This is a genomic window from Gardnerella sp. C0026F2 (genome assembly GCF_056590715.1).
Map to the genome: position 1 here is coordinate 173015 of NZ_JBWPWR010000002.1, position 230686 is coordinate 403700.

Annotated in this window: 201 protein-coding genes, 11 tRNA genes, 1 pseudogene and 1 riboswitch (2 of these 214 cut by a window edge); of the genes and pseudogenes, 44 read left to right on the forward strand and 169 right to left on the reverse strand. The window is 44.8% G+C overall.

Going from position 1 to position 230686, the window contains the following annotated elements:
• From AC1EK3_RS03210 to AC1EK3_RS03220, 3 genes are all read right to left on the reverse strand, one after another.
• Positions 1 to 1558, reverse strand: the 5' end (the start) of a protein-coding gene (locus AC1EK3_RS03210; RefSeq protein ID WP_480033553.1) for a hypothetical protein. The gene continues 4778 nt to the left of window position 1, outside the view; the window shows 1558 of its 6336 coding nt (coding positions 1-1558); its start codon is at positions 1556 to 1558; its stop codon lies beyond the left edge, outside the window.
• Positions 1559 to 2603: 1045 nt separating this feature from the next.
• Entirely contained in the window at positions 2604 to 3011 is a 408-nt protein-coding gene (locus tag AC1EK3_RS03215) for a HepT-like ribonuclease domain-containing protein (protein WP_421790133.1), read from the reverse strand.
• 74 nt (positions 3012 to 3085) lie between these two features.
• Positions 3086 to 3412: a nucleotidyltransferase family protein gene (locus AC1EK3_RS03220; protein ID WP_480033645.1), complete on the reverse strand. Its 327-nt coding sequence runs from the start codon at positions 3410 to 3412 to the stop codon at positions 3086 to 3088.
• On the opposite strand from AC1EK3_RS03220, the gene AC1EK3_RS03225 reads away from it, so the two are divergent.
• Positions 3327 to 3635 (forward strand): hypothetical protein, encoded by a 309-nt coding sequence (locus AC1EK3_RS03225; protein ID WP_480033653.1) that lies wholly within the window; start codon positions 3327 to 3329, stop codon positions 3633 to 3635. The genes AC1EK3_RS03220 and AC1EK3_RS03225 overlap by 86 nt on opposite strands.
• A gap of 522 nt (positions 3636 to 4157) precedes the next feature.
• On the opposite strand, the gene AC1EK3_RS03230 is transcribed toward AC1EK3_RS03225, so the two are convergent.
• The 10 genes and pseudogenes from AC1EK3_RS03230 to AC1EK3_RS03275 form a co-directional block, all read right to left on the reverse strand.
• Positions 4158 to 4230: transfer RNA gene (locus tag AC1EK3_RS03230), tRNA-Arg, on the reverse strand.
• A 763-nt stretch (positions 4231 to 4993) separates the two neighbouring features.
• Positions 4994 to 5989 carry an energy-coupling factor transporter transmembrane component T family protein gene (locus tag AC1EK3_RS03235; RefSeq protein ID WP_480033748.1) on the reverse strand — a complete coding sequence of 332 codons (996 nt, stop codon included), beginning with the start codon at positions 5987 to 5989 and terminating at the stop codon, positions 4994 to 4996.
• A pseudogene (locus AC1EK3_RS03240) lies at positions 5990 to 7930 on the reverse strand (ABC transporter ATP-binding protein); the annotation flags it as partial. It lies immediately after the preceding gene.
• A 79-nt stretch (positions 7931 to 8009) separates the two neighbouring features.
• Positions 8010 to 8621, reverse strand: a complete 612-nt coding sequence (locus AC1EK3_RS03245; protein ID WP_480033552.1) for an ECF transporter S component — start codon at positions 8619 to 8621, stop codon at positions 8010 to 8012.
• Between the two features lie 533 nt (positions 8622 to 9154).
• Positions 9155 to 9928, reverse strand: a complete 774-nt coding sequence (locus tag AC1EK3_RS03250) for a DUF4191 domain-containing protein (RefSeq protein ID WP_480033644.1) — start codon at positions 9926 to 9928, stop codon at positions 9155 to 9157.
• A gap of 202 nt (positions 9929 to 10130) precedes the next feature.
• A complete protein-coding gene (locus AC1EK3_RS03255) occupies positions 10131 to 10769 on the reverse strand; it encodes a DUF3043 domain-containing protein (protein WP_480033551.1) in 639 nt (212 codons plus the stop codon).
• A 210-nt stretch (positions 10770 to 10979) separates the two neighbouring features.
• On the reverse strand, positions 10980 to 12347 hold the full coding sequence (locus AC1EK3_RS03260; protein ID WP_480033550.1) for a M20/M25/M40 family metallo-hydrolase: 1368 nt from the start codon (positions 12345 to 12347) through the stop codon (positions 10980 to 10982).
• Positions 12348 to 12641: 294 nt separating this feature from the next.
• Entirely contained in the window at positions 12642 to 13190 is a 549-nt protein-coding gene (locus AC1EK3_RS03265) for a low molecular weight protein-tyrosine-phosphatase (RefSeq protein WP_004119207.1), read from the reverse strand.
• A 61-nt stretch (positions 13191 to 13251) separates the two neighbouring features.
• On the reverse strand, positions 13252 to 13911 hold the full coding sequence (locus AC1EK3_RS03270; RefSeq protein ID WP_480033549.1) for a dihydrofolate reductase: 660 nt from the start codon (positions 13909 to 13911) through the stop codon (positions 13252 to 13254).
• Positions 13912 to 14002: 91 nt separating this feature from the next.
• On the reverse strand, positions 14003 to 14875 hold the full coding sequence (locus tag AC1EK3_RS03275) for a thymidylate synthase (protein ID WP_004105202.1): 873 nt from the start codon (positions 14873 to 14875) through the stop codon (positions 14003 to 14005).
• A 151-nt stretch (positions 14876 to 15026) separates the two neighbouring features.
• On the opposite strand from AC1EK3_RS03275, the gene AC1EK3_RS03280 reads away from it, so the two are divergent.
• Complete coding sequence (locus AC1EK3_RS03280) at positions 15027 to 15446, forward strand: OsmC family protein (protein ID WP_004119211.1); 420 nt, start codon at positions 15027 to 15029, stop codon at positions 15444 to 15446.
• A 197-nt stretch (positions 15447 to 15643) separates the two neighbouring features.
• On the forward strand, positions 15644 to 16909 hold the full coding sequence (locus tag AC1EK3_RS03285) for a glycosyltransferase (RefSeq protein WP_480033643.1): 1266 nt from the start codon (positions 15644 to 15646) through the stop codon (positions 16907 to 16909).
• Between the two features lie 675 nt (positions 16910 to 17584).
• Here AC1EK3_RS03285 and AC1EK3_RS03290 read toward each other — a convergent pair.
• From AC1EK3_RS03290 to AC1EK3_RS03300, 3 genes are all read right to left on the reverse strand, one after another.
• A complete protein-coding gene (locus AC1EK3_RS03290; RefSeq protein WP_004105206.1) occupies positions 17585 to 18610 on the reverse strand; it encodes a universal stress protein in 1026 nt (341 codons plus the stop codon).
• 165 nt (positions 18611 to 18775) lie between these two features.
• A complete protein-coding gene (locus AC1EK3_RS03295) occupies positions 18776 to 19498 on the reverse strand; it encodes a C40 family peptidase (RefSeq protein ID WP_480033548.1) in 723 nt (240 codons plus the stop codon).
• Positions 19499 to 19654: 156 nt separating this feature from the next.
• Positions 19655 to 20806, reverse strand: a complete 1152-nt coding sequence (locus tag AC1EK3_RS03300) for a CHAP domain-containing protein (RefSeq protein ID WP_480033547.1) — start codon at positions 20804 to 20806, stop codon at positions 19655 to 19657.
• Positions 20807 to 20991: 185 nt separating this feature from the next.
• Here AC1EK3_RS03300 and AC1EK3_RS03305 point away from each other — a divergent pair, with 185 nt between their 5' ends.
• Positions 20992 to 21258 carry a DUF2530 domain-containing protein gene (locus AC1EK3_RS03305; RefSeq protein WP_480033546.1) on the forward strand — a complete coding sequence of 89 codons (267 nt, stop codon included), beginning with the start codon at positions 20992 to 20994 and terminating at the stop codon, positions 21256 to 21258.
• An 80-nt stretch (positions 21259 to 21338) separates the two neighbouring features.
• Here the strand turns inward: AC1EK3_RS03305 and AC1EK3_RS03310 are convergent, their stop codons facing one another.
• Positions 21339 to 22619, reverse strand: coding sequence for a sensor histidine kinase (locus tag AC1EK3_RS03310; protein ID WP_480033545.1), 1281 nt, complete (start codon positions 22617 to 22619; stop codon positions 21339 to 21341).
• A gap of 345 nt (positions 22620 to 22964) precedes the next feature.
• Between AC1EK3_RS03310 and phoU the strand changes: the two genes are divergently transcribed.
• Complete coding sequence (gene phoU, locus AC1EK3_RS03315) at positions 22965 to 23645, forward strand: phosphate signaling complex protein PhoU (RefSeq protein WP_480033544.1); 681 nt, start codon at positions 22965 to 22967, stop codon at positions 23643 to 23645.
• Positions 23646 to 24135: 490 nt separating this feature from the next.
• Here phoU and AC1EK3_RS03320 read toward each other — a convergent pair whose 3' ends face one another.
• Positions 24136 to 24876, reverse strand: coding sequence for a phosphoglyceromutase (locus AC1EK3_RS03320; RefSeq protein ID WP_480033543.1), 741 nt, complete (start codon positions 24874 to 24876; stop codon positions 24136 to 24138).
• A gap of 153 nt (positions 24877 to 25029) precedes the next feature.
• Entirely contained in the window at positions 25030 to 26727 is a 1698-nt protein-coding gene (gene lysS / locus AC1EK3_RS03325; protein ID WP_480033542.1) for a lysine--tRNA ligase, read from the reverse strand.
• A gap of 260 nt (positions 26728 to 26987) precedes the next feature.
• On the opposite strand from lysS, the gene AC1EK3_RS03330 reads away from it, so the two are divergent.
• The 3 genes from AC1EK3_RS03330 to AC1EK3_RS03340 all read left to right on the forward strand — a co-directional run bounded on the left by AC1EK3_RS03330 (position 26988) and on the right by AC1EK3_RS03340 (position 30046).
• A tRNA-Pro gene (locus AC1EK3_RS03330) sits at positions 26988 to 27061 on the forward strand.
• Positions 27062 to 27272: 211 nt separating this feature from the next.
• A complete protein-coding gene (locus AC1EK3_RS03335; protein WP_480033541.1) occupies positions 27273 to 29348 on the forward strand; it encodes a DUF4037 domain-containing protein in 2076 nt (691 codons plus the stop codon).
• Entirely contained in the window at positions 29348 to 30046 is a 699-nt protein-coding gene (locus tag AC1EK3_RS03340) for a DUF4125 family protein (RefSeq protein ID WP_480033540.1), read from the forward strand. Before AC1EK3_RS03335 ends, AC1EK3_RS03340 begins: the two co-directional genes overlap by 1 nt.
• A gap of 69 nt (positions 30047 to 30115) precedes the next feature.
• Here the strand turns inward: AC1EK3_RS03340 and AC1EK3_RS03345 are convergent, their stop codons facing one another.
• The 23 genes from AC1EK3_RS03345 to AC1EK3_RS03455 form a co-directional block, all read right to left on the reverse strand.
• Complete coding sequence (locus tag AC1EK3_RS03345; protein WP_480033539.1) at positions 30116 to 30760, reverse strand: HAD family hydrolase; 645 nt, start codon at positions 30758 to 30760, stop codon at positions 30116 to 30118.
• Positions 30761 to 30823: 63 nt separating this feature from the next.
• Positions 30824 to 31339, reverse strand: a complete 516-nt coding sequence (locus AC1EK3_RS03350) for a metal-sulfur cluster assembly factor (RefSeq protein ID WP_480033538.1) — start codon at positions 31337 to 31339, stop codon at positions 30824 to 30826.
• 35 nt (positions 31340 to 31374) lie between these two features.
• Positions 31375 to 32100 (reverse strand): Fe-S cluster assembly sulfur transfer protein SufU, encoded by a 726-nt coding sequence (gene sufU, locus AC1EK3_RS03355; RefSeq protein WP_480033537.1) that lies wholly within the window; start codon positions 32098 to 32100, stop codon positions 31375 to 31377.
• Positions 32101 to 32139: 39 nt separating this feature from the next.
• The gene (locus tag AC1EK3_RS03360; RefSeq protein WP_480033642.1) at positions 32140 to 33480 is read right to left on the reverse strand and encodes a SufS family cysteine desulfurase; all 1341 of its coding nucleotides are present in this window, start codon (positions 33478 to 33480) and stop codon (positions 32140 to 32142) included.
• A 66-nt stretch (positions 33481 to 33546) separates the two neighbouring features.
• Complete coding sequence (sufC, locus tag AC1EK3_RS03365) at positions 33547 to 34323, reverse strand: Fe-S cluster assembly ATPase SufC (RefSeq protein WP_004110671.1); 777 nt, start codon at positions 34321 to 34323, stop codon at positions 33547 to 33549.
• Between the two features lie 9 nt (positions 34324 to 34332).
• Entirely contained in the window at positions 34333 to 35580 is a 1248-nt protein-coding gene (gene sufD / locus AC1EK3_RS03370) for a Fe-S cluster assembly protein SufD (protein WP_480033536.1), read from the reverse strand.
• On the reverse strand, positions 35580 to 37034 hold the full coding sequence (gene sufB, locus AC1EK3_RS03375; RefSeq protein WP_463323329.1) for a Fe-S cluster assembly protein SufB: 1455 nt from the start codon (positions 37032 to 37034) through the stop codon (positions 35580 to 35582). Before sufB ends, sufD begins: the two co-directional genes overlap by 1 nt.
• Positions 37035 to 37520: 486 nt before the next feature.
• Positions 37521 to 39203, reverse strand: a complete 1683-nt coding sequence (locus tag AC1EK3_RS03380) for a CTP synthase (protein ID WP_119526943.1) — start codon at positions 39201 to 39203, stop codon at positions 37521 to 37523.
• Between the two features lie 62 nt (positions 39204 to 39265).
• Positions 39266 to 39721, reverse strand: coding sequence for a type II 3-dehydroquinate dehydratase (gene aroQ, locus AC1EK3_RS03385; protein ID WP_076002657.1), 456 nt, complete (start codon positions 39719 to 39721; stop codon positions 39266 to 39268).
• A gap of 19 nt (positions 39722 to 39740) precedes the next feature.
• The gene (locus AC1EK3_RS03390; protein ID WP_480033535.1) at positions 39741 to 41426 is read right to left on the reverse strand and encodes a bifunctional shikimate kinase/3-dehydroquinate synthase; all 1686 of its coding nucleotides are present in this window, start codon (positions 41424 to 41426) and stop codon (positions 39741 to 39743) included.
• Positions 41423 to 42610 carry a chorismate synthase gene (aroC, locus tag AC1EK3_RS03395; protein WP_480033534.1) on the reverse strand — a complete coding sequence of 396 codons (1188 nt, stop codon included), beginning with the start codon at positions 42608 to 42610 and terminating at the stop codon, positions 41423 to 41425. The genes AC1EK3_RS03390 and aroC overlap by 4 nt, the downstream gene beginning before the upstream one ends.
• A 49-nt stretch (positions 42611 to 42659) precedes the next feature.
• Positions 42660 to 43076 (reverse strand): peptidase A24, encoded by a 417-nt coding sequence (locus AC1EK3_RS03400; protein ID WP_480033533.1) that lies wholly within the window; start codon positions 43074 to 43076, stop codon positions 42660 to 42662.
• Between the two features lie 169 nt (positions 43077 to 43245).
• Positions 43246 to 44427: an endolytic transglycosylase MltG gene (mltG, locus tag AC1EK3_RS03405; protein WP_480033532.1), complete on the reverse strand. Its 1182-nt coding sequence runs from the start codon at positions 44425 to 44427 to the stop codon at positions 43246 to 43248.
• Between the two features lie 45 nt (positions 44428 to 44472).
• Positions 44473 to 44937 carry a Holliday junction resolvase RuvX gene (gene ruvX, locus AC1EK3_RS03410; protein WP_480033531.1) on the reverse strand — a complete coding sequence of 155 codons (465 nt, stop codon included), beginning with the start codon at positions 44935 to 44937 and terminating at the stop codon, positions 44473 to 44475.
• Positions 44938 to 44992: 55 nt separating this feature from the next.
• Entirely contained in the window at positions 44993 to 47677 is a 2685-nt protein-coding gene (gene alaS / locus AC1EK3_RS03415) for an alanine--tRNA ligase (RefSeq protein WP_419398953.1), read from the reverse strand.
• A gap of 206 nt (positions 47678 to 47883) precedes the next feature.
• Positions 47884 to 48129, reverse strand: a complete 246-nt coding sequence (locus AC1EK3_RS03420; RefSeq protein WP_119526959.1) for a hypothetical protein — start codon at positions 48127 to 48129, stop codon at positions 47884 to 47886.
• Positions 48129 to 48575 (reverse strand): DUF948 domain-containing protein, encoded by a 447-nt coding sequence (locus AC1EK3_RS03425; protein ID WP_119526961.1) that lies wholly within the window; start codon positions 48573 to 48575, stop codon positions 48129 to 48131. The genes AC1EK3_RS03420 and AC1EK3_RS03425 overlap by 1 nt, the downstream gene beginning before the upstream one ends.
• Before the next feature lie 147 nt (positions 48576 to 48722).
• Positions 48723 to 49397, reverse strand: coding sequence for a histidine phosphatase family protein (locus tag AC1EK3_RS03430; RefSeq protein WP_119526963.1), 675 nt, complete (start codon positions 49395 to 49397; stop codon positions 48723 to 48725).
• A 141-nt stretch (positions 49398 to 49538) separates the two neighbouring features.
• Complete coding sequence (rpsD, locus tag AC1EK3_RS03435) at positions 49539 to 50165, reverse strand: 30S ribosomal protein S4 (RefSeq protein ID WP_004105277.1); 627 nt, start codon at positions 50163 to 50165, stop codon at positions 49539 to 49541.
• A 257-nt stretch (positions 50166 to 50422) separates the two neighbouring features.
• Positions 50423 to 51181, reverse strand: a complete 759-nt coding sequence (locus AC1EK3_RS03440; RefSeq protein WP_480033530.1) for an ABC transporter ATP-binding protein — start codon at positions 51179 to 51181, stop codon at positions 50423 to 50425.
• Positions 51182 to 51183: 2 nt separating this feature from the next.
• Positions 51184 to 52395, reverse strand: coding sequence for an FtsX-like permease family protein (locus AC1EK3_RS03445; RefSeq protein WP_480033529.1), 1212 nt, complete (start codon positions 52393 to 52395; stop codon positions 51184 to 51186).
• 38 nt (positions 52396 to 52433) lie between these two features.
• A complete protein-coding gene (locus AC1EK3_RS03450; protein WP_415687644.1) occupies positions 52434 to 52847 on the reverse strand; it encodes a DUF4418 family protein in 414 nt (137 codons plus the stop codon).
• Between the two features lie 142 nt (positions 52848 to 52989).
• Positions 52990 to 56013: an ATP-dependent helicase gene (locus tag AC1EK3_RS03455; RefSeq protein ID WP_480033528.1), complete on the reverse strand. Its 3024-nt coding sequence runs from the start codon at positions 56011 to 56013 to the stop codon at positions 52990 to 52992.
• A gap of 188 nt (positions 56014 to 56201) precedes the next feature.
• On the opposite strand from AC1EK3_RS03455, the gene AC1EK3_RS03460 reads away from it, so the two are divergent.
• The 4 genes from AC1EK3_RS03460 to AC1EK3_RS03475 all read left to right on the forward strand — a co-directional run bounded on the left by AC1EK3_RS03460 (position 56202) and on the right by AC1EK3_RS03475 (position 62005).
• Positions 56202 to 56783 (forward strand): xanthine phosphoribosyltransferase, encoded by a 582-nt coding sequence (locus AC1EK3_RS03460; RefSeq protein WP_004110321.1) that lies wholly within the window; start codon positions 56202 to 56204, stop codon positions 56781 to 56783.
• Between the two features lie 1176 nt (positions 56784 to 57959).
• Positions 57960 to 59240, forward strand: coding sequence for an acetyl-CoA C-acyltransferase (locus AC1EK3_RS03465; RefSeq protein WP_480033527.1), 1281 nt, complete (start codon positions 57960 to 57962; stop codon positions 59238 to 59240).
• 78 nt (positions 59241 to 59318) lie between these two features.
• A complete protein-coding gene (locus tag AC1EK3_RS03470; protein ID WP_480033526.1) occupies positions 59319 to 60650 on the forward strand; it encodes a hydroxymethylglutaryl-CoA reductase, degradative in 1332 nt (443 codons plus the stop codon).
• A 35-nt stretch (positions 60651 to 60685) separates the two neighbouring features.
• A complete protein-coding gene (locus AC1EK3_RS03475; protein ID WP_480033525.1) occupies positions 60686 to 62005 on the forward strand; it encodes a hydroxymethylglutaryl-CoA synthase in 1320 nt (439 codons plus the stop codon).
• Between the two features lie 1070 nt (positions 62006 to 63075).
• On the opposite strand, the gene AC1EK3_RS03480 is transcribed toward AC1EK3_RS03475, so the two are convergent.
• Together AC1EK3_RS03480 and serS are read right to left on the reverse strand one after the other, a co-directional pair.
• Positions 63076 to 63160: transfer RNA gene (locus AC1EK3_RS03480), tRNA-Ser, on the reverse strand.
• Positions 63161 to 63383: 223 nt separating this feature from the next.
• On the reverse strand, positions 63384 to 64670 hold the full coding sequence (gene serS / locus AC1EK3_RS03485; RefSeq protein WP_480033524.1) for a serine--tRNA ligase: 1287 nt from the start codon (positions 64668 to 64670) through the stop codon (positions 63384 to 63386).
• A 106-nt stretch (positions 64671 to 64776) separates the two neighbouring features.
• On the opposite strand from serS, the gene trxA reads away from it, so the two are divergent.
• The 3 genes from trxA (at position 64777) to AC1EK3_RS03500 (ending at position 68061) form a co-directional block, all read left to right on the forward strand.
• Positions 64777 to 65118 carry a thioredoxin gene (gene trxA, locus AC1EK3_RS03490; protein WP_119526986.1) on the forward strand — a complete coding sequence of 114 codons (342 nt, stop codon included), beginning with the start codon at positions 64777 to 64779 and terminating at the stop codon, positions 65116 to 65118.
• Between the two features lie 147 nt (positions 65119 to 65265).
• Positions 65266 to 66252, forward strand: coding sequence for an aggregation-promoting factor C-terminal-like domain-containing protein (locus tag AC1EK3_RS03495; protein ID WP_480033523.1), 987 nt, complete (start codon positions 65266 to 65268; stop codon positions 66250 to 66252).
• Between the two features lie 213 nt (positions 66253 to 66465).
• Positions 66466 to 68061 (forward strand): MDR family MFS transporter, encoded by a 1596-nt coding sequence (locus AC1EK3_RS03500; protein ID WP_480033522.1) that lies wholly within the window; start codon positions 66466 to 66468, stop codon positions 68059 to 68061.
• Between the two features lie 78 nt (positions 68062 to 68139).
• Here AC1EK3_RS03500 and AC1EK3_RS03505 read toward each other — a convergent pair whose 3' ends face one another.
• The 10 genes from AC1EK3_RS03505 to pgi form a co-directional block, all read right to left on the reverse strand.
• On the reverse strand, positions 68140 to 68850 hold the full coding sequence (locus AC1EK3_RS03505; protein ID WP_480033521.1) for an HNH endonuclease family protein: 711 nt from the start codon (positions 68848 to 68850) through the stop codon (positions 68140 to 68142).
• Between the two features lie 50 nt (positions 68851 to 68900).
• On the reverse strand, positions 68901 to 71456 hold the full coding sequence (locus AC1EK3_RS03510) for an ABC transporter (RefSeq protein WP_480033520.1): 2556 nt from the start codon (positions 71454 to 71456) through the stop codon (positions 68901 to 68903).
• A gap of 143 nt (positions 71457 to 71599) precedes the next feature.
• Positions 71600 to 72703, reverse strand: coding sequence for a LacI family DNA-binding transcriptional regulator (locus tag AC1EK3_RS03515; protein WP_480033519.1), 1104 nt, complete (start codon positions 72701 to 72703; stop codon positions 71600 to 71602).
• A 13-nt stretch (positions 72704 to 72716) separates the two neighbouring features.
• The gene (locus AC1EK3_RS03520) at positions 72717 to 73472 is read right to left on the reverse strand and encodes a ribonuclease HII (RefSeq protein WP_480033518.1); all 756 of its coding nucleotides are present in this window, start codon (positions 73470 to 73472) and stop codon (positions 72717 to 72719) included.
• An 80-nt stretch (positions 73473 to 73552) separates the two neighbouring features.
• Complete coding sequence (gene lepB / locus AC1EK3_RS03525) at positions 73553 to 74341, reverse strand: signal peptidase I (protein WP_415687961.1); 789 nt, start codon at positions 74339 to 74341, stop codon at positions 73553 to 73555.
• A 28-nt stretch (positions 74342 to 74369) separates the two neighbouring features.
• Positions 74370 to 74735, reverse strand: a complete 366-nt coding sequence (gene rplS, locus AC1EK3_RS03530) for a 50S ribosomal protein L19 (RefSeq protein WP_415687960.1) — start codon at positions 74733 to 74735, stop codon at positions 74370 to 74372.
• 247 nt (positions 74736 to 74982) lie between these two features.
• Complete coding sequence (locus tag AC1EK3_RS03535) at positions 74983 to 76497, reverse strand: ABC transporter ATP-binding protein (protein WP_480033517.1); 1515 nt, start codon at positions 76495 to 76497, stop codon at positions 74983 to 74985.
• Positions 76498 to 76577: 80 nt separating this feature from the next.
• The gene (locus AC1EK3_RS03540) at positions 76578 to 78326 is read right to left on the reverse strand and encodes an ABC transporter permease (protein ID WP_480033516.1); all 1749 of its coding nucleotides are present in this window, start codon (positions 78324 to 78326) and stop codon (positions 76578 to 76580) included.
• A 173-nt stretch (positions 78327 to 78499) separates the two neighbouring features.
• Positions 78500 to 78646 carry a hypothetical protein gene (locus AC1EK3_RS03545; protein WP_480033515.1) on the reverse strand — a complete coding sequence of 49 codons (147 nt, stop codon included), beginning with the start codon at positions 78644 to 78646 and terminating at the stop codon, positions 78500 to 78502.
• 104 nt (positions 78647 to 78750) lie between these two features.
• A riboswitch (M-box (ykoK) riboswitch) is annotated at positions 78751 to 78911 on the reverse strand.
• A gap of 171 nt (positions 78912 to 79082) precedes the next feature.
• Complete coding sequence (pgi, locus tag AC1EK3_RS03550) at positions 79083 to 80777, reverse strand: glucose-6-phosphate isomerase (protein ID WP_480033514.1); 1695 nt, start codon at positions 80775 to 80777, stop codon at positions 79083 to 79085.
• A gap of 219 nt (positions 80778 to 80996) precedes the next feature.
• Here pgi and AC1EK3_RS03555 point away from each other — a divergent pair.
• Positions 80997 to 81069, forward strand: a tRNA-Thr gene (locus tag AC1EK3_RS03555).
• Positions 81070 to 81139: 70 nt separating this feature from the next.
• Positions 81140 to 81220: transfer RNA gene (locus tag AC1EK3_RS03560), tRNA-Leu, on the forward strand.
• Positions 81221 to 81232: 12 nt separating this feature from the next.
• On the opposite strand, the gene AC1EK3_RS03565 is transcribed toward AC1EK3_RS03560, so the two are convergent.
• The 3 genes from AC1EK3_RS03565 to AC1EK3_RS03575 all read right to left on the reverse strand — a co-directional run bounded on the left by AC1EK3_RS03565 (position 81233) and on the right by AC1EK3_RS03575 (position 84938).
• Positions 81233 to 81919 carry a non-canonical purine NTP pyrophosphatase gene (locus AC1EK3_RS03565; RefSeq protein ID WP_480033513.1) on the reverse strand — a complete coding sequence of 229 codons (687 nt, stop codon included), beginning with the start codon at positions 81917 to 81919 and terminating at the stop codon, positions 81233 to 81235.
• A gap of 22 nt (positions 81920 to 81941) precedes the next feature.
• Positions 81942 to 82703 carry a ribonuclease PH gene (gene rph, locus AC1EK3_RS03570; RefSeq protein ID WP_004105347.1) on the reverse strand — a complete coding sequence of 254 codons (762 nt, stop codon included), beginning with the start codon at positions 82701 to 82703 and terminating at the stop codon, positions 81942 to 81944.
• A gap of 66 nt (positions 82704 to 82769) precedes the next feature.
• Positions 82770 to 84938, reverse strand: coding sequence for an ABC-F family ATP-binding cassette domain-containing protein (locus AC1EK3_RS03575; RefSeq protein ID WP_480033512.1), 2169 nt, complete (start codon positions 84936 to 84938; stop codon positions 82770 to 82772).
• Between the two features lie 127 nt (positions 84939 to 85065).
• On the opposite strand from AC1EK3_RS03575, the gene rnc reads away from it, so the two are divergent.
• Positions 85066 to 85920, forward strand: a complete 855-nt coding sequence (rnc, locus tag AC1EK3_RS03580) for a ribonuclease III (RefSeq protein ID WP_480033511.1) — start codon at positions 85066 to 85068, stop codon at positions 85918 to 85920.
• Positions 85921 to 86291: 371 nt separating this feature from the next.
• Here rnc and rpmF read toward each other — a convergent pair whose 3' ends face one another.
• From rpmF to AC1EK3_RS03610, 6 genes are all read right to left on the reverse strand, one after another.
• Positions 86292 to 86486 (reverse strand): 50S ribosomal protein L32, encoded by a 195-nt coding sequence (rpmF, locus tag AC1EK3_RS03585; protein ID WP_004574042.1) that lies wholly within the window; start codon positions 86484 to 86486, stop codon positions 86292 to 86294.
• A 328-nt stretch (positions 86487 to 86814) separates the two neighbouring features.
• Positions 86815 to 87501: a YceD family protein gene (locus AC1EK3_RS03590; protein WP_480033510.1), complete on the reverse strand. Its 687-nt coding sequence runs from the start codon at positions 87499 to 87501 to the stop codon at positions 86815 to 86817.
• Positions 87502 to 87503: 2 nt separating this feature from the next.
• Positions 87504 to 88538: an ATP synthase subunit B family protein gene (locus AC1EK3_RS03595; protein WP_480033509.1), complete on the reverse strand. Its 1035-nt coding sequence runs from the start codon at positions 88536 to 88538 to the stop codon at positions 87504 to 87506.
• Positions 88539 to 88553: 15 nt separating this feature from the next.
• Positions 88554 to 89102 carry a pantetheine-phosphate adenylyltransferase gene (gene coaD / locus AC1EK3_RS03600; RefSeq protein WP_415687953.1) on the reverse strand — a complete coding sequence of 183 codons (549 nt, stop codon included), beginning with the start codon at positions 89100 to 89102 and terminating at the stop codon, positions 88554 to 88556.
• 127 nt (positions 89103 to 89229) lie between these two features.
• Positions 89230 to 89559, reverse strand: coding sequence for a DUF3039 domain-containing protein (locus AC1EK3_RS03605; RefSeq protein ID WP_480033508.1), 330 nt, complete (start codon positions 89557 to 89559; stop codon positions 89230 to 89232).
• 151 nt (positions 89560 to 89710) lie between these two features.
• The gene (locus AC1EK3_RS03610; protein WP_480033507.1) at positions 89711 to 91048 is read right to left on the reverse strand and encodes a nicotinate phosphoribosyltransferase; all 1338 of its coding nucleotides are present in this window, start codon (positions 91046 to 91048) and stop codon (positions 89711 to 89713) included.
• A gap of 308 nt (positions 91049 to 91356) precedes the next feature.
• Here AC1EK3_RS03610 and cysS point away from each other — a divergent pair, with 308 nt between their 5' ends.
• The 7 genes from cysS to trmD all read left to right on the forward strand — a co-directional run bounded on the left by cysS (position 91357) and on the right by trmD (position 98244).
• Entirely contained in the window at positions 91357 to 92994 is a 1638-nt protein-coding gene (gene cysS / locus AC1EK3_RS03615; protein WP_480033506.1) for a cysteine--tRNA ligase, read from the forward strand.
• A 107-nt stretch (positions 92995 to 93101) separates the two neighbouring features.
• Complete coding sequence (gene ffh, locus AC1EK3_RS03620) at positions 93102 to 94772, forward strand: signal recognition particle protein (RefSeq protein ID WP_480033505.1); 1671 nt, start codon at positions 93102 to 93104, stop codon at positions 94770 to 94772.
• The gene (locus tag AC1EK3_RS03625) at positions 94769 to 95857 is read left to right on the forward strand and encodes an endonuclease/exonuclease/phosphatase family protein (protein WP_480033504.1); all 1089 of its coding nucleotides are present in this window, start codon (positions 94769 to 94771) and stop codon (positions 95855 to 95857) included. The genes ffh and AC1EK3_RS03625 overlap by 4 nt, the downstream gene beginning before the upstream one ends.
• Before the next feature lie 155 nt (positions 95858 to 96012).
• A complete protein-coding gene (rpsP, locus tag AC1EK3_RS03630; RefSeq protein ID WP_033888579.1) occupies positions 96013 to 96483 on the forward strand; it encodes a 30S ribosomal protein S16 in 471 nt (156 codons plus the stop codon).
• A gap of 2 nt (positions 96484 to 96485) precedes the next feature.
• A complete protein-coding gene (locus AC1EK3_RS03635; RefSeq protein ID WP_004105376.1) occupies positions 96486 to 96719 on the forward strand; it encodes an RNA-binding protein in 234 nt (77 codons plus the stop codon).
• A 1-nt stretch (position 96720) separates the two neighbouring features.
• Positions 96721 to 97320, forward strand: a complete 600-nt coding sequence (rimM, locus tag AC1EK3_RS03640) for a ribosome maturation factor RimM (protein ID WP_480033503.1) — start codon at positions 96721 to 96723, stop codon at positions 97318 to 97320.
• Between the two features lie 48 nt (positions 97321 to 97368).
• Complete coding sequence (gene trmD / locus AC1EK3_RS03645; RefSeq protein ID WP_480033641.1) at positions 97369 to 98244, forward strand: tRNA (guanosine(37)-N1)-methyltransferase TrmD; 876 nt, start codon at positions 97369 to 97371, stop codon at positions 98242 to 98244.
• Between the two features lie 21 nt (positions 98245 to 98265).
• On the opposite strand, the gene rsmD is transcribed toward trmD, so the two are convergent.
• From rsmD to AC1EK3_RS03715, 14 genes are all read right to left on the reverse strand, one after another.
• Positions 98266 to 98850 carry a 16S rRNA (guanine(966)-N(2))-methyltransferase RsmD gene (gene rsmD / locus AC1EK3_RS03650; RefSeq protein ID WP_480033502.1) on the reverse strand — a complete coding sequence of 195 codons (585 nt, stop codon included), beginning with the start codon at positions 98848 to 98850 and terminating at the stop codon, positions 98266 to 98268.
• 170 nt (positions 98851 to 99020) lie between these two features.
• Positions 99021 to 100454, reverse strand: coding sequence for a uridine transporter UriT (gene uriT, locus AC1EK3_RS03655; protein WP_480033501.1), 1434 nt, complete (start codon positions 100452 to 100454; stop codon positions 99021 to 99023).
• Between the two features lie 60 nt (positions 100455 to 100514).
• Positions 100515 to 101453 carry a uridine-preferring nucleoside hydrolase UriH gene (gene uriH / locus AC1EK3_RS03660; RefSeq protein ID WP_480033500.1) on the reverse strand — a complete coding sequence of 313 codons (939 nt, stop codon included), beginning with the start codon at positions 101451 to 101453 and terminating at the stop codon, positions 100515 to 100517.
• A gap of 71 nt (positions 101454 to 101524) precedes the next feature.
• The gene (locus AC1EK3_RS03665) at positions 101525 to 102673 is read right to left on the reverse strand and encodes a PfkB family carbohydrate kinase (protein WP_480033499.1); all 1149 of its coding nucleotides are present in this window, start codon (positions 102671 to 102673) and stop codon (positions 101525 to 101527) included.
• 290 nt (positions 102674 to 102963) lie between these two features.
• Positions 102964 to 105447 carry an ATP-dependent DNA helicase RecG gene (locus AC1EK3_RS03670; protein ID WP_480033498.1) on the reverse strand — a complete coding sequence of 828 codons (2484 nt, stop codon included), beginning with the start codon at positions 105445 to 105447 and terminating at the stop codon, positions 102964 to 102966.
• Between the two features lie 103 nt (positions 105448 to 105550).
• On the reverse strand, positions 105551 to 105745 hold the full coding sequence (gene rpmB, locus AC1EK3_RS03675) for a 50S ribosomal protein L28 (RefSeq protein WP_012913853.1): 195 nt from the start codon (positions 105743 to 105745) through the stop codon (positions 105551 to 105553).
• Positions 105746 to 105873: 128 nt separating this feature from the next.
• Positions 105874 to 108225 (reverse strand): type 2 isopentenyl-diphosphate Delta-isomerase, encoded by a 2352-nt coding sequence (gene fni, locus AC1EK3_RS03680; RefSeq protein WP_480033497.1) that lies wholly within the window; start codon positions 108223 to 108225, stop codon positions 105874 to 105876.
• Positions 108226 to 108234: 9 nt separating this feature from the next.
• Positions 108235 to 109332 (reverse strand): diphosphomevalonate decarboxylase, encoded by a 1098-nt coding sequence (mvaD, locus tag AC1EK3_RS03685; protein WP_480033496.1) that lies wholly within the window; start codon positions 109330 to 109332, stop codon positions 108235 to 108237.
• Between the two features lie 135 nt (positions 109333 to 109467).
• Positions 109468 to 110739, reverse strand: coding sequence for a mevalonate kinase (gene mvk, locus AC1EK3_RS03690; RefSeq protein ID WP_480033495.1), 1272 nt, complete (start codon positions 110737 to 110739; stop codon positions 109468 to 109470).
• A gap of 449 nt (positions 110740 to 111188) precedes the next feature.
• Complete coding sequence (rplI, locus tag AC1EK3_RS03695; RefSeq protein WP_004105397.1) at positions 111189 to 111635, reverse strand: 50S ribosomal protein L9; 447 nt, start codon at positions 111633 to 111635, stop codon at positions 111189 to 111191.
• A gap of 16 nt (positions 111636 to 111651) precedes the next feature.
• Positions 111652 to 111900, reverse strand: coding sequence for a 30S ribosomal protein S18 (gene rpsR, locus AC1EK3_RS03700; RefSeq protein ID WP_004105399.1), 249 nt, complete (start codon positions 111898 to 111900; stop codon positions 111652 to 111654).
• Positions 111901 to 112051: 151 nt separating this feature from the next.
• Complete coding sequence (locus tag AC1EK3_RS03705; protein ID WP_480033494.1) at positions 112052 to 112654, reverse strand: single-stranded DNA-binding protein; 603 nt, start codon at positions 112652 to 112654, stop codon at positions 112052 to 112054.
• Positions 112655 to 112808: 154 nt separating this feature from the next.
• Entirely contained in the window at positions 112809 to 113105 is a 297-nt protein-coding gene (rpsF, locus tag AC1EK3_RS03710; protein WP_004574062.1) for a 30S ribosomal protein S6, read from the reverse strand.
• A gap of 500 nt (positions 113106 to 113605) precedes the next feature.
• Positions 113606 to 114898, reverse strand: a complete 1293-nt coding sequence (locus tag AC1EK3_RS03715; RefSeq protein WP_480033493.1) for an AMP-dependent synthetase — start codon at positions 114896 to 114898, stop codon at positions 113606 to 113608.
• A 678-nt stretch (positions 114899 to 115576) separates the two neighbouring features.
• Here AC1EK3_RS03715 and AC1EK3_RS03720 point away from each other — a divergent pair.
• Entirely contained in the window at positions 115577 to 115792 is a 216-nt protein-coding gene (locus AC1EK3_RS03720) for a hypothetical protein (protein WP_480033193.1), read from the forward strand.
• Between the two features lie 833 nt (positions 115793 to 116625).
• Here AC1EK3_RS03720 and AC1EK3_RS03725 read toward each other — a convergent pair.
• Both AC1EK3_RS03725 and AC1EK3_RS03730 read right to left on the reverse strand, forming a co-directional pair.
• The gene (locus AC1EK3_RS03725; protein WP_480033192.1) at positions 116626 to 117822 is read right to left on the reverse strand and encodes a hypothetical protein; all 1197 of its coding nucleotides are present in this window, start codon (positions 117820 to 117822) and stop codon (positions 116626 to 116628) included.
• A 531-nt stretch (positions 117823 to 118353) separates the two neighbouring features.
• A complete protein-coding gene (locus AC1EK3_RS03730) occupies positions 118354 to 119211 on the reverse strand; it encodes a DeoR/GlpR family DNA-binding transcription regulator (RefSeq protein WP_480033207.1) in 858 nt (285 codons plus the stop codon).
• A gap of 267 nt (positions 119212 to 119478) precedes the next feature.
• Here AC1EK3_RS03730 and AC1EK3_RS03735 point away from each other — a divergent pair, with 267 nt between their 5' ends.
• Positions 119479 to 120633 carry a quinone-dependent dihydroorotate dehydrogenase gene (locus AC1EK3_RS03735; RefSeq protein ID WP_480033191.1) on the forward strand — a complete coding sequence of 385 codons (1155 nt, stop codon included), beginning with the start codon at positions 119479 to 119481 and terminating at the stop codon, positions 120631 to 120633.
• A gap of 183 nt (positions 120634 to 120816) precedes the next feature.
• On the opposite strand, the gene AC1EK3_RS03740 is transcribed toward AC1EK3_RS03735, so the two are convergent.
• From AC1EK3_RS03740 to AC1EK3_RS03760, 5 genes are all read right to left on the reverse strand, one after another.
• On the reverse strand, positions 120817 to 123138 hold the full coding sequence (locus tag AC1EK3_RS03740) for a transglycosylase domain-containing protein (protein WP_480033190.1): 2322 nt from the start codon (positions 123136 to 123138) through the stop codon (positions 120817 to 120819).
• Positions 123139 to 123196: 58 nt separating this feature from the next.
• Positions 123197 to 123907, reverse strand: coding sequence for a Crp/Fnr family transcriptional regulator (locus AC1EK3_RS03745; protein ID WP_119527042.1), 711 nt, complete (start codon positions 123905 to 123907; stop codon positions 123197 to 123199).
• Between the two features lie 402 nt (positions 123908 to 124309).
• Positions 124310 to 126814 (reverse strand): S9 family peptidase, encoded by a 2505-nt coding sequence (locus AC1EK3_RS03750; RefSeq protein ID WP_480033189.1) that lies wholly within the window; start codon positions 126812 to 126814, stop codon positions 124310 to 124312.
• A gap of 89 nt (positions 126815 to 126903) precedes the next feature.
• A complete protein-coding gene (locus AC1EK3_RS03755; protein ID WP_480033188.1) occupies positions 126904 to 128397 on the reverse strand; it encodes a phosphatase domain-containing protein in 1494 nt (497 codons plus the stop codon).
• Positions 128394 to 130217, reverse strand: a complete 1824-nt coding sequence (locus tag AC1EK3_RS03760) for a L,D-transpeptidase (protein ID WP_480033187.1) — start codon at positions 130215 to 130217, stop codon at positions 128394 to 128396. The genes AC1EK3_RS03755 and AC1EK3_RS03760 overlap by 4 nt, the downstream gene beginning before the upstream one ends.
• A gap of 327 nt (positions 130218 to 130544) precedes the next feature.
• On the opposite strand from AC1EK3_RS03760, the gene AC1EK3_RS03765 reads away from it, so the two are divergent.
• The 4 genes from AC1EK3_RS03765 to rpiA all read left to right on the forward strand — a co-directional run bounded on the left by AC1EK3_RS03765 (position 130545) and on the right by rpiA (position 135361).
• A complete protein-coding gene (locus tag AC1EK3_RS03765) occupies positions 130545 to 131645 on the forward strand; it encodes a diacylglycerol/lipid kinase family protein (RefSeq protein ID WP_480033186.1) in 1101 nt (366 codons plus the stop codon).
• 30 nt (positions 131646 to 131675) lie between these two features.
• On the forward strand, positions 131676 to 133349 hold the full coding sequence (gene pgm / locus AC1EK3_RS03770; RefSeq protein WP_480033185.1) for a phosphoglucomutase (alpha-D-glucose-1,6-bisphosphate-dependent): 1674 nt from the start codon (positions 131676 to 131678) through the stop codon (positions 133347 to 133349).
• Positions 133350 to 133383: 34 nt separating this feature from the next.
• The gene (locus AC1EK3_RS03775; protein ID WP_480033184.1) at positions 133384 to 134517 is read left to right on the forward strand and encodes a ribonuclease H family protein; all 1134 of its coding nucleotides are present in this window, start codon (positions 133384 to 133386) and stop codon (positions 134515 to 134517) included.
• Between the two features lie 145 nt (positions 134518 to 134662).
• Entirely contained in the window at positions 134663 to 135361 is a 699-nt protein-coding gene (gene rpiA / locus AC1EK3_RS03780; protein WP_415687252.1) for a ribose-5-phosphate isomerase RpiA, read from the forward strand.
• Between the two features lie 137 nt (positions 135362 to 135498).
• Here rpiA and AC1EK3_RS03785 read toward each other — a convergent pair whose 3' ends face one another.
• Positions 135499 to 135588, reverse strand: coding sequence for a 30S ribosomal protein bS22 (locus tag AC1EK3_RS03785; RefSeq protein WP_004268639.1), 90 nt, complete (start codon positions 135586 to 135588; stop codon positions 135499 to 135501).
• 104 nt (positions 135589 to 135692) lie between these two features.
• Positions 135693 to 136349 carry a hypothetical protein gene (locus tag AC1EK3_RS03790; RefSeq protein ID WP_415687250.1) on the reverse strand — a complete coding sequence of 219 codons (657 nt, stop codon included), beginning with the start codon at positions 136347 to 136349 and terminating at the stop codon, positions 135693 to 135695.
• 107 nt (positions 136350 to 136456) lie between these two features.
• On the opposite strand from AC1EK3_RS03790, the gene radA reads away from it, so the two are divergent.
• The 7 genes from radA (at position 136457) to AC1EK3_RS03825 (ending at position 144830) form a co-directional block, all read left to right on the forward strand.
• Positions 136457 to 137956 carry a DNA repair protein RadA gene (gene radA / locus AC1EK3_RS03795; protein WP_480033183.1) on the forward strand — a complete coding sequence of 500 codons (1500 nt, stop codon included), beginning with the start codon at positions 136457 to 136459 and terminating at the stop codon, positions 137954 to 137956.
• 53 nt (positions 137957 to 138009) lie between these two features.
• Positions 138010 to 139542 (forward strand): adenosylhomocysteinase, encoded by a 1533-nt coding sequence (locus AC1EK3_RS03800; RefSeq protein WP_480033182.1) that lies wholly within the window; start codon positions 138010 to 138012, stop codon positions 139540 to 139542.
• 120 nt (positions 139543 to 139662) lie between these two features.
• Positions 139663 to 141084 carry an amidohydrolase family protein gene (locus AC1EK3_RS03805; protein WP_480033181.1) on the forward strand — a complete coding sequence of 474 codons (1422 nt, stop codon included), beginning with the start codon at positions 139663 to 139665 and terminating at the stop codon, positions 141082 to 141084.
• Positions 141085 to 141223: 139 nt separating this feature from the next.
• A complete protein-coding gene (locus AC1EK3_RS03810) occupies positions 141224 to 141751 on the forward strand; it encodes a cupin domain-containing protein (protein ID WP_415683301.1) in 528 nt (175 codons plus the stop codon).
• A gap of 253 nt (positions 141752 to 142004) precedes the next feature.
• Positions 142005 to 142850 (forward strand): ABC transporter substrate-binding protein, encoded by an 846-nt coding sequence (locus tag AC1EK3_RS03815; protein WP_415687243.1) that lies wholly within the window; start codon positions 142005 to 142007, stop codon positions 142848 to 142850.
• 211 nt (positions 142851 to 143061) lie between these two features.
• Positions 143062 to 144003, forward strand: coding sequence for an amino acid ABC transporter permease (locus AC1EK3_RS03820; RefSeq protein WP_480033180.1), 942 nt, complete (start codon positions 143062 to 143064; stop codon positions 144001 to 144003).
• Positions 144003 to 144830 (forward strand): amino acid ABC transporter ATP-binding protein, encoded by an 828-nt coding sequence (locus AC1EK3_RS03825; protein WP_119527066.1) that lies wholly within the window; start codon positions 144003 to 144005, stop codon positions 144828 to 144830. The genes AC1EK3_RS03820 and AC1EK3_RS03825 overlap by 1 nt, the downstream gene beginning before the upstream one ends.
• A 49-nt stretch (positions 144831 to 144879) precedes the next feature.
• Here AC1EK3_RS03825 and ribF read toward each other — a convergent pair whose 3' ends face one another.
• The 5 genes from ribF to nusA form a co-directional block, all read right to left on the reverse strand.
• Positions 144880 to 146121, reverse strand: coding sequence for a bifunctional riboflavin kinase/FMN adenylyltransferase (gene ribF, locus AC1EK3_RS03830; protein ID WP_415683299.1), 1242 nt, complete (start codon positions 146119 to 146121; stop codon positions 144880 to 144882).
• A gap of 61 nt (positions 146122 to 146182) precedes the next feature.
• Positions 146183 to 147286: a tRNA pseudouridine(55) synthase TruB gene (truB, locus tag AC1EK3_RS03835; RefSeq protein ID WP_480033179.1), complete on the reverse strand. Its 1104-nt coding sequence runs from the start codon at positions 147284 to 147286 to the stop codon at positions 146183 to 146185.
• Between the two features lie 48 nt (positions 147287 to 147334).
• On the reverse strand, positions 147335 to 147880 hold the full coding sequence (rbfA, locus tag AC1EK3_RS03840) for a 30S ribosome-binding factor RbfA (protein ID WP_480033178.1): 546 nt from the start codon (positions 147878 to 147880) through the stop codon (positions 147335 to 147337).
• A 2-nt stretch (positions 147881 to 147882) separates the two neighbouring features.
• Entirely contained in the window at positions 147883 to 150744 is a 2862-nt protein-coding gene (infB, locus tag AC1EK3_RS03845) for a translation initiation factor IF-2 (protein ID WP_415687908.1), read from the reverse strand.
• Between the two features lie 320 nt (positions 150745 to 151064).
• Complete coding sequence (gene nusA / locus AC1EK3_RS03850) at positions 151065 to 152147, reverse strand: transcription termination factor NusA (protein WP_480033177.1); 1083 nt, start codon at positions 152145 to 152147, stop codon at positions 151065 to 151067.
• Between the two features lie 171 nt (positions 152148 to 152318).
• On the opposite strand from nusA, the gene AC1EK3_RS03855 reads away from it, so the two are divergent.
• Positions 152319 to 153350, forward strand: coding sequence for a hypothetical protein (locus AC1EK3_RS03855; protein ID WP_480033176.1), 1032 nt, complete (start codon positions 152319 to 152321; stop codon positions 153348 to 153350).
• A gap of 221 nt (positions 153351 to 153571) precedes the next feature.
• On the opposite strand, the gene AC1EK3_RS03860 is transcribed toward AC1EK3_RS03855, so the two are convergent.
• The 43 genes from AC1EK3_RS03860 to AC1EK3_RS04070 form a co-directional block, all read right to left on the reverse strand.
• The gene (locus AC1EK3_RS03860) at positions 153572 to 154828 is read right to left on the reverse strand and encodes an ATP-binding protein (RefSeq protein WP_480033175.1); all 1257 of its coding nucleotides are present in this window, start codon (positions 154826 to 154828) and stop codon (positions 153572 to 153574) included.
• A gap of 266 nt (positions 154829 to 155094) precedes the next feature.
• Positions 155095 to 155180 (reverse strand) — tRNA-Ser (locus AC1EK3_RS03865).
• A 90-nt stretch (positions 155181 to 155270) separates the two neighbouring features.
• Positions 155271 to 156176 carry a tRNA pseudouridine(38-40) synthase TruA gene (gene truA, locus AC1EK3_RS03870; protein ID WP_480033174.1) on the reverse strand — a complete coding sequence of 302 codons (906 nt, stop codon included), beginning with the start codon at positions 156174 to 156176 and terminating at the stop codon, positions 155271 to 155273.
• Positions 156177 to 156204: 28 nt separating this feature from the next.
• A complete protein-coding gene (locus tag AC1EK3_RS03875; RefSeq protein ID WP_480033173.1) occupies positions 156205 to 157443 on the reverse strand; it encodes an Mbeg1-like protein in 1239 nt (412 codons plus the stop codon).
• Positions 157444 to 157572: 129 nt separating this feature from the next.
• Entirely contained in the window at positions 157573 to 158007 is a 435-nt protein-coding gene (gene rplQ, locus AC1EK3_RS03880) for a 50S ribosomal protein L17 (protein WP_004129014.1), read from the reverse strand.
• A gap of 77 nt (positions 158008 to 158084) precedes the next feature.
• Positions 158085 to 159080 carry a DNA-directed RNA polymerase subunit alpha gene (locus AC1EK3_RS03885; RefSeq protein WP_004574084.1) on the reverse strand — a complete coding sequence of 332 codons (996 nt, stop codon included), beginning with the start codon at positions 159078 to 159080 and terminating at the stop codon, positions 158085 to 158087.
• A 79-nt stretch (positions 159081 to 159159) separates the two neighbouring features.
• Positions 159160 to 159558, reverse strand: coding sequence for a 30S ribosomal protein S11 (gene rpsK / locus AC1EK3_RS03890; protein WP_004105468.1), 399 nt, complete (start codon positions 159556 to 159558; stop codon positions 159160 to 159162).
• Positions 159559 to 159641: 83 nt separating this feature from the next.
• The gene (gene rpsM / locus AC1EK3_RS03895; RefSeq protein WP_004105472.1) at positions 159642 to 160019 is read right to left on the reverse strand and encodes a 30S ribosomal protein S13; all 378 of its coding nucleotides are present in this window, start codon (positions 160017 to 160019) and stop codon (positions 159642 to 159644) included.
• Positions 160020 to 160163: 144 nt separating this feature from the next.
• Positions 160164 to 160277 (reverse strand): 50S ribosomal protein L36, encoded by a 114-nt coding sequence (rpmJ, locus tag AC1EK3_RS03900; protein ID WP_003842636.1) that lies wholly within the window; start codon positions 160275 to 160277, stop codon positions 160164 to 160166.
• 20 nt (positions 160278 to 160297) lie between these two features.
• Positions 160298 to 160516: a translation initiation factor IF-1 gene (infA, locus tag AC1EK3_RS03905; protein WP_004105485.1), complete on the reverse strand. Its 219-nt coding sequence runs from the start codon at positions 160514 to 160516 to the stop codon at positions 160298 to 160300.
• A 142-nt stretch (positions 160517 to 160658) separates the two neighbouring features.
• Positions 160659 to 161219, reverse strand: coding sequence for an adenylate kinase (locus AC1EK3_RS03910; protein WP_480033172.1), 561 nt, complete (start codon positions 161217 to 161219; stop codon positions 160659 to 160661).
• A 28-nt stretch (positions 161220 to 161247) separates the two neighbouring features.
• Positions 161248 to 162591: a preprotein translocase subunit SecY gene (gene secY, locus AC1EK3_RS03915; protein ID WP_480033171.1), complete on the reverse strand. Its 1344-nt coding sequence runs from the start codon at positions 162589 to 162591 to the stop codon at positions 161248 to 161250.
• 195 nt (positions 162592 to 162786) lie between these two features.
• Positions 162787 to 163242, reverse strand: coding sequence for a 50S ribosomal protein L15 (gene rplO / locus AC1EK3_RS03920; RefSeq protein ID WP_004105490.1), 456 nt, complete (start codon positions 163240 to 163242; stop codon positions 162787 to 162789).
• 2 nt (positions 163243 to 163244) lie between these two features.
• A complete protein-coding gene (gene rpmD / locus AC1EK3_RS03925; protein WP_004105491.1) occupies positions 163245 to 163427 on the reverse strand; it encodes a 50S ribosomal protein L30 in 183 nt (60 codons plus the stop codon).
• Positions 163427 to 164155 carry a 30S ribosomal protein S5 gene (gene rpsE, locus AC1EK3_RS03930; RefSeq protein ID WP_004574087.1) on the reverse strand — a complete coding sequence of 243 codons (729 nt, stop codon included), beginning with the start codon at positions 164153 to 164155 and terminating at the stop codon, positions 163427 to 163429. The genes rpmD and rpsE overlap by 1 nt, the downstream gene beginning before the upstream one ends.
• Positions 164152 to 164523 carry a 50S ribosomal protein L18 gene (gene rplR, locus AC1EK3_RS03935; protein ID WP_004109670.1) on the reverse strand — a complete coding sequence of 124 codons (372 nt, stop codon included), beginning with the start codon at positions 164521 to 164523 and terminating at the stop codon, positions 164152 to 164154. The genes rpsE and rplR overlap by 4 nt, the downstream gene beginning before the upstream one ends.
• A 1-nt stretch (position 164524) precedes the next feature.
• Positions 164525 to 165064 (reverse strand): 50S ribosomal protein L6, encoded by a 540-nt coding sequence (gene rplF, locus AC1EK3_RS03940; RefSeq protein WP_119527086.1) that lies wholly within the window; start codon positions 165062 to 165064, stop codon positions 164525 to 164527.
• A gap of 16 nt (positions 165065 to 165080) precedes the next feature.
• Complete coding sequence (rpsH, locus tag AC1EK3_RS03945) at positions 165081 to 165479, reverse strand: 30S ribosomal protein S8 (RefSeq protein ID WP_004105495.1); 399 nt, start codon at positions 165477 to 165479, stop codon at positions 165081 to 165083.
• 86 nt (positions 165480 to 165565) lie between these two features.
• Complete coding sequence (locus tag AC1EK3_RS03950) at positions 165566 to 165751, reverse strand: type Z 30S ribosomal protein S14 (protein WP_003808046.1); 186 nt, start codon at positions 165749 to 165751, stop codon at positions 165566 to 165568.
• Between the two features lies 1 nt (position 165752).
• A complete protein-coding gene (gene rplE, locus AC1EK3_RS03955) occupies positions 165753 to 166325 on the reverse strand; it encodes a 50S ribosomal protein L5 (protein WP_004129048.1) in 573 nt (190 codons plus the stop codon).
• Positions 166322 to 166657: a 50S ribosomal protein L24 gene (rplX, locus tag AC1EK3_RS03960; protein ID WP_012913827.1), complete on the reverse strand. Its 336-nt coding sequence runs from the start codon at positions 166655 to 166657 to the stop codon at positions 166322 to 166324. Before rplX ends, rplE begins: the two co-directional genes overlap by 4 nt.
• Before the next feature lies 1 nt (position 166658).
• Entirely contained in the window at positions 166659 to 167027 is a 369-nt protein-coding gene (gene rplN / locus AC1EK3_RS03965) for a 50S ribosomal protein L14 (RefSeq protein ID WP_004574089.1), read from the reverse strand.
• Positions 167028 to 167118: 91 nt separating this feature from the next.
• Positions 167119 to 167385: a 30S ribosomal protein S17 gene (gene rpsQ / locus AC1EK3_RS03970; protein ID WP_004114365.1), complete on the reverse strand. Its 267-nt coding sequence runs from the start codon at positions 167383 to 167385 to the stop codon at positions 167119 to 167121.
• Between the two features lie 2 nt (positions 167386 to 167387).
• Positions 167388 to 167639 carry a 50S ribosomal protein L29 gene (gene rpmC, locus AC1EK3_RS03975; protein ID WP_004105502.1) on the reverse strand — a complete coding sequence of 84 codons (252 nt, stop codon included), beginning with the start codon at positions 167637 to 167639 and terminating at the stop codon, positions 167388 to 167390.
• Positions 167639 to 168058, reverse strand: a complete 420-nt coding sequence (gene rplP / locus AC1EK3_RS03980; RefSeq protein ID WP_004109684.1) for a 50S ribosomal protein L16 — start codon at positions 168056 to 168058, stop codon at positions 167639 to 167641. Before rplP ends, rpmC begins: the two co-directional genes overlap by 1 nt.
• A gap of 4 nt (positions 168059 to 168062) precedes the next feature.
• Complete coding sequence (gene rpsC / locus AC1EK3_RS03985) at positions 168063 to 168881, reverse strand: 30S ribosomal protein S3 (RefSeq protein ID WP_004574090.1); 819 nt, start codon at positions 168879 to 168881, stop codon at positions 168063 to 168065.
• A gap of 2 nt (positions 168882 to 168883) precedes the next feature.
• Positions 168884 to 169243 carry a 50S ribosomal protein L22 gene (gene rplV / locus AC1EK3_RS03990; RefSeq protein WP_004105510.1) on the reverse strand — a complete coding sequence of 120 codons (360 nt, stop codon included), beginning with the start codon at positions 169241 to 169243 and terminating at the stop codon, positions 168884 to 168886.
• A gap of 16 nt (positions 169244 to 169259) precedes the next feature.
• Positions 169260 to 169538, reverse strand: coding sequence for a 30S ribosomal protein S19 (gene rpsS / locus AC1EK3_RS03995; RefSeq protein WP_004114357.1), 279 nt, complete (start codon positions 169536 to 169538; stop codon positions 169260 to 169262).
• 15 nt (positions 169539 to 169553) lie between these two features.
• Positions 169554 to 170384: a 50S ribosomal protein L2 gene (gene rplB / locus AC1EK3_RS04000; protein WP_116712248.1), complete on the reverse strand. Its 831-nt coding sequence runs from the start codon at positions 170382 to 170384 to the stop codon at positions 169554 to 169556.
• 34 nt (positions 170385 to 170418) lie between these two features.
• Positions 170419 to 170715, reverse strand: a complete 297-nt coding sequence (gene rplW / locus AC1EK3_RS04005; RefSeq protein ID WP_004105515.1) for a 50S ribosomal protein L23 — start codon at positions 170713 to 170715, stop codon at positions 170419 to 170421.
• Positions 170716 to 170720: 5 nt separating this feature from the next.
• A complete protein-coding gene (rplD, locus tag AC1EK3_RS04010) occupies positions 170721 to 171386 on the reverse strand; it encodes a 50S ribosomal protein L4 (RefSeq protein WP_004105517.1) in 666 nt (221 codons plus the stop codon).
• 5 nt (positions 171387 to 171391) lie between these two features.
• Entirely contained in the window at positions 171392 to 172042 is a 651-nt protein-coding gene (gene rplC, locus AC1EK3_RS04015) for a 50S ribosomal protein L3 (RefSeq protein ID WP_004105519.1), read from the reverse strand.
• 16 nt (positions 172043 to 172058) lie between these two features.
• Entirely contained in the window at positions 172059 to 172367 is a 309-nt protein-coding gene (rpsJ, locus tag AC1EK3_RS04020; protein WP_003808013.1) for a 30S ribosomal protein S10, read from the reverse strand.
• Positions 172368 to 172689: 322 nt separating this feature from the next.
• A complete protein-coding gene (gene adhE, locus AC1EK3_RS04025; protein ID WP_480033170.1) occupies positions 172690 to 175395 on the reverse strand; it encodes a bifunctional acetaldehyde-CoA/alcohol dehydrogenase in 2706 nt (901 codons plus the stop codon).
• A 361-nt stretch (positions 175396 to 175756) separates the two neighbouring features.
• Positions 175757 to 176245, reverse strand: a complete 489-nt coding sequence (gene rpsI, locus AC1EK3_RS04030; RefSeq protein ID WP_480033169.1) for a 30S ribosomal protein S9 — start codon at positions 176243 to 176245, stop codon at positions 175757 to 175759.
• A 17-nt stretch (positions 176246 to 176262) separates the two neighbouring features.
• On the reverse strand, positions 176263 to 176712 hold the full coding sequence (rplM, locus tag AC1EK3_RS04035; RefSeq protein WP_119487321.1) for a 50S ribosomal protein L13: 450 nt from the start codon (positions 176710 to 176712) through the stop codon (positions 176263 to 176265).
• Positions 176713 to 176960: 248 nt separating this feature from the next.
• A complete protein-coding gene (malQ, locus tag AC1EK3_RS04040) occupies positions 176961 to 179135 on the reverse strand; it encodes a 4-alpha-glucanotransferase (RefSeq protein ID WP_480033168.1) in 2175 nt (724 codons plus the stop codon).
• A gap of 8 nt (positions 179136 to 179143) precedes the next feature.
• Positions 179144 to 179770: an AbrB family transcriptional regulator gene (locus AC1EK3_RS04045; protein ID WP_415689107.1), complete on the reverse strand. Its 627-nt coding sequence runs from the start codon at positions 179768 to 179770 to the stop codon at positions 179144 to 179146.
• Between the two features lie 10 nt (positions 179771 to 179780).
• Positions 179781 to 180449, reverse strand: coding sequence for a YigZ family protein (locus tag AC1EK3_RS04050; RefSeq protein WP_480033167.1), 669 nt, complete (start codon positions 180447 to 180449; stop codon positions 179781 to 179783).
• A gap of 15 nt (positions 180450 to 180464) precedes the next feature.
• The gene (locus tag AC1EK3_RS04055) at positions 180465 to 180758 is read right to left on the reverse strand and encodes a metal-sensitive transcriptional regulator (protein WP_480033166.1); all 294 of its coding nucleotides are present in this window, start codon (positions 180756 to 180758) and stop codon (positions 180465 to 180467) included.
• A gap of 184 nt (positions 180759 to 180942) precedes the next feature.
• Positions 180943 to 183921 (reverse strand): peptidase, encoded by a 2979-nt coding sequence (locus AC1EK3_RS04060; RefSeq protein WP_480033165.1) that lies wholly within the window; start codon positions 183919 to 183921, stop codon positions 180943 to 180945.
• Positions 183922 to 184221: 300 nt separating this feature from the next.
• A tRNA-Ser gene (locus tag AC1EK3_RS04065) sits at positions 184222 to 184308 on the reverse strand.
• A 112-nt stretch (positions 184309 to 184420) separates the two neighbouring features.
• Complete coding sequence (locus AC1EK3_RS04070; RefSeq protein ID WP_480033164.1) at positions 184421 to 185353, reverse strand: EamA family transporter; 933 nt, start codon at positions 185351 to 185353, stop codon at positions 184421 to 184423.
• 109 nt (positions 185354 to 185462) lie between these two features.
• On the opposite strand from AC1EK3_RS04070, the gene dinB reads away from it, so the two are divergent.
• Complete coding sequence (dinB, locus tag AC1EK3_RS04075) at positions 185463 to 186773, forward strand: DNA polymerase IV (RefSeq protein ID WP_480033163.1); 1311 nt, start codon at positions 185463 to 185465, stop codon at positions 186771 to 186773.
• Positions 186774 to 186847: 74 nt separating this feature from the next.
• Here dinB and fdxA read toward each other — a convergent pair whose 3' ends face one another.
• The 10 genes from fdxA to AC1EK3_RS04125 all read right to left on the reverse strand — a co-directional run bounded on the left by fdxA (position 186848) and on the right by AC1EK3_RS04125 (position 194182).
• Positions 186848 to 187171, reverse strand: coding sequence for a ferredoxin (gene fdxA / locus AC1EK3_RS04080; RefSeq protein WP_480033162.1), 324 nt, complete (start codon positions 187169 to 187171; stop codon positions 186848 to 186850).
• Between the two features lie 122 nt (positions 187172 to 187293).
• Complete coding sequence (locus AC1EK3_RS04085; protein ID WP_480033161.1) at positions 187294 to 188925, reverse strand: APC family permease; 1632 nt, start codon at positions 188923 to 188925, stop codon at positions 187294 to 187296.
• Positions 188926 to 189215: 290 nt separating this feature from the next.
• Positions 189216 to 190487: an FAD-binding protein gene (locus AC1EK3_RS04090; protein WP_415683278.1), complete on the reverse strand. Its 1272-nt coding sequence runs from the start codon at positions 190485 to 190487 to the stop codon at positions 189216 to 189218.
• Between the two features lie 121 nt (positions 190488 to 190608).
• Entirely contained in the window at positions 190609 to 190779 is a 171-nt protein-coding gene (gene rpmG, locus AC1EK3_RS04095; protein WP_004105548.1) for a 50S ribosomal protein L33, read from the reverse strand.
• Between the two features lie 53 nt (positions 190780 to 190832).
• Positions 190833 to 190906 (reverse strand) — tRNA-Met (locus AC1EK3_RS04100).
• 4 nt (positions 190907 to 190910) lie between these two features.
• Positions 190911 to 190982 (reverse strand) — tRNA-Thr (locus AC1EK3_RS04105).
• A gap of 1 nt (position 190983) precedes the next feature.
• A tRNA-Tyr gene (locus AC1EK3_RS04110) sits at positions 190984 to 191065 on the reverse strand.
• Between the two features lie 111 nt (positions 191066 to 191176).
• Entirely contained in the window at positions 191177 to 192274 is a 1098-nt protein-coding gene (gene hisC, locus AC1EK3_RS04115; protein WP_480033160.1) for a histidinol-phosphate transaminase, read from the reverse strand.
• A gap of 349 nt (positions 192275 to 192623) precedes the next feature.
• Positions 192624 to 192917: a co-chaperone GroES gene (groES, locus tag AC1EK3_RS04120; RefSeq protein WP_004114319.1), complete on the reverse strand. Its 294-nt coding sequence runs from the start codon at positions 192915 to 192917 to the stop codon at positions 192624 to 192626.
• Between the two features lie 173 nt (positions 192918 to 193090).
• Positions 193091 to 194182 (reverse strand): hypothetical protein, encoded by a 1092-nt coding sequence (locus AC1EK3_RS04125; RefSeq protein ID WP_480033206.1) that lies wholly within the window; start codon positions 194180 to 194182, stop codon positions 193091 to 193093.
• Positions 194183 to 194491: 309 nt separating this feature from the next.
• Here AC1EK3_RS04125 and AC1EK3_RS04130 point away from each other — a divergent pair, with 309 nt between their 5' ends.
• Positions 194492 to 194668, forward strand: coding sequence for an FmdB family zinc ribbon protein (locus AC1EK3_RS04130; RefSeq protein WP_004574103.1), 177 nt, complete (start codon positions 194492 to 194494; stop codon positions 194666 to 194668).
• A 112-nt stretch (positions 194669 to 194780) separates the two neighbouring features.
• A complete protein-coding gene (locus tag AC1EK3_RS04135) occupies positions 194781 to 195560 on the forward strand; it encodes a CpaB family protein (RefSeq protein ID WP_480033159.1) in 780 nt (259 codons plus the stop codon).
• A gap of 34 nt (positions 195561 to 195594) precedes the next feature.
• Here AC1EK3_RS04135 and AC1EK3_RS04140 read toward each other — a convergent pair whose 3' ends face one another.
• The 22 genes from AC1EK3_RS04140 to AC1EK3_RS04245 all read right to left on the reverse strand — a co-directional run bounded on the left by AC1EK3_RS04140 (position 195595) and on the right by AC1EK3_RS04245 (position 224185).
• Positions 195595 to 195798: a hypothetical protein gene (locus AC1EK3_RS04140; protein WP_480033158.1), complete on the reverse strand. Its 204-nt coding sequence runs from the start codon at positions 195796 to 195798 to the stop codon at positions 195595 to 195597.
• Entirely contained in the window at positions 195795 to 199553 is a 3759-nt protein-coding gene (locus AC1EK3_RS04145) for a helicase (protein WP_480033157.1), read from the reverse strand. Before AC1EK3_RS04145 ends, AC1EK3_RS04140 begins: the two co-directional genes overlap by 4 nt.
• 17 nt (positions 199554 to 199570) lie before the next feature.
• Positions 199571 to 200977, reverse strand: a complete 1407-nt coding sequence (locus AC1EK3_RS04150; protein WP_480033156.1) for a variant leucine-rich repeat-containing protein — start codon at positions 200975 to 200977, stop codon at positions 199571 to 199573.
• A 440-nt stretch (positions 200978 to 201417) separates the two neighbouring features.
• Entirely contained in the window at positions 201418 to 202668 is a 1251-nt protein-coding gene (locus AC1EK3_RS04155; protein ID WP_480033155.1) for a hypothetical protein, read from the reverse strand.
• Between the two features lie 618 nt (positions 202669 to 203286).
• A complete protein-coding gene (gene rplL, locus AC1EK3_RS04160; RefSeq protein WP_119487302.1) occupies positions 203287 to 203667 on the reverse strand; it encodes a 50S ribosomal protein L7/L12 in 381 nt (126 codons plus the stop codon).
• A gap of 96 nt (positions 203668 to 203763) precedes the next feature.
• Positions 203764 to 204285 (reverse strand): 50S ribosomal protein L10, encoded by a 522-nt coding sequence (rplJ, locus tag AC1EK3_RS04165; RefSeq protein WP_012913809.1) that lies wholly within the window; start codon positions 204283 to 204285, stop codon positions 203764 to 203766.
• Between the two features lie 448 nt (positions 204286 to 204733).
• Positions 204734 to 206137, reverse strand: a complete 1404-nt coding sequence (locus AC1EK3_RS04170; RefSeq protein WP_480033154.1) for an NCS2 family permease — start codon at positions 206135 to 206137, stop codon at positions 204734 to 204736.
• A 254-nt stretch (positions 206138 to 206391) separates the two neighbouring features.
• Entirely contained in the window at positions 206392 to 207171 is a 780-nt protein-coding gene (pstB, locus tag AC1EK3_RS04175) for a phosphate ABC transporter ATP-binding protein PstB (protein WP_004105584.1), read from the reverse strand.
• A 52-nt stretch (positions 207172 to 207223) separates the two neighbouring features.
• Entirely contained in the window at positions 207224 to 208276 is a 1053-nt protein-coding gene (gene pstA, locus AC1EK3_RS04180) for a phosphate ABC transporter permease PstA (RefSeq protein WP_480033153.1), read from the reverse strand.
• A complete protein-coding gene (gene pstC / locus AC1EK3_RS04185) occupies positions 208277 to 209224 on the reverse strand; it encodes a phosphate ABC transporter permease subunit PstC (RefSeq protein ID WP_480033205.1) in 948 nt (315 codons plus the stop codon).
• A 107-nt stretch (positions 209225 to 209331) separates the two neighbouring features.
• A complete protein-coding gene (pstS, locus tag AC1EK3_RS04190) occupies positions 209332 to 210603 on the reverse strand; it encodes a phosphate ABC transporter substrate-binding protein PstS (protein WP_480033152.1) in 1272 nt (423 codons plus the stop codon).
• A gap of 205 nt (positions 210604 to 210808) precedes the next feature.
• Positions 210809 to 211519, reverse strand: coding sequence for a 5'-methylthioadenosine/S-adenosylhomocysteine nucleosidase (gene mtnN / locus AC1EK3_RS04195; protein ID WP_480033151.1), 711 nt, complete (start codon positions 211517 to 211519; stop codon positions 210809 to 210811).
• Positions 211512 to 212009, reverse strand: a complete 498-nt coding sequence (locus AC1EK3_RS04200) for a hypothetical protein (protein WP_480033150.1) — start codon at positions 212007 to 212009, stop codon at positions 211512 to 211514. The genes mtnN and AC1EK3_RS04200 overlap by 8 nt, the downstream gene beginning before the upstream one ends.
• A 113-nt stretch (positions 212010 to 212122) precedes the next feature.
• A complete protein-coding gene (locus tag AC1EK3_RS04205; RefSeq protein ID WP_480033149.1) occupies positions 212123 to 213301 on the reverse strand; it encodes a 3-deoxy-7-phosphoheptulonate synthase in 1179 nt (392 codons plus the stop codon).
• A gap of 24 nt (positions 213302 to 213325) precedes the next feature.
• Positions 213326 to 214474 (reverse strand): 3-deoxy-7-phosphoheptulonate synthase, encoded by a 1149-nt coding sequence (locus AC1EK3_RS04210; protein ID WP_016636742.1) that lies wholly within the window; start codon positions 214472 to 214474, stop codon positions 213326 to 213328.
• A gap of 243 nt (positions 214475 to 214717) precedes the next feature.
• The gene (locus AC1EK3_RS04215) at positions 214718 to 216052 is read right to left on the reverse strand and encodes a C1 family peptidase (RefSeq protein WP_004105599.1); all 1335 of its coding nucleotides are present in this window, start codon (positions 216050 to 216052) and stop codon (positions 214718 to 214720) included.
• A 112-nt stretch (positions 216053 to 216164) separates the two neighbouring features.
• Positions 216165 to 217598, reverse strand: a complete 1434-nt coding sequence (locus tag AC1EK3_RS04220) for a cell division protein (protein WP_480033148.1) — start codon at positions 217596 to 217598, stop codon at positions 216165 to 216167.
• A gap of 176 nt (positions 217599 to 217774) precedes the next feature.
• Entirely contained in the window at positions 217775 to 218740 is a 966-nt protein-coding gene (locus AC1EK3_RS04225; protein ID WP_480033147.1) for a purine nucleoside phosphorylase YfiH/LACC1 family protein, read from the reverse strand.
• Positions 218741 to 218754: 14 nt separating this feature from the next.
• Positions 218755 to 219618, reverse strand: coding sequence for an aldo/keto reductase (locus AC1EK3_RS04230; RefSeq protein WP_391496221.1), 864 nt, complete (start codon positions 219616 to 219618; stop codon positions 218755 to 218757).
• Positions 219619 to 219864: 246 nt separating this feature from the next.
• The gene (locus tag AC1EK3_RS04235) at positions 219865 to 222663 is read right to left on the reverse strand and encodes a polyribonucleotide nucleotidyltransferase (protein WP_480033146.1); all 2799 of its coding nucleotides are present in this window, start codon (positions 222661 to 222663) and stop codon (positions 219865 to 219867) included.
• 378 nt (positions 222664 to 223041) lie between these two features.
• Positions 223042 to 223311 carry a 30S ribosomal protein S15 gene (gene rpsO / locus AC1EK3_RS04240; RefSeq protein WP_004109774.1) on the reverse strand — a complete coding sequence of 90 codons (270 nt, stop codon included), beginning with the start codon at positions 223309 to 223311 and terminating at the stop codon, positions 223042 to 223044.
• A gap of 130 nt (positions 223312 to 223441) precedes the next feature.
• The gene (locus tag AC1EK3_RS04245) at positions 223442 to 224185 is read right to left on the reverse strand and encodes a teichoic acid transporter (RefSeq protein WP_421784704.1); all 744 of its coding nucleotides are present in this window, start codon (positions 224183 to 224185) and stop codon (positions 223442 to 223444) included.
• Positions 224186 to 224408: 223 nt separating this feature from the next.
• Here AC1EK3_RS04245 and AC1EK3_RS04250 point away from each other — a divergent pair, with 223 nt between their 5' ends.
• Positions 224409 to 225095 (forward strand): DedA family protein, encoded by a 687-nt coding sequence (locus tag AC1EK3_RS04250; RefSeq protein ID WP_480033145.1) that lies wholly within the window; start codon positions 224409 to 224411, stop codon positions 225093 to 225095.
• 107 nt (positions 225096 to 225202) lie between these two features.
• Positions 225203 to 225275, forward strand: a tRNA-Ala gene (locus AC1EK3_RS04255).
• Between the two features lie 95 nt (positions 225276 to 225370).
• Here AC1EK3_RS04255 and AC1EK3_RS04260 read toward each other — a convergent pair.
• The 3 genes from AC1EK3_RS04260 to murA form a co-directional block, all read right to left on the reverse strand.
• The gene (locus tag AC1EK3_RS04260; RefSeq protein WP_480033144.1) at positions 225371 to 227701 is read right to left on the reverse strand and encodes a hypothetical protein; all 2331 of its coding nucleotides are present in this window, start codon (positions 227699 to 227701) and stop codon (positions 225371 to 225373) included.
• A 35-nt stretch (positions 227702 to 227736) separates the two neighbouring features.
• A complete protein-coding gene (locus tag AC1EK3_RS04265; protein WP_480033143.1) occupies positions 227737 to 229650 on the reverse strand; it encodes a serine/threonine protein kinase in 1914 nt (637 codons plus the stop codon).
• A gap of 190 nt (positions 229651 to 229840) precedes the next feature.
• On the reverse strand, positions 229841 to 230686 hold the 3' portion of the coding sequence (gene murA / locus AC1EK3_RS04270) for a UDP-N-acetylglucosamine 1-carboxyvinyltransferase (RefSeq protein ID WP_004109784.1). 516 nt of this gene lie beyond the right edge of the window; only the last 846 of its 1362 coding nucleotides appear in the window; its start codon lies beyond the right edge, outside the window; its stop codon occupies positions 229841 to 229843.

Here is a 230686-nt window from a genome sequence, read left to right on the forward strand (position 1 = left end):
ATTCAAGAACTTTGCCCCTATCTTCTTTTCTAGGGTTATAAGTTACATGACCAGTTTTGCTATCAATATATACAGAACCATCAGGCATATTCGATGTAGAATTAACTACTCTTACACCATTAGGAATATTGTTAGTAAGTTCATATTTTATGCCAAGATTGGTAGGCAAGTTAGTAGTCGTACCACCATCGTATTCGAAACTGCCTTGCGAAGAATTACCTCCCCACTCACCAGTTCTCGCAAACGGTTTCACTGTAACAGGACGCTGATATGTAGTAATAGGAATATTTTCTTGCCCATACTTTTTATCATCTGAACCATTGTATTGAGGGTATGAAATCTCATCACCATCTTTAGGATTCATTTTTACTTGATGCTCAACGTAATCAGGAATACCATCGCCATCAGTATCATAAGGACCCATAGCAGCCCACTTGTTACGTGTACCGCTTCCCCAGCTACCAAGCGTACCATTTGAATTCCAGCCAGCGATAATAGGCAATGTTTCTGGATTAACGCCATCCTCAACGAAAGCCTCTATGTGCCACTTATATCCATAAGTAGTATCAGCCTGTCCCCAATCAGCTAGCACACGACCAAACTTATTGCTTGGATCATTCTTGTCATGCGGAGTACCTCGCCATTTATGAATTTCACAAAAACCGTATTTATCCTTAAACTCACCGCAAGTAGCATCATTGCCATACTTTCCAAAAGTCGCATTCCAAACAGTTTGAAAATCGCCATCGCCATCAGCGTAAGAATAATTTCTACCTTTAGCAAATTCTGCAGGACGTTCATGATTATGCTTTATTTCATTTGAAAATGTCCATTTGTGTGCTTCATTGTCAAACGTACGCACTGTTTTCGTTCGTGTAATGTAAACAGAACTCTTATGATTTGCATCCCCATCCCTAAGACCCTTTGGAAGAAAAACAATAAAAAGCGGTCTACCTTCCCAAGACGCGCCGTCCTTAGGCTGATTGCCATGAGGAAGTTGTTTCAACGAAGCAGAAGCAAAACCAATGGACTCTTGATTGAAAATAATATCCCAGCTGATTTTAGTTCCGTTTTTACCATAATCACTATCCCACTGATTATATTCAATATTAGGATAGCTAATAGAGATATCACGAACAGCATCGCCAACCCAGAAGTTACCATCAGTAAAGTAACCATTGCCAGCGTAATCCCACCAAGCCTGAGTTGCGTTAGCATTGTGCACTGGCGGCACAACAAAAGTCGCGAAAAGCGTGGCGGCGGCTACGAGCATTGCGAAGAGTGCGCGGCGGAAGGTGCGAGAAGTGCGTGATGGGCGAGCGATGGTGACGCTGCCGGAAGTAGCTGCGCTGCCGGAAGTAGCTGCGCTGCTGGAAGTGACTGCATTGTCAAAAGAAGTGCTGGCGGTGCCGAAAGTATTGGCATTACTGGAAGAAATAATTGCAGTGCTGGAAGTAAGAACGGCTGCATCACGCTCGTTGGTCTTATGCCAAGCCAAAGCGCGCGACGCAAGACGACCCACGCGTGATGCGAATCCACGGAACTTTGCTGGTAACATTTTCTCGCCTTCCTAATCCTCCACTGCCGCAAAAGCCGCAGTATATCTCAAATTCCAACTCTCTAAGTGTTAAACTTCAAACACTCAACCTGCATACGATGCCGATGTATGGCAAATCAAAAACCTTGCGCACTCGCCACTACGAATGCAACTAACGGGGTCAAAGCTCAGGTAGCCAGTATAACATACCTGTATGCCTTATATGCAAGCATATTTGCTGAAGAACCTCTAACAGTTATACCCCCCCCCCATGAATGATTTCAAGCAAAACACGTATTATAAATGTGCATATAAAAAATTTCTATAATTCGCAAATATCGCTAAAAAATCTACTGCAAAACGCATTTATAATGAATAATTTCCGACGCCAAAACGACGAAATTGCGTCTTCGGCGTGTCTAAAAACCGCCCACTTCCCCAACTCAAAGCACTACATGTTGTTATAACGCATGCATCGCACCGCTATATGCTGTGGTGGTATGTGCTGTGCATGCTGTGTATGTTGTGTGCTGTGTGCTGTGTGTTGTGTGCGTTGTGTGCGTTGTGTGCTGTGCTGGTATATGCTCTGCTTGCTGTGTGCTGCTTGCTGTGTGCTGTGTGCTGCTATATATACTGTGTGTGTTGTGTGCTGCGCTGGCTGTGTGCTGTGCTTGCTGTGTGCTGCGTCTCTCTATATATATACTGTGTGCAATTCGTCACTATATATACTGTGCGCTTCGTCTCTATATATACTGTGTGCTTCGTCACTATATGCCATGCTGCTATATTCTTCGTCTATATATATACTGTGCAGCGCGAAAGCAGATAGTCGCGTCAGCAAGAAAATCCGGCAGAAAGTTTACGCGACTGTACAGAAAAAGTCGTTTGCGCAACTTAATCCGGCAGAAACTGTGCAGCTGTGTAAAGAAACTGCCACCTACGCGCCAAAAAGCGGCAGAAACTTTACAGCGGTGTAAAGAAAAAGTCGTTTCCGCGCCAAAAAACGACCAAAACTTTACAGCCGTGCGCAGTTTATGCCGCCTACGCACTACCACATATACGTCTTCTAGTCTATTGGCCTATTTATCCTCGTAAAATCAAGCAGAGTATCGGCATAAGAATTCTTATTTTTATCAATATATTCCGTAAGAATTTCAATAACTCGCTTAGAATCCTTCGTAACTGACAAATATAAGATTTCTAAGTCCATTCCTTCATAATTATGAACAATATAGTCGCGCATTCCAGCGATTTTCTTCCATTCAATAGAACTTGCATCAGCGCGAAATGATTCCGAAAGCTTTTTCACATGCTCGCCAGCCTGCTCAATTGCATGAGCAACTGCGTATTGTTTTTCTTCGTCTTGAGCGAATTCGTCAAATGATACATTGTCTATAAATTTTGTAGCAGCACGTAAATATCTTCGTATTGCTGCAACGTGAACCATATCGTTCGACTCGTTGGATTCACTCATTTTTTGCCTTTGCTGGTTCTGTTATGAATATTTCGATTGCGCGATTGATTTTAAGCTCGAAGTGAAGTTGCGATTCACACAATTTTGAATATTGGCTTTGTGTTAAGCGCTGTTACGAACGCTTTTCGTTGGATTTCCGCATCTTCGTCCGCTAACTGCTGCGTTACATAACTCTTGTTAACAAGGTCGATTTTTCTGCCCAAGCAATCGGCGAGTGATTGCATTAGCTCTTGTTTGCGCATAATACGTGACGTTTCGCGATCTACGTTCGACTCATTTTGCAGCTCGTATATAAAATCCACGTCTGAGTTGCGATTGGCAGTTCCTTGCGCAACAGACCCGAATAAGTATAGTGATTTTACACCGAGTCGACGGGCAATTGGAGCACAAAGTTTTTGCACGATTGATGGAGTTAGAGCGGGAGGATATCCTGGTTTTACGCTTCGTGAATTTTCTGCAGATTTAGCCGGTTCTGCAGATTTAGCTGATTTTGACGATTCTGCTGATTTAGCCGGTTCTGCAGATTCTGACAGTTTTACTGATTCAGCTGATTCCGCAAACTGCAAATCTGTTTCGCTAGTTACCATTTTCCCTCCTTACGCGCAAATATTAATTAATTCTTAATTGACAATACTTATATATAAGTCTATATGTTTGATGTGATGTTTCGCGACGAGAAGTGCGCGTGTGCAAACAGAAGGTGCGAGACGAGAGGTGCGAGACGCAAGGTGCGAGACGCACCGAAACGACTCAGCCGCGCGCAGTTTATGCCGCATCCCAGCCAGATTCCGGCAGAAACTTTACAACGGCGTAAAATAAAGGTCGTCTACGCACCAAAATCCGGCAGAAACTTTACGCGACTGTACAGAAAAAGTCGTTTGCGCAACTTAATCCGGCAGAAACTTTACAGCGGTGTAAAGAAAAAGTCGTTTCCGCGCCAAAAAACGACCAAAACTTTACAGCCGCGTAAAATAAAGGTCGTCTACGCACCAAAATCCGGCAAAAACTTTACGCGACTGTACAGAAAAAGTCGTTTGCACGCCTTAATCCGGCAGAAACTTTACAGCGGTGTAAAGAAAAAGCCGCCTACGCGCGAAAGACGGAAAGTAGAAGTAAGAGAAAGTAGGGAAAGTAGAAAATCAAAAGTGGGCTTAATGGGGTTCGAACCCACGACCTTCTGCTCCGGAGGCAGACGCTCTATCCACTGAGCTACAAGCCCGCAACTCGAGAAAGTATACACGCTAGTGAGGATGCGCGACGACCTGCTTTCGCGCTTAGAGCGTAGCGCGCGAAAGCAACTCGGAGTGCCGAGCTTGCTTAGGGTTGAAAGCACAATGTGCTTTCAACGCAAGCGAGGTCTGCCTTCGTCTCGATTGACGAAGGCAGGGCAGACTCACATGTGGGCACATTGGGAATTTGGTTGTGGTTGTGTACGCTGACGACCTGCTTGAGCGCAGCACAGCGCGCGCGAAAAAACGGCAGAAACTTTACAGCGGTGTAAAGAAACGGTCGGTTGTGCGCCAAAAAACGACAGAAACTTTACAGCGATGTAAAGGAAAAGTCGGCTACGCGCCAAAAAGCGGCAGAAACTGTGCAAAGGTGTAAAGTTTCGGTCGGCTACGCGCGATAAAACGGCAAAAACTTTACACGAGTGCGGACAGAAGGTGCGAGCAGAAGCGCGGAACCGGAAGAAACGGCAGAAACTTTACAGGCGTGCGCAGTTTATGCCGTTTGCGAGCCTGAAAGCGGCAGAAACTTTACGCAAGTGTAAAGGAAAAGTCGGATACGCGGCAAAAAACGACAAAAACTTTACACGAGTGCGGACAGAAAGTGCGAGCAGAAGCACAGAACCGGAAGAAACGGCAGAAATTTTACACGGGAGTAAAGTTTCGGTCGGATACGCAGCAAAAAACGGCAGAAAGTTTACAGGCACGCATAGTTTATGCCGCCTACGCACCAAAAACTCAACACGCGCACAGCCATCACGCACCGCCGAGGAAGGCAAAGGTGCCGAAGTAAAGCGCAGCCACAACAGCAACCGACGGCACAATCGCACACACAGCAAAAATCCACCAGTCGCGCGCACGCACACGACTCACGCGAGCGTGCGAACGCGCACCAACTCCCCCAAAACCGCGCGCTTCCATAGCAGTAGCGAGCGTCGTCGAACGTCGAATCGAAAGCACAAGCAGCGCGAACGACTGCGGGAAGAACGCCCTCACACGATGCTCATCACCCAAACCGCGCGAACGCCTCGACGCAGTTAGCGCCGCCCAATCATCCTGCAGCACGCCAAACAGCCTAATTCCAGCCAAACCGCCGTACACGAATCGATCCGGCAAATGCAGCACCTGACTGAAAGCATCTGCCAAATCCGTAGCATCAAGCCCAATCACCATCACAATCGACGGCACGCCAATCGCCAAAATCCTAAGCGAAGTCGCAACAGCCAGCATAGCCGAACGATCCGTAGCATGCATCAGCCACCACTGGAACCAAGTATTTCCGCCACTTTTGCCGTATAGCAACACAGTGAGCGCGGAAGTCGGCGCACCCACCCACACAGGCCACGAAAGGCGAATCACACGCCATGGCGGAAGCTTAATGCACGCAAAAATCACAAATTCCAACAGCAACGCGACCGAAGCAGAAACGCAATCAAGCGTAAAAAGCAGCGGAATCGAAGCCGCGAACGCTCCAAAAATGCGAAATACTGGATTAATTGACGCAAGAAGTGGCGATTTGCTTGAAAGTTTCGCTTCCTCGTCGCGATTGTTTACAGCGCTCACTTTGATACGCGAAATGTCTGTTGCGCCGGTAGTTGCGGAAAGCGCTTCGGAAGATTTTGTTTCGGAAGATTTCGCAGCAAGCGCTTCGGTAGATTTCGCTTCGGAAGATTCAACTTCAGCAGCTTCAGCAGTACTCACTTCAGTAGCACTCGCTCCAGAACCAGCAGCTTCAGCTTTCGCATCCGGCACAAGCTCAACCAAACGCGCACCCAACGCCTCAACCAGCTCACGGTCGTGCGTCACCACAATAATGCTCACACCCTCACTGCGAAGGCTTGCAATCAAGCTAATAATTTGCAACCAAGTTTTGTGATCCTGCCCAAAAGTCGGCTCGTCCAAAATCAGCACACGCGGAGCCGCAGCAAGCGACGCCGCAACAGTCAGACGACGCTTTTCACCTCCCGAAAGCGTGTATGGATTCGCGTTCGCATAGCGCGCCAAACGGAATCGCTTCAGCAACTCCTCCGCTTTCGCGCGCGCCTCATCCGCCGAAACACCCGTGCGAAGCGGTCCCAACATAACCTCATCCAACACCGAACCACACGCAAACTGATGCTCCGGATTCTGAAAAACGTACGAAATGCGCTTCGCTAAATCAGGCGACTTCCACTTCATTGGATCCGTGCCATTCGCGCCTTGAGCAAGAGCATCACTCGCCACTACCTCGCCGCTTACTGCCGGCAAAAGACCAGCCAAAGTGAGCGAAAGCGTTGATTTTCCAGCACCATTCGCGCCGACCAAAGCCGTAATCTGCCCTGCTTTAAACTCAAGATTGATGTGACGCGCAATCGGCTCGCTTCTATGGCTGATTGCGAGGTCCTTCGTGGAAAGTAGCACTTCTCCGTAGCCTTCTGCTGGATTGCAGTTTTCGTAATATTTTTCAGAAGATTCTGCATTTGCGGAAGAATTACTTGCGGAAGATTTACTTGCGGAAGAATTTTCAGGAGATTCCGCGTTTTCAGAAGATTTTACGTTTTTCTTGTAGCGTTCCGGAAGCCAAATACCCAGATCCTCAAAGTCCAAATCAGTGCGATTAAACACATCGTCTGGCGTGCCGTCCGCCACAATCACTGTGCGCGAAGAAGCCGCGCGCGCAATATCGTCGTCGTGAACAGTTTCGTTGTGAACAGTTTCATCGCGAGAAGTTTCGTCACGAGAAGTTTCGTTGTTCTCAGCTTTTCCGTTCGCAGCTTCATCATTCTCAAGCCCAAGCACAACCACGCGGTCAATCATGTCAATCCACGGCTCCGCGTGATGCTCCACAAGCACCATCGTGGCATGCGTCGAATCCAAAACCGCGCGCACAGCGCCAACAATCTGCTGCGTGCCATCCGGATCCAAATTCGCAGTCGGCTCGTCCAAAAGCAGCACACTCGGCCGCATAGCGAGCGCGCCAGCAAGCGCCAAACGCTGCATCTGACCGCCACTTAAATGCGAAGTTGAGCGATGCAATTGCAAGCCATCCAACCCAACTTCTTTAAGACTTTTGCGCACGCGATCCCAAATCTCACCGCGCGGAACGTTCATATTTTCCGGACCAAACGCAACGTTATCCCCCAAACGCTGGAAAATCGCCTGTGCATCCGGATCTTGCAAAACCAAACCAACTCGACCGCGCGCACGTCGAACCGGCACGCCGTCAACCAAAACGCAACCCTCGCTCACGCCACCATCGGCATCTTCGACGAGAGTGGTTTGCTGGGATTTTGCGCTATTTTCTACGCTATTTTTCGCGCTACTGTTTCTCGCGATATCTTCGCTACCTTTTGCGCTACTTTTCGCCACAAAATCATTGCCAATAAGACCTGCCGTGCCGCTTAAAATCGTGGATTTACCGATGCCTGATGCACCAAGCAGCAACACGCGCTGCCCCGCCTTAATCGTGAGGTCCAACCCGCGCACAGCAAAAGCGCGACGGGAAGCATGACGATAACCCCAATTCTCAAAACGAAGTTCAGCGTTACTTGCGTTAGAAGCGTTATTACTAGCTCTACTTGCGTCACTTGCGTCACTAGCGTCACTAGCATCACTAGTTTTATTAGCATCACTAGCGTTGCTGATACTCTTGCGATCACTTAAATCTGTTGGAAGGAAAGTTTCAGATTCTTGCGATTGAGTAGCATCAGGCATAGTAAATCCTTTATGGCAATGATAGATTTTAATTTTTAATATATTTAATTTTTAATTTCGCTATTTAGCAAATTTGCAACTAAGCACGAGCTACGCGACCAGATGCAAAACGATCCAACGCGCCAGTTGAGCAAATTGCCTTATACAAATACCACATCAACAAGCCCGAAATAATCGCACCAGAGATGAGTCCAGAAATTGTGCTGATAATCATGTAATTGCTAAAGATTGACGCACCTTCACCCCAAAGAATGTAGGAAATCACAGTGCCACCAAATGCCGTGAACGCACCATCAAGAGTAGCAACCCAAACATTCCAAACGCGATATAGGAAGAAGAGGAAAATAATCTCACCAAAAATACCCTGAACTAAACCTGGAATCAAAACTCCAGTTGCACCCCAGCTGGTACCAATAAGAAATTCGGTAAGTGCAGCAACAAACTCGCCTAAGAACGCAGCTCCAGGCTTGCGAACAATAAGTGCAGCCAAGCAGGCAGGGAAATAGAACAAACCATAGTACAAGCAATTCAAACCAGGAACTGCAGCAAATGGAATATCGAGGAAATGATGAGTAAAATAGCCAAGCCAGAAAATCACACCGGAAGCAACGCCAATAACTACCGTAACAGTAATATCAGCGACGGTCCAGCGCCAATTAATCTTAGCTTTCTCTTTTAATTCTTCTGACATAAATGTGCCTTTCTTGTTACGTGTTGCAATGCGTTACATTGTGCGCAATGCAATACCTTGCGTTACAACGAAACCTTGCAACAACCTCTCCAGGCACGGGAAAAACAGACCTCCGTGCGCCGGTATTACCCGGATTCACGTTCAAGCGGTTTTCTCTCAGCTCTGAATGTTCACGCTTGCATAAGCGAGCACACAGAGCACCCGTGTCGATTGACGATTGTACGGCAGCGCGTCGACGCACGCAGCAACGAGACTAATTGTTTACGCACGACAGTTCCTTTACAGCGGTGTACAGTTTATGCCGCCTACGTGCGCAATCCCGGCAGAAACTTTACGCGCGTGTAAAATAAAGGTCGCCTACGCGCTAAAAAACGGCAGAAACTGTGCAACGGTGTAAAGTCTATGCCGCTTTCCAGCCAAATTCCGACCAAAACTTTACAGCCATGTACAGAAAATGTCGAAATCTCATCAAAAAGCGACAGTTCCTTCACATTTACGTAAAGTAACTGTCGCCAATCCGTCGCAAGAATAATTTACTTACCGCGCATTGCACGACGGCTGATGCGCTGCGGACGCGTTGGATCGATTCCCTTCGGAATGCCAAATCCACTCTTGCTTTGCAACGTGCGCAAACGCTCATTCAAAATCGCAAGCTCCGTCTTAGTAAGGAAGAATCGGCGGTTCGGATGAATCTTATCGAACAACGCAAACTTGTGCTTCACAGGCTGTAGCGTCTTCGAGCGCAACACCTTTCCGCGCAATTCTTTAAGCTTCACCTGATTTTCGCCATTGCCAACAGCAATACGGTATACAGGTATATTAGATCCGGCAGTAACGCTTTTAATAGCATGCTCCTGTCGATCCATAGCATGCATTAAACGCTCGTAATTACCCTCACCAACGAGGAAAATTCCGTTAAAACCAGTGCCGCGCCAAAGCGCATCCTTCGTACGCGCATCCACCCACACAGGCTGCTGCGGAAAAGTAAAACCGCCCTTATTAATCGCAGAAATAATGCCGGCAGCCGCACCCGGGCGACCTTCCAACTTTGCGTAACCAACTTTATCTGCGCGCTTCGTAAGCACAACAGTAAACAGCAGCAAACCAAGCATCGCCGCTGTAATAAGCATTATAATCCACATCAAAATGGACCAACGAGATACAATTCCAAGAATTACAGCAACCAAAATCGGCGCAGCAAACGCGCAAGACAACCACAAAGGCAACTGCTTATCGTCAGAATGCGTGTACTTATAAATACGTATAATCTGCGAGAACATGCCCTGCTTTTTCTTAGGCTGCTTCATGCCTTGCGTCGCGCCCTGAGATGCGCCTTGCGATTTGCTTTGTGCTTTATCTTGTGCCATGCGTTTACCCCATGATATTCGCGTTATTTTGAGTATCCCAAATAATAATAGTAGCTTGTGCAAAAATAATAATAGTAGCTTGTGCAAATATTAATAAATTTGCACTTACTTTTGCACTTATTTTTGCACTTACTTCAGCCAGTTACTTCGGCCAGTTACCACGCTTTGCGCTACTCGGCTTAGGCAAACGCCAGCGACGAAGCTGCATAGCGCGGCTGAATGCATACATGCCGGAACGCGATTTGCGCGACACAGCCACATCACCAAAACGACGAATCAGCTCCTTGCGCAACTTACGCCACATAACAAACATGTCAATTACAGATGCAAACAAATATGCGTACAAGAACACTGCAAAAACAAAATAAACAATCACAAAATTAGATAGCGCAAACAAGCAAATCATAATCAGCACTGCAACTGGTATGAAAAACTCGCCAATATTAATTCGAGCATCCACGTAATCGCGAATATACACGCGCCACGGAAGCTGCTCAATCTTTGGCATATGCGCCAAATCGCCAGTGCGCATTGCGTTGTATTGCAAATTCTCGGATTCGCGAAGACGAGCGCGCGCGCGTTTTGCACTTTCCTTGCGATCTGCTGGTACTAGCGGGCGAAGCTTTTGCGCTTGAGCAGCGTTGCGCTTAGGAGTCGGCGCGTTTTTTTCGCGAGATTTCGTCGCTACAGACGATTCTGTATCCGCTACTTTCTTTTGCAACGAAGGAGTAGACGCGTCCTCATTATTGGCAGTTTTCTTTGCAAATGGATTCCATGTCATGTTTGCAGATTACTCAACAGACTAGACGCATGCAGACGCGGCGGAAGCGGCAGAAACTTTACAGTAACGTAAAGTTTCGGTCGTAAATCGCCACAAAAACGGCAGAAACTGTGCAGCTGTGTAAAGAAAAAGCCGTTTAAGCAACAAAAAGCGGCAGAAACTTCACAGCGTTGTAAAGTTTTTGCCGCCTGCGCGCAAAATTAGCCAGAATTACTCGCCCAATCGATCCAAAAGCAGCGCTTCCGTCACAATATTTCCGCGCAAACCAGAAAGCGAAATCGACTCGTTCGGGCTGTGCGCATTGGACTTAGGATCTTCCGGACCCGTCACCAGCACCTGCGCCTTCGGGAAGATGCGCTGAAGCTCCGGAATAAACGGAATCGAACCACCCTCGCCCTTATTTACCGGCTCCACGCCGAAAGCATCGCGCATAGAAGCGAGCGCATCCTTCGTTGCAACAGCATCCGGATCCATTGCCCAACCCATGCCGTTATCAATCGGCTCTGCAGTAACTTCTGCACCAAAAGGCGCGTGAGATACCAAGAAGTCGCACAAAGCTTTTTGCGCTTCTTCCGGACGCTGCGAAGGCGCGGTACGAAGCGAAAGACGCAACTTAGTTTCGTGCGCAATCACATTAAAACTGCCCTCAACTGGGTGCGCATCCATGCCGATTACCGTCAAGCTCGGCTTAGTCCACATGCGCGCTGCGAGAGAACCAGTGCCGGCAAGCTTATAAGAATCGACTACGGAAGCGTCGGCACGCACTTGCGCTTCGTCCAAATCGCGCTGCAAACCGCCAACTGGCTCCTCTGCTTCAATTCCAGGAACTGCCAAGTCGCCAGCCTCGTTGTAAAGCGAGGCAATAAGCATGGAAGCGAGCGTGTAAGCGTCCAAAATTGGGCCGCCGAACTGGCCGGAATGCACTTGATGGCCGAGCACTTTAACCTTTACGTCCACGTCGGTATTTCCGCGCAAACTCGTTGTGAGGCTTGGGATTTCGGCGGACCAGTTGCCGGAGTCGGCAACGATAATTACATCGGATTCGAACTCGTCTTTATGTGATTCGATGAACGGGATGAAGCTTGGCGAACCCATCTCTTCTTCACCTTCGATGAAAACTTTAATATTTACGCGCAAATCGTCGCTCAGTGCGCGCAAAGCTCCGTAGTGAATTGCAATTCCGCCGCCGTCGTCGGCTGAGCCGCGTCCGTAGAGGCGACCGTCACGCTCGGTACCTTCAAATGGGTTGGTTTCCCACTCAGATGGATCTGGAACTGGCTGCACATCGTGATGCGCGTAGAGCAAAACCGTTGGCGCGCTTGGGTTTACGATGCGCGAGCCGACCACTTCGAAAGCTCCTGGAGTGCCGTCCGGATTCGTGGACTGCTCGACGCGCGCGTCAATACCAACCTCACGCAATACCCCAGCCACGTATTGCGCGGACTTGCGCATATGCTCGCCAGCAATGCCATTAGCCGACACCGCAGCCAGTGAAATCTTCTTATTCAGCACGGAAACTACGTCATTCCAGGCGTTTTGCACGCGAGCGCGCACGTCTTCGACAGCCAAACCTGCCATAAATCCTCCCAAATAAAAGTAACAGAGCGGTAATTGATGCCTGTAAAACTATATCTACAAATTTAAACTATATTCGCAACTATGTCCGCAAATATGAGGAAACGCGAGAAAACGCGACGCAAGCTTAACTATCTACTTTGGTCAGCTTGCGAGACCGTTTCTTTACACGCACGTAAAGTTTCTGCCGCTTTTTGGTACGTAGGCGACATAAACTGCGCACGCACGTAAAGTTTCTGCCGCTTTTTGGTACGCAGGCGGCATAAACTGCGCACGGCTGTAAAGTTTCTACCGCCGTCAAGCCCTCTCAATGCGCGCAGCAACCCAATCGACGATATAAGGTGCGCATTGCTCAACCTGATCCATTGCAACCTCAAATTCGCGAGGACCTCCGTACCATGGATCTGCCAAGTCAAGCAACATCTCGCGACCAGGCTGCGGCTTAGGAAGCGACGGATCAAACGCACGGTACATGTGCACAAGTTCGCGTTTTTGCGCAGGCAACAAACGCAAAAGCGAGCGCATATGCGAAGCCGTCATAGGCAAAAACAGGTTCGTTTCCGCAATCTCATCCGCTTCAATTCGATGCGCAAAATGCGAAGCAGGAAGCCTGTATCCACGCTTAGTTAATTCCCTTTGCGCGCGGCGGTCAATCGGATTTCCATACTCTTCGTCGCTTACACCGCTGGAACGCACAGCAACGACGTCGCCCAATCCCCTCAATTGAAACTCGTTGCGCAACACAATTTCCGCCATTGGCGAGCGGCAAATATTGCCTGTGCAAACCGTCATGACGGTATATGGGTGACGCGCGTCTACCTTGATTTTGCTCGATTCTTCAGTCATATTTCCTCGTTTACTTTGCTGTCTCGTTTACTTTGCTATCTCGTTTACTTTGCTATCTCGTTTACTGAGCAGGCTCATATACCATAAACCGGTATCGTGCAGGATTGCTTTCGCTACCAACCTTCAGCGGCGCTTCCTCAAGCTCGCCTTCGCGCGCAACATGCCATTTTCCTGCATCAACTAATGCATGAATATTCGGAGCAAATGTGTCCGCTGCAACTTTCGCATCAATTTGCGTTACGTAAGCTGCGTCTGCGTGATAATTCGCAAGCATTTCGCGCAAAATCGCAGCGCCGCCAATAACCCAGATTGCTGGTCCATCTTGAGGCGAGTCTTGAGATACGTCTTGAGATACGTCTTGAGATACGCTTTCCTGACTTTCCAGCACTTCCCTATTTTCCAGCCATTCGCGCGCGTAATCCAAAGCCGCGTCAATGCTAGTAAAACTACGCGCTCCATCTGCTACAAAATCAGGATTATGCGTAACAACAATATTTTCGCGCCCAGGCAACGGACGGAACTTCGGAGGCATCGCATCCCACGTGCCTCGACCCATAATCACAGGGCAGCCGATAGTCATCGCCTTAAAATAGCGCAAATCCGGCGAAAGTCGCCACGGCATCCCTCCGTTTACACCCATCGCGCCGGGCTTGCCGCCCAAACCGAAAGCCTCGCCCCAAATCAGTCGCACAGGGAAATTATGCGACACGCTGTTTGCCATATACGCACCTCACACGCTAAAACAAGCTAAAAATTAAACTAAATCAAGCAAGATCAAGCAAAATAATTCGCAATTATCACACAGCAATCAATCACACCGCAACCGGAGCTTTAATCGTCGGATGATGCTTGTAATCAACCACCTTAAAATCGCTGTAATCGTAGTCAAAAATCGAATCCGCCTTACGAATTTCAAGCTGCGGATACGGGTACGGCTCGCGCGAAAGCTGCTCGAGCACCTGCTCAACGTGATTGTCGTAAATATGGCAATCGCCCCCCGTCCACACGAACTCGCCCGGCTCAAGTCCTGCCTGCTGAGCCATCATCATCGTCAAAAGCGAGTAAGACGCAATATTAAACGGCACGCCGAGGAACATGTCGCAAGAACGCTGGTAAAGCTGGCACGAAAGCTTGCCGTCAGCAACGTAAAATTGGAAAAGCGAGTGGCAAGGCGGCAATGCCATATGCTCAACTTCCGCAGGATTCCAAGCGCTAACAATCATGCGACGAGAATCTGGATGATTCTTCATAAGATCCAGCACGTTTGCGATTTGGTCGATTGTGCGGTTTGGATTTTCCGCGGTCGGCGCCGGCCAACTCCTCCACTGCACACCGTAAACAGGACCCAAATCGCCGTTTTCGTCCGCCCACTCGTCCCAGATGTGAACGCCATTTTCCTGCAACCAACGCACGTTACTCGAACCCTTAAGGAACCAAAGCAACTCGTATGCAAGTCCTTTGAAAAACACGGTTTTAGTGGTGATAAGCGGGAAATATTTGCTAATGTCGAAGCGGATTTGCTGGCCAAAAAGCGAGATTGTGCCAGTGCCTGTGCGATCAGATTTTAAAGTGCCTTCCGTAAGGATTTTTCGCACTAAATCCTCGTAAGGAGTTGGGATGCTGGAAAGCGGTTTTTGTGGTACGCGCGCGCGAATTGCTGCAAGTTCTTCTTCTGTTAAAGCCATGCTGCCATGTTAACAAAGCACTAATAAATTTAGAGAATTGCGCTCGTAAAACCATATATCTACCACGCAAAACGCTAGATTCTACGATTGAGCGCAAAGTTACAATCCTTACGATAACATGAACAAATACGACTACAGCAAAGGAGCAAAAATGTCTAGAAGATTATGGGTAGAGCGCAACGAGGACGGCACTTGGGAAGCACACAGCGACGACGGTGTGAGCTTGAAGTTTGGTCACGGCGAAGGCATGTTCAACCCAGTTGAATTAATGCAAATCGCTTTAGCTGGTTGCACAGCTCTTAGCAGCCAGTACGCTGCAGAACACGCTATTGGCGAGGGCGCTGGAGCGCGAGTTGTAGTAAACGGCACGTACGACGCGGAAGAAGGCACGTACTTGCGTTTTCAAGAAGACGTCACTCTTGACGCAACTTGCGCAAAACCTGCACTCAGCCAGGAAGATGCGTCCGCACTAAAAGAGCGCATGGAACGCCACATTTCCAGGGGTTGTACTGTTAAGCATACGCTCGAAAAAGGCGCTCAAGTTAGCGTAAACGTTACTGTTCGCAGCTAGAATAAGCCAAAAGTCGAGAAAAAAGTCGCGAAAAAAGTCGCGAAAAATCGCACTAAACTTGCACTAAAATAACACTAAGCTTGCACTAAAATCACACTAAAATCACACTAAAATTCACCACGTGTGGCACAATTGAGTACACAAGATATTTGCGCAATAATGACGCTACGCATGCATGTATGCAACCGGAGGAAACTTTGAAAATCGCTATTTTTACCGAAACGTATCCACCGTACATAAATGGCGTCGCAACACAGTCTTACATGCTCAAAAAGATGTATGAAGAGCTTGGTCATGAAGTGCTAGTAGTCACGGTCGGCTCCGAAAAACAGCGCAAAACCAAGCTTGTAGATGGAGTTGTTTACGTTCCGGGCATATTGCTTAAAAAGCTTTACAAATACCGCGTTGCGCTCCCGATTGGTCACATGCGAAAGCAACTTCCTCTTAAATTTAAGCCGGATGTCATTCATATTCAAAACGAATTTGGTATTGGCGAAATCGGCTTGGAAGTAGCAAAAAAAGAGCATATTCCCGTTATTTACACGCTTCACACAGAATACGATAAATTCCTGTTTTACATTGGTTTAAAGCATTTTACTGAGTTCTCTCGCAATATTTCGGCGAAATATTTTATGCGATTCTCGAAAAATGCCACAATTATTACGAGCATGTCTCCTAAAGCACAGGCATATATTGACCGTCAGAAGGTTGATAAAAAAGTGATTGTGCTGAATAATGCTGTGGAATATAAAAAGTTCCTACCAACGCCTGAGCGACTTGCATTCCGCAAAGCTTTCCGCGAAAAATATGGCGTTTCTGACTCTACTAAGCTGTTTGTTTTCGTTGGTAGAATCGGCGCTGAAAAAAATATTTCAGAATTAATTGACAACTTTATGTATTGCGATTTTCCTCGCGAAAAAGCGCGCTTATTTGTTATTGGCGGCGGTCCTGATTTGGAATCGTTGCGCAAGCGAGTGGCAGATAATGGCTTTGACGACAGAATTTGCTTGCTTGGGCCTATTGCTCACACGGAAATTCCAAAGTATTTGCACGCAATGGACTACTACACAACCGCCTCACTTTCCGAAATGCACTCACTTTCGATGCTAGAGGCAATGGCTTCCGGTCTGTTTGCGCTTGTAAAGCATGATGTGCCGAATGAGAAGCAGATTATTAGCGGTCAAAACGGGTATCAGTGGGATACTAAGGAAGATTTTAAGGCTGTTTTTAGTAAAGTTTTGAATATGAGCGAGGCTGAGCAGGCTCAGCTTAAGGCGAACGTGCTCGAGTATTCGAAGAATAACGATTTTAAGAGCCAAGCGCTTGAGCTGCTTAAGATTTACAAGCGCGCAATTGAGATGAACAAGGAAAAGCTCGCTGAAAAGAAAGCTAAGCGAGATGCCAGGCGCGCGCGTTTTATGCTGAAAAAGCGCGAGAATACTGAAGCGGAGTCGCAAGAGTAGCAAGAGTCGCAAGAGTAGCAAGAGTCGCAAGAGACGCAAGACTAGCAAGAGACGCAAGACTAGACGGCTCTCACGCTCCAAACGCTCCAAACGTGTTCGCTGATGACATGCTTGAGCGCAGCACAGCGCGTAGGCGGCAGAAACTGCACACAGCTGCACAGTTTTGGTCGGAATCCGGCTGGCAAGCGGCAGAAACTGCACACCGTTGTAAAGTTTCTGCCGTTTTTTAGCGCGTAGCCGACCTTTATTTTACACGCGCGTAAAGTTTCTGCCGTTTTTCGTTACTGGTGCAGATGAGCAACTGCATTAGTAACGCATATCGTCATTTTTTCGTTACTAGCGCAGATGAGCAACTGCGCGCGTAAAGTTTCTGCCGTTTTTTAGCGTGCAAACGACTTTTCCTTTACACCGTTGTAAAGTTTTGGTCGGAATCCGGCTGGGAAGCGGCAGAAACTGTACACAGCTGCACAGTTTTGGTCGTTTTTTAGCGCGTAGCCGACCTTTATTTTACACGCGCGTAAAGTTTCTGCCGTTTTTCGTTACTAGCGCAGACGAGCAACTGCATTAGTAACGCATATCGTCATTTTTTCGTTACTGGTGCAGATGAGCAACTGCGTACGCGACGATCTGCTCGAGCGCAGCACAGCGCGCGCGAAAGCAGGTCGTCAGTGCACATTAACGCAGCGGATCGATTGTTTGCTCAATCTCCTTAGCAGCTTCTTTACCAGCCTTCGGCACATCAACCTCATGCACTCCGGAAATATCGTCAATAGACGCTTCAGAATGCTGCTTTTGCGCTGCTGCAACCTGAGCTGCACTAAATTCCACATACTTGCGCGGCACAACGTACACAGGCCTAGAAGAATGCTGCAACAATCCCTGACTAATCGAGCCAAGCAACAGACCGGTAAAGCCACCGCGACCGCGAGAACCAACAACCACAAGATCATGATTCAAACTAGCCTGAGTCAAAGCTTCAACAGCAGAACCAGGCACAACAGTTCGATGAATTTGCAAATCCGGCAAACGCTGCAAAATTGGCTTCACACGCTCCTCAAGATCCTCCATGTACGATCCCATAACAGCGGTGTCTCCCTCAGCACCTTGCACTCTTGGCACTGCGGAAATAACATCAAGCTCAGCATGCCAGCTATCCGCCAAATCAGCCGCAATTTCAAGAGCTTTAAGCCCCCACTTTGACTCATCAGAGCCAACAGCCACACGCGTAATCGTATTATTCAAGTGAATACGCTGACCGTCATCGTCAGTATAAGGCACAACCACAATTGGGCAATACGCATAAGCTGGAAGCGAAGAACTAGTTGTGCCGAGCAAACGCTCTGCCAAGCCACCCTTACCACGATTACCAATCACAATAAGCTGATAGTTACGAGAAAGCTCCACGAAAACCGAAGAAGGATCGCCCGTAACAATTAGCGTAGTCGCGTCAACACCCTGCTCAAGAGCAACAGCCTTTGCTTTAGATAAAATTTCTTGCGCATCGTGATGAGCTGCATTATCGTCACCAATCGCAGTGTAAGTGGCATCAAAAGAAACAGCAGCATAACTTGGCAACGAATAAGCGCAAACAATTTGCAATTGCAACCCAGCATGCTTTGCGTAATTTGCAGCCCACCAAACCGCTTTATAGCTCGCGTGTGAGCCGTCAACTCCAACCAATACAGCTTTTTCTGGGATCATTGCCAACCTCCTCATACTTGCACTTGCGACAGCAGCGTCACTCGCGCACAACTTGTAAATACTATTGTAGCGTAATTTTAGATTGAGTGTTGGCAGTTTTGCGATATATAACTACAGAAGCTACAGCGGCTACAGCAGCTACAGAAACTACAGAAGCTACAGAAACTACAGAACGCGACGAATAGAGTATGCACCTGGGAACACGTAGCGGATAGGATCGTACTTAGTACCAGCAAGCTGCGAATTAATTACCATGCCGTTACCAACATAAATAGAAGCATGCTGCGCATTCGCGATAATATCTCCAGGCTGCGCTTGAGCCAAACTTGGGATCGGAGTCCCAACAGTTGCCTGCGCTCCAGAAGTACGAGGCAAAGAAACACCAACACTAGCAAAAACATACTGCACAAAACCGGAGCAATCCCATCCAGCAGGAGTATTGCCACCGCTGCGATACGGAACTTTGCCTAAGAATTGAGTAGCAAAATTCAAAAGAGAAGCAACAGACTTATCGTCAGGAGGAACTACAGAAGCAAGAGGAACCTGCTCAACACCACTGCGGAAACCAGAACGGCTTGCAGCATCATTTCCAGCAAAAGCACGGCGTGCCGTTTCAGCAGCTTGTTCGCTAGGAGTCTTAGTTTGAGGTACATTCAAGCTTTCTATGCCACCCCAATGAGAATTTGTATCGACATCAGTAGAAGTAGATTCAGTTAAAATATCGCGACGCACATTCGTCACCTTTGGAAATGCGCGCGTAGAAGTGACAGCTGACTCGGAAAGCTCATGCGAAGACTCTGCCATGGCGAATGGCGCCATAACAGTAAGCATTGAAACTGCAGCGGCAGCTGATACAAAAACTGAGAAAATTCTACTTTGTTTTAGCATACTTTTTGTAGTATACCATCGAGGCATTACATACAAGAGAAATTAGCAACTACAGTAACGAGCAAACTAATTTTAGTAATAAACAAACTGATTTTAGTAACAAGCAAAGCAGCTTTAGTAATACAGCTTCAGTAATACAGCTTCAGTAATTCAGCTTTAGTAATGAATAAACTGATATTGAGAAACTTCCTTAGCGTCAAACTTGCGCGAGAAAGTTCGTCCTTGGTAAGAAGCGCCACATTCAGAAGTTTCAATAGAACCGTCTGAATTAATTTTTTCAACAACTGCAACGTGCCCGTAGAATGGATCAGAACCAGCCTGACCTGAGCGGAACACCATAATATCGCCAACGTGGCGAGCAGAATTATCTACCCAATAGCCAAGACTGCGCGCAGAATCAGCCCACATATTTCCGTTACCAAAATGCGAGCCAACAGGCAAACCTAACTGATGGCGGCGAATATACACCCACCATGTGCACTGGCTGAACTCATACGCGTTACCGGTATCGCCAGTTGCGTGATTTGGATTAAAGCCCTTCGGCAAAACGTCAAAGTCTTTATCCATCAACAAAGCAACCTTAGGATTATTCGCAGCAGAACGCGACATTTCTGCAATATTAAAGCCTGAATCAGAACCTAAATTCCACGAATCAGACTTTGAAGATATAGTAGAAAAAGTGCCAGGTTGTACTGAATTAGCAACTTTATTGGCTAAGTTTTCATGCTTCGAATCCGAGCGAGCAGAACTATTTTCATTCGCGCTATTTGCAGCATCAGCAGAGTCCGTATGCGATTTGTTAGCAGCATTCTCAATAGAGTCAACAGCGTTATTAATAGTCGCCATAGGATCAAGAGACTCACGCTGGCTAGAACGCGAAACTGTTGAAGATGCGTCGCCAACTGCAGTCATAGACGGCTCAAATTCGGAAGCGCGAGCATCAAAACTATTAACCTTAGTTAAAGCCATAGTAGCTGCAACAGTACCAACCATTGCAACAAGAGAAGCCGAAAGTATTACATTGCGACGACGCTCATTAGCAAGCTTAGACAACCTAAGCGCGCGCCTGCTTTGAGGAACAAGCTCCTGTAAACGCTCAGAAACAGCTTCTGGAAGCTCTACAACAGCACCATTGCTAGTAGCAACCGCAGCCAAACGCTCATTAACACGATTAGTCTGAACAGAACGCATACCACGCACACTATGCGCACCATGAGCACCATGCGCACCATGCTGAGCTACAAACAGCGAAAGCGGCGAATCTCCATGCCTCTTTGCTTTTGTGGCACCATGTGCAGCATGTCTCATACTAATCACTTTCTTACGTTAAACGTGGAACGCAGCGCACAAACGCCACACCCCCAACTGACTTTCTTTCAATCTTCTATGTGAAAGGTTACAACGTGGTTAGGATGTAAGAAACACACACAGCCTAAATCCGCTAATTTTCGCGCTTAAGCTGCACTCATCACACTTAGACTTCGGTAAGTTGTATGGTTGGAAGTATGAAATTTGCACCTATAGTTAATCCTGATGCGCGAAAAGCAGCGCCGAAACCGCTGCAAGTTGATTTGCGAAAGGTTTTTTCTATAGGAACGATTGCGTGGTTAGTCGCAACAATAATTGCGCTTATCGTTGCGTTATTGCATATTACAACTTGGTTCCCTGTGTTGTTTTGCGTATCGGGAACAATTATTGGCGTTCTGCTATTAATTTGGGAACATTTTGACCGTTGGGACTACAGGCGCTTAGGAAAGTAGTTTATTGCTGATTTGCTAACTTACCGCTAACTTACCGCTAACTTACCGATAACTTTCCTACTTGCTGAATTATTTACTACTTATTTATTTGCAATTGGTAGCGCAAAACTTACGGTAGTACCCTGCCCTGGCATGCTCCAAAGAGTAATATTTCCGTGGTGCGTAAGTGCCACATGCTTAGCAATTGCAAGCCCTAAACCAACGCCATCCTGGCTTTGACTATTTTGATTATTCGCACGATAGAATCGTTCAAAAATTCGCGACTGATCTTGCAAATCAATGCCAACTCCGCGATCTACAACACGGATCACAACGTATTGACCATCTGTAGATAGCGACGCAGATAGCGAAACTGTAGAATTTTTTGGAGAATACGTAATTGCATTCTCAACTAATTTCCGTACTGCAGCTTGAATTTGCGAAATTTCACCGCGCACGCATAAGCGCGAATCGACTTTTGACACAACACGTACGCAACAATCCTTAGCAAACGCAGCAACTTGATTTTGCACATACGACAAAACATCATTCAAAGAAAATACTTGCGCAGAATCTAGGTCAATAGGATTTTGAGCGCGAACCAGCCACAACAAATCTTCAAGCATGTGCTCAAGTTTCTTGGAAGATTTACCGGCAATTTGCGCAATATCTTTAATTTTTTGCGCAGATACCTGTTCGTTTTGCAAAACTTTCGTAAGCTGAGTTAAGTTGCGAGTAGATTGCATTAACTGCTCAGAAACGTTGGAAATAAAGTCATCGCGAGTTTGCGCAAAACGGTGAGCTGCACTCGTATCCTCAATAATTACAACTACGATACCGCCTCCAATGCTTCCAGCCGTAACAGTAAGCCAATTAGGGCGCGAAACAGTGGTTGACTCTTGAGGATTTGCAGTTATTGACACATAACGCTCAGGGGTCGAAGTAACCAAAGAGAAGCGCTCGAATCCGCCAGAAGCTCGCACGGAATTAACAGCTTGAAGAACGCGAGGCTGGCATAACGAATCATCGCTAACAACACCCAGCAAATAAGCCTCGGAGCTTGCACGAATTACGTCATTGTTGGCATCAATTACAACAGTTGGCATGTCGAGCATTGCCAAAACTTGGGACGCGTCGGAGCTGATGTCGTCACTTGCGTTGTCACTTGAATCGTCGCTTATGTCGTCGCTTATGTCGTCGCTTTCGCCATACTTTGCGTCATACCTTGCGCCACGAATATAATTAAACGCTCGCTTAAAAAGACGCAAAACTGTAGAAAACCAATCCGACATCAACACACACAACGAAAGCACAACGCACAACGCAAGCACTCCGAAAGCAACAAATACAACGATCACAACCGCAGAAGAACCTTGAGGCATACTCCTATAATCTCATACTTTGCGCGCTTTTGTAACTATGCAACTAAAAAGCGGCAGAAACTTTACAGCGGAGTAAAGTTTCAGTCGAAAATCACCACAAAAACGGCAGAAACTTTACAGCGGAGTAAAGAAAAAGTCGTTTGCGCGCTAAGAAACGGCAGAAACTTTACACGGCTGTAAAATTTCAGTCGAAAATCACCACAAAAACGGCAGAAACTTTACAGCGGAGTAAAGAAACGGTCGCTTCGTTACAAGCGTCGTCTATAATTACATAGGATGCCTGACTTATAGCGACGTGCAAACTAGGCGTTCAAATAAACTCACAGCACTGAGAAAGGACGCACCATGCGAGTAATTTTCAACGAAGAGATGAAGGCGATTGCTTCAAACATCGAGCGCATGGCAAAACTTGTATCAAAAGCTATAAACGATGCTGGAAGCGCGCTTTTAAACGCGGATTTGGAAGCTGCTCAAACTGTTATCGATAAAGACGCAGACTTAGACGCTTTAGAAGCAAACACTATTGACCAATGCTTGACTTTGCTTGCTCGCCAAAACCCTGTGGCAACGGACTTGCGCGAAGTTGTAGCTACAATGCGATTAGCTGCAACGTTTGAACGCATGGGAGATTTAACAAGTCATCTCGCTCAAATTACTAGACGGACCTGGCCTGAATCTGCTATTGCACAAGAAGGACGCGAAACTATTGTTGCAATGGTTGATTTCTTGCGCGAACTGTCAGGTCGCTTAACGACCATGGTTGCAAATCGCGACGTGCAAATTGCGGAAACTATTATTGCTGGCGACGATGCGCTCGACAAATTGCACGAGAAGATTTTTGAGCTGGTAGAAGGCGAAAATTGGAATGGTACACGCAGGCAGTTAATTGATGTCGTTCTGCTTAGCCGCTTTATTGAGCGAATTGGAGACCATTGCGTTGCAGTCGCAAGACAAATTGTGTTTATTGTTTCCGGATTCGATCCATCCAAGAAGCCGGAGCCAGATAAAGACACTGTTGTAGCGTAACGCGCATGGATTAAGTAGCGAAAGTAGTTTCTTAAAAATAACTATAGCTTATATTACAAATTGTTTAATGTGGCGCGAGTTTTAGGGGATTTCTCTCCTCGCGCGCCCCGTCCTTCGGGCGCTCTGGCTGCTAAAAGAGTTCAGTGTGTTCGCCTTTCTTTAAAGAATGTAGCTTCTCAGTCCTCTTTTAGCGCTCGTAGAGAAATCCCCCAAACTCTGCGTGCTTAATCGTTAATAACCTCATTTTATCGCAGAGATTTTTCGATTTTTCTTCTTCGCTTGGCGAATCAGCAGCCTGCGGCTCTGACGTTCGCCGCGCTCAGTGCGAAAAATCTCAAATCTCTACCACACGAATATCCACACGACTGAATGACAACGAAACTAAAATGTAAAATAATTTATACAAAAAAGTAGGTCTGCAAATTAATTGCAAACCTACTTTTATTTTAAAAGCTAACTTAAGCGCTCCAAAGCCAGCTTAATCAGAATCTCACTTCTGACCCTGAGCAGCCACGGCAGCAGCACCAGCAGCAGCAGCTTCTGGATCCAAATACTCACCGCGAGGCTTGATTGGCTTAAAGTTTTCATCCAACTCGTAAAGCAGAGGAATAGCGGTTGGAATGTTCACCTTGGAAATCTCTTCCTCGCTCAAGTTGTCGAGCATCTTAACGATTGCGCGCAAGCTGTTGCCGTGAGCAGCAATCATTACAGTCTTGCCGGCCTTAAGCTCTGGAATAATATCCGACTCCCAGTAAGGAGTTACGCGAGTCACGACGTTTGCCAAAGCTTCAGTTTCTGGAACTGGATCGCCTGCGTAACGAGGATCGTTAGCCTGAGAATACTCATCGTTTGGATCAATCTCAGGAGGTGGAGTTGCGTAAGAACGACGCCAAATCATGAACTTCTCATCGCCATATTCCTGACGAATCTCAGACTTGTTCTTGCCTTGCAAAGCACCATAATGACGCTCGTTTAAACGCCAGCTACGACGAACTGGAATCCAAAGGCGGTCGGCTGCATCAAGCGCGTAATTCGCGGTGTTGATAGCACGACGAAGCAAAGAAGTGAACACGATGTCTGGAAGAACGTTCTTCTCTTTAAGAAGCTCGCCACCATGCTTAGCTTCCTCAACACCCTGCTCAGTCAGCGGTACATCAACCCAACCAGTGAACTGATTGGTCTTATTCCATGCGCTCTGACCATGTCGGAGCAATACTAATTTGTATGTCATAATTACCTAGTCTATTAACGCCTTACGACGACAGTCACACAGCGCTCCAAACGCGCTCGCAACAACCTCATCGCATACAAAAAGCCGCTGAATGTTAACCAACATCCAACGGCTTTATATCCATTAAAATTTACCAACTAGCGATAATCATAACTAGCGAAGTGGCTTCACGAGTGGGAAGGTAATCGTCTCGCGAATAGTTGCGCCCGTAAGAGCGATCAGCAAGCGATCAATACCCATGCCCATGCCGCCTGCAGGAGGCATACCGACGCCGAGAGCCTCAATGAAGTCCTCGTCAATATCCATTGCCTCAACATCGCCAGCCAAAGCATCCTTAGCTTGAGCCACAAAGCGCTCGCGCTGCACAACAGGATCGTTAAGCTCGGAATAGCCGGTTGCAAGCTCAAAGCCGCGCACGTACAAATCCCACTTTTCAACCATTCCAGGCTTAGTGCGGTGACCCTTAACAAGCGGGCTGGTCTCAACTGGGAAGTCACGCACAAACGTTGGCTCGTAAAGCTTATCCTCGTAGAAGTGCTCCCACAAGTGCTCAACCAACTTGCCGTGATTCTCAACTTCGTCGCGCTCAACGCCAAGCTTGTCCGCAATCGCGCCCAAATGCTCAACGGAAGTTTCCGGAGTAATCTCCTCGCCCAAAGCCTCAGAAAGCGAGCCGTACATGGTAATCTGCTTCCACTCGCCACCAAAATCGTACTCTTCGCCGTTAAGCAAAGTCACCTTCGTGGAACCGAAAGCGTCGATAGCAGCCTTCTGAATCAGCTCCTTAGTAAGATCGCCAATCGTATCGTAAGTGCCGTAAGCCTGGTAAGCCTCAAGCATTGTAAACTCTGGAGCGTGAGTTGCGTCCACGCCTTCGTTTCTAAAGTCGCGGTTGATTTCAAACACGCGGTCGATGCCACCAACCAGGCAGCGCTTCAAGAAAAGTTCAGGCGCAATGCGCAAGTAAAGATCAATGTCGAAAGCGTTCATGTGAGTTGTGAACGGACGAGCAGCAGCACCGCCGTGAACCGTTTGCAACATTGGAGTTTCAACTTCCAAGAAGTCGTGGCTGTCGAAAGTGCGGCGAAGCGAAGCCACAGCGCGCGAACGCCTGCGAACCATATCGCGAATCTTCTCGTCCGCAATCATGCCAATATACGGCTTACGCGTACGAGTGTCGTCGCTTAATTCCTTATGCAAAGCTGGAAGCGGCTGCAAAGCCTTAGCAGCAATCGCCCACTCGGTTGCAAATACGGAAAGCTCTCCAGTCTTGGAAGAAATCACGCGACCGCGAACGTACAAGTGATCGCCCAAATCAACCATCTGCTTGAAATTCTTAATGGATTCTTCGCCAATTTCCTTCTTGGAAACCATTGCCTGAATCGTAGTACCGTCACCGGCAGAAAGCTTAACAAAGCACAAGCCGCCAGCGTTACGCAAGAAAAGCACGCGGCCAGCAATACCAACCTCAGTATCGGTTTCTTCGCCAGCTTCAAGCTTGCCGTCGAACTGCTTACGAACCTGCTCGATAGTATCAGTAACGTTAAGATGCACAGGATAAGGCTGCACGCCATCCTTAAGCATCATTGCGCGCTTAGCAACGCGCATCTGTACCTGCTCAGGATGAGCTTGCGGTCCAAATTCTTTATTGCTTGGGTCGATTGCTTCATCCAGGCTTGCGCCTTCGTTTACGCGCTTGGCGATTGCCTCGTCTTGAGCGAGTAACATTTCGGCATGTTCAACAGTGTCAATTTCATTGACGGTATCTGTTGCTTCGTTTTCTGCTGCATTTTTAGCGGCAGATTCTGCGGCATTTTGCGCGGCAGACATTGCAGTATTGGTGTCAGTCATAAACGCTAATTGTAGCCAGTAGGTAATACAGGTTTTGTGCGCGGCTTGCAGTGCTAATTTGCGATATGTTTACACAGAAGCTGTAGCGATAATTTGTAATATGTTTACAAAGGAATTCCGCAGCTTGTACGCAATATGCTTGCGCGGGACTTACTTTGCGCAACTTGCACACGCTTTAGAATAATTTGTATTAGCCAACCTGTAACATTACGGACGTTGTTGGAACTTTTATGCGCATATGCTTTCGCGAGTTTCAGCATCGGGCTGTAGCGCAGTTTGGTAGCGCGCTTCGTTCGGGACGAAGAGGCCGCGGGTTCAAATCCCGCCAGCCCGACTTTTGATTTCCAGAATCCCCCCCCCCACGCAATTTCGACATTCCCTATACACTGCTGTAAAGTTTATGCCGCTATTTCGCACGCAAACGACCTTTTATTTACAACGCTGTAAAGTTTCTGCCGCTATTTGGCGCAAAAACGACAGTTTCTTTACATGGCTGTAAAGTTGAAGTCGATTGATTGGACGAGCGCAATAGCAAGGGGGCTTTGATGGAGAACGCTGCGCAATTTTATAGCGAGCTTGACGAAATGTTCGCAAATCACGCAAGTGCAGACACGATTGAATCGTACCTTTTGCGAAAACTTGCCGAAGCGCAGACAGCAAACGCAGCAAACGAAGAAGACCATCCCCTGCAGCTTTCAATTCTCAACGAACTCATGGGCTTTTACCGTTCACGCGGAGAGCACGCAAAAAATCAGCCAATCATTGATAAGGCGTTAGATTTGGCAAAAAAGATGGATTTAGCAAGCACCGAAGGCGGCACAACTACGCTAATTAACGCCGCCACAAGCCTTCGCGCGGCAGGCAGCTACGATCGCGCCGAAAAAATTTACACTCAAGCTCTTAACGAATCCGCCGAAACGCTCGGCGCTAAAAACCGCAAGCTTGCCGCGCTTCACAACAATCTTTCGATGCTTTACAGCGAAACCGGTCGCACGAGTAATGCAATTGAGGAGCTCAATCAGGCGCTTGAAATTTTGCAAAATACGAGCACGGATCCTGAGCGCGACATCGATATTGCCGCTACGCACACGAATCTTGCGCTTGCGATGTTGCAGGAGTGCTCGCAGGAGTTCTCAAAAGAGTGTTCACAGGATTGCTCACATCCCAACACCAGCACAAACAGCAAATCCGCAACTCTTGAATCCGCTTTTGAACACGCTTCGATCAGCGTTCGCATGTACATCGCAGGAAATAACGAAAATCAGCCGCATTACGCTTCTGCTTTGGCTGGTTTTGCGCAAGTGCAGTGCGCGCGCGGCGAGTACGCTCAGGCTGAGGAAAGTTACAGTAAGGCACTTGATTTGATTGCGAGATGCTACGGAAAAGATAGCGAATCTTACGCGATTACGACGCAAAATTTGCAGCAGACGAGCGAGTTGGCAGAAAAAGTTACGAAAGAATCTACAAAAATTCAAGAATCAGCAAACCAAGATATAACAGAACAACACTCAACGAACTCACACGCAGCAACCCAGAACGCAGCAACCCATAACGCAGCAAATCAAAACGCAGCAAACCATAACATAAAAACCGGCATGCAATTAGCGCAATCATATTGGCAAACTTACGGAAAGCCGTTACTTGATCAGCCAAAATTTGCGAAATACAAGAACCGCATAGCTGCAGGATTAGTTGGACACGGATCGGAATGTTACGGTTTTGACGACGAGATTTCGCGCGACCACGATTTTGGACCCGGCTTCTGCTTGTGGCTTACCGACGAAGATTACGCGGAAATTGGCGCGGATTTGCAAGACGCTTACGACGCACTTCCGCGAAAATACGCCGGTTTTGACTCTCGCAACGAAACACCGCGCGCAAAATCATGCGAAAGTAGCAAGCGAGTCGGAGTGTTCAGCATAAGCGAATTTTTCGAAAATCTAACCGGCTTCCCCACTGCTCCAAGCCAAAACGAGCCGCACTTATGGCTATCGCTAAGCGAGTCAACGCTTGCAGCAGCGACGAACGGCAAAATTTTCGCAGATCCTCTTGGAGAGTTCTCAAAGGCGCGCCAAAGCTTCAAGCTCATGCCGGACGATGTGCGAATCTCACTAATCTCGCGCAGACTTGGCATGATGGCTCAAGCAGGTCAATACAATGTTCCACGAATGCTAGCACGCAAAGACGCATCCGCCGCGTGGCTTTCTATAAACGAATTCGTGCGCGCAACCGCTTCCATTGTTTTTCTGCTCAACAATCCCGTAACTGCAGGCTACTTGCCGTACTACAAGTGGCAGTTTGCGGCATTGCGAAAACTAAGCAATCGCATGGCTTCTAGGCTTCCGGAAGTGTGTGGAAAACTTGAGTCAGTAATGCGACTTTCTTCCGCTGCTTGCTTTGGCGGCGACGGTTCAGGCGGTGACGGTTTTGGCGAAGGCGGAAAGGGCGCGGGAATTGCGCAAAAGCAAGTTACGCAAATAATTGACAGTATTTGCGAGGATATTGTGCGCGAGTTGCAATACGAGGGCTTAAGCGATTGCGGCGAAACTTTTTTGGAATGGCAGCGGCCGTATGTTGAAGCGCATATTAATTCGCGCGCTGCGTGCTTAAGGAGCTTATGATGTGCGATTTATCAGCAAATCCGGAAGCGCAAAAACTTGTGGAAGCGCAAAATTTGGAAGCGCAAAATCAAAAATCAGAAAAGCTTGCGGAAGAAGAAAATCTTGCGGAAGAAATCACTAAACTCGAGTGGGATCAGTTCCAGCTTACGCAAAACGAAGGCGGACGCGCGAATTGCCAGGGAAACTGGCCAACTTTTCGCATTATGCGCATGAGTCAGTTTTTGGCGTGGCCGCTCGATTTGCAGGAGTCTTATAAGCAGGATCTTGAGCGCGCGAATAGCGATGGCCGCAATTTGATTACGGAAAAGTATGCGCGAATGATGGAGTCTACTGCGCCGGAAATTTTTGAGCGCACGATCAAGCCTTATATTAAGCCGATTTTAGAGCCTAGAAAAAGTTCGCAGGAGCAGATTATTTTAACGCAAGTTGAGTGGGCTGCGGATTTTCGCGAGCGCTACCCGCATTTAGGTCTTGCGATGCGCGTGCTTAAAACTAGCGAAGATACAGCAGAAAATACGTCTTTTGAAACGTATTTGCGAGGCGAATTAAGCACGTATTCTGACGCAACTTTCGCAAAATACCAGCATTTTGTAAATAATTTGCGCGCGGAAAATCTAAATCTTACGCAAATAATAATCGCGAATACTGTGCGCATGTATGGATACGATTCGCTCGAAGCTGCTGAGAGCGCGCAATAAGGCGCTTGAGCGCTACACTCTGAGCGCGAAAGCAGGTCGTCGCGCACGCACGCAGATTAAGGATGCAGCTTAAGAATAGAGCAGCGACGCTGCAGAAGCGGCGCGAGAGTCACCTTCGAGAAAAAGCGTGGAAGCAGCGGAAAGACCAGTTTGTTGCAAAAACGCGCGGTAAAGCATTACGTCGGGTTTGCGCAAATGCGATTCATAAGATGCGCAAACGCCGTTAAGCTCGCCGAGTATTGGGCAAGTTTTGCGCGCTAAGTTTAGCCAATCGCAAGGAGCGTTACCAAGCGCCCACACGCGCACACCGTTCGCAATCAACTCGCGCGCCTGACCGCAAGCATCCACACGCTCGCCTGCAAAACCGCGCTCGAAACGCTCAAAATACAAGCGATACAGCCACGTAACCGCAGGCCCGTGATGCTCGCTAAACGATTCAAGCGCGCGCTCAATACTCCACCCAGCCTCGCGCAAAGACTCGTGAAACTCAAATCCCCATTCCGGCTCGAAACTAAAAAGCACTTCCCCAATAAAATCCGGATAATCTGCAGCCAACGTGCGGCGCGCATCCCAATCCACCAGCAAATGCAAGTCAAAAACAACGTCGGAAATTCCGCGCGAAGCATACTCGCGGATACTATTTTCGCGAACAATATTTATATCGCGAATATCACAAATTCCGCTTGCACTAACTGCTTTTATTTCAGCGCACATAATTCCCACTTGTTTATGCCGATATTAAGAAGAACACTAAAACAACCGTTAATATGATTCAAGTCACGCGGTTGGCGGAATGCCAGCGCTCATATCACCAGCGCTCATATCATCAGCGCCCATCAAACCAGCGCCACCAACTACGCCAGAACCATACATTCCAGCCGCAAAGTTCGCCTGCAAACTGTTGAGATTGTAACCAAGCGCCTCAAGCTGCGCACGGCCGTCCTCATTAATGTTTTCAACGCTCCAGCGCGGCTTCCACGTCCAATCGATGCGAAACTCTTCCACCAAGCCTGCGAGCGCATTCGCACACTCGTCCTCAATCAAATCCGTAAGTGGGCAAGCCGGAGTTGTAAGCGTCATTGTAATAATCGCGCGACCTAGCTCGTCAATCTCAATGCCGTAAACAAGACCTAAATCAACAACATCAATGCCTAATTCCGGATCGACAACATCGTGAAGCGCTTCCTTAATATCTTCTTCGGTAACCCTTCCAATATCGTTCGCACTTAAAGGTGCCGACGCCGCCACCTCAACTGCCGATTGCGCATCGATTGCCGATTCATTTTCTGCCATAATATTCCTTGCTTTGCTTGTACCAGATTTCGATTTTACAAGCTGCCAAGAATTTGCGGATTCAAGTTTTGCGAAGCTTTTGCAATGCTGTCTTTTAAGCCTTCCCACGCTAAAAGCGCGCACTTAATTCGCATTGGGTAGCGCGATACGCCTTGCAAAACCATTGCGTCTTCCAGCGCATCTTCGTCCTCTTCGTTTTTAAGACCTTCGCCTCGAGATTCCATAAGCTTGTGGAAAAGCGCGTCTAATCGCAATGCTTCGTCAACCGATTTTCCTTCGACTAAATCAACCATCATCGAAAGGCTTGCTTGCGAGATTGAGCAGCCGTGACCATCCCACTTAACGCTTGAAATTATTGGGTTTTTTAGGTCCGCGTTATTTGAAATCTCCACGCGCATTGTTACTTCGTCGCCGCAAGTTGGGTTGAATTGGTGCGATTGGCCTAAAGCAGAGTTTTCGCCAGATGCTACAGCGCAACTTTCGTGAGTATTATTTAGGGTGATTTCGGCAGATTCTGTATTTTCGGCAGATTCTTGAGATTCTGTATTTTCTGTATTTTCAGCAGATTCAGTAGATTCTTGAGATTCTTCCTGCAGTTCCGCTTTTGCGAGCGCATCCGTGCTTTCAAAATGAGTTTTGCCATGCGGATTTCGCGCAGCATCCAAAATTACTTCTTGGTACATGCTTTCTAAGCCGTCACCAGCCATATCGCCAGCACCTACACCAAAACCTGCATCTGTACCAAAACCCATATCAAACATACGCACTCCTTACCAACTCTAACTTGCTCGCTAATAATATTATGCGCCAAAGTAGGCGCGAACGTGTGAGACTGCTTCAACAAGCGCACGAGCCTCGTCAATCGTATTGTAAACGCCAACAGAAGCGCGATTCGAAGCGTACACGCCAAAATGACGGTGAATCGGCTGAGCACAATGATGCCCAACACGAATCGCAATGCCCTGCGCGTCCAAAAACTGTCCAACATCGTGCGGATGCACGCCCTCAACCTCAAAAGCAACTGTGCCAATTCGATTATCTAAATCAGTCGGACCCAAAACGCGCACGCCTGGAACATCCTGTAATTTTAGCAATTCTGCAGCAATTTTCTGCTCATGCTCTGCAACTTTATTCATGCCCACCGCACGCAACCAATCCGCTGCAACTCCAGCCGCAACCATTTGCGCAACAGGCTGAGTTCCAGCCTCAAAGCGGTAAGGCGCATCCATGTATTGCGCCGGCTTGTTAAGCCATGCAAGTTCCACCATTGAACCGCCGAAATTGGCAGGCGGAAGCGCGTTCAAAAGCTCGCGGCGACCATACAAGAATCCAACTCCCGTAGGACCATACATTTTATGCGCACTAAAGGCTGCAAAATCAACGTTTAACGCGTGAAAATCAACCGGAATATGCGGCACTGACTGGCATGCGTCGAGCACAAAAATCGCGCCGACTTCGTGAGCACGCTTGCAAATCGACGAAACGTCCGTAATAGCGCCAGTAACGTTGCTAATATGCGTAACTGCAACTATTTTCGTGCGTTCGTCAATAATTGTTCGCAAATAATCCGCGTCCGTGCGCACGCGTCCGTCTTCTGTTACATCAATCCAGCGAAGCTCCGCTCCCGTGCGAAGAGCCAGCTCCTGGAATGGAAGCAAAACAGAATGGTGATCCGCGCGAGATACGACTATTACGTCGCCTTCTTGAAGCGCAAAATTTTTGCGGAAATCTGCAGAATCAGCCAAATCAGCGCTGTCTTTTTTGCAAATTCTTGCCTTCGCACTAGCGTTACCAATAGCAGTTGCGAGAAGATTAAGCGCGCCTGTAGCTCCCGGAGTAACAACAATTTCCTCGCTGCCAGCATCTGCACACGCTCCAACAAGCAACGCAACTTTCACGCGCGCTTGTTCAAACGCAACCGTCGAAAGTGCAGCCAACTCGTGCGCTCCCCTGTGCACACCAGCGTTAATTGTTTCATAAAACTCTTTTTCAGCGTCGATTACAACTTGCGGTTTTTGCGAAGTAGCTGCAGAATCCAAGTAAATCAATGGTTTTCCGTGCACAGTATCGTGAAGCGAAGTGCCATGAACTGTGCGACTTAAAATCGGAAACTGCGAGCGCAAATCGCTAAATTCTCGCATAATATTTTCTGTAGTCACTGTAGTCATATTAAACCGCTATTTAAAACTATTACTTTATAGCCGCGCTTAAGCCAGCGCAGACTCGGTTGCACCTTCCGGCAAATACTTGTCGTAGCCTTCTTCTTCCAGCTCATCCGCAAGCTCCGGTCCTGCAGTCTTTACAAAGTGACCTTGCGCAAAAACATGCACAATATCCGGCTTAATATACTTGAGGATTCGCGTGTAATGCGTGACCATCATAATGCCCAAACCGGTGTTTTCTTTGGCGCGATTCACACCTTCCGACACGATTCGAAGAGCGTCAACATCCAAACCAGAATCAGTTTCGTCCAAAATCGCAAACTTTGGTTTCAAAAGCTCTAGTTGCAAAACTTCTGCGCGCTTCTTTTCGCCGCCGGAGAATCCTTCGTTTACAGAACGCGACGCAAATTTCGGATCCATTCGAAGCTTTTTCATAGCCTCGCTAAGTTCTTTCACCCAGCTTCTTAAAGATGGAGCTTTACCTTCGACTTCAGTTTTTGCGGTGCGAAGGAAGTTGGTCATAGATACGCCCGGTACCTCTACTGGGTATTGCATTGCGAGGAACAGTCCGGCTTTTGCGCGCTCGTCAGGAGTCATTTTCAAAATATCTTCGCCGTCGAGAAGAACTTGACCCGAATCGACTTCATACTTTGGATGCCCTGCCAAAGTGTAGGCAAGAGTAGACTTTCCAGATCCGTTAGGGCCCATAATTGCGTGCGTTTCGCCAGAATTAACTGTAAGATTTACGCCTTTTAAGATTTGCTTGCGACCTTCTTTTGTTTCTACAGAAGCGTACAAATCCTTAATTTCCAAAGTTGACATGTTTTTCTCCTATTTTTCTGTTCTTGCAAGACGGCGCTCAATAGCCTTCATTAAGTGATCAACAATTTCCGGAACGCCAATTTCTTCAATCAGCTCGTTAAAGAATCCGCGCACAACAAGCTTTCTGGCTTCAATCTCACTAATTCCGCGCGATTGCAAGTAGAAAAGCTCTTCGTCGTCAAATCTACCGACTGAACTTGCGTGACCGGCACCAATAATATTGCCGTTTTCAATTTCCAAATTCGGCTCGGAATCAGCGATTGCTCCAGGAGTGAGCACTAAATTACGGTTCAACTCGTACGAATCTGTGCCAGGAGCTTCCGGCTTAATAAGCGCGTTTCCAACCCAAGTTGAATGCGCACCCTTTCCTTCCAAAGCGCCCTTATACACGACTCTGGACTTGCATTCCGGATAATTGTGCACAACCATCGTGCGGTGCTCAACATGCTCGCCCGGATCCACAAAATACATGCCGAGCATGTTCAAATCGCCCTGTTCGCCGCCAAAATCCTGATCCATGCGAATTCGCACAACATCTCCGCCAAGAGTGACCATCGTGTGGCGAAGCGAAGCTCCCTCACCAACGTGAATACGCTGATTTCCAACGTGCTTGCTGCCCGAATCCCACTCTTGAATAAAGGTAGTAGAAACGTGCGCGTGTTTTCCGAGGATAATTTCCACACCTTCAGCAAGTTTCGCGCAACCGGTATGTTCGATAATAATATCCGCGTTCGAGCGTGGGTCCGCTTCGATTACTAAGTGCAGTGCGTCAAGCGCATTAACATTATCGCCCTGAATTTTCAGCACGATTGGCTTTTTGATTTCGCCAGATACGTGAAGCACGTGCGCTTGTTTCGCCGCGTTCCACGCGACTGCAGCTACGCGATCAGACGGCTTCATATCGGTATGAGGAGCCTCGTTTTGCGACTTTACTTGCAAACTTACGGAACCGTCGCTTCCAACGTAAGAATCATCCAAAGCGACTCCGCCAACGCCTTCAAGCGTTACTTGAATGCTATTAGAAGGCTCGAAACGCTCGAAAAACTCGGAAATTCGCTCAACTGGAGTGTATCGCCAATCTTCCTGCTTACGCGTTGGAATCGCAAAATCTTCCACGTTGAACGAGCGCACGGATTTGTCTGCACTAGAAGGCATTGCTGCAGGAACCGCGTAAGGATCATTAGGATCTGCTACAGGAATAGTAATTTCTTTTTCCGTCATTTTATTGCCTAAATTCTTATTTAAATCTTCGCTCATCAGCCCACGGATCCTTCCATTTGCAACTCAACTAAGCGATTAAGCTCAAGCGCGTACTCCATCGGCAGCTCGCGACTAATCGGCTCTACGAAGCCGCGCACAATCATGCCCATAGCCTCTTTTTCTTCAAGTCCACGGCTCATCAAATAGAAAAGCTGATCCTCCGAAACCTTGGAAACAGTGGCCTCGTGAGCCATCGAAACGTCGTCTTCACGCACGTCAACATGCGGATAAGTATCCGACCTCGAAAAATCGTCAACAAGCAAAGCATCGCACACAACAGACGAACTCGAGCCCTTCGCACCCTTAATAATCTTCACAAGACCGCGGTAAGCAGAACGCCCACCGCCGCGCGAAATCGACTTAGCAACAATCGTTGAACTCGTGTGCGGAGCTAAGTGAATCATCTTCGCACCCGTATCTTGATACTGACCGCGTCCAGCAAAGCTCAAAGACATGGTTTCTGCTTTTGCGTACGGCTCAGCAAGAATGCAAGCAGGATACTTCATAGTTGCTTTGGAGCCGATGTTGCCGTCAACCCACTCCATTGTGCCACCTTCGCGCACATAAGCTCGCTGAGTTACCAAGTTATACACGTTATTTGACCAGTTTTGAACGGTTGTGTATCGCACGCGAGCATGCTTTTCCACAACAATTTCAACGTTCGCAGCGTGAAGAGAATCCGTGGAATAAATTGGAGCCGTGCAACCCTCAACATAATGCACGTACGAGCCTTCGTCTGCAATAATCAACGTGCGCTCAAACTGACCCATGTTCGGCGTATTAATTCTAAAGTAAGCCTGAAGCGGAATATCCACGTGCACGCCTTTTGGAACGTACACGAACGAGCCGCCACTCCAAGCCGCTGTGTTAAGAGCCGCAAACTTGTTGTCGTCAACTGGAATCACAGTTGCAAAATACTTTTTTACAAGCTCCGGATACTTTTGCACTGCTGTATCCGTATCAACAAAAATCACGCCTTGCGCAGCCAAGTCTTCTCGAATCGAATTGTAAATAACTTCCGACTCGTACTGTGCTGCAACGCCTGAAACTAAGCGCTTTTTCTCAGCTTCCGGAATGCCGAGCCTGTCGTAAGTTTTGCGAATATCATCCGGCAAATCGTCCCAAGTTTTCGCTTGATCGTGAACCGGACGCACGTAGTATTTAAAATCATCCGCGTCAAAACCGCTTAAATCCACGCCCCAATCCGGCATCGGCTTTTGCAAAAACGCGCGGTAACCTTGCAAACGAAGATTTAGCATCCATTCCGGCTCGTGCTTGTCAGCAGAAATTGCGCGCACAACCGACTCGTCAATACCCTTCTTCGCAGCCTCGCCTGCAGCATCCGAATCATGCCAACCGTAATTGTAATCGCCAAATTCAGCAACAATCTGCTCGTCTTGACGGATTTTCTCTTCGTTTACGCGAGCGCGATCTGCCACATACTGGCTCATTTCAACGTCTGCAGCTTTATTTTTTGCGGGATTGCCATCACTTGCTGCAACGCTTGAATCGCCAGTAACGCCAGTATCATTCATATTGCTAGTATCGCTCATATTGCTATCGCTCATAAAGCCTGTTACACCTCCATACTTAACGCACACCTGCGCGCGGTACGTATCAATTGGCAAAAGCTGCTCCCCAAAGCGCTACTTTCGCACTCTCCCCACTCAATTATCACCTATCTAAGGTTACCGCGTAATGCGATTTCTTGGTATAGCCGTGTTACGCACAAAACGTAATGTTTATCACAATCTAATAAAACATAAACGGCAGAAACTTTACGCGAGTGTCAAGAAAAAGTTGTTTACGAATTAAAAAGCGGCAAAACTTAGGAAAACCAAGTCTTACCGCTTATTTCTATTTACTTAATTCTTACTTAAGTCCCACTTAAGCCTTACTTAAGCCTTACTTAAGCCCTACTTAAGCCCTACTTAAGTCTACTTATCTTCTTTGCTATTTTGAGCATCCTCTTGATGCTCAAGAGCAGCCGCAACCAAGCCAGCAAATAGTGGATGAGGCTTAGTTGGGCGAGACTTAAACTCTGGATGAGCTTGAGTTGCTACGTAGAATGGGTGAACTTCCTTTGGAAGCTCCACAAACTCAGTCAAATTACCATCTGGGCTTTGACCGCTAATACGCAAGCCGGCTTCACGCAAACGATCCTTATACGCCACGTTCACTTCATAACGGTGACGGTGACGCTCAGTAACATGCGTAGTGCCATAAAGCTCAGCAACAATAGAACCTTCTTCAAGCGTTGCAGGGTAAGAGCCAAGTCGCATTGTGTGACCCATATCTCCCTTACCGGCCACAATATCCTTCTGCTCTTCCATAGTTGCGATTACTGGATCGCCACAATCCTTCTCGAACTCAGTGGAATTAGCATCCTCAAGACCGAGAACGTGGCGAGCGTACTCAATAACCACAGATTGCAAGCCAAGGCAAAGACCAAGCGTTGGCAAACCGTGCTCGCGAGCGTAACGCAAAGCGCCAATCTTACCTTCAATACCGCGAATGCCAAAACCGCCTGGAATAACCATGCCGTCCATTTGGTCAAGAGCCGCGGCAGCACCTTCTTGAGTTTCGCACTTGTCAGCAGCAACCCAGCGCACGTTTACCTTAGCCCAGTTTGCAAAACCACCAGCCTTAATAGCCTCTGTAACGGAAAGGTATGCATCTGGCAAATCAATATACTTACCGACGATTGCAATGTTCAACTCATGCTTTGGATGATGCACGCGCTCAAGCAAATCTTCCCACTCGTTCCAATCAACATCGTGGAATGGAAGCTCAAGTTCGCGCACAACGTAAGCATCCAAGCCCTCGTTGAACAAAATCTTCGGCACATCGTAAATGCTTGGAGCGTCGACGCAGTTCACAACGCCTTCAGCATCGACATCGCACATAAGCGAAATCTTGTCTTTAATGCCTTGATTAAGCGGACGATCCGAACGCAAGACAAGCGCATCTGGAGAAATACCAAGAGAGCGAAGCATCATAACAGAATGCTGAGTTGGCTTAGTCTTCAATTCGTGAGCTGCAGCAATATAAGGCACCAAAGAAACGTGCACAAACATGCAGTTTTCAGGACCTAAATCGCGACGAACTTCGCGAGCAGCCTCCAAAAATGGCTGGGACTCAATATCGCCAACCGTTCCGCCGATTTCCGTAATAATAACGTCTACATCGTCGGAAGCTTGCGCGCGCATACGCGACTTGATTTCGCCAGTAATATGCGGAATAACCTGCACGCACTGACCCAAATATTCGCCAGCGCGCTCCTTACGAAGCACAGATTGATAAATCTGACCAGTCGTAACATTCGCCTTCTGGCTTAAGAAAACATCGAGGAATCGCTCGTAATGACCAATATCGAGATCTGTTTCTGCTCCATCTTCCGTAACATAGACTTCGCCATGCTGGAATGGGTTCATTGTACCCGGGTCAACGTTGATATAAGGATCGAGTTTTTGTTGTAATACATGCAATCCGCGACTGCGCAAAAGTCGGCCTAAAGATGATGCTGTAAGGCCTTTTCCGAGGGACGAAACTACGCCACCTGTGACAAAAATATGCTTTGTAATATGCTCCTGAGAGTTACCATGTTGTCTTCTAACCATGGAACTCCATAGTATCTTCGAGCCTCGACGCTGGGTGTTGATTCGCAAAAAATCGAACAAAATCAAACAAGATGCGCAACGGCTTCTAAAGCAAGCTTATAGCCGTACAATCCCATGCCTGTAATAGTGCCGGTTGCAACAGGACTAATTACGCTAATTTTACGAAAAGCATCGCGCGCAGCAGGATTAGAAATATGCACTTCCATTAGTGGAACTCCAGCATCCAAAACCATGTGAGCCGCGTCCGCGAGCGCGTAACTGTAGTGCGTAAAAGCGGCAGGATTCATAACAACAGGCGTATGAGTATCGGCAGCTTCGTGCATCCAGTGAACCATTTGCGCTTCGTCGTCACTTTGTCGCACTTCTACTTCAAACCCAAGTTCCGCACCCCACTTTTCGCATTTCTCGCGCAAAGTTTCAAAGTTCTCACTACCGTACACGTCCGGCTGACGCACGCCTAAACGACCTAAATTCGGTCCGTTTACAACAAGCACTTTTTTTGTATGCTGATTTTCCATTTTTACCTCGCAAGATTAATTAATTTTGCTTATAAACGCGCTCAAAAGCTTCACGAACAGCTTCAATAGGCGGATTGTCTAAATGCATAGGATTCGAAATACCATCCAAAATTACGAAACGTAGCATGTTGCCGCGCGCTTTTTTGTCGCGATGCATAAGGTTAAGCACGCACTCAAAAGCAGCATCCGCATCTTTTGCACACTGCCACGAAGTTGGCAATCCAAGCGAATCCAAAAGCGAACGATGATACGCAACGTCTCCCGCATCCAAATATCCTAAAATTTGCGCAAGTTCCGCCGCAAAAACCATGCCGACGGCAACAGCGTTTCCATGACGCCAGCGGAAATGCTCAATCTGCTCAATCGCGTGACCAAGCGTATGCCCGTAGTTCAAAAACTCGCGCAAACCCTGCTCTTTTAAATCGCTCGATACGTGATACGCCTTTACTTTAACTGTGCGTTCAATAAGCTCCACGAGCAGTTCGTGAAGTTCGTTATTATTTTCTAAATCATCTCCATTAAATTCACGCAAAAGCCTCGCATTATTGGCATCGCTAAGAATCTTCAAAATTTCGCCGTCACGAATAAAACCAGATTTTGCAACCTCACCCAAGCCTTCAATAAGAATATCGTTTGGAAGAGTTGCAAGCGTAGAAGTATCTGCTAAAACGCCAGCTGGAGTGTAAAAGCTGCCGACTAGATTCTTTCCAGCATCAGTATTAATACCAGTTTTACCGCCCGTAGACGCGTCAACCATCGCAAGAAGCGAAGTAGGGCAGTTTACATAGCGAATTCCACGCATCCAAGTTGCAGCAACAAAGCCAGCGACATCCGTTGCTGCTCCCCCGCCTAAACCAACAATTGCATCCGAACGAGTAAAACCAGCTTCTGCCAAGTTAGCCCACAATCCGCTTGCAACTTTAATAGTTTTTCCAGCTTCTGCATCCGGAATTAGCATGTCGAAAACTTCGTAACCAGATTGGCGCAAAATAGTTCGAGCTTTGTCGCTATGACGCTGAACAGGTTGCGTGTGAACTAACGCCACTTTAACCGGCTTAGTTCCAAGCATTTGCGGCAGAAGTTGCATTGCACCGTCGCCAATTCGCACATCGTATGGTTCAATTCCTTCACCTGTTACGTGCACAATACGTTGCATAATCATGCTCCTTAATTTTTCTGCAGCCATATACGGAGTCGAACCTTTTGTTTGCATGTGGATATTCGATACCGCCCTAAAAACAGGATCTCTCTGCTCAAATAATTCCATCCAACGCTTTTGCGCATCTTCTCCAGAAAACATAGGACGATTATTATTCCAGCTTGCGCGCTCAATAGCCTCTTTAGCATTTGCTTGCAAATACACAACGCGACCGCCACAGCGCATATACTCACGCAAAACTTTTTGAGTTTCTTCACGCATAGGCGCACCGCCACCAAGCGAAACTATTCCCTTTGTAGAATCTTCTGCAGGTGTATCTCCTAAAATTGCCTCTCGCACTATGCGAGCTTCTATTTCACGAAAAGCATCCTGGCCATATTCCTCGAAATATTGCGGTATTGACATATCAATATCGCACTCGATCATGTCATCTGTATCATAAAAAGGCAGATTCATAAGATGCGCAACTTCGCGGCCAACACGCGTTTTTCCAGCAGCAGGCATGCCAATAATAACAGCTAGCGGAAGTTTAGTGCTGCTGCTCATTTCATATTCTCCGGCCAGGAAACTACGTAAGACTCCACATTTCGGCGCGTTTCTTGCAAAGAATCTCCGCCGAATTTTTCCAAAGCATACTTAGCTAAAGTAAGCCTTACCATCGCTTCTGCAACTACAGAAGCAGCTGGCACAGCAGTGAAATCGGAGCGCTGATTAATAGCTTGAGCAGCTTCGCCAGTAAGCACATCCACTGTGCGCAAAGCGCGTGGAATAGACGGAATTGGCTTCATCGCAGCGCGCACGCGAATAATTTCGCCGTTCGACATTCCACCTTCAATTCCTCCAGCTCGATTAGTAAGACGCTTAATTTTCCCGTTTTCGTCTGTTACCATTTCGTCGTGCGCAGCCGATCCGGGGCGATCTGCTTCTGCAAAACCGTCGCCAATTTCCACGCCTTTAATAGCCTGAATTCCCATAATCGCGCTCGCGAGAGCCGCATCCAATCGACGATCCGACTCAACGTATGTGCCAACTCCTGCAGGCATGCCGTAAGCAAGCACTTCCACTACTCCACCGAGCGTATCTGCATTTGCTTTTGCTTCGTCGATGCGAGCCATCATTTTAGCTTCAGCATCTTTGTCGAGAGTGCGAACTGGAGAAGCATCCAGAGCGGCAACATCGTCAGGCGTTGGTAAGGCTAAACTTTTGTTGGCATATACGCCGCCGATGCCGATAACATGCGCAACAGTGCGCACACCCAAAGCCTGCTGTAAAAACGCATCAGCAATAGCACCCAAAGCCACACGAGAAGCTGTTTCCCTAGCACTCGAACGCTCCAAAACTTCGCGAGCATCATTAAAACCGTACTTGCGCATGCCAGTTAAATCCGCATGCCCTGGACGAGGGCGGCTCAAAGGAGCATTTCTGCCAACTTGCTCAACCTCGTGATCCAAAGGATCTGCACTCATTACTTCGGTCCACTTTGGCCACTCTGTATTCGCGATTTCTACAGCAATCGGAGAACCAAGCGTTACTCCGTGGCGAACTCCAGTAAGCAGTCTAACTTTGTCCTGCTCAAACTTCATACGCGCGCCACGACCATAACCAAGGCGACGGCGAGCAAGTGCAGAAACTACATCGTTGCTAGTAATGTGCACGCCAGCCGGCAAACCTTCAATCATGGCTACTAACGCTTCACCGTGCGACTCCCCTGCCGTTTGCCATCTAAGCATGCCATTTCTCCATTCTCAAGTAATTTACGCGTCTAAATACTCTACTTTACTAACTACCAAGTATTGAGCGGGTTGTTATTGACAGCAATGCTGCGAGTATTGCAGATATTGCTTCTACTGGCACGAATGGTATTGATGCGTTGGTTGGCGAGCAGATTTTGCAGTAAATTTCCCATAGCAAAAGCCAAAGTAAGCCAACTGCTCCAACTAAAGCGAACCAGTAAATTAAGCAGTCAAAGCCAAATAATACCAAGGCTTGCGCAATCATTGACGCGCTCGTAACATCTCCGAAGCCAATAGCATTTTTTGCGGAAATTTTTCGCATACTCCAGTAAATTACAAAAATAATTACGCAAGAAATCCAGCCGAAAATAAGCACGCTAATATTTCTAAATAAAATAATCGAATATATAAGATTCGCAAAAGATTGAAAAATTCCTGCAATAACAATCCAAAGTCTTGGCACTACGCGACTTTTTATGTCTGTTGCGCAAACTGAAATTAAACATGTGAGCGTTGGTAGCGCCGATATTATCGTAATAATTAATTGCTTCATTAAAGCAGATTACGAAAACTTGCAAAACTGTTACAACCCCAAAACATCTATGTGGTTAAAAGCTATATTATTTAATAATTTAGTTGCCTTCAGGATTGTTGCGCTTGTACTCGTCGCGGTATTTCAAAAAGTCGTCTTTGTTATCCGCAAACTTCGTTTCACCAGTCTTCAAATTCGTGGTGACGAAGTAAAGCCAAGGACCATCTTGAGGCTTAATGGTTGCAAGCAACGCTCTGTCTCCAGCAATGCCAATAGGCGTAGGGGTCAAACCCTTATGAATACGTGTATTATACGGATTATTTGCATCGTCAAGCATTGCTTGCGTGAGTTTAATAGGTTTTACTCCTGCGCCGTAACCAACAGTAGAATCCATTCCTAACGGCATATCTTTTGCCAAACGGTTCAGTATTACGCGAATAACTTTGCCATAATATTCGCGATTATTCACTTCAGCTTCGGCAATAGACGCCATAATTAAGGCTTTTTCTCTATCTTTACCTTTAGGAATTCCAAGAGAATCAAGTTTTTCAATACGCTTTTTTACCATTGCTGAAAGAATAGCATCCGCACTTTTCATAGCTTTTACGTTATAAACTCCAGGCTCTAGCCAGCCTTCAACGCTACCGTTTGCTTCGGCAGGCAGAATTCCTGCGGCACCATCAGCTAACGCAGACTTGAATTTATCTAAACTTATTCCAGATAATGTTGAAGCTTTTTGCAAAACGTCTGCTGCATGATCCCCTGCACGAACATCAAGGAATCCGCCTGCTTTTGTTTGATCTGAAAGAATATCAACTACATCAATAGCAGCCATATGTTTTTTCAGTGAGTAAACGCCAGGATACAAAATTTTATTATTTGCAGAAACAGCTGAAGTGAATGCAGCTTGTGATTTAACAACATTCGCTTTCACTAGTTTTTCAGCAACTGTAATAGCGCCTTCGCCAGTATCGACTGTAAACTCAACAGATCCATAACCAGGACCTGGCCAATCTGCAACAGCTTCACTGTTCTGAGACAAGCGCCACGCACGCACAGCACTGTATCCAACGTAACCAACAACACATAGCACGAACACAATCAATATAGCTAAAACTGCTTTTGCTCGACGTTTACGTTTCTTTGCAGCAAGACGTGCTTTTGCTTGTTTGCGAGATTTTCCTGACGAATTTGAACCGTTAGAATCAGATGAAGAAGGAGAATCATCGTGATCAGTCCATTGTGCATGATTGTCAAAGAACTCATCAAAACTGTCAGACATTTGACACTCCTTTTCTACTTTCTAACTTTTGTTTATTTACTTTTACTAGTTTTGTTGCGCATATTTTGAATCGAGAGCAGACTGCAAAATCAACACTGCAGACTGCTGATCTACCATTGGGCGATGCTTTTTAGTAGAAAGATCCGCTTGCAAAAGCTGGCGATGAGCACTTACTGTTGTCAAACGCTCATCTTTCCAAACTACTTCTGGCATATAATCCAACGCCCAATCTTTTTCGTCATGCAATATTTGCATGCGCTTTATTAGATTCTTCCCCCAGCGCAGAGCTTTTTTAGCAGATTTTCCTTCAGTGCCATCGAGTTGCAAAGGCAAGCCTATAACAACTTTTTCTACATTGTTATCTTCAATAACTTCAAGCACTTCATCTATAGCACGGAAGGAATCTCCAAACACTTGCACATTACCAATAGGATGAGCAAAGGTGAGATCAGGGTCGGAAAGTGCAAGTCCGACCCTTGCATCACCTAAATCAATACCTAACCACACCATGTTTCGTGTTGCTTTTGGTATAGATTCGTAAATTTTTTAAGCTGTAAGACACGCACTAGGCGAGCTTAGCTACTTCTGATTTCGCAGCTTCAAGAGCTTCATCAAGCTTAGAAGCGTCTGTACCACCGCCCTGAGCGAAGTCTGGCTTGCCGCCACCGCCGCCGCCAAGCACCTTGGAAGCAGTACGCACCAAGTCGCCAGCCTTAGCACCAAGACCGCGAGCAGCTTCGTTTGTAGCGACTGCGATCATTGGTCGATCGTCCTCATTAACACCAGCAAGTGCAACAACCACTGGAGCATCTTCACCTAAACGAGCGCGAATATCTAGAACTGTCTTACGCAAAGCATCAAATGAGCCAAAGTTGCCAACATTCTTAAGAGCCAACTTAACTTTTTCGCTACTATTCTTTGCTTCATCAACTAATGTTGGTACAGCTTCATTTAATTGAGCTTCGTAAACAGATGCAAGCTTACGATCAGAATCCTTCATCTTGTTAAGCAAAGATTCCAAACGTTCAGCTAACTCGTCTGGACGCGCGTTAACCATATCCGCTAATTGCGCAACCAAAGTGTGTTCACGAGCGCCATACTCGTACGCAGCTTCACCGCAAAGAGCGTCGATTCTGCGTACACCAGAGCCAATAGAAGACTCGGAAAGAATAGTTACCATACCAATCTTTCCAGTGCTCTTAGCATGAGTACCGCCGCAAAGCTCACGGCTCCAACCGTCGCCGATTTCAACAACGCGCACAACATCGCCGTACTTTTCGCCGAACAAGTGCATTGCTCCAAGCTTAAAAGCGTCGTCGATTGGCATTTCCTTAGGAACTACCTGCAAATCGTCGCGAATACGCTCATTTACGCGAGCTTCAACGCGAGAAAGCGCATCCTTATCGACAGCCTTTGGCCACTGGAAGTCGAAGCGCAAACGATCTGGATCAACTACAGAACCGCGCTGAGTTGCCTGTGGACCAAGCTCTTCGCGCAAAGCCTTGTGAAGAGTGTGAGTAGCGGTGTGAGAACGAGCCAACGCAGCCCTGCGAACCTGATCAATATTCGTGTTCACTGGAGCACCAACGCTCAAGGTACCTTCAGTAAGTCGGCAGCTGTGAACAATCAAATCCTTGATTGGACGCTGAACATCGTCGACTTCCAAAATTGCGCCGTCGTCGGAAATAATCTCACCTTGATCTGCAATCTGACCGCCGCGCTCAGCATAGAATGGCGTGCGATCGAGAATAACCTCAACATTTGCAGGAGCAGTAACGCTTTTAACAGAACCCTTGCCTGCTTCAACAATTGCCAAAACGTTTGAACGACTTGAGAAGTCAGTGTAACCGAGGAAGTCGATTGGCTTTTCGAGTGCCTTCTTAATATCGTCGTAAACGCTAACGTCCACATTGTGACGCTTCTTCAAAGCGTCAGCTCGAGCGCGACCTTTCTGCTCGCTCATAAGCTCGCGGAACTTAGTTTCGTCCACCTTAACACCCTGCTCGGCTGCCATCTCAAGAGTAAGCTCAATTGGGAAGCCGTAAGTATCGTGCAAAGTAAACGCGTCTGCGCCGCCAACCATAGGGTCGTCCTTGTGCTCTTTCTTAGCTTTTTCAACAGCCAAGTCGAGAATAGTTGTGCCCTTTTCAAGAGTGCGACGGAAAGCATCCTCTTCACCGTAAGCTGCTTCGCTAACCTCGTGGAAAGTATCGTTAAGCTCTGGATAGCTTGGTTCCATAGCAGCCTTAGAAACTGGGAACAGCGTTGGCAAAACTGGATCTTGCACACCGAGCATGCGCATTGCGCGAACAGTTCTGCGAAGAAGACGACGAAGCACGTAACCGCGGCCAACATTACTTGGGCGCACGCCATCGCTCATAATCATCAAAGCGGAACGCACGTGATCTGCTACAACGCGGAAACGCACGTCAGCATCATTATTATCGCCGTACTTTACGCCGCTAAGCTTTTCTGCAGCTTCAATAACTGGATAAACTTCGTCAGTTTCGTAAATATTTTCCTTACCTTGCATAAGGTAAGCCAAACGCTCCAAACCAGCGCCAGTATCAATATTCTTTTGATCGAGTTCGCCAGCAATATGCAAATCAGTCTTAGATTTGACGTTATCTACCTGGTAATTTTCGAAAACCAAATCCCAAATCTCAATAAAGCGAGATTCGTCAGCAGCCGGACCTCCATCGCGACCATACTTAGGACCGCGATCAACGTAGATTTCGGAGCATGGACCGCCAGGACCAGGGCCGCCGGTAGTCCAGAAGTTATCTTCCATACCGAAAACTTGCATATGCTCTGGGTCGAAGCCTTCGTTCTTCCAAATTGCGCGGGCTTCATCATCGTCAGTATAAGTAGTAACCCAAAGCTTTTCAGGGTCAAAACCGTAGCCGCCCTTATCTTGAGGAGTTGTCAAAAGCTCCCAAGCGTAGTGAATAGCTTCTTCCTTAAAATAATCGCCAAACGAGAAGTTGCCAACCATCTGGAAGAAAGTGCCGTGACGAGTAGTCTTACCAACTTCGTCAATATCTAGAGTGCGAACGCACTTCTGATTCGAAGCCATACGACGCGAAGGAGGCGTCTGCTCACCAAGCAAGTAAGGAATAAACGGCACCATGCCGGCAATAGTAAACAATGTTGTTGGGTTCGGCGAAATAAGAGAAGCCGAAGGAACAACCATATGACCATTCTTGGCAAAATAGTCAAGATAACGCTTTGCAATTTCTGCTGTGCGCATACGTACGAACTCCTTGTGTAATTTTTAGCAAGACCCACGCAAACCGTCACAAATAACCGTCACAAACAAAAGCCACATGCAACGCTCACACGAAATCGTGCCGCATGACGCACGACGCAATCATGCAAACATTCAATATAGTACTTCAATACTTAACTTAACTAAACTTAGCAAAGTAACGAAATTATGAAAAACTCGTTTTTTATTTAAAATTCCTTATTTCTACGATTAGCATAACGAGAATTAAGCTCAGCTTCATGCTCTTTACGGCTAGTATTGAAATCTTTAAACAATCCCATTACTGTGCGCAATGTGATATTTTTCGGTTCCTCATCAAATATAAAACGACTAGCAGAAGACGGCATTTTTGCTTTAACATATGCACGAGCCTTCGTAACTGTAAGAACACCAATTACAATGCCAACAAACATCCAAAATAAACGCTTGAACATTACTCCCCCCTGCTTGCATTCTTAGTTGCATTCTTGTCAGAGGATTCTTTTGAAGCGTTACGATTGGCACTATTCTTGTCTGTTGGCACAGTCGGCTTATTGAAGAAAGAAGAAACAGTATCTTTTAGAGCGTAACCGGCAGCTGCAATTTTTACGATCGGTTTTCCAAGGAAAGCACCATACAAATCTGTTAGAGCACTAATATTTGTAACGGTTGTGCGAGTAGCTCCTGAAACAGCGTTTACGTCGTCAAGAGTCTTATTAACTTGCTTAATAGTTGTAACAGACTCATCGATTGCCGGCATCGCATGCTCACCCGACTCTTTAATTGTTTTCGCAATCTGATCAAACAATCTGCCTAATCTGATTAACGGATAAATCAAAAAGCCAGAAAGCACGGCAAACGCAATCGCAGCAATAAGAGCGGCTATGTCTCCAACGCTCATCGTAACCTCTTTCTATACCATTTTGCCTAAGATTTCGCAGTATCAAAAGCCATACAACAGCAAATCAAACTACGTATTAAAACCCTTCGCAATGACTTAAGATTAACGAACGGTAAAGACGCATATAACAAAGTTAAACAGTAGAATCTACTCGTTATAGCCTCGAATAGTAATGGCATTATCAATAGGTTTGGTAGTGTCAAAATCAAGTCTTGTTACGCTTCCGTTTTGAGGGCGTTCACTTAAATCGTAACCTGCAGGCGCAAAACGGTGCATAAGACTTAGCAAAGTGTTGCCATGCGAAATTTGCAAAACATTATCTCCATCGTTAAGCGAAGAATTTGAAGCAATTAACGCAAAACCCTCTTCTACGCGAGTCCAATATTCGATATCTGATTCGGCATCGTGGAAAGGATCCGCTTCTTTAAGCATGTCTCGTGTTGCCGCAAGCCCAAATTTTTCAACGATTTCGTTATAAGTGTGAGCTCCGTGAGGCGCTCCTGCAGCCCACCAAGCCATTTGCATATCTTGACCTTCAAAATAGCCGTAGCATTGCTCGCGAAAATGCATGTCGCTTATAAGCGTCGGGCGCACATTACCGGCAGCTTCATTTGCATCGAGAATACGTTGTGCTGTGATTTGCGCACGAGTAGTATCCGAACAGTAAGCTGCAGCAAAAGCAATATTTTCTAGCTTTTTTGCAGCCGTGTCCGCATCTTTCAAACCTTTTTCAGTAAGCGGAGAATTTGACCAGCCTTGCAATCGATTATAGCGATTAAATAGCGTCTGTCCGTGACGCACTAAATAAAGATGCAGCAACATAGCTCCATTATTGCACTAAGCGGTACATAACTGTCGAAAACACCAAACCAACCGATGAAATCGACAAAAACGCATTGACCCCTGCCACGCAATCGCATAGCAGGGGTCAAGCGGTATGTCCTTAAGAATTAAATCGGCGAATTAACGAGCGTAGTATTCGACGACGTACTGAATGTTGACTTCAACTGGAATCTGATCGACTTCCGGCTTACGAGTCAAAGTAGCCTTCAAAGAGGCAAGATTCACATCGAGGTAACCAGGAACTGCTGGCAAAACGTCGCGATGAACGCCTTCTGCAGCCATCTGGAATGGAACCATGGTCTGGCTCTTGGCACGAACCTGAATGGTCTGGCCTGGCTTCACACGGTAAGATGGGCGATCGACAAGATTGCCATCAACCAAAATATGACGATGTACAACAAACTGACGAGCCTGGGCGGTGGTGCGAGCAAAGCCTGCGCGCAAAACCAAAGCATCAAGACGAGTTTCCAAATCGGTGAGCATTGCGTCACCGGTCTGGCCTGCAGTGTGCGTACCCTTCTCGTAAGCAGCACGAAGCTGCTTCTCAGAGATGCCGTACTGAGCGCGAAGACGCTGCTTCTCGCGAAGACGTACTGCGTAATCGGACTCGGTGCGACGACGAGTGCGACCGTGCTCACCTGGAGCATATGGACGCTTCTCGAAGATACGCTGAGCCTTTGGGGTCAAAGCGATGCCGAGGGCGCGAGAAAGACGCACCTGACGGCGAGAACGCTGAATATTAGTCATAACTAATCCTTTAATTCTGTCGTTATCTGAACGGAACGTGAACCAAGTTTTTAGTCGATTGCAAAATCGCCTAAAAATTACTCACGCTGAGCCGGCCTCTCCAGTGCTTCTTCGTGCTAACACACGAACGCGCAAGTATTAAAACGTTGAAATAACGCCATAACTACCGCGCGCCGACCCACTGATGGGCTAAGGCTCCAGATGATGCTTACACAAAATAGGCATCGTTTCTGATTCTACACACCCGTAAGAATAAATTAGCGAAGGGAGCCAGCATCCATTGTGTATGTGCGATCCGCACAGCGAGCAGCCTCAACATCGTGAGTTACCATGAGCACTGCCACACCATTTTTTGCAGCATCGCGCAACATTTTCACCACTATGCGAGTATGCTCTAAATCCAAATCGCCAGTAGGCTCGTCAAGAATAAGAAGCTTCGGATTGTTTATTAGCGCACGCACAATCATTACGCGACGCATTTCACCACCCGAAAGCTCATTTGGGTAGCACCACAGTAAATCTTCAATATGCAATTGCTTGCAAAGTTCTAACGCGCGAGTCTCGTTTAAATCTTCGCTTACTTCAGACTTACTTATTCCAGACTTACTTACTTCACAAGCACTAGCTGCAATTTGCACAGGTAAAAGTATGTTGTCATGCACAGTAAGATTTTGCAAAAGCGTCTGCGATTGCGTCACAAAACCTATATCACATGCGCGCAAACGAGACATCTTGGCATCACTAAAAGTGCGTTCAGAAATCTCTTCGCCGCAAACTTTTACACTTCCATGCGTTGGCTTCAATAACCCAGCAATCAAATTTAGTAAAGTAGATTTTCCGTTACCTGACTTTCCAACGATTGCCACAAAATCGCCGCTATTTAGCGCAAAACTCACGTTATTTACTGCAAAAAATTTGTGCTTTCTGCGCATAAATTCGCGAGTTACACGAGTAAGTTCAACAACAGGTAAAATATCAAACTCATTACTTGGAAGTTTTTGACTCTTATCTTCCATACTTACTCACCTGACCTAAGTGTCAAATACGTTTCACGCATAGCAATACGCAATGTAGTAAGCGCTGAAGCTACAACAACTGCAACAAGCGCAAGTAGCACAGACGCTAACATAAGCACTGCTACTGGTAGAGCAGTCACTTCCAAATACGGAAGCTGCAATTGTTCAGAAATAAGAGAACTGTAAGGGAACAATATAAGACTTGCAGACGCAACACCCAATACTCCGCCAACTAAGCCAAGTATCGTAGATTCTCTAACTACAACACCTAAAAGCATATTTCTTGTTGTGCCAAGTATGCGAAGAGAAGCAAATTCTTTTTTACGCTCGTTTACAGATGTTGAAAACACTGCAACTAAAACTAGCAATCCAACTAGCCAGCACGCAGCAATTATAACAGTCAACGTGCGAGTAAAAACACCAAGATTAGCTTGCGTAGTTGCTGTAATTCCGCCCGGAAAAACTATGCCAATGCTTGAAAGACCGGTTGTTTTGCGGATATTTTTTGCAACTTCTTTCGCGCTGTAACCTTTTTGTACTTTTACAAGAACTGCAGAAACTGCTTTTTTGGCATATTCCTTTGGAATAGCTGTGTGATGCACTTTCGTTGAATACTCAACTACTTGCGGCACACTTTCGCGTCGCACAAACACTGAATTATCAATGCTTGTGCCGGTTTTTGCAAGCTGCGCAGCTACAGGCCATTGGTGTCCAAAAAGACGAACAGTATTCATATAAGACACGATTACATTTGCGCCAGCAATCATCTCGCCTTTTTGTAACTTCTGCTTATGCTGAGAATAAATCCAAGGACCTATAACAAAATCAGAATCGGGATCAAAACCAATAATTTGCAATTTTTCAGCGCAACATCCTGCAGAAAGCGAAGAAATATACGTTTGTGCACTCGCCTTTTGCACACCCGGAGAGCGTCTTACTAAATTCTCAATATCGTTAGTGAAATAAAAAGTGCTTGAACCACTGTTTGTAAGCAGCGCTTCTGCTTTAGTATGCGTACCTTGAGGGATAACCATAATATCGGCTCCCATGCGTTCTCGCATACTGTTCAAGCCGCGTTCAAGATTCATAGAAATCAGCGAGCCGCCGAAAAATATCGCAGACAAGCACGCAGATACAACAATAAGTGCAGCAGTGCGCAATGGCTTGCGTTTAAGATTTTCCAGCGGCAATCGCTTTAGCGTAATAGTGCGCATAATTTTGCTTTGTTAAGCTTTTCGAACTATTTGAACTATTAATTTTCTTTATTATCCAAATACACGGAAACAGCTGCGAACACTAATGCGAGCACAGACAGAACGATCAGTGTTGGACGCATAACCGATGCACAATGCATCATTGGGCTCTTGCACACGCCAATAAGGAATGTTGTAACAGCGAGCATAAGCAAAGCGTTCACAACTACAGCAATATTTAAACCAATGCGAACATTTTCTTTAACAAATAGCGCAATAATTCCAAGTACTGCAATAACTAAGCCAATTCCAATAGCTGCACGACCTGTGTAGTAGCATGCCATAGGTTGCATCATCATATGCATTTTTTGCATGCCTCCGGTTGAGCATGGCTTTGCAAACGTCAATGGTGCAACGGCAATAAGCAAGCCGAAAATAATTGCAGGAATTGATGCGAATAATTTGTTTTTCATAATTGATACCTCATAGATGTATATGAATTATTTTTTAGTGTCACATTTTCCTTAATGCAACACGCTTCTCGGCGCTCACACCAGCAAACGCCACGTCCTTGTTAAAAATTTATCTTACATTAAAGTGCATAAATAAAAGATTTTACAATTTTTCGATTGGTGCAACTCTAAGCATTAGTCGCTTTACTCCATCGGAGCCGAAATCGACTGTAATAATTGAGTTTCTGCCCTTATCTTGCGTTGCTAACACGGTTCCTAAGCCGTAAGTATCGTGAGTAATTTTGTCGCCAACTTGGAAGTCTTGAATATTTAGATGATTATCTTTATTCATAACTGCAGAAGTTGAACCAACTTTTGTTGCGCTTGTTGAAGTCGCAGTTTTTGCAGTAACTTTGCGCGTTTTTACTGCACTTGACTTAGACCAATTCGATTTAGAATAAGACGAGCCGTAAGATGAGCCGTAAGAAGAACCGTAAGAAGATCCATAAGACTTGCTATAAGACTTTCCGTAAGAAGAGCCGTAAGACTTAGAGCCATACGATTTATTTCTTCCGTAAGACTTAGAGCCATACGACTTTTCAGAACCGTAACTGCTTCCACCATAAGTTGTTTTTTCACTAAACGCATCGCTATAATCGTCATCCCAGCCGCCGAAATCACCATCGAAATCGCCGCCGAAATCACTATCAAAATCGCTATCGAAATCATCGCCACGCCTAGACGAAGCGCCCCAACGCTCAACATCAGACTCTCTGCGCTTCCAATCAATCAAATTATCTGGAATCTCATCCAAAAACTGGCTTGGAAGCATATCTTGAGCCTGCCCCCATTGCGCACGAACAGCAGCACGAGTAACATACAAACGCTGCTTAGCTCGCGTAATACCAACATAAGCAAGACGACGTTCCTCGCAAAGCTCGCCATCGTCTTCCAAAGCGCGAGAATGCGGAAAAGTTCCCTGCTCCATGCCAGTTAGGAACACAACCGGATACTCCAAGCCCTTAGCTGTGTGAAGCGTCATCAACGTAACTTTACCAGTGTCCTCATTTTCATCCGGCAATTGATCCGAATCAGCCACAAGCGCTGTCGTTTCAAGGAATCCAGCAACACTAGCATCCGGCGTATTCTGCTCATACTCAGCTGCAACCGACTGCAATTGCGACAAATTATCCACGCGAGCGGCATCTTGAGGATCTTCAGAACGTTGCAAATCCTCCAGCAAACCACTGTCGTTCAGTATGCTGTCAATAACCTTAGAAGGTTTCGAGTCATCGTTTTGCATACAAGTAATTAAATTGTGCATAAGCTCGCGGAACTCTTTAAGCTTTGTTGCAGTGCGAGTTGGCATGCCTTCGATTGACTCCAAATGTTCCAAAGCTTGCCAGAAGCTAACTCCTTGTGTTTGAGCGTAAAGCGTTAGCAAAGCCTCCGCACGCGCTCCAAGCCCACGCTTAGGCACATTCAAAATTCGGCGCATATTCACATCGTCATCCGGGTTTGCCATAGATTGCAAGTATGCGAGCGCATCCTTTACTTCGCGTCGCTCGTAAAACTTTGTGCCGCCAACAAGTTGATACGGAAGACCTGCTTTAACGAGCGCATCTTCTAGCGAACGAGACTGTGCATTAGCGCGATACATAATCGCCATATCCGAATAAGCAACGCCTTCTTCACCTGCCAATCGCGCTATTTCTTGCGCAACCCAAGCTGCTTCCTGTTGAGCACTGTCTGCTGCATAACCAGTAATTGGAGCGCCTTCACCTAATGCCGTCCACAATTTTTTAGGCTTTCGTCCTTGATTATGCGAAATAACTGCGTTTGCAGCATCCAAAATAGTTTGCGTAGAGCGATAATTTTGCTCAAGCATAATAGTTGTAGCGTTTGGAAAATCTTTTTCAAAGTCTTGAATGTTGCGAATATCGGCTCCACGGAAAGCGTAAATCGACTGGTCGGAGTCACCTACAACTGTGATTGATGCAGGAGCGCTATTTTGCTGAGATGTATTTGCGTTATTTTGTTTTACATCCACTCCTGCAAGCTCGCGAATAAGCTCGTATTGAGCGTGATTCGTATCCTGGTACTCGTCTACGAGAATATAGCGGAACTTATGGCGGTAATATTGCGCAGCTTCTGGTACCTCGCGCATGAGTTGCACAGTTCTCATAATTAAATCGTCAAAATCAACCGCATTTGCTTGAGATAAGCGATGCTGATATTCCGCATAAATAGTTGCGTAAACAGCTTCAGAATTGCCAGCGTGCGCAATTTGTTGACCTGCAACACCCGGCTTGTAATCGTTAGCATACATGTCTAGTTGCTCACGCCAAGTGATTAAACTATTTTTGCAATCCGAAATCTTGCCCAAAATGCTGCGTGGCGTAAAACGCTTAATATCAACGTTAAGCTCTGTTGCAATAATTTTTACTAATCGCTCGCAATCGGAAGTATCGTAAATAGAAAAGCCTGATTTTAAGCCAATATACTGCCCTGATCTGCGAAGTATTTTCACACATGCAGAATGGAACGTCGAAACCCACATAGTATTTGCTTCGCTGCCAATAAGATTGCTTAAACGTTCACGCATTTCGGCAGCTGCTTTGTTTGTAAAAGTGATAGCAAGAATTTGGCTTGGCCAGGCACCTTTTTGACTTAATATCCAAGCTATTCTTCGCGTAAGAACTCGCGTTTTGCCGCTTCCAGCTCCTGCTCCAATAAGCAGTGCCGGTCCGTCGTATTGGACTGCTTGAGATTGTTGCGGATTTAAGCCGTCGAGTAGTTTTTGCGCGTCAACTGCAACTCTAGAATGTGCGGAATTTTGGGAATATTCTTGAGATTCTTGAGATTCTTGAGATTCTTGAGATTCTTGAGATTCTTGAGATTCTTGAGATTCTTGAGATTCTTGAGGAGGCACTGATGCTTGAGGAGGCACTGATTCTTGATCAGACGCATATTCTTGCTGCGTAAAATCAGGCTCTTTAGCGTAAGCGTCAGCATACTCGTCGTAACTGTAGTTGGCATAATCATTCGCATCCGCAACATTCTCGTAAAAACTATCGTCAGAATCGAACGAATCAACTGGATTCCCCAACAAATCACTTACATATCCGTAATCGCTATCTTTTGCACTCATATTTGCATTCATACTTGCGCCCATACTTACGCTCATACTTGTACTCCATTAATGCTGCCAATTACCTACGTTTTAGCTTCAGCAATAAAACGCCCCCACGTTTTAATTGCGCACGTATTTAATCAGGTTTACCACATGCTGCAGTCGTTTTTACTCGTATTGTGTCACGAACGTGGGTATGCTTGAGCGTACTGCAAGTAATTGTTCGTAAGAAGGGGCGCATCGTGCAAGAATTGGAAGAACGCATTCTCCAAGATGGTATCGTAAAACCAGGCAATGTATTAAAAGTAGACGCTTTTTTGAACCACCAGTGCGATGTGAATTTATTTGATCATATGGGAGCCGCTTGGGCTGAGCATTTCCGCGACGCAAATATTACTAAGATTCTTACGATTGAGGCTTCTGGTATTGGAATCGCATGTGTTGCAGCACGCCATTTTGGTGGAGTTCCTGTGGTTTTTGCAAAGAAAGCTCAGTCAATTAATCTCGATGGCGACCAATACGTATCTACGGTATTTTCTTTTACAAAGCAGCGCGAGTTTCCGGTGATTGTGTCACGTAAGTATTTAAGTGCGGAAGATCGCGTGCTTATTTTGGATGATTTTTTGGCGAACGGCAAGGCTTTGCAAGGATTAATCGACATTTGCAATCATGCTGGAGCTAGCGTTGCAGGCATTGGAATCGCTATCGAAAAAGGCTTCCAAGGTGGTGGAGATGCGCTTCGTGAAGCCGGATATGACTTGGATTCGCTGGCGATTGTTGACGCGATGGATCCTGTTGATGGGTCGATTTCGTTCCGTAAGTAGCGCTCCGACCTGCTTTCGCGCTTGCTTAATGTGGCGCGAGTTTGGGGGATTTCTTTATTTGCGATTTTCTTTTCGATATTCTTGCGTTTCGTCTATGAGTTTTGACTGGTGTTTTCTGCAAACGGTCTGATGAGCCTCGAAAGTTTTCAGCATCGCAAGTCCCGTCCTTCGTCGCTTTAACTGTTAAAGACTTTACTGTCTGCTTTGTTCTTAAAAGAACGTAGCTTCCTCAGTCCTCTTTTATTGCTCTGCCCGAAAACTTTTGAGGCTCTACCACACTAAACAACAACACAAAACTCATAGACTCGTGCAGAAAGTTACGTAAAGTGCGTGGTTTACTAAGTGCAGCTAAAGTCGCGCAATTAAGCTGCGGTGTGGTGCGTGGTTTGTGTGCCTGGTGTAGTTTGTGCAGCAGCACGGACGTTAGCGTTCTCTAGGCAATAAATACTCAGCGTCTGCAGAGCAATACTGTTAAAGTTCACTAAGCAACAAGTAATCGACGTTTGCAAAGCATTACTGCAAAGCTACAAAACCACTTTTTGCAGAAGCATTACTGCAAAGCTACAGAAACAACGTTTGCAAAGCACTGGCGCAAAGCTACAGGAGGTTTGAGGGAAATACGACCCTTAATTTACGCGACTGTAAAATTTATGCCGCTTTCGGGGCGTAGCCGACCGTTTCTTTACACGAGCGTAAATTTTCTGCCGTTTTTTGGTGCGTAGGCGACATAAACTGCGCGCGACTGTAAAGCTTCTGCCGCTTGTTCGCTGTTTCGCGACCTTTATTTTACGCGACTGTAAAGTTTCTGCCGCTTTCGGGCGCGTAGCCGACCGTTACTTTACACGCGCGTAAAGTTTCTGCCGTTTTTTGGTGCGTAGACGACTTTTCCTTTACGCCCTCGTAAAGTTTCTGCCGTTTTTTGGTGCGTAGGCGACATAAACTGCGCGCGACTGTAAGATTTCTGCCGGATTCGGGCGCGTAGACGACCATTACTTTACACCGCTGTAAAATTTATGCCGGATTCGCGCGCGCAAACTCATTGAAGCACGTTTAATTGTGAAGGAAACGAGAAAAATTTTTCGCAAATGGTAATTTTGTCGAAAAATACGATAAAGTAGTCCGGTTGGTATACTTCAACACGTATTGCAACAAACAATTGATTAGGTGGCTAAACATATGACTGAAGTGGTGATTGCAAGCGCTGTACGTACGCCTATTGGCAAATTCGGCGGCAGCTTATCTTCGCTTTCCTCAGTTGATTTAGGAACAATCGCAGCAAAAGCAGCAATAGAACGCGCCGGAATTAGCTCACACGACGTGGATCAAGCTATTTTTGGAAACGTATTACAAGCAGGCAGCGGACAAAACGTTGCTCGCCAAATTGCGTTAAAAGCAGGCTTAGATACTTCTAGCTGCGCAATGACAATTAACGAAGTATGCGGATCCGGTTTAAAAGCAGTGCGCTTAGCACAATCCGCAATCGTTATGGGAGACGCGCAAGTTGTTGTTGCAGGCGGCACTGAAAGCATGAGCAACGTGCCATTTTACGCAACTAATTCGCGATTTAGCGGACACAAATACGGGAATTTTGCGCTTATTGACGGTTTGCAACGAGACGGCTTAAACGACGCTTTTACTGGCGACGCAATGGGCGTTACTGCAGAAAATGTTGCAGCAAAATTTGGTATTACTCGCGAAGCACAAGATATTTTTGCACTTAAATCTCACCAAAAAGCTGTTGCCGCTATTAAACGAGGCGATTTTGCTTCTGAAATTGTGCCAGTAACGCTTGCAAACGGAACTGTTATAACTCAAGACGAGCATCCTCGCGAAGATACGTCTTTAGAGCAGTTGTCGAAATTGCGCACGCTTTTTAAAGCGTCGGAAGAAACTTCAGGCGCAACTTGCGAAGTTAGCGAGAACGAAGTTGGCAAGCACGAAATTAGCGAGAACGAAGTTTGCAAGCACGAAATTAGCAAGCACGAATCGACTGTAACTGCCGGAAACGCAAGCGGAATTAACGACGGAGCTGCAGCTCTAGTACTTATGAGCAAAGATTACGCGCAAGCGCACGGAATTGAATATCTTGCGCAAATTGTGGGATTCGCAGAAGGCGGAATCGACCCAGATTTAATGGGATACGCTCCGAAACATGTGATGGAACGCATGCTAAATGCGACCGGTAGCAACGTTGACAACATTGACTTATTCGAAATAAACGAAGCATTTGCAGCGCAAAGCATTGCTGTTTCAGAACAACTTCATATTGACGAGTCAAAACTAAACGTACGCGGTGGAGCAATTGCACTCGGTCATCCGCTGGGCGCTAGCGGAGCTAGGATTTTGACGACGCTTATATACGCTTTGCGAGATAGCAATAAGTTGAATGGAGTTGCTGCGCTGTGTGTCGGCGGCGGAATCGGCGTTGCGATGCAAGTTAGAATGCGAAACAACTAAGTCAGAATGCGAAACAACTAAGTCAGAATGCGAAGCGATCAGAAGCATTCGTAGTCTACAAATCATGAGGTGATTTCGATGACCGCTTTTCGTGAATTAAGCGTGGAAAATCGCATAAAAACCTTGCAAAATGAGGGCGCAATTAACGATACTGAGGCAACATTTTTGCTTAAACAGTTTGCGGAAAGTTCTGATACTACAATTCCTGCAGACGTTGCAAATCATATGATTGAGCATCAAATTGGAAAGTATACGCTGCCGGTTGGCGTTGTGCGTGGGCTGATTGTGAACGGCGAAGTGCGGGACGTGCTGGTTGCAACCGAGGAGCCGTCCGTGATTGCAGCTGCGTGCAATGGGGCGCGGATTGCGGCAACAAGCACTGAAGGCTGCATTGTAGCAAACTCGCCACAATACGTGACTACAGCGCAAATAGCTTTTGAAGACGCAGACGGGAGCGTGGCGGCGCGCTTGCACGAGATTGTTGAGGATTGTGCAAAGGTTGCAGAGTTGTTGCGCATTGCAAACGAGTCACACCCATCAATGAGTAAGAGGGGTGGCGGCGCGCGAAAATGCCGCGATTCAGCTTTGCACGGCTTCGCAAAGCTCGAGATTGACGTAGACACATGCGACGCAATGGGCGCAAACACAGTGAACACTATGGGCGAAGCCGTCAAAGCCCAGCTGGAGAGCTGGCTCGGCGTGCAGGCGCTAGTGGCAATACTCACGAACACCAGCCGCGTTGCCACCACAGCAGAGGTGCATATACCGGTTGAAGCACTGGCATCCAGGCGGCTGGAAGACTCTGAGCGAGAGTGCGAAGGAAAGCGCCTTGCGCGCCGAATCGCGGCATTGAGCGCGCTTGCCGCCAGCGACCCTGCGCGCGCCGCCACGCACAACAAAGGAATCCTAAACGGAATCGCAGGAGCCGCGCTCGCGTCAGGAAATGATACGCGAGCGCTAGAATCGGCAGCACACGCGTGGGCGGCGCGCTCCGGTCGCTACCTACCACTGTCAAAGTGGAACACCGAAACTTTAAACGGAAAAACCATACTCCATGGCAGTATCGAAATTCCGCTACAGATCGGCATTGTTGGCGGCTCAATCTCATCGCTTCCAATGGCAAAACTCGCGATCAAAATCGGCAATTACAAAAACGCAAACGACTTTAGGAACACGCTTGCCGCGCTCGGTTTGGTGCAAAATCTTGCGGCTCTTCGCGCACTAGCAGGCCCTGGAATTCAAGCAGGTCATATGGCATTACAGTCTTCAAACCTAGCAATTGCAGCAGGTGCCAAAGGTGCGGAAATCGCGGAAATCGCGCATGATATTTTGCAACTTAGCCCTGCAGAAAGAACTACAGAAAAAGTTACGCAATTACTTCAAAAGTTACGAGAATCAAGTAAAAATTAAGAAAAATTAAGAAAAATTTAGGAATTTTAGGGCAAATGAACACACAAAATACCGAAACATCCGCAACCACAACCTCAGCAACCACATCAGCAACCACTCCCCTTGCCGTCGGCATCGACCGCATCTCCTTCGCAACGCCGCACTATTACCTAAATCTCGAAGAACTGGCGGAACACCGCGGAATCGACCCTAACAAATTCACAATCGGAATCGGTCAAAGCGAACAATCTGTGCCACCAAATCACCAAGACATCGTCACTCTCGCCGCGCAAGCTGCGCTCCCGCTGCTACCACACATCGATAGCAATCGCCTCAAAATGCTAATCGTCGGCACAGAAAGCGGCGTCGACGCAAGTAAATCGAGTGCTCTGTACGTTCAAAATCTGCTAAAACTCACGCCGTGGGTGCGCTCTATTGAAGTAAAAGAAGCTTGTTACGGCGGCACCGCGGCTTTGATGATGGCGTGTGACTACGTGCGCGCGCACGCCGAAAAAAATCCGCAAGTGCTTGTTATTGCAGCCGATATTGCGCGCTACGGTCTTGCTACACCTGGCGAAGTAACGCAGGGAGCAGGTGCTGTGGCAATGCTTGTGAGTGCGAATCCGCACGTGCTTAAAATTAACGACGATAGCGTTGTTAAATCCGCTGATATTCAGGACTTTTGGCGACCTGTTTACCAGGACACTGCGCTTGCTCGCGGCAAGTTTTCGACTGAGCAGTACATACAATTTTTCTGCGACGTGTGGCAAAAGTATTGTGCGCAAAACGGTTGTAATTTCAACGATTTTGCCGGATTGTGCTTCCATTTGCCGTATACGAAAATGGGTTTGAAGGCGCTTAAGGCTGCGATGGATTCTTGCGATAATACTTGCGCTAATTCTTGCGATAATTCTTGCGCTGATAGCAACTTAAGCGAGTCGTCGCGCAATCGCTTACTTTCGCGCTACGAAACCAGCACGAAGTATAGCCGTCGCGTAGGAAACATCTATACGGGTTCCCTGTATTTGGGATTGCTGTCTTTACTTGAGTTAGACGAATTTACTTGCGAAAATAGTAATCTTACTGCACTTAAAAGCGGCGATAAGATTGGGCTATTTTCTTACGGCTCCGGCGCTGTTGGTGAATTTTTCAGCGGCACGATTGCGCCAGGATTTACAGATGCGCTGTTTGCTCGCGAGCATGCGGATATGCTTGATTCGCGCGTGCGTTTAAACGTTGCTGATTACGAGGAGATGTTTGAAAGCGTTGCGCCTTACGCTCCGGAAGATTTCGAAAGCAGCACGTCTTGCCGCGAAGGTGTAAGCTTCTTCCTCGACTCAATCACTTCTCAAGAGCGTCATTATTCCACGCGCTAAAAGCGAGTGCGCACACGTTTCAATCGGATTCTCGCGCGCAACCGACCATTCCTTTACACCGCCGTAAAGTTTCTGCCGTTTCTTCGCGCATAGGCGACATAAACTGCGCGCACCTGTAAAGTTTCTGCCGCTATCCCGTGCACAACCGACCGTTCCTTTACACCGCTGTAAAGTTTCTGCCGTTTCTTGCGATTCCGCACTCTAAAAACCATCGGAACAATCCCCTGCAAATGTTTCTGAAGCTTTGCAGTAATGCTTCTGCAAAAAGTTGTTTTGTAGCTTTGCAGTAATGCTTTGCTAACGTCGATTATTTATTGCTTAGTGAACTTTAACAGTATTGCTCTGCAGACGTTGAGTATTTATTGCCTAGAGAACGCTAACGTCATTGCTGCTGCACATGCCACACTAGGCACTCCTACCACACCACAAAACAACGGTGGGCGAATTTACTAGTGAGGGGTGGGTGTGCTTGAAAGGTACGAATACCAGTGTGGTAGAGATTTGAGATTTTTCGCACTGAGCGCGGCGAACGTCAGAGCCGCAGGCTGCTGATTCGCCAAGCGAAGAAGAAAAATCGAAAATCTCGGCGATAGGATGAGGTTATTAACGATTGGTAAGCAGAGTTTGGGAGATTTCTCTACGAGTACTAAAAGAGGACTGAGCGAACGCAACACAAGATAAATAAAGTTAAATAACGTAAAAGAATTTTACATGAAAGCGGAGTGAAGGACGGGACGTACGAGGAGAGAAATCTCCCAAAACTCGCGCCACGGCTAAAAGAAATTCCTATCTCACACAGCCACACAAGAAACCCGCCAGCCAAAAAACCAGTCCCCAAAACTCGCGCCACACCAAGAAAGCTCGGCAGAATAAAAAAGCTTCAAGCGCGAAATGCAGCAACACAAACCTGACACACTACGTTAAACACACTAGCCCACACTTTCTGCGTCTTTATTGACGCAGAAAGACCTCGCTTGCGTTGGAAGCACACTGTGCTTCCAACCCTGAGCAAGCTCGGCGAATTAAAAAAGCCTAAAGCAATTTCACATGCTTTAGGCTTAGTTAATTCGCGGATGAGGCGAGATTCGAACTCGCGGTAGGTTTCCCTACAACGGTTTTCAAGACCGTCTCCTTAGACCGCTCGGACACCCATCCATTTGCGCACGAAAGCAATCAAATTGCCGCTTTCAACGCACAAGTGGTAAGCATATCATCACGTATAGAACGCAACACACAAACGCAACACACAAACGCAACACACAACACCCAGATTCAAAAAGCTTATAAACTAAAAACAAAACCCAGGCAATTTCCCGGGCTTTGTAGTTAATTAAACGGTTTTTTTGAAACAAACACCGTGTTTACGCAAGAGCAACACTCACGCTTCCCACTTAGTAGGCTCAATGACTTCCTTGCCACCCATATAAGCTTGCATAGCCTTTGGAATATCAATCGAACCATCTTCATGCTGATGATTTTCCAAAATAGCCACAAGCCAGCGAGTAGTAGCCAAAGTGCCGTTAAGCGTACTAACTGGACGAGTTCCGCCATCTTCCATGCGTTCGCGCACATTCAAGCGGCGAGCCTGATACTCAGTGCAGTTAGAAGTAGAGGTAAGCTCACGGTAACGACCTTGCGTTGGAACCCAAGCTTCGCAATCAAACTTACGAGCAGCAGAAGAACCAAGATCACCTGCAGCAGTATCAATAATGCGGTAAGGCACTTCCACCTTAGCAAGCATTTCCTGCTCCATACCAAGCAACTTCTGATGCTCAGCGCGAGAATCTTCCTGCTTGCAATAAACGAACATCTCAACCTTATCGAACTGATGCACGCGAATAATACCAGAAGTATCCTTTCCAGCAGCACCAGCTTCACGACGGTAGCAGCTCGACCAACCGCAATAACGCAAAGCACCATTGCTTAAGTCAAGAATCTCATCCTCGTGCATACCAGCCAAAGCAACCTCGGAAGTACCGACCAAATACTGATCATCTGGCTCGCGCAAACGGTAAATCTCGTCCGCGTGAGAATTCAAGAAGCCAGTTCCGCGCATAACTTCCGGACGAACAAGCGTTGGCGTAATCGCAAGCGTAAAACCGTGCTCTTCAGCTTGATCTACAGCCATAGTAAGCATTGCGATTTGCAAGCGAGCCACAGCACCGCGCAAGAAGTAGAAGCGAGAGCCTGCAACCTTCACGCCACGACGCATATCAATTCCAGCAACGCCAGTTCCAAGAGTCAAATGATCCTTTGGCTCAAAACCTTCAGCTGCAAAATCGCGAGGCGTACCAACCTTCTTAACTACAACGTAGTCGTCTTCTCCGCCTTCTGGAGCTTCATCTTCAACGATGTTAGAAAGCTTCCACATTGCTGTAGTGTAGTCGGCAGTAGCTTTTTCGGATTCAGACTTGTATTCTGCAACCTTCGAAGCTAATTCTTTAGTTTCTGCAATAAGCGCAGCCTTTTCTTCGGCACTAGCTGTTGCAACCTTCTTACCAATAGCTTTTTGTTCGGCGCGAGCTTCTTCAAAAGCCTTAAGAGCATTACGGCGCAAGTCATCGCTGCGCAATACTTCATCGACGAGCTCAACGGATTCACCACGCTTGCGCTGCGATTCCTTAACTACGTCGGCATGTTCACGAATAAATTGGATATCAAGCATGACTCCTAGCCTAGTGCCGCAAGACGACAGATAAGCGCACTATTGGCAACTTTATGCAAGGCGACACATATAATAGAGCAAATACGCAAAATATTGAGGGGGTAATATGGCAGCAATACATGCTACTACAGAAAATTTTGAGAAGATTGCTTCAACAAACGAAATAGTTGTTGTCGATTTTTGGGCAACGTGGTGCGGTCCATGCAGGTCTTTTGGTCCTATTTTTGAGAAGGTCAGCGAAAAATATCCCGAAATTCCTTTCGTAAAAGTTGATATTGACAAAAGCAACGAGATTGCTACAGCTGCTCAAATCCAAGCTGTTCCAACAGTAATGGTTATTAAGCGCGGCGAAGTTATTTATAGACAAGCTGGAGCATTACTAGCTTCTGATTTGGAAGATTTGGTTGAACAAGCTAAATCTTACGAATCTAATGATTCTGAATCCTGATTCATAGACTATGCCACGAGATATAATATGTGAGGTTTTGCATATACGTTTGCGCATACGTTTTAACGCGTGTTTCTAATATTTTATTAGTTTACGTTGCTAGCGTTAGCAAGTATAAGTAGAGTAATTGCAGAAATAAGGAGGGTTATGGCCAGTCACCGTAAGCATACTGTTACGCTTGGTTCACTCAGTTTACGACAGTGGGCTAAAGTTAGCGCGGTTATTTTAGGCTTCATTGCTTTGGTGATACTTGGTTTTGCCTCGCGAGATTTTTACGCTTCGTCTAAAGGTCACGCTGTTCAGGTTACTTCTTATTCGGCAACCGATTCTTCGCAAGTTTCTCGTAGTGCTAGCCGTCGCATGTTGCATGATGGCGCAACTTCATATGTTAACGTTGTTATAAATGGTCACCATCGTACTATTTTGGGCAATAATTTCACTGACGTAAAATCCGTTCTTGATGCCGGAGATATCACTCTTGAGCCACACGATGTTGTTACTCCATCTCTTACAACTAAAGTTAGCGAATCAACTGTTATTACTATTAATCGCGCAGGCGCAAAATTAGAAAATTCCGACGACCCAATCGCGTTTAACGTCGTTAAAAAGGAAACTGCTGCACTTCCAAAAGGTACTGAGAAGGTGCAAAGTGAAGGCGCTAACGGCGTAATGGAAACAGCAAAAATAGTTACTCGAGCTAAAGGAAAAATAGTTTCCTCTAATATTTTTGCTTCTTATGTTAAAAAAGCTCCAAAAGATAAGGTTATTCTTGTTGGAACTGGTGGCTCTTCTGCAGGACTTGGCTTAGCTGCTTCTATCGGCACAACTGTTCCTGCTGGCGAGATGCAACAATGGGCTCACGATTGGCTTATTTCTAACGGTTATAGTGAAGCTGATTTTACTGCAACAGTATTTATTATTTCTCATGAATCTGGCTGGCGCGTAAACGCAATGAATCCTTCTGGAGCTTACGGTTTACCTCAAGCTTTACCAGGCGCGAAGATGGTTTCTGCCGGAGCTGATTGGGCTACTAACTATCAAACTCAGCTCCGCTGGTTCTGGAATTATTGCAATGGTCGTTATGGCTCCATTCAAGGTGCTTACAATCATTGGCTTTCCTACCGCAGCTACTGATTAGAATCAGTCTAGATATCATTGCTTTGCGCAAATTAAGTTTTACAATTTTTCGTTGTAATAGATAAGAGAATAGACTTAAGTCGATTGACTTTTGCAACCTATACTTAAAACTATACTTAAAAATACACTTAAAAAATATACTTAAAACTACGCTTAAAAACGTTTTAAAAAAGAAACTACGTTTAAGAATAAAAAGGATGTTTTATTTTGATGCACTCAACATGGCTGTCTAATAAAAGCCAAAATCTCAGCCATGCGCTAACAGGCGAAGAAGCATACAATAACAATCGTCTTACACGTCCTGCTTTAATTTCTCTTGCTATTCTTACGTTTATTACATTTATTGGCAATTTCGCACAATTACAACTTACTGCAGCATTGCCAACAATAGTTCAAGAATTTGGCATAAGCGTCACAACTGGTCAGTGGCTTACTTCTATTTTCCAGCTGATTATGGCAATTATGGTTCCACTTACAGCATTTTTAACAAGACGCTTTTCTACTCGCCAAATTGTTATTACTTCCATGTCGCTTTTTACTTTTGGATCCGTACTTGCATGGCTTAGTAGCGACTTTATGATGGCACTTGTTGGCAGAACTCTTGAAGCTATTGGCACTGGCGTAATGTGGCCTGTTTTACAAATTACCGTATTCTCCGTCTACCCTGTTACTCGCAGAGGTATGGCAATGGGAAGCGTTGGCATGGCTATGAGTATTGCTCCAGCAATTGGTCCTACTATTGGTGGTTTGCAAACTGATATTAACGGATGGCGTTCTATTTTCTGCTCTCTTACTATTATCGGAGTAATATCCGTCGTTTTGGCAGTATTTTTCTTGCATAATTTTGGAGAACACGATCCTAACGCGCAGGCTGACTTCTTCTCTGCTGGTCTTTCGGTTATCGGCTTCGGCGGGCTCATGTTTGGATTCACTAATATTGAAGGATGCGGAATTTCCCACCCATTATCTTGGGCTCCTATGATTATTGGCGCTTTTGGAATTGCTTGGTTTGTTATAAGGCAGTTGCGAGCGCAAAAGTGCGGTCACACTCCTCTTCTTGGTCTTAATGTGCTTAAAAACCGCTACTTTATGGTAGGTACTATTTGCGCATGCCTTACATTTTTCGCTTTCAGCTCAATTATGGTGCTTATTCCGCTTTATATTCAGTCTGATCGTGGTTTTTCAGCAACTATGAGCGGCTTAATTCTGCTTCCTGGAGCGTTCGGCATGGCGATTTCGCAGTATTTTGGCGGTCGTATGTTAGATCGCTTTGGAGTGCGCCCAGTTGCTATGGCAGGCTCTATTATTCTGTTTTTTGGAACTGTAATGATGAGTCTTATTGACATGGATACGTGGATTTGGTGGATTTCCATTTGGCAGTTTACTCGCCAAATTGGCATGGGATTCTTGCTTATGCCAATAACTACGTGGTCTCTTAATTGTTTGCGTAAGGAAGAACTTGGCGACGGTTCGGCTGTAACTAATACTATGCGTCAGCTTTGGGGCGCTATTGGAGCACCTGTTTTAGTAGTTACAATGACAGTATTGACAACTCTTCACCATTCTGGCACAGGTCACGCTGCCGATGTTGCTGCTAGTATTTTCGGAGTTCAATGGACTTTGCGCATCAGTGCTATTATTACGGGAATTATGGCTCTTATAGTTATTTTTGGAGTCAAGGGCGAAGGTACAGGTTCTGCTCACAATCTTGCTCGTAGAGCTATCGATCGCATGCGCGTTTTGCATATTCCTCATTCAACAGAGCATCACGACGTAATGCACGATCACACTCATAATCATTACTAAACGCTTACAAAGTCGCTTACCAAAGCTTACCAAATCACTTACCAAGTCTCTTCACGAATACTAAGTTGAGCGAAATCTTTAATTTGGTAATTTTTGTGCAGAACAGTTATGCAATACGCTTTCCATACTCTGCTTTTCTTCGCGAGTTACAGTTAAACCATATTTATATTTAACAGCTATTTGTCTAGCAACATATTCGCACCTAAAGGTTTTGTTTGAAGGAAGCCAGTAAGCTGCGGACGCGGAACCTTTTTCTTGATTAGCAGCTCCTTCAACCGCGAGTAGATTCATCATATCGTTGCCAAATTTTAATCGTTTTGCACGATTCCATTTCCATGCTCCAGATTCCCACGCATTTTGTAATGCAACAACATGATCTATTTGAATTAAGGCACTAGTTTTTCGCCCACGCACGAAGTTAATATCTTTGCCAGTATACGGATCATGCAGCAAACCAGAACGCACTTGGCAGGATCCTGCGTACTTGTATTTCACATTTTGTAAATCACGCGTTAAAACGTCTTCCCTAACGTCACATCCGTTACCGTCATCGTCAGTAGTACGATATCCGAATACTTGACGCTCGTACCCGTAACGATAAGGCTTAGATATACGCAATTTTTTCAATGCTTGCGCAGCTTCTCCGCTTGCTTCATATTCTCCTGTAATCTTCCCAACGCTACTGTTTATTTTAGGAAGCAACAGACCAATAACAATCCCACATAAAACAGCAAACAACAGCATCCAAAACAGCGCAAGAAGCTGCCTCTTGTTAAAACGCTTACGCATGTTCAGTCCCCCAACCTAACTTATGCATATTTTATATTTTTAAATTAATATTAGTTACTGCTTTTAACTCTCATAACAGACGGTATTCTTTGTAAAACAACATCTACAACTTGTTGAATCATAATTACAAGCAAAACCATTGCCATAACGGCATAAACCGTGCTCCATGCTGGAATATTAGCTGGAACTGGATGAATAGTATGAGAAACCACTAGTGCTGCTACAGAAATGCTAATTAACGATATAGCAAGAACAAGTGCCGACATGCCTCCACTTTTACGAGCCAAACGCATTCTTTGTTGAGAAACTTTATGCATTGAAGAAACCATTCGATTAACACAATGCTCACCTTGCCTAAATGCAAGTACTTCATCGATACCAAGCTCAATATCACTTACTTCATTCTCAACTTCATGTTGTTCAATGCGCACTTTATTTGCAATATGCTTGGAGCGTATAAGTAAGTATCGAGGAACAATAAACATAATAAACACGCACGAAGCAATAGCTACATAAGACAAATTCGCATTGAAATAGTACAAAACAACCATAAGAGGCACAACTGCAAATATCATTCCAACATTCATGCTGATATGAGCTTTATGCCAACGTTCGTGATGTATATCTACACCTGCAAATGTTGTAACAAGAGTTAATGCACGAACTGCCATACAAGCAACAGCAACAATCACGCACTGTTGCATTACAAAACCAAATATTGGACGTCCTGCAACAGCAAACATTGCTGAAACAATAGCAACAGGAATACATACTGCAGAAACAAGATTGAGAGCAGTACTAAACATTGATATAAAAGCAAAAATAGCACGCTTAAACCTTGAGACTGTTCTCACTTCATAAGTGTAAGCAATACTTGCAATAGAAGAAATATTCTTGTTTTTATTAGAATCTTGCTGAGTAGTCTGCGTTTGCTCAACGCTTTGTGAGTTTTGCGATTCGTTTAATTTATTTAGTTGCGTAATATTTTTAGAACTATCATTAGCAACATGGCGATACGATTCTACAGTTGCTATTTCATCAGTTGCGCTAATTCCAGCATCATTTGGCATTAAAACTATTACATTCGCATAACGCGCTATGCGACGCAATATTTTAACAATTTCTTCAGCTTCATGATTGCTAATATCACATTGAGAATAATCAAAAACGTATACTCTAGTATGTCTTAAAATTGCTCTAGCAAGAATAATGCGACGCTTTAAATCTTCAGAATTATAGGATGCTTCAGGATTATTAAGAAGCCTATCTATCGGCATATCTAGACCGTCGTAATCAGCATAAACAACACCATCTATTCGCACAGCTCGCAATGCGTCCCACATTGCAGTGGTCGTAGCTGTTGGAGCAGCCAAAAGTAAGTTTTCTCGCAATGTTGTGGAAAATAGATGACTTCGTTCGCTAACTATAGTAACAATATCTGCTAAAGCTGCAGAACTTGCATCATTCAACGACAAGTAAGATGCACTATCGTTTGCGTCAAATACTTCAGAAACTACAAATGGAGAAACGTCGTCTTCATGAATATCATAACGATCGCTATAAGAAAGCAATATGTCAGCAGATTTATTAAAACCTGTGCCAGAAAGTATTTTCTCACGCATAACATGATGATATTTGCTTGGAATAACTTGCAATTCACCAGATTTTGCAATTATCGATAAACGCTGAGCTTCATTAGTATTCGCATTATTTTCCGAAATATTGCATCGCATACGCAAAGCGACATTGGTGGAACCATCAGGCAAAGATAACGTTGAACCATCGTCGCTAAATGCTATTGGAGCAGGAGAATCAGTAACCATTTTCAGCAATGCTTCAACATGATCCAAACCAGTAACAGCATGTTTGACTACATGCATATTCTTACCAACAATTCTCAATGGTTGGACGCTTAACATTAACAAAGGCATTGTTAACAGAGCTGCAGCAAGACCTACACCTTTAACAGAAGATAACCAAACAGTTGCAACAATTGCAAATCCAGCAACAACATATGCAAATAATGCACTTACGCAACGCCACGATACTGGGCTTAGCGCCAACGAGAATATAAGAGAAGCAACATTAAACAATGCAGCTAATGCGCAAATACCAGCTATAGCAGGGTTAACTGTAAATAGTACTGCAGAAACGACTACAGGAACAGGAATAGCTGCAATAATTTGTGGAACTAAAGAAGCAACAAAACTTTGTATTGCAAAAATATCTTCATTTACGCGCAAAGAAGTAACGTAATTAGAATCTTCAACATCCACAGAGCGTAGAGATAACATTGCGTGCAACATTTTAGGACGCAAACGCATAGCTATTCGCGACTCAATTTCTGCACAAACAGTACACGACCAGTAAAAAACTGCGTATTTCAGCAAAATAATCGCAGCTAAAGCAATAATGTAAGACGTAAATTCAACAGAACTCATTAAAGAAGTTCCAGTAGAACGAACAGGCCTTAATACTGGAGACAACATACCAACGCAAACGTAGACAAAAGCTATGTTTACAAGATAAGAAATCGCAAGACACGCCGACCTTAAAACAACTAGATGCTTAATTCCTGGCACGAACGCAAAGCAGCGATTTATCATCTCCCGATCCTTTTCTTTATTCCATATTCATTCAAAACCCACACACTCCCAACTGATGTTAAGATTACGCTTCACACACACCATCAACACGCCGGCATCCGCGTAATTATGCTGATTTTAAGCCATTTTGCAGCATCGCAAAATTATCTCAATACGGCACCAATAGAAGAACGCAATTTTAAGCTAGCAGGTATTTGCCCAACTCCATGAGACATATCTGGGAATGCTGGCTCAGGCCCATGATTCATCAATCTCAAAGCTTCACGCACTGCCAACGACCCTAATTGCTGCATATCTAGACTTACAGTTGTAAGAGGTGGGAAAAAATCACTTATTGCCGGAATATCGCCGAAGCCAACAACACTAATATCATTTGGAATTTTCAAACCGTGCTCATACAAGGAACGCACAACTCCTACTGCCTGCTCATCGCTTGAAGCAACAATAACAGTCGGCAACGCAATACCATCTATGCCAAATTTCTCAATCATATGATTCATTCGCGCGTAGCTTTCAGAAGACTTCCACGAAGTACATTGCACAATATGCGAATGAATACCTTGAGCAGTTGAAAGTGAACGCCATGCAATGAGTCGCGTTGCAGCGCCTCTCCATTGCGAAGGACCTGCTATATAAATGGCATTTCTGTGTCCATAATGCGCAATAAGTGACACAATATCGTTCATTGCGCGAGATTGATTAATACCAATCATTGAATACTCAACGTTGCTATGAGAGCGCAACATATTCATGCCTTCATGCGCGCTTATTGCACCATGAGTAGCAGTAACGCATACGCATGGCTTAAGAATACGCGTACGACACAGTGACGTAAATATTGCGTCTGTTGGAGCGTCAATTATTAATCCGTCGACATTTTGCTCTTCAAAACTCTCGCATAAATCTTGAATATCACTTTGTTCGCATAACGTTTCGTTGACCATGCTAATAGAAAGAAAAAGACCGCGAGATTTTGCTTGCGCTTCTATAGGAGCAATAATGTTTCGAGATGTTCTATTTTCTGCACCAACGATAAGCCCTAAAGTACGCGATTTCTTAGTTGCTAATGCGCGTGCTGAGTTACTCGGATAATACCTAAGCTGCTCAATAACTCGCAGAACTTTAATTCGCGTGCTAGCAGAAACATCAGGAGAATTATTAATAACGCGAGAAACAGTTTGATGACTTACACCAGCAGCGTGCGCAACATCGATCATTGACACGCGTTTTGCTTCATTTTTCGCCATATATACCCCTCGCTTATAAATGCCAAGACAGTCTATGCAAATCGCTAGGACCTACTTTTTTAATGGCATTGCGATGAGCTAAAGAACCGTAACCCTTATTACTTGCCCAATCATAGGCTGCATATTGCGGATTTTTAGCAAGAGATACCATAAGATTATCCCTAGTAACTTTTGCCAAAACTGCAGCTGCAGCTACGCTCGCGCACTGTCTGTCTGCTTTTACTAAAGTATGAACTTTTACAGGCTCAGGAACGTAAGGAGCGTCAAAAGTATTTGCGACTTTGTCAATATAATCGCAAGGTCCATCCAATATTGCTGCAATACAAAAGTTTGAATTTGCACACGAATTTGCACCCAACTTTGCACCAGAATCCGCATTTACGCTAAAACTTAGCTTTTTAATATCTTCCTCAACTTTAGAAATTGCTTTTAACGCAGCGACACCAAGCGCATAGCTAATACCCCACTCATCAATTTCTGTGTTAGTGCAAGACCCGACTGCCCAAGTTGTACACCATTTTTGCAACGGTTCATAAAGCTCTTCTCGACGCTTTTCACTAAGCAATTTAGAATCAGCTAAGCCTTCAGGCATATAGTTTTCTTTTACTTGTTTAATTCCAATAACTGCAGCTCCTACCATCACAGGACCTGCAAGAGAGCCTCTTCCTACTTCGTCAAGACCAATAACCCAATCATAGCCTTCGCAAAGCAGATCTTTCTCATATTTAAACGATGGAATAAGCGGTATATTGGATGATTTATTTGGCATAATTAAAATCAGTAGATACAAGTCGTGCTAACACAATTTCGTTAATACTAATTGTGTTGATAACAATTGCGCTAATACTTTTATTTTGCAGGACGATCAGGCACATCTTTAAAATCATCATGGTGTTCGTCTAAAAGACCAATTCGATCAAGCGGCCACGATCTAAACACAGCAACGCCCTCGATTTTGGAAATAGGAACTAAACCGTCATCGCCATCATTGCGATGGTATCGTGAATCTGCAGAATTAGAACGATTATCGCCCAAAACAAACACGTGACCGGCTTTGACTTTTACTTTAAACGGAAAAGCACTCGGGTCAACACCAGGACGAATATAGGAAGATTCTCGTATTGGAACACCGTTCACAACAATAGGCTGCCCAGCGCCTTTACATTCAACAGTATCTCCAGGCAAACCGATAAGACGCTTAATTAAATCCTTGCCAACAGCACCGGAAGAATTTTCACCACTCAACCAATGTGCAGGATCCTCAAAAACAACAATATCTCCACGTTTTAATGGGAATAAGCGCGGAGTTAGCTTAGTCGTAATAACATAATCGCCAATATGAATAGTATCTAGCATAGAGCCAGAAGGAATTGTGTAAGCTCCAAATAGGAATACACGAATAAGTATCACTACTAATACTGGAATACCGAACCATGTTATAGCATCGCGCAAAGTTAGGCGGTCATTTTTAGCACGCTTAGAATGTGCAAAATGCTTACCTTTTCTATTTTTGCGCTTAAACATGCGAGAGCCGGAAGGTAAATCTCCTTCCGGCTCTGGTGGAACCGGTGAAGGATCTATACCATGACCCGCTACTGAAACGATATGAGTATCGCTAATTTGCGTGTCATCAGTCATAACAAATACCCTTCACATAAGTTCTATTTTACTTAGCAGAGTTATCGCGACGCTCAGCAATACGAGCAGCCTTACCACGCAAAGCGCGCAAGTAGTAAAGCTTAGCGCGACGAACGCGACCGCTACGAACCAGCTTAATCGAATCGATAGCTGGAGAATGGAGTGGGAAGCGACGCTCAACACCAGTTCCGAAGCTCACCTTACGAACTACGAAAGTTTCACGCACGCCAGCACCCTTACGAGCGATAACAACGCCGGTAAAGGTCTGAATACGAGAGTTATTACCTTCCTGAATCTTCACGTTGACGTCAACGGTATCGCCAGGACGGAAAGCTGGAATTTCTTCAGCAGCCTTAAGATGCTTAGCATCAAATGCTTCTACAGCATTTACCATAATATTCCTCCATCGCCGCCGCATATCGACGCATAGTAAGCGTTAGCAACAAATGCGCTACGCAAATCTTTCCCCAAAAAGTTCGCTTTTTAGGGGGCTTCCGATCCGCGCAATCTTAAATAAGAAGCGACTAGACCTAAAAGATAAAAGAACTATGCGGCATCCCTTTATCGAAAGCATACAAGTACCAAATTTATGCTCAATAATGGACATTATTGAGCATAATTCCGCACTATTCCGCACTATTTCAGCGCACAACTCCATCGAGAGGAGCAGTTTCAACTGTACGAGTCAACTCGTCATCATCAGCGTCATAATCAAACAACTCGCCGTAACGACCCCAGCTAATTGCAATATCAAACTGCTGACGTGCCAAAGCATCAGTGTGCTTACTGCGCAACAAATCCAAAATCAGCTCGCCACGAAGCTTTCCGTTACGATTCCTACTCAAAGCTTGATCAATTGCGTGCACAAGAGGCGCATGTTCAATCGCAAGACGAGCAAAAACTTGCTTACTGTGCAAAATATCGGCATTATGCCACTCTTCACCCTCAGAAGTAATAGTAATATGACCGTTTTCTGCAGTAAGCAAATTAAGCATCGTGCCAGCATCGACAAGTGGGAACAAATCATCAATCTCAAACGACAAATCAGCTGCCAAATCAGCCAAATCAATGCCATCTGGGCTTTCAGAAATCACGTCAAGCAAACCAGCCATGCCACCTGGTGTAGCATTTGGAAGCAAACGAACAGCCACAGGTTCTGCCTTTGCCTCACCTGCTTCAGCTTCATCCTCACTTTGCTTATCTTCATCTTCATCGTCATGGTGGCGCTGAATAAGCATATCTGCAATTGCTGCAGCTTCGTTATCTTCAGCATCTTCATTAGTTGCATTATTTGCTTGATCTTGAGAATCAGCATCTTCGCAAGCGTCTTGCTCTGCAGTGCTTTCTGGAGCAGAACCAGTCAAAATAGCATACAGATTATCAACCATCGCTTCAAATTCAGCACTGTGCTTATCTCGAGGACGAGGCAAATCAACATTCACATCAGCAATTAAGTGACCTGGATGAGATCCAAGAACCACAACGCGATCAGCCATTTGCACAGCTTCTTCAATATTGTGCGTCACAATAAGCACAGACTTAATATCTCGCTCTTCGCTAGACCAAAGCTTAAGAACTTCCTGACGCAAGTTTTCTGCAGTAAGCACATCGAGAGCAGAAAATGGCTCGTCCATAAACAATGCATCCGGTCGTAGCACCAACGCGCGCGCAATACCAACTCGCTGACGCATACCGCCGGAAAGCTCCTTAGGATACGCTGTTTCAAAGCCGTCCAAACCGATTGCGTCAATTGCAGCTAAAGCAAGCTCAGTACGCTTTTCTTTACTAACGCCTCTAGCACGCAATCCAAGTTCCACATTGTCTTGTACGGTAAGCCACGGCATAAGAGCGAAGGTTTGAAATACGATTGCAACCCCTGGGTTTGGGCCTGTCAGCTCGCGTCCGCGGTACGTTACAGTGCCTTCTGTTGGCTGCACAAGACCAGCCATTGTGCGTAGGAAAGTTGATTTTCCAGCACCAGAGCGTCCCAATATTGCCACGATTTCACCTTCGCGAAGAGTGAAAGAAATATCGTGCAAAACGTGCTGAGTAGTGCCACTGTCAGAAGTGAAGCTTTGACTGATGTGCTTTGCGTCGATAATATCGCTTGTAATTGAGGATTGCACTTTTTTTGCATTGCTATTTAAAGTATTCATAATTTTGCCAATCTTTTTCATAAAATTTTGTTATTTTAAGCGATTTATTAGTAAATTTTATTAGTCGATTTGTTAATCGATTAATTCAATACGTAACGTTTTTCGGAAATACGTTGCATTGGCGACCAGAATAATCGGTTGCTTAAAACAACAATCAAGCTCATAACAGTTACGCCAACTAAAGTGCGCGCAGAATCTCCTAAAGTGGTTGCATTAGTAATATATGCACCCAAACCCTGAGTTTCCATGTGGTTCTTTCCATATTCCACAATCTCAGACACAATCGAAGCATTCCATGCACCGCCTGCAGCTGTAATACCGCCAGTGCACCATGAACCGAAAATAGACGGCAAAATAAGCGTCTTCCATCGCAAAGTACGATCCAAGCGGAAGCTGCGCGTCATTTCACGCAAATCATCAGGAATAGCACTAGCACCTGCAATAACATTGAACAGAATGTACCATTGCGTGCCAAGAGCCATCAAAATAATGCTTCCCCAACCAAGATCAATATGCCAAGCCATAAACCAAGCCATAGCAAACGGGAATATGAAGTTTGCTGGGAAGCTAGCAAGAATTTGCACTATAGGCTGCATAATACGCGAAATCTTAGGATTCATGCCGATTACAACACCAACAGGAACCCAAATAAGCGAGCTTATTAAAATCAACGCAGCAACGCGCATAAAAGTGATGCCACCAAGCATGCCTGCAGTAATAAACTCATGCAAACCTGCAGTTGTATACACAAAGTAAAGCATATGAGCAGCGCCAGCAGCCACAATAATTATCATAATAACGTTAAATACCCAATCACCAAGCTTATGCTGAGCAGCCTTATGAGGCCACTTGGAGCCTGTGCGACCGAATGGGCGCGTTACTTTTTCGAGCCACTCGCGAATTGGCAAAAACAGTTTACTAATAACTTCATCTGCATGAGAGTGACGAATAAGAGTCAAAATAGCACTGTGACGCTCATTATCAGATGCGCTTTGCGTAATACGGAAACGCTCAGCCCAAGCTGTAAGCGGTTTCCATAAGAAGAAGTCAAGTGCCAAAACAACAATCACCATCGACAAAATAGCCCACCAAATAAGACCAAGCTTATTTTCGGCAGCAGCTTGTGCCACAAAACTACCGATGCCAGGAAGAGCGTAAGTGTGATTATTTACGGAAATCATTTCCGAAGCTGTAAGGAAGAACCATCCGCCTCCAACAGACATCATGCAATTCCAAAGCAGCGGAATCATTGCGTTAGGCATGTCTAGCACCCAGAAACGTTGCCAATGCGTGAGTTGCAAACTACGAACTGCCTCATCCAGTTCCTTTGGCTCGCTGAGCAGCGAACGGTGGAACGAAAAAGTCATATTCCATGCTTGACTTGTAAAAATAGCAAAAATCGAAGCGGCTTCAACACCAAGCATCGATCCAGGGAAAATTACCAACCAAATAGTGACAGTTGCCGAAAGGAAGCCAAGAATTGGAACTGATTGCAAAATATCTAGAAGAGGAATAAGCACCTTGCCAAGCCTACGACTGCGAGCTGCAAGAGAGCCATAAACAATAGTAAAGATAAGAGATGCAACTAATGCGATCAGCATGCGAAATACTGAGCGCAAAGTGTAGTAAGGCAGATTGATTAAGTCCGTGGACACCTTAGATGGTATGCCACTTGGACCAATCGGCTGATTTATGCGTTGAATAAGGAAGGCAGTTACGCCAAAAACGGCAATAATGCCAACGCACACAATAATATCCGACCAGAAACGAGTGTTCTCGTCGACTTGCGCGCCTGCGCTTTCTTTGCGCGAAGTTGTAAATACGGTCATAATAAAGTCCTCGAATATTTAGATTTTCGTAAATTCTTTCGTAAATATCTGCGTAACTTTTCTTGTGTAAATTCTTGCGTAGCCGTATCACCATTGATTACGTTACAGGCGCAAATAACTAGAACTCACGTTTTAACTCCACAAATTATATTTCGTAAGTTATATTTCGTAAGTTATATATTTCGCAAGTTTTGCAACCTAAATTCGGCGATTGCCGGCTTCATATATTCAGGAGGAACATCCGAACTACTACTGCCAATAGTGTCGGAGCCTTCATCAGTACGAGTACTAGAATTATGGCTTTTACTGTCATGTTTCACGGCAAATCACCTCCTTAAGTTAGTGCGCTGCCGGCGCAAATCTTCATCATTGAATCGGAGGTCTACAAGAGAACAGAGGCGCACCAAAACACACAAACGCATGCTAAGCGTGCCACGTCGTTCAAGCTTCAGCTTCGCAGGGCGGTGGCGTTGCATTAGTCGAAGCCTTGAATTCGACAACGACTGTTAACCAGCGTGCAGTGTCTCCACTGTGTTGCGGCAGCAACCCGTATCCCCGTGGTAGCCTTACCTACCGACCGTGCTCATTATAAATTATTGTTGCAACTGTGTCAACATGCAGCAAAACATATTGCGATGCATTTGAAACTTACAAAACTCAACGACAGATGCTAAACAAAAAGCCTCTTGGTGAATTAACGCCAAGAGGCTTATAAATCAACAATCGCTAAAAACGATTGCCTATATGACTACTATCTTACTTGCGATGAGCGCGATAGAAGCGAATCAAGCTCTGGGTAGAAGCATCCTGAGCTGCCAAAGCATCATCATCCTTAGAGATTGCAGGAGTAATCTGCTTTGCAAGCTGCTTACCAAGCTCCACACCCCACTGATCGTAGGAATCCAAGCCCCACACAGTGCCTTCAACGAAGGTAATGTGCTCGTAGAGAGCAATAAGCTCGCCCAAGCTAAATGGAGTCAAAGAATCGCCGAAAATGGACGTGGTTGGACGGTTGCCCTTGAACACGCGAGCTGGCACAATCTCTTCTGGAGTGCCTTCAGCGCGAACTTCGTCAGCAGTCTTGCCGAAAGCAAGAGCCTTAGTCTGTGCAAGGTAATTGCCCAAGAAGAGCTCGTGCACATCCTGATCGCCATCCTTAGTAGGATTTGGCGTGTTCACGAAAGCAATGAAGTCAGCTGGAATAAGCTGAGTGCCCTGGTGAATCAACTGGTAGAAAGCGTGCTGGCCGTTGGTGCCTGGCTCGCCCCAGAAGATTTCGCCGGTTTCGCTTGTTACAGGAGTGCCGTCCCAGCGCACAGACTTACCGTTGGATTCCATGGTGAGCTGCTGCAAATAAGCTGGGAAGCGGTGCAAGTACTGATCGTATGGAAGCACAGCGTGAGAAGCAACCTTGTAGAAGTTGCGGTACCAAACGTTGAGCATACCGAGAAGCACAACAACATTCTTCTCGAATGGAGTCTCAGCGAAGTAGGTATCGATTGCGTGGAAGCCCTTCAAGAACTCTTCGAAGCGCTCTGGGCCGAGGACAACAGCCAAAGAAGTGCCGACAGCGGAATCCACAGAGTAACGACCGCCAACCCAGTTCCAGAAGCCAAAAGCGTTGGTTGGGTTAATGCCGAACTCTTCAACCTTTTCGAGGTTGGTGGAAACAGCCACGAAGTGCTTAGCAACAGCTTCAGCCTTCTTTGCGTCGCTTCCGTCAATAGCGCCGGACTCCTGAAGCTTGTTAAGCAACCAGGTACGAGCGGTGCGAGCGTTAGTCAAAGTCTCCAAAGTGGTGAAGGTCTTGGAAACAATGATGAAAAGCGTGGTTTCTGGATCCAAATCCTTGGTCTTTTCTGCCATGTCGTTTGGATCAATGTTAGAAACGTAGCGAGCGCTAATGCCGGCGTCAGCATATGGCTTCAAGGCTTCGTAAACCATGACTGGACCCAAGTCAGAACCACCGATACCAATGTTTACAACAGTCTTGATGTTCTTGCCGGTAACGCCCTTCCAAGCGCCGGAACGAACTTCGTTAGCGAAATCGTAAATGCGACCCAATACTTCACGCACGTCTGCAACGGTATCTTGACCATCAACAATGAACTTGCCAGCATCCTCTGCAGGACGACGCAAAGCAGTGTGCAGAACTGCACGATCTTCTGTATTGTTAATGTGCACACCGGTGTACATTGCCTTGGTGCGCTCATCAAGCTTAACTGCCTTTGCAAGGTCTGCGAAAAGCTTAAGAGTTTCAGGCTTAATTAAATTCTTAGAAAGATCGAAGTGGAGATCTCCAGCTTCGAAGCTCAACTTATCCACGCGATTTGCATCCTCGGCAAACCACTTCTTCAGGCAAACGCCTTCTGATTGCAACTCGTCGTAATGCTTCTGCAATGCAGCCCACTCTGGGGTTTTTACGGCGTCAACTGGCGGATTGATGGCCATTTCTAGGTCCTTTCATTTCTTCAACTTACGTGACAGCAATCGTCACTATAGTCCAATTCACAAGATACTCACAAAAGCAGACAGAAACACGCGAAGCTTAACACAAAAATGAACACAATCACACTGATAATTCGCGGCGCGCCAAAGTGGACAAATTTAAAAAAATACGATAAAATGTTTTTCTTGTGCGCGAGTCGCGAATGCGTCTCGGGCAACAATGCCGCTTTAGCTCAGTCGGTAGAGCGTCTCCCTCGTAATGAGAAGGTCGACAGTTCGATTCTGTCAAGCGGCTCTCTGACTCACTCGAGTGTATTAATACTTTTGATTTGTTTTTATTCGCTCGATTATTTATATGAGTCTATGCGCGAGTGGCGGAATGGTAGACGCGCAGGATTTAGGTTCCTGTGTCTTACGACGTGTGGGTTCAAGTCCCATCTCGCGCACGAAATTTTCGCTTACTCAGTAATAAATAATGCTTTCAACTCTGGCAAAAGAGCGCGCAAAGCATTACCTCTGTGAGAAATAGCATTCTTTTCTTCTTGAGTCAACTCTGCGCTAGTCAAACCTTTCATTTGCACACCATCGCGAATAGGCTGAATATCTGGCACAAATAGCGGATCATAGCCGAAACCGTTAGTTCCGTGCTCCTCGCGCAACAAGTGACCAACCATTTCTCCGACTCGAACAGTCTCAAAGCCGTGAGAATGCGACATAACACTGCCTTCAGGAACCTCACTGCACCCATCCGGAATAGCAAGAGCTGCAGCACAACGAAAACGAGCAGTACGACATTGATCTGGAATATCAGAAAGTTGGCGCAAAAGAAGCTCATTATTAGCTTTATCATCTCCATGAACACCACTCCACCTGGCAGAAAGAATACCAGGTGCAGCACCAAGCACGTCGACAATAAGACCCGAATCGTCTGCAATAGCTGGATAACCTGTTCTTGCAGCAACATCACGCGCTTTGAGCAAAGCATTCTGTTCAAAAGTTACGCCAGTTTCCACAGGATCAGGCAAACCAAGAGAACCTGCAGTTACTAACTCGAAACTGTTTGCCAGCTTCGACAATTGCTCCTCTAAAATTTGCTTGATTTCAACGAGTTTTCCCTCATTATGTGTTGCCACAATAAGCTTCACGCCCGTTCTCCTTCAATCTCTTCTATTTTGCTAAAGCGGCTTTTTGAGCAGCTTGCAATTCGCGATTACCTTTAGTTGCCAAATCAAGTAACGTATTTAATTCGTCGCGATTAAACGGACGATGTTCTGCAGTGCCTTGAATTTCAATGAAAGTGCCGGAACCTGTCATAGCTACGTTCATATCTGTCATAGCTTGACTGTCTTCAACATAAGGCAAATCAAGCATAGGCGTGCCGTTAATAACGCCTACAGAAACAGCGGAAATAGAATCCTTAATAACACTTGCAGCAGAGCGAATATGACCATTCTTTTCTGCCCAATTAAGCGCATCTACCAAAGCTACATAAGCTCCGGTTACGGAAGCAGTACGAGTTCCACCATCCGCTTGCAACACGTCGCAATCAATCTGAATCTGGCACTCACCCATTGCTTTCATATCGACTACACCGCGCAAGCAGCGACCAATAAGACGACTAATTTCGTGAGTACGACCACCAATTTTTCCACGCACAGATTCGCGATCAGTTCGCTCAGCTGTTGCTCTAGGAAGCATAGAATATTCGGCAGTTACCCAACCCAAACCGGAATCTCTACGCCAACGAGGCACACCAACCGTAAAAGTTGCAGTGCACATTACGCGCGTATTACCGCACTCAATAAGCACAGAACCTTCAGGAACATCAGTAAATTTACGTGTTATGCGCACAGGTCTCAGCTCGTCAACATTACGACCGTCAACGCGAATTGGTTTTACAGATTCCAGCATATCCTTGATTTGAGTCATACCTCACAAATTTAGCACGTGGCTGTTATCTTCTATTTCATCTTCTTAACGCGCAGCAATTTTGTACTAAAGCTGCTCAGAAAGCTCCATCCACTCATCCTCAAGAGCACTGGTTTCTTGCTCGTTTTTTTGAAGATCTTCGTTAAGAGATTGAAGCCCAACAAAGTCACTTGGGTTGTGTGTAGCCATCTGCTCCTCAATTTGCGACTTTTCTTCTTCAAGCTTTGAAAGTTTTCGCTCGATTGCAGAAACTCGCCTTGCAACATCGTGATAGGCTTTGCCGGTGAGTTTCGGCGCACTTTCTGTACTTTCTGAACTTTCTTGGCTTTCTTTGGTTGCAAAATTCGCAGTGTTTGAAACGCCAGCAGTACTTGAAGTTCCAGTAGTACTAGTAGTACTCGCAGTACTAGTGTTACTAGCAGCGCCACTAATATTCTTAGCACTAATGCTATTTTCGTGATCGCGCTGCAACTTTTCTACAATTTGCAAATACTCATCTACACCGCCTGGAAGGTGACGAATTTTGCCGTCAATAAGCGCAAATTGCTGGTCTGTTACGCGCTCAAGCAAGTAGCGATCGTGCGAAACAACAATCAAAGTGCCAGGCCAAGTATCGAGCAAATCTTCCATAACTGCAAGCATGTCAGTGTCGAGATCGTTTCCAGGCTCATCCATAATCAGCACGTTTGGCTCGTTTAGCAAAATCAGCAGCAACTGCATACGTCGCTTTTGACCGCCCGAAAGATCCGCAATTGGTGTCATAAGCTGCTCAGGCTTAAAACCAAGCCTTTCCATAAGCTGACCTGGAGTCACTTCTTTGCCATCGATAATATAGCTAGGCTTATAGCGACTTAAAACTTCTTTTACTTTATATTTTCCAAGCTTTTCAAGCTCTTCTAGCCGCTGCGAAAGCACGGCAAATTTTACAGTCTTGCCAATATTTACGTGTCCAAGCGTAGGCTTTAGAGATCCGTCAATAATGCTTAATAATGTCGACTTTCCTGCTCCATTCGCGCCCACAATTCCAAAACGATCGCCTGGTCCTATAAGCCAAGTTGCATCGTCTAAAATCATGCGTCCAGTAATAGTTTTGCGAGATGCAGCTGAAGTTTCTGAAATGTTTTGCGCGCTCGTAGCAGTATTTTCCGCAGCATTTTCCGCAGAATTTTCCGCAGAATTTTCTTGATTTTCGTCAACGGCAATAGTAACGCTTCCTACGTGAGTTGGTTGCGCAAAAGCAGATTCTACGATATCGACTTTATTTGATTTTTCTGCATTCGATTCAAACGAAGATGCGTTTTCTGCAATATCCGGATCGATATTTTTTAGCTGCTGAGCGTTGTCGAAAATTTGCGTAACGTCAATTAAATCAACAACTTGCTTACCAAGACGCGAAGTTGCCATTTTCTTCAATTCAAGAGTGTCTCTTAGCGGCGGCACATCTGCAATAAGCTCGCGCGCTTGCTTTACGTGGAACTTTTGCTTAGTAGAACGCGCACGAGCACCCCTAGAAAGCCAAGCTAACTCTTTTCTCGCCAAATTCCTGCGACGCTCTTCGCGCACATCCGCTTGGCGTTCGCGCTCAACTCGCTGAAGCATGTACGCACTGTAACCGCCTTCAAACGGATCTATTACGCCGTCGTGCACTTCCCACATCGAAGTGCAAACTTCGTCCAAGAACCAGCGGTCGTGCGTCACAATCAAAAGCGCACCTTGACCGTCCTGCCAGCGGTGAAGAAGATGTTCCGCAAGCCAATGAATCGTCACAACATCCAAATGATTCGTAGGCTCATCCAAAGCCAAAATATCCCAGTCGTGCAACAACAATCTTGCTAAATCTGCGCGCCTGCGCTGACCTCCAGAAAGCGTGCCTACTTTCGCTTCCAAATTTATGCCGCCAAGAAGCGCTTCTACAATTTCGCGCGAACGCTGATCTGCAGCCCATTCGTAATCTTCGCGATTTTCAAGAGCAGCCTCGCGCACAGTTGCGTTATCGTCCAATGGATCGCGCTGGTCCAACATGCCAAAAGTAAGCCCACCACGCTTCGTAACGCGACCAGAATCAGGTTGCATTTTACCGGCAAGTAGTCGAAGTAGCGTTGACTTTCCGTCGCCATTTTTTCCAACAATACCGATTCTGTCGCCTTCAAAAACACCTTGAGTTACATCTGTAAAAATCGTTTTTGTAGCAAATTCTAGCGAAACTCGTTCTAATCCCAAATCATACGTAGGCATAATCCACAAATATAGCTGGACACTTATACGAAAGGGTATAGAGAGAATATGGAAAAAATGCGAGCGCAAATGCGAGCGCGAAGCTTCAAAGCGCTTGTGTTGGTAGTGGACTATAATAATACGTGCTATGAAAACTCAGAACAATCAACAGAATCAACAAAATCAACAGAATATGCAGAGCAAACACAATCAAAATAATCAAAACAACTCACATGCGCAACACAACGAAGATGGAGTTTTGAGATTAGATGGCGATGAAACTCGCCCTGGAGATCCAACGCAGGAACTTTTAAACGCTTTAGGCACAACTATTTCGCCGGATCTTTTAGTAGAAGCACTCACCCACCGCTCGTTCTCGCACGAGCATCCTGGCACACGAAATTATGAGCGACTTGAGTTTTTGGGCGATGCTGTTCTTGAGTTAGTTTCTACGGAAACGCTGTTTTCTGCACATCCCGACATGACTGAAGGTCAGCTTGCGAAGATGCGAGCGAAAGCTGTGTCTGAATGGGCGCTTTCTGCTGTTGCGCGCGAAAAGCTGCATGTTGGCTCGTATATTCTTCTCGGTCGCGGAGAAATGGAGCAGGGCGGAAACAATAAAGATTCAATTTTGTGCGATATTGTTGAGGCGCTTATTGGTGCAACTTTTGTTGAACATGGAATTGATGAAGCTCGCAGAGTTGTGCATCGTTTGATTGACGACACTTTGGCTGAAGTGCTAACTGAAGGACCAGCTCTAGATTGGAAGACTTCGCTTACAGTCAAAGCTCACGATATGGGTTTGGAAGATCCAGAGTATCGAATGGCTGTTTCTGGGCCAGAATACGCTCCAGTATTTGAAGCTCGCGCGGTTTTGGCGCATAAGGATGGCGACGAAGTGCTGGGAGTCGGAAGTGGCTCTAGCAAACGAAAAGCGCAACTTGCAGCCGCCGAAATCGCTTGGCACGCACTCGACGCGCGCGCGAATTCCACTAAAAAGTGAATGCTCCAAACACGAGGTAATGCTCTCACAAATGGAGCGCAGCGCAACAATAAACCCTCCAAAAGCGAGATAAAATTCCCACGTTTGGAGCGCCACACAACCCAAAACCCTCCAAATGCGGGGAATCTGTCTCACGTTTGGAGCGCTGCCCTCACGGCTAATCGCCGTTCGGCTGAGCTTGCGTTGAAAGCACACTGTGCTTTCAACTTGAGCAAGCTCACGCTCCAAGTTGCTTTCGCGCGCGCAATGCTGCGCTCAAGCAAGTCGTCGCGCTAGCAACACCCAACCTCACAGCCATATAAACTAAAACAATACGCAAGAAAAAGAAAAACCCTGCCACCCGTCGATGGCAGGGTTTCTGTTAATAAAACCTACTTGGTGTGCTCGGAGCGAATAGCTTCACGGTAAACACGACCACGGAAGGTTCCGCAAGATGGGCAAGCCATGTGTGGGAATGCCTGAGAACCGCAGTTCGGGCAAGTCACAGTCTGCACGGCAGACGCCTTCCAATTAGCGCGACGCGAATGCGTATTAGCACGCGAGGTCTTGTACTTAGGCAGTGCCATAATTCTTTCCTCTATTTCGTTCAATCGATTGAGCTTAAGCGTTCTGTATATTACAGCAAGCGCCGTACAAATTGCGCAACCTAATTTCTCTTTAGTGCGACAGAAACTTTACAAACGTGCGCAGTTTATGCCGCTTTTCAGCCCAAAAACGACCTTTTCTTTACACTACTGTAAAGTTTCGGTCGGGAATCAGCTCAAAAACGGCAGAAACTTTACAAACGCGCGCAGTTTATGCCGCTTTCCAGCCCAAAAACGGCAGAAACTTTACAAGCGCGCGCTCTAAGCGCTCGCTACGAAACTCGCGTTGGAAGTCCACTGGACTTCCAACCTAAGCGAGTTTCCGCTCCGAGTTGCCTTCGCGCGCTAAATCGCAGCGCTCAGGCAGGTCGTCGCGCTCTTCATTCTGCTCAAGCTGAGCTTTCAAATCCTCTAAAGCAGCAAAACGAATATCCGTAACGTCGTGATGATGATCTGGATGCTCGTTTAAGTTTTCGCCACACTGAGAACAAAGTCCGCGGCAATCCGGCTCGCATAACGGCTGCAACGGCAACTCACTTACCATCGTGTCGCGAATAAGAGCCTCAATATCCGCAAAATCGCCACCCGCAACTAGCGGATACACATTGCCCGACTCGTCATTTTCATCCCAAATTTGCGATTCAGCTTCATCCGCATCGCCACGAGTATTGCGATTATCAGAACGATTAGAACGCGAGTCAGCATATGGGAAGAATACGCACACATCCACTTTCCAATCGCGACGAAGCGGCATCAAGCATCGAGTACATTCTGCATGCACCGGAGCAGTAATACTGCCCTGAAACATTAAGCCGTCAACCACAGCATCAAAATCGCCATCAACCATAACATCGCTGCCTGGCTTTACGCCAATAACGTAATCCCCAATGCCTTCCGGCGCCGGAAATACGCGATGCAACGACATGCTACTACCAGCACGCGCAGCCATTTGCGCTACTGGAACAGCCCATGGTGATTGGGATGGATGCGAAGCCATTACTAATTCCTTTCCTCTTCATCATCGTCATACAATGATGAGCTAATGTCGTTTTGCACGTGTGCTGCAGCTCGACGACGATCTTCTAACACTCGCTGACCCGCTTGCACGTCTTGCTCTAATTTATCTAGCTGCTGCTTTAAGCCTTCCATAACAGTTGCGCAATACTGATCCGCACCTTGAGTAAGCTTGTCTGATTTTGCTTGCGCAGTAGCGAGAATATCGCGAGCTTTCTGTTTTGCTAAAGCCGTTACGTTTTCTTGGCCTGCTAAGAATTGAGCACGCTCTTGCGCTTCTTCAATTATTTCTGCAGATTGAGATTGCGCTGAGGAAACAATAGAGCTTGCTTGTGCTTGCGCTGTACGCAAACGTCGCTCTGCTTCTCGCATTAATGCAGACGCTCGCTCCAATTGCACAGGAAGCATATCTTTCAAACGTGCTAACTGGTCAACGAACTCATCGCGATCAATTTTTACCATTCCTGCAGCAAACAGAACATTCTTTGCTTCCGAAAGCGTTGCTTCCATTGCGTCAATAATGTCGTAAACTGTAGTAAATTCAGCGCGGCTCTTTGAACGCACTTCATCGCTTACTGCTTCTGCATCTGCTTTTGAAGTTTCAGATTCATGTTCTTCAAAGTCAATAACGCCATCGTCTTCTCGCTCTCGTAAATCTGGAAGAGGGAAAGCAGAAAATGCTGACGAAGAAGCTGCTTTGCTATTTTTATTGTTCTTATTTGCACTATCAGCGCCATTACCACGCACATCTTCCGCAGCAGAAACACTTCCGACTGCTGCAACAGATGACGTTTCTGTGTTGTCAGCATCTGTATCAACTAATAGGTCGCCTTCACGCGCACTTCGCACGTCGGATTGCGTTGTATTTACAACGCCGTCTTGAGCATCTTCTTCATCTGCGAGAACTGGATGCAATGGAAGCTTTTGATTGCGATCAACTTGCACTTCGCGCTCCATCGTGTCGTCTCCTTCACTAGATAATCCAGAAGTTGCGTCAGTAAGTTCATTTTTATTTGTCATCTTCTACTCTCCTGTTCAATTGTTCAGCATAGGTGAATTGTTATCTACGCCTAATGATTGTTCATTAAAAAGCTTTTTTAATAAGGGTATTACGTTATCTGGAACCATGCCAGTAACATTTCCACCATGACGAGCAACATCTTTAACCACAGAGCTTGAAACATGCTCAAGCACAGGATCAGCAGGCAGGAAAAGCGTTTCGATACCTGCTAATTTGCGATTCACTAGCGCCATTCCAAGTTCTGCCTCATAATCACCGTTTTGACGTAAGCCTTTTACGATTACTGTAGCACCAACTTTTGTACAGTAGTCAGTAATCAAACCAGCTGTTGAAGTTACTACTATTTTGCAATCGCGATTGAAGCTATTTTTAGATTGCGGCAAATTATTTATTGCTTCTTGAATAATTTTTACGCGCTCAGATTCAGAAAATAACGGAGTCTTTGCAGCATTTACCGCAACTAGCACATGTACTTCATCAAATAGATGCGTACAACGTTGTATTACGTCTAAATGGCCGGCAGTGACTGGATCATACGAGCCGGGGCACACAGCTATAGTCATGCTCTTAGATTATCACCCATTGTGCTCAGAACAAAAATATATTAATAAAATAGCGTTACTTTTATCGTTAAAGATAGAAGTAACGCTGATATTTAATATAAATTGCTTAAATACGCAACATAATTACTTAAAAATTAAACTTTCCTAATTCCTCGTATATGCGCTTGCATTCAGGGCAAACTGGGTAGTCATTTGCTTCGTGTCGAGGAATCCACACTTTACCGCACAAAGCTACTACTGGTCGACCAGTTAAGCGCGACTCTTCAATTTTGTCTTTTGACACATAGTGCGCAAAACGATCTGCATTGCCACCGTCATCTAGACGAGCATCTTCGTCAACTTCCGGACGTTCTAGAACAGAAGTGCTTGTGCCGGAACCAGAGTCTGGATCTGCGGATTGCGAACCAGATTCCATAACAGCATCTAACGCATTATCTGCTTCTAAAGATGAAAACATCTCGCATCCTTTCGTAACGCATTGTGTAACGAATTTCGTAACGAATTTCGTAGCGCACTAAAATTTAATTGAATTTTATTCGCAAAACCAAGCATAAAGCATTATCGCAACAAACGCTCAAAAAGCTGTCGGAAACGCTAGTCTTTACGTTTTACAGTACTTGAATTTCTGTTGGTATTGCAGGGTCTCCGCGCATCAAACTTTGCGCAGCCAAAGGCAAACGCTTTAAAGCAGAAGCGCAATAATCTTGGGCGCGCATAATCGCATCGTGACCCATAAATTGTTCGTCAGCTTCACCGTCGACCATGTAATCAACTAGCAGATTTTCCCACGAATCCTTAGGCTTAAACTGAGCGAGCGCAACTTCCGAACCGGAAATCACGTGTTCGCAATCAGCTACACCGCAAGAATCGTTGCTGTAATCGTATGAACGATACGCCAACTTACGTCCAGGCACAGTCGCTTTATTCTTAGAACGCTTGGCAACAGGCTGCATTACACCATCTGCTCCCTCGCGCTCAGTAAGCTTATAAACCATTGCGCAAGTTGGAGCGCCGGAACCGGTTACAAGCATTGTGCCGATGCCGTAAGAATCCACAGGCGCATTTTGTAAGGAAGCAAGAGCGTACTCGTCCAAATCGTTCGTAACTGTAATCTTTGTGTTTTTAGCACCCAATTCGTCGAGCTGATTCCTAACGCGACGAGCCAGAGCGCACAAATCTCCAGAATCAATACGAATTCCGCCAAGATCTGGACCTGCAACTTCCACAGCTGTCTTTACAGCTTCCTCAATATTATAAGTGTCAACAAGAAGCGTAGTGCCTTTGCCAAGAGCTGCAATTTGAGAAGTGAAAGCGTCACGCTCAGTGTCGTGAACAAGAGTGAAGCAGTGAGCTGCGGTTCCGATTGCCTTTAAACCGTAAAGTTTTGCAGCCAACAGATTTGCGGTACCTTTAAAACCGCCAATTACTGCGGCACGAGATGCAGCAACTGCAGAATATTCGTTTGTGCGGCGGCCGCCCATATCCATGCAAGGACGACCTGCGGAAGCAGAAACCATGCGAGCTGCAGCAGACGCAACAGCGCAATCGTAATTGAGAACAGAAAGCAGAAGAGTTTCGAGCAAAGTGCACTCGCCGAAAGTGCCTTCTACTTGCAAAATTGGCGAGTTAGGGAAGAACATCTCGCCTTCGCGATAACCGGAAATTTTACCGCGGAATCGGAAATTTTTCAGCCATTCAATAGTTTCTGCGCTAACAATTTTGCGATCGCTTAAGAAACGTAAATCATCTTCCGAAAGATGGAATTTTTGCAACTCTTCCAAAATGCGACCCATGCCAGCAACAACTCCGTAACGACGGCCTTGAGGCAAGTGGCGCGTAAAAATTTCAAAAACGCATTTGCGATTTGCAGTGCCGTCTTTAAGAGCAGCGTCGAGCATAGTGTATTCATACATGTCCGTCATAAGAGCAGATGAAATCTCAGCCATGATATTCCTTTCAGTAACGAACAAAATAAAAACAGCTAGGTAATAGATAAGTAGTAGATATGAATCTAATTGGATTGCTAAAGCTAAATCTAAAACCAAATCGCAATAATTGTATCGCTAGCTAAAGAACCGACGCACGAAACAGCAAAGCCGACAATTACTTTACGTAGTTGTAAAGAAAAAGTCGAAATATCGCCAAAAAACGACAATTACTTTACGTAGTTGTAAAGAAAAATACGTAGTTGTAAAGGAAATAACGCGTGGAGGCGCGCGCGGTGGACTATAGTCAAGTGCGTATAATAGCAATTATGCTTAATAAGAGTTTGAACGAAGAGACTGCAAAAGTTACTAAAGCCGCAGAAAACCTGCACTTATACAACACGGCTTCACATTCAACGAATACTTTCGTACCTAAAAAGCCTGGTCAAGTAGGCATGTACGTGTGCGGAGCCACAGTGCAAAGTTCTCCACATATTGGCCATATTCGCGCAGCGATCGCATTCGATATAATCCGTCGCTGGATGCTGCGTTTAGGATACAAAGTCACGTTTGTTAGAAACGTCACAGATATTGACGACAAAATTATGAAAAAAGCCAATGAATCAGGGCAAAATTGGTGGGAGCGAGCATATATTTACGAGCGCGAATTTACAAAATCCTACAATACTTTGGGAGTTCTTGCGCCAACAGTTGAGCCGCGCGCAACAGGACATATTACAGACATGGTTGAGCTGATTGAGCGTTTGATTGAACGCGGTCACGCATATGTTATTAAAGACAACGACGGAAATCCTACTGGAAATGTTTATTTTGACGTGCCAAGTTGGGAGCATTACGGCGAATTAACGCACCAAAATCAGAACCAAAATGAAACTTGCGCAGACGAAGCCGCAGCTATCGCAGACGCAAAGGGTCCGAGCGTAGACGCTGCCGAAAACGATATTTACAATCCAACAGATCCTGCAGATGCTTCACCAGACAAACACGATCCTAGGGATTTCGCACTTTGGAAAGCACCTTGCGATTTCGATCAGCCGGACGCGCGCTGGAAAACTCCTTTTGGCGAGGGACGCCCTGGTTGGCATATTGAATGCTCTGCTATGAGCCATCGATATCTTGGCGACGATTTCGATATTCACGGAGGCGGACTGGATTTGCGCTTCCCTCATCACGAAAACGAAATGGCACAAACGCGTGCTGCTGGCTGGGAAAGCGCAAATGTGTGGATGCATTCAGCATGGGTTACCGCTAAAGGCGAAAAAATGTCAAAATCGTTGGGAAATGGACTTTCCGTACCAGTAGTTTTGGCGAATAATTCGGCTTGGGTTGTGCGTTATGCTTTGGGAGCAGTGCAATATCGTGCAATGCTGGAGTGGTCCGACCAAGCTTTGGTGGAGTCAAAATCGGCTTACGATCGAATTATGAACTTCCTTGAGAGAGCTGGCAGATTGCTTGACAAGAAGCCAACTTGCGAAGAAGTGCACTCTGTTAATGCAGACGAGCTTCCGGAAGATTTCACTCGCGCTATGAACGATGACATTAACGTTTCTGGCGCAATCGCAGAAATATTTACTACAATTCGTCAAGGAAATGCTCTTATTGACGACTGCAGCAAAGATCCTTCACAAGCACAAAGCGAAAGCGTACAAAAGCTCATATATCTCGCTGTTTTGCAAGTGCGAGCTATGTTAGATACTTTGGGCTTGGATCCTTACGCACAAACGTGGGCTTCGAACGATAATCAATCGTCTGCAGAAGGCTCAAATGGCAAGGAAAGCAAAGAATACTCAGCTTTGGACTCTTTAATTACTTTGCAACTTAAAGCTAGAGCAGATGCTAGAAAAGCAAAGGATTTTGCTACTGCAGATGCTATTCGCGACGCGTTAAATAACGCAGGAATTGTAATTGTCGATACTTCGCAAGGATCATCTTGGCATTTGCAATAAACGAAAGTAACTAAAAAGCAAAAGTATTAGTTAGCAAATCAAGTTAGCAAATCAAGTTAGCAACTGCACTAAAGTTACGTTAGCAACAACAGGTAGAATGGAAAACTATGGCAGCATTTAGTTCGTTAACAGACCGCCTTTCCAATGCTTTTAAGCATTTGCGCAGCAAAGGCAAGCTATCAGAATCCGATATTGACGGCACAATTCGCGAGATTCGCCGCGCACTTCTCGATGCAGACGTTGCGTTGGAAGTGGTCCGCTCATTCACTGCTCGAATTCGCGAGCGCGCTCTTGGTGAGGAAGTTTCGCACGCTTTAAATCCAGCTCAGCAAGTTGTGAAAATTGTAAACGACGAGCTTACGCAAGTATTGGGCGCAGGTGTAGATAGGCAGCTTAATTTTGCGAAGTACCCTCCAACTGTAATTATGCTTGCAGGTTTGCAAGGTGCAGGTAAAACTACGCTTGCTGGAAAGCTAGGCTACTGGCTGAAGGATGCAGGTCATACTCCTTTGCTTGTAGCAGCAGATTTGCAACGACCTAATGCAGTCACACAGCTGCAAGTTGTTGGCGAGCGTGCAGGAGTTCCTGTATTTGCTCCAGAAAAGGGCGTGCAAACAGGTGGAAGCGCGATTTCTTTGCCATGGTTCACTAAAGGCGACCCGGTTAAGGTTGCGCGCGATTCTATTAATTATGCGCGCGAAAAAATGTATGACACTGTGATTATTGATACCGCAGGTCGTTTGGGCGTTGACGAAGAGCTTATGAAGCAGGCACGCAATATTCGCGATGCCGTGCAACCGCAAGAAGTGCTGTTTGTTATTGATGCAATGATTGGTCAGGATGCTGTTCGCACTGCTCAAGCTTTTAACGATGGCGTGAACTTTACTGGCGTTGTGCTTTCTAAGCTTGATGGCGACGCTCGAGGCGGTGCTGCACTTTCGGTTGCAAGCGTTACTGGAAAGCCGATTTTGTTTGCTTCTACAGGTGAAGGTTTGAAGGATTTTGAAATCTTCCATCCTGATCGAATGGCTTCACGCATACTCGATATGGGCGATATTTTGACGCTTATTGAGCACGCACAGAAGCAGTTCGACGAAGAAGAATCGCGCAAGGCTGCTGAAAAAATAGCTGAAGGCAGCTTTGGTTTGGATGATTTTTTGGAGCAGCTTCAGCAAGTTCGTAAGCTTGGCTCAATGAAGAAGCTTTTGGGCATGATGCCTGGAATGGCAGCTCACCGTCAGGAGCTTGAGCAGTTTGACGATAAGGAAATTGACCGAACTGAGGCAATTATTCGCTCTATGACTCCTCAAGAGCGTAGAAATACAAAGATTATTGACGGATCTCGCCGCGCGAGAATTGCTGCTGGTTCAGGTGTGAGCGTTTCGCAAGTTAATGCACTTTTGCAACGTTTTGAGCAGGCTGCAAAAATGATGAAGCGAATGAGCGGAGGCGCTGGAATGCCTGGCATGGGTGGCATGCCTGGATTCGGTGGAGCTGGCAGTAAGTCGAAGCGCAAAGACAAGAAAGGCAAGAAGAAGGGCGGAAAGTCCGGAAATCCAATGCGCAGGGAAGCCGAAGAGCGCGCGTTGCGTGAGCGTCTTTCTGGCGAATCTACTAGCGACGATGTTGCAGGTTCTGCTTTTGCAAAGCCGCAGCAACCAAATCTTCAGAATCTTCCTGAAGGACTTAAGGAACTTATGAATTCCGAAGACGCAAATCAAGATAATCAACTGCCACCTAACTTTGGCGGCGGATTAGCTGGCTTATTCGGTCGATGATTTTAGTATTGGCGTTTTTGTGGGTTATATTTGTGCCGCTTCTTTTGTGGCAGCTGCTGCGTTGGCTGCCAGCAGGTGCGGATAAATATAACCCACTTCCGTATATTATTGCGCTGCTTCCGCTTGCAACTTACGTTGTGGGAGCACTGTTTTTCTTCAGTATTTTCGCTACAGAATGGCAAGTGCTGTACGCATCTAAAAATCCGCAATCGTATAATTTCGCTCAATCTTACGGATATTTATGTGTTGCGTACGCTGCGCTATTTTTGATTTCGCTTAAGTCGTATACGCCGTACTGGTTTGCAAAATTGCGTAGGTTGCACGAAAGCAGATCGTCGCGCAAAAGATGCAAGGAACAGCATCAAGAAATACGCATGATGACTCTTAATTGCAGATACGGAAAAGCGAGCGCATCCGAAATAATAGAAATAACGAAAAAATATCACGTAAATACGTTACTTTTACAAGAATTAAGCGAGTCTTTAGTAAAAAATCTTGAAAAACTTGGAATATACGAAATTTTTCCAACTTCGCGCGTAGGTGCGCAAAGTGAACATAATAACGGCGGATTCAACGCTATTTTTACGCAATATTCCGCGATTTCTACTTGCAATAATTCCGTAAAAATTGAAGCTGCAAGCGTACCAAGCATTACAACTTGCTTAGATTTTGGTGCAAATAAAAAAGTTTTAGTAAAATTTGCTTCTGCACATCCAAAGTCACCGATGCGTGGGTGTGCTGCTTGGAGTAATGGAATTCGCGCACTTGCGAATATCGATTCTGCTGACGAATCTACTTCGAAAACTTGCGATTTAGCAACTCTCACTATTGTTACTGGCGATCTTAATTCCACTGTCGATCATCCAAGCTTTCGCTCGCTTTTAAAATACGGATTTACAGACGTTGCACTTTCGCTTGGAAAGCGTCTACGCACATGGCCTACATGGCTTAAGTGGCCAAATCTTACACTTGACCATGTGCTATTTTGCGCAAAAAACTGTAAATCTAACGCACTATGGCAAAAGAATGTAGTTGTTGACGGCACTGATCACCTAGCCTACATCGCAGCAATCGACCTACAATAACTAGATAAAAACGTCCAAGCGCGCAGGCATAATAGATAAGTTATTCGCGTGAATCGGCGCCCTCTTCCCGACCACGTGAGGAACATGTGGAAGCTCGCAAGGAGTGCCCCACACCCGAACGAAATTCCACGACTCTAGTTATAAGGAGAGCCATTTTGGCAACCAAGATTCGTCTTAAGCGATTGGGCAAGAAGTTCTATGCCTTCTACCGTGTAGTCATTTCTGATTCACGCAACAAGCGCAACGGTCAGTCCATCGAAGAGATCGGCGTTTACGATCCAAACAAGCAGCCATCTATGATTCAGATTGATTCTGAGCGCGCACAGTACTGGCTTGGCGTTGGCGCACAGCCAACCGAGCCAGTGTTGAAGCTCTTGAAGATCACTGGTGACTGGCAGAAGTTCAAGGGTCTCGACGGCGCCGAAGGCACGTTGAAGACTTCTGAAGCTGGCCCAGACGCACAGGCTCGCGTTGAAGCTGTTGAAGCTGAAGCTCAGAAGCTGAAGGCCGCTAAGTCTGAAGCCGCTGCTAAGGCTCAGGCTGCAGCTGAAGCCGCTGCAAACGAAGCCGAAGAAGCCCCAGCTGAAGCTGCAGAAGCTGCCGAAGCCGAGGAAAAGGCTGAGTAATCATGCTGGCTCAAGCTGTTGAACATCTCATTAAGAACATCGTGGATTTTCCAGATGACGTGTCGGTACGTTCTCACGAAAATGCTCGCGGCGAATTGCTTCGAGTACGCGTGAATCCTGAAGATATCGGTCGCGTTATTGGACGCAATGGTCGTACCGCTAATGCAATTCGCATTGTTGTGCAAGCTTTGAGCAACCACAATGTGCGCGTTGACATTATGGACGTACGTAAGTGAGATGAACGTGGCATTAGACCAACAATCTTTTGACAACCCTCAGCAAAGTCGTAATGACCTGCTGAGGGTTTGTCGTATCGGTAAAGCCCAAGGTTTAAAAGGTGAAGTCACTGTACAAATTTTTACAGATGAGCCTTATGAACGTTTTGAGCCTGGAAATGTATTGTGCACTGCAGACGGTGAGCGCGAGTTCGTTATTGAGAACGCAAGAACGTTCAAAAATCGTTGGATTTTACTATTCGAAGAATCACAAAATCGCAACGATGCAGAAGCACTTAATGGCACTGAATTGTATGTGCATGCAGAAGATGCGCAAGAACTTGCTGCCGAAAATGCTTGGTATATTAAGGATTTAGTCGGTTTGCAAGCGCGTTTGTGCGAAGAAAATCAGCTTGGGCTTACTCCGAAAGTTATTGGAAAAGTCGTGGATGTGCTCGACGGCGCACAATCGTTACTGAAAATCCGTTTAGATCATCCGGTTGACGAAGAGAATAAAACAGCGCTCGTGCCATTTGTTGAAGCTATTGTGCCGGAAGTTGACGTTGCAAACGGGTATTTGACTATTGATCCTCCTGGCGGTTTAATTCCGGGGCTTTTGTAGTTTCGTAGTTTTTGTAGTTTCGTAGTTTTCGTAGTAGAGTGCCTTATGATGGACATCGATATTATTTCCGTATTCCCAGAATATTTTCGCATGCTAGACCTAAGTTTGTTAGGCAAAGCGCAAAATAATGGCTTATTGCAAATTCGCGCATACAATTTACGCAAATGGACTCACGATGTGCATCAATCGGTAGACGACACGCCGGTTGGCGGTGGTGCTGGCATGGTTATGAAGCCTGAAGTTTGGGCGGAATGCTTAGACGAGCTGCTTAACTTACCAAAATCTGAAGTAAAAAATACGTGCGATACATGCGATACGTGCGATAGTTGCGAAGAAGCAAAAATCGCGCCTAATAAAATAGGCTCAACTAAACCAATTCTTATATTCCCGAACCCTTCTGCCCCACTATTTACGCAAAAAGACGCAACGGAATTAAGCAACGCAAATCATTTGGTATTTGGATGCGGCAGATACGAAGGCTACGACGCTAGGATTCCAGAATATTACCGCGCGCAAGGAATTGACGTACGCGAGTACTCAATTGGCGATTACGTGCTAAATGGCGGAGAAGTTGCAGTAAGCGTTATGCTTGAGGCAATTACACGCTTAATCCCTGGGTTTATGGGAAACCCTGAGTCGATTGTTGAAGAGTCGTACACAGGATCGGACGCACTTTTAGAACACCATCAATACACGCGTCCAACTACTTGGCGAGGTATAAGCGTTCCGGAAATACTCACTTCCGGAAATCACGCCAAAGTTGATCGTTTTCGTCGAGATGAAGCTATATCTCGTACAAGCGAAATTCGACCTGACTTGATTGAAAAATTGGACTGCCACAAGATAGATAAAGCGGATCGAAAAACGCTTATGTCGCTCGGATGGGAAGTTTCAGGCGAACATCCGCGCAAAAACTTACTCTAGCAACAAAAGCCGAAAAATAAATTAGTCGCGAGAAGGCTGAATAAACAGCACCGCAGTTTCTCCGTAATTACGCGTATCAAACAGCTCCCAGCCTTCAGGCATAGTCGGCAAAACACTTCGCGCGCTACGCTCCAACACAATCAACGTATCCGCAGAAACGCTCGCAACTCCGCTCGCAATCATCGAAGCCAATAAACTTTCGCAATCCGCAGTTTCGTAAGCATAAGGCGGATCAATAAAAACCAAGTCAAACGCTTCCCCACTATAATCCGCAACGAACTGCTCCGCGCGCTTTCGAAGAACCCTCATAGAAAGCGCAGAATCCCAAGCCTTTGAACTCTGCAACGCCTTCGACGTACGAAGTATAAGCGCAGCCGCTTGCGAATTTGCTTCAACAGACACAAGCTCGCGCGCGCTACGAGATAGCGCCTCAACTCCGAGCGCTCCCGTGCCGGCAAATAGATCAAGTACGCGCGCATTGTGCATAACATCCCACGAATCGAGCCTAGAAAATATCGCTTCTTTCGTGCGATCTGTAGTAGGTCTTGTACACGACTGCGCTGAAGTAAGCGGCAAAGATTTAAAACGTCCAGCAATAATGTGCATACTTCTAGCTTAGCTGGAACCTGCAGACACGCACGCGGCGGCAGAAACTTTACAGCGGCGTAAAGAAAAAGTCGGCTGCGCGAGAAAAAGCGGCAGAAACTTTACGCACGAGTAAAGAAAAAGCCGTTTGCGCGCGAAAAAACGGCAGAAACTTTACAAAAAGGCAGATATTACTTATCCGCCGCCTTAGGATCCGGAATTAAGAACGAGCAAGCGAGCGCAAAAGCGAGCAAAACGACGCCGGCAACCATCGCAGCAGCGTATCCGCATGTTACGCCACTCAAAGACGCAACATTCGTCATCACAGCATACAAAATTGCAAAACTTAAGCCGGCTCCCAAATTAAAAGCTCCAGCATTCATACCCGGCAAGTATCCCGGATTATCTTTTGGAGAAAGCACAATACCTAAGCCATTAAGCATAATATTTGCCATGCCAGAATAGCTCACGCCTACCCACACTGAAAACAGCACTAAAGCCCAAACAGACGGCATATAAGCAACATACACGCCAAAAGCAACACAAATCATGCTAAACGCAATTCCAATACGCAACACAAGCCTGTACCCGTAATTTGCAGCGAGCACACCCGAAATAGTGCCAAACAATAGTCCAATAATTGCGTAAGGAGTAAGAGTTACGAAACTTACCATATTTGTGCCAATATTTGCACCAAACTTACTATCGTTAGCAAGCTTTATGACAACGCCATTTATCAAAGCAAACACGCCAGTCATTGTCAATAAAGTGCACAAAAGCAAACCCCATGTGCGACGCTGCTTCATATATGTTGTAGAAACCAGCGGAATCGCGCTTAAAACTTCGATTTTCCAGAATATTGCGAAAAACAGCACAGCAACAAGCACAAGAATAAGCACCATAAGCCAGTTAGATTTAGCTAGTTTATTACTAAGTTCATTAATAGAAAGATATATTGCAAGAAACGCAATTCCGAGCGTTACAACTCCCAGCCAATCCATTCTGCTAGTAGCATCCGAGCGAGATTCATCAGCTAAAACAATAATCATAATAACAGCAATAGTTGCGATTGAAGCCATAATCCAGAAAACAGAACGGAATCCGTATTTACTGGCAAGCCAACCACCTAATAAAGCATCAAATCCAGCAATACCGCCATTTACGGAACTTAATATTGCCATCAACTTTGCGTAACTTTTTTCTTGCCGTACGCGCACGCGCAACATAATTAAGCACATTGGCAATACAGGACCGGAAGCACCTTGCAAAATACGCCCAAGCATAAGCATATTAACGTCTTGAGCTAGCGCAGAAATAATGCTTCCAAAAAGAGTTGAGATAAGAATTCCGGAAAGTACTTTTTTACGCCCAATTAGATCAGACAATCGCGGCAAAAATAGCGAAAATAATGCTGCAGCAGTAAAGAATATTGTTTGCGTTAAAGCGATTTGAGTATCTGTAGTATGAAGTTCTTTTGACATCGTCGTCAATACTGGCGAAAGCATAGAAACGTTTAGCTGGAACGCAAAAATAGCAGCAAGAAACGCCACCATTAACGCCAAAACGGAACGTCCACCCTTATCTAGCATACGCGTAGAAAATGTTGGAGATTCAACCTCAGCCATAATATAACCTCCGCTTAATTACGTAAAGTCATTCAAAAGTCATTCAAAAGTCACCAACAATCATCCAATGCGCTTAATCGCATCTATAATCAAATTCCAGAATTTATCGAAATCAAGTTTTGTAGCAACTTGCGTATGGCATTCTTCTTCAGAAGGTTCAGTGCCACGCAAATCTGCAACGGTCATGCCAAGAGTTAAGTCACTGTTTATTTCAACATCAAGTGGGCAACGCCTTGTGCTAATAACACTTTTATCGATCAAATAAGCGACTGTGCAAGGGTCATGCACTGGAGGATCAACAAAATCTTGATTATTCTTATAAGCTTTACGGAAGTAATCCATAAGATCGCAAGCAAATTTAGAAACAGGCGTTCCAATAGAATTAATTTTCTTCTGTATTTCTAAAGTGCACAAAGCTTGGTGAGTTAAATCTAAGCCGACCATCGTAACTCGCCAAGCTTCATTAATCACAACATGCGCAGCTTCAGGATCCGTCTTAATATTAAACTCAGCAACAGCACTACAATTGCCACTATGATAGCCGCCACCCATAAGAACTACTTCTTTAACGCGGCTGACAATTCTAGGCTCCATTCGCACAGCCATAGCAATATTCGTAAGAGGTCCAGTTGGTACAAGCGTAATTGTGCCAGGCTCATGGCTCATAATTGTGTCAATAATCCAGTTAACAGCATGCCCTTTATCCAAAGGTTTAGTTGGCACTGGAATATTTGCTCCGTCTAATCCTGTTTCTCCATGAACAGCAGCAGCAACTTTTAGCGGACGAATCATAGGACGGTCGCATCCGGCATGAACTGGAATATTAGTTGCATGAGCTATTTCTAGAGTTGCTCTAGCATTGTACGTTACTTTTTCTAGGCTTTGATTTCCACCAACCGTAGTTACTCCTAGCAAATCGATACTAGGATTGCCAACAGCTAATAAAATTGCCATCGCATCGTCATGACCAGGGTCACAATCTAGGATGATGGAAGTCATACTAACTCCTTCATAAGCACATGTATTTTGGAAGCAAATCGCAACGAAGCACTTCGCGTAAGAACGCAAAATTAAGCATGCTCATGAATATTCGTCATGCGTTGAGAAATAAGTTCTGGATTAAACGACTCATGTACAGGCTGCATAGATTCAGTATTCAAAGCTGCAGCAGCAACCGCAAATCTGCCAGTTTTTGAAGAATCAAATTCGTTATATCGCGCGTAAATAAGCGCCGCAGTAGCAGCATCGCTAGAACCGTTGTCGTTGCCGACTGCTTTAACACCAGCATTGCTATTTCCGCGAGTTAGCATCATTCTCTGGACGCGCTTAACTGGAACAGGATAGAACGACACTCCCTCATCTGCAACACCATAAGCAACTCCTGCGCGACCGGCATTTACAAATACACGTTTTACTCCACGCTTTAAAAGCACATTCGCACAGCGAATTGCAGAACGCTCGTCAACAGCATTAATGCCAGTTAAAGCCTGCGATTCAGCAGTATCTAAAATAAGAGTGTCAATACGAGACAATCTAGAAAGAACGCGAGGAGCTTTTGCATCCGTAACTGCACGAACAACAATAGGACGGCGATAACGGTCACATAGCCACTCAATTGACTTTTGCGGAATATTAGTATCCAACACCAAAATATCAGCATTTTCAATAATAGACATGCGCTCACGCAAAAAATCAGGAGTCATGTGATCGTAAATACTCATATCGTCTAAAGCAAGCAAACGCTGACCAGAAGCGTCACCAACATACATGTACGAAGCAGTCATCGACTCAGGAAGTTGCTTCGCATAACCAATATCTAAGCCGTTTGCAGCAGCATCAATGCGGAAAAGCTCTCCGTTGTGATCGCCACCGTACACAGAAACCATGCTTGTGCGAACATTAAGACGCTCCAACGCGACTGCAATATTCCTTCCAACACCGCCTAGCATGTAGCGCACGTGAGAAGCGTTAGACGTGTAATCCATCAAATCTCCGCAAGCAATGCCAAGAACATCCATGCTAATTCCGCCAACAACAGTCACATAACTTGGAGGAGTAACAATATATCCCTTACCTCGTAAATATCCTTTGCGAATTAAATTGGAAATATGAGCGGCCACACCTGAACGAGTAATTCCTGCGAGATTTGCAAGTTCCTGCTGGCTAATCATCGGGTTTTGTTGAATCCAAGTCAAGATTTGTTGTTCGCGTTCAGTCATTGTCGCCTCATCTCTATTGTGATTACAAATGATGCCTACTATCTAGGATATTCACAATTCTCATAATATGCACGTAAATTTATGTAATTTTGTTGTTTTTTTATATTATATCTAACAAAAGTTGATATTAATTATAAATTAAAAATAGCTTTATTACCGTATTTTTTACTAAATTAAGTGCATAAATATGCAATAATTTTTTCTTTATACTTTTATTTATAGGATATTTTATTCATACAATATTTTAATTTTATAAGATATTTTACGCGCAAATTCAGAACTTTAGAATTTTAATTGCTTACGATTTGCGCACTTCCGCCTCTCGTAAAATCAAGCACTGCACCTGCAAGATACGGCAACGAAACAAGATGAGCGTCTTTTTGCAAAGTCTCCAACGCATCTTCACGAGCCATAGCGATAATCTTTGCATCCTTAACAACTCGCAAAATCTTCAAACTCGAGCGACCACCCGACTGCTTATCGCCAAGAACATCGCCAACATTGCGCAATTCCAAATCTTTCTTAGCAATTACGGCACCATCTAGCGAATTTTCAACAACTTGCAAACGTTCCCGAGCAAGACTTCCATCCTCAGTTTGCGCAACCAAAAATGCCCAAGAATTCGTGCCACCACGCCCAACACGCCCACGCAACTGATGCAATTGCGCAAGACCAAAACGATCCGCGTCAAAAATCACAATGCAACTCGCTTGAGGCACATCAACACCGACCTCAATAACCGTTGTAGCAACAAGAACTTGCACATCTCCGCGTGCAAAACGTTCCATCGTTTCGCGTTTCGTAGCATCATCGTCGCGACCAGTAAGCTTAGCAAAAGTAACGCCTTTAAATTGCGGCAAAGCTGAAAGCCGCTTCAAAATGCCGTTAACTGTATGAAGTTTACGCAAAGAATCCGCGCTATTTTCTTCAGATTGATTAGATTGCACAGATTGCGAAACATCTTCAAAACCTTCAGATTCATCGCTATCAAAATCCCTAGCAAAACCACTAGCAGAAGCACTACCAGAATCCCTACCAGAATCCTCATTAAAATCATCATCAATATGCGCGCAAACAACATACGCACGCTCACCTGCATCAATGCGAGCACGAATATGCGCAAACATTCTCGCCATAGTATTCGCATCCGATTCTTGCACAACAAAAGTGCGAATAGGTTTTCTGCCTCCTGGCAATTCAGTTAAATACGAAGCATCCAAATCACCGAACCACGTCATAGCAGCAGAGCGCGGAATAGGCGTTGCAGTCATTACTAAAAGATGCGGTGTAAAAGACTTTTCAGCACTATCATGCGGATCTACACTCATTTTGCGCAACAAAACATCGCGCTGCTCGACACCAAAACGATGTTGCTCGTCAATAATTACCAAAGCCAAATTAGTCGGCTTAAAAGTCGACGAGAACGCTGCATGAGTTGCAACAATAAGCGAAGGCTCCCCACTTGCAACACTCGCTAGCGCACGTCTGCGATCCGCAAGTCTCATGCCGCCAGTTACTACGATTACAGGCACTTTTAGATTCGCGCGCGCAATCATTTGGCGCAAATTTTCGGCATGTTGAGACGCCAGAACTTGAGTAGGAGCCACAAGCACAGCCTGATAGCCTGATCCAACTGCCTCAAGCATTGCAGCGAGCGCAACAACTGTTTTTCCGGAACCAACTTCACCTTGAAGCAAGCGACGCATCGGATGGTGCTCACGCATGTTACGTACAATCTCATCAATTACATCTTTTTGACCATCAGTAAGCTCAAACGGCAAACTTTCCACAAATTCATTTCTTATAAGAGAATTATTACAGGATTTTGCTTGATTATCTTTAGAATCTTCACGAGATCGCAATACAGCTACTTGGGAAATGAAAGCTTCTTCATAGCGCAACGAGTCAACAGCTTTGTAAAATTCGTCAACTGATTGCGGATTATGAATTGAGTATATTGCTGACGCTCTAGTCATGAGGTTACGTTTTTTTAGCACTGATTCAGGCGTAATATCTGGGATTTGCAGGGATTCACTAGCGCAAGTTGCGGAATCTTTAGAATTTGCGCAAGCTGCGGAATCTTCAGAAGCTTCAGAAAGTGCGGAATCTTCAGAATATTTAGAAAGTGCGGAATCTTCAGAATATTTAGAAAGTGCAGAAAGTATAGAAAGTATAGTTTCGTGAATATGCTCACTAGAGATTCGCGAATTTGCATGATACACAGGCATAGGAGCACTCATACGCGCCAAACCATCTTCCACGCTTCTTACAGTATCGCGAGATTGATGCAAGCTATCGCTTTCTTCTACAGCAGATATGGTTAAAATTTGAGGATGCGTAAATTGCAATTTACCATTAAAAGCGCTAGATGTGCCGCCAACAACAACCATTTCACCAACATGCATCTTTGCAGAAAGCCACTGAGCGTATTGACGATTTTTAGAAAAATAAATAAGTTGAGCTACTGCTTGCATATCTTGCAAAATGTTAATTTCGATTCTAAATCCGCGACGAGCGTTCATAGGCACAACGTTAACTGACTGGACTTGCGCATAGAAAGCCACTTCTTCGCCAATTTTTACATCTTTTAAGTTCGCAATTCTCAATGGACTTGTGACTCTAAACGGGTAGTAAGTTAACGCGTCTTCGACTGTGACTATGCCCAAAGATTTTAATGCAGAAACGCGTCGCTTATTGCTGATTATCGCAGAAAGCGAAGTATGCATTTTGGCTGAGTTCGTGGGCGTATTTAGCATATTTCGATTATAAATCATCCGCAATCAGGAATATAACGTGCGCGCGAAAAAATATGCAAATACAAAAAAGCCCCGAGCAACACTCAGGGCCTTACAATTTAAACGCAATACAATGCGCGAATCACGCCTCAACGCGCTGAACCTTGCCAGCCTTAATGCATTTCACGCACACACGAAGGCGAACGTTCTCGCCATCAATGGTGGTGCGAACCGGCTGAAGGTTCGGGCGGAAGGTGCGCTTATTGCGGATATGCGAATGTGAAACAGTGAAACCAGTCTGAGGTCCCTTGCCACATACTGCGCAACGAGCTGCCATAATTGGACTCCTATTTTCTTTGACTTGCAAGTCTTGCGTCATTCAAACATACGAACTACTTACGCAAATTACTTACGCACATTGCATAAACAAATAAGCACGCTTGAACGCACAACTACACAAGTATATCACTTACCAAGACAATCCGCACGCACGAACTCAGTCTTTTCTTGTAAATCCTTAACTGTCTTGCATCCAAGAAGAGCCATAATCACCCTAATTTGCTTCTTCCAGTTATCAATTTGCAAAGAAAGCGCGTCCTCACCTTCATGAATAAGCGTATGCAAAAACTCGCCAGCGACACCAACTGCCGAAGCACCCAAAGCCAACGCGCGCACAACATCCAAAGGCGTGCGAACTCCTCCGCTTGCGAAAACTTCCATATTTTTTAACGAATCACACTTGCGTATGTCAACCAGCGACTCAACAGTAGTAAGACCCCAATCAGCCAAATAATCACAGTCGCCTAAGTTCCTGCGAGCATTCTCTATTGTTACAAAATTAGTTCCGCCACGACCAGAAACATCTACAGTGCGCACTCCAACATCTTTAAGACGCTGAACATCTTTAGCAGAAATTCCGCATCCAGTTTCCTTCACAATCACAGGCACCTTTAGAGCTTCGCACGCACTGACAATAGACTCAATATTGAGCAACCAATTTCTAAAATCGCGATCGCCTTCTTGCATAACCAACTCTTGTGCAGCATTTAAATGCACTTGTAACGCATTCGCATGAATCATGTTTACAGCACGCAATGCATCAGACGCGCTAGTTCCAGCGCTAACATTTGCCATCACAAATCCATGTGGATTTTCGCTTCTTATGACACTGAAAGTGCTGAGTAAAGTTTCGTCTCGAAGAGCAGCACTCAAAGATCCACTCGCCATAGCAACAGAATTTTTTGCAGCAACTCTAGCAAGACTTGCATTCACTTTTTTAGCAGCATCACTTCCGCCGGTCATTGCGTTAATATATATCGGCGAGCACCAATGCACAGAATCGCATACTTCGCTTCCTAGCACACTCACACTAGCGTCAATTTCTTCAAGCGCGACTTGCGGCAAAGCATTCGGCACAAAACGCACTTTGTCAAAATCTGAATTTGCACGAGTTTTATACTGCTTGTCCGCAAGCGCAATATGCGCGTCTTTTCGGTTTTGTATTGTGCAAGATTGAGCAGATTGCATATTAAGCTCGCTACTCTTAGCAAACGCGTCTAATACAATATTTTCAGAAGGCTTACCAGTTCCAAAAATTTCCGTAACATCAATATTCAATGGCTTTATTCCATTGGCTTCCCAAGTAGATTTCATAGTTTCAATTACATTATTGTCATAAGTTGTCGACAGCGCAATTGCGCAATCTCCTCCGCCTGCACCGCTAGTTTTTGCAGGAATACCGGCACAAGTCGCAATTTCAATAAATTTTGTAAGTTCACGCGTTTCGATAACAGTTCCAGTAAGAGCACTTAATTTTTGCAACAACGCACGATTTTGAGCAAAACCGCTATAGATTTCGCTTATTTCAAACTTTTCAATTGCGCGCACAAGTTTTTGCACGCAAATCTCACTTTGTTTGCAAAAATCTTCGTAAGTAAAAGATTTAATTTTTTTGTCAAAAGCACTAGTTTCGACGCTACTTTCAGCGTTACTTTCAACGTTACTTTCCGTACTAGTTTTAACGCTACTTTCTACGCTACTTACTAGCTTTGCGCTAGACGCAGGAGAACCAGTCCACCCGACTAAAAGTTTTAGCGACTTATCTACATTTAAACGCTTAACTTCCAGTCGCGGCCACTTTTTGTGCAACAACTCACCGAAATCAGAGCATCCGGATTTTACTAGCATAAGCTCAGCTTCAAGCCACTCGCGGTTATACGCGCGATACATAATCCAACCGCCATAAGAACTGGCGGCAACGTCTCCACCGCTTCCGGATTTTTTAACACTCGACGACGCAATTAACGCTAGCTTGCAAATTTCTGGAGTCGAAAGATTCAAATCATACCATTTACACAACGCGCGAATAACCGCAACAGTTACTGCAGCAGAAGATCCAAGACCGTATTTTCTACCAGTTTTTGCATCATCAAGCTCACTAAAAATATGCAAATTGTAACTTTTTCGGTTAATATTTGGCGCACATTCCTCACTAGCATAAGCGTCAACTACACTCATTGCTGCAAGCACATAAGCATATTTTCCGTCGTTTTGTATTTCAATACTTCCGTCGGATGCGCGCGCCCAAAGAAGCGGTTTATATTTTTCGCCATCTGAGGTAATTACACCACAATAATTTCTGCTACTAGGCGTATTTTTCTGCAAATTTTCGCGTAACTCTTCGTTTAAAGTTTCATCACTTACGCTAACCGTCACATAACGATTAACAGCAGCAACAATTGCAGCACAGCCGTCAACAACAGCATACTCGCCAGCAATATAAAGCTTTCCTGGGGCACTAGAGCGCACTTGAGTCATATTATCCGCCTATTTTAAACTCGTACTCACCGTCACAGCGTCACCTGGCAGCGCAATCGCAAATTTCGGCTCGCAATATTCTGTATTACAAAAAACGCTAGAATTACGCAAACCATCCTCAACTCGCGCGCGCAACTGACACATCGCACGATAAGCATCATCTCCAGAAGTAAGCACCTTCACATTCGGACCAGCATCCATCGTAGACCACACCAGCCAACCATCTTTTCGCATATTTTTAACCGCTTCAAGCACAATATGCGTTTTGCTAGTCAAATAATTCACCGATGGAACAGCATTATGCATAGTTTCGTGCATTCCAAAAGCATTGCGTTCAACAACCTCGCCCAATCGCTCAATATCTGCTCGCTTAATTGCATCTTTAGCAATTTCAAGGTCGTCTTTCGACTGCTCAACCCATTGCATATACGTTGGCGAAGTTTCAACCGTTCTGCGCATCGCTTCCCGGCTAGAAATCGGCTTTTTGCTATCATCCAAAGTGACGACAATCATAGCAAGATTTAAATTTTTAAGCGCAACTTGTGCATTTTCAATAGGCTCTGCGTAAGATGTTTCGTCGTCGCAACCTGCATGCCAAATTGAAAGTCCTCCAAAAATCGAACGACAAGCTGAACCAGAACCACGTCTTGCAAGTCTAGAAAGTTCTTGTGGAGTTAGGTTTAATCCAGCAGCGTACGAGGCAGCAGACGCAAGAGCTGCAAAACCAGACGCGCTTGAAGCAAGACCGGCAGCAGTTGGCACAATATTATGCGAAATAATGCTTGCTTTCGTTGAAATTCCTGCAATTTCACGCACCAAATCGAGCATAGCGACTACGCGACAAAAAGTTTTTGCAGACGGCGAAATATTTTCATCATCTAAAGTAAAAGTATCTTGTTCAAGATTATTCGCAAAACTTACACTTGTAGTTGTAGACAAATCCGAAAGGGTAAGCGAAAGCGAGGAAGTATAAGGCAAAATCAGCTTTTCATCGCGCTTACCCCAATACTTAATCAGCGCAATATTCGCATTTGCTTTAGCAAAAGCTGAGTTTGGCGAAAGACTAGCGTCAAACGTTATTTTTGGCTGAATTTCAACATTTTGCATGCTGTTCCTTTTGCGGCAGATAAGTAATTCTCGTTTGTTAATGTGCTAGTCAATATTTTAGCAAAACAGTGAGCACAAGCTTCTTTTCTTTAAACAAATGTAAAGTTTATGCCACATTTCAAGTAAAAATAAGATTTAATTTATTGCAGAATCACCTATATTCACAATCCACGTATCGCAAGCTCCTGCATTTTTAAAAGCTTCACTCACTCGCTTAGCAGCATCCTCACTATCAGCCAGCGCAATTACGCATCCTCCACCACCTCCGCCAGTAAGTTTTGCACCCAACGCACCATGTTTGCAAGCAGCATCTACCAAGGCGTCAAGTTTCGCAGTACTTACGCCTAAATCCGCCAAAATACGGTGTGCTAAAGTCATTTGCTTACCCATATTTTCAATGCGACCAAACGCCAAATCATCTTCTGCAACAGCAGCAATCTCCCCCAATTTATTGAGTTGCGCTCCAACTTCAACAGGATTCGATTCTAAACGAGAACGCAAAGCTTCAACTGTTTCGCGAGTCATTCCTTTGCATCCAGAATCCGCCAAAACAAGCCACGCACGCATGTTAATTTCCATGCGATCAAAACAGCCACGACTAAAACGCACAGGCCAGGAAGCAGCAGTTGCAGTGGCATCCAAGCCTGAAGAACGTCCGTGAGCCACGCACTCAGCAGTCTGCGTCAACTTAAAAATCTCATCATCGCTAGCTGAAACACCATAATAGTCAAGAATCGCGCGAATTACAGCACCAGCAGCAGCCGCAGACGAGCCAAGACCTCGTTCTGCTGGAAAATCAGACTCGGTAAAAATGCGCAAACTCTCACCGCTCCACCCTGCAAACTCTAGCGACGCGCGGATTGCTGTCCGTATGCTATTAAAGCGCGTAGGAATTTCGGAAAGTTTGCCAGTAAAGTCAAGGCACGAAAGAGTTATATGTGAATCGAGATTCGTCGTAGGTGCTAAAGATTCACACGAAGCAGGTGCTAAAGATTCGCGCGATGTAGAAGGTAAAGATTCGCTTGATGCAGAAGGTAAAGATTCGCTTGATGCAGATGCTAAAGATTCATTGCAACTAGTTACGACAGCGCGCATACGCAAGTTTTTAAGCGGCAAAGCTATTGCAGAATGGCCATAAACCACGGAATGTTCACCAAAAAGAATAACCTTCGCGCAAGTTTCGCCATAACCTTTGTGATTGCTGTATTTTATCGCGTTTTCAAGATTTGCGCTTACGGAAGGTACGCTTGCAAGATTTGCGCTTACGGAAGGTACGCTTGCAAGATTTGCGCTTACAGAATTTTTACAAGCATACTCTTCGTCATTGCGAATAGCAGATATGCTGGCATCTTGCGCTTTTGCGTTCATACTAAGCTCGTCAGCCAGTTCATATTTGCTTTCCAGCACAGTTTGCATCTCCTTTATAATTCGCAATTTTCCAACTGTTCTAATTTAGTCGAGTAAAACTTAAAAAACTACGTTACGCACGTGACACTTACAACACATTCACATTTGGAAAACGGCAGAAACTTTACACGGGCGTAAAATTTCGGTCGGATTAAGACGATAAAACGGCAAAAACTTTGCACGCTTGTAAAGAAAAGGTCGCGAAATGGCAGAAAAACGGCAAAAACTTTGCACGCTTGTAAAGAAAAGGTCGCACGGGGAATAGAAATGTAAAACCGACCAGCGCGTACCAATAAAAAAAACTCTGCGCAGCATCGCAATGAGAAAACTCAATACAACGCAAACGCAGAGCTAATGCTTAAGTTCAATCCACATGTATTACAAGCAAGAAACCACTAAAAGCAAGAATCTGCTTGCTGCAACATGTTTTGTAAAATTCACAAAGCTACTTACTCAGCCACAACCTTAACAGTGAAGGAAGCGGTGATTTCCGGATGCAACGTTACGGTTGCTGGGAACTCACCAGTGGTCTTAATAGTAGCAACCTTAATTGCGCGAGCCTCAACTTGAGCCTTGGAAGCCAAAGCAGCAGCAATCTTATCGGCAGAAACGCCACCGAAAAGCTTGCCGGATTCGGAAACCTTAGCAGAAAGCTCCACAACGGTGCCTTCAATCTGAGCCTTAGCTGCAACTGCCTCTTCACGAGTGGCAACAGCCTTGGCAAGACGAGCGCGACGCATTGCTTCAATCTGGGAAGCAGCACCCTTGTTCCATGCAAAAGCAAGACCCTGAGGAATCAGGTAGTTGCGTGCATAGCCAGCCTTAACTTCAACAACGTCACCAGAGTGACCGAGGTTGGCAACAGTCTTGGTAAGAATAACCTTGGTTTCAGCCATATTCCTATCCTCTCAATCAGCGACCGGTAGTGGCGTAAGGAAGCAAAGCCATTTCGCGAGCATTCTTCACTGCCTTCGCGATCTTGCGCTGTTCCTGCACGGTTACGCCGGTGATACGACGGGAACGAATCTTGCCGCGGTCAGAAACGAACTTGCGCAGCAAAGCAACGTCTTTATAATCAATTTCAGTAATCTTGGCAGCCTTCAAAGGATTTGGCTTCTTTTTGAAAGGCTTGACCGGTGGTTGCGGCCTTTTGCGTGACATAAGATGTCCTCTCTCAAATCCGTTATGCTTTTTGTTCGCATAACATTTAACTGATGATGTATTTATAAGGATTAAGTAAGCGCGTAAATAAGTGCATAAATAAGTGCGTAAATAAACAAATAAATACGCTATCTATAGCTCAACTAAAACGCTAGAACTCAGGTTCTTCAGAATCGCCACCAAAATCAGAATTGGCGCCGAAAGTTGAAAAACTATCGTTTGTTGGCGCAGCAGCACTCCACGGATCAGCCGCTGAAGAACTTGCGGCATGCTGAGAAGCGGCCTGGCTAGCAGCATAATTTGCTCCGCCAGCATAACCTGCACCAGCAGCTGCATTTGATGCACCAGCAGCATTTGCTGCACGCGAGCCACCAGCAAAACCTGTTGAAGAGCTTTGGCGGTTAACTTGCGCAGTTGCATAACGCAAAGATGGACCAATTTCGTCAACTGTAAGTTCAACAACTGTGCGATTCGAGCCGTCTTGCGCTTGATACGAACGCTGAGACAACCTGCCTTGAGCAATCACGCGCATGCCTTTAGAAAGGCTGTTTGCACAATGTTCTGCCAAGTCTCTCCACGCTGAGCAACGCATAAATAATGCAGGCCCATCCTCGAACTGATTCGTATTACGATTAAACGTTCTAGGTGTGGATGCAATGGTAAAGCTCGCAACAGAAGCACCGTTGGAAAGTGCCCTTAATTCAGGATCCGAAGTGAGATTTCCCACGACGGTAATAATTGTTTCACCTGCCATATCGTGCCTTTTCTTTCTCGCTTTACTCGTAATCGCATGTTAGTTAGCAATTACTGGCAATTTTGTGCGCAACTTATGCGCGGTTGTTTACGTATTTATTTAGCTTAACTAGTTTTTATTTAATTCACTAGAGCTTACTTAGTTTTGCTAGTTTTTACTTAGCGTCCTTGCGAAGAATCTTCGTGCGGATCACAGATTCGTTAAGGTTCAAAACACGGTCAAGTTCGTCACTTACAGATGGCTCGGCAGTGTAGTTCACCACAACGTAGTTACCTTCGGTTTTGCCTTCAATTTCGTAGGCAAACTTGCGGCGACCCCAGTAATCGGTACCGTCAACGGAACCGCCTTCGTTGGTGACAAGCTCAAGATACTGCTCGGTCAACTTCTTAAGACCGTGCTCATCCAGCTCAGGATTTGCAATGAACATCAGTTCATACTTATGTGCAGACATCACCCACCTCCTTCGGACTATCGGCTGTGGACCTTCCACAGCAGGAGTGTGTTTGCAAAATATGCGCGATATGTTTGATGACAAGCACCAAAACCGCACACAACTTTGCTATTTTACAGCACGCTCGTGACGACGGGAGTTACGCGCTTAAACGATGGTGTCAGGCGGCAGAAAGTTTACAGGCGCGTAAAGAAACGGTCGGATACGCGGCAAAAAGCGGCAGAAAGTTTACAGCGGTGTAAAGAAACGGTCGTTCGCGCACCAAAAAACGGCAGAAAGTTTACAGCGGTGTAAAGAAACGGTCGGATGCGCGCGAAAAAGCGGCAGAAAGTTTACAGCCGTGTAAAGGAAAAGTCGCGAAAAAGCGGAAAAACGGCAAAAACTTTACGCGCGTGTAAAGAAACGGTCGTTTGCGCACCAAAAAGCGGCAAAAACTTTACACGGGAGTAAAGTTTCGGTCGGAATCAAGCACAAAGTTACGCAGCACACGCACGCATCGGCTATTTCCCAATAATTCTAGGCACTCCAACAGATGCAAGTTTCTTCTCAAGCTTCCTAGGATCAAGAATATCCGAGTAATTAAAGCGCACGATTTTATTTACGCCGCATTCCTTCATAAGCAATACCTCACGTTCCGCTTGTTTGTCGATATTCTTATGAATAACACTCTGATTTCGCGATTCGAATAAATTTTTATTGTCTTCTGAAGAATTAAGATTCACATTCTTATATTGCGCATCATCTGTATCAATGTAGTATTTCGAATACCCGTCAAGCTCCCCAACAATCAACTCCCCATTACTCAGACTCCACAAAAAGTCGCAACGATACTTCAAATTTACATGTGGAATCTCAAACTCACGCTGCAATTCTGGTATCATAAATCCCAAATTAATCATTGTTCCCCGAGCTAAGGATTCACCAGCGTTCTCGCTAAGACCATTTGCAAAGAAGCAAAGCTTACATAATTTAGCCAACTTTTTTTGTTCGCACTCAAAAATTTGCTCAAAAGACAATGAAAAATTAGTACCACCATTCGTTTTTGCATAGTTTCGCAAGTCATCCAAATAAGCGTAATCCCTTGTATAATTACGTTGGTTTTTGTGTAAACTGCTATTCGCGCACGTTTCATTATTTGCAATCTCGCTATTGCGATCGACGCCACTCAAGTTATTCTTGAAATCGCAGTTATTCTTGAAATTATAATTATTCTTGCAATCGCAGTATCGGCTTTTGCAAATTTCGATTACTCTGCTTAAATTCACATTATCTCTTACTGCTGAATCGAAAATAGGCAAAGCAAATCTAAATGAGTAATTATTAGCAACGTCAAACAACATAGTGCTTTTATCTACCAAGTGACTTTTTATTTCTTCAGTCACGCAATCGCTTGCATGCGGAAGCTTTATTAATTGTCCGGTACTGTTATTCTCACGCGTTAAAATGCGAACATCGTCGCTCATACCATTCTGTTCGTAACCTACGGAAGGAATAACTTTCAGTTGATTGTTATACTTGTTTGATTTTCGCTTGTTGCTTCGAATATAAATTTTGGTATCTCTTGCGTCCGCACAATTTTTCTTTTTGCTAAGAAAAGCATTATCATAGCAATTTTTTTCGCTGTCATAATCTTTCGAAACTTGATAGCCAAGAAGTGCCGAGGCAGTCGAAGCTGTTAATTTACAATCGGGGTGCGCTTCAATAATAGATAACGCAATATGACGTATTTTTTCAGCTTCGTAAAGACTATTCCAATATTCTTTACGCATGTAAAGATTTTTGTACACGCGCACAGCTTCTCCACGTTGCGACGACCTTTGAACTGCTTTTCTTTCAGCATTAGTTTTCGGGGCGAAGCAACGCTTATTTTGTTCGCTATTCGAAAATAAATCGTTTATATAAAAATTATTCATAATGCAAGGTTATTAAAGCCTTATTCGTACGTAAATAAATTTCTTGCATTGTGGATAAAAGGTACGGAAAGAAGGTGCGGAAAGAAAGTGCGGAATTGGCAGGTGGCGGCAGAAAGTTTACGAGGGTGTACAGAAAAAGTCGGCTACGCGCTAAAAAGCGGCAGAAAGTTTACAGCGACGTAAAGGAAAAGTCGTATACGCGCTAAAAAACGACAGAAACTGTGCAGCTGTGTAAAGGAAAGGTCGCGAAAAGACGGAATAGCGGCAGAAAGTTTACAGCGGCGTAAAGGAAAAGTCGGATACGAGCGAAAAAACGGCAAAAACTGTGCAGCGGCGTAAAGAAACGGTCGGATACGCGTCAAAAAGCGGCAGTAAGTTTACACGGGAGTAAAGGAACGGTCGGATGCGTGACAAAAAACGGCAGAAAGTTTACGTGGGCGCGGAAAGAAGGTGCGGAATTGGCAGGTAGCGGCAGAAAGTTTACACGAGAGTAAAGGAAAAGTCGGTTGCGCGGCAAAAAGCGGCAGAAAGTTTACACGAGAGTAAAGGAAAAGTCGGATGCGCGCCAAAAAGCGGCAGAAACTGTGCAGCGGTGTAAAGGAAAAGTCGGATGCGCGCGAAAAAACGGCAGAAAGTTTACAAGGGCGGGCAAACGGAGCGAACAGAAAGTGCGAACAGAGTACGGAACCGGAAGAAACGGCAAAAAGTTTACACGGAAGTAAAGGAAAAGTCGGCTACGCGGCAAAAAGCGGCAGAAACTTTACAGCGTCGTAAAGAAACGGTCGGGTGCGTGACAAAAGGCGGCAAAAAGTTTACGAGGGCGAACAGACGGAACGAACAGAAAGTGCAAACAGAGTACGGAACCAGAATAAGCGGCAGAAAGTTTACACGCGTGTAAAGGAAAAGTCGGGTGCGCACCAAAAAACGGCAGAAAATTTACACGGGTGTAAAGGAAAAGTCGGTTGCATGCTAAAAAGCGGCAAAAACTTTACACAGGTGCGGACAGAAAGCGCGGACAGAAAGTGCAAGCAGAGTACGAAACCGGAAGAAACGGCAAAAACTTTACAGGCGCGCGCAGTTTATGCCGCCTACGCGCGAAAAGTCGACAGAAACTTTACAGCGGTGTAAAGGAAAAGTTGGATACACGCTAAAAAAACGACAGAAACTTTACGCAAGTGTAAAGAAACGGTCGGGTGCGTGACAAAAAACGGCAGAAAGTTTACGTGGGCGCGGAAAGAAGGTGCGGAATTGGCAGGTAGCGGCAGAAACTTTACAGCGGTGTAAAGAAAAAGTCGGATGCGCACCAAAAAACGGCAGAAAGTTTACGAGGGTGCGAACAGACGGAACGAACAGAAAGTGCGAACAGAGTACGGAGCCGGAAAAAACGGCAGAAAGTTTACGTGGCGCGGAAAGAAGGTACGAACGCGGTGGCGGAAAGAAGGACGAACGCGTTGAGGACGAGCGTGCAGAGCACAAAATTGTTATAAAAAAAACTTAGTCTAGCGCACCTTTTAGCACACTAGACTAAGTATTTCACAGTAAAATCGACTCAACGATCAACCATAAGCTAAAGCTTAAAATGATTCATCGCAGAATCAGCTTTTAGCTTAGTGACGGATCTTGCGAAGAGCAGCACCCATGCCAGCAAGCACAGAAGCAGCAACAGCAGCCATAGCTACAGCAGCACCGCTCTTAGGAAGCTGAGCGGCAGCAGAGGCAGATGCACCGTTTGCGTCAGCAGCATTGTTCTTGTTGTTCTTCTGAGCAGAAGCCTTGGTATCCTTACCCTTCTGAGCAGCAGCCTGAACAGCAGGACCGAACTTACCGCTCACAGCATCAGCATAATTTTCCTTTGCACCTGGAACAGGGTTGAAGCTCACGTCCAAAGGATCAGCAGTCTTAACTGGTGGCAACAAAGCTGGGTTCACACCAGCAGCGACAGCTGCATTGTAGGCTTCCTTGTAAGCCTTCAAAGCGTCGTTATAAACATCCTTAGCAGCAAGAGCATCAGCATAAGTCTTATTGTAATCAGCCTCAGCCTTACCATAAGCCTCAGTTGCGCGAGCAAGATGAGCAGCAGTACGATCTACAGCATCAGCTAAACGCTGTTCCTTAGCAGAATCATTCACACCAGAAGCCCTGAAGTTCTCAAGAGCCGTAGTAGCTGCATTGTAAGCAGCTGTACGAGCATTCAACTCAGCCTGAGCCTTAAGGAATGCAGCCTTAGCAGCATAGTAAGCCTTCTTAGCCTTAGCAAAAGCATTATCAGCATTATCTAAGGTCATCTTTGCTGCGCGAACACCATCGATAGCTTCCTGCTTCTTATCAGGATCTGGGGTAGAGCAGGTCTCTGCAAAGTCCTTAGCCTTAAGATACAAAGTATGTGCATCTTCTGCCGCAGCAGACTTTGTAGTGTAAGCAGCCGAGTCATCAACAAACTTGTTGTACAAAGTTACAAAATTCTGAGCTTCAGCAATATCAGCCGCATCAGCACCAGCAGCGACGGTAATTGGATCATACTTTTTAGTAGCATCGTTTAACTTCAACAAAGCTACAACTTTATCCTTAGTTGGCTTAGTTGGCTCAACTGGCTTAGCTGGAACAGCAGCCTTAGCAGCTTCCCAATCCTTCTTAGCCTGCTCAGTACGAGCATCATTCACGCTCTTAAGAGCCCACTCAGACTTATTAGCTGGGCATGCTGGAACAGTAACAGGATTTCCAGCCATTGCTGGAGCAGCAAAAGCGAAACCGGAGAGGAGGGTGGCGCCAGCAGCGAATGCGGCGATAGCCTTCTTATTCAACATAATATTTTCCTTTCTTCTTCTCCTTCGCACTAGGGTATGCGAAGAAAAATTTGCCATTTGCGGTTTCCCGCTCGTACCAGTGAACTAGGGATTCAACCGGTAACTGAGTTAAAACTTACCGCAAGCTCTCAGAAAACTCAACACTAAAATTCAGATTTCTAAGCGCCAAAAATATAAAAATCTTGATAAATATTAGTTATATTCATTAAAAAGCAGAAATATTTACGGCATTTCCATGTATTTTTTGATAAAAATTACGCGACACGCCATATACTGGATTTTTTTAATGTTTTTTCAGCTTTCTTTAAGGTTTGAGTTTTGCAATTGCTCCAAATGCCTTATAAAACAAGGAAAAACGCAATATTTAAGCATTGACGCGCTTTAAGCAAAACTAAGAACCAAACACACACCAAACACAAAAAATGCCCGAGCATACAAGTAAACAACTCACTCGGGCATCAAAATCAACAGCGCGCAAAATCAAACTTTACAACAAACTTCGCAAAATACTAATCAAACTTCGCAAAAACACTAATCAAGCAAATCGTCAGAATCTTCAGAATTCACTAAATCGTCAGCATTAGACGCATCAAGAACATCTCGCTCGTCAATAACAGGCGCCAAAACCAAATCCTTTACAAGCTCACGCGTGCGAAGCTGAGAATCAGCATCCAAACCATCATCAGTAATAACAGTATCAACCTGATCAAAACGAGCAAACAGCGAAAGCGACGTGCAACTCCATTTAGTATGATCCGTCAAAATAATCGTGCGATCCGCAATATCCATTAACGCCATATCCGTAGCAGCTTCCAAAGAGTTCGGCATAAGGAATCCGCGAGGAAGAGACACAGAGTGCGTGCCAAGAAAAACGGTATTCACACGAAGAGAAGCAACAACTTTATCTGCAATAGGCCCAACAAGCGAATTGGAACGCGTAATCACGCCGCCGGTAACAATAACCTCAACATCCTTCGACTCCAACGCTTGCACAAGCTCTGCAACAGGAATCGAATTAGTCAAAATCGTAATACCAGAAGCCCTGCGCGACTCGAGCAAATGTTGCGCAAACACATAAGCAGTGGTACCACCGCCAATAGCAATCACATCTCCAGGAGACACATAATCCACGGCCAAACGCGCAATCGCATCCTTCAAACCAATGTCCATCTGCGACTTTACAGAAAACAGCGGCTCCGAAAGCAAAGTATTAGTCGTTACAGCGCCACCGTGAACGCGCTTTAAAAGCCCGCGATCCGAAAGCTCCGCAATATCCCTGCGAACCGTCATAGCAGAAACGTTCAGCTCTTTAGAAAGCGCAGTAATGCGAACAGCACCGCGCGTGCGGAGACGGCTTAAAATCAAATGTTGACGCTGCGAAGAAATCATACGAACATTATCGCACACGTTAACGCAAAAAACAAACGTAATTGAGCGTTTTAATGCCTTAAAACGAAAAGAACGCACATTTTGTTGTCAAGCAAAGTATGTTTTGTGAAAAATCGCACAAAAACGAACGCGCGCTAAGTAAGGAAACGCACAAAATACTGAAGAAACTACGCCAAGAAACTGCACTGAAGAAACTAAGCCAAAGAAGGAAACGCACAAAATACACTAGCAATAGCGCGTATAACAATAATGCTCTAATATATAAGTATGTATTACGTTTCTGAACATTCATTGCACAATGTCGTCAATAAAGCAACGACCGACCTTTTTACATTCTCATACAAACACATTATTAAACCGCATTTTGTTTTTAACATTCCTCCAGACGAAGCGCATGATCGCATGATTAATTTTTGCAAATTTAGCGAGCGCACTCCTGGATTAATGTGGCTTCTTCGCGAAATGCTTAACTACACAGACCCAGTGCTAGAAACTAACGTTATGGGTGTGGATTTTGCAAACCCGTTTGGCTTAAGTGCTGGACTAGATAAAAACTGCCAAATGGCGACCGTGCTAGACAACGCGGGCTTTGGTTTTGAAACAGTTGGCTCTACCACGAGCCGACCATGCGAAGGAAATCAAAAACCTTGGTATCATCGCCTTCCAGAATATGACTCTATTCTTGTACACGCAGGACTAGCAAACGATGGCAGTGAGGCCGTTGTTGCACGAGCCGAGAAAGCTTGGACGCACGCAAAGTCTATGAATATGTCTATTTCTATTGCGCGCACAAACGACGACTTAGTTGGCGACTTGGAAGAAGGAATTGAAGACTACCATATTTCTATGGAGCGCGCAGCCGGAAAAAGCTCGATTATTGAAGTAAATATTTCGTGCCCAAATACGCGCGTTGGCGAGCCTTTTAGCGAGCCGGAAGCGCTTGACAAATTATTCACCGATCTTGACACTATTAAGCGACCTCAGCCAACGTTAGTTAAGATGCCGCTTAATTTGCACGGCGGTTGGGAGCAGTTCAAGTCTTTGCTTGACGTACTTGCAGAACATAAAGTTGACGGAGTAAGCATTGCGAACTTGCAAAAGAATCGCGCAGGACTTGACGTTCCGGAAGATTGGCAAGGAGCGCTTTCCGGAGGTCCTACCTACAGCGCAAGCAACGAGCTTATTCGACGCACGCGCAAAGCTTTTGGTGAACGTTTTGCTATTGCAGGCATTGGCGGAGTATTTACGCCAAAGCAAGCATATGAGAAGATTCGCTCAGGTGCGGATTTGGTTATGTTTATTACGTCACTTATGTACAGAGGACCGCAGCAAATTACGACGCTGAAACGCGGACTTGCGGATCTTTTGAAACGCGACGGCTTTGAGCATGTTGCAGACGCAGTTGGTGCGGATTTGAACTAGCGTGCGTATTTGCACAGTGCGTATTTGCACAGTGCGTATTTGCACAGTGCGTACTTGCATTAAAAATGACCCTTACTTTGCTCACAATCAAGTAGCATAAGTAAGGGTCTATTTTGTAGGAACAGCACAAGACAGCTTAGTATTTAGCAAGTTAACTAGCAATTACGAGTTAACGAATGCCGTTTAATAATTATCAGTTCCCAAATTGTTATAGTCGTCGCGACGAGCAGTGCCGTACTGATCTTGCGTGTTCTTTTGCTTCTTAGCTTCTTCCTGCTGTTCTTGCGCTGCCTGCTTTCTAGCGTCTTCATCTCGCTTCTGCTGATCAGTTTTAACAGTAGTTTTAGGCATACCAGGCAGCGTTCCGCCGGCAGTGTACTTTGGATCAGGCTTTCCGTAATCGTTATCAACAGGAATATTAGCAGCCTTCAAATAGTCGTTCATAAACTGCTTCCACGCAGGCGTTGCAATATACATACCATACCAACCTGCCATTGTGCGGCCGTTAATAGTCATGCCGTTGAAGCTCTTTTGCGATTCGGTATTGCCGACGGCCACAAACGAAGCCACCTGATACGGCACAAATCCTGCTGTGGTCATGTAGTACTGTTCGTTAGTACCAGTTTTTGCGAAGGTTTTACGTCCGCCGTCAAGCTGAGTTGTTGAAGCCTCGCCGCCAGGTTGCACAACACCCTGATTCAGCGCATAAGCAGCAGTTTGAGCGATTCCCTTTGGAATAGCCTGATGGCAATGCGCACTAGGAACTCTTAAACGCTTGCCGTTCTTATCAATAACTCGCTTAATAGCAATAGGATCGCAAGCAACACCATCTGCACCCAAAGTTGCATACACATTAGCAACAGTTAAAGGAGAAGCCTGCACAGAACCAATGGTCATTGGCGGGTTCAAAGAATTAGCAGAATACACACTTTCCTGACCAAGAGGCGAATTATGGTATCCAAGAATTTTAGCCGCGTCTGCAATAGAACACAGCTTAATTTGCTGAGCCATAGACGCCTGCGTAGTATTGTGAGAACGAACAAGACCTTGCAAAGGCGTTTCTGGGTTAACAGTGCCACCGCCGGAGTTTTGAACCGACCAACTACCAACTCCGCGGAATTTGCTGCAATTAAAATCAGCATTGTTATAAAGCATAGAAGTGCGAAGAGGCTGATTAATTGACTTTCCAGCAAGCATCCACGCAACCATATTAATTGGCTTCCACGTAGAACCAATCTGCCAACCAAGACCGCCACCATCGCGCTCATCTACAGCATAGTTCAAAGCCGTATGCGTAGGATCTGATTTTGCAGCATCCGTAGCATCATAAATACGATTGCTACCAAACGCCAAAACTTCACCAGTTCCAGGCTTAATTGCCGCAATTGAAACTTCAAAACCGCTCTTATCGTTTACAGGAATCGTATCCCTAGCAGCTTTCATAGCAGCCTTGCTAGCACGCAAATCCATAGTTGTGTAAATATCAAGACCACCCTCAGTAAGCAACTTTTCGCGCATGGCAGCAGTTTTACCAAACTCGCGAGAGTGCAAAATTTTCTTCGTCACGTAATCGCAGAAGAATGCTGCATCGCCTGCAGCTTGACATCCAATCTTAGAAACTTCCCTCTGTATATTAAGAGTGCTTTTAAGAGGAATAGCAGCAGCGGAATCATGCTCGCTCTTAGTAATAAAACCTTGGCGAAGCATTAAATCAAGAACAATATTGCGCTGCTTTTGCGCTTCAGGCTGATTTTCTTCAATAGAAGGATCGTAATGCGAAGGATTCTTTGTAATTGCAGCAATAGTTGCCGATTGCACAAGATTAAGTTTTGCAGCGCTCGTATTGAAGTAGCGGTGAGCTGCAGTTTCTACGCCGTAAATATTATTGCTACCGAACTGCGCAATATTTAAATATCCCTGCAAAATCTCAAGTTTGGAGTATTTTTTCTCCATTTGAATTGCAATAAGCATTTCGCGCAATTTACGAGCAATAGTGCCTTCAGAAGCGTGGTACTCAGCTAAAGGATCGTTATTTTCGTGAGCTTTAATCATAAGCACATTTTTTACATATTGCTGAGTTAAGGAAGAGCCACCTTGCATATCTCCCTTTTTAACGAATGTTTGCACGAATGCGCGAATAACACCTTGCATATCTACGCCGGAATGCTCAAAGAATCGACGGTCTTCACGAGCAACCATTGCTCGCTGCATATATTGCGATATGCGTCGAAGCGGCACTACAGTGCGGTTTTGAGCATAAAAAGTTGCAATAATAGTTTTGCCATCAGAAGCGTAAAGTCGCGATTTTTGCGGCAAAGCAGTTACGTCAAAATCGATGCCGTCAACGCGAAGTGAAGGCACTACTGTTTTCACTATGCTATTCACGCTCATTACGCCAGGAACAAACATAATACTTGTTGCAACACCTCCTGCAACACACAAAGTGATGTAGGTAAGGAACAGCGCTAGCACACGGCGAACAGTCAGTGAATTCTTTTTCGGCATGCGTACTATTCTAAAGGTTTGCCTCTACTTGGAAACCGAGATCATAAACATTCGCGCTTTAACGCTCAGCTCGACGGATAAGCATGCCAGGCTTATAAATAATAATTGATCTGCCTTGGCGCATAATCCAGCCTCTGTTTGCAAAATCCATAAGTGCTTTGTTAACTGTTTCGCGAGACGAACCAACAAGTTGCGCAAGCTCTTCTTGCGTCAAATCATGCGGCACAAGCAAGCCATCGCTCATAGGCTCGCCAAATCTTGAAGCTAAATTCAGCAAAGTCTTTGCTAAACGAGCAGGAACATCCATAAAAACTAAATCGGAAATTCGCTCATTATTTGCTCTCATGCGCGCTGCAAGCACTTGAAGCATATCTACTGCAACGATAGGGTGATTGTTTAGCCAATTGAATAACACGTCATTTTCTAGCCATAAAACTCTAGTGTTGTTTGTAATAGATATTGCTGAAGCTGTACGAGGACCGCCGCTAGGATCAAAAACGGGAATTTCGCCTAAAATTTCGCCAGGAGTGTGAATACTTAACAATTGCACACGATTGTCGTTTGAATGACGAACTAATTTTACTCTTCCACGCTCAAGCAAGTACATTCGATGGTCAGTATCGCCTTCATTAAAAATTGCCGAACCTTTTTTAAATGTCGACTCTTGCAAATACTGCATCAATTCTTTTACTTGATCAGCTGGAACTTGCTTAAACAATGCGGTATGTTGCAGTGAAAATTCATCGCTGTCAACGCTGAGTGTTGCCATTGCTGCTCTACCCCTTCATTAAGCAATAAGTAGATATCTCCATTGAACTACCTGTATGCGGATGAGCGCAAACGCAAACGAAAAACGCAAGCGAAAAACGTAAGCGAAAAACGCACATCACCTGACCTATGATATCACGAAAGACGAGGAAACGACATTTACTTTACACGCGCGTAAAGTTTCTGCCGCTTTTTAGCACGCAAACGACATTTACTTTACACGCGCGTAAAGTTTCTGCCGGATTAAGGCGAGGAAACGACATTTACTTTACGCCGCTGTAAAGTTTCTGCCGCTTTCTGGTGCGCAAACGACATTTTCTGTACACGAGCGTAAAGTTTCTGCCGGATTTTAGCGCGCAAACGACATTTACTTTACACGCGCGTAAAGTTTCTCCGCTTCCGACTAACTATTTACTCCCATAACATGCAAGCACCACGCGTTTTCATAAGCTAACTCCTGCCATTGCCTGTACCTGCCAGAAGTGCCACCGTGACCGCCGTCAGTTTCAATACGAGCAATTGCGTCAACCCCAGAAGCTTGCAATTTAGCTAGCCATTTCAAAGGTTCCGTAACAAGCACGCGCGTGTCGTGAATAGAGGACGTGATTAAGATTTTCGGAAAATCAGCTAACTTTTTGCGACCCTCTTCCGTTTTTGCGCAAGGCACATTTTCGTAAGGAGTATACGATTTCATATAAGCGTAAGCTTCAGGATCATCGAGCGGATTGCCCCACTCATCCCACTCTGTTACAGTAAGCGGCAAAGAAGAGTCGAGCATAGACGTAAGAGCATCTACAAAAGGCACGTCTGCTTCAATTCCTGCATAACATTCCGGAGCCATATTTGCTATAGCGCCCATAAGCAAGCCTCCTGCTGAACCACCGTTTGCAACAGTATGACAAGCGGAAGCAAAACCAGCATTTTGCAAAGCACGCGTGGCATCAACAAAATCTTCAAAAGTATGCTTTTTATTAACGCGCCTACCCTGCTCATACCACGCGCGGCCCATTTCTCCGCCGCCTCGCACATGCACTTGCGCATACAACACGCCGCGATCCAGCAAACTCAAGCGACCGACAGAAAAAGTAGGGTCTGAACTAATTTCATACGCGCCATAACCAGTAACAAACATTGAGTCAGTTTTGGAAATTTTATCCGGACGCCACACAAGAGACACTGGCACACGCTCGCCATCTCGAGCAGTAATCCAAACGCGCTTTTCAGCATAATTGTGCTCATTAAATTCGCCTAAAATTTTACCTTGCTTGAGCAACACATCTTCGCCTGTTAAAGGATCCAACTCGCGAAGTTGACCTAAAGTTGCGTAACTGCCAAAAGCGTAACGCATACGCGGAGCTTCGTACGAAGGATTTCCAGTCATAGAAATACTAAATAAGCGATTATTGTTGATTTCTTCTTGTGAAATATTTGCGAGCGCAGCACGTGATTCGGCTTGCGCTTGATCCGTAAGTTGATCCGTAAATTGATTCGCAAGCTGAGAAGAAAGTTGATCCGTAAGTTGATTAGCAAGCTTGGAAGAAAGCGGTCGCACTTCGCAAAAACGCCACGGTTTTGCTTGCAAAAAATCTTCAACAGCGCGCTTCTTGCTCATTACAGCCAAATGCGGCAAACCTTGAGAACGGTAAGATAGTGCCACATAATTTTTGTACATTGACAATCCGCTTATGCTCAATCCAACTGCATTTTGCAATATTTCAGGATTTTGAGGCGAATTATAAGGCTTTGTAATAGGCTCACTTCCGGCACCTTTTTGCCAAGCATCTCCCTGCTCACAACCATAAGGAGAACCCGAAGCAACACATACTCCATCCGAAAGCTTATACGTTACATGCTCATCAAGCTTGCCGGAATTTCCTCTCATATCAATAATGTCAATTTCAAAATTAGGATTTTTAGCGTTATGGCACACAATCGCAATTGGAATATCTTCACCATTTTCGCCAGCATTCTCAAAACAAGCGAAAGAAATATCGTATTCCACTCCCTCAACCGGCTCAATAACCATACGGAATTCGCCTTCAGGATTGCTCAAAGGAAGCATAAGCACACGCGACGTAGTCTTTGAACTACTACTGATCATCATGTATCGTTCGTCAAAACTTTCATACACGTCAACAAAAAATCGCTCGTCAGTTTCTTCAAAAACTTTTACATCGCTGGAAACTTTAGTGCCGACCTTATGCCTCCAAACTTGATAAGGACGCCAAGCGTCATCAAGCTTTACATAAAACACCCATTTTCCATCTGGAGAAAGTGAAGCAGAAGCAAGATTTTCCCACGATTCATCCAACTGCGACCAAGAACATGTTTTTGTAGAAAAGTCACGAATAAAATAGTTAAAGCGTTCATCGCCTTGAGTGTCGACACCGTACAGCATTCGCAAACCGTCGGTGCTCAAATCCATTCCACCGACTTTAAAGAATTTGCCACCAGAGCGCTCAGATTCAAGGTTTGCATCAAATAAAATTTCTTCACCATCAGTTGTGCCAGGTTTTGCAGAATTGTCGATAGTTGGCGGATTCCAATCGTCACTATTTTCGACTTTCATACGGCATTGCACAGCGTATTGTTTGCCTTTTTCAGTGCGCACGTAATACCAGTAATTATTCATGCGCACAGGAACAGACATGTCTGTTTCTTTAACTCTTGAGCGCAACTCGTCAAATAATGTAGAACGCAAGTTTTCTAAGTGCTTTACACGCTGTTCAGTATAAGCGTTTTGACTATTGACGTATTCCATAAGCTTAGGATTATTGCGATCTTTCATCCAAGCATATTCGTCTATATAAGTGTCGCCATGAAATTCACGTGCCGACGGTATGCGTTCTGCTGCTTTTGGCTTTGCGAAATCTTGATTATTCATAGCTACACCTCTTTTAATTTTCATTAAGTATTTTCTTCAGCTTTTATATATTAGTAACGAAATATTTTCTGCAATTCTTTAATATTACAAAATTATTTTGCAATTATTTTATGCTATTTCGCAATCGCTTCCTCTATAAACGGAAGCATTACTTTAGCTAAATCTTTGCCTTGCGGAGCTGCAAAAAATGGCACGCCTTGCAAAGTACCAGCAGCACCTTCTGCTTCAATTATGCGCATTTGACTATCATCAAAACCATCAAGACCATCAATATCACCAGAAAACTCGTTAGCATTATTTAATTTTTCGATTGCCATAGTAGGAATTTCTTGCGCATCTTCGCACTCACTGTCAAGAGCATCCGAAAAAACATACGCACGCTTAGACGCACTTAAAGCAAGCGCAAAATCACGAGATAATTTACGACGGAAATCCTCAACAGTAGCGCTCTTGCGCAATTGCCTAATACCTACTGCAAGCACGCGACCTGGATGCTTACGAATAATATTCGCATACGTTAAAGGATCCTTTTGACCATCGTCACCAATAAGCACAAAACGCATGCCAGGAAAATCATCCATAAGTTGAGTTGCAAATTCTAATTTATGCTGCGGTCCGTTTGGAATAAAAGTTTTAGGGCGTGGATCCAAATCACGAAGAAGAAGAGGACCCTCAGGAAACTTTTCGCGATCAATAAAGTGACGAATTGAAGCCTCAACATTCCACGGAGAAGTAGAAAGATAGAAAAATGGAATATCGTCACGTAAATGCTCTAAAGACTGGAAAAACTCAGACATCCCAGTAACTGGCGAACGATGAGCAGGATTCATAATAAGCAAATTATAAGCAGCACGAATTGGCGAAGGCGCTTGAGTAACCATAATAGTGTCGTCAACGTCCGAAATAACACCAACAGGAACATTTGCGTCAATAGCAAACAAGCTAGCTTTTACAGGCTCACGGTCACTAACAGAATACGAAACAACGTGACGACCAGGCTCTAAAGCGCGCTCAGTAATTAAATCTAAATACCCTGCACGGTCAGAAATACAATACTCTGCACTGCCATCGCGCGAACCTTCAGGCTTATCGTATATTTCAGAATCGCCAATTTGCGCTGTTTCTACAGGAATACCGTCAATAGACAAAGCCACGCGCACACGCACAGCAGGAACAACAAGCATTGCGTAAATTCCGCGTTTTAGAGCAGAATGATGACCGAGCTTTGGAGCATACACAGTTCTGCAAATCAAGCGAGCATATCTATGCGTTCCATACCCAATATATGGCTCAACACTTGGAAACCAGCCAAAACGACGAGAAACACGACCGGCTAAACGCATCCAAGTGCCAACAATAGACGTAACAATCCTGCGACCAAAACGCACAAGCAATGGCTTATTGTCAATACGCTCAGCTTTAGACGGAGTGTCAAACAATGTTGCAGTAACATGCACAGGAATTGGCGCACTGCTAATTCGTCTAGACGAAGCTAACTTCGGAGTAGATTGTGGGCTTTGCACACACTCAAGATTAGAACGCGCAGAAAGCGAAAGTTCTTCAGCGCGTTCATCTTTGTTAAGTGAGTTACCCACAGATTCGCTCATTCGCGTACCGGACCATCCGGAGTCGTGCCAACAACTTGCACAATAGTGCCACGTGGGCAATTTTCAAAAATCCAGTGAGCATCCTGCTCATACATGTTTATGCAACCATGAGAGCCGTGATTTGCAGCATCGCCAGTTGCAATACCCTTATAATTCCAAGAAGCAGTATGGAAGCCTTCTCCACCATGGTAATAGCTAACCCAACGCACTCCAGGAGAGAAGTAAGGAGAGCCATCGCCGTTCCTACCGCGCATATCTTGTGAAGCATAACGCAAGTAAATAAAGAATGTGCCAGAAGCTGAATCATCAGCACCGCGCTTACCTGTGCAAACAGGGAATGTTTTTACAAGTTCATCATTCTTATAAACAGAAGCCATTTGAGTTGTTTTGTCAACAACAATTCGCATTTCAACAAGCTTCTTTTCAACGGTAAACTTAGTAATTTTCGAAGGAACATCCATCTTGAAATCATTGCCATTGCGCAAAGATTCTACAGCCTTTTTCGCAACACTATTGGAATAGTTAATTTCAACACCATTAGAACCTTTAAGCGTTGTGAAAATAAACTTACCTTCTTTATCGATTGCATCTTCTTGATTAATTTTTTGCTGATTAAGCTCTTTTGGAAGAACTTGAGACAAATAATAATCTGCTTTATCTGCATCAATTGTGTAAGAAAGCTTACGGCGAGTCGTATCTGCGTTTACGCTAATCCAAGACGCAATTGCTTCTTTTGGAACAGTAAAATCTTTGCCGTCGCCGTTATTAAACGTTACTTTTTTCTCAAGAAGTTTATTTAAATCATTTACAAATTTTTGCGCTACATCAAGCTTAATAGGAGCGTCAGTGCGTCTAGATGTAACAGAAACTTTTACCGTTTTACCAGGGTGAGCAATTAACTTTTTTACTGCTTCACGAACAGACATAGTTTCTATAGTGCGACCAGGTACGCCATCCTCTACTTTGAAAGATTCAGAATCCTTGTCGAAAACTGCGCTATAAGGTACAGCGCGATCACTTTCACGAATAAACTTATGCAATAAGTACGAATCCAAAGCGGAATCATCGCGCTCAGCTTTCAAGCTCACAGTTTGACGAACCCAAGGCATAATGCGAGTAAATAAATTATCTCGCTTAGCATTCATAATAGCTTTTACAGTTGCATTCTTATCAATCTTGACACCAAGCTGACTCAAATCTGCATCAATACTATTGCCTTGATCGTCACTAATTTCTAATTTGCTATTATCTACAGCATTCTGAACAGTTCTGCTTACAGCATCTTCCTGGTAGCCAGTGAGATTGCGCGTAATAGAAGCATCACCAAAATCAACACCTGGAGCAACTCGATTGTTGAAATACAAATGAAGTGCAAAAAATGCTGCAACTAACAAAATAACAAAAATAAGAAGCGAATACATTAACGCCAATGCGGAACGGTTCGCACGATGTTTCTTTGCTTTCGGCTCTACTACTCTAAATGAATCGGTTGCAGTTGAGTCGGCAGGAGTTGCATTTTCATACACGCCATATGCATTTTTATTGCCAAACAAATTCTTCTTATTGCCAGCAATATCGTCAACAATATCGTCAACAATATCTCCAGAAGTATCTTCTTCATCTGCGACTTCGCCTAAATTATCAGCAAGAGTTCCCTCATAATTAACAGAATTATCAGAATTATCAGCCATTTGATCTTCTACATGACTTTGAGGAACCTGCGTAAAAGCAACAGTATCGTCACTAGCATCATCAGGCATATTACTAGATGTAATATTGAAGGATTCATCTCCCTCAAAATTTTGCTGTAATTCAGCCATATTCAAAACCTCTGCTCAATAATTGTATGCGACAGACACGTTTGAACAGTTTATCACTAGCGACGCACGAAATTAGTATTAGCGATGAATAAGAGCATAACTAAATACATAACTGGCTAAATAACTAGTTATAACTGGATAAATATTTAGTGCAAAATCAGTGCAAACAATACGCGCAAACAATACGCACGAAAAACGCGCGAAAGCAAGAAAAACTATATTCATAAAAAACAATAAATAATATACAAATGTGTAAAAAACGTAAATATTCGCAATATGCCGAAAAATTTAGTATTGTAGAAAAAATAATGTGCAAGAATAGGAGGTATGCCAACTATGCCTATTCAAGCGACTATTGCTCTTATGATGATTGTTTTCGCGCTTGTACTCGCACCATTCGTCATCATGATTGTTTCGCGCGCTTTAAAACGTCATCATTTGGCAGAAAAACTTGCTAAACGACACGGCGACTCAGTGCATTACGCATTCATACTTAATCCTTCAAAACCGCAAGCGGAATCGTATCGCGAAAGTATTAAAAATTATTGCAAAGAACGCAATTTAACCTACGAAATTATTGATACACAGCTAGATAAAGACGGGCGTGAATGCGCTTTAGAAGCGCTTTCAAACGGAGCTAACGTAGTAGTAGCGGTCGGCGGAGATGGCACGGTTCGTACTGTTGCGAGCGCAGTAAGCGGTAAAGGTCATGCGATGGGAATTATTCCTATTGGAACTGGCAATCTTTTTGCTAGAAATATGGGAATTCCAGTAAACGACGTGGATGCTGCGCTGCGTGTTGCAACTTCTCACGGCTCTAGGCAGGTTGACGTTGGGCGCGTAATGATTCTCGACAATACAGAAGAAGATCATGGACACGCCTTCCTAATTATTGCAGGCATTGGTTTTGACGCGTTAATGATTGACGACACTGATCCAAACTTAAAAAAGAATATTAGTTGGCTTGCTTATTTTGTTTCTGGCGTAAAGCATTTGTTTATGCCAAAATATCGCGCAACCGTTACCTTACAGCGTACGAATGGCGACGAAAGCGTGCTAAAAGGATTGACTTTCCGAACACTTATGGCTGGAAATTGCGGTCAAATTCCTATGTTTTCGCTTATGCCAGAAGCAGCGTACGACGATGGCGTGCTTGATTTTGAGATTATTGACACTTCGGGCGGTTTAATCGGTTGGGCTAATTTGTTCCGAGGAGTAATACACCAAACGCTAACAGGGCGCGCGCTACAGCAGGATTCGCTTTCTGCAGGCTCAAGAATTGACCAAACGCAAGGTTTTAGCGCAGAAGTGCAATTAGAAAAATCTGCTCCAGTGCAAGTAGACGGCGACATTTTGGGCTATACAAAACATTTGCGCTTCACTGTTGACAAGCAAGCATTGTGCGTGAGAGTGCCAAAAAATAAATAAAATACAAGCACCGTGGCAAAATAAAAAGTTATGGTAGCAAAAAATGCGGGAATGCCCGCCACCCCAGAAGATCTAGTCGACGTCGACGCTTTGGTTGGCGCTTACTATGATGAAGTTCCAAATTCCAACATTCCAGAACAGCGCGTGATTTTCGGCACGTCCGGTCACCGTGGTTCTGCTTTGAAAACTTCGTTTAACGAAGCTCATATTGTGGCAATTACACAAGCTATTGCTGAATATCGCAAAAAAGCTGGCGTAACTGGTCCTCTTTATATTGGTCGCGATACGCACGCTCTTTCTGAGCCTGCTCAAAAAACCGCTATTGAGGTTTTGGTTGCTAACGGAGTTCACGTTCGCGTGGATTCTCGCGGCGATTTCGTGCCAACTCCTGTTGTTTCTCAGGCTATTTTGACGCATAATCGCGCAGCCGACGGCACTCAGCGTTTTAGCGGCGACGGCTTAGCTGACGGCATTGTCGTCACTCCATCGCACAACCCACCAACCGACGGTGGCTTTAAGTACGATCCTGTAACAGGCGGCCCTGCACCTGCGGATGTAACTAACGCAATTGCAGCTCGCGCAAACGAATTGCTCGACAATTACAAGTCCGTAAAGCGCGTACCTTTCGAAGAAGCAATCAAGTCTGATTTGGTTGAAGACTTCGATTACCGCGAACACTACGTTAGCGATTTGGCAAACGTTATTGACTTTGATGTGATTCGCTCTAGCGGCGTTCGTTTGGGAATTGACCCACTCGGCGGCGCAAGCGTAAACTACTGGCCACTTATGAACGAAAAGTACGGTTTGAACATTGGCGTTGTGCGTCCAGAAGTTGACCCAACTTGGCGATTCATGACTATTGACCACGATGGCAAGATTCGTATGGATCCAAGCTCCCCTTACGCAATGAAGGGCTTAGTTGATCAGCTTAACGCTGGCGCTTGGGATAAGTACGATTTGGTTGGCGGCACCGATCCAGATGCTGACCGCCACGGTATTGTGTGCCCTAACTGGGGCGTTATGAACCCGAACCATTACATTGCAGTGTGCGTTGAGTATTTGTTCGGCGGCGCTCGTCCGGATTGGCCAAAGAATACTGCTATCGGCAAAACGCTTGTGTCTTCTTCCTTGATCGACCGCGTGGCAGCTTCTATTAACGCTAAGCTTGTGGAAGTTCCTGTTGGCTTCAAGTGGTTCGTTGACCCACTCTTTAGCGGCGAAGTTGCTTTCGGCGGCGAGGAAAGCTCCGGAATGAGCTTCTTGCGCAAAGATGGTCGCGTTTGGACCACCGATAAGGATGGTTTGATTCCTGATTTGCTCGCTGCGGAAATTACTGCAAAGACTGGCAAGAACCCAGCTCAGCTTCACCAGGATCAGGTTGCTCGCTTTGGCGAAAGCTGGTATAAGCGCGTTGATACCCCAACCACGCTTGAGCAAAAGCAGAAGTTCGCATCTTTGAGCGGCGACGATGTTGAAGCAACCAAGCTTGCTGGCGAAGATATTACCGCAAAGCTTACGGAAGCTCCTGGAAACGGCGCAAAGATTGGCGGCTTGAAGGTGACGACTAAGAACAACTGGTTCGCTGCTCGTCCATCTGGTACCGAGAATATTTACAAGGTTTACGCAGAATCCTTCGTTTCTCCAGAAGCGCTTGACAAGGTGCTTGAGGAAGCTACTGCTGTAGTCGACAAGGCTTTAGCGTAACGTAATAATCTTGCGTAAATAAAGAATCTACTAATTGCGCTGGTTGCAATATGCAGCCGGCGCATTTTTGAAAGGTTTTGTCATGATTGTTGTTTCTACAGACGGTTCCGCGCTCGGAAACCCAAACGGTTCAATGGGTTGGGCGTGGGCAGACCACATTGACGAGTCTGGTAGCTCTAACGAACACCATCACACAGGCAATGCAGATGCTGGCGGCGCAACTAATGGCACAAATCAAATTGGCGAATTATGCGCGGTTTTGGAAGCTTTGCGAGCACATCCTGGAAACGAGCCGCTCACAATCGAAAGTGATTCACAATACGCTATAAACTGCGCAACTACGTGGATTCACGGATGGAAAAAGAACGGTTGGAAAAACTCTAAAAACGAGCCTGTTAAAAATGCTGAGCTGATTCGAGCAATCGACGCTGAAATTACTAAGCGCGAAGGTGCCGTAAAATTCGTGTGGGTTAAGGGACACGCAGGAAACGCAGGAAACGAAAAAGTTGATACATTAGCGCGCGGATATGCGGAAGATTGCCGAAATGGTTTGAAGGATGGATACTTGCCTTTAGAAGGCTGGAAGTCGCTTCTTGCTTCTGAATATGCAAAAGGTACGAATGTGCCAAGTGATGCAAAAATGCTTTTAGATGGCAAAATTTCTAATGCAGAATACCATCTTGAACGCACAGTTGGCGAAGATATTAATCCTGATTTTTCTGCACAAAATAGTAAAAACGATAGTGATTTAACTGAATCTACAAATGAATCAGCGCGCGAACAAACGCAAGAAGCAGCATGTGAAACGAAGTCTAAACAAGAGCAAGAAGAAACATGTGAACAAGCGCGTGAAACAAAGCGTGAAACGTTAGAAAATAGCGAAAAAGATGCACTATCAATAGAAAATAAACAAGATGTACACCAGCAAGATGCTGTAACTATTGTTCAAGAAGTTCCAAAAACAGAGCAAAATGTTACGCAAACTGCATCTAAACCAGTTCAAGGATTAAGTGTTTCTGGCGTGCTGCAGTTTACTCCCCCGCCAAACACAAGCCCAAGTTTTAACGGCGAGGCGCGTTTTATTTCCGGCACAATTAACGTAAGCGGCTACGTAGAACCAGACGGCACCTTGCATTTATCCCCAACCGCCTTCTACCTAAATCAATGATAAAGTCATACTAAAAATCTGCACGCAGACTAATATGGAAATGTACGAAAATGAGGCGCGCATAAAAGCACAAAGCCTCTCCCGCAAATAGCGATGGAAGTTCATCGGCGAACTCGGGAATAACAAAAACAAGAAAGCAGGAATAATGGATAAAGCACAACAAGATGCGCTTAAAAAAGCAGCAGGCATTGAAGCCGCGAAGATTGTAAAGAATGGAATGATGGTTGGTCTTGGCACCGGCTCTACAGTGCGCTTCTTGGTTGACGAGCTTGGCCGCAGAGTTAAGGAAGAAGGCTTGAGCTTCACAGGAGTCACCACTTCTCGTCGCACGCAAGAGCAGGCAGAAAGCTACGGCATTAAGATTCTCGACATTAACGAAGTGGATCACATTGACGTTACAATCGATGGTTCTGACGAAGTTGACAAGAACTTCAACGGAATTAAGGGCGGCGGCGCAGCTCTTCTTTGGGAAAAGATTGTGGCTATTAATTCCGACCGCATTGTGTGGATTGTTGATGCAAGCAAGGTAGTCGACACGATTGGCAAGTTCCCACTTCCTGTTGAGGTGATTCCATTTGGCTCCGCGCAGGTGATTCGTAAGTTCGAAAAGCGTGGATATAAGCCAGTTTTGCGTCTCGATGCAGACGGCAAGGAAGTGCGCACCGATGAGAACAACTTTGTGGTTGATTTGCACATGGAGCGCATTGAGCATCCACAGGAGTTGGCGAAGGATTTGATTGAGACTGTTGGCGTTGTGGAACACGGATTGTTCTTGAACATGGTTGACACGGTGATCGTCGGCGATCCAAACGGTCCTCGCACTCTTACGAACCCAAATAAGTAGCGAAACTAATCGAAAAGTAGAGTCCGCAAACGCGGGCTCTACTTTTTTGTATATAAAAAAGCGCCGGAAAAACCGACGCTTCAAAAAAGTCTTACGTGCCTAAACGTTCAGACACGCATCAACGCATAGCAAGAAAATTACTTGCGCTGGTGACGAGTCTTACGCAGCAGTTTGCGGTGCTTCTTCTTGCTCATCCGCTTGCGGCGCTTCTTGATGACAGAACCCATCTGAAGCCTCCATTCCTATGTAAAGTGTGCAACTTGCCTAATGTTACACCGTTTGAACGACTTTGTGGAGTGATATTACAAAGAACATCATTTTTTACAACAATTTACATCGGGAATTTGTGATAAAAACGCTCTACTGCTTGCTTTGCGCCTTTCACTTCAAAAACAGCAGTATCGTTCTGCCACAATGCACTAGCTTGCGATTTATCATTTTCATCATTTCGCAACACATAGCTACCGGAAGTCTTACCAGAAACTTGAATTTTTCCACTTGTAATATCAGAACCCTTAAGTCCATCAACTAACGCTTCATACTGCTTGTTCGCAGAATCGCGATTCGACCATTGAGCAACAGTTACAGACACTTCCCCATCTGGCTGACCAGTTGAGTACTTAACAGAATACTCTTCCAAAGGCGACGATTCAGTCCAATTTGCACTAGGTATAGCGTCAACACGAGCGAAATCAAGTACGCTATCTGGCATAGCCTTAAGCAATGCCGTAGAAGATGCTGGCAAAGGTTTCGATGGTATAGAAGGCGTTTTAGGCATTACCATATGATTTTTGCTCGCAACATTTTCGTGATTCAACGCCCAACCTGGCCACATAAACGCTGAAATTAGAGCCAAAACCACAATTACTGCAGCTGAAGTCAACACAACTAATAACTTGTTGTGTGATGAATTATTGACACTTGAGGAATTCATATTCAACGCACCCATCTTTGAAGCATTCATACTTGAAGCATTCGATTTCGACATACTTGCATTATGTCACATCGCGATGACGCTTTTAGTGCGCAAAAACGCTTTACAATCAAAAACAAATACAAAATATGATTGTCTAATAAAGCGTATAGCGTCGAGATATGGCTAGTAAATCTACTCTTCACTATTTATGCTCCGAATGCGGCTGGAGCGGCTCAAAATGGTACGGTCGCTGCCCTGAATGTGGCGAATGGGGCACAGTGAACGAGTTTAGAGAAGCGCGAGTTAGCGGATTATCTCGTACAACACGTGCATCGCGAGCAACAGCAATGCACACAACAGCATCGCGCACCTATTCACCAGATAGCATAACTACTTCCAATCGCAATATCGCGCATTCAACTCTCGATTCAACAACGTCCGCGCAACCAATTAGCGAAATTCAAGCAGACGACGCAATGCGCATCCACACTGGTTTTAGCGAATTCGATCGCGTATTAGGCGGAGGACTTGTGCCAGGCTCCGTAACTCTTGTAGCTGGAGAGCCAGGTATCGGAAAATCAACACTACTTCTAAAAACAGCAGCTTACGTATCTAAACAATCAAAAGAAAGCAACGCTCCCCCTGTATTGTATATTTCCGGCGAGGAATCAGCAGCGCAAGTTAAATTGCGCGCGTCTAGAATTAACGCTGTAAACGATTATTTATTACTTGCAACAACAGGCGATCTTGACACTGTACTAGATCTTATTGAAACGCATCATCCTACGCTTGCTATTGTCGATTCTGCGCAAACGATTTCCGCACAAGAAGTAGATGGCATTACAGGCGGTTCTACACAAGTTAGAGAAGTTGCGAGCGCACTTATAGACGTTGCTAAAACTAACAATATTCCGATACTTTTAGTTGGGCACGTTACAAAAGATGGTTCAATAGCAGGGCCGCGTACGCTTGAGCATTTAGTTGACACAGTATGTCAATTTGAGGGCGATACACAAACAGCTCTACGCATGCTAAGAGCTGTAAAGAATCGCTTTGGACCTACAGACGAAGTTGGCTGCTTCGATATGAGCGGTGAAGGAATTGAGGAAGTGCCGGATCCTTCCGGACTGTTTTTGTCTTCTACAGAAAACGATAATCAAGGTAAAAATGCGCAAGATGGCACAAACGACGGAACTTGCGTCACTTTTACGCTTGAAGGACACAGAAGCCTGCCGATTGAAATACAATCACTTGTAACGCAATCAGCTCTGCCCACTCCTCGCCGTGCAGTTTCAGGTGTTGATTCTAACCGTCTTGCAATGCTTACAGCAGTTTTGTATCGTCACGGACGCGTTAATTTACTTGCAAAAGATTTGTACGTATCTACTATTGCAGGAGCGTTGGCAAAAGAGCCATCTTGCGACTTGGCAATTGTAGCAGCTTTAACTAGCGCTGCCGCCGGGAAAGCAGTAACTCCTCAAACTTGCGCAATTGGTGAGATGAGCTTAACTGGTCAAGTTCGCCCAGTGCCAAGAATAGAGCCGCGATTGCGTGAGGCTGCGCGAATAGGATATAAGCGCGCTGTTGTGTGCCCGCTTCGAAAAAAGATTAATATTCCAGGATTGCAGATTGTTGAAGTGCGCAACGTTCGAGATGCGTTACAAGCGCTTGGATTGTGAAGATTCGTGATTTTATAGATTTGCAATTTTAGGAATTAATATAGGAGTTTAATATGATTGACTTTAGCGAATGGGTGTCTGTTGCTTCGCAAATGACAAATCGCTCGCTTGCTGGATCGCGCGTGCTTGTTGACGATACTGCAGAAAATAATACTTACGATAGTGCTGAAAATAATACTAAAAATAACAACAAAAATATTGAAAAATTCCTAAAAAGCTCACAGTCCTGGGGAATAATTCCTACAACCTGCAAAAAAGATGCAGATTTTGACGCCACACAATCATTAGAAAACCTAAAAAACACTACTATTAACGCCCCTAGCTTAAGCGGAAAAGACGCAATCGACTACGCGCAAAAACACATGCCCGTGATGCAAACACTTCTTAGCGAATTGCGAAAAAAAGAACTTGACTTGCAAGGAGTCAGAATAGCTGTTTGCCTTGTGTTGGAGCCAAAAACAGCTGTGTTACTTAGGGAATTACACGCTTATGGAGCAACAGTTGGCGTTTTTTGTGCACCAGACGAAACGGATCAGCGAGTAGCAGATCAGCTTAAAAAAGAAGGAATTGTAGTACAAGCAAATCGCAGTTGGACACCTGCACAAACACACGAAGGCGCACTAAAACTCTTAGACGAAATACAGCCAAACATAATCATTGACGACGGAGCTAGTTTTGCACGACTGGCAAGCTTAGAGCGCCCGCAAATAGCAGAAAAACTAATAGGAGTTGCGGAAGAAACAACAAGCGGAGTGCGCGCTTTCGAAGCAATGCAAGAAGCTGGCCAGCTAAACTACCCAGTAATCGCAGTAAACAACAGCGCCTTAAAAACCGACTTTGACAACCGGCACGGGACTGGCGAAACATGCGTTACAACAATGCAGAAAGTTCTTGGAAGCGCATGTTTTAGAAACGCTAAAGTTACGGTAGTTGGGTATGGCCCGGTTGGTCGCGGTTTTGCATTAAGAATACGCGCTCTCGGCGCTAACGTTACTATTTGCGACACAAATCCAGTTCAATCTTTGCGCGCAGTATTCGACGGATTTGAAGCTAAAAACCTTGAATGCGCTGTTACTTCAAGCACAATGATTGTTTCGGCAACTGGAGTTCGTCACACTATAACTTTGCAACACATGCAAAAAATGCAAGAAAATGCGATTTTGGCAGTTATTGGCGGAATCGCAAACGAAATTGCGCTAGACGAAATACGCGATTTTAAGCCAATTGTTGGAACATCGCAAAGGCAAATTCAGGTTCCGAACGGCCCACAAATCACACTGATAAGCGAAGGCGACGGAACCAACTACACTACTGGAGGCGGAAATCCGATTGAAATAATGGACTTTAGTTTTGCAGTTCAGGTGAGCGCAGTTGCATATTTACTAGAGCACAATGGGAAAAATGCAAACAAAAGCAATAACGGGAAAAATCGCCTTAATGCTGGAATCTACCAGCTACCCGAAGCTTCCGATAACCAAATAGCGAGTATTGCATTAGAAAAACGAGGTTACAGCGCGAGTGAAGCTAATAAAAACAACGGCTACAGATGGGATTTAACGCGATTTGCAGAAGAAGAATCAAATTAACTAAAATTCAATTAACAAAAGTTCAATTGACTAAAATCTAATTAACAAAAACATAATAAAACTGAGCAATAATAAAGTAAAACAACGAAATTATTTAATAACAATTCCATAAGGAACACAATGCTTCAAGATCCAATACGCGCACTCGCCCACCCAACGCCACTTAACGAAGTCACATTGTATAGCGCAGCGATGGTTATTCCAGTAACAGGACCTATTATTACCGAAGGAGCCGTAGCAGTATCTAACGGACACGTTGTACACGTTGGAACAAGACAGTGGGTGCTGAACACTCTAAAAGACGAGATGCCAAGCGAATCCTACAAGCAAATGTTCAACAATGAGAAGCATTGGCATGGGCTTATGACACCTGGCCTTATTAACGCCCACACGCATTTGCAATACACGAATATGGCAAGCGTTGGACTAGGAGAATATCGCAATTTTCACGATTGGGAACAGGGATTCAACGTCGTATACGACAAGCTCCAAGAAGAAAAGAAACAAAACCCTTCTATAACGCCTTGGAAAACTTCAGCATACGAAGGCGCCAGAATGATGGTTGAAGCTGGCACAACTGCTGCAGCCGATATTGTAACCGACATTGAAGCCGTTGGAGCGCTCGCAAGCCAGGGAATGCACGGAATAGCCTACTGGGAAGTAATGGGCTGGAAAAACGTTGATTGGAAGGAAGAAGGCTACGCTAAGCTGCTTAAAATGCTTGAGCATATGATGAACAATGGAAGCGTGCCAAGCATAGGAATTAGCCCACACGCTCCTTACAGCTTAGAAACTGAGCCTTTTGTGGACTTGCCGGATATTGCAAGACAGCTGAACATGCGATTGCATATACACTTGGCCGAAACCCCAATGGAAGCAGGAAATCACGCAGATACTCTGACCACGTATTCAGCTCCAGATTGGAACGCAAACATTTGGACAAGCTACAGCGAGCTGAAAGAGCACGGAATGACAGCTTCCGCAATTCAGTTTTTGGATCAGCTTGGCTCTCTTGGGCCAGACGTTCATATTGCGCACGGAGTTTGGGCAGATGGCGAAGATAGAAGGATTTTACGTCAGCGTGGAGTTGGAGTTGCGCTTTGCCCAAGATCTAACCGCATTACTGTTACAGAAAGAGACGCACCAATTCGCGACTACATGGAAGAAGGTAATTTGCTTGCTATTGGCACGGATTCGCTATCTTCTTCACCATCTCTTGACGTTTTGGACGATGCCGCGAAAGTTTACGATTTAGCAACAGCTCAAGGTTATAGAAAAGATGATTTATCTCATCGAATTATAAGAATGATGACTTTGGGCGGAGCAAGCGTTATGGGCCTACACGTTGGACCACACAGAATTGGTCAGATTAACGCTGGAGCTACAGCAGATCTTTCTTTCTTTGATATTCAAACCGATACGGATTCTCCTCAAGGAATTGAGGAAACTTTGCACAATTTTGTTCGCCACGGTGCCGGTAGTGCGAAGGCTACCGTTATTTCTGGAAATCTTGCTTATAACAACGGCGCATTTGCAAAGTAGCGCTTGCAAAGTAGCGCTTGCAAAGTAGCGCTTGCAAAGTAGCGCTTACGCGACAATACTTACAAAATATCGCCTACCAAACACTTACCCAGCAAAACAACAAAATACAAGTCAAATCAAATAAAAATAGGATATTACAATGAGTGTCAGCTTAGAAAATATGAGCGATTACGCAAAGAATCTAGTTAAAGAACTGCACCTAGAAGCCCACCCAGAAGGCGGCTGGTATAACCGCGACTGGCAAGCATCGCAGCTTTACAACGAAGCCAACACTGAAAATATTTCAGACGCGAGCGCAATCAATACGAAAGTCGACGAGAACGCTAGTGCAGACGCACCAAGACCATTGGCATCGCTTATTTACTTCCTTCTTCCCGCTGGAGATTCAAGCGCATGGCATAAGGTTGACGCAGACGAGATTTGGCTTTGGCACGGACCTGCAAATCTTACGATTGAGCTTGGAGGATGCGCTAAAAGCCCTTGTGACGAAGCTGATTTGCAGAGATTTACACTTGGAAATAGTGAGAATAGTAAAGGCTTAGAAGTGCGTGGACACCTTGTGATTCCTGCTGGAACTTGGCAGCGAACAGTTCCTAGCAATGCAGATGTTCTAGTTTCGTGCGTTGTAAGTCCTGGATTTACTTTTAGCGGATTTGATTTAGCTTAAAGATTTGTGCGTCACGCTGATTTTTCGCGGATTCTATAACTTGCTATAAGTAACTGCAATAACAACAGGGCTTACTATTCCGGTATCTTAATATAGACTTGTTTTGCGCAGCTTACTCACGCACTTGCCGCACGCACTTGCGTAAATACAGAAGAATCGCAGAATCTGCTACGCGAAGTACATAATTTATACAATAAAATTTCGAAAGTATTGCAATTATCAGCCAATACACAATGATATAAAAGGAGAGAATATGACTATTCGTTATCGTAAGACGCTGATTAAACATGCTATAAGGTTTGCAGCAGCTCTGCTAAGCGTAGCAACTTTAGCAGGAACCGCAGCATGCGGCGGAAGTAAGTCTGAAGGTAACAAAACTGTAGAAGCAAATGTGCTCACAGTTGGAACCGCTCAGCCAGCATACGAGCCGTGGATTCACAATAACAAGCCTGAAAACGGCGAAGGATTCGAATCAGCAGTTGCGTACGCTGTGGCCAAAAAGCTCGGCTACGATAAAAGTCATGTTAAGTGGGTTCGCACAACTTTCGACTCTGCCGTAACCCCTGGTCCAAAAGATTTTGATTTTAACATTCAGCAGTTCTCGATCACAGAAGAACGCAAGAAAACAGTAGACTTCTCCCCAAGCTACTACAACGCAACTCAGTCCGTAGTAGTTAAAAAAGACGGAAAATTCGCTTCAGCTAAGTCGCTTGCAGATTTGAAGTCCTCTACTATTGGCGCAATGGTTGGAACTACTAGCTACGATGCTGCTAAGAAGATTAAGGGCGATATTCAAACCTTTAACGACAACGATGCTTTAGCTCAAGCTTTGAACTCAGGTCAAATTGACGCACTTGTTATAGACACTCCTTCTGCTTTCGTAATGGTTCAAACCGACGAAGTTAAGAACAGCACTGTGGTTGGTCAGATTGCTGGTTCTGAAGATAAGGAAGGCATGGGAATTGTGCTTCCTAAGGATTCGAAGCTCACTAAAGATGTTACTAAAGCTATTAATGAACTTGAGAAAGACGGTACGCTTAAGAAGCTGCAAGATAAGTGGCTTGCTGAGTTTACGACTAAAGTTCGCGAGTTGAAGTAAAGCAAAACTCGCGCCACACCAAACGAATTGTAAAATAAGCTATATATTTAAGCGGTAAATTTAAGTGCGCAATCACTTTGATTTACCGCTTAAATAATTTCAGATAAAACACATTTATTTTAATTAAATAAATAATCGTTTGAAGTACTTAAATGCTTTAGTACAATAACTAAGGAATGTTCATCGCGTTGAAAGGCTTAAGGCTACGCCAATGACAGCACTTACAGGCAATACTGCTGAAACCCGAACGAATAAAACAACATCCGCAGAAGACTACAATGTCAATACGTCAAGCAAAGCGAACGTAGAAAACGCAAACGTAAGCGAAGTAGAGCGGAATCGTCGACTTATAAGAAAGAAGCAGAACCTACGTTCTGTAGGAATCAGTATTCTCAGCACTGTTGTTCTTGTTGGAGTTGTTGTTATAACGCTTGCAATGAGCCCAGGTTGGCCAAGAGTACGCGAAACATTCTTCTCTGGCAAATACTTTATGATATCTTTGCCATCTGTTTTGCAAGGTTTAATGCTTAATCTGCAAGTTCTTGTATTCGCTGTTATTGGTGTGGCAATACTCGGAACTTTAATCGCAGTTATACGCACAAGCACAAGCCCACTGCTGTTCCCTTTGCGAGTCATAGCGCAATTTTATACGACTATTATGCGCGGCATACCAATGCTTGTTGTGCTTTACTTAATCGGCTTTGGCATACCTGGATTGCAACTTTTTGGACGCATTCCGCCGTCAATACTTGGCACAATCGCCATTGTTATGAGCTACTCCGCATATGTCGGAGAGGTATTGCGAGCAGGTTTTGAGGACGTTCACCCTTCTATGCGAGCATCCGCAAGATCGTTAGGATTAACATCCGGGCAAACTGTGCGATTAGTGGTAATTCCGCTTGGTTTAAGGAAAGTTGCGCCTGCATTAATGAACGATTTTATATCAATGCAAAAAGACGCTGGACTTATATCTGTTTTAGGTGCTGTTGACGCTGTTAGAGCTGCGCAAATATCTGTTGCAACTTCTTATAATTTTACGCCTTACGTTGTGGCAAGCGTCGTGTTCATAGCGCTAAGTATTCCGTTTATTGTGCTGAACGATTGGTATACAGCAAGGTTGCGCAAACGCGAGCTTAACGGAGGAACTGTGTGATGAATAACTTAAATCAGCGTGAAAATCAGAAAGCAAATCAGAAAGCAAATCAGAAAATGAGCGAGCAAACAAACGCAAACGATAACTCAGATTCAACTCCAGTTTTGCGCTTAAGCAATATTCGTAAATCATATAACTCAACTCCTGTTCTTAAGGGTATTTCGTTTGATATCGCTTCACACGAAGTAGTGGCACTTCTTGGCCCTTCCGGAAGCGGAAAATCCACTCTTATGAAGTGCATTAATTTGCTTGAGTGCGTGGACGACGGGCAAATTTGGCTTGGAAATACGGATATTACTGACCCTCGCGTAAACCAGGATAAAATACGGTCTCAAATTGGAGTCGTATTCCAACAATTCAATCTTTTCACGCACATGACCGTTTTGGATAACGTTACTTTAGCCGCGCGTAAAGTACACCACTGGGATAAAGATCGCGCAGAAAGCCGCGCAATGGAGCTTCTAGCTAGGATTAAGCTTGAAAATAAAGCAAAGTCTTATCCTGATCAGCTTTCTGGTGGACAGCAGCAGAGAGTTGCGATTGCGCGAGCGCTTATGACAAGCCCACAGCTTTTGCTTTTAGATGAGATTACTTCCGCTCTTGACCCTATGCTCGTTGGGGAAGTTTTAGACATGGTTTCGGAGCTAAAAGCACAAGGAACAACAATCCTGATGGCAACGCACGAAATGCATTTCGCACACGAAGCAGCAGACAGGATTGTTTTGCTGAGAAACGGCATTGTGGCAGAAAACGGAACGCCATACGAAGTTATGGACGCATGCACAGACCCAGAAACGCAAAACTTCTTTAAGTCGTTCCACCACTAAAGCAAACGTGACTATCTGAAAGTTACTAACTAAAAGCTAGTTTTTAAGATTAAATATTTTCTGACTGCGTAATCTCGCGCACTTGCTCAACATTAGCTTTGAGCATATCTTTTAGCGCGTCAACTGAGTCAAAAGCCTGTTGCGGACGCAAGAAACTAGCAAACTCAATGCAAACGCGATGCCCGTACAAGTCTTTCCAATCGTCGAACAATCCGTAAGCTTCAACAGTGCGCTCTGCATCTTCTTCGCCATCTTTATTAAATGTTGGCTTAGTTCCAATAGAAATCGCAGCAGGCCAACGCCACGGAGAATGAACGCCTAAATGAAGCTCATCACGACGCAAAACACTCACATCTGGAACAGCATTTTTCGATGGCCTGACATCGTTCTTATTGTCAGCATCTAAATCAACAACCCAACCTGCATACACGCCATCAACTGGCACATAGCCTTCAATTTTTTCGCCAAGATTTACTGTTGGGAATCCAATCTCGCGCCCACGCTCGTCTCCATGAACTACTGTTCCTTCAACGCGATGCGGCTGATCCAAAATTTCACGCGCTTCTTTGACTCGACCAGTAGCCAACATCCAGCGCACATTTGTAGAACTCCAAGCACGCACTTTCTTATTTGGCATGCTCTTACTCCAAGCACGATATTCAGCTTTATTCATGCCCTCAGAAGGATCTTTAGGATCTCCAGGCTCCTGTGGAACTTCATGAACAATAGGATCAGGCACGCGAACGTCATCTGGACCCAAATCCTCTACTTCAATAAGCTCAAAAACTCCAGTTGCTTGAGACAACTCACGAATTGCTTTAATATCACCAGCACGACGAGCACCAAGCGCAGCATCAGAGCCAAGAACTAATGCTCGCATACCAAGCTTTCCAACAAGCTGGCCTAAGAAGAAACGGTACGATTTTGCAGCAAAAGCAAGGCTGTAGCGCACAATCACAACATGATCAACATCCAACTGCGACATCACGCGCAAACGTTGACGCACGCTTGTAAGAGCATCAGGATCGTCCGGAAGTTTAGAATTAACGTCGCCAAAATCATCGTATAAATCAGGATTAGCATGCACTACGCTTGGACGTGGATCAAACATAATCACTACTGAAAACGCTCCATGACGATGCGCAAGATCCACAGTACGACGAATAACCTCGCGATGACCTTTGTGCATGCCGTCGAATACGCCAATGGTAACAACCGCTTTACGCTCCGCACTTAACGTTGGCCAATTAATCATGCCGTTGGCATCTGGTCGAATGTCGATGACCTTCATGATATCCTTACTATCCGCGTTCAAGCATTACTCAAGCAAACTACGCAAAATACGCAATTCGTTATTTTAAATACTTATCTAGTTTACCAGTCTTCTCGCTTGCCGGAAATACCACAATTGGTTTGATTTGATTACTTTTTATATTTTTTGTCAATTCAACTACTGCAACAACGTCACATTCCTCAGTATTTGCGTTTGGAACGTACGCTATTGCAGGATAATTTTCGTAATTTATGCCAGATTTAAGCTCAATCCAGCGCCCAAAACGTAAGTCTTTAGCTTGATTCTCATCAATGCTTAAAGTTGGAAGCGAATACGAAGCTGCATCCATCATATTTAAGCAAATTTTAGGAAGCATATTATTTGCGTCAAAATCGTCACTAGGAACTGCTTTTGAGCGATGCTGCAATACTCCATTGCGATCAGTAAATTCTCGCATTTGAGCGCGAAGTTTAAGAACTCGCGAATCAGCAACCGAAAAATCACCAATGCTAGTGCGACGAAGCTGAGTAAGATGTCCACCAACTCCTAGTAAGCGACCTAAATCGCGAGCTAAAGCGCGAATATATGTTCCACTACTGCAAGAAACTTTTGCAGATATATCGCATACGAGTTTCCCACTCACTCCCCTAGTAATTCGAGGATTACTCACTGAAAAATCACTAACAAATATCTCTCTAGGAGCAATCTCTACTGACTTTCCTTCGCGCGCCAAATCATAAGCGCGTTGACCGTTAATTTTAATAGCAGAAAAAGCAGTAGGAGCTTGCATAATTTTGCCTACTAAATTTTCACTAACAACTTGCTTAATTCGCTCAAAAGACAGTGACTTTTCAAAAGACATGTCTTTATTAGCGACGTGAACCCCCGGACCTATATTTAATGCGTCATCCGGAAGAATTTCACCTTCTGCGTCATCAGTAGTAGTTGCTTCTCCTAAGCGGATTACTGCTTCGTAGGTTTTATTGTGCCCCAACATGTAATTTAAAAGTCGCGTTGCGTTGCCAAAACCTATGATTAACAATCCTGTTGCCATAGGATCAAGCGTTCCTGCGTGCCCAACTCGTTTTGTATGCAACAAATGACGAGCGCATGCAACAATATCGTGACTTGTAACACCCTGAGGCTTATCTACAAGCAGTAATCCTGAATCTGGTATGCACATAAGTTAAATCTAGCTACTATACGATTCACATTGAGTTTGCTTTGAGATTTAATTGTTGTCAGACGATTCAGACGTGTCTTCAAAGTCGTCGCTTTCAAAGGCATCGTCCTCTTCAAAGGCATCGTCGTCGTCATCGAAATCGTCGTCAGATTCTTCAACTTCGCGCGGCTTCTTATACGGATCGACATCGCCAGCATACTTAGCATTTTCACGCAACTTAGCTAATTCTTCATCACGATGACGAGCTGCAACAAGAATATCCTCAATTTCATGCGCTTCAGACGGCACTTCGTCATAAATGAATTTCAATTGAGGAGTCAAACGCAATCCAGCTTTTGCACCGACCAAAGAGCGCAGACGACCGTGAGCCTGCTGCAAAGCTTGTGCTGCACGCTGACGCTCGCCCTGCTCTTTGCCTTCGTGACCAAGTTGAGTCCAGTAAACCTTTGCAATTTGCAAATCGTTCGTAACGCGCACTTCCGTAATAGTCACACTCGCCAAACGCTTATCATGCAAATGCGATTCCATATTGGAAGCGATTACGCGCTGAATTAATGCTGCAATACGTGCAGCTCTAGGATTCGTTCCTGCCATAATTACTTGCGCTCAATCTGCTTCATTTCAAAGGTTTCGATTATATCGCCAAGCTCAATGTCGTTGAAGCTGCCGAGATTAATACCAGCTTCGTAACCTTCGCTAACGGATTGTACGTCATCCTTAAACCTACGCAAGCTGGAAATCTCCAGGTCGTTGACTGTAGCAACGCCGTCGCGCAAAATACGGCACTTCGTACCGCGCTTGACTTCGCCATCTTGAACCATAACACCAGCAATATTGCCGAACTTGGAAGAACGGAAGATTTCGCGAATCTCAGAGTGAGATGTGACAACCTCTTCAAATTCTGGCTTAAGCATACCCTTCAAAGCAGCTTCGATATCTTCGATTGCCTTGTAAATGACCGAGTAGTACTTAACTTCCACGCCTTCGCGATCAGCCAAATCAGCAACCTGACGGTTTGGACGCACGTTGAAGCCAATAATCACAGCCTTATCGACAGTTGCCAAGTTCACATCGTTCTGAGTAATTGCACCAACACCGCGGTGAATAACCTGGATGCCAACTTCCTCAGAGACCTCAATCTTCATCAAGGAATCTTCCAAAGCTTCAACAGAACCAGAAGAATCACCCTTAATAACGATGTTCAGCATGTCAACTTCAGACTTAGCGAACTGTTCCTTAAGGCTTTCAAGAGACACAACCTTGCGGCGCTTTGCAAGCTGAGCTGCACGCTCTGTAGCTGCACGCTTTTCTGCAATTTGACGAGCAGAACGGTCGTCCGAAGTAACCAAGAACAAGTCGCCAGCGGTTGGAACAGAAGTCAAACCAAGCACCTGAACAGGAGTGGAAGGAGCCGCATCCTGCAAATGCTTGCCGTTCTCGTCAAGCATAGCGCGCACACGACCATAAGAAGTGCCAGCAACAATAGAATCACCAACGTGAAGAGTACCTTGCTGCACGAGAACAGTAGCAACAGCACCACGACCCTTATCGAGTCGAGCTTCAATAGTTGCACCGCGAGCATCCATATTTGGATTTGCCTTAGGATCAAGCTCAGCGTCAGCAGTCAACAACACAGCTTCAAGAAGCTTATCGACGTTCGTGCCCTGCTTTGCGGAAATATCCACAAACATGGTGTCGCCACCGTATTCTTCAGCAACTAAACCGTATTCTGTAAGCTGACCGCGAACCTTATCTGGGTTAGCACCTTCAACATCAATCTTGTTCACAGCCACAACAATTGGCACATGAGCAGCTTGAGCGTGGTTAATAGCTTCAACAGTCTGAGGCATCACGCCGTCGTCTGCTGCAACAACAAGAATTGCAACGTCTGTAAGCTCAGCACCGCGAGCACGCATAGCAGTAAACGCTTCGTGACCTGGAGTATCGAGGAACGTAATCTTACGAGGCTTTCCTTCAAGATTTACAGTTACTTGATAAGCACCGATGCGCTGAGTAATGCCACCTGCTTCGCGATCGATAACATTCGACTTACGAATAGTATCGAGCAAGCGAGTTTTACCGTGATCAACGTGACCCATAACTGTTACTACAGGCGGACGAGACTGCAAATCGTCATCTTCTTGCAACTCTTCTTCGTCCAAATCGATGTCAAACTGCTGCAAAAGCTCTTTATCTTCTTCTTCAGCAGAAACAATGCTGATATTCCAGCCGATTTCTTCACCCAAAATTTGGAATGTTGATTCATCCAAAGATTGTGTAGCTGTTGCCATCTCACCCAAGTGGAAGAGAACAGTTACCAAAGCTGCTGGATTTACATCGATCTTTTCTGCCAAATCAGAAAGAGTTGCGCCTTGACGCAAGCGAATCGTAGCGCCGTTACCAGAAGGAATACGCACACCGCCAATCACTGGTGCTTTAAGCTCTTCGTATTCACGACGTTTCGCTAAGCGATTCTTACGAGCCTTAGAAGATTTACCACCTTGACGACCGAATGCGCCTGCAGCTCCTGCACGACCGCGACCGCCGCCACGCGATGGACCACCATTAGGTGCGCCTGCTGCAGCAGCCTGGAAGCTAGCTCCTTGAGACGCAAAACGAGATTCTGCAGATGGGCGAGAAGATGCACCAGAGCCTGCACCTGCGCCACCTTGACCGCGACGCTGACCTGACCACTGCGATGAGCGTGCGCCACCTTGACCAGAACGACCGCCACGTGAGCGACCACCGCGTTCTGCACGTTCACCACGCGAACCTTGAGCTCCAGCGCCAGCTTGACCCGGACGACCACCGCGGCCATTTTCAGCGCCAGGGCGAGACATCGGATGAGGACGTGGGATATCTCCAGGTGTAGGAGCACGCATACCTTGCTTACGGCTAAACGGATTATTACCAGGACGTGGAGCAGATGCACCTGCACCTTGCGCATTCTGGTGTGGACGAGGGCGAGGAGGCATTTGAGAACGATCTGAGTGAGATTGACCTTGAGCTTGCTGTCGAGATTCGCCGCGATTATCACGATTAACACGATTCTCATTGCGACGATCATTTTTTCTATTTTCGCCGGCAGCAGCATTAGAACGGGAAGCATTGTTTGAACGAGTATGATTTGCACCCGGTTTTGGAGCAGAATGAGAATCTGCGTTATGCTCAGGCTTGTTAGCAGAAGAGTCTGCTACAGAATCACTGTGTGACGAATCTTTAGCTTGAGGTTTAGCCTGCGGCTTAGCTTTTGGTGCAGCAGGCTTACTTGCACTAGATGTCTTTTCGGACTTATTTCCGTCAGATGCTAACGCTGTTTGCAAACGACGGACTACTGGAGCCTCAACTGTTGAAGAAGCAGACTTAACAAATTCGCCCATGCTCTTCAAACGCTCCAACACGGTTTTACTGTCTACACCAAATTCTTTGGCCAGTTCATACACGCGCTTTTTAACCACTCAGTGTTCTCCTCTGTCTGTGGCAGCGCTAGTACACGCGACCACTTTACATTATTGCGAGCTTATTATTTATTATCGTGCGATATATCATCGTGCGACCATGATCTTATACCTCGTCTCCCGCCGGACGATGGCTATTGCCTTTCGCCCAGATTCCAGCTTTTAGCATACTCGAAACGTTGGATTGGCTCGAGTGTCGCTAAATGCCATGCAAGAGACTACTTTATTTGCACACCACTAACAAAATAAACAATCAAGAAGTGCTAAACATTGCGGAAATATCAATACAAAACAATATTCAGCACTTCTCGATTAACAATCTATTCAGCAGCAGATGCGTTATTATTCAAATCAGCTGAAGCAGGCTGCGCATTTTGTGCTTGAACTGCAGCAACCTTCTTAGCATGCTCTTCTGCAGACTCAATACCAATCTTCCAACCAGTCAACTTTGCAGCCAAACGAGCGTTCTGACCTTCTTTTCCAATAGCAAGAGAAAGCTGAGCATCATGAATAAAAGCAACTGCAGTTTGATTCTTTTCACTCACTACTTGCACTTGTGTAGCAGTAGCAGGCGAAAGAGCAGCAGCAACAAACTTTGCTGGATCAGATGACCAATCGACAATATCGATCTTCTCTTGACCCAAGTTTTCCATTACAGCACGCACGCGTGAACCGCCAGGACCAATTAAAGCACCCTTTGGATTCACACCTTCAGTATTAGCTCTAACGGCAATCTTTGTGCGAGCGCCAGCTTCACGCGCAATCGACATAATAGAAACTGCTCCAGAAACAAGTTCCGGCACTTCTCGCTCAAAAAGACGACGAACTAATTCAGGATGCGAACGTGAAACAACAATTTCCGGACCGCGCAAACCACGAGCAACATTTACAACATATACGCGAATACGCTCGCCATGGCGGTAACGCTCACCTGGAACCTGCTCGCGACGCGGCAAAATAGCTTCAACGTCTCCAACAGCAACGTGGATATTAGTGTTATCTTTTGCGTCTTGTTGAATAATGCCGTTAATAAGCTTTCCTTTTTGACCAGAAAACGCACCAAATACGCGGTCATCTTCAGCTTTACGGAAAATTTGACTAATAACTTGACGAGCCGTTGCAGCAGCTAAACGACCAAAATCACGCGGAGTATCGTCATACTCCTCCCCCAGTGTTGGAGCTGGATACGGGTCATCTTCAGTAGGTTTACCAGGAATTTCATCCCTAGCCCACACAGTGAACGAACCTGCACGTTCGTCCAATTCAACTCGCACATGCTTTGCAGGATGAGCGGTTTTCATATACGCAAGACGCAAGGCCTCGGCGAGCGCCTCGTCCAGCTCCTCGGCATTAATCCCCTGCTGTGCCGCAAGCTGATGCATTCCCGCCAAATCCAATTCCATCGCGCACGTCCTCTCGTTATAACGCATTAATTTATGATTATTAATTGTAACTATTAAAGCACACTTATTTTTTTCTTCTAATAACAGTTAGCTTTAATTGTTACAGACTTAGAACAAATACCAAATTAATAAATCGATATTGGTCACAGTCAGTGGCTATTTTAGTAGATTATGCAGACACTTTATGTTTTGTTAAATGACATGCGCAAACAAGTAAAACGCAATATTACCAGAGCACTCGTGCTTCTTATATGCGTTTTAATATCTCCACTTCTAACAGCTTGCGGAACATTACAAAACATTCATGTCGAGCATACAGTTCACACAGCAGCTCCAGAAAATGCATGCGCTAAAGCATACAGGCTTGCACAAAAAAAGCAGCGCGAAATCAAGAAGAACAAAAATAACACATCCATTAAGGATTTTGAAACAGCAGCGAAATATTGGAAAACTGTCGCTCAGCAATGCCCAGGAAGATTAAGCGAAAGCATTGTATACAGCACGCAAGCTCAATGGGAAATGCTTTCGAAGAAAAATAGTAATGAAAATTCAAATAATATAAGCAATAAAAGCGAAAACGGAAACGGAACTGAAACTAGAAACGGAAACGAAAGCTCAGAAAATACAAAAACTACAACAGCGCAACAAATGGAGCACGATTCATACGCGAATCTTATAGAAGTAATAAATCATTACAAAGACTTCAAATGGACACATCAACCCTTAGCTCAAGCTGCAGAAGCTGAAGACAAACTTGCTTTTATTTTACAAACACTAGCAGCGAGAAAAGAGCAAAATATAGCATTGGAATACAGCGATATGGCGTCAACAAACGCTCAAACTCTTATGCGAGCTGCAGGAGAAGGAACAGACTTGCGCAAAAAAGTTTACGATATTCCTCAAGAGGCGTTAGAAAGCGGAAAAACACATGATTCAGCAAGCGGAAAAGATCTGCCGATTACGGCTATAGCTTATATGGATTGTGCTAGAGAAGAGCTAGATGCTTTTAATCAAATAATAGTTATTGAAGAAAATAAAACTAAAAGCGCGTCAAAAAACAATGACAACGAAGCAGGATACGAATACTCTGAAGTTCAAGCGAATAATGTTTTTAAGGATGCTGTAATAAAGCTGATTACTTCCAGACTATTGCGCGCCTACGCTCTAGGCTACCCAACAGATACAAATTTGGTTTTGAAATAGTATAATTTGGTATGGTCTCCAATACAGGTATAACTAATGTCGTTACTACATTATTTAAAACGTACACTGTCTAATCGCTTACCCAGAAAGGGCAATCGGCAAAAAGAGACCTACTATGCAATAGCTAGCAGGCCTCTTTTATATTCAACATAGATATATAACAAATGCAAGCTGAATATTACAAAACTTATATTTATAAATCTTAAATTATTTATCTCAAGTTATTCAAATGCTTCACGCTCCCACAGTGCGCTTAATGGTATTGCCCACAAATTGTCCGCCCACTGCATAATTTTTTGACCCAAATAAACAACGTATCCGCACTTAAATTCATGTCTTCGCGAAAGAGCTACAAGTCCCTTAAAATCGTTACGATTCAACATGCTAGAGCTTTTTACTTCCACCCCAACCAGATTTCCACGGAAACTTAGCACAAGGTCAACTTCTTTAGGACTGCTGCCAGTTTCACGCCAGTAGAAGCAATCCGGGTGCATTTTAGACCATTGCACGGCAGGCATAATCTGATTTACAACAAAACTTTCCAGCAAATTCCCATACATAACTGGATCTTCCAAAGGATTATGACCTTTACTGATCATTGTTTGAACGCTTAAAGACGTATCAACCGAATGCATCTTAGCTCTAGTAAAAGTTTGACGATTCGGCGCGGTTTTTATATTCGGGAGCGCATTTATTAAAAACCTGCGCAAGAATACGCTAACATAACGCTCAATAGTTCGCCTATCTAAAGCAAGATCTTGACCTATTGAACTCGTGTTAAGAATCCCACCAGGCGTACACAGCAATTTATTAAGTATGCTAACAGCCAAACTTCTGTCTAATCGTTCTCCTGGAAGAATAGTATCTCCCAACACCGCAAGAATATCGCTTGACACAAGCTTTTCGCGTTCCCAATCTTCATAAGAATCATATGATTGCTGATATTCTGGGAATCCGCCAGCAGCCATCATTTTATATACTTCTTCTCTGCTTATTTCTTTTTCATATTTAAGATTTGGATTACTTTCTATAAGATTATCTACAATATTTCCACTATTTTGAGTAATTTCGCACTGAGTAAAAGGACTCATTATAAAGTGCTGAGCACGCCTAGCAAGAGGATCTTGACCATCTAATCCGTTGCGATTTATAAGCGCACTACCTGTTAAAACATACTGAAGACTGTTTGAAGTTGAATTATCAACTATTTCTTTTATTGCAAGCGGAAGATCTGAAAGTCTTTGCGCTTCGTCAATAACAACTGGAGTACTAAGATTTTTTAGCCACCCATATAAATCTGTTGAGGCAAGCGCAAACGTATTTTCATCCGCAAGACTCACGTATGAAAACCCTTTAGACACAAGCTGACGCTTTGACATCATAGTTTTGCCTACAGCCCTTGCGCCTTCAAGAATTACGACTTTTCGTTTTGCGTGAAGAATAGCATCAGCAATTGGTCTAGGAAAATATTCGCTCATAAAAACAACTATACACGAAAAACGTAGTTTTTATACATTCGATGTACAATTTTTTGTACATTGGATGTACAAAAACTACAATATGCGCATATTACGCTCGCGCGCGAAACTCGCGTTGGAAGCACACTAATCTGCCCTGCTTTCGTCAATCGAGACACAGGCAGACCGAGCTTGCGCGGAAAGTCCACTGGACTTTCCGCCTGAGCAAGCTCGGCGAATTAAAAAAGCCTAAAGCAATTTTACATGCTTTAGGCTTGGTTAATTCGCGGATGAAGCGAGATTCGAACTCGCGGAGGAGTTTACCCTCACACGCTTTCGAGGCGTGCTCCTTAGACCGCTCGGACATTCATCCACTTGCGATTCGCGCAACGAATTCGCGCACAAACGCAACTTTTCAATTGTAAACCATGCCGCGAATATAAATTTATGGCGAGTTGAAACGTTATAACTCAGACGAATCACGGCGAGCGCGAATTTTTTCAGCGCGAGAAGCAAGCTCCTCATCAGGAGGATAAGCTACATATTCTAATGTCAATCCATGAGGATCAATTGGACCCGTCGAGCCTTCACGAAGAGGAACATTAATCTTTTCCTCAAACCAATCAATAGAACGCTTTCCACAACCGATTTGCACACAAGCTTGCACCAGAGAACGCACCATATTATGCGCAAAAGCATCAGCGACAATAGTAAATTCAAGCAAGCCTTGTTCAATAGGAAGAACAAACCCAGTACTATTTTGCGCATCATTTGACCCAACTCTATGCCATCGAGCCTGCTTAACTTCGCGAATAGTAGTTCCGCCAGGATTCGGCTTAGCAAATGAGCCAAAATCATGCAAACCAACCATAAGACGCGCAGCCTGATTCATAGCATCAACATCAAGCTCTGAATCGAAACGCAAAACAAAGCCGCGCATACGAGGATCATATTTAGCTTTGCAACACCCATCAGCAATACGATACACATATGTGCGCTCTAACGCAGAAAATCTAGCATCAAAACCATAAGGCGCAACACTAACCTTGTGTATAACAATATCCTGCGCAAGAACGTGCCTCAGCCTATACTCCAGCGCACTAACACCATCTAAACCAGTATGCCCTATGCAACGCTGCAATGTTTCATCTGAAATATCTAAATGACACACTTGATGAGATGCGTGAACGCCAGTATCCGTACGACCAGCAACAGTAAGACGCAACGATTCAGTAGGATCATTTTCCGGTACGCGCAAAACCATATGCAATGCTGCTTCAATATCACCTTGAACAGTGCGCAAAGTAGGCTGCTTAGCCCAACCATAAAATCCGCCGCCGTCATAAGCTAAATCCAAGCGAAGTCGCATTTAAAAACCTTTCCAAACAGACTTTACACTAACTTTTCTTATCCGAACCGCCCACAAGCGCAAAAGCGCTCATAACACTACGAATCAGCTCATGAGTCTTTGAATCCATATGCATCGCAACCTTCAATAATTTAGGAACAACTTCCGACCAATGCGAAGACATTTCATCAAAAGTTGGGTAACCCAAATTACTAAAAATCTTATAAGCAGCGTCAATCCTGCGCTTGCGCTCTTCAAACGGCAAATTCATCATCCACTCGTTCGCTGCCTTAGAAACTGCCAGCGCGCGCGGCGTTACGCAATCGCAGTAATCAAAATCGCCATTCTTAACTTGCCAATACATGCCAAAATGTTGCATTAAGCCAATAGAATCGGCAGTCGTGACTTTATACGGCACCCCAGTATCCATAATCAGTCCAATAAAAGCAGACTGCGGAACTACTTTTTCAATACGACTTGAAACATTCGCAAAAACGCTTGTATCCACTACATCAGACGCAAAACCAGGGCCGTCCATAGAATAAATTTTTGATACAAGGTCACCTAGTTTTTGACTTGTAGCATCTAAGCGCATAGCCGCATAAGCAGCCATGTTCCCACCTTTTGAATGACCGACAACAATAATATTTGAATTATTATTTTGCAAGTCTACGGAAGATTTTGAAAAGCGGGCAAAAAGTTTGTTCGCAAAAAGTTTATTAAAGAAGTTTTTATTAGAATAACGTTTGCTATATCTTTGCGCTACAGAAGTCAAATATTCAGCAGCAGATTCTTGCGCTGGTACTGGGCAGCGGAAAGCCATGTTGAAATCTTCTTTCCACCCAACAAGCGTATTGTCAGTGCCACGATACGCAACAACAAGAGTATGAGGATTATCAATCCCCTCGCAATTGCTAAGATCAAAAGTAACTCCAGCAAACTGCTGTTCTAATGATTCGTTAATATTAGATTCATCAAACCTCTCAAGATACTCCCCTACGCGAATTCCCCTATACCTAGGGCTGGAAGCGACAGCAAGAAGCAGCTTCCTACGGAATTTATCTACTTTAGGAGCCCCAGAAGCAAACATTGACGAATAGTTTTCCATTCTAAGCAATTCGTTAATAGATACAGTAGAAATATTCTTTGGATTATCGCAATATTTGGGCACATGCGTTGGCATATTTATATAAGATAGCTCGCACAAAATCAGCGCATCTACGGCATTAAACTTGCGCTGAGCGAAGGTAGAGAAATCGTTGCGCAACAAATCAATAACATTCGACATAATTCAATAATAATACAAATAAAAAACGAGCCGAGGAATTAACCTCGACTCGTCTTAGCAATTCTTTAAGAAGCGATTAAACGCTTGCTTTAAGATTCACTTTACCGATGCGTAAAGCTGGAATGCAAACTACTCGGCAGCTTCTTCTTTAGCTGCAACCTTGGTAGCTGCTTCAGCTTCCTTCACAACAGCCTTCTTTGGGCTTACTGGCTCAGTTACGAGCTCAATAATTGCCTGAGGAGCGGTATCACCACGACGTGGAGCAATCTTCACGATGCGGGTATAACCACCTTCACGCTGCTTCATCTGCTCAGCGATCTGAGTGAAAAGCACGTGAACCACGGACTTGTTGCGAATTACACGCAACACACGACGACGCGAATGCAAATCGCCACGCTTAGCGAATGAAATCAAACGCTCAGCAAGCGGACGAAGACGCTTTGCCTTTGGCAACGTCGTTACGATACGACCGTGCTGGAAGAGGCTGGTCGCCATATTGGCCAGCATCAGGCGCTCATGAGCCGGGCTAGAAGCCAGACGAGGGCCTTGTTTCGGTGTAGGCATTATTACTCCTTATTGTCGCATCGTTCAGGTGGGCATCAACCCGAACATCCGAACGTTACGACGATTGCAGATGGAACTTACTCGTCTTCAGGCGAGAAGAAAGTGCCACCTTCGAGATTATTGGCGTCGAAGCCAATCGGTGAAGCCTTCAAAGACAGACCCATTGCCTGCAACTTTTCTTTAACTTCATCGATGGATTTCATGCCGAAATTACGAATATCGAGCAAATCCTGCTCAGTGTGAACTACCAGTTCGCCGACTGTATGAATACCCTCACGCTTCAAGCAATTATAGCTACGCTGAGTAAAATTCATATCTTCAATCGGTATAGCCAACTGAGAATCAGCTTCATCATGAGTTGGCGCTGGACCAACTTCAACACCTTCGGCATCAACGTTAAGCTCACGGCAAAGACCGAAAAGTTCAACTAAAGTCGAGCCTGCAGATGCAACTGCATCACGCGGTGTAATAGCTGGCTTGGTTTCCACATCCAGGATGAGCTTATCGAAGTCCGTGCGCTGTTCCACGCGGGTAGCTTCGACCTTATAGCTCACCTTCAAAACTGGTGAGTAGATCGAATCCACAGGAATGCGGCCGATTTCGCTGTTCTCCTGCTTGTTCATCTGAGCTGGCACGTAGCCGCGACCGCGTTCAACAGTAAACTCAATTTCAAGTTCACCATCTTCTGCGAGTGTAGCAATATGCAAGTCAGGATTAGCAATAGTAACACCGGCTGGAGGAGTAATATCTCCAGCAGTGGCCTCACCTTTACCATTCTTGCGCAAATACATCACTACAGGCTCGTCGTACTCACTCGTGAGCACGATGCCCTTGATGTTCAGCAGAATTTCAGTGACATCTTCTTCAACACCTGGCAGAGTCGTAAACTCATGCAAAGCTCCAGAGATGCGAACCGAAGTAACGGCAGCACCTGGAATAGAGCTTAACAAGGTACGACGCAGCGAATTGCCGAGAGTGTAGCCAAAACCTGGTTCCAGCGGCTCAATAGTAAAGCGAGAACGCTGGGGATTCAGTGATTCCTCGGTAAGTGTCGGACGCTGTGCGATAAGCACTTTGGTATCCTTTCAGCTTCTGGTCGGTGGTGCACTCGCCGCCCATAAGCGGGTTGGATGGATGGATTCGTAAGAGTGCTCAGACGCGGCGACGCTTTGGTGGGCGTACGCCGTTATGCGCTTGCGGGGTAACGTCGGTAATAGAACCAACTTCGAGACCCGCGGACTGGAGGGAACGGATAGCGGTTTCACGACCGGAACCTGGACCCTTAACAAACACGTCGACCTTCTTGAGGCCATGTTCCATTGCCTTGCGTGCAGCAGACTCAGCAGCCATACCTGCAGCGTAAGGAGTCGACTTACGGGAACCCTTAAAGCCGACATCACCGCCGGAAGCCCAAGAAAGGACTGCACCGGATGGATCGGTAATGGAGATAATCGTGTTATTGAATGTTGATTTAATATGCGCCTGCCCAACCGGCACCGACTTGCGGTCCCGGCGACGCGGCTTGCGCGAGGCTTGCTTTGCAGCTGCCATTGACCCTCGTTTCCTAATGACGAATGAGTTGGTATGTCTAGACGATGGAAATATATCCGTGGCCTAGAGCCGACCACCGACTACTATCGGGTGGCCTTCTTCTTCCCGGCGACAGTACGCTTCGGACCCTTGCGAGTACGAGCATTAGTCTTGGTACGCTGACCACGCACAGGAAGACCCTTGCGATGACGCTGGCCTTGATAGCAGTTGATCTGAATCTTACGACGGATGTCAGCGTCGATTTCACGACGCAAATCGCCTTCAATCTTGTAATTGGCCTCAAGATAATCACGCAAGGTGATCAGCTGTTCATCCGTAAGATCCTTGACGCGAGTGTCCGGATTAACACCGGTCGCGGCAAGCGTTTCCTTAGCGCGAGTACGACCAACACCAAAAATGTAGGTGAGGGCAATCTCAATGCGCTTCTCATTGGGAATATCTACTCCGGCAAGACGTGCCATTGTAATTCCTTTACTGTTACGCAGGTCGTGCACCAAGTCTTCCGCACTAATAGAAATTAAATGCGGCCTGGGCCTGCGCACCCAGGGTTCAGCTTAGGCTGTGACTTAGCGCCTTATTCTTTGTATTCCGCGATGGAAATCTGCTCAGCCCTGACGCTGCTTATGACGTGGGTTAATGCAGATCACCATGACGCGGCCGTGACGGCGGATCACGCGGCAGTTTTCGCAGATCCTCTTCACGCTAGGGCTGACCTTCATGGTTTTCCTTTGCTTGTACCTTACTTATAACGGTACGTAATACGCCCGCGATTCAGATCGTAAGGGCTCATCTCTAGCACTACACGATCTTGAGGAAGAATGCGAATATAATTTTTACGCATCTTACCGGAGATCGTAGCTAAAACAATGTGCTCATTCTCAAGCTGAACGCGAAACATCGCATTTGGTAGTGCTTCTACTACCGTGCCTTCGACTTCAATCACACCGTCTTTTGCCATGAGCCTCGTTCCGTTCCTTGGGCATACTACTTTGCGCATCCGAAGACACGCCAATCTTCTATAATACAGTAAATGCGTCCCATTCAACACTCGGCGTGTCGAACAGAACGCATTTTACTTTTTAAATTTAAAAACGCACTACTTAATTAAGCGATTCAACAATGCGATTATTGATTTCCTTAATATCTCCAACGCCGTCAACTTCAACCAACTGACCACGGCTTTCATAAATATCAAGCAATGGAGCAGTTTCGCGCTCATAAGTTTCAAGACGCTTAGCAATAACCTCAGGAGTATCGTCAGAACGACCTTGCTCCACTGCACGCTTTTGCATGCGTTCGAGCAAAACATCGCGCTCAGCCTCGAGAGCCACAACGTGATCGAGAGGAGTGCCGAGCTCTTCCAACATACGATCTAAAGCTTGAACCTGAGAAGCGTTACGAGGATAACCATCAAGAATCCAACCGCTCTTCGCATCATCTTGAGCAAGACGATCCTTAACAATGCTGTTTGTCAGCTCATCTGGAACCAACTCGCCCTTGTCAAGATATCCCTGAACCTGTTTTCCAAGCTCAGTATGATTTTTAAGGTTATAGCGGAAAATATCACCAGTAGAAATCGCTGGAATGCCATAATGCTCACTTAACAAAGCAGCCTGAGTGCCTTTTCCAACGCCTTGTGGACCCATAATTAATAATCGCATATTCATCTCCTTAGCTCGCTAACTGTAGTTACTTAGATACTTGCTTTTGATCATCATGCTTGAACAAGAAACCAGCGTACTGGAATTGTTCAGTCTGAGCCTTTGCTTGACGCAACGTATCCAAACCAACGCCAGCAATAATCAAAATTGTTGTACCACCGAATGGCAATTTTGCATTCAAATGCAAAGCCATAATCAAAACGGTAGGAATCAATGCAACAAAGAGCAAATAAATAGCACCGACAGTATTCAACCTGTTCATAACATAGCTAAGATAATGACTTGTAGCACTACCAGCACGAATGCCTGGTATGAAGCCACCATACTCTTTCATGTTATCTGCAGTCTCATCAGGATTAAAAGTAATCTCTGTGTAGAAGAAGCAGAAGAACACAATCATTACTGTGTAAAACGCAATATACCAAGCAGAAGTGGAATTAGCCAAATTAGCTTCAATCCAATTCACCCAAGCCTTGCTCTTATCTCCAAACTGGGCAATAAGAGTAGGAACAGCAAGAATTGACGAAGCAAAGATTGGTGGAATAACACCACTCATATTCACCTTTAATGGCAAATAAGTCGAAGAGCCACCATACATCTTTCGACCAATCATGCGGCGCGTATACTGCACAGGGATACGACGCTGAGCAAGCTCAACAAAGTCAACAAATATGAGGATAACAATCAAAACGCCACCAACAATAGCGAACTTATTCCAATCGCCATTAGAACCGTTGGTGCCCCAACCAATCTCCCAAAGCTTTGGCAAGAAGCCAGAGCAAATAGACATAAAGATTAAGACAGACATGCCTTGACCGATACCCTTATCGGTAATGAGTTCTGCCATCCACATAATAAGGCCAGTACCGCCAGTCATGATCAAAACCATGACAATAAGGCTCCACATGCTTCCGTCTGGAATAATATTATTTCCGCACTGATAATTAAACAAAGCACCCGTACGTGCTGTTACCAAAATCGTAGTAGATTGCAAAATTGCCAATCCAATAGTTAGGTAACGCGTGTACTGCGTAAGCTTTGTTTCTCCAGACTGGCCTTCCTTATGAAGAGCTTCGAAGCGAGGAATAACCACGCGCAAAAGCTGAATCACAATGGAAGCAGTGATGTAAGGCATAACACCCAAAGCAAAAATAGAAAGCTGCAACAGCGAGCCGCCTGAGAACAGGTTAACTAACCCAATAAAGTTCTCGCTCGATGAAGCTAATTTAACAGTGCAAGCATGCACAACTTTATAGTCCACACCCGGAATCGGAATAAATGAACCAATACGATAAATAATTATCATAGCGAAGACGAAGAGGATTTTGTTCCTCAACTCCTTCGTCCTGAAGGCCTGGATTAACGTTTTCACCTGGGTCTTCCTCCCTTTTTTCGCGCACTCCTAGGCGCAACAGTGCAAAAAACAAACTCTGAGGCAATAGTTTAACTCACGGTACCTACTGGAATAGGCTATTGGTGAGTTTTGATGATAAAAATAGTCCCTCTAGACAATGCTAGAGGGACTATTACAGATTTATAACTGCATCAAGCTTTAAGTAGCCTTTAACTACTCTTCGCTGATGGAGCCGCCGGCAGCCTCAACCTTTGCCTTAGCAGAAGCAGAAGCTTTCATACCCTTAAGAGTCAAAGCAACAGTCAATTCACCATCGCCAAGAACCTTTACAGGATAGCCATCACGTACAGCGCCCTTAGTAATAAGGTCAGCTACAGTAACCTCGCCACCCTTTGGGAAAAGTTCAGCAAGATCTGCAACGTTGACGACTTGGAATTCCTTCTTGAAAGGACTCTTGAAGCCACGCAACTTAGGCAAGCGCATGTACAGTGGGAGCTGGCCACCTTCGAAGCCAGGACGAACCTGATAACGCTTCTTTGTGCCCTTATCACCACGACCTGAGGTCTTACCCTTAGAGCCTTCACCACGACCTACACGGATGCGATCCTTCTTAGCTCCTGGAGCTGGACGCAACGTGTGCATATGCAGCATTGGTTCTTCGTTAGCCATAATCAGTCGACCTCCTCGACGCTCACCAAGTGGCGAACGGCCATAACCAAGCCACGATTGACGGGGGTGTCCTCGCGAACTACGCTGTGACCAATCTTATGAAGGCCGAGCGTATGAACATTCGCGCGCTGGCGCTCAGTTGTATGAACTAAACCATGCACCAGAGTGATCTTCAAATTTGACATCACTCACCATCCTTTGCTTCAGATGCCTTGGCGGCCTGAGCTTCTTCGCGAGCCTTGCGAGCTTCGGCAATGCCGGCAGCACGCTCACGGAGCAAAGCATCAGGAGCGACTTCCTCAAGAGAAAGACCACGACGAGCAGAAATCTCTTCTGGCTCTTCGAGCTTCTTCAAAGCGTCCACAGTAGCACGCACTACGTTTACAGCAGTTGCAGAGCCCATGGACTTGGTGAGGATGTCCGTAATGCCAGCGCATTCCATAACAGCGCGCACAGCACCACCAGCAATTACACCAGTACCTGGAGCAGCTGGACGGAGCAACACAGTACCAGCAGCATCGTGACCGAGCACTGGATGAGTGACGGTACCACGAATGCGTGGAACAGTGAACATATGCTTCTTAGCGTCAAGCTGACCCTTAGCAATAGCAGCTGGAACTTCGCGAGACTTGCCGTAACCAACACCAACAGTGCCCTTACCGTCGCCAACAACAACAAGTGCTGCAAAGCTAAAGGTACGACCACCCTTGTGGGTCTTGGAAACACGGTTAATAGTAACTACGCGATCCAGAAGCTCTTCGCCACGGTTTTCTTCACGACGATTACGACGTTCGCCGCGCTTACCCTCGCCCTTGTTACGGCGAGAACGACGATCATCGTTACGCTCCTCAGCGGATGCCTGAGTGTTCTGAGTTTCTTCAGCCACTTGGGTTTCCTTTTCGTTGTCGCTCACAGTGCCAGACCTCCCTGACGGGCGCCTTCAGCCACTGCTGCGACGCGACCATGATATTTGTTACCGCCACGGTCGAAGACTACAGCGGTGATACCCGCTTCCTTCGCCTTAGCCGCTACTAATTCGCCAACCTTGGTTGCAGCTTCAGTCTTCGTGCCAGTGAAACCAGCGAAGTCAGCAGTCAAAGTGGAAGCGCTTACCAAAGTAATTCCCTTGGTATCATCCACAATCTGAGCAACCATATGACGGTTAGAACGGGAAACAACTAAACGAGGACGTTCAGATGTGCCGGCAATGTGCTTACGAAGACGGGCGTGACGACGCAAACGTGCGACTTTGGTACCCTTACCGAAAATCTTAACGCTCATATCACTTACCAGCCTTTCCAGCCTTGCGCAGGATACGTTCATCGGTGTACTTAATACCCTTACCCTTGTAAGGTTCTGGAGCACGAAGCTTACGAATGTTAGCAGCAACCTGGCCAACAGTCTGCTTATCGGTGCCCTTTACGATTACCTGGTTAGGATTTGGCAACTCGAACTCAATACCTGCCGGTGGTTGAACGGTAATAGTGTGAGAATAACCGAGCGAGAACTCAATGCCCTTGCCCTTCATCACTGCACGATAACCGGTACCGACAATATCCAAAGTCTTGGTGTAGCCTTCATGCACACCCTTCACCATAGAAGCAACAATTGCGCGAGCCAAACCATGCTTTGCACGAGTTGGGCGCAAATCGTCAACTGGAGTCAGAACAATCTGATTGTCAGCGACTGTTGCGGTGATTCCCTCTGGAATTTCATAAGAATCAGAACCCTTAGCGCCTTTGACGCTGAAGGACTGACCTTCAATCTTTACTTCCACGCCTGCAGGAATGTCGACGGGGAGCTTACCAATATGCGATGCCATCTTCAGCTCTCCTTTCTCACCATACGTAGGCGACAATTTCGCCGCCAATGCCTCGATCGAGGCATTCCTTCTGAGTCAACAATCCCGAGCTGGTCGAGATAATAGCAATACCGAGGCCACCAAGAGGCATTGGCAAAGCATCAGACTTTGCGTAACGACGCAAGCCTGGCTTAGAAATGCGCTTGATGCCTTGGATAGAACGCTGGCCATTGGAGCCATACTTCAACGTAATTTCCAACGTCTGTCCAACCTTAGCTTCCTTAGCAGCGAAGTCCTTAATATAGCCTTCGTGCTTCAGAATCTCGGCGATATTCGCCTTGAATTTGGAGTACGGCATTTCCACGGTATCGTGCTTTGCCGCGCTCGCATTACGCAGACGTGTCAACATGTCTGCGATTGGATCTGTCATTGTCATGTGGGCTAACGCCCTTTCTCGCCGTGGTTTCCACCGCCTCTATATGAGAACTTTGTCTTCAAGCAGTGGACCTTCAGCGTCGATATTTACCAACTGGACTTCGTAACACCCGGCAACTCACCGCGATGAGCCTTCTCACGAAGGCAGATGCGGCACAGACCGAACTTGCGATACACGGAGTGAGGACGACCACAAACCTGGCAACGCGTATAAGCGCGTACCTTGAACTTCGGCTTGGCGGCCGCCTTGTTTTTCAGAGCGGTTTTTGCCATTTCAGTTCTCCTTGAATGGGAAACCGAGGTGCTTAAGCAAAGACTTGGCCTCCACATCGTCCTTGGTGGTAGTCACCACGGTGATGTCCATACCACGCTGATGATCAATCGAGTCAGGATCGATCTCATGGAACATAGACTGTTCCGTAAGACCAAAGTTGTAATTACCCTGACCGTCAAACTGGTTGCCATTGATACCACGGAAATCGCGGATACGAGGCAAAGCCAGAGTGAGCAAACGATCCAAGAATTCCCACATACGATCGCCACGAAGAGTTACGTAGGCACCGATAGCCTGGCCTTCGCGCAAATGGAACTGAGCGACAGACTTCTTTGCCTTAGTTACCTTTGGCTTCTGGCCGGTAATCAAAGTGAGATCCTTAATCGCACCTTCGATGAGCTTAGAATCACGAGCTGCAGCGCCGACACCCATAGAGACGACAACCTTCTGCACGCGAGCCACCTGCATAGGATTAGTGTGGCCGAATTCTTTCTCCAAGGCTGGTACGATTTCATCCTTGTATTGTTGCTTTAAGCGCGGAGTTGCCGGCAACTCAACTGTAGTATCGGTCATGCCAGCTCCTTTCCGGACTTCTTGGCGACACGCACGCGCACGGTCTTAACCTTGCCGTCACGAGCCTCTTGCTTAACAATCACGCCAACGCGTGTAGGCTGCTTGGTCTCTGGATCAATAACCATCACATTAGAGCGATGGATTGGAGCCTCAACCGAAACAATGCCCGCCTGCTGACCCTGCTGGGTGGCGCGAACGTGCTTCTTAACGATCTGAACGCCTTCTACGATCAAACGGTCATCGGCTAGTACACGAACTACTTTGCCTTCCTTACCGCGATCCTTGCCGCGAATGACCTTTACCTGGTCGCCGGACTTAATCTTGGCTACCATATCAGATCACCTCCGGAGCAAGGGACACAATCTTCATGAAGCGCTGATCGCGCAATTCACGACCGACTGGTCCGAAGATACGAGTGCCTTTTGGTTCACGACCGGAGCCGAGAATTACGGCGGCGTTCTCATCGAACTTAATATAGGAACCATCGACACGGCGATGTTCCTTGACAGTACGGACGACGACAGCCTTAACTACGTCGCCTTTCTTGACCGACCCGCCAGGGATCGCGTCCTTGACGGAGGCGACGATGATGTCGCCGATGCCGGCATAGCGTCGCTTCGATCCACCGAGCACGCGGATGGCAAGTAACTCCTTAGCACCCGTGTTGTCGGCGACATGAAGCCGCGTTTCCTGCTGAATCATTGATTCTCCTTAGCCGAGCTGGTTCTCCCCACTCACCTGTGTCTACCACATTAGCAGACACAGGTGAAGCGCGGAGCCTTGCCGAACTTGTTTACTTGGCGCGCTCGATAATCGAGTCGAGACGCCAACGCTTGGTCTTGCTCAGTGGCCGAGTTTCCATAATACTCACGAGGTCGCCAATATGTGCCTCGTTGTGTTCATCATGGGCTTTGACCTTGCGGGTGGAGCGAACGACTTTACCGTAAAGCGGGTGTGTCGAACGCTGCTCCAGCTCAACGGCGATTGTCTTGTCCATGGCCTCGGACACGACGTAGCCGCGACGAACCTTGCGGAAGTTGCGCTCTTGGTTCTCAGCCATGCTTACTTCTCCTTGACCTCAGTGGCGCCAGGCTCTTGGCTGATGCCGAGTTCACGCTCACGCAGGATAGTATACATCCTGGCAATGTCGTGCTTGACCGCCTTGAGGCGAGCGCTGTTTTCGAGTTGACCAGTTGCTGCCTGGAAGCGCAAGTTGAATAGCTCTTCCTTAGACTTCTTCAAGAAGCCTTCAATCTCAGCATTTGTCTTCTCGTTCAAATTCTTGATGGTGTAGTCTGCAGTTCCGACTGGCATCAGATGTCACCGCCTTCACGCGCAATAACACGGCATTTCATTGGGAGCTTATCGATAGCGCGGCGCAAAGCCTCGCGAGCGATGTCCTCAGAAACACCACCGATCTCGAACATTACGCGTCCTGGGTGGATGTTGGCAATCCAGAATTCTGGAGCACCCTTACCGGAACCCATTCGCGCACCAAGCGGGTGCTTGGTTAATGGACGATCTGGGAAGATCGTAATCCACACACGACCGCCACGCTTAATGTAGCGAGTCATTGCGATACGAGCTGCCTCGATCTGTCGGTTAGTGATGTAAGCCGGAGCCAGCGCCTGAATACCAAAATCGCCGAAAGCGATCTCGGTGCCACCCTTAGACATGCCGCTACGGGTAGGACGGTGCTGCTTACGATATTTAGTCCTCTTTGGGATAAGCATCTGCTCACTCCTTCGTTTCCGTTGCGGCAGGAGCTTCAGCAGCTGCAGCTTCAGCTGGCTTTTCAGCCTGTGCTTCAGCAGCCTTCTGCTGGTTAGCAGGACGTGCGCCACGACGTGGACGACGATCGCCACCACGACGACCTTCACGCTTACCCTGCTGAGCCTGCTGCTCTTCGAACTCACGCTCGGTCATATCACCCTTGTAGATCCAGACCTTTACGCCGATGCGGCCGTATGTGGTCTTAGCTTCAAAGAAGCCGTAATCAATCAAGGCACGAAGGGTCTGCAGTGGAACGCGACCCTCGCGATAGAACTCAGAGCGGCTCATTTCGGCGCCACCAAGGCGACCGGAGAGCTTGATACGGATACCCTTGGCACCTGCACGCATTGCATCTTGCTGTGCCTTACGCATAGCACGACGGAATGTAACACGGTTTGTCAACTGCTCCGCAATTCCCTGAGCAACCAACTGAGCGTCAAGTGCAGCGTTCTTCACTTCGAAGATGTTGAGCTGTACTTGCTTGCCTGTGAGCTTCTCGAGCTTTGCGCGAACGCGCTCAGCTTCAGCGCCACGACGACCGATGATAATACCCGGACGAGCAGTGTGAATATCTACACGAACGCGATCACGAGTGCGCTCGATAACGATACGAGATACGCCAGCACGCTCGAGGTCATGGCTCATTTCCTTGCGAATCTTGTCATCCTCAAGGACGAAGTCACGATAACGCTCGCCAGCTTTGTTGGAGTCAGAGAACCACTTAGAGCGATGATTCTCGGTGATGCCCAGGCGATAGCCGAAAGGATTGATCTTCTGACCCATCTTTAGCGGGCTCCTTCCTTAAGCGAGACGATAACAGTGATATGGCTTGTGCGCTTGTTAATGCGCGCAGCGCGACCCTGTGCACGAGCACGGAAACGCTTAAGCGTTACACCCTCGTCCACATAGGTTTCCTTGATGACCAAGTCCTGCTCACGGAATGGTTCACCGGCTTTTTCAGCCTTAACGCGAGCGTTAGCGATCGCGCTTTCAAGAACCTTGCGCACCGGCAATGATGCGTCCTGAGGAGCAAACTTCAAAATGGTAATAGCTTCGCTTGCACGCTTGCCTCGGATGAGGTCGACCATGCGGCGAGCCTTGCGCGGCGTCACGCGGACGTGACGAGCGATTGCTTTAGCTTCCATGTGTCCTAACTCTCCTTTAGCGGCGTGCCTTTTTGTCGTCCTTCACGTGACCCTTAAAGGTCTTGGTCGGGGCGAACTCACCGAGCTTATGACCAACCATGGCTTCGGTAACGAATACCGGCACATGCTTGCGGCCATCATGTACGGCAAAGGTGTGTCCAATGAAATCAGGAGTGATCATCGAACGACGCGACCAAGTCTTAATGACATTGTGCGTACCCTTGTCGTTTTGCTCGTCGACTTTCTTCTGCAAGTGGGCGTCGACGAAAGGGCCCTTCTTGATGCTACGAGTCATCTATTCGACACTCCCTTACTTGCGGTTCTTACCATTCGGGCGACGACGAACAATCATCTTGTTCGAAGCCTTCTTTGGACGACGTGTACGAACCTCGCCCTTGCCCCATGGAGAAACTGGTGGCTTACCACCACGGGTGCGACCACCATGTGGATGGTCCACAGGGTTCATGGATTCGCCTCGGGTGATTGGTCTACGACCAAGCCAACGTGCGCGACCTGCCTTACCAAGCTCGATATTGGCGTGATCGGAGTTACCTACTTCGCCAACAGTAGCGCGGCAACGAGCGTCCACGTTACGAATTTCGCCAGATGGCATACGCAACTGCGCATAAGCACCATCCTTAGCGACGAGCTGAACAGCAGCACCAGCGGAACGAGCAATCTTCGCACCACCAAGTGGACGAAGTTCAATTGCGTGAACCACGGTACCGGTTGGGATATTCTTCAGAGGCAGGTTGTTGCCTGGCTTAATATCAGCCTGAGCGCCGGTCTCAATAACATCACCCTGGGCAATGCCTTCAGGAGCGATAATGTAACGCTTCTCACCGTCTGCGTAATGCAACAAAGCGATGCGAGCGGAACGATTAGGGTCATACTCAATATGAGCGACCTTTGCTGGCACGCCATCCTTGTCCCAACGCTTGAAGTCGATGAGACGATACTGACGCTTGTGACCGCCGCCGCGATGGCGAGAAGTCATGCGGCCGTAAGAGTTACGACCACCAGTCTTGCTGAGTTTGCGTACCAGCGACTTTTCAGGCGTAGAACGCGTGATCTCGGCAAAATCCGAAACCGAAGCGTTACGACGGCCTGCAGTCGTCGGCTTATAAACGCGGATAGCCATAATATAGTATTCCTTTACTTTTCTCGGCTAGCCTTCAGTTACCAAAGATGTCAATCGTTTGACCTTCAGCCACGGTGACAATAGCGCGCTTCTGGTTCACACGACGGCCGAAACCGGTGCGAGAGCGCTTCAACTTGCCAGCGCGGTTCAAAGTGTTAACGTTTGTCACCTTGACCTTGAAGATTTCTTCGATAGCCTGCTTGATCTGAACCTTGTTAGCGTCTGGAGCCACTACGAAAGTGTACTGACCACGATCAGAAGCTGCGTAACTTTTTTCAGAAACAACTGGCTTAAGAATTACGTCATGTGCTGGGTTATGGACTGCGACCATTTAAATCAGGCCTCCTTAACGACAGGCTCGGTCTTAGCAGCAACGAAGGCTTCGAAGCCTTCCTTGGAGAAGACGACGTACTGAGCTGTAACAACATCGTAAGTGTTGAGCTGATCAGCGAAGATCACGTGAACAGTTGGAATGTTGCGTACAGACATCCACTCATTGATGTTCTCACGAGAAAGAACAACAGTAGTGAATTGGTTATTGGTCACAGGAGTAAGTGCTGCAACAGCTGTCTTGGTGGATGGAACATCCTTAATACCAAAGTCAACTACAGCAATACGTCCAGCATTTGCACGATCCGAAAGAACGTAACGAAGAGCAGCAGCCTTCATCTTCTTCGGGGTGCGCTGATCGTACTTACGAGGAACTGGACCGTGAACAACGCCACCATGTACCCACTGTGGAGCACGAATGGAACCCTGGCGAGCACGACCGGTGCCCTTCTGCTTCCATGGCTTCTTGCCGCCGCCGGAAACATTAGCACGATTCTTCACAGCATGGGTGCCCTGACGAGCAGCAGCAAGCTGAGCGATTACGACCTGATGAACCAGTGGGCCGTGAGCTAAAACGTCTTCGTTGGAGATGCCGAAAATTTCAGCAGGAGCTTCAACGGTTCCGCTTGCATTGCCCTTAGTATCAGTGACGTTCAGAGTTACGTTTGCCATAATTATCAGGCTCCCTTCACTGCCGAACGGACGAGAACGATTGCGCCCTTAGGGCCTGGAACAGCGCCCTTAATAGCGAGAATGCCGTTCTCGACATCCGAAGAAACGATGGTGAGGTTAAGCGCGGTGGAAGTCACATGACCCATGCGACCAGCCATACGCTTGCCCTTCAAAATGCGGCTTGGAGTTGCGCAAGCGCCCACAGAACCTGGGCGACGTTCGTTCTTGTGCGAGCCGTGAGTACGGCGATAGGACTTGAAGCCCCAACGCTTGATAGTGCCAGCAAAGCCCTTACCCTTGGTAGTGCCAGTGACATCTACTTCAGAACCCTCAGCGAACAATTCAGCAGTCAATTCCTGACCTGGCTGATAATCTGCTGCGTTCTCGGTGCGCACCTCAGCGAGGTGACGACGAGGAGTTACACCAGCCTTTGCAAAATGACCAGCCAATGGCTTAGTCACCTTGGTAGGATCAATCTGGCCATAACCGAGCTGTACTGCGCAATAACCGTCAGACTCTACAGTCTTTACAGCGGTAACTACGTTAGTAGCAACTTCAACCAGAGTTACGGGGACGAAGAAGCCGTTTTCATCCCAAACCTGCGACATACCCAGCTTGCGGCCGAGCAATGCAGTGCGATTCTTATTCTGCGACATTACTTTCTCCCCCTTCCTACAGCTTGATCTCGATGTTTACATCCGCAGGCAGGTCAATGTGCATCAAAGAATCCACAGCCTTTGGCGTTGGATCTACGATGTCAATGAGGCGCTTATGAGTGCGCATCTCGAAATGCTCGCGAGAATCCTTGTATTTATGAGGAGAACGGATAACAACAAACACGTTCTTCTCGGTCGGCAGAGGAACCGGACCCACTACTGTGGCGCCCGCGTTCGTCACCGTCTCGACGATTTTCTTCGCCGATTGGTCGATGACCTCATGGTCATAGGACTTAAGCCTGATGCGGATTTTCTGTCCCGCCATTGCCGTCCGCCCTTTCTAGCGATTCGTTTACTGTTTACCAACCTGAATTCAAGGGCACCGGCGAGAATAAACCCCTAGGGTAATTCCACATCAGTGCGCGGCATCAAAAACCTATTCATACAAAAAGATTTCGATTCAAAGTTTTTGCTTCCGCGCTCGCTTTTTTTAATTACAATATGCGAGCCTTAAAACAGGCAACTAAGTAATTAAACCATCAACCTTCGATTATTAAAAACCGGGCGTGTCGGCTATTTTCCAACAAAAAATGGCAGAAACTACAATTAGTTGAGCTTCTGCCATTATTAACTAAATACGCAAATAATTACGCCGCTTCACGCTCCAAACGAATGCGATGGCCCTCTTCTTGAGAAACACCATAATATGCAGCAATAGCAATATCCTTCATATCCTCAATTTGTGGAATGCGAGGATTTGCAGGCGCACACTGATCTTCGTAAGCACGCATGCCAATATTGTCAAGTATCGACCAGTAGTACTCTTCGTCTACGCCACAAGCCTTAAACGAAGCGTCCATTCCAAGCTTTTCATTTCGATACTCTTCAACAGCACGAGCAAGATTTTCAACGCCTTCTTCAGGGGTTTTACCAGGATCTACACCGAGATTCTTAGCGATCTCCTGATATCTCTCAAGAGCAATATAGCGGTTGTACTTTGGCCAGCTAGTTGGCTCTTGCGGAATTTGACCGTTATAGCGAATAACATAAGGCAGCAAAATTGCGTTCGTATGACCGTGTACAACGTGGCACAAAGCACCAATAGTATGAGCCATAGCGTGGCACATTCCGAGGAATGCAGAGCCAAACGCCATTCCAGCCATAGTAGCTGCATTATGCATTTTTTCTTGCGCTTCAACCTTGCGCTGAGAATCTTCGCAATTCACAGAATCGTTGAGATTTTCCCAAATAAGCTTCGAAGCATGCAAAGCCATAGCATCCGTAAAATCATTTGCGTAAACAGAAACATAAGCTTCCATAGCATGAGTTAAGGCATCAAAACCAGAATCGCATGCCAATCGACGCGGCTGAGTACGAGCCAAAACAGGATCGACTATTGCAACCGTTGGAGTCAAAGCGTAATCCGTAATAGGATACTTGTATCCAGTCTTGTGATCTGTAATAACAGCGTAAGGCGTAACTTCAGAACCAGTTCCGGAAGAAGTTGGTATGCAAACAAGCTTAGCTTTGCTACCAAGAGGCGGAATCTTAAATGCGCGCTTACGAATATCGAAGAACTTTTCTCGCAAATCAGCAAAAGAAATCTCCGGATGCTCATACATAAGCCACATAATCTTAGAAGCATCCATTGGAGAGCCACCACCAACAGCAATAATTGTGTCTGGCTGGAATTCGTCACGCATCATTGCGGCGCCACGCTCAACCGTTTCAACGCTTGGCTCAGGCTCAACGTAATCAATAATACGGAAGCTAACGCGATTATCTCGAGCACGAAGCTGATCAATAATCTTATCGACTACGCCAAGTTGCTCCATAACCTTATCGCACACAACAACTGCACGCTCAACGCCGTACATATCCCTCAAATAACGAATAGCATTCGGCTCAAAATAAGTTTTAGCCGGAATCTTGAACCATTGCATATTATTATTCCTTCGTGCAATACGCTTAATATTAAGAAGATTTATAGCTTGTACGTTGCCAGAAACGGAATTTCCACCATAAGATCCGCATCCGAGAGTAAGTGAAGGAGCAATCGCGTTATAAATATCTCCAACGCCACCAAGAGATCCAGGAGAATTCCAAACAATTCTGCAAGCATGCATACGAACGCCGTATTCGCGCACAAGATCTTGATTATTTGTGTGAATTACAGCAGTGTGACCAGCTCCATGTACAAGCATCTGCTCACACATCTCGAAGCCTTGTTCCTTATTTTCTGCTCGCAACATCGCATGCACAGGAGCGAGCTTTTCCATAGTAAGCGGCTCCATTTCGCCAACTTCTTTGCACTCTGCAACCAAAATCACAGCATCTTCTGGAATTTCAAATCCAGCTTCGTGCGCAATATATTGCGGAGACTTACCAGGAACAACGGAATTAAGTTTTGGCGTATTTCCAGAATATGCAGTGCATCCAAACATATATTGTTCAAGCTTGGCTTTTTCGTCAGCGTTAACAAAATATGCTTTCCTGCGCTTCAATTCGCGAAGTAATGGCTCATACACATCCTTATGCGCAATAATTGCTTGCTCTGTTGCACAAATCATTCCGTAATCAAAATGCTTTGAAAGAATCAAATCGTTTGCAGCGCGCGCAATATCAACGTCACTATCGACATATGCAGGAGCATTTCCAGCACCCACACCAAGAGCAGGTTTTCCTGAAGAATACGCTGCCTTAACCATTCCAGGACCGCCTGTTGCAAGAATAGTTGCGATCTTTGGATGTTTCATCAATGCACCGGTAGCTTCAATTGAAGGATGCTCAATCCACTGAATGCAATCTTTTGGCGCGCCCGCAGCCACAGCAGCATCGCGAACAATTCGAGCTGCTTCAGAAGAGCACTTTTGCGCGAAAGGATGGAATCCAAAAATAATTGGGCAACGAGTCTTAAGCGCAATAAGCGACTTAAAAATAGCTGTAGAAGTTGGGTTAGTAACTGGAGTTACACCTGCAACAATACCAACTGGTTCAGCTATTTCGTCAATTCCAAGAACATCGTCCTCGCGAATAATACCAACTGTTTTTTGACCTGCTAGATAATGCGTAATATGTTCGCATGCAAAGATATTTTTTGTAGCTTTATCTTCTACTAAGCCACGGCCTGTTTCGTCAACAGCCATCTTTGCAAGAACCAAATGTTTATTCAATGCTGCAACTGAAGCTTTAGCAACAATATGGTCGATTTGTTGCTGATTAAGCTTCTCAAACTCATTCAAAGCGACAGTTGCTTTTTCAACAAGTTGATCAACTTCATTTTGAGCAGCTAACGCAATGTCATCAGCACTAGCAGTTTTGCCAGTTTCGGCTTGGTGTTGTGCCTCAACCATGAGTATCCTCCTCGATAGTTCCACCAGCGGTATCAATAGACTTATTAGCAGACTAATCTAGTATTCACCGCTAAATATGTGATACAAGTCACAATTTAGCCTCTTTGCTGTACTTTCGCATCTTTGAAGCGAGTTGCGCTATTTATGAGCGAGCTTTATCCTCTATTGTTCGTTATTTGTTCTTATTTGTAATGATTTATGTTCGATTAATAGATAAATTTTTCTAGAATGTCAATTTTGACGGATAGTTACACACTATTTATAACATTTACTAAACAAATTTAATTTAATTTAATAATAAAAATACAAAAATGGCTCCCAGCAAAACCAGGAGCCATTTGTAAATATAAATTCGCGAAACTTAACGCTTCGAGAACTGAGGTGCACGACGTGCCTTGTGCAAACCAGCCTTCTTGCGCTCCACAACGCGAGCGTCGCGAGTCAAGAAGCCAGCCTTCTTCAAAGCAACACGGTTTGCATCGCGATCGATAGCATTCAAAGCACGAGCAACACCCAAACGAATAGCACCAGCCTGGCCGGTAGTGCCGCCGCCGTCAACGAGGACAACAACGTCAAACTTGCCTTCAAGCTTGAGCAACACGATTGGTGAATTCACTTCGCGCTGCAACAAACGAGATGGGAAGTACTCTTCCAAAGTGCGGCCATTGATGGTCCACTTGCCGGAGCCTGGAACCAAACGCACGCGAGCAACAGCTTCCTTACGACGACCAGTGCCGTAGCCTGGCGCGATGGCGGAAGTACCAGTGCCTGCACCAGCGTTAGTTTCAGTGGTGTAGCTAGTCAGTTCTTCTTCGTTCTCAAGAACCGCGGAGTTGTTATTTTCTGCCATATCTATTCTCCTTGATCTCACTTAGCCTGCTGAGAGACCTGAGCGATCTCGAAGACCTGTGGCTTCTGCGAAGTGTGCGGATGCTCAGCGCCAGTGAACACACGAAGGCGGTCAAGCTGCACCTTAGCAAGACGATTCTTTGGAAGCATGCCCTTGACGGCAGCCACGATAATGCGCTTTGGATTCTTCTCCAAAAGCTCTTCATAGCTGTCACGACGAAGGCCGCCTGGACGACCAGAGTGGGAATATAATTCCTTGCTCAACTTGTTGCCGGTCAATGCAATCTTTTCAGCGTTAATAATAATAACGTGATTGCCAGAATCAGCATGAGGAGCAAACGTTGGCTTATTCTTACCACGCAGCAAGATTGCTACCTGAGAGGCCAAACGACCAAGTACCACGTCAGTGGCATCGATGATGTACCAGTCATGAGTTAAATCTGCTGGTTTCGGTGTGAAAGTCTTCACAATCGTACCTTTTCTCTATTGTGTTTCGAGCGTATATTTTCTTGGTTTATGGAAAATATTTTACTCATAATCCGTGGGCTCCCTGAAAGTCCTCGATGGCGAGTGGGAAAAGCGCTTTGAAGGACCCCTTAGGGAAACACAACAATCTGCAAGTATATCGCCAAGTGGCGACTACTTGCAAGTGTCTATTTTATATAAGGCTGAGACGAATACAAAACAAATTGCTAAACAAAATAAATCACAAAATGTTATGCATTCATAATCGCAGCAAGCGACTGCACTCGAGGCAAATCAAACATATTGTCCAAAGACACAGAATTGCCTTCACCATCAGCTAACGGAATACGCCAATTTGGATACTCGTCATTAGTTCCAGGCTGATTTTGCGTACGATACTCCCCAACTGCATCAACCAAAGAAGCAGCAAGCAAACGCGAAGGAGCATCCTTCAAAGCGCGATACAATGCCTCAACAATTTCCTGAGCATGAGCTTCTTCATCTTCAAGCAATTGAGCATCCAAATAACCGCCTTTGACCAGCATTCGCATCATTGCACGATGCTCTGCCTCAGCGCCAGCGCGGAATTCTTCAACAGAACCAGTAAGCAAGTGCAAGCGCTCACGAATATTAACTTGCTCATAGCGCAAATAGCCGGCAGCAGGAGGCAAATCATGCGTATTTACAGATGCAAGCGTCATTTCGCGCCACTTATCTGGAGTGCGGAACTCACCGTCACGCTCTTCGAACCATTCAACAGTGCAACCAAGCACAGCCTTCTTGCGCAACACTTCCAAAGCATTTGCAGGTAAAACACCCAAATCTTCGCCAACAACTACGCCGTGAGCGCGAGCGGCTTCGATTGCCAAAATGCCGAGCATAATGTCAGCATCGTAGTAAACGTAAGCACCGCCACTTGGAGCTGAACCTTCTGGAATCCACCACAAGCGGAAAAGTCCAAGAATATGGTCAATGCGAACAGCACCAGCTGAAGCAAACATTCCATGAACCATATCTCGGTATGTTTTAAAACCAGTACGCTCAAGCTCAAATGGATGCAAAGGTGGCTGAGACCAATCTTGACCTTGCTGATTGAAGTAATCAGGCGGAGCACCAACAGTAGCTCCGTTAGCAAATCGCTCCGGATTCCACCAAACTTCAGATCCTGCAGGATGCACGCCAACAGCCATATCAGACATAATGCCGATTTTCATACCAGCTTTACGTGCAGCAACTTGAGCATCATGCAATTGCGTAAAAGCAACCCACTCAAGCCAACGATAAAACTCAAGAGTATCTGGGAAACGATTAGCTAATTCACGAACTTGATCAGAATCCTTAGTAAGAGTCTTCTCCCAGCAATCGTCACCCTTTGGAGCACCCCACTTGTCGTAGCACAAGCACCATGTTGCATAAGATTCAAGCCTGTCACCCATCTCATGCTTAAACTCATTAAAAATGCGAGCGCGATCTTCGGACATACCAGCCTTGAAAATCAGCCACAATGCACGCATTTTTACACGCCACATGGAATCACGGTCTATTATTTGCGCGTCATTGTTAAGTGGCTCAACCTGTCCATGCAGATTTTCAATTTCTTCGCGAGTTTTATCGTTTAATGTTTCGTACTCAAGAATACTTTCTGGACGAATATACGTTACGTTTACCATTCCTCGAGCAACAGGCAAGTATGGAGATGGAGTAAGCGGAGTTACAGGCTCACCTGCATGCATTGGGTTTATTAACACAAAATCAGCGCCAGTTTTCTGCTTAGCTTCAGTAAGAAGAGTTGACAAATCAGCAAAATCACCAACGCCCCAAGACTTTGAAGAACGGATTGAGTAAAGTTGTGCCATCCATCCCCAAAGCTGTTCTCCATTTGGTTCCAAGGAATTAAGCGTATCAATGCTTTCTGGAGCGCTAATAAGCGTTGCTTCTTCTTGTCGCTCACCAACTGTCACACGCAATGTGTGATAGCCCATTGGTAAATCTTCAGGAATTTTAATTGAAGACGTAGCTACAAACTTGCCATTTACAGGGTATGCGGTGGTATTATCGTTAGGCACGATTTCTAATTCACCCTCATACTGTTCGCCATTTTCCAACGTAATAGTTGCCACTGGATACTCAAGAATCCCAGTATTCACAGTTACTTCATCGCACTTACCAACAGTATGCAAAACTGTTGGAGCAACAATACGACCGTGTCGATACGCTAAAACGTCGTTTGTAGATTTTTCTATTGCAGCATCGCTAGAAGCGTCTACGCCTAATGCGCCTAAGACAGAAACTAATACGTTATCTTGAATCTCGTGTTTTTGATTATCCGAGCCAATAAAACTCACGCCAACGCCCATTAATTCAGCAAGACGGTGTAATGGCTTCATTGCTACTTCTTCATCTGTTGTATTATCCATACGCTCCATTATTCGCGTTAGCAACGACTGCGCGCCGCTAATGATACATCTTCAGATTTATCGTTGCATAGTTCTTGCAGCACGTTTTGTGGAACACCAGGATTTAACGCAACAGCTCTTCGCACCATGGAAGCTAACACAACCGGAGCGTTTTCTTCTGCACTAACACCAAGGGAGGCTAAATATTTCAGCGTTTCAGCACTTATGCCATCTGATTGCGCACCCTCTAAACGCATTTTCCAAGAAGCTTTTGGATTACATAATGCAGCATTTCTAACTGCATTACATGAATCTTTAGTAAGTCTTCCAACTAACCAATTTTTAGCATTTTTATTTTCAGCAACAGCCAAACGCACTTTATCAGCAGAATCTTCAGAAAGTTTCACTAATATGTTTGGAAAAGGCATTTCTGTAGCTAAATAAATACGGTCTTCTTCTGGAGTATTGATATTACCTGCAACTGCTTCGAGCAAGGAAGTAGCTCTAGAAAATGCCGCTTGATCTGATCGATCCGGTAATTCTCTCCTAGCAAATTCATGTAGCTCAGCCGAATCCTCGCTATGTCGCAAATGCTCGTATACAGCAGTTAAAGGTTCATAAGATGAATCGTCAGTAGTGTTTGTTTTTTCATTAGTTTTTTCCATGAAATCACCTTTAACGCTTAGTATCTATCAGCTTATTACTTAGAGTACCATCTGCTTTCGGCACAACGCTTCCAGAAAAAGCATTCTGAACAATATCAAGAAATTCTTGTGATTTTAAAGTTGGAATAGCAATATTAAGAGAAATTTCAGCACCATAAATTTCGTTGTCAATTATGCCTTCCATTTGGCTTACAATATGCTGCAACATTCGCAATTGTTGATATTGCAACTTGCAAGTAAAACGAGTGCACGTAATAATATCAACTATTTGCGCAGATTCTACTGCCATACTTGCCGCACGCGCATAAGCTCTGGTTAAACCACCAGCTCCAAGCAAAATACCGCCAAAATATCGCGTTACTGTTATTACACAATCTGTTAAATTTGACGATCTAAGTACATCTAATATTGGTTTTCCTGCTGTTCCAGTTGGCTCACCATCGTCACTCATGCGCTCACGCAATTGAGCTTTCGACGAACCGCAAATTGCAGCATAAGCAACATGTCGAGCTTTAGGATTCTTAAAACGTACTGATTGCATAAATTCCACAGCATCGTCAAGATTATCAATATGACAAATGCACCCAATAAACTCTGATTTTTTCTCCACGAAAGAAGCTTCACAAGGATGCGATTGCAATTGACGAACAGTGCGCAAAATATTATGCAAATCAGCCACTAGACACTACCAATACTAAGCTTTTTCGTAACGTAATAACCTGTCAATAATACCCGAAATATCTTCCATTGCTGAATTGGCAGCATCTTTAGTACCAATTTTTACAGATTCATGTATTTCTTTATTGACATGTTCTCTCGCAACTACTACTGCTAAAGAATGTAAAGCAGCAGTTGCAGCGGAAAGCTGCATAAGAACATCTTGACATTTTGCATCGTTTTCAATCATAGTATTGACTGCTTCAAGCTGACCTTGTACTCGATGCATGCGTACTATCAGTTTTTCTTTATCAATATCATAATTTTTCATCGTTACTCCGATTTATCAATTAAATAACAACATAAAGGTTATAACATCATATACAAATTAACACAATAAATCGTTGTAATTATCATTATGCAACATCACATTATTTATTGCAAAATGACGCGTTAATCTACTTCAAAAAAATCTCAATAGACTAACGCGCCAAATATTCTACATTAAAAATGCGCTATTTCACTAACCGACGCCTCATTGGAGGAATCCCGCCATGTCGCGCTCCACCAGACATTCTCCCATGCTTAGGAACTATAGATGAAAAACGACCTAACGATAAACCTGAAGCAAATGTTAACGTAATAACAGCCAGAAGTATCACAGTTACTGAAGAAGCACCAGTAACAGCAAGCGATGTTGGAATCGTATTACTTTGATTAACATAATTCTTATTAGCATTTTCGTTGTTATTTGTGCTGTCGTGTTGATTGGAAGCATTATCATTCACATCATTTTTCGAATCAGTTGAATCATCACTGCTAGCCGTTTCATCACTGCCAGTTTTACTATGATTTTCTTCTACATTTTCTTTGTTTTCTTTATTATTCTCCTCATTTTCATCATTTTCATCATTCTTAGAACGATCCTCGCCGCCGGAAACTTGCACAGTCTCTCCTTCTACACCCAATGCGTGAGTTGCTAAAGGATTACCCTGAGCATCGTAAACTTCAGCTTTCCAATAAACAGTTCCTTCGTGATCTAATGTAATATCTGCAGAACTTACAGAAATAGAAGACTTTTTACTTTCTTCAGCTTGTTTATCTGTAATATTTACGCGAGATTGAGGCATTTTTTTCTCAATTTCAGCAGATATTACAGTTTCTTTAGCTTCCTTAGTTTCCTTAGTTTCCTTAGCTTCCTTAGCTTCTTTAGCTTCCTTAGTTTCCTTAGCTCCCTTAGCTCCCTTAGCTTCCTTAGTTTCAGAATTACTGTTTTTTGTACCGCTATTTTTAGTTTCACTATTTTTAGTTTCACTATTCTTAGCGTCGCTCTTCTTAGCATCGCTCTTCTTAGCATCGCAATTCTTAGCATCGCTACATTTAGCTCCACTAGAATCACTCTTATTTTCCTTACCATCTTCATACTCGTATGCGCTAAACACTACGTAACTTCCTTTTGGCAACGTGCCAGTAATACGAGCATTATCGTGGAACTTTTCACCAGCCTTAACTTTTTCATCGCTTACTCTAGTTGTAACAGATACAGGAGTAGTTAAAACATTCGGTTCAACTAAGGCACGGCTCCACAATCCGTCATACGCGGATTTATGAGCTAAAGCGCGTGAAGAACCAGGAAAATCATAAACAAACACATACCATCCTGACTCACTATTTTTATTAGCGCGAATATGCACATTATCCTTCAAAACTTTCGGCTCCGAAGAAGATCTATTTACGCCATCAATAGGACGCGTTGTAATGCTTCCATTACCAACCTTGTAAACTCCATTTACTGCCGGAACTTCCCAATTACCAATTAAACGATGATGCGCATCTTCTTTTGGCTCTTGCTCTGTTGCTTCACCTTTAGATCCAGGCATATACTTTTCATTATCTTTTTTAGTGCTTTTTTCACTACCTTCTCCAGCCCACCAAACGCGAATATGCGCCTTTTTGTCACCATTAAAACCATATGATTCGCTACCGTTAAACGATCCATATGTTTCCGGAAGACCTCTTACAGTGATTTCATTAACAATTTCTGTGCCAATACCAACAATTTTCTGTTTTGTAACAACATCAGAACTTACAGTTGATTGGTACACAGAAGTAGAATCTGCAGAACCAAATACTTTCACAACTTCATCATCTAATTTATCTGCATCTTCTTTTTTCTGCGCATCACGAGAAATAATCCAAACCCATGTGCCAAAAAGACCAGCTTCATTATCAGCAACTTTGTAATCTTCAGCTTCTTTCAAATCTGACGCACTGATATCACCACTTGCACGTTTAGCCTTAGCATTCACACTTTCGTTAGCTTTAGAAAAGTCAGCTTTTGACGCAGCAACCTGTCGCAAATCTGGCAAAGCTCTAATACGATTCAAGTATTGAACTGCAGATTCGCCATTGTTACGTTGCCTAATTTGCAAAATATCTTTAGCAGATCCAACGAAATAATATCCTTGCGCATGCAAAGTAACTCCGTTTAGCCAACTATCTTTTGCTTGCACTCCACTAGTTATTGTGCTATCGACCTTCTCCCCAACACGCAGCTCATGTTTTGCAACTTTTGAAGTAAGAGTTGGCTGGAAACTGTCTTTTACTCCAAACGAAATTGTTTCGCCATATTCAGCATCGTGAATAGAGCGTATTTCGTCTTGATGTTTAGGTGAATAATATCTTTCAGCTTTAGGAGCTAAAAATCCAATTTTAATTTTGCCAGTACCATTTCCTTTAGACTTCCAAGGAATATTCACTACTTCATCTTTTGACTTTAATTCAACCGATCGTTTACCATCATTAAATTCAACTAAAGCGTTTTCAGATTCGATTGTAATAGGAATATCTTTAAGAACACGACCCTTAATATTTTTCACTATCGCCTGCACAACTCCAGCATGCTTTCCTGAAGTGTACTCTTGATTAACTTCTAAGTTAATAGGAGTATCGTTTTCGGCTGTTTCCCACAAATTTTTAGCTATTCGCTGCAAAGTATCAGTGGAGATATCTTCAAAACCATTGTCTACAGCTTTTTTCCACTCATCTTTTTTAATATCGAAGTGATCATGAATTGCAAAGGCCATAGCCGCTTGAGTAAATACATTGTTATCAGTGCTATGAGTTTTTATCATTTCTGCAGCAATGCGCCAATCGTCACCAAATTCTTGTCTCCAATCATCTGTGTCACGTCCAAAATCTACACTCGTTTCAATACAATAAGATACATTCTTTTCTTCACCCCAATAATTTAATGTAGGACCAAGCTTTCTGCGAAGATGATTAGGCTTAAGCCATTCTATTTTGTCTGAAACTTTATAAAGCACTCCAGGCCCCTCATGATAACCTAAAGCTGACTGCGAGCAGAACATAATAGGAATTATAAAAATAGAAGCAAAAAATGCTGACAGATTACGAGTAGTTTTACGCTTCATACTAGTGCGCATATTGTTATCACTATGAACACTATTATGCTTCCCCCCATACTTTTCCATAAAAATCTCCTTTACCCAACCCTTTAAATATTTGTTTTGAACACTTTTAATAAGCGTTCATGAGTCAACTATGAGCTTAAAGAAAGTATGAGTAAATATTTTTTTAACATTGTGGTTAAAAGCTTGAGCAAGAATGAGGAACTATCCACAAATCCACAATTTTTTCTTTTGCTATATTATTTTTATTTTTAAAGTGTAAAGTAAACGCATTTTAATTGCGTATTGCTCATTTTCTATACGCAATTGATAAAACAAAAAACAAAAAACTCCGGACTGCAAAAAGCAATCCGGAGTAACTTGCGGAGTCAGAGAGATTCGAACTCTCGAGCCGCTTACGCGACTAACACCTTAGCAGGGTGCCCCTATCGGCCACTCAGGCATGACTCCACTTGTTTACTGTACATAACAGCAACAGATTGACACTATAGCACCTCTTAAGGACTGTAAACAAGCTTGGCGACACACTTTAAAATAAGATTTAATATAAAAATGCCAAGTGTTACATAGGATTACGATCCCCGGAGAACGTTACAACTACAGCAAGCATAACAAGAATTATTCCTGCAATATCAGTTAATGTTGGAATTTCACCAAATCCCATTCCAATAACAACAGCGATTGCAGGATACAATGCTTGCATAACAGAGTATTTTGCGGAGCTAACGCGCTTAAGTAAAACCTGGTCCAGCAAAGCCGGGAAGAATGAAGCACATACTGCAATCACCAGCATTAACGCAAGTAAAGCAAAAGAACCACCAGGACGAGCAGCCCACGTAGCTTCCGGTTTAGGCAAAATAACATGCTGAATTGAAGGAAATGCAAGAACAACAGACTGCAGCAGCCAACCAATAAGAGCTGCAACACTTACACGGTCAATAGCGTGCGAACTTTTTGCCAACATGCGGCCTGAAACAATATATAGGCCCCACATTAAACCGCCAACAAGAATGGCAAATAAGCCAATTAGAAAATGCGGACTTACTGAACTATGCATAGAAGCGCTAGCTAACAACATAATGCCACAAACAGCAATAACAATTCCCACACGCTCTCGCCATTCATGACCTGTAATAACAGCCACAAGCAAAGGACCTATGAATTCTATAGTCACTGCAACACCAACAGCCATACAACTAATAGCAACATAAAACATAGTGTTCATAGCAACTAACGACACACCAACAGACGCAACAATTACCCATTCTCGTAGCGTTTTTGGCAAAAGACTACGTTTGCTGCGAGAAAATGGCCTCCTCCAAGCCAAAAGCAACAATGTCATAAATCCTACGCGATACCACACTGCGTACAGAGGATCCAGTTGACTAAAAGCTACTTTTGCAACAGAAGTTGCTGTATACACCATTGACGCCTCAATGACGATAATAAGCAGCACTGGCATGCGATGTAAAAGATTGACGACAAATTGCTTCATAGCAACAACCCTACATTAATATTTAGTCGACATACGCTTTTTTGCAAAAACATTAGTTTTATACGCAAAAATTTTCCGCAAAATCGAACGTTTGTTCTATTATAAACTTATGAGTACAGCACCGAGAGTACAAGCAGCGAAACGTGATTGGGGGCACGACACCTCAGGTTGTAACATACTTCACGTCGACATGGATGCATTTTATGCTTCGTTAGAAGTTGCAAGACATCCAGAGCTTAAAGGAAAGCCGCTTATTATTGGCACAGGAAATCGTGCTGTTGTTTCTGCAGCAAGCTACGAAGCGCGCACTTACGGCGTTAATTCCGCTATGCCGGTTGTTAAAGCTAGAAATCTTTGTCCGCAAGGAGTGTTCTTGCCAGTTGACATTCCTTATTATTCAAGCGTTTCCAAAAGTATTTTTGAAAATATTTTTTTGCATATTACTAATCAAGTTGAAAAAGTTTCTGTTGACGAATGCTATATGAATGTTAAATCGGCTTTATTACAGTGGAAATCGCCTGTAAATATTGGAACTTGGGTACGAAAAGAAGTATTTGAAAAGTATCATATTACATGCTCGGTTGGCATTGCCAGCAATAAACTTATTGCAAAGATGGCTTCAACCAATGCAAAACCTAACGGAATGCTTCTTATTCCGCAAAAATGTAATGAAGATTTTGTGTCAATAATGCCATTGCGCGCAATACCAGGAATTGGCTCATCTTTAATACATAAGCTTGAGGATTGGGGCTTATCTACTGTTGCGTCGCTTAAAAATGTTGACGAAGCAACGCTTAGTCGCATAACAGGTTCGCAAATCTTAGCAAGAATGATATATCAATCAGTTAGAGGCATAGACGAGCGCACTGTGACTGCTCATGCGCCTGAAAAATCCATTGGAACTGAGCGAACTCTTGATGCAGACACAACAGACGAGAACGCTGTTAAACAATTACTACAGCAATGCTGCAGCGAAGTAACTCAACAGTTGCGAAAAAGAAAGCTTATGGCACGCACTATAACGCTAAAACTGCGATTTAGCGATTTGCACTATGTTACTAGATCTTCTACTTTGCAAAATGCAACTGATTCAACACACGAGTTTTACGAGCATGTCGTTGTTTTGCTTTCTAAAGCTAATCCAACTGTGCATAATTACATTCTTGGAGGCAACAACACAAAGCTTTTAAGCCCGGTTCGTTTGGCTGGAGTTACAGCAAATAATCTTGTGCCAGCAAATAAGGTTTCACTTCAGCCTTCTATAAACGATATTATGGAGGAAAATACTCGCGAATCTAAAAATCCTACGCAAAACAGCATGTCAGCAATGAATAAAAATACTAGATTGCGTCACGCAGAACACGCTTTAGATGCCGTTCGCAAAAAATACGGCAACAACGCAGCTCACATTGGATTGTAGTAATTCTAGTTGCACAAATATTCGTGTGATAGAGATTTAAGATTTTTCGCACCGAGCGCGGGCGCTTTAAGCTCTCAGGCAGGTCGTCGGCTAGGCAGTGCAGCTACGCGAGCTTCATCCCATCCGGACGCTCCAGCATCCGTAGCTCCTCCCAAATCTCCGAGCTTATCGAAATAATCAACCGCAGCATCGCGATACCACTCCCAGTCTTCTGGCAAATCATCTTCGTAAAAAATGGCTTCTACTGGGCAAGCTGGTTCACAAGCTCCGCAATCAACACACTCGTTCGGGTTAATATAAAGCGTTCGATCGCCTTCATAAATGCAGTCAACAGGGCATTCATCAACACACGCCTTATCTTTTACATCAACGCAAGGCTCTGCGATTACATATGGCATAACGCCCTCCTTTCTGCTTTTATGCAACTTTTCTATTATAGAACATTTTTGAAAAGTCTATGACACAAAAAGTCGGCATGCGATATAAACGTATGCCGACTTCTTGCTAAATAAATAATTTATTAATTTTGATTATTTTGCGAGGACGCAGCAGACACCTCAGCTTGAACTTCTGCACGAGCCTGCTCTTCTGTTTCTCCTTCAGCTACCTTTTCTGCAGCGGCAGCATCTTGAGTAAACAAAGTTTCAACAGGAACACCGAGCTGCTTAGCTTTACGCATTTGCCTACCGAGCAACGAATTGCGGTAAGAGTAGCCGAAGTACACAGCAAAACCGATTGCCAGCCATACTGCAAAACGAATCCAAGTCAATACAGACAAGTTAAGCATGAGCCAGAATGTGGAAAGAGCTGCGAACATAGGAAGCCACGGATTTCCTGGCACGCTAAACGAACGGTGCAAATCTGGCCTGCGCATACGCATAATCGGCACACCAGCAGAAACGAGCAAGAACGCAGAAAGCGTACCAATGTTCACCATGTCGGAAAGAATGCCAATATCGAGAGTGGAAGCAACAACTGCCACAACAACGCCAGCAACAATCTGGAGTCTTGCAGGAATACCACGCTTGCTTACCTTAGAGAAGCTACGTGGAAGCAAACCATCGCGGCTCACAGCGAAGATGATGCGCGTAAGACCAAGCAAAAGCACCATCACAACGGTTGTCAAACCAATAACAATACCGAGGGAAATAATCTTTGCAGCCCAAGTAGCTCCCACAAGTTCGAAGCTTGTGGAAAGCGATGGAGATGGCTGCTCTGCCATTTTCTTATAGGAAACCATACCGGTTGTTACTACTGCGACGAGGATATAAAGAACAGTAACAATGAACAAACCAAGACCAATGCCTCGTGGAATGTTCTTGTGCGGATCCTTAGTTTCTTCTGCTGTTGTTGCAACAACATCAAAACCGATGAATGCGAAGAACACGAGTGCCGCGCCGGAAAGAATACCAGGAACGCCATAAACAGCCGGCTGCATACCAGTTACCCACTGCCACAGAGGCTGGCTCATAACGCCAGAAACTTCTATTCCCTTTACGCTTGCAACGTCAGTTGCAGGTGGCACAAATGGCGTAAAGTTGGAAGCTTTAATGTAGAAGAAACCAACAACAACCACGAACAGAACGATACCGATCTTCAAGATTGTTAAAGCGCCGTCGAAGCGTGCAGAAAGCTTAGTTCCAAGAACAAGCATAGTTGTAAAGAATGCAACGATTATAATTGGAGCAACATCAACAGTGAAACCACCTAAGTTAAAAGTCGTGGTCATATTCAAACCGAAAAGCTTCATTAAATCGTTAAGATAAACGCCCCAATACTTTGAAATTACTGAGCCAGCCATCAGCATTTCCAGGATCATATCCCAGCCGATAATCCAAGCAATAAGCTCACCAACTGTAGTATATGTAAACGTATAAGCAGATCCAGCAACTGGGATCATTGAAGCAAATTCTGCGTAGCACATTGCAGCAGAACCGCACACAATACCTGCAATAATAAAGCTAATAATTACAGCAGGACCAGCATGGAATGCTGCAGCTTGAGCACCGACAGAGAAAATACCGGCACCAACTGCGACAGCAACACCCATAACTGCCAAATCCCAAGAATTTAATGTACGTTTAAGATGGCGTTCACCATCCATAGTCTCAGCGATAGTCTGTTCAACAGACTTCTTTCTCCATATTTGCATAATAAACGCACTTTCGTTGAGGTATAGGTATAAAGGTATGCCGCAATCAGAAGCGAATTAACAAATTTGCGAAACAGTTGCGACTTCACCTACATAAAATTTTTACTTAATTTCCTTTATTTATTTCTGTAAATGCAATTAAATAAAAAATTTATATAGATAATGTAGGTAAATATTACACAAAACATTGCTTATACGGTAGTTTTACCGTGTGTTCCTTTATTATTTATGAAAATTTAAATAATAAACTTATATATTACTGCATAAAATATATTATATTCGTAAAATTTTCAGTTTATAGAAATATTTATTACAACAGGTTCAGGAATAAGCGTTATACCAAACTTATTTTTTACACCGCTGATAATAGTTTTTGCCAAATTTGCAATGTCGTCACAAGAAGCATTGTTACGATTAGTGAGTGCCAAAGTATGCAATGAAGAAAGCCCTGCAGGAGAAGGTTTCCCATTTTCTATAAGCCTAAAACCCTTATGGAATCCAGCATGATCAATAAGCCAAGCTGCAGAAGTTTTTATGCCATGCGATCCATCTTGCATAACAGCGTCAAATTTAGGAGCATCTTCTGGCAAAGCATCGGCTTGACTAGTGCTAAGTATTGGATTCATAAAGAAGCTACCGCAACTATGACGATCACTGTAAGTATTATCGCCCTCTAAAAATTCACCAGTAACATAGTCTTCACTTTGCAATCGCAAAGCAAATTCAACACCTTCAGCACACTTTGTGCCACGCATCCACAGCTTATCGTAACGAGAAGCATCCTCAAGCATGCCTTTAGAAGCACGAACGCGCAAAACTTCACGACGTATTGCTGCTGTTTGCATGCGCTCGCCCAATTCTACGTGCAAAGCCTTAGCTAATTGAGAATGAGAGACAACCCCGGTTGAATTATGTTTCAAACAAAAAGTAACAGACAGCACAACGTAACGAGGAGTAGGAAAATACGAGTCCGCAGGAACTCCCGCTGAAGAGTACATGCTTTTTTTAAGCAATGAAGTGCGATACCCAAAATTTAAAGCATCCTTTTGCAACTCCATAGTTGATTTTGTTTCGCGATCCCAAACTTCTACGGAAGTAACACTTTGAGATACTTCTTGACCATAAGCGCCAATATTTTGTACAACCGAAGCTCCAACAGTGCCAGGTATGCCAGAAAGACCTTCTACGCCCTCTAAACCAAGAGAAATCGTATGAGAAACAAAATCATCCCAATTACAACCAGCTTCAGCATTAATATGCACTAAATGAGCACCGCTTTGTAAATCAATGCCATCTTCTGAAGGTGCTGCTTCATCAAGCACATGAATATCGCGTCTAGCATCTCGCACAACAACGCCGTTGAAGTTCTCATCGCTAACAAGCATATTAGAGCCGCCGCCGATAACACATAAAGGCAAACCAGCTTCATCAGCATCTTCTACCGCTTCAATAACAGCAACGCGACTTTTTGGCTCTATAAAACGCGCAATTTTGCCACCTACGCCAACAGTTGTTATATCTGCAAACGATGGATTATTTACTAAAGATGCTTGCATACTCATGGTTTAAATACTAACAGTAATAAATAACAAAAACCCCGCATTGAGCGGGGTAATAAGAATAAAATCTGCGCAACTGAAACAAGCTCAACAAGCCAAATCGTGAGCGCAGGAAGCTGAAAATTCAGCGAGTCTCGCGATGAAGCGTATGCTTGCCGCAGCGTGGGCAGAACTTGTTCAACTCAAGACGATCAGGCGTATTGCGACGATTCTTCGTCGTGATGTAATTACGCTCTTTGCACTCCGTGCATGCCATCGTAATGCCCGGACGGATGTCGGCGCTCTTGCTTGCCATTTCGTTCACCTCTACAATTCATTATTGGCCAGCCAGTCTCCTACTGGCCGTTGTAGCGAGGAAGAGACTCGAACTCTTGACCTTACGATTATGAGTCGTACGCTCTAGCCAGCTGAGCTACCCCGCCAGAGAGCCTCGAGTGAGAATCGGACTCACGACCTCTTCCTTACCAAGGAAGTGCTCTACCACTGAGCTATCGAGGCGTGGCGGGTAGTGGATTCGAACCACTGAAGCACGAAGCGGCTGATTTACAGTCAGCTCCCTTTGACCACTTGGGAAACCCGCCAGCAGTCTCCGTAAGAAGTGAACTTCAAACGGCAACTTTGTTATTTTGCCACGAAATCGCGACTAATGCAAGATTAAGACACGCCGAAAGCAAAACTTTTATGCAAAAAAGCTAGTTATTTAGCGAAAAACCCTCTTTTTTTAAATTTTCGCAAACTGTCAAAACCCTGTCATTAGCCTCGCGCTCGCCGATACTAATGCGAATACCTTCACCAGCAAAAGCGCGAACAGACAATCCTGCAGCAATAAAATGTTCTGTTGCTCGCTCGGTATCTGCACCAAATGGCATCCAGAAGAAGTTTGCGTACGCATCCTCAATATTCCAGCCTTGCTCGCGTAAAGCTTCAACAATGCGCTCGCGCTCAGCAACAAGAGATGCAACACGAGTATTCATCTCCTTGCTTGCGTCATCTTCCAAAGAAGCCAAAGCTGCGACCTGCGCTATTTGAGACACTCCAAATGGCACAGCAACCTTGCGCATACCGTCTACAACTTCAGCCGGAGCAATGCCATAACCAATGCGCAAACCTGCCAATCCATAAGCCTTGGAGAACGTTTGAGCAACAACTACATTTGGATACTCATGGTACAGTTTTACGCCATTTGCAGTGCCTTTTGCTGTATTAAACTGCACATAAGCTTCGTCAATAAGCACAAGAACGTCACTTGGCACAGCATCCAACACCTTGCGAGCTGCCTCTTCGCTAAGAGCAGCTGAAGTTGGGTTATTAGGATTATTCAAAATAACCAAACGCGTGCGATCGTTAATAGCTGCAATCATAGCGTCAATATCGTGAGAACCATCAGGACGGTTAGGAATCTTAACGCTTGTAGCACCGGCTCCCGTCACAATAATCGGGTAAGCTTCAAAGCTTCTCCACGGATATATGACCTCATCTCCCGGACCTGCAACCAAGTCAACAAGCTGCGTAATAACTTCCGTAGAGCCGCAACCAAGCACTACTTCGTCTGCAGTCACACCAAAACGCTTAGCAAGTTCTTCAACAACTTCTGTGCCACGCATATTAGGATAACGGTTTATCACATTAAGCGCGCGATTTGAGATCGCTTCTTTTACGCTTTGCAAAGGCTCATAAGGATTTTCGTTACTCGAGATTTTATATGCACGAATGCCGTCCAATTTAGGAGCTGGCTTACCCTGCTTATAGCTAGGAATCGTATCTACAATATTGCGATGTTTGTATGTCATACTTCTCCATCATACTCCACACATGCCTTAAGTGCGCAATAGCGAAAAACGACCAAAACTACGCACGCATGTAAGGAAACTGCCGTTCCCAAGCCAAAAAACGACCGAAACTTTACACCCACGTAAAGTTTCTGCCGCTTTATCGCCTTAATCCGACCAAAACTACGCACGCACGTAAAGAAACTGCCGTTCCCAAGCCAAAAAACGACCAAAACTTTACACCCACGTAAAGTTTCTGTCGCTTATACAAATATTCCACAGTGCATTCTTACGTAGCGCAATAAAAAACGCTGGGAACAACGTTTCCGTCATTTCCAGCGTAAATTTTATTGCTTCAACCGGCTAAATACTAGCCAAGAATAGCAAGCACATCGCGAGAAGACACGATTAAGTAGTCCTCACCTTCGTAATGCACTTCAGTTCCGCCGTACTTGGAATAAAGAACCTTGTCTCCAACCTTAACGTCCATAGGAATGCGCTCGCCCTTATCGTCGCGACGACCAGGACCTACTGCAAGAACTTCACCCTGCTGTGGCTTTTCCTTGGCATTATCTGGAATATACAAGCCAGAAGCAGTTTGAGTCTCCGCTTGAGCTTGCTTAACAATAATCTTATCCTCCAACGGTGTGAGCTTAATCGACACTGTTGCCACCCCTTTCATAAGAGATATTAATTTCGTACGCAAGAAACAATCCGACGAGGCTGACGATCACGTCCGCAACCGCACTTACGCTCTGTGCCTCATAATACCGCGAATTTAGCACTCTAACAACTCGAGTGCTAATCTTTTAAGAAAATTTTTAGAAAACTCTTAAATCATGAATTGCGACGAGCAAGAACATCGTGCAAATTTGCCACACCAAGTGAGTCTTCAGAACTTTCTGGAGCATCCACTTCGCTTACTTCTTCTTTTTCGTGGAACTGAGAAGAGTTTGCAGCAGCAAAATTAGTAGCGGCAGCAGCATTAGTAGCTTCAGCAGCTTTGGCAACTGGCACAGCTTTAACTACTTGCTTAGTTGATTTAATTTCCAAACTTTCTGGAGTACGGGATGCCAAATTAGCATTACTTGAATCATACTTAGTTTGCGAACCAAGCGAGAATGAAATCAAATCTTGATTAGACTGATAGTTTTGCTCCGAAGCCACAGAAGCGTTGGAAGAATCGTATGAGTCTTTATTTTCCGCTTCAACGATATTAGATTCTTTAGATTCAGATTCTTCTTTATACAAACGCTCACGCAACGCTGCATTGCGCTCTTGCTCTGCACGATGTAAAGCAACACGAATTTCGCTCTGCTCCATAACCGAAGTTTCAGTATTGTCACGAGACGCGCCATTTCGAACAGGCACTACAGTTTGAGATACAGAATACTCATCACTGTCGTTTTGAGAAATCGCATCACAACTGCTGATTTCTCCATTAAAATCAGAATCAGATGCAGAAGAATAATCTTCCAACTGGCGTATAACGGCACTGTTGCGGCGTTCACACAACTCATCCTCAGCTTTACGTCTCGAAGCAGCGCGCATTTTTGCAACGCGAGCCTCCCACGCACGAGCATGCTTAGAAGCACGAGCTCCAAAATAAAGCACTACTGCCAACATAGCTCCAGGAATAAGAGCAAAAACTGGAGAAAATATGCCAGAGCATCCTGCTAAGAATACTACAAAAGTCAAGGCAGCAAGCGCAGCCACCAACACACAACGACGGCGTATCGCAGCACGCCTAGCAGCGCGAATACGCGCAATATATTCAGGAGTTAATGTTCGTTTTTGTTGTGTCGGTTGCATACAAGCCCCTTTTGCCAACATACCAGTACCGTCGCAAATGCGCGCAGTACTCCACTCACCTACAAGATGAAGTGTTGGTGAAAACCTATCCTCGCGATGTTCAAGCATAGACTTCATGCCGTTAACCGTGCGTTTAGGCAACCACCCGAACCATAAGGCTACGAGGATGACTAATACGAGTACCGCACTCACCGATTCATAACCCATAACTATTAATATAAAGAAGTCATAGGATGTGTAGCAACATAAACATTTCGGCGTGTCGCCAAAATGTGGGATTATTGCGCGCGCCATCACACAATATGCTGTGCCGCAATCATTCACTAAGCAAATTTAACACCTATAATAACTGTCATAGTATGTACTAGGATATGTGAAGGAACAGTAAGTTTCTACTTACGTGCTCGTGTAACTTCGGAGGGACTTTTGCCTACTTATCATTATCGTTGCAAGCAATGCGGATACGATTTTTCAGAACATCAATCATTTTCGGATGACCCTATTACCATTTGCCCTCAGTGCGGAAAAGATGCAGTGCACAAAGTGTACTCCGCTCCTCCAATCAACTTCAAAGGCAAAGGTTTTTATCGAACCGATAAATGATTTTGTAAAATTATAAATATCAATTATTGTTTAAATATTGCGCGCTAATAGGTTTTATCCACAGCGCGCAATTTTTCTTGCTCTTGCATTTTTTATATTTCAAAATGCAAGTATGAGCATGAATTTTTCTTTATTTAAATCTCAAAATAACGCAAAAAATAGTGCGTTATTGCAGCGAAGGCAACGCGCTTTCGTGCGGAAAATCATTATTGTGCTATGTGCTGGAATGATGGCTTTACTCGTTGTGTCAACTATTATTGACTCACAAGAAACTCAAGTCATAGCAGTAGCTAAACACAATATTCAGCAAGGTTCACGCGTTAGCGTAAACGATATTGCATACGTTCGAGTTCCTAAGCATAAAGTATTTAATCAAGCGCTATCCAATAATATAAGTGCGAATTCTTCTATTATTGCAACATGCGAAATACGTAAAGGCATGCCAATTTTGCAAACACTATTGAGTAAAATTCCACGCATTCCAAAAGGATTCACTTCTATTACAATTCATTTATCTAGCGCAGATCACACACTACTGCCTGGCGAAAAAATTGATTTAGCTTTTAGCAAGCCTGTGCAAGATGAAGAAATTTCTAACTCTCAAAATGCAGAAAGTCAAAACAGCGAAAAATCTAAAAGTAGCACTGCAGAAAATAACGATAAAAACAAAAACCACGATATTGAAGAAAACAATATTGCAGAAATTGACGAACGCTATGTTAGCGTAGTTCATAATGTTATGGTGATGCAAATAAGTCAAAGCACTCAAGCTTCACAAAATCAGCAAAACACTACTACTCTTGCTATGCCTGCTGCAGATGCCTTGCGGTTATTACAAGCTCAGTCTGCAAACCCTTCTTTGGCGATTGTTGCGATGAAATTGTCACAATGAAAAATTATTCTGCTACTTCTCGCGTATTTCAAGCTCAACTAATACGCTCGGAAAATACAGCCCAGTGAGGCGGCAATTCGCTTAAAATGCGATTATCGTCGTCTTGATTGCGCTGTTGCAAAGTAAGCTCGTCAGAAGGCTCGAGTTTAACGCCATCGGCATCAAAAAGCTCTGAGCCTTCACGAACAACCCTAACCGGCCTACGGGGAGATCTTCTATTGGGATCGTATTTACTCATTCATTGTCACCATACAATTCCCCGAGACGAGAAACAACACGATCAACCTCTTTTTCAGGATTGACAAAAGCTCCAACGCTCCACACTGTCATAACTGACCAGCCCAAGGATTCCAAATCCTGAATAATCATGCGATGACGTTCACGAGTCGATTGCACACTCATAAATTGCGCATCATCCGTAAGCACAGCGATAGCAAACGGTTTATCCGCAAGTCCAACTACTAGAGGAATTCTAACGCCATTATCGAAGCCATAGTTGACTGCAACTTTTAATCCACGCGAGCGAATACGCTCAGCTAAATCAGTAAATAGCACATTCCTTTGTGCAGATTCTGCAGCAATTTGCGCTTCAACATCGTTAGCATCTTCTGGACGAAGCGGATTATCACTTAACTTCTCAGCCCATTGCAAAAGATTCTTCAAAAGCTTTGGACCATCTTGGTGCAAACGCTCATCTTCCATATCTTTAGACGTAAACGCACTAACAATATCTAGATGGCGGCGAGCTAGAGCCAAAGCGTCAAGAAGCATGTTGCTTCCACCTTCTTCTTCAAGCAATCCAAACTGCTGAAGAAGTCTGCCGTGAGATGTTTTTGCATAGCAAAGCGACATAATTACATCTGTTGCTATTGCTCCAGAAGCTTCATTAACGCCCAAAAGTCTCACATGTCGTAAGAATCTAGCCATGTTTTCGTCTTTAATAGACAAAGACTTCAACTCAGCTCCCAAACGACTACGGAAAACGTTTGTCAACGTAACTACAACAAGCACATAGCTTGAAGGAACAACCGTAAACGTATTTGCGCGCTGACGAATAAGCTCAACTACTTCATCAATTTCACGCTGGCTGCTTTCAATAAGCCCAGAAGACATTACTGGAACTCCAGTTGCTTCAATTTGATGCAAACGAACTTTGCCTTGCAAACGCTCAACAGGAACGTCGTGACGCAACTTTCCGTAACCATGTTCTTCCAAGAATCGCGCTAAACGAAGCGAGCGCCTTGTTGCTCTAGAAACTACTGTTACAGATGGGAGTAATGAAATAAGCGAACGCAAGCTTTCAGAACTTACTGTTTGCTTATGCGCTAAAACTACTACCTGACGAGCACGAGACAAAATAGATAGCAACTCAATATTTGATATATGAGATGCCGAATCAATTATTACAGTATCTGCAATAGGTCTCAACGGAGTCATCATAGTAAGAGTAGATGGCATAGCTACAAGTATTGGTTTCGCAGCCAACACAAGTTCCGCATAATTGCGCAATAATTTGTTAAAAGTAATTCCAGAACGGTTTCCGGCAAGCATAGTATGTAACTGATTAGCTTCTTGCGTATGCGAGAACAATAAATCACACAAATGCCTCATAGCTTCTTGCTGAACCATTGGACCGATTGAACGCACATGTTCTGTATCAACTTGCACGAATCGATCAGAAGCATCTTGCATTGCTGAGCCATCTTGGTGAGAAATAATTGTAGAAGAATTAACGATATCTTCAAAAACAGTAGTCCACCAAGCTAATTGCAACTCACCGTCGATTGCATTACCTGTAACGTTGCGACGACGCAAATCGCTGACTAAATCAGACAAACCAGCTTTGCTGAACTCGCGTTCCAAATTGCAACGACCAGGGAGAGTATCTAGAGATGCTCTGTCGTCATGCAAATCTTGCAAACGAGCTTCGAGCTGCGCAAATTCAATATTTTCAAGATCTGCGCCCTTAAGAGTTGTTGCTAACACTGCATCAAGAGCAACTAAATGCCTTGCTAATAATTCTTGAGTATTTACAATATCATCCAATTTTGGCGGCAAAACAGGCCATCCGCCGTGAGGCACGAAAGTACGCCACTGAGCTGCTTGCTGCGCAACAATCTTTAATGCTTCATGCAAATCGTCGACTTTAGCTCCAACTCTTAGCAAGCTGCGCGCTTCACGAACATGATGTCTACGTTCCCAGAAGCCCATAACTGTGCCTTCGGCTTTACGCTGAGCTTTCGGCTTACTCGCTTCAATCATTGCATCTAAATCGCGCTCAAAAATTTCAGGCTGGAATACGTCAAGTACACGTCGCAAATTCTTGAGAACTGTAACTTGACGACTCCACTCACGAGCTGTTGTTGGCACAGGGAAGCCACAGCTTTGCACAGTGCTTTTAACTTGTTCTCGAGTTGCTGGAAGAAGTTTAAGAAGCACGTCTACAACACGCTGATATACAGATATAGCTTCATTTTCGTCAAATATTGACGCACCAAACCAAGGAGTATCTTCAGGATTTATCTTGAATTCTCCAAGTTCATCGGCTTGATGGAATTTCTTCGACCACTCTTCAATATGACCGGTCATAGCGTGTGCTGCGGCAACATCTAAACGCACATGCGTAGACGGATGGGTTGGGAACATTGCAATTGCTGCAAGATTCTGGATTGTTTGGTATGCAGATACTCCCCAAGTTTCGTTAATACCGTGAAGATCACCTAAATAACGAGTAAGGCGAGAACGCACTCCGACCAACTCATCTGCAACCTGCTCAAATCGCGAAGTCGCAATACTATGTCTAGCGCCAACTGCTGCAATCAACTGCGCATCAACATGCTTAGCAATATGACCATCCGCAACGTCTAATGCTAATGAGGAAATTTCATGCGTATTCAACGTATAACGGAAACGCCTCTGCTGCTCAACAACATTAGGCACATACAACACAGAACGTCCTGCAATCACAGAACGAGAAGCAATCGCAGCAGCAATTGCAGCTGAATCCGATCCCGAATCAATATCCACGAACAGAGAGTTTCCAGAAGCAACAAGCTCCGCTGCATAACGCACAACGTTATCTACTTCACCAACTTCGCATTCGCTATGAGGATCTGCATCGAAAGGACTATATTCTGGCTTATTTGCAGACTGGAGCATATGGATAGCTCGATCATCGCCAGCCATAGCGTCAATCATCACATTTCCAACATTGCCGGATTGCAAAGCGTTAATAATTTGTTCACTTTCTGCTACAAAACGCGAACCAGCATCTGTAAAGCAGCCAAGTATAATATCGCGCTCAATATCAAAATCTGGGAAAGCCGAGCGAGCTTGCTTACAAATAGCATCAAATACTACAGAAGTTTCTGGAGTTCCACTTTCATATTGAGATCCGTCGAATAAAACGTCTTCCCTAAGTTGAACACCACGCTCACCTAAACGTGAAACAAGCGAATTGTTCAGTCCAACACTTCCAGAGAAGTAAATAGTGGCGGAAGTTTCATCTTGATTAGTGTCACGAACCACTTTCACAGGATACGTAAGAACAGGCACATGGTTGCCATTCCACGATGCAACGCCGACTATTAAAGAAAGTTCAGAAACGCCACTTTCGTGCGCTTTTGCGTCTCTATCTTCAAAAACTCGATCTAGCCTTCGCCCAGCAGCTCGCAACATTCCAGCGTCTCGGAATAAAGATTTTAATGTCACTTTTCCGCTTGCAAAAAGTTGCGCAATTCCGGAAGGATGAGCATGCGTCAACTCTAATTGTGCAGCAAGTTGCGTTATATCTTCTAGTGGAGAAGGAGATAGCTGAGCCTGATATTGCTGCTTCCACTCAACTATATGTTGTAAAGCGTTAGTACGAGCGCTGTTGGTGTTATTAGAGCCGGATTTTTCCAAAGAATCAGCTTCTGACGCAGTATTTTCGACTAGTGCATCATTAAAAACTTGCTGTGACGAATCCTGCTCCACGTTGTTTGTATCACTCATATTCCCACCCTACTTGCTTACTGTTCAATAGCTTTGCGATATGCACTATAACCGCTGTTTCTAGCTAGTGCAGCATCTACTTCAGAATTACCTTGAGCTGCGAGCCACGCGTATAAGTCATCGTACAAACCAGTGTTTGCAGCCAAGAACGGAAGCAACTGCGAATATTGCGCCATTTCAAATTGCTTTGAAAAATCGCTACTTTCTTCAGCTTCTTTTGACGTGAATCCACCGGCTTCCACTATATTTTCTTGAGAGTCAAATTCGCCTTTTGATACTTTTTCAAATACGGATCCTGGCTCAAATGCAGGTGTGTACTCCGCATCAGAATTGTTAATATCGAGATTATTAGAGTCGAGATTCGTAGAGCTGAAACTATTAATATCAAGATTATTAGAACCTGTATTTGCAATACTAAAAGCTGAAGCATCGGCAATATTCTCAGCAAAAGTTTCAGCTGAATTCAATGGAGATGCTGAAAATTCTTGAGAACTTTCGTTTTGCAATACATTTGTTTCCGGGCTAACTTGCATAACTGGAGAAACCGAATTGACTTGAGAATCTTGAGCAACCGGAGAGATTGCAGAAACCGGATCAACTGAATCAGCTTGATCAACTGAATCAGCTTGATCAACCGTAGAAACCACAGAAAGTGCAGAAACCGAATCAACCGCAGAAACCGCAGAATCTTGTTGCGAAGGTTCTTCTTTAGTCGCACTTTCTTGCTGAATTGCTTGTGCGTCTGCAAATAAATTACGCGGCTCTACAGGAGTCTCCTGCTGCTCTCGCATAACAGGCAAAGTTACATCATGATTGATTGGAGCAACATCTGTTTGCGAATCATCATTGAGATGAGTTTGATTTTGCATGCCTTGTTTCCAAGACAATCCAGGATGCGAAACTGATTGAGCGCGGAAAACACCTGTTGGCTCGCCAGCGCGCAAATCAAGAATTTGATCTACCGATAAATCTGAAGCTGCAGGCTCATCATGCGATTCATCTGTAGCATAAGAGAACAGATTGCGCACTTCGTTATCTTTTTCAACTTCAGAAGATTCTTCTTCTACATGCACAAAATCAACAGGAACATCGCCGAATTGCATGCGCATTAAATTATCTGGAAGCTGAAAATCGACATTAGGCTCCAATCGCAGCAAATCACCATTTGCGCTGACTAGATATGTGCCATTAGTTGAATTTAAATCTCGTATTGTTGCCACGCCGCGCATATCTACAATTAGCAGCGCATGCCTCTTTGACATAGAACGTTTGTTATCTACTATGTCGACGCGCGTGAAACCATCTTCACGCAACGGGCGTATAGGCTTTCGACCAATCTCTACAGACTGACCTGCACCCACACGTGCCTGCTCGACACCACCAACTGTAATCATCCAGCGCTGCACGGTTTGTCGCTCACTCACGTGATCTGCTCCCTTCAAAAAACACACTACTTACTATTGTGTCATGCTTTGTGTATATTGCGCTAGTATTTGTTGATTTTAAGCATAAAAAATAACAAAAGGCTCGGAAGAAACTCCCGAGCCTCGAAACTTGCGATATTACCACCCGTCCCTAGCGGAAAGTAACAGCGCAAAGCACTCGGCATTAATCAGTTGACGTAGCATGAATCAATAGTAAAAAAGGAAATTTTGGCAAACTATATCAACAAGCAAACGCAAACCAATTAATTGCTGTATAAGACTAAAAATCTACACAGCGCGCCAAGCACAAAATTTTTATAAAAGCACTTAGTCTAGCGCACCTTTTAGCACACTAGACTAAGTATTTCACAGTAAAATCGACTCAACGATCAACCATAAGCCAAAGCTTAAAATGATTCATCGCAGAATCAGCTTTTAGCTTAGTGACGGATCTTGCGAAGAGCAGCACCCATGCCAGCAAGCACAGAAGCAGCAACAGCAGCCATAGCTACAGCAGCACCGCTCTTAGGAAGCTGAGCGGCAGCAGAGGCAGATGCACCGTTTGCGTCAGCAGCATTGTTCTTCTTGTTGTTCTGCTGAGCAGAAGCCTCAGCAGCCTTAGCTTCCTTACCGAACTTACCGCTCATAGCAGAAGCATAAGCATGCTTCAAACCAGGAACAGCTGGAACCTTTGGATCCAAAGGATCAGAAGTCACAACTGGTGGCAACAAAGCTGGGTTCACACCAGCAGCAACAGCCTCATTGTAAACATCCTTGTAAGCCTGCAAAGCCTCATTATAAGCTGCTACAGCAGCCAAATCCTTTGCCAAAGCATCATCATAAGCAGCCTTAGCCTTAGCCAAAGCAATAGTTGCACGCTTAAGATGAGCATCAGCACGATCTGCTGCATCACTCAAACGAGTAAGGGTAGCAGAATCATTCACGCCAGAAGCCAAGAACGCATTGAGTTTTTGATGAGCAACAGTGGCTGCATTATCGCGTGCATTGAACTCAGCAATAGCAGCAACCAAAGCCTTATAAGCATCATCGAAATTCTTCTTAGCAACAGCAAGCAAATCATCCTTGTTGTCCAAGTTCATCTTAGCAAGACGAACCTTGTCAATAAGCTTCCTCTTAGTCTCATCCTCAGTTGGGCCAGTGAAGTCACTAAGATCAGACTGTGCCTTTTCCCAAGTAGCCTTAGCAGTAGTTAACTTAGAATTTGCAGTCTGCAACTTATCATAAGCTTCATTCTTAGCATTCAAAGCAGCATTCTTCTTAGTTTCAGCAGCAGTCTTAGCTTGATCAGCAAGAGTCTTCTTAGCTTTAGCTGCAATAATAGCGTCTTTCTTATCTGCATTCTCAGGCTTGGTCTCGTCCAACGCAACGAGTGGATCAGCATCAGCAGCATCAGCAGCTTGCTTCTTAGTATTATAATCAGCTACTGCAGCATCGTAATCAGCAGCAGCCTTATTATATGCAGCCTGTGCACCATCTTTTTCATCGTTAACAGCCTTGAAAGCCTTATCATACTCAGCTTTAGCATCCTGAACTCGAACAGTGCACCACTCAAGAGAGTGATCCTTGCATGGGTTGTCATCCTTCACAGCCATTGCTGGAGCAGCAAAAGCGAAACCAGAGAGGAGGGTGGCGCCAGCAGCGAATGCGGCGATAGCCTTCTTATTCAACATAATATTTTCCTTTCTTCTTCTCCTTCGTGCTAGGTACACGAAGAAAAATCTGCTGTGCAACTCCAAACGGAGCCACACACGCCCGTCAACTAGGAATGACCGGCGTTTGCTATTAAGATACCCCCCCCCCGTTCGCAAAAGTCAAGAGCCAACACGCAGCTCATTAACAAAAAACATCGATGTTTTTGCGGAAATATTTCAGTCAAACTGTTTTTAAGAGTAAAAAATACAGTATTGCGCGTTATTTTTCGTAAAAATGTCAATTTCAAGGTTTTTAAAGATTTTTCTCAGAAAACTCTCAGGAAACTCTTGAATACTCCACCAACCAGCCGCAAAACCGTTGCAATATAGCCACTCTTGTGCGACACGCCGACAACCCGCTTCTCGCGTATCGCACGCGGCAGAAACTTTACAGCGGTGTAAAGAAACGGTCGGATGCGCGCGGAAAAGCGGCAAAAACTGTGCAGCGGAGTAAAGGAAAAGTCGGCTACGCACCTTAATCCGGCAAAAACTTTACACGCGCAACAAAAAAGGCGGCAGGAATAATCCTACCGCCTAATTTTCACTATGCACACACGCATAAAACTGCGTTACGCGCAAAGCAACAAAAAGTTAGAACTACTTAAGTTCAACGGAAGCGCCAGCCTCTTCGAGGGCAGCCTTAGCCTTCTCAGCGTCTTCCTTCTTAGCCTTCTCGAGAACAGCCTTTGGAGCGCCGTCCACGAGAGCCTTAGCTTCAGCCAAGCCGAGGTTGGTCAAAGCACGCACAGCCTTGATGACTGCAATCTTCTTATCGCCAGCAGCGGTGAGAACGACGTCAAACTCGTCCTTCTCTTCCTCAGCAGCACCAGCAGCAGCTGGAGCAGCAGCAACAGCAGCTACAGGAGCAGCAGCTTCGACATCAAACTTCTCTTCGAATGCCTTGACGAACTCAGAGAGTTCAACGAGGGTCATTTCACCAAAAGCTTCAAGAAGCTCTTCACTAGTGAGCTTAGCCATAATTGGCTTCCTTTCTTACTTGGCCGGGCATACCTTATGCCTTACGACCATAACATTTTATATTTGGTTGGTCTCATGCAGCAAGCTGCAAGGGAATCAAGCGGCCTTTTCCTGCTTCTCGCGCAAAGCGTCGATTGTACGAACTGCCTTGGTTGGCAATGCGTTGAACAGGTAAGCGGCCTTGGACATGGTGCCCTTGAGCGCGCCGGCCATTTCGGAAAGCAACTGTGGGCGCGACTTCAAGTCGGCGAGCTGCTTTGCACCTTCGGCATCGTAAACGGTTCCGTCTGCGAAACCGCCCTTAATGACGAGGGCTTTATTCTCTTTGGCAAAATCACGCAAGGTCTTAGCAGCCTCAATGAAATCACCCTTAACGAAGGTGACTGCAGTTGGGCCGGCGAGAAGCTCGTCGAGACCTTCAATGCCCGCTTCCTTAGCAGCAATACGAGCAAGCGTGTTCTTAGCCACAGAGTAGGAAGTATCGCGGCCTAGCTTTTCGCGCAGAGTAGAAATCTGCGGAACGGTAAGCCCGCGGTACTCGGTGAGGTAGATAGCGTCTGCATTACGGAAAAGTTCCGTAAGCTCGGCAACTACCGCTTCCTTTTCGGGCCTCTTCATGGCGTTCCTTCCTAAATTGGCCGTAGGTGAAAGAAACGCATCAAACTTAATTAAACAGGGCAATAAAAAAAGCCCTGCGCACTGGCAGAGCAACATAAGAAGCACTAAAGCGTGCTTAAATTTTCGACTCATAACGAGATCCGCTATAAATCATCGCTCAACCTGTGCTGGCCTGACACATCAATTTCAGGAATCTCACGACTCCGCCAACGGTCTGTGGTTTACGTTGGGTAAGTTTAATACGCCACTAAGACAATGTCAAGAGAAATATTATGAAAATAAAATAGAAACAAAAAATAGAAATAAAATAAAATAGAAATAAAAAAGAGGGCATGTAATTTACATACCCTCTAATTTTTTAATTTTTGCTTTTATATTTTTGTTTCACAAGTTCACTACTTGTAAAATGCACTCTTACATTAAACGCACATTTACATTAAACGCACATTTAAAGCACAGCGTTAGCAACAAAATCAAGTAAGAACAGCAAAGAGACAATCCAAAGCATTGGATGAACTTCTTTAGCACGCTTCTTGCAAGTCATTACCAAGCAGTACATGATAAAGCCAGCGGCAATACCATAAGAAATGTTGTAAGAGAATGCCATGAACACTGCAGCGAAGAATGCAGGAATTGCCTCAGAAATATCATCCCAAGCAATTTCCTTCAAAGAGCTTGCCATCATGCAACCAACAACCACAAGCACGCCGGCAGTTGCAGCAGCAGGAACAGCAGAAACTACAGGAGCAAGCACTATAGAAAGCGCGAAGCAAATAGACACAACTACGGAAGTCAAACCGGTACGACCACCAGCACCAATACCTGCAGCAGACTCTACATAAGTAGTGGTGTTAGAAGTACCGAAAATTGCACCAACAGAAGTTGCTATGGAATCAGCGAACAAAGCACGATCCATCTTGGAGCTAAAGCCAGAGCCGTTTTCAAGAGCCTTTTCATCAGCCTCAGAGAAGATACCAGTACGACGACCAGTGCCAATGAAGGTACCCAAGGTGTCGAAAGTATCAGACATTGAGAATGCAAAAATCGTTATCAAAACAAGCGGAACGCGCGAAGGGTCTGCAAACAGCGTTGAGAAGCCTTTGTCGCTAAATATTGCGCAGAAAGTAGTTGGCAAATCGTGGAAAGCGCCCATGATTGACACAGAGTTGTTCATAGTCGTCAAACCCATTGGAATACCAATGATAGCTGTAACGACAATGGAAATAAGCAAAGATCCACGAACATTCAACACAGTAAGCACGATTGCCAAAAGCAATCCAATGAGGAACAACCACAATACTGGGTTCTTTAAAACAGCAAGACCTGGAATTGCAGGAGTTGCACCAAAATGAGACGCAATTTTTGCAGCTTTATCATCCTTTGGAGTGAACTTAATCAAATCAACATTCACCATGCCGACATAAGCCACAAATAAACCAATGCCACCGCCGATTGCGTGTTGTAACGAAGTCGGGATGGCACGAATAATCATTTTACGAATTTTAGTAACGGTAATAATAATGTTAATTAAACCGCATAAGAACACCATACACATTGCATGCTGCCAACTAAATCCTAAGCCTTTTACGACTGTGAACGTAAAGAATGCATTTAAGCCCATTCCAGCAGCCTGAGCGTAAGGCACGTTAGCAAATAAGCCCATAACAAGCGTGCCAATAATAGCGGCAATAATTGTTGCTAAGAACACGCCACCCCATGGCATACCAGTTTCTTTTAATACAGTTGGATTTACGATGATAATGTACGACATCGCGAAGAATGTAGTGAGACCTGCAGTGATCTCCGTTGATACATTCGTGCCGTTTTCTTTGAGATGGAAGAACTTTTCCATATACTCTCTGTTCCTTGGTTTACAAGCGCAAAAGACCAGAAAAAGCGCAGCGAAAGCACTTGAGCAATCGCGTACGCAATTACATTTGGGCATTCACGCAGAGGTTACTGCGACTCGTCGAATGAACGAAGGCATCACAAAATCTCACATAAAATTATGAAAATTGCGAAACCTTTGAACAACCGAACAGCATTGACCTTACGCGCACGTGCTGACCAAGGAAATACACTTAAATCAAAAAAGTATATAACAAATCAGCCAAAACGACCGGAAATATAACGCTCAGCTTCAGCGTTGCGCGGATTGTTGAACATAGTAGTCGTGTCTGCAAAGTATTCCAGATGACCAGGCTTACCGACAGCCTTCAAATTAAAGAATGCAGTGTAGTCAGCAACACGCGCAGCTTGCTGCATGTTGTGAGTCACAATCACAATCGTGTAATCGTTTTTAAGCTCATTAATCAAATCTTCTACAGCCAACGTAGAAATTGGGTCGAGTGCCGAGCAAGGCTCATCCATAAGTAAAACTTGCGGATGCACAGCCACCGCTCTAGCGATGCAAAGTCGCTGCTGCTGACCGCCAGAAAGACCAATACCCGGCTTATCTAAGCGATCCTTAACTTCATTCCACAAGTTCGCGCCTCGCAAAGCCCACTCAACTAAATCGTCAGCATCACTTTTAGCAATTTTGCGATTATTCAAGCGAACTCCAGCAAGCACGTTTTCGCGAATAGACATAGTTGGGAAAGGATTTGGGCGCTGGAAAACCATGCCAACATCGCGGCGAACAGCCACAGGATCCACGTCTTTGCCGTATAAATCGCGGCCTTCAAGAAGCACTTGACCTTCTACGCGCGCGCCCGGAGTGATTTCGTGCATGCGGTCTAAAGTGCGCAAAACTGTTGATTTTCCGCATCCGGAAGGTCCGATAAAAGCCGTCACTTTATTTGGCTCAATATTGATATTCACGTCTTCTACAGCAAGAAAATCACCATAGTAAATATTCAGATGCTTCACATCAATTCGCTGACCCATTTTATGCTCACTTTCTAAAAATTTAATTTGCTTTGCTTTGCTTGATTTCGCTTTATCTCGCTTTTACAGAAAACACTCGAGCTACAACTCGTCCCAAAATATTTAGCAACAATACCAACACAATAAGCGTTAAAGCTGCAGCCCACGAGCGCTCCATAGGAATTGACGTTACACAAGAAGCCGGCGCGTTAGCCGGGCAATTCGCAGAAAGCTTGGAATATTCCTGGTAAACATACACCGGCAAAGTCGTCATTTGCCCGTCAAATAAATTGAGATTCGTTGAAGCAATAAAGCCTGAAGCCATAAGAAGTGGCGCAGTTTCACCAATAACGCGCGCAACCGCAAGAATACAGCCAGACACAATTCCCGGGAGAGCAGTGCGCAAAACGATTTTTGTAATTGTGCGCTGCTGAGTAACTCCCAAAGCAAGAGACGCCTCGCGTAAATCGTTAGGCACGATTTTTAGCATTTCTTGAGAAGACTTCACAACTGTTGGAATCATAAGAAGCGAAAGAGCAACAGATCCTTCAAAACCATTGATTGTGCCAGGGCCAGCAAGAAAAGCAAACATTGAAAACGCAAACAAGCCAGCAACAATAGACGGAATACCACTCATAACGTCAACAAGCAGATTAATTATGCGCGAAATTTTGTTTCCGCGAGCATACTCAACCAAATAAACAGCACACATTAAACCAATCGGAATTGAAATAACCATAGCACCTAACGTTATTTCAAGAGTTCCAATAATCGCGTGCAAAATTCCGCCGTAACCGCCAGTTACAGTAGCATTTCCGCCCACAACGTAAGTCATGTTATGAGTGAGAAAATCAAAATTCAAGCGCTTAATACCATTGATAATGGTTGTTAAAAGCAAAGAAATAAGTGGAATAAGCGCCACAACAAAAGACAAGAAAATCAGCACGCGCATAAGCATATCTTTACGTTTGCGCGCAGCTATGTGTGAGCGAGTTGGGCGGAATTTGTTGAAGTCAATAACCGGAGCTGCGGAATTCTCTGCGGAATTCTCAGCAGAACTTTCGACAGACTTTTCGGCAAAAGTATTTTCGCTAAGCACTTCAATATTATTAATTTGATTCCCCATTTATGCGCCCGCCTTTCCTGTGATTTTGCGAGCAATAAAGTTGACTGCAAAAGAAATAACGAACAAAACTAAGCCGGTTGCAATAAGCGCACTTACGCCAAGTCCGTTTGCTTCCGGATACTGCGCTGCAATATTTGCTGCGATAGTTTGATTTTGAGAAGCCTTGAAAATATTGATACCAAAAGTAAATCCAGGAGACAAAATCATCAAAACTGCCATCGTTTCACCCAAAGCACGACCCAGCCCAAGCATAGAAGCCGACACAATACCAGACTTTGCAAACGGCAGAACCGCTAATCTAATCATCTCCCACTTTGTAGCGCCGAGCGCAAGCGCACCTTCTTGCTGCAAACGCGGAGCCTGCTGGAAAATATCGCGAGCCATAGAAGTAATAATCGGCAAAATCATCACAGCCAAAACTAATGCAACCGTAGCAGCAGAACGAGAAGGATTAGCCGCCGGACCAGAAAATAACGGAATCCAGCCAAAAAGTTTAGAAACCCAATCCCAGAAAGGATACATAGCTGGAACCAAAACCAATCCGCCCCACAAACCATAGATTACGGACGGAATTGCCGCAAGCAAATCAATTACTCCACTTAAAAGCGGAACAATTTTTTTAGGTGCATAATACGAGATAAATAGAGCAATACCAATTGCCACAAAAAATGCGAACAGCAGCGCGAGCGCAGACATAAGCACTGTGCCAAAAATAAGCGGAGCCACATAGCTTATAAAATCATGTGCCTTACCACCAGTAAAATCAGCAAACACATGACTTACTTGATCGTGATTTCCACTTAATAACGGCAAAGCACAAAACAGAAGAAATACTGCAACTGCCGTAAGAACAAGCAAAATTAGCATGCCACAGCCTGCAGCCACGCCTTTAAAAAGACGGTCCGCAAGATGAGTGCCAACATAATTTTTTCTATTGCTCTCAGAAATTTTAGCAGTTTCGTTTGCACTATTCGCGACTGCTTTCGCATTTTTCGTAGAACTCAATCATTCTCCTTTATAACCGATATGTTCATAATATCAGTTTGTAAAGTTTTTTATTTTCCTGTTTTAACAGACTTAATCGATGCGTTAATTTTGCTTACCAAATTTTGTGGAAGTGGAGCTGTTCCAGCAGCAGAAGAAGCAGCATTCTGCCCTTCCGCGCTAGTTACGTAGCTAAGCCAAGACTTCACAAATCGAGCAGTTCCTGCATCTTTATAAACCGGGCAAGCAATATCGTAAGAAACTAACACAATTGGATAAGCTCCCTCAGATTGCGTATTGTGATTAATTTTCATAACAACGCGATTAGGATATTTTGCATAAGCGTCTGCGTTAATTTCAGAATCAGCTAAAGTTTTAGAAGCAGCTTCCGGAGAAATCTGATTATAAGTATCCCCCACTTTCACTGCAACAGTGCCGAGCTTACCGACCTGTGAAAAATCAGCGTAACCAATCGCACCATTCGCCATGCGAATAGTAGATACAACGCCCGAAGTTCCCTTTGCACCTTGACCGACATTATTTGGCCAGTTTTCGCTAAGATCGTGCGACCAATCGTCTGGAGCCGCATCCTTTATATAGCTTAAGAAATTCTGCGTTGTGCCAGACTTATCGGAGCGGTGAACAACAGTAATCGGGGTGTTTGGAAGCTTTAGCTTAGGATTCTGCTTCTTGATATCGTCATCATTCCAGTGCGTAATTTTTCCGTCGAAAATTTTAGCAATCGTAGAAGCATCCAAATTAATATGCTTGCCAGCGTCAGAAACGCCTTTTAGATTGAAAATAATCGCAATTGGTGAAACATACACAGGCACGTCGAAAGCCGTAGTTCCATTAGCACAAACCGACTTAGACTTTTCAACTTCGTCGTTACTCAACGCTTTGTCTGAACCAGCCCAAGCCGTGGCTCCCGTCATAAAAGTGGTAACGCCAGCACCAGAGCCGGTTGGATTGTAGGCAATTTTTGCACCCGGATTTTTAGATTGGAATCCTGCAATCCACGCTTCAATTGCAACCTGCTGGGAAGAAGCGCCCGAGCCTTGGAAATTGCCGGAAATTTTTGCATTTTGCGCGCCAGTTGCGTTGTTGCTGCCAGCTGGACTATTGTCGCCGCAAGCAGCGCAGGTTGCGCACAAGCCGAAAGTTAGCGCGGCCGCAGCAATACTACGGAATTTAATTGCGCTTTTATTCGTATTTAGTTTTGTTGTAATTATCTTGGTTGCATTTGCCTTGGTTGCATCCAATTTGTTCATATTTAATTTGTTCATATCGTTACGCATATTCTTCTTTCCTTTCGCGAAGAATTGCCTTGCACCCCACCACATTTTCGCGTTCCTATAGCCGTATTGCGAATTGGGCGCATTTTCTTAAATTACCCTATCTTTTTTTTATTAACGCAACCATCGTAAACAGGTGGGTAAAACCTCACCGGCAAAAATAAAGTGGGTACCAAAAATGGCGGTATTTGGTGCTACTTATTGCGCTATTTGCGTAAACGTAGGGTGGCGACCACATCAGCGTGTCGAAATGTCACAAATTGCGAATTATATTTACAGTAATTTTTGCAGCCGTGTCCGCGTATTCGGAGATATCGAAAGCGCGGAAAGTTTCGTATTCAGTGTCTGCATTATCACTCATTGCGCGCACAATAAGCGCAGGAACGTCATTACGAGCAGCAACATGCAAGACAGCAGCACCTTCCATTTCAACTGCATCTGCTTGAGTAGCTGCAATTACTTCTGCTACTTTTTCTGGAGAATCAACGAAATATCCGCCGGACGCAATCGTTCCAGCAATATGCGTGATTTTCATGTCAGTTAATACATTGCTAGCTACTTTAAGCAAGTAATCATCCGAATGAAATTCGCTCGCAAATGGCTTCCACTGACCGATTAGACGCATATCAGTATCGAGATATTTTACAGTTTTCCCAAGAACAACATCGTTCGTATGCAAATTTTTATTAAGATTTCCTGCAATTCCAGAAAAAATTACAGCTTGAGGATTGTATGTGTCAATAAGATACTGCACAGTTGCAGCAGCATTTACTAAGCCCATTCCGCCAACCGTAGCTGCAACTTCGATTTTACTGCCATTCGCCGAGTCAATAGTACCGCAAGATACGTCAAGACTCGCAGCCTTCTTGTGACTTACGTTTTCAAGCGCGCTAGCAATATGCGCAACTTCCTCCTCTAAAGCGCCAACAATAGCAACTTTAGTAATTTTCTCAGTATTAGTCATTAGCAGAATCATCCTTTTTTACTTCGCTACTTACGCATTTATCGTTATTCTTAACCAAAAACACGCATACTAAAGTCATAATAACAAAAGTCAAAGTCGCAATCTTCAGCAATGCTCCGCACGTAAAATCAAACCAAGGATTCACAACAGGAACATTGAAAAACGCAATAATTTGATCCTGCAAAGCAAGAAAAGCAAAAAATCCAGCTATAAGAAGCACACAAACTAAAGTACCAACAATGCGACGCCATTCTCGGGCAAAAACAATTAAAGCAATTCCAGTTACAAACGGCATAAAAACGCTAAACCACAAAGCAGAAAACATAACAAGCGTATACCCAGCACTATGCGTGCCACGATACCATGCAAAAGCCAACAAAAGCACACCGTTGTAAATCAAAGCTAACAATATATAACGCACCACCGGTAATGCTTTACACATAAAACCTTTATTCGCTTTATTAGCTTTATTCAAATCTTTGTTATACATTTCAACACACTCCCTTGTACGCAAAATATAATGCAAAAATAGGCGGCAAATACAGTAAGGAATATAAGCCAAGTAGAAATTAATTGAGATTATCTTACTACAATCTCTAATCTCTAAGCTCTACGGCGAGTTGCTACAGATTTAGCTAAAATTCTTAGCAAATTGGCAGTATCTTCCCAAGAAATGCAACGATCCGTAATAGACTTGCCGTACTCAAGCTCGCTAAGAGGAGCAGGATCTTGATTGCCGCCCTGCAAGAAGCTCTCCATCATAACGCCCTTAATGCCCTGCTCGCCAGCAGCCAAACGATCCGCAATCTCGCGCACAACCTCAATCTGGCGACGCTCATCCTTGCCGGAATTACCGTGCGAACAATCCACAACCACGCCATTAGAAGCCACACAACCAGTTCCCAAACGCAAACGAATTGAAGCCACAGCAGAAGCAACCGACGCAGCATCATAATTCGGACCCTTACTAGATCCGCGCAAAACCACGTGGCAATCCGGGTTACCAAGAGTCTGCACAGCACAAGCGCGACCAAGATGATCAATACCAAAGAACGTATGGTGCTGGCTCGCAGCCAAGCAACCATTCACAGCCGCAGAAATCGAACCATCAGTAGCATTCTTAAAACCAACCGGCATAGAAAGACCACTAGCAAGCTGACGATGAATCTGAGACTCGGTATTACGTGCACCAATCGCACCCCAACTCACAGCATCAGCAATAAACTGAGGGCTAGTCGGCTCCAAAAACTCAGTAGCAGCAGCCAAACCAGCATCCAATACGTCAAGCAAAGTCTTACGCGCGAGTAACAAACCCTTATGAATATCATGCGTTCCGTCAATATCTGGGTCGTTAATCAAACCCTTCCAGCCAAGAGCCGTGCGTGGCTTTTCAAAATACACGCGCATAACAATAAGAAGCTCACTTTCAAGCTCAGCACGCAACTTAGCTAAACGACTCGCATAATCAAGAGCAGCCTTAGGATCATGCACAGAACACGGGCCAACAATAACCAGCAAGCGATCGTCGTCACCATTCAAACAGCCACGAATCTCATCGCGCGACTCAGCAACAATATCCTGCGCATACGGAGACAACGGCAACTCGCCAAGCACCTGAGCAGGAGTTGGAAGCGGCTCAAGCTCAAGCACGCGGCGGTTGATAATGCAATCAACGCCAACCTGGTCCTCCCAACGCTGGAACTTAGAAGAATTAAGCTGATTTTTTCCGACCTCAACAGCACGACGTACAGACTGAGCATCTTTTTGATCTTGAGCTTGCATAAAACCCACCCAATTCTAAATAAATTACGCTAAATTACGCCTAGACGTAACGGCTTGAGCTAAAGTATACAACAATTCTTTAGTAGAATTCCAAGAAATGCAAGAATCAGTTATAGATTTTCCGTACTCAAGCTCGCTTAAAGGAGCAGGAGCTTGATGCCCACCCTTTAAGAAGCTTTCCATCATAACGCCATAGACTCCGCGCTCGCCCTTAGCTATGCGCTCTGCAATATTCTGAACTACTTGAGCTTCACGAATTTCATTCTTGCCGCAATTTCCGTGAGCAGCGTCAATAATAATGCCCCTAGTGCACATACTTTGCTGGGCATGTTTATCGTAAGAATCAAGAGCTTGCAACGCAGATTTTACAGATTCTGCATCATAATTAGGGCCTTTATTAGATCCACGCAACACAATATGGCAATCGAGATTACCTTTTGTTTCGGCAGAAATAACACTACCGTCAAGATTAATAGAAAGAAAATGATGCTCAAAACTAGCCGTGTAACAAGAATCAGCTGCTGCTTTAATAGAACCATCCGTAGCATTCTTAAAGCCAACAGGCATAGAAAGACCGCTGGCAAGCTCGCGATGCACTTGAGATTCAGTATTGCGAGCGCCGATTGCACCCCAACTAACTAAATCGCATAAATACTGCGGAGTAATAGGATCAAGCCATTCCGTAGCGGTAGGCAGACCAAGCTGCAAAACATCCAAAAGAATTGAACGAGCTAAACCCATACCTTTTCGAATATTAAACCTGCCGTCTAAATCAGGATCGTTAATTAAGCCCTTCCAGCCAACAGTTGTGCGCGGCTTTTCGAAGTAAACGCGCATCACAATCATCAGCTGATCGCTTAAATCTTTAGCAACTTCAGATAATTTTTGAGCATATTCATGAGCCGCCTTTGGGTCGTGAATAGAGCAAGGACCTACAATTACGAGCAAACGATCGCTTGTGCCGTGCAAAATATCGCGAATTTCTTGGCGAGATTTTAACACTAAAGAACTAATTTCAGGAGCAATTGGCATTGTTTGTATAAATTCGCGAGGAGCTGGAATAGGATCAAGCTGACGAATATTCACATCTACTGTTTCCGGAAACACGGCACTACTATCTAGCTGCAAAGTAGCGCAAGATGCGTTATTACTAGTGTTATGAATACTCTCCATCCGTATTAATCCTCTTACAGTAGCAATACGAGCAATATCTACTAATTGCAAACAAATATTTATGCTTCTAAACATATTCACAGTATCATATGGAGATACCTGTGGGAATTACCACATTGAGTGTGGTCGGTGTTTGCATCTTGAATAAAGATGCAAACACCGCCGAACTCGCGCAGAGAGTCCACTGGACTCTCTGCGCGAGTTCGGCGATCTCGAGTAGGCTAATTTCCCTGTGAAATTAGCCTAGGCGAGAGCGCCCATTGGGTCCCACGCCGGTAATACGATTGCTGGTTCTTCTAGGGCTTTGCGATATTCTTCCGGAAGCAGATTCTTCGGCACTGCAACTTCGTACACATACTCAGTAAACCAGTCGTCACTCATCGTAAAGTAACCCTTATCTGCAATATCAGTGCCCCAAGAGTTCTCTACGCGCCAACGACGAGTAGTCGTACCATCATCAGCAACATCCACACCAGCAAAAGCCATAGCGTGATTCATCGCAGAATCAGCAAAACGCACACGCGCTTCCTTATCCAAATCAAAATCAACGCCATAAACGCGACCATATTCGAACAAATCAGTAGCCCAAGCGCCATTCTCGCGATCCATCATAGGATGGCAGTCGGCGCCAAACCACACTGGAATGCCCTTCTCAACCAAAATCTTACGCACGCAATCCTTCATAAACTGGTTTGGCACGTTCAAATATTCGGTTGCGTCTCCGCCAGCAACATTACCCAAGTGCTCAATAGCAATTTTCTTGCCCTTAGGATGTTCAGCGCGAGGATCGTCAACCAAGCACACATAATCCTCAAGACCAGCATTCACGTACTTCTTCCAGAACTCAACTGGCGTAATCTCACCATCGCGATGGAACTTGCCGTCGCTATCAGTCCACTCCCAATCGAAGCTCTTAGGTGGCTCACCCAAGTGGATCGTCAAAATCCTGTGACCTGCAGCAGTAGCATCCGCAATAATCTCATCAATTTCAGTAGCATTCGCATACATATGAGCAACAGCAGTATGCAAAAGCGCACGCAACTGCGTATTCATAGCGCCAGTATTCTTAGAAGAAGCGGTTTCTGGGAACAAATCCTTAGGAACAGCACCATACTTCTTGTAAACGTTCATAGCCATGGTCCACTGGCCGCCGTCGCCCATAACATCGTGCAACAAATGCTGAATCAAACGAGAATCTGAAGGCTCACCTGCACGCACCAAAGCCGCAACATCCTTCAAGAAGTAGTTAATTCGCTCAAGCTTGTCATAGTACATTGCGTAGTTCTGAGAAAACTCAAATTCCTTCAAACCAAGCGACTTCTTCGCAATGAAACGAGCCACGTTCAACGAGCTAAACAACCAGCAACGGCCAGAACGATCCTGATGTGTTGCATCTCCGTTATCAACAATGGTAGAAAAACGACGCTGCAATAAGCGCGCACGATCATAATTACGCGCGACTTTATCAATACCAGCAGCAGTCACACCATTCATAGCTAAACGGTTTAAAGGATTTGCGTCAAAATCCTCACGCAAACCTTGTAATTTTTCATCAGTTAGAGCAGTGATTTCAGTCACAATGCTACCTTTCCTGTTAATTATCAATATTTATTTCAAATATTTATTCAAATACCAGCACATTCTAATGTACGATACTTAAGCCAATCTACAAATTTTACAATATTTTTCTTTATTGATTATCTGTGTCTTGGTTTTCTTGAGAATCGTTAGTTTCGCTAGCTTCTTCAGATTCAGCCAACGCAGCTTGAACATCTCGCTGAGCCTGCTTAGCATCCGCAGAAGATTGAGCATTCGCCGAATCCTCATTATCGTCAGAAGCTTGCGCAACTTGTTGGTTTTGTTGAGCATCCCCAAAATCAAATCCAGAGAAAGCATTTGCAAACAGCGAGCGCAATTCCGTAACGCGCTGCGTAATAGTTGCCTCACGATGCTGTAATTGGGTTAATCGAGTCGTCATGCCATCAAGCTCTTGCTGCGCTGCAGCTCTACGCTCTTCAACCTGAGCAGTTGCCTCCTGCATAGCTTTTCGCACAATATCAGCAGCCTGACTATCCGCAGCCTGATGCGTTTGCGCTGCATATTCGTCAGCTTCTTGATGAACAGTTTTTGCGCGAGCAACCAAAGCATCTGCTTCTTCCTGAGCTGCACTTTCTTTCTCTTTCAAGCCAGAAAGCAAGGCATTGACTTTCTTTGTAGCTTCCTCCTGTTGAGCAGCAATATCTGCGCGGATCTGCTCAACTTCTGCACTAACTTGGCTTAACGTACGCGTACGTTCAACTTGAGCATCATCTGCAATTTCTTGAGCTTTAGCGGCAGCAGCATCTGTAATTTCGCCAGCTTTGCGCTGTGCGTCAGCCATCATCTTCGAAGCGTGTTCGCGCATATCAGCAAGCTTTTTATTTGCTTCAGCGAGAGCAGATTCAATCTGATCGTTTGTTTCAGCTTTAGCACGCGCAATCTCTTCGTTTGCAGCCGCACGCTGCTCAGCAATTTTTTGAGCAGCTTCCGACTTAAGTTGCGAAATGCTACTTTCTTGTTGCGCACGCTCTGAAGCCATACGCTTTGTATGTTCTTCTTGAGCGTTTTGTAAAGCTAATTCTGCAGCGTCTTTTTGAGCTTGCACATCTTTAGCAGTAGTATCGCGCAAACGTGCAGAATCTTCTTGTGCAGCCTGCATAAGTTGTGTCGACTTTTGCGTGGCATTAGAAAGCATTGTGTCTGCTTTAGTTTGTGCTTCTTGCATTAAATGTGCAGCATCCAGCTTTGCATTGTTCAGCAAAGTTCCGGCTTGTGCTTGTGCATTCTTTTTAATTGATGCAGCATCTTGCTTAGCGCGCTCAAGCAATTGAGAACTAGTTTGCTCAGCAGATGCCAGCAATTGTTGTGCATTTGCACCTAAAGATGCAAAAGTATTTCCGCTTTTTGCACGTTTTACATTATTTTTTTCTTCTTGCAATTGCGCTTGTAATTGCAAAATTGATTCATCGCTTGAACGCACTTGTTCACGCAGACGAGAAATAGTACGCTCATAGTTTGCAAATGCTTCATTTACCTTGTCTTTATCGTACCCACGCAACGCGGTTGGGAATAAATCAGCCACCATAATATTCCTTTCACAAGCCCCCACACAGCTGCACAAAACGCTGTGCTACACCATCAGAATCAACGCTATCACTTACAAGCAAAAAACACTCGTGTGTTGCGCACGTTTTTGCTAAGCTCACACAACTGCAGTTACTACCTAGCTCAAATACAGTAATGTTTATATAGCATATGTGATTATTTGTCGCGAATTACTAAAGCAAGAAGTCTACCTTCATGCGATTTTCCAGCAAGTTGCGCGCGCCTATGCGAATACCACAGAGGATTTTCCAAAGTGCACATTGGGTTTTGCAAATCCTGCAAGCGTGCAGCTAAGGACTCGCCTTCCCCATCTACTTCGCAAATCGTACGCAATTCCTCATCTTCAGATAAATATTGCGTTGCAGTTGTAACTCGCGGCAAAGCGTCAACAACATTCGCAACTCCTGCGAGCGCTAAATCAATGCGAGCAGCTTCAGCAATATCAATACCGATTCCACCGAAACGCGTTTTTGTTACAGTTTGCGGGTATCGTTTTTCAAAATCGCGCGCAATACTCTCACCAACTTCGTAGCAATCTCCACAAATACACGGACCGAGCACTGCTGTTATACGAGAACGCTCAGCTCCCTTTTCGCACATTGCTTCGATAGCAGCATCGAGCACTCCAGCCATCAATCCTTTTCGCCCACAATGCGCTGCAGCGATTACTCCAGCTTCATCGTCCGAAAGTAAAACTGGCAAACAATCTGCAGCAAACATGCCCAAAGCAAGCGAGCATGCAGTTGAAACTTGCGCATCCGCCTCAATTCTCAATTGCGAATCTGCAAAACCTGTTGCATCAGAACCGTAAGAAGTATTCCATGAATCTACTACACTATCTGCGTCGAATACTTCTCTGCTATGAACTTGAGCAACAAGCGACAAGTCTGCTTGCAAAGCTTTCTGTAAAGCTGCGCGATTGCTTGCTACAGCCTCCGCGCTATCTCCTGCGCGTCCGCCTAAATTAAGTGAAGCAAATGAGCCTTCAGAAATTCCACCCAATCTAGTAGTAAAAACTGCATGAGTGTGAGTTCCTAACGCCACCGGAATAGTCACAGGAATTGGCGTACCGTCCTCATCTTCTTGAGGCAACGGCATACCAGTTACGCTTGTTTCTTGCATTTTATTGTTTTCTTTCAGCCTAAATAAGCCAATTCTTCATTGCTTAATTGCAAATCGGAAGCTTTCAAACTATCTAAAATTGTAGCTGGTCTGTGAGCTCCAGGAATTACGAATATGTGATCGCCTTTAGCGAGTTCCCAAGCCAAAACTACTTGCTGATAACTTACGCCATGATTTTCGGCAACTTTGCGGAATGGATCGAAAAGATGCTCGTCATAAGGATGACGGAATCCACCAAGAGGACTCCAGCAAACAAAAGCAATTCCAAGCTTTTCGCAGTATTGCAAGGTATCTTCATTCTCTAAATGAACTGGAGAATATTGATTTTGTACCGCTACTAGCTTTTCTCCTAAAATATTGCGAGCAATATCGATTTGCTCCACAGAAGCGTTAGAAATACCGATTTCTCTAGCAACACCTTCGTCAAGCAACTGTTGCATTGCTTCAATAGACTCATTGTATGGAACTTCTGGATCCGGTCTATGGAAATAAAGCAAGTCAATAGTGTCAACGCCCAAAGCCATTGCAGACTCTTTTGCATGCGCAATCAAATGCTCTGGCTTACCATCCTTACCCCATGTTGGTCGTCCGTCAGTAAAGTTACGGAAGTGACCAACTTTTGTTGCAACTAAAATAGAAGATTTGTCGCCTTTCCAGCTTTCTAAAGCCTCACGAACAAGCTTTTCGCCAGTTTGTTCCTCGCCGCCAGAGCAGTAATACGCCCATGCGGTATCAATATGTGTGCAGCCAGCATCAAGAGCCGCGTGAATTGTTTCAATTCCCATATCGTGGCCAAGATTGTTTTCTATTGTCAATGGCATTTCGCCAAAACCAATAGCGGTTGTATCAAACGAACCTAATGCGCGATGCATAACCATATTTCACCCCTACTTTGTAAGTTTTATATTTTCCGTAAGTATTTATTATTGCATTACGCTACTTTACGCAGTCGCAATATTTTACTACTTTCTATATTTTATTTTATTGCACAGATTGCATAAAACATTTAAATCGCTATCTAAAAGAAATGCCTCCAAACGCAAACGCAGCTTGAAGGCATTTCTACGAATATTTATTTTTATTTAGTATCTAGCAATAATTTTGCTTTAATACTATTTGAGCGATTAATCTTCCTCAAATGGATCAAAATCGCGACGCACGCGGCGACGAGGACGCTCTGTGCGCTCTTCACGAGCCGAACGATACTCGTCATAGTGATCGTCGTCAGCTGCATAACGCGGCTTTCTATCGGATACGCGACGATTTTCTGAATCTCGACGATTTGAGCGATCTTCACGATCATCGCGATCTGCACGATCTTCACGATTGTCGCGATTTTCGTAACGGTCGTCACGGTCATCGCGCACGCGGCGACGAGGACGCTCATCAAAATCGTTATCGCTGTAGCGATCGTCGCGATCTGCACGATCCGCACGACGGTCGTCGCGACGAGTGTTGCGGTCATCATAACGGTTATCGCGATCCGCATATCGGTCATTTCGATCCATGCGATCTCGATCATCTCGATCATCACGATCATCGCGCATGCGGCGACGAGGACGCTCATCGCGATCTGCGCGGTCCGCACGGTCATGATTATCGCGATCGTCACGGCGAGAACGACGGTAATCGCCACGAGAGTCACGAGAATCACGGGAATCACGATCGTCACGAGAACCGCGAGAACGATTTTCGCGCACTGCTGGAGCAGAAGATTCTTGATCTTCAAAACCTGGAATAGCCAAAGAAATCTTGCCGCGCTCATCTACGCTTTGTACGATAACTTCAACATTATCGCCTTCCTTCAGCACATCTTCAACAGTGTCAATGCGCTCACCATTTGCTAAATTGCGAATCTGCGAAATATGAAGCAAACCGTCAGTTCCAGGAGTCAAATTCACAAAAGCTCCAAAGCTTGTGGTCTTAACAACCTTGCCTGTGAAAGTTTCACCAGCTTTTGGCACGCGAGGATTTGCAATAGAATCGATGATTCCCTTAGCTTTCTCAGCAGCTTCGCCGCCTTCAGAAGAAATGTAAACAGTACCGTCATCTTCAATAGCGATTTCAGCACCAGTTTCTTCCTGAATTTGGTTAATCATCTTGCCCTTAGGTCCGATTACTTCACCAATCTTGTCTACAGGAATTGTGGTTGTAATAATGCGTGGAGCAAATGGGCTCATCTCAGCTGGGCAATCAATGCACTCGTTAATAACTTCAAGAATCGTTGTACGAGCTTCATGTGCCTGCTGCAAAGCGGCAGCCAAAATATCAGCTGGAATACCGTCAAGCTTCGTATCGAGCTGCAAAGCAGTGATGAATTCAGAAGTACCAGCAACCTTGAAGTCCATATCACCAAATGCATCTTCTGCACCGAGAATATCAGTCAAAGTCTTAAAGATATGCTTTCCATCAACATCGCCAGAAACTAAGCCCATAGCAATACCAGCAACTGGAGCTTTCAAAGGCACACCAGCAGCAAGCAAAGAAAGCGTAGAAGCGCAAACGGAACCCATAGAAGTAGAACCGTTAGAACCAATAGCTTCAGACACCTGACGAATAGCGTATGGGAACTCTTCGCGGCCTGGCAATACTGGAACCAAAGCCTTCTCAGCTAAAGCACCGTGACCGATTTCACGACGCTTTGGAGAACCAACGCGACCAGTTTCACCAGTGGAGTATGGAGGCATTTCGTAGTTGTGCATATAACGCTTGGTTTGTGGGCCAGAAAGCGCATCAACCTGCTGCTCCATCTTAAGCATATTCAAAGTGGTCACACCCAAAATCTGGGTTTCACCACGCTGGAAGAGTGCAGAACCGTGTACTCGAGGCACAACATCAACTTCTGCAGAAAGCGTACGAATATCGCGCAAACCACGACCATCAATACGATAATCTTCGGTCAAAATACGACGACGAACAATTTGACGCTGCAATTCTTTAAACGCGTTGCCGAGTTCCTTTTCCTTCTCAGCTTCGTCCATATCAGTGAATTCTTCTGCGATTGCGGCACGCACGCCTTCTTTAATTTCAGCGATGCGATCTTGACGAGGAAGCTTTTCAGCAATAGAAAGAGCTTCATTCAAATCAGCATGAGCAATCTCGTCAATACGAGCATAAAGTTCGTCAGTATATTCTGGGAAGAGTTGGAATTCCTTAGTTTCCTTAGCTGCAATGCGCTTCAACTCATTTTGAGCATCGCAAATAACCTTAATAAATGGCTTTGCAGCTTTCAAACCGCCGGCTACAACTTGCTCATCTGGCTTGACTTGACCATCATTGTAAATCAAATTCCAAGCATTCTTACCAGCACCAGCCTCAATCATTGCAATAGCAACATCGCCGTTTTCAATCACGCGACCAGCCACAACAATTTCAAATACTGCACGTTCGCGCTCACTCCAACGTGGGAAAGCAACCCACTGACCATCAATCAAAGCCAAACGAACGCCGGAAACTGGACCCTCAAATGGCAAACCAGAAATCATAGTAGATGCAGACGCAGCATTCAAAGCAATAACATCGTAAGCATCATCTGGATTAATTGCCAAAATTGTTTCAACAACTTGTACTTCGTTACGCAAAGTGTGTGGGAACAACGGGCGCAACGGGCGATCAATAATACGGCATGCCAACGTTGCTTCGTTAGAAGGACGACCTTCACGGCGGAAGAACGAACCTGGAATCTTTCCAGCAGCATACATTTTTTCTTCCACATCTACAGTTAATGGGAAGAAGTCGTAATTTTCCTTCGGGCTAGATCCTGCAGTCGTCGTCGACAAAATCATGGAATCGTCATCCAAATATGCGGCAACAGCACCATCCGCTTGCTGAGCAAGTCGACCAGTTTCAAAGCGTAGCGTACGCTTACCAAATGAACCATTATCAATAACGGCTTCTACAGCCTTAATTTCGGGACCCTCCACGGGTTCCTCCTTTTCTTAACTTACCTAATCAACCAACATGCGTAATAACATTGACGACTTCGCATTATTACCTATATGCGAATATTTGCACTCTTTGCAACACTTGCGTTACGTCAATATTTCGTAGTGTTTTTTGTTTCGGTTACTTCAATCATCCGTATTAAGTTATGCTTCAATTTTCAATTATGTGTTGAATTATTTGTTAATTCTTTTTAGTTATAAATTATTTTTTAGTTATAAATTTTAAATATTGCCCACTACTTTATTGCCCACTACACTTTCCCCAAATATTGCGCATGAGTGAACAATTTATGCATTTAACAATTGAGCAAACGTATAAATAATACAAAAGCCCGAGCTTAAGCCCGGGCAATAAGACTATCGACGCAAGCCGAGTCGTTCAATCAAAGAACGATAACGGTTGATGTCAACACGCTTCAAGTAATCGAGAAGACGACGACGATCACCAACCATGAGCAACAAACCACGACGAGAATGATGATCGTGCTTGTGCTCCTTCAAATGCTCAGTAAGGTCAGCAATGCGCTTGCTAAGCAAAGCGACCTGCACTTCTGGGGAACCCGTGTCACCCTCGTGCGTCGCGTATTCGTTGATAATGTTCTTCTTATCTTCAGCCGTTAATGCCACGGCATCCTCCTTAATATCACTGCGCGGTGCCACAACCTTCTGCTGTAGCGCTCTCAATCCGCGGGCGTTACACGCCAAACGACTATTGTACAACCACTTGCAAACAAGTTATTTTTGTAAAATCTAAACATTACATTGCTGTCAAAAAACCGCCAAAAATAACTACTAATATTGCCAAAACCTCAATTGCATAAAACATTATGAACGATGCCCAACTGCGCGTAAGAACATTCAAAGCTGAAGTTTTAGGAACAATTACAAGCAAACCGACAAAAATGACAGCAAATACAGCCACTCCAATACCTGCAGAAATAATGCCAAGATTTGCCGCATTCGCTAAACCTGAAGCATGACCATAGACCACATAAGTCGAATACCAGAAGCTCATGTTTAGCATGCATAATCCGGCAATAAGTTGTTCTAAAGCCAGAAAAACAGCAAACATTATTCTCCAAATCCAACGATGAGTGTCAATTAACGCCATAGCAAGACTTGTAAAAGCAGCTACTGTTATTACCCACGAAATAAAAACGACACCTTGCGAAGATAATCCAGAGCAATGCGAAATAACCCATAAAGTATGACGAACTGCCATAATGCGGCCAATCCAATACGGAATAACAATGGCAACAAGCAGAACGCCAAAATAAATCCACCATCTCTTTGGATTAGAATGCTTACGAGAAAAATCAGCAATAGACAAGTCTGTTTCCGGCAAACCAATGTTTAAATATTCGTCAGAAATTTTGCTTTTTGAATCATCATTCTTTTCCGGAACTTCATTAGCATTGATTACGCGAGCAGAACGTTTCCTAGGCTTTAGTGGAGCAAAACTTTGCGGACGTTCACTATCATGCTCATCATTTAACTTCATTCGCTACTTCTCCTGCCAATCTTTAATCGTCAAGCAATTTCTCAAGTTTTAACAATGCAACATTACATTACTAATATTGTATGTTATAACGCAATTAACCGATAGCGTGTGCACAAAAAGTGTCAACCGTTTATGGCGACTGCTAGGCTCAAAATAACAGTTGTTTCGCTTGATTTTTAATTAGCAAGCGTCACTAAATACGCAAAATTTATGACAGGACATTATGGGATTTATTCATTTTATTGTTAACCTACTCAAGGATCCACGCTCAGCTATTGCAAGTTGGATTGCAATGGGCACAGCTCCAGCATTAGGTCTTATTTTTCTCATTGTTTTTATTGAAACAGGCGTAGTATTCTTCCCATTCCTTCCAGGAGATTCACTTCTTTTCGCAGCAGGCTTTTTTGCAGCTCCTGACGCTCAAACAGGTCATAGCGCGCTTCCACTTCCACTATTACTTGCCGTAGTGTGGATAGCACCAATTATTGGCGATCAGTGCAATTACTTCATTGGTCATTTCTTCGGACGAAAGATTGTAGAATCCGGAAAGGTAAAAGCACTCACTCCAGAACGAGTTGCAAAAACCGAAAAAATGATTGATAAATGGGGTCCGCTGGCAGTATTCTTGGGCAGATTCTTCCCATTTATACGTACTTTTATGCCGTTTATTTCCGGAATTTCTGGAATGCGTTGGACACGCTTCACACCATTTTCTGTACTAGGCGGTCTCATTTGGTCGTCGCTTTTCACATTTCTTGGATATTTCTTCGGCAAGATTGATTTTGTACAGAAGAATTTTGAATTAGTAATTGTTGCAATTTTGCTTATTTCGCTTGTGCCAACTTTTATTGGTTTATACAAAGCGCACAAAGCAAAGAAAGCAGCAAAACTTAATAAAGAAAGCAAGTAAACCCACTTACGACACTCAAGCACGCTGCACTACAAAAAATATTGTTTTTATACAAGCTTTGTAGTACAGTGTGCAGAGTTGTCATAAGATGATTTGTCTTAGACATTGGGGCTATAGCTCAGTTGGTAGAGCGCTTCGTTCGCATCGAAGAGGTCGTGGTTTCGATTACCATTAGCTCCACTAAGCCCACTGCATTCATTCCACCGCAGTGGGCTTTTTATTTTCTCGCACAATGCCTATTAAATCTATCGAAACTACCTAAACTATCAAAACCTTTAAAACAGTTTACTTACGTTAATTTTCTTTTTAAGAATAACGCTAATTACTAATGCAACACAAAGGATTGCTATAATTCCAGCACCAATATAAGCCACAATTTCTATATAATTTACCGGCTTTCGATTAAAGGAATCAGCATTCTCAAAAGATTTTTCCGATTTTTTCACTTGCGAACGAGCTATCCAATCATCGTTATCTGAGCTATTGTCGGAACTATCATCAGAACTATCAGCATCTTTACTCTCACTATTTTTAGATTTTTTATCTGCTTCAGATTTTTTTACAAGCTTATTTGCAATAGAAATAACTCTCACATTTTTATATTGCAAAGTTGTTATATTTCCCGCATAATCTGCAGCTTTTACTAATACGTCGTGAGTAAAACCGTCTGGTTTTAGTTTTGTGGATAAAACTGATTTATTCACATCTTTACCGCTCCAAATACGATTTGTTTTACCATCAACATCAATCGTTACATATTGCAATGCTATGTTATCTTTTGCACTAATGCGTAAAGTTTTTCCTTCTTTATTAGTGCGATAAGTAGAATTATTTTGCATATCAAACACTGTTGCTATTGGAGCAAGATTATCTACTGTAAACTGCACAGAAGCTGGTGCAAATTGCAACATTCCTTCTTTTTTGCTAACTGCACTTTCGTTACAAGAATGATTTCCTGCCTTGTCTACTGACATAACGCGCACACGATAATGAGCATTATCGGCAAAATTCCGTTTAAAAATAGTGTAAGTCAATAGTTGCCAGCCATGATCTATGCGACTGTTTACAGAAAAATCCTGTTTTGACAAAATCTTCTCTACACCGTCTCGCATAACACTGATTTTTGCAGGACTTGCCAATCCACTAGGATTGAGTTCTTCAATATGAATATCTTTAGCATTTTGCAATTGTTTACGATTAATTTCCTTAGTGGAACTATCTATACTAAATGAGGAACCGCTTCTATTTATAGAAAATTGCAACTTACCAGAAATAACATGATCTACTAAATCTTTAGCACTCCACTGAAGCTGATACACGTCATCGTCTTGAGTTCCATTATAAAAACCTGCGTATTGCACACTTACACTTTGCAAATCAGCTTTTTTAGGCACAAAAGAATGCAATTCCTTAGCATATCGCATTCTTCTCAGCGAATACGTTACGCTTGCAGGTTTTAACCAACGATCTTTTATAACTAATGTTGGAACTACAGCATGAGAATATGCTCCGCCTTGTTGCACTCCAGTAATAGAAACAGTTGGCGCAAGCGTATCAATAATGAATTTATTGCTGATAGACGAACTCACATTACCTGATAAATCTTCAACACAATAGCGAACATCCCAAGAAGCATCCCCCGAAAAAGAAACATCAGCATACCACACATTTGCATGCACACCATCGTTTTTAAAGCTTTTAGCTGTAAGTACCATAACCTGCTTACCATCAGCAAAAACTTTCGCAATAGGAAAAGAATCGTGAAGCAAATACGAAAAAACGAACGAATCGTCCTGTATTAATATTCTTGAAGCTCGATTATTACGAAAATATTTGCCTTCATACGATGCGTTGTTATCATAGCTAACACTCAAGCGAGGAGCAGTTTTATCAATAACAATATATCGCGAACGCTTGCTATAAGAGTTATCTTTTGTTAAATCTGAAGCATTCAAAACTGAATCAGGAATGCTTAATATTGGCTTACGAGAGCGCAATTTGTTGCTAGAAAGTCTATTTTCATTAGAAATATAGTTAGTTTGCTTTGAAACATGAGGATTAGAGTCAACTCCTCCCCATATGCGTTTAGGATGCATTGTTACAGCAGCAAGTCTTATAGAGATATCTTGCAAATCATATATTCCTTCTTTTTGCAATTCAACTCTTACTATTCCTAATACTCGAGGTCGGATCTTATAACGAATATTAACCAAGGACGACACCGCCTCAGTCTTAGCTAAATCAGCTTTGGCACTCACTATTTGATATCTTCCAACGCTAACAGTAGCTTTATGCGCATTTCTAATTTCCGAAGCGTCCAATCCATCAAAAGTTATAAGTAGCGAAGCAGAACGTTTAGTAAACATGTACTCGCCTTGAGTGCGAACAGTTTTCTGTTTTGTCATAACAGAAACATTTGCTATATGCAATCCTTTGGCTGCGTTATAGCTGTTCTTTGCATACGCAATAGAATTAAGTGGCAATAATGCAGCAACTATAGCAACACTAATAAATGCAATAATCCCAATATAAACACCAATGCGAGCGCAACTGCATTTAAGTCGCTTGAAAAACCACATATCCCCCAAATTTCTTTGTTTACACATTTATTCCCCCCTTTTTATTATTTCTTTTATTTCTTTTATTTCTTTTGCAAAAAAGCTAGATTAATTTCATCTTGAACTTCTTTGACACTGTCGATTGCGTTTTTCTTTCTACTTGCAGCTTCATCATTTGACACATTCGCTTGTTTAAGAAGATATTCTGCCTTGTCGCACATTTGCTGAATTTCTTGTTTACTGGATCCACTTTCTAGAAACATCGGCAACCACGAATGAATTGATTGCAAAACTAGTTCTCCAGTATCCACAAATAAGACGTCTCCGTGGTCTTTCTCAACAATTTGCATTAACTGCTGTAATTGATTCACATAATTTTTATATGTTTCTACACTTGCACAATCTTTAGAAACATCAACAAGCTGCGCATAAGCGTCAGAAATAGCGATGTATGCGCTTAACATTTTTTGATTTGAAACAGTATGCGATATGTCATCAGAATTAGTTTCTACATCTTGCAAAGATGCTTCATTTGCATCCTTCTCATATTTTTGAGCCTCTTGGAACCATACTTTTGCTACTCGCATACGAGATAATCGTTCTGTTTGCGAAACTTTTCCAGAAAATCCTGCAAAATAGTACCAATACGCTTTGCCCAATTCTATAGAAATATTCGACCAATCTTTATTTACAGTACGCAAGTTTTGCTCGTATTTATTAATCAAACCAACAAAACATTGCTCTTCTTTGGCACTCCATTGCTGATCTGCAAGTTGAATTTGCAATAAAATTTGGAGAGGTTTAAATGACATTTTGCTTATATATTTCTTATTGCGCATGCTATTTTGCACTTGCATTGCATGAGAAATATATCGACACGCAATATCCGAATTGCTTTCACGCTCAGCTAATTGCATGTAAGAATCGTAGCTTTTATTATTTTTTCGTATTGCTTCAATTCTTTCACTACTTGGCTCACCATTAAAAGATTGCTTATTTCGATTTACAAAAGCATGCCCAACAAATAAACCTAAGCAGTTGAATAAAATTACTATAAAAACTAGCACTACAACAATTAATGCAGTAATTGCATAGCGCTTTTTTCTAGCCTTAAAACTATTTTTGCCTTGTTTGCGTCGCAATACATTCGCAGAAGTGTCGCATTGTTGTGAATGTTTTTCTGTACGCTCACACGCTTCCAGTGCAGAAAACATTTCTTCGCAATCTTTATATCTATGAGATGGTTTAGTAGCTGTAGCTATTGCGAGCACGGACACTAATTGTTCTGCTACTTCACGATTCTCATGAGGCAATAGTACAGCAGATTGCACGTCTGTTTTAGACACTTCAGTTGGCAATAATGCGTAACGCAATGTCATTCCAATCGAATACACATCGCTTGAAGTAGTTGCTGCAGAGTTTTCATTCAAAATTTCAGGAGCAGTAAAAATATTAGTAGCAAATCGAACGTCGCACTGATCTATTGTGCGTAAATCAAGCACTCCCCCGTTTGCATATAATTGCGTTGCAGCACCAAAATCAATCAAACGGACCGTGCCATCTTCTGAAATCATAACCTGAGAAGGCTTAAGATCACCGTATATAATTGGCGGATAATGCGAATGTAAATAAGAAAGTATTGAGCAAAGTTGCATACCTAAATCAAGAACAGTTTCAACATTTTGCAATCCAGATTCTTCTACAATAGATTTTAAAGAACGCCCCTTTACATAATCACGAACAGCATAAGCTCTACCATTTTCTTCAAAAAAATCAACAATTCGCGGAATAGCTGGATGATCGCATTCCTTTAAAACATTCGCTTCAGCGCGTAAGGATTGAATAATATGCTGTTGATACTCTTCGTCTCCTTGCAGAAGCGTTTCTTTAACAGCCCATTGCTTGTGCAAAACGGTGTCAACAGCAAGAAAGACTGTTGAAGTGCCACCACGCCCCAGCTCACCGAGCAGCTGATAGCGTCCGCCTACACAAACCATCGTTACGCCTCCGCAATATTGAAAACTACAACTACTCATCAAATATTTCAGTTAATTTTTTGAGTAATTGAATTACAGTTGCGACTACTGTACCGATAAATTTATGCGTAAAAAAGCTTTTTATAGCATTGTGGATAAAAGCTTATAAACCTACAAAACTCACGTTTTGTAGAAGAAGTAGAAGAATATATCAGTCGATATTAGCGCCCAAAGCTAAAAGTTTGCCTCTAAAATCTGCATATCCTCTATCAATTAGCGAAATTCCGCGCACATTCGACGGACCTTGAGCAGTAAGAGCTGCAATTAAATGACTAAAGCCTCCGCGCAAATCAGGTACGTCAATATCTTGACCTGTCAACGGAGTAGGTCCGAAAATAACTGCAGAATGCTTGTAATTGCGCTGCTGGAACCTGCAAGGAAGCGAACCTAAGCATTCACGATAAAGCTGAATCATAGCTCCCATTTGCACAAGTGGCTTCGTGAAGCCAAAACGATTTTCATAAACAGTTTCATGCACAATACTCAAGCCCTTCGCTTGAGTAAGCGCAACAACAAGAGGCTGCTGCCAATCAGTCATAAAACCAGGATGCACATCGGTTTCAATAGCAACCGGATGCAAATCCCCACCCGGATGCCAAAAACGAATTCCTTTATCTGTAACATCAAACTGTCCGCCAACTTTACGGAACACGTTTAAGAAAGTCATCATTTCTGGCTGAGTTGCGCCCTTAATAAACACATCTCCGTGTGTTGCAAGAGCAGCAGAAGCCCAAGAAGCTGCTTCAATGCGATCAGTTAATGACGTATGAGTGTATCCTTGAAGCTCTTTTACTCCTTCAATACGGAAAGTACGGTCAACGTCTACAGAAATAATCGCACCCATCTTTTGCAAAACTGCTACCAAATCCATGATTTCTGGCTCAATTGCAGCTCCGGAAAGCTCTGTACGACCTTCTGCAAGAACCGCTGCAAGCAAAGTCTGCTCGGTTGCGCCGACAGAAGGATAAGGCAAATGAATTTTAGTGCCATGCAAGCC

Bases quoted from the DNA above. Each gene is read 5' to 3' on its own strand.
- AC1EK3_RS03215 (WP_421790133.1), bottom strand. From the start codon at position 3,011: ATGAGTGAATCCAACGAGTCGAACGATATGGTTCACGTTGCAGCAATA.
- AC1EK3_RS03245 (WP_480033552.1), bottom strand. From the start codon at position 8,621: ATGTCAGAAGAATTAAAAGAGAAAGCTAAGATTAATTGGCGCTGGACC.
- AC1EK3_RS03250 (WP_480033644.1), bottom strand. From the start codon at position 9,928: ATGAAGCAGCCTAAGAAAAAGCAGGGCATGTTCTCGCAGATTATACGT.
- AC1EK3_RS03255 (WP_480033551.1), bottom strand. From the start codon at position 10,769: ATGACATGGAATCCATTTGCAAAGAAAACTGCCAATAATGAGGACGCG.
- AC1EK3_RS03260 (WP_480033550.1), bottom strand. From the start codon at position 12,347: ATGGCAGGTTTGGCTGTCGAAGACGTGCGCGCTCGCGTGCAAAACGCC.
- AC1EK3_RS03265 (WP_004119207.1), bottom strand. From the start codon at position 13,190: ATGACTGAAGAATCGAGCAAAATCAAGGTAGACGCGCGTCACCCATAT.
- AC1EK3_RS03270 (WP_480033549.1), bottom strand. From the start codon at position 13,911: ATGGCAAACAGCGTGTCGCATAATTTCCCTGTGCGACTGATTTGGGGC.
- AC1EK3_RS03275 (WP_004105202.1), bottom strand. From the start codon at position 14,875: ATGGCTTTAACAGAAGAAGAACTTGCAGCAATTCGCGCGCGCGTACCA.
- AC1EK3_RS03280 (WP_004119211.1), top strand. From the start codon at position 15,027: ATGTCTAGAAGATTATGGGTAGAGCGCAACGAGGACGGCACTTGGGAA.
- AC1EK3_RS03290 (WP_004105206.1), bottom strand. From the start codon at position 18,610: ATGATCCCAGAAAAAGCTGTATTGGTTGGAGTTGACGGCTCACACGCG.
- AC1EK3_RS03295 (WP_480033548.1), bottom strand. From the start codon at position 19,498: ATGCTAAAACAAAGTAGAATTTTCTCAGTTTTTGTATCAGCTGCCGCT.
- AC1EK3_RS03300 (WP_480033547.1), bottom strand. From the start codon at position 20,806: ATGAGACATGCTGCACATGGTGCCACAAAAGCAAAGAGGCATGGAGAT.
- AC1EK3_RS03305 (WP_480033546.1), top strand. From the start codon at position 20,992: ATGGTTGGAAGTATGAAATTTGCACCTATAGTTAATCCTGATGCGCGA.
- AC1EK3_RS03310 (WP_480033545.1), bottom strand. From the start codon at position 22,619: ATGCCTCAAGGTTCTTCTGCGGTTGTGATCGTTGTATTTGTTGCTTTC.
- phoU (WP_480033544.1), top strand. From the start codon at position 22,965: ATGCGAGTAATTTTCAACGAAGAGATGAAGGCGATTGCTTCAAACATC.
- AC1EK3_RS03320 (WP_480033543.1), bottom strand. From the start codon at position 24,876: ATGACATACAAATTAGTATTGCTCCGACATGGTCAGAGCGCATGGAAT.
- lysS (WP_480033542.1), bottom strand. From the start codon at position 26,727: ATGACTGACACCAATACTGCAATGTCTGCCGCGCAAAATGCCGCAGAA.
- AC1EK3_RS03335 (WP_480033541.1), top strand. From the start codon at position 27,273: ATGGAGAACGCTGCGCAATTTTATAGCGAGCTTGACGAAATGTTCGCA.
- AC1EK3_RS03340 (WP_480033540.1), top strand. From the start codon at position 29,348: ATGTGCGATTTATCAGCAAATCCGGAAGCGCAAAAACTTGTGGAAGCG.
- AC1EK3_RS03345 (WP_480033539.1), bottom strand. From the start codon at position 30,760: ATGTGCGCTGAAATAAAAGCAGTTAGTGCAAGCGGAATTTGTGATATT.
- AC1EK3_RS03350 (WP_480033538.1), bottom strand. From the start codon at position 31,339: ATGGCAGAAAATGAATCGGCAATCGATGCGCAATCGGCAGTTGAGGTG.
- sufU (WP_480033537.1), bottom strand. From the start codon at position 32,100: ATGTTTGATATGGGTTTTGGTACAGATGCAGGTTTTGGTGTAGGTGCT.
- AC1EK3_RS03360 (WP_480033642.1), bottom strand. From the start codon at position 33,480: ATGCGAGAATTTAGCGATTTGCGCTCGCAGTTTCCGATTTTAAGTCGC.
- sufC (WP_004110671.1), bottom strand. From the start codon at position 34,323: ATGTCAACTTTGGAAATTAAGGATTTGTACGCTTCTGTAGAAACAAAA.
- sufD (WP_480033536.1), bottom strand. From the start codon at position 35,580: ATGAGCGAAGATTTAAATAAGAATTTAGGCAATAAAATGACGGAAAAA.
- sufB (WP_463323329.1), bottom strand. From the start codon at position 37,034: ATGAGCCAGTATGTGGCAGATCGCGCTCGCGTAAACGAAGAGAAAATC.
- AC1EK3_RS03380 (WP_119526943.1), bottom strand. From the start codon at position 39,203: ATGGTTAGAAGACAACATGGTAACTCTCAGGAGCATATTACAAAGCAT.
- aroQ (WP_076002657.1), bottom strand. From the start codon at position 39,721: ATGGAAAATCAGCATACAAAAAAAGTGCTTGTTGTAAACGGACCGAAT.
- AC1EK3_RS03390 (WP_480033535.1), bottom strand. From the start codon at position 41,426: ATGAGCAGCAGCACTAAACTTCCGCTAGCTGTTATTATTGGCATGCCT.
- aroC (WP_480033534.1), bottom strand. From the start codon at position 42,610: ATGCTTAGATGGCAAACGGCAGGGGAGTCGCACGGTGAAGCGTTAGTA.
- mltG (WP_480033532.1), bottom strand. From the start codon at position 44,427: ATGTCTGACAGTTTTGATGAGTTCTTTGACAATCATGCACAATGGACT.
- ruvX (WP_480033531.1), bottom strand. From the start codon at position 44,937: ATGGTGTGGTTAGGTATTGATTTAGGTGATGCAAGGGTCGGACTTGCA.
- alaS (WP_419398953.1), bottom strand. From the start codon at position 47,677: ATGCGCACAGCAGAAATTGCAAAGCGTTATCTTGACTATTTTGCCAAG.
- AC1EK3_RS03420 (WP_119526959.1), bottom strand. From the start codon at position 48,129: ATGTTCAAGCGTTTATTTTGGATGTTTGTTGGCATTGTAATTGGTGTT.
- AC1EK3_RS03425 (WP_119526961.1), bottom strand. From the start codon at position 48,575: ATGAGCGTTGGAGACATAGCCGCTCTTATTGCTGCGATTGCGTTTGCC.
- AC1EK3_RS03430 (WP_119526963.1), bottom strand. From the start codon at position 49,397: ATGTTGCTGCATCTTTATTTAGTGCGTCACGGACAGACGCTATTTAAT.
- rpsD (WP_004105277.1), bottom strand. From the start codon at position 50,165: ATGACTAATATTCAGCGTTCTCGCCGTCAGGTGCGTCTTTCTCGCGCC.
- AC1EK3_RS03440 (WP_480033530.1), bottom strand. From the start codon at position 51,181: ATGGAAGATAAGAGTCAAAAACTTCCAAGTAATGAGTTTGATATTTTA.
- AC1EK3_RS03445 (WP_480033529.1), bottom strand. From the start codon at position 52,395: ATGCGCACTATTACGCTAAAGCGATTGCCGCTGGAAAATCTTAAACGC.
- AC1EK3_RS03450 (WP_415687644.1), bottom strand. From the start codon at position 52,847: ATGAAAAACAAATTATTCGCATCAATTCCTGCAATTATTTTCGGCTTG.
- AC1EK3_RS03455 (WP_480033528.1), bottom strand. From the start codon at position 56,013: ATGAGCGTAAGTATGGGCGCAAGTATGAATGCAAATATGAGTGCAAAA.
- AC1EK3_RS03465 (WP_480033527.1), top strand. From the start codon at position 57,960: ATGACTGAAGTGGTGATTGCAAGCGCTGTACGTACGCCTATTGGCAAA.
- AC1EK3_RS03470 (WP_480033526.1), top strand. From the start codon at position 59,319: ATGACCGCTTTTCGTGAATTAAGCGTGGAAAATCGCATAAAAACCTTG.
- AC1EK3_RS03475 (WP_480033525.1), top strand. From the start codon at position 60,686: ATGAACACACAAAATACCGAAACATCCGCAACCACAACCTCAGCAACC.
- serS (WP_480033524.1), bottom strand. From the start codon at position 64,670: ATGCTTGATATCCAATTTATTCGTGAACATGCCGACGTAGTTAAGGAA.
- trxA (WP_119526986.1), top strand. From the start codon at position 64,777: ATGGCAGCAATACATGCTACTACAGAAAATTTTGAGAAGATTGCTTCA.
- AC1EK3_RS03495 (WP_480033523.1), top strand. From the start codon at position 65,266: ATGGCCAGTCACCGTAAGCATACTGTTACGCTTGGTTCACTCAGTTTA.
- AC1EK3_RS03500 (WP_480033522.1), top strand. From the start codon at position 66,466: ATGCACTCAACATGGCTGTCTAATAAAAGCCAAAATCTCAGCCATGCG.
- AC1EK3_RS03505 (WP_480033521.1), bottom strand. From the start codon at position 68,850: ATGCGTAAGCGTTTTAACAAGAGGCAGCTTCTTGCGCTGTTTTGGATG.
- AC1EK3_RS03510 (WP_480033520.1), bottom strand. From the start codon at position 71,456: ATGATAAATCGCTGCTTTGCGTTCGTGCCAGGAATTAAGCATCTAGTT.
- AC1EK3_RS03515 (WP_480033519.1), bottom strand. From the start codon at position 72,703: ATGGCGAAAAATGAAGCAAAACGCGTGTCAATGATCGATGTTGCGCAC.
- AC1EK3_RS03520 (WP_480033518.1), bottom strand. From the start codon at position 73,472: ATGCCAAATAAATCATCCAATATACCGCTTATTCCATCGTTTAAATAT.
- lepB (WP_415687961.1), bottom strand. From the start codon at position 74,341: ATGACTGATGACACGCAAATTAGCGATACTCATATCGTTTCAGTAGCG.
- rplS (WP_415687960.1), bottom strand. From the start codon at position 74,735: ATGGTAAATGCTGTAGAAGCATTTGATGCTAAGCATCTTAAGGCTGCT.
- AC1EK3_RS03535 (WP_480033517.1), bottom strand. From the start codon at position 76,497: ATGAATACTTTAAATAGCAATGCAAAAAAAGTGCAATCCTCAATTACA.
- AC1EK3_RS03540 (WP_480033516.1), bottom strand. From the start codon at position 78,326: ATGACCGTATTTACAACTTCGCGCAAAGAAAGCGCAGGCGCGCAAGTC.
- pgi (WP_480033514.1), bottom strand. From the start codon at position 80,777: ATGGCCATCAATCCGCCAGTTGACGCCGTAAAAACCCCAGAGTGGGCT.
- rph (WP_004105347.1), bottom strand. From the start codon at position 82,703: ATGACTCAAATCAAGGATATGCTGGAATCTGTAAAACCAATTCGCGTT.
- AC1EK3_RS03575 (WP_480033512.1), bottom strand. From the start codon at position 84,938: ATGCCTACGTATGATTTGGGATTAGAACGAGTTTCGCTAGAATTTGCT.
- rnc (WP_480033511.1), top strand. From the start codon at position 85,066: ATGAAAACTCAGAACAATCAACAGAATCAACAAAATCAACAGAATATG.
- rpmF (WP_004574042.1), bottom strand. From the start codon at position 86,486: ATGGCACTGCCTAAGTACAAGACCTCGCGTGCTAATACGCATTCGCGT.
- AC1EK3_RS03590 (WP_480033510.1), bottom strand. From the start codon at position 87,501: ATGGCTTCGCATCCATCCCAATCACCATGGGCTGTTCCAGTAGCGCAA.
- AC1EK3_RS03595 (WP_480033509.1), bottom strand. From the start codon at position 88,538: ATGACAAATAAAAATGAACTTACTGACGCAACTTCTGGATTATCTAGT.
- coaD (WP_415687953.1), bottom strand. From the start codon at position 89,102: ATGACTATAGCTGTGTGCCCCGGCTCGTATGATCCAGTCACTGCCGGC.
- AC1EK3_RS03605 (WP_480033508.1), bottom strand. From the start codon at position 89,559: ATGTTTTCATCTTTAGAAGCAGATAATGCGTTAGATGCTGTTATGGAA.
- AC1EK3_RS03610 (WP_480033507.1), bottom strand. From the start codon at position 91,048: ATGGCTGAGATTTCATCTGCTCTTATGACGGACATGTATGAATACACT.
- cysS (WP_480033506.1), top strand. From the start codon at position 91,357: ATGCTTAATAAGAGTTTGAACGAAGAGACTGCAAAAGTTACTAAAGCC.
- ffh (WP_480033505.1), top strand. From the start codon at position 93,102: ATGGCAGCATTTAGTTCGTTAACAGACCGCCTTTCCAATGCTTTTAAG.
- AC1EK3_RS03625 (WP_480033504.1), top strand. From the start codon at position 94,769: ATGATTTTAGTATTGGCGTTTTTGTGGGTTATATTTGTGCCGCTTCTT.
- AC1EK3_RS03635 (WP_004105376.1), top strand. From the start codon at position 96,486: ATGCTGGCTCAAGCTGTTGAACATCTCATTAAGAACATCGTGGATTTT.
- rimM (WP_480033503.1), top strand. From the start codon at position 96,721: ATGAACGTGGCATTAGACCAACAATCTTTTGACAACCCTCAGCAAAGT.
- trmD (WP_480033641.1), top strand. From the start codon at position 97,369: ATGGACATCGATATTATTTCCGTATTCCCAGAATATTTTCGCATGCTA.
- rsmD (WP_480033502.1), bottom strand. From the start codon at position 98,850: ATGCACATTATTGCTGGACGTTTTAAATCTTTGCCGCTTACTTCAGCG.
- uriT (WP_480033501.1), bottom strand. From the start codon at position 100,454: ATGGCTGAGGTTGAATCTCCAACATTTTCTACGCGTATGCTAGATAAG.
- uriH (WP_480033500.1), bottom strand. From the start codon at position 101,453: ATGACTTCCATCATCCTAGATTGTGACCCTGGTCATGACGATGCGATG.
- AC1EK3_RS03665 (WP_480033499.1), bottom strand. From the start codon at position 102,673: ATGACTGAACGCGAACAACAAATCTTGACTTGGATTCAACAAAACCCG.
- AC1EK3_RS03670 (WP_480033498.1), bottom strand. From the start codon at position 105,447: ATGATTTATAATCGAAATATGCTAAATACGCCCACGAACTCAGCCAAA.
- rpmB (WP_012913853.1), bottom strand. From the start codon at position 105,745: ATGGCAGCTCGTTGCGCAGTATGTGGCAAGGGACCTCAGACTGGTTTC.
- fni (WP_480033497.1), bottom strand. From the start codon at position 108,225: ATGACTCAAGTGCGCTCTAGTGCCCCAGGAAAGCTTTATATTGCTGGC.
- mvaD (WP_480033496.1), bottom strand. From the start codon at position 109,332: ATGCAAAATGTTGAAATTCAGCCAAAAATAACGTTTGACGCTAGTCTT.
- rplI (WP_004105397.1), bottom strand. From the start codon at position 111,635: ATGGCTGAAACCAAGGTTATTCTTACCAAGACTGTTGCCAACCTCGGT.
- rpsR (WP_004105399.1), bottom strand. From the start codon at position 111,900: ATGTCACGCAAAAGGCCGCAACCACCGGTCAAGCCTTTCAAAAAGAAG.
- AC1EK3_RS03705 (WP_480033494.1), bottom strand. From the start codon at position 112,654: ATGGCAGGTGAAACAATTATTACCGTCGTGGGAAATCTCACTTCGGAT.
- rpsF (WP_004574062.1), bottom strand. From the start codon at position 113,105: ATGTCTGCACATAAGTATGAACTGATGTTCATTGCAAATCCTGAGCTG.
- AC1EK3_RS03720 (WP_480033193.1), top strand. From the start codon at position 115,577: ATGCGCGCCAAAAAGCGGCAGAAACTGTGCAGCGGTGTAAAGGAAAAG.
- AC1EK3_RS03725 (WP_480033192.1), bottom strand. From the start codon at position 117,822: ATGTTGAATAAGAAGGCTATCGCCGCATTCGCTGCTGGCGCCACCCTC.
- AC1EK3_RS03730 (WP_480033207.1), bottom strand. From the start codon at position 119,211: ATGATTTCTTCGCAGCGTCAACATTTGATTTTAAGCCGTCTCCGCACG.
- AC1EK3_RS03735 (WP_480033191.1), top strand. From the start codon at position 119,479: ATGTATTACGTTTCTGAACATTCATTGCACAATGTCGTCAATAAAGCA.
- AC1EK3_RS03740 (WP_480033190.1), bottom strand. From the start codon at position 123,138: ATGCCGAAAAAGAATTCACTGACTGTTCGCCGTGTGCTAGCGCTGTTC.
- AC1EK3_RS03745 (WP_119527042.1), bottom strand. From the start codon at position 123,907: ATGGCAACACTCAGCGTTGACAGCGATGAATTTTCACTGCAACATACC.
- AC1EK3_RS03750 (WP_480033189.1), bottom strand. From the start codon at position 126,814: ATGAAAATTAAAAGAGGTGTAGCTATGAATAATCAAGATTTCGCAAAG.
- AC1EK3_RS03755 (WP_480033188.1), bottom strand. From the start codon at position 128,397: ATGAGCGAATCTGTGGGTAACTCACTTAACAAAGATGAACGCGCTGAA.
- AC1EK3_RS03760 (WP_480033187.1), bottom strand. From the start codon at position 130,217: ATGGCTGAATTACAGCAAAATTTTGAGGGAGATGAATCCTTCAATATT.
- AC1EK3_RS03765 (WP_480033186.1), top strand. From the start codon at position 130,545: ATGCCAACTATGCCTATTCAAGCGACTATTGCTCTTATGATGATTGTT.
- pgm (WP_480033185.1), top strand. From the start codon at position 131,676: ATGGTAGCAAAAAATGCGGGAATGCCCGCCACCCCAGAAGATCTAGTC.
- rpiA (WP_415687252.1), top strand. From the start codon at position 134,663: ATGGATAAAGCACAACAAGATGCGCTTAAAAAAGCAGCAGGCATTGAA.
- AC1EK3_RS03785 (WP_004268639.1), bottom strand. From the start codon at position 135,588: ATGGGTTCTGTCATCAAGAAGCGCCGCAAGCGGATGAGCAAGAAGAAG.
- AC1EK3_RS03790 (WP_415687250.1), bottom strand. From the start codon at position 136,349: ATGTCGAAATCGAATGCTTCAAGTATGAATGCTTCAAAGATGGGTGCG.
- radA (WP_480033183.1), top strand. From the start codon at position 136,457: ATGGCTAGTAAATCTACTCTTCACTATTTATGCTCCGAATGCGGCTGG.
- AC1EK3_RS03800 (WP_480033182.1), top strand. From the start codon at position 138,010: ATGATTGACTTTAGCGAATGGGTGTCTGTTGCTTCGCAAATGACAAAT.
- AC1EK3_RS03805 (WP_480033181.1), top strand. From the start codon at position 139,663: ATGCTTCAAGATCCAATACGCGCACTCGCCCACCCAACGCCACTTAAC.
- AC1EK3_RS03810 (WP_415683301.1), top strand. From the start codon at position 141,224: ATGAGTGTCAGCTTAGAAAATATGAGCGATTACGCAAAGAATCTAGTT.
- AC1EK3_RS03815 (WP_415687243.1), top strand. From the start codon at position 142,005: ATGACTATTCGTTATCGTAAGACGCTGATTAAACATGCTATAAGGTTT.
- AC1EK3_RS03820 (WP_480033180.1), top strand. From the start codon at position 143,062: ATGACAGCACTTACAGGCAATACTGCTGAAACCCGAACGAATAAAACA.
- AC1EK3_RS03825 (WP_119527066.1), top strand. From the start codon at position 144,003: ATGAATAACTTAAATCAGCGTGAAAATCAGAAAGCAAATCAGAAAGCA.
- ribF (WP_415683299.1), bottom strand. From the start codon at position 146,121: ATGAAGGTCATCGACATTCGACCAGATGCCAACGGCATGATTAATTGG.
- truB (WP_480033179.1), bottom strand. From the start codon at position 147,286: ATGTGCATACCAGATTCAGGATTACTGCTTGTAGATAAGCCTCAGGGT.
- rbfA (WP_480033178.1), bottom strand. From the start codon at position 147,880: ATGGCAGGAACGAATCCTAGAGCTGCACGTATTGCAGCATTAATTCAG.
- nusA (WP_480033177.1), bottom strand. From the start codon at position 152,147: ATGGAATTGGATTTGGCGGGAATGCATCAGCTTGCGGCACAGCAGGGG.
- AC1EK3_RS03855 (WP_480033176.1), top strand. From the start codon at position 152,319: ATGCAGACACTTTATGTTTTGTTAAATGACATGCGCAAACAAGTAAAA.
- AC1EK3_RS03860 (WP_480033175.1), bottom strand. From the start codon at position 154,828: ATGAGCGAATATTTTCCTAGACCAATTGCTGATGCTATTCTTCACGCA.
- truA (WP_480033174.1), bottom strand. From the start codon at position 156,176: ATGCGACTTCGCTTGGATTTAGCTTATGACGGCGGCGGATTTTATGGT.
- AC1EK3_RS03875 (WP_480033173.1), bottom strand. From the start codon at position 157,443: ATGTCGAATGTTATTGATTTGTTGCGCAACGATTTCTCTACCTTCGCT.
- rplQ (WP_004129014.1), bottom strand. From the start codon at position 158,007: ATGCCTACACCGAAACAAGGCCCTCGTCTGGCTTCTAGCCCGGCTCAT.
- rpsK (WP_004105468.1), bottom strand. From the start codon at position 159,558: ATGGCAGCTGCAAAGCAAGCCTCGCGCAAGCCGCGTCGCCGGGACCGC.
- rpsM (WP_004105472.1), bottom strand. From the start codon at position 160,019: ATGGCACGTCTTGCCGGAGTAGATATTCCCAATGAGAAGCGCATTGAG.
- rpmJ (WP_003842636.1), bottom strand. From the start codon at position 160,277: ATGAAGGTCAGCCCTAGCGTGAAGAGGATCTGCGAAAACTGCCGCGTG.
- infA (WP_004105485.1), bottom strand. From the start codon at position 160,516: ATGGCAAAAGACGGTGTGATTGAAGTCGAAGGCACGGTAGTAGAAGCA.
- AC1EK3_RS03910 (WP_480033172.1), bottom strand. From the start codon at position 161,219: ATGCGATTATTAATTATGGGTCCACAAGGCGTTGGAAAAGGCACTCAG.
- rplO (WP_004105490.1), bottom strand. From the start codon at position 163,242: ATGGCTAACGAAGAACCAATGCTGCATATGCACACGTTGCGTCCAGCT.
- rpmD (WP_004105491.1), bottom strand. From the start codon at position 163,427: ATGTCAAATTTGAAGATCACTCTGGTGCATGGTTTAGTTCATACAACT.
- rplR (WP_004109670.1), bottom strand. From the start codon at position 164,523: ATGAGCGTTAAGATTTTCGGTAAGGGTACCAAAGTCGCACGTTTGCGT.
- rplF (WP_119527086.1), bottom strand. From the start codon at position 165,064: ATGGCATCGCATATTGGTAAGCTCCCCGTCGACATTCCTGCAGGCGTG.
- rpsH (WP_004105495.1), bottom strand. From the start codon at position 165,479: ATGACAATGACAGATCCAATCGCAGACATGTTGACACGTCTGCGTAAT.
- AC1EK3_RS03950 (WP_003808046.1), bottom strand. From the start codon at position 165,751: ATGGCAAAAACCGCTCTGAAAAACAAGGCGGCCGCCAAGCCGAAGTTC.
- rplE (WP_004129048.1), bottom strand. From the start codon at position 166,325: ATGACCGATACTACAGTTGAGTTGCCGGCAACTCCGCGCTTAAAGCAA.
- rplX (WP_012913827.1), bottom strand. From the start codon at position 166,657: ATGGTAGCCAAGATTAAGTCCGGCGACCAGGTAAAGGTCATTCGCGGC.
- rplN (WP_004574089.1), bottom strand. From the start codon at position 167,027: ATGATTCAGCAGGAAACGCGGCTTCATGTCGCCGACAACACGGGTGCT.
- rpsQ (WP_004114365.1), bottom strand. From the start codon at position 167,385: ATGGCTGAGAACCAAGAGCGCAACTTCCGCAAGGTTCGTCGCGGCTAC.
- rpmC (WP_004105502.1), bottom strand. From the start codon at position 167,639: ATGCCAGTCGGAACTGCAGACTACACCATCAAGAATTTGAACGAGAAG.
- rplP (WP_004109684.1), bottom strand. From the start codon at position 168,058: ATGCTTATCCCAAAGAGGACTAAATATCGTAAGCAGCACCGTCCTACC.
- rpsC (WP_004574090.1), bottom strand. From the start codon at position 168,881: ATGGGTCAGAAGATCAATCCTTTCGGCTATCGCCTGGGCATCACCGAG.
- rplV (WP_004105510.1), bottom strand. From the start codon at position 169,243: ATGGAAGCTAAAGCAATCGCTCGTCACGTCCGCGTGACGCCGCGCAAG.
- rpsS (WP_004114357.1), bottom strand. From the start codon at position 169,538: ATGACTCGTAGCATCAAGAAGGGCCCTTTCGTCGACGCCCACTTGCAG.
- rplB (WP_116712248.1), bottom strand. From the start codon at position 170,384: ATGGCTATCCGCGTTTATAAGCCGACGACTGCAGGCCGTCGTAACGCT.
- rplW (WP_004105515.1), bottom strand. From the start codon at position 170,715: ATGGTCGCAGTCCATAACCCAGCACATGACGTAATTCTTAAGCCAGTT.
- rplD (WP_004105517.1), bottom strand. From the start codon at position 171,386: ATGGCAAACGTAACTCTGAACGTCACTGATACTAAGGGCAATGCAAGC.
- rplC (WP_004105519.1), bottom strand. From the start codon at position 172,042: ATGTCGCAGAATAAGAATCGCACTGCATTGCTCGGCCGCAAGCTGGGT.
- rpsJ (WP_003808013.1), bottom strand. From the start codon at position 172,367: ATGGCGGGACAGAAAATCCGCATCAGGCTTAAGTCCTATGACCATGAG.
- adhE (WP_480033170.1), bottom strand. From the start codon at position 175,395: ATGGTTGAGGCACAACACCAAGCCGAAACTGGCAAAACTGCTAGTGCT.
- rpsI (WP_480033169.1), bottom strand. From the start codon at position 176,245: ATGGCAGAAAATAACAACTCCGCGGTTCTTGAGAACGAAGAAGAACTG.
- malQ (WP_480033168.1), bottom strand. From the start codon at position 179,135: ATGGAGCGTATGGATAATACAACAGATGAAGAAGTAGCAATGAAGCCA.
- AC1EK3_RS04045 (WP_415689107.1), bottom strand. From the start codon at position 179,770: ATGGAAAAAACTAATGAAAAAACAAACACTACTGACGATTCATCTTAT.
- AC1EK3_RS04055 (WP_480033166.1), bottom strand. From the start codon at position 180,758: ATGAAAAATTATGATATTGATAAAGAAAAACTGATAGTACGCATGCAT.
- AC1EK3_RS04060 (WP_480033165.1), bottom strand. From the start codon at position 183,921: ATGGAAAAGTATGGGGGGAAGCATAATAGTGTTCATAGTGATAACAAT.
- AC1EK3_RS04070 (WP_480033164.1), bottom strand. From the start codon at position 185,353: ATGAAGCAATTTGTCGTCAATCTTTTACATCGCATGCCAGTGCTGCTT.
- dinB (WP_480033163.1), top strand. From the start codon at position 185,463: ATGAGTACAGCACCGAGAGTACAAGCAGCGAAACGTGATTGGGGGCAC.
- fdxA (WP_480033162.1), bottom strand. From the start codon at position 187,171: ATGCCATATGTAATCGCAGAGCCTTGCGTTGATGTAAAAGATAAGGCG.
- AC1EK3_RS04085 (WP_480033161.1), bottom strand. From the start codon at position 188,925: ATGCAAATATGGAGAAAGAAGTCTGTTGAACAGACTATCGCTGAGACT.
- AC1EK3_RS04090 (WP_415683278.1), bottom strand. From the start codon at position 190,487: ATGAGTATGCAAGCATCTTTAGTAAATAATCCATCGTTTGCAGATATA.
- rpmG (WP_004105548.1), bottom strand. From the start codon at position 190,779: ATGGCAAGCAAGAGCGCCGACATCCGTCCGGGCATTACGATGGCATGC.
- hisC (WP_480033160.1), bottom strand. From the start codon at position 192,274: ATGACATACAAACATCGCAATATTGTAGATACGATTCCTAGCTATAAG.
- AC1EK3_RS04125 (WP_480033206.1), bottom strand. From the start codon at position 194,182: ATGAAGTCTATGCTTGAACATCGCGAGGATAGGTTTTCACCAACACTT.
- AC1EK3_RS04135 (WP_480033159.1), top strand. From the start codon at position 194,781: ATGAGCATGAATTTTTCTTTATTTAAATCTCAAAATAACGCAAAAAAT.
- AC1EK3_RS04140 (WP_480033158.1), bottom strand. From the start codon at position 195,798: ATGAGTAAATACGATCCCAATAGAAGATCTCCCCGTAGGCCGGTTAGG.
- AC1EK3_RS04145 (WP_480033157.1), bottom strand. From the start codon at position 199,553: ATGAGTGATACAAACAACGTGGAGCAGGATTCGTCACAGCAAGTTTTT.
- AC1EK3_RS04155 (WP_480033155.1), bottom strand. From the start codon at position 202,668: ATGTTGAATAAGAAGGCTATCGCCGCATTCGCTGCTGGCGCCACCCTC.
- rplL (WP_119487302.1), bottom strand. From the start codon at position 203,667: ATGGCTAAGCTCACTAGTGAAGAGCTTCTTGAAGCTTTTGGTGAAATG.
- rplJ (WP_012913809.1), bottom strand. From the start codon at position 204,285: ATGAAGAGGCCCGAAAAGGAAGCGGTAGTTGCCGAGCTTACGGAACTT.
- AC1EK3_RS04170 (WP_480033154.1), bottom strand. From the start codon at position 206,137: ATGGAAAAGTTCTTCCATCTCAAAGAAAACGGCACGAATGTATCAACG.
- pstB (WP_004105584.1), bottom strand. From the start codon at position 207,171: ATGGGTCAGCGAATTGATGTGAAGCATCTGAATATTTACTATGGTGAT.
- pstA (WP_480033153.1), bottom strand. From the start codon at position 208,276: ATGGGGAATCAAATTAATAATATTGAAGTGCTTAGCGAAAATACTTTT.
- pstS (WP_480033152.1), bottom strand. From the start codon at position 210,603: ATGTGGTGGGGTGCAAGGCAATTCTTCGCGAAAGGAAAGAAGAATATG.
- mtnN (WP_480033151.1), bottom strand. From the start codon at position 211,519: ATGACTAATACTGAGAAAATTACTAAAGTTGCTATTGTTGGCGCTTTA.
- AC1EK3_RS04200 (WP_480033150.1), bottom strand. From the start codon at position 212,009: ATGTATAACAAAGATTTGAATAAAGCTAATAAAGCGAATAAAGGTTTT.
- AC1EK3_RS04205 (WP_480033149.1), bottom strand. From the start codon at position 213,301: ATGCAAGCTCAAGATCAAAAAGATGCTCAGTCTGTACGTCGTGCTGTT.
- AC1EK3_RS04210 (WP_016636742.1), bottom strand. From the start codon at position 214,474: ATGGAGAGTATTCATAACACTAGTAATAACGCATCTTGCGCTACTTTG.
- AC1EK3_RS04220 (WP_480033148.1), bottom strand. From the start codon at position 217,598: ATGGTGGCTGATTTATTCCCAACCGCGTTGCGTGGGTACGATAAAGAC.
- AC1EK3_RS04225 (WP_480033147.1), bottom strand. From the start codon at position 218,740: ATGCAAGAAACAAGCGTAACTGGTATGCCGTTGCCTCAAGAAGATGAG.
- AC1EK3_RS04230 (WP_391496221.1), bottom strand. From the start codon at position 219,618: ATGGTTATGCATCGCGCATTAGGTTCGTTTGATACAACCGCTATTGGT.
- AC1EK3_RS04245 (WP_421784704.1), bottom strand. From the start codon at position 224,185: ATGAAGTTAAATGATGAGCATGATAGTGAACGTCCGCAAAGTTTTGCT.
- AC1EK3_RS04250 (WP_480033145.1), top strand. From the start codon at position 224,409: ATGGGATTTATTCATTTTATTGTTAACCTACTCAAGGATCCACGCTCA.
- AC1EK3_RS04260 (WP_480033144.1), bottom strand. From the start codon at position 227,701: ATGTGTAAACAAAGAAATTTGGGGGATATGTGGTTTTTCAAGCGACTT.
- AC1EK3_RS04265 (WP_480033143.1), bottom strand. From the start codon at position 229,650: ATGGTTTGTGTAGGCGGACGCTATCAGCTGCTCGGTGAGCTGGGGCGT.